This window comes from Pseudomonas sp. 9.2(2024), assembly GCF_039695385.1.
GTDB lineage: Bacteria > Pseudomonadota > Gammaproteobacteria > Pseudomonadales > Pseudomonadaceae > Aquipseudomonas > Aquipseudomonas paraglycinae.
In genome coordinates this window covers 5109400-5340085 of sequence record NZ_CP155585.1, presented here as the reverse complement: position 1 = coordinate 5340085, position 230686 = coordinate 5109400, and the positions used below count along the sequence as shown (strand labels likewise).

The window sequence follows — 230686 nt, the reverse complement described above, 5'->3', positions numbered from 1 at the left end:
AAGGCTTGCAGGGCGTCGAGCTCGATCGGTTCGAAACGCTCGGGATCGAGGGCGTCGAGAGTAATCAGGCCCCAAAGTTTTTCATCGACGAACAACGGACAGCCGAGGCAGTCGTGAACTTCAAGATGATCGTCGAGGCCGTCGACCAATCCGTCATACGGATCGGGCAGATCGCTGTCGGCGGCGAAACGGGTCGGCCCTTCGCCGGCCAGCAGCACTTCAAAGCGCGGATGTTCGCTGACCTTGAACCGGCGGCCGAGGGTGTCGGTGCTCAAGCCATCCACAGCCAGCGGCACCAGCCACTCGCCGTCGAGGCGCAACAGGGCGGCGGCATCGCAGGGCAGCAGGGCGCGCATGGCTTCGAGCAGGCGTCGGTAGCGCTCGCCTTCAGGCAGTTCGCGGGACAGGTCGGAGACCAGTGGGAGCAGGGCGGTGAGCAATGATTTGGCGGACATAGGCTTGTAGTCAAAGAGACACGTTGTAGTCGAAGCGACTATAGAGGCGCTTGTGTCGATCTGACTACATAATTTTCAAGCTATTGATTTGTACAGAAAAAATAGTTGGCACGAATGCTGGAATGGATAAGGCACTTTTAGAGAAAGCTCAGGAGTCACCCTTATGCTTAGCGTCCAGGATCGTGCCATCGTCAAATCCACTGTGCCTCTGCTGGAAAGCGGCGGCGAAGCGCTGATCACCCATTTCTACCGCATGATGCTCTCCGAGTACCCGGAGGTCCGCCCGCTGTTCAACCAGGCCCACCAGGCCAGCGGTGACCAGCCCCGCGCCCTGGCCAACGGCGTGTTGATGTACGCCCGTCACATCGATCAACTCGACCAGTTGGGCGATCTGGTGGCGAAGATCATCAACAAGCACGTGGCGTTGCAGATCCTGCCGGAACACTACCCGATCGTCGGCACCTGCCTGCTGCGCGCCATCTCCGAAGTGCTCGGCGAAGAAATCGCCACGCCGGAAGTGATGAACGCCTGGGGCGCAGCCTACGGTCAGTTGGCCGAGATCCTGATCGGCGCCGAAACCGCCATTTATGACCAGAAAGAGCAAGCCGTCGGCGGCTGGCGCGGGGCGCGGGAGTTCATCGTCGCGGCCAAGGTCGAGGAGAGCGCGGAAATCATTTCGTTCTACTTCGAGCCGGCGGACAAGGGCCCGATTCTCGCAGCCGAGCCAGGCCAGTACATCGGCATGAAGCTGATCCTCGACGGCGAAGAAATCCGCCGCAATTACTCGCTGTCGGCACTGGCCAACAAAGGTCAGTACCGCATCAGCGTCAAACGCGAACCGGGCGGCCGTGCCTCCAATTACCTGCACGATCAACTGCATGTCGGCGCCAGCATCCAGCTGTTCCCGCCATCGGGGGAGTTCACCCTGACGGCCAGCGACAAACCGTTGGTGCTGATCAGCGGCGGCGTCGGCATCACTCCGACTTTGGCGATGCTGGAAGCGGCGCTGGAAACCGAGCGTCCGGTGTACTTCATCCACAGTGCGCGCAACGGCAGCGTGCACGCGTTCCGTGACTGGATCGACGGGCTGGCCGCGCGTCATCCGCAGCTCAAGCGCTTCTATTGCTACGCCGAAGATGATGGTGTGAGCCCGGCGGCGGACAAGGTCGGGTTGTTGAGCGAGGAGCAACTGGGCGAGTGGCTGCCGGCGGAGCGTGATGTGGACGCTTACTTCCTCGGGCCGAAAGGCTTCATGGGGGCGATCAAGCGTCACCTGAAGGCGCTGGGTGTGCCTGAGAAGCAGAGCCGGTATGAGTTCTTCGGGCCGGCTGCTGCTCTGGAATAATCCGGAACCGAGTCGCCTTCAATCGCGAGCAAGCTCGCTCCCACAGGATTTGTGTGCGACACAGATCCAATGTGGGAGCGAGCCTGCTCGCGAAAGGGGTCGGCGCGGTCCTGATTCTTAAATTCTGTTTAAAGGTTAATCGTTTCTTAACCGGTTTATCGTTTATTCCCCGATGCTGATGATAGGCGCTCGTTCGTTTACATGATCAGGATCGCCCCCATGTCGCACTTCGCCTCTTCCCGTCGTTTCAGCCTGGCCACTTTGGGCCTGTCGGTTGCCTTGTTTTCCAGTCCGTTCGCGTTCGCCGAATCCGCGTTGATCCAGCCACAGACCCTGATCGTCGATCAGAGCCTGCCCAAGGCCCAGCGAGATGCAATGGAACTGGCGGCGCGGCGTTACGGCAGTTTCTGGAACACGGGTGAAGAGGCGTTGGCCATCGCCGCCCTGTCGCCGCAGTTCGTCGACAAGACCCCGCCGGAAGGCCGGGTGCAGGGGCCGACCGGGCCGCTGCTGGCGTCGAAGTTCTTTCGCACGGCGGTGCCGGACTTGAGTTGCGAGATCGAGCAAATGATCGTCGCCGGGGATCGCGTGGTGGTGCATCTGCACTTTCGCGGGCATTTCACCGGCACGTTCAAGGCTCTCAAAGGGCAGGGCCAGCGTGTAGACTTCCGGGCAACCGATATCTATCAGATCGACAACGGTCGCATCGCGGCCAATTGGCATATCGAAGACAACATCAGCCTGATGGCGCAACTGCAAGCGCAGCCGCCGGCCAGCTGAACCATGGACATGAAAGGGAAACGCGATGAGCGAGGAAACGATTCGATTGGGACGTGAGCGGCGCTATCTGGTGTTGCTGGGCATCATCTGCCTGGCGCTGATCGGCGGCGCGCTGTACATGCAGATCGTGCTGGGCGAGGCGCCGTGCCCGCTGTGCATCCTGCAGCGTTATGCGTTGCTGCTGATCGCGCTGTTCGCGTTCATCGGCGCGGCCATGCGCACCCGACGCAGCATCACGGTGTTCGAGGTGCTGGTGGTGATTTGTGCCATCGCCGGCGCCGGTGTCGCCGGGCATCACGTGTACACCCAGTTCTATCCGGCGGTGAGCTGCGGCATCGATGTATTGCAACCGATCGTCGATGACCTGCCGCTGGCAAAGATCTTCCCGCTGGGCTTCCAGGTCGACGGTTTCTGCTCGACGCCGTACCCGCCGATCCTCGGCCTGTCGCTGGCGCAATGGGCACTCGTGGCCTTCGTGCTGGTGGTGATCCTGGTGCCGCTGCTGACCTCGCGTAACCGAAAAGCGTTGCGCTGAATCAACTTTTCGGCGCGTGCGCCGATAAACCAAACGCCTCGATTTGCGGTGACGCAGATCGAGGCGTTTTGCATTTCAGGGTCTGTGTGAAAACACCGTGACGAACGGCAAGGAAGGGTGCGACAGGTGTGCGACATGTTGTCACACAGGCCGTGTCGCAGCTCGTTTCACAGGCCCGGATTGGAGTGCTGTTACAAAAAAGGATTGGTCTGTTTCAGCGTTTTTCGGTTTTTGCACGCGTGTGCCGGATCAGGCAGTTTTAACAGACTCCGGCAGATGGCCAAAAGCCTTGGCATATCGGGCTTTGCGCGGATCGCGCCGTGGGAAAAAGCCCTCGGAGCTGTCTGAACTGAGGCCGATAGACCTACATTTTTTGGTGTTTTTGTTGAGAATCGATTTCGATAACATGCGGAACTTTTGCAAAAACGGTGATGGATTGTTGCTCGGAGCGATAAAAATTATTTCGGGATAAGACATGGTGTATAGGGCGCTACCTATCTACAATCGCCCGCACTGAATTCCCGGCACTGTTCAGCCTTTATTAAGGAGGCGAGCAGGAAGTCGGGTGTCGAGCAGCCGAGAGGCTTGCGAGACACCCAGGTGTCGGTGCCTTCCAACTTTCCGCACCAAATGGAATTGGTCTGTAACAAGGCCTTTGACCACGAATTCGAATAAGAACTGACCGCTGTCCCAGGTTTTGTCGAGCGTCTGACGCGCGACGGGCGGCCCTTATTCAATCCAAAGAAAATGCCAACCCTTGGCAGGGTGAAGTGTTGGCGATCAAAACCCAACTGCATTGCGCAAGCTGCTTTAGAGGTCGTGAGATGAGTAAAAACAGGTACCCCAGATTACTAGGCCTAGTGCCGCTGCTCGGCACGTTGTTGCTGGGAGGCTGCAACATGACCTTGCTCAATCCAACGGGCCAGGTCGGCCTGGAACAGCGCAACCTGATCATCACCGCCACGCTGCTGATGCTGTTGGTCGTTGTGCCGGTCATCGTGATGACCTTCCTGTTCGCCTGGAAGTACCGTGCCTCGAACAAGAACGCCGTCTACACCCCGAAATGGTCGCACTCGACCAAGATCGAAGTGGCAGTCTGGACCATCCCGGTCCTGATCATCATTGCCCTGGGTTACATCACCTACAAGTCGACCCACTCGCTGGATCCGTATCGTCCGATCGAATCCGACGTCAAGCCTGTGACCATCGAAGTGGTCGCGCTGGACTGGAAGTGGCTGTTCATCTACCCGGAACAAGGCATCGCCACGGTCAACAAGATCGTGTTCCCGGCGCACACCCCGGTTAACTTCCGGATCACTTCGGACGCGGTGATGAACTCGTTCTTCATCCCGGGCCTGGGCGGCCAGATCTACGCGATGGCGGGCATGACCACCAAGCTGCACCTGATCGCTGACCGCAACGCTGAAATGGACGGTATCTCCGCCAACTACAGCGGCGCTGGTTTCACCGGTATGAAATTCAAAGCGATCGCAACTTCTCAGGAAGATTTCGACGCCTGGGTAAGTGAAGTCAAAAAGGCACCTAAACAGCTTGAAGCCGCTGAATACGCAGCCCTTGCCAAGCCAAGCCAGAACAATCCAGTCGAGCTCTACTCCTCGGTCACGCCGAACCTGTTCCAGACCATCGTCGACAAGTACGAAGGCATGAAACCGGGCAAGCCGCTGAAGCACGAGAAGAAAGAGAAAGAAGTGGCGGCAACGGATATGGACTCGAATTCGCATTCAGCTGCCGGGGCAGAGGAGTAAACGATGTTTGGTAAATTAAGTTGGGAAGCGATCCCTTTCCACGAGCCGATCGTGATGGTCACCATCTCGATGATCGCGCTCGGTGGTCTGGCGTTGTTCGCTGCAATCACCTACTTCAAGAAGTGGACTTACCTGTGGACCGAGTGGCTGACGTCGGTCGACCACAAGAAAATCGGCGTGATGTACATCATCGTCGCCATGGTCATGCTGCTGCGCGGTTTTGCCGACGCCATCATGATGCGTACCCAGCTGGCCATGGCCACCGAGGGTTCGCCTGGCTACCTGCCACCTGAACACTATGACCAGATCTTCACCGCTCACGGTGTGATCATGATCATCTTCATGGCGATGCCATTCTTCACCGGCCTGATGAACCTTGCAGTTCCGCTGCAGATCGGCGCGCGTGACGTTGCGTTCCCGTTCCTGAACTCCCTGAGCTTCTGGCTGCTGGTATCCGGCGTCGTGCTGATCAACCTGTCCCTGGGCGTCGGCGAATTCGCCAAGACCGGCTGGGTTGCCTATCCACCGCTGTCGGGTCTGCAATACAGCCCTGGCGTGGGGATGGACTACTACATCTGGGCGCTACAGCTATCGGGTCTGGGTACAACGTTAACGGGGGTCAACTTCCTCGCGACCGTGCTGAAAATGCGTACCCCAGGCATGAAACTGATGGACATGCCGATCTTCACCTGGACCTGCACCTGGGCAAACGTTCTGATCGTGGCTTCGTTCCCGATCCTGACCGCTACCCTGGCACTGCTGACCCTTGACCGTTACATGGATTTCCACATTTTCACCAATGAACTTGGTGGCAATCCAATGATGTACGTCAACCTGTTCTGGGCATGGGGCCACCCTGAGGTTTACATCCTGATCCTGCCGGCGTTCGGCATTTTCTCGGAAGTCATCTCGGCCTTCACCGGCAAGAAACTGTTCGGCCACCACTCGATGATCTACGCCTCGGGCGCGATCTCGGTACTGGGCTTCATGGTTTGGCTGCACCACTTCTTCACCATGGGTTCGGGTGCCAGCGTCAACGCCTTCTTCGGTCTGGCGACGATGCTGATTTCCATCCCGACGGGTGTGAAACTGTTCAACTGGCTGTTCACCATCTACCAGGGCCGTCTGCGCTTCACCAGCCAGGTTCTGTGGACCCTGGGCTTCATGGTGACCTTCGCCATCGGCGGTATGACCGGCGTACTGCTGGCCATTCCGGGTGCTGACTTCGTTCTGCACAACAGCCTGTTCGTGATCGCTCACTTCCACAACGTGATCATCGGCGGCGCGGTATTCGGCTACATCGCAGGCTTCGGCTTCTACTTCCCGAAAGCGTTCGGCTTCAAGCTGCACGAAGGCTGGGGTAAAGCAGCGTTCTGGTTCTGGATCTCGGGCTTCTTCGTCGCGTTCATGCCGCTCTACGCTCTGGGCTTCATGGGCATGACCCGTCGTCTGAACGCCACCACCAACCCTGAGTGGGTACCGTACCTGTACGTTGCCATGTTCGGTGCGGTGATGATTGCTGTGGGTATCGCCTGCCAGCTGATCCAGCTGTACGTGTCGGTGCGTGACCGCAACAAGCCGGAAAACATGTGCGAACACGGTGACCCGTGGAATGCCCATACCCTGGAATGGTCGACCTCGTCGCCACCTCCGTTCTACAACTTCGCTGTACTGCCAAAAGCAGACTGCATCGATCCGTTCACCGAGGCCAAGGAAAACGGTACTGCGTACAAGGCTCCGGCCAAGTACGAACCGATCCACATGCCGAACAACACCGCCACTGGCGTGGTGATGGGCGCACTGCTGACCGTGTTCGGTTTCGCGATGATCTGGCACATCTGGTGGTTGGCGATCGCCAGCCTGGCCGGCACTGTCATCTACTTCGTGATTCACGCAGCACGTGACGATCAGGGCTACATGGTGCCGGTTGAAACAATCGAGCGCATCGAAGCCGAGCAGCACAAGCGTCTGGTAGCGGCCGGGAAGATCCCTGCTTCCGCAACCCGTGTTGAAACCAAGTTGGAACAGGCTTAAACAATGTCGAACTTAGTGACCAATGCTGGACACGCCCATGGTCATGACCATGGGCACGATGACCATCACCACGACTCGGGCGAGATGACCGTATACGGTTTCTGGCTCTACCTGATGACCGACTGCATTCTGTTTGCGTCGATCTTCGCGGTGTACGCGGTACTGGTAAACAACGTCGCCGGTGGCCCGTCGGGCCACGACATCTTCGAACTGCCATACGTGCTGGGCGAAACCGCTCTGCTGTTGTTCAGTTCGATCACCTACGGCTTCGCCATGCTGGCGTTGTACAAAGGTAAGAAGCAGCAGGTTCTGGGCTGGTTGTTCATGACCTTCCTGCTCGGCGCAGGCTTCATCGCCATGGAGATCAACGAGTTCCACCTGCTGATCTCCGAGGGCTTCGGTCCTAGCCGTTCGGGCTTCCTGTCGGCGTTCTTCACGCTGGTCGGTACCCACGGTCTGCACGTGTCTGCCGGTCTGATCTGGATGGGCATCATGATGTACCAGGTCAACAAGCACGGCCTGACGGCGACCAACAAGACCCGTCTGAGCTGCCTGAGCCTGTTCTGGCACTTCCTGGACGTGGTGTGGATCTGCGTATTCACCGTTGTTTACCTGATGGGGACCCTGTAATGGCTAATGCACACTCCCATGACAGCCATGATGCTGGCCACGGCAGCGTAAAGTCGTACGCCATTGGCTTCATCCTGTCGGTAATCCTGACCGTCATCCCGTTCGGCCTGGTGATGTTCCCGACCCTGCCGAAGTCGACGACGCTGGCAATCGTCCTGCTGTTCGCCGTGATCCAGGTGATCGTTCACCTGTATTACTTCCTGCACCTGGACCGTTCCATCGCTCAACGTAACAACGTGATTGCGTTCGTCTTTACGGCCATCGTGATCGTGCTGCTGGTCGGTCTGTCGCTGTGGATCATGTTCAGCATCCACACCTACATGATGGCGAAGTGAGGTAAACCCGATGTCGCTCAAGCACTTTATCCAAATCACCAAACCGGGGATCATTTTCGGTAACGTGCTTTCTGTGGCAGGCGGGTTCTTCCTGGCCTCGAAAGGGCATGTCGATCTGGCCGTGTTTCTGGCAGCCATGATCGGCACTTCCCTGGTTGTGGCCTCCGGTTGCGTGTTCAACAACTGCATCGACCGCGACATCGACCTGAAGATGGAACGCACCAAGAACCGGGTGCTGGTCCAGGGCTTGATCTCCCTGAAACTGGCCCTGGTCTATGCGACCGTCCTGGGTGTCGCCGGCGTTGCGTTGCTGTACAAGGTGGCCAACCCGTTGGCTGCCCTGTTCGCCGTGATCGGCTTCATCATCTACGTCGGCTTCTACAGCCTGTACCTCAAGCGCAAGTCGGTTCACGGCACGCTGGTGGGCAGTCTGTCGGGCGCCATGCCGCCGGTGATCGGTTACGTGGCCGTGACCAACAGCTTCGACATGGCCGCGCTGACCCTGCTGGTGATGTTCAGCCTGTGGCAGATGCCGCATTCCTACGCCATCGCGATCTTCCGCTTCAACGATTACCTGGCCGCATCGATTCCGGTGCTGCCAGTGAAGCGCGGGATCCAGGTGGCCAAGAAGCACATCCTGATCTACATCCTGGCCTTCCTCGTGGCGACCTTGATGCTGACCTTCAGCGGTTACGCCGGCATGAGCTACCTCGCCGTCGCCGCGGCCATGGGCATGTACTGGCTGTACATGGCCTGGACCGGCTACAAGGCGGTGGATGACACGGTCTGGGCACGCAAGCTGTTCGTGTTCTCGATCTTCACCATCACCGCGTTGAGCGTCATGATGTCCCTGGACTTCAAGGTGCCGACCGAGCTGCTGCTGACGTACGCGCCGTAAGGTTCAAACGTTGTACGAGAAACCCCGTTCATCGAGAGATGAGCGGGGTTTTTTGTTGCTCGGATGATGGAGAAACGACGCCCTTTGTCGCGAACGGACTCTCTCCCAAAAGGGTGGGGTTATCAGCCATTCCCTCGAAACGACTAGCTAGAAATCGACAGGTTGCGGTCGATAGGCAAAAGCCCTAGATTCGGATCCAACTACATGCATCGATCAAGAGGCTGGGCGAAATGACTGAGAGGATGACCTGCGACGAGCGATTCATTGCCCTGGCAAAAGAGCTGAATTACGACATCAACGGTGAGAACACGGTGGGTGGCAATTACGCGCCGTTGATCCGTCATCACGACGAGATCTACATCAGCGGCATGGTGCCGCGCACCGAGGGCAAGATTCAGTATCCGGGGCGGGTGGGGCAGGAGTTGACGCTCAAGGATGCGCAGGCCGCGGCGAGTATCAGCGCGATGCGGTGTCTGGCCTTTATCGTCGATGCAGTCGGTTCGCTGGACAAGGTCCGGTCGTTGTTGCGGGTCACGGTGTACGTGAAGTCCACGCCGGATTTCGTCGACCTCAGCGAAGTCGCCAACGGTGCATCGGACGTATTCAGTTATGTGTTGGGCGATGTCGGGCGCCATACCCGCACCACCGTCGGTGTCTATCAGTTGCCGAAAAACGCAGCCATCGAAGTCGACATGATTGCCGCCGTGCACCCATCGGCATAACCGCCAATCTGCGGACAACAAAAAGCCCCGCCTGAAGTTCAGAGCGGGGCTTTTTCGTCAGCGCCGGTATTACTGGGCGGCGATGCTGTAACCGTCGAACGCGGTCTGCTGTTGCAGCGCGGTGATGATGTTCTTGCGGTTGATCGCGTGCTCGGTGCCGGCGTTGTCGACGAAGGTTTCGCCTTCGATTTCCGCATCGTCGCCTTCACCGACGAAGGTGAAGCCGAGGAATTCCAGTGCCTCGCGATCCACGCTCAGGCGCGAGCGCGGTGTGCGCATTGGCAGGGTCACGCTGATGCCGTCCTTGCTGATGCTGAACACTTCAACGTCTTTCTTGGCGCGTGCGGCCTTGCTCTTGCCGCCGCTCGGGTTGCTGATCGCCTGGTGGGTCTGGTTCAGAACCTTGAGGGCCAGGCCATAGACGATTTCCTGGAACGCCGGATCGTCCTTGAAGCTGGACAGGATGCGGCTGATCGGGAATTTGCTGCTCAGATCTTCGAGGGCGGCGATGTCGGCGGCTTCGGCGTCCTTCAGGCGCTTGAGTTCGCCCATCAGCTCATAGGCCTGGTCGTCATCGAAGCGGTCGTGGGCCTGACGGATCGCGGCGCGCAGTTCGCGGATCTGATCGCTTTCGCGGCTCGACTGGAACGCGTCCAGCACCATCTCGCTGATGATCTTCGCCTGTGGGATGTGTTGTGAAAGATTGATGGAGTTTTCGTATTCCGCTTTGGACGACAGAGTGACTACGGATTCAGCGGTGTTGAAATCGGACATTGAAATTTCACTACTTTTTTAACTTGAGATGAGACGAGAAAGCGCTGGGGGCTTTTTCAGGCCGACTAATTTAGGGGAGCGCGGCAGCGTTGTCACGGAGCAAGGGGCCGGTGGTGCCGATTATTTGTCCGGATGATTTGTGAAGGGCAACCAGGCACCGCGCGTGTCCTGTCTCATTCATTGGCGACAGCGTTCTCGGGTAGTCGCCGGGACGTCAGGCCACGCAGCGTCCAGTAGAGCTTCAACGAACGGGTACCGATCAGGCCGCACATGAAACCCGCAATGCCGGACTTGAGCAGCTGCATGTCCGGGGACGCGGAAATCTCCGGATTCACGTCATGCTGGTAACCGAAGTAGTAGTTCGCGGAAAAGAACATCAGGTACATGATCAGGATTTTTACCGTGCCCGGCATGATCAGCCCTGTCGCAGAGTCGTCGAGCACCACGCCCCGCCGCGAGAATACCAGCCAGGCCGAGAGACCGCCCAGCAACAGCGCGCCGAACCAGGTGCTGAAAAACAAGGCCGGGTTGATCGACAGGTTCAGGGAGTACAGCGACCATGCCAAAAACGCCGGGGGCGTTATCAGCATCGAGACACGACTCTCGCGTCGGGGAGAAAACGACTTGATGCCGAAATAAACCACCAGCAGAAAAATCAGGTAAACCCGTATCGGAGTGTTTTGCAGAATCGTGAGCATTGCGCAGCATCCATGCTGGAAAAGGAGGAGGGTGGAGCATAGTCGGGGTCACAGTAACCGTCGGCTATTTCAGTCGCAAACGCTCCATCGCGATCACCGACGTTTCAAACCCCAGGCTGGCAAAAAACGCTTCAGCACCTTCGCGCCCGGCACGCAGAACCCATGTAATGTCGGTGTTATCGCCTATCACATGTTCGACCAGCGCCCGCCCGATTCCCGCGCGCCGGTGTTGCCCGTCGACCACGACCATCGACAGGTAACCGTTGGACAAACCATCGGTGATGGCACGGGCGAAACCGACAATTTGCTGGCCGCTCAATGCCACAGCGCTGCGCTGAGAGTTCTGAACAAGCTGTGCGAAATGTTCGGCGGTGCCGGTGCGATGGCCCCAGCCGTGCGCCTCCAGAAACTGCCTTGCTGCCTCCACTTCCGTGGGCAGAAGGTCGCGTATTGAAATGTCTTTGTTCATTCGTTGATTCCGTCCTTGGTGTATTTCCAACAGTAGCCGCGTTGCTTACGGTCTGCCCCACATCTGCATGGCGAACTCGACGAAGCGACGCAGTTTCGGCAGCCGATAGCGATCCGGCGCGTAAAGCAGATGCATCGGGCGGTTCGGCGGCTGGTAGTCCGGCATCACCACGACCAGTCGGCCGTCGCGCAGGTCCTGTTCCACCAGCGCATCCGGCAGCATCACGATGCCCATGCCAGTGCGTGCGGCCTGATGCAGGCCGGCGGAGCTGTTGATCAGCATCGGGCCTTTGACGTCGACCATGATTTCTCCGTCCGGGCCGCTAAGGCGCCACTGTTTTTCCACCGATTGCCAGTCATCGCCGGCGGGGTAGGCGAAGGACAGGCAGTCGTGCTGACGCAGTTCTTCGGGCGTGAGCGGCATGCCGCGTCGGGCCACGTATTCCGGGGAGGCGCAGACGGTCAGGGTGTAGTCGATCAGCGGGCGGGCGATCAGGTTGGACTGGTCGAAGTGGCCCAGTCGGAAGGCCACGTCGAGGCCGCTTTCCAGCAGATCCGGACGGCGGTTGGTCAGGATCACGTCGAGTTTGACCTGCGGACATTGCAGGGAAAACTCACTGAGCGCCGGGGCCAGACGTTCGACGCCAAAGGTCAGCGGCGCGGTGACCCGCAGGATGCCGCGCGGTTCATCAAGCGTCTGCTCGGCGAGGCGTTCGGAGTCGGCGACCAGACCGAGTACTTCCAGACAGCGCTGGTAGTAAACGCTGCCGAACTCGGTCAGCCGCTGGCGACGGGTGGTGCGTTGCAACAGTTGCACGCCGAGCCGTTGCTCCAGCGCCCGCAGGTGATTGCCCACCATGGTCGTGGACATTTCGCACTGCAGCGCGGCCGCCGTCATGCTGCCGGACTCCACAACCTTGACGTACACGCTCATCGACTGGAACAAATCCATTATGAAGCCCGGCTTTTAAATGATTGAAGTTTTGCCGAGTTTATCCAGTTCAGGTGGATAACCATACTGCCAGCACCTCTCACCTCGCTGGAGTTTGCCGACATGACCGCCGCCCTGATGAATACCTATCAATCGCTGGACTTGAGCTTCATCAAAGGCCTGGGCACCCGACTCTGGGATCAGGCGGGCCGCGAGTATCTGGACGCAGTGGCAGGCGTGGCGGTGACCAATGTCGGTCACTCGCACCCGCGCATCGTGTCGGCGATCAGCGAGCAGGCGGGATTGTTGCTGCACACGTCCAATCTCTACAGCATCGACTGGCAACAATCGCTGGCGCAGAAGCTGACGCGGCTGGCGGGGATGGAGCGGGCGTTTTTCAACAACTCCGGTGCCGAGGCCAACGAAACCGCGCTGAAACTGGCGCGCCTGTATGGCTGGCGCAAAGGTATCGAACAGCCGCTGGTGGTGGTCATGGCCAACGCGTTTCATGGCCGTACCCTCGGCACCTTGTCCGCCAGCGATGGCCCGGCGGTGCGCCTGGGCTTCAATGAGTTGCCCGGGGATTTCGTCAAAGTGCCGTTCGGCGATCTTCAGGCGCTGGAGCAAGTGCAGCGCAAACATGGTCAGCGGATCGTGGCGATTCTGGTCGAACCGATCCAGGGCGAAAGCGGCGTGCAACTGGCGCCGCCCGGCTACCTCAAGGCCCTGCGTGAATTGTGCAACCATCACGCCTGGCTGCTGATGCTCGACGAAATCCAGACCGGTATCGGCCGTACCGGCCGCTGGTTCGCGTTTCAGCACGAAGGCATCGTTCCCGACGTCATGACCCTCGCCAAGGGCCTGGGCAACGGCGTGCCGATCGGCGCTTGCCTGGCACGGGGCAGGGCGGCGGATCTGTTCACCCCCGGCAGCCACGGCAGCACCTTCGGCGGTAATCCACTGGCGTGCCGGGTGGGTTGCACCGTGCTCGAGATCATTGAGGAACAAGGCCTGCTGGAAAATGCCAGGGTCCAAGGCGAGCGCCTGCTGACCCGCTTGCGCGCAGAGCTGGCGGACAATCCGAATGTGCTGGCGATTCGTGGACAAGGGCTGATGATCGGCATCGAACTCAAACAGCCGGTCCGCGACCTGACATTGATTGCGGCACGGGATCATGGACTGCTGATCAACGTCACTCGCGGCAAGACGATTCGGTTGCTGCCGCCGCTGACGATTGATGAGCGGGAGGTGGGGATGATTGTCAGAGGAGTTGGCCGTTCCCTGAGCCTTGTCTCATCCCCCGGTCAGTAGTGAAATCTGCAAGTTATGACGCAGATTTCGCCGTCTACGATTGCATAGACCAGGCGATGCTCGGCAGTTATCCGCCGTGACCAGAAGACGCTCATGTTGTGCTTGAGCGGCTCCGGTTTACCCAAGCCTTCAAAGGGTTGGCGCTGGATCGCTTTGATCAGAAGATTGATTCGTTTGAGACCGGCCTTATCGTTTTGTTGAAACCATAAGTAGTCTTCCCAGCCCGTTGGCGTGAACTGGATTTTTATTCTTCGAACAGCTGCCTGACTTTGGCTTTTCCAGCGCGCATTTCGCCAATCGATTTGATCAAGCGCTCGGCATTGGCCGGAGAACGCAGCAGATAAGCCGTTTCTTCCAGCGCGTTGTATTCGGCCAGAGACATCATGACTACAGGCTCGCCTTTTTGACGGGTTACCAACAATGGGGCGCAGTCTTCATTCACGCGTTCCATGGTTTCAGCCAAGTGCGCACGAGCTGTGGTGTAGTTGATAGTGTCCATCTCACACCTCGCTTGATACAAAGAACGTTCAGAAATGAGTACAGGGCGACAAGGCGATTCCTACCCGTGGTTGTGCCACAGACGGGCTGCCTGCGGTGTAGTGAGTATCACCGAAGTCTCATCGAGACGTTTCTGTGCCTTCTGTAAGCTGATTCCGACGAGCCTGCCATCCCTCTCACTCTCTACGTGAGATTTCTCTAATCAGGGTAGTCCGACAAATCCGGCGCCAGCATCCGGGTCTTCGGTGCGCCGTTCGCGTTGTGCTGGATGATGTCTTTCGGTTGCCCCTGTTGATTGAAAAACACCTGACCAATCCCCGCCGAATTCCACAGCCGTTCACCCGCTTCGGCGTGTTCCGGCACGTACGGGACGATGCGCATGCGGCGGCGTTTGGTCAGCCAGTTGAGCGGCGAGCGTGGTGAGTAGAGCCAGCGATTTAGGCGGTCGAACCATTCCAGCAGGGTGGGCGGGAACTCGTTTTTGATGCCGCTGCTGGTGATCTGCCAGATGCGCGGGCCGGCCTTGCGGTGTCGGATCAGGACTTCGTAGACGAAGGAATAATGCACGTCGCCTGACAGCACCACGTAGCTGCCCGGTGTACGCGAGTGTCGGAAAATGTTCAGGATCACTTGGGCTGCGCCGCGATGGGCCATCCAGTTTTCTGCGTCCACCAGCAGTGGATAACCGCACCAGCTGAATACTCTCTGCACGGTTTCGATCAGCTTCACACCGAAGATCGGTGCCGGCGAAACGATGATCGCTGAAGGGTGGTCGAGCAGTTCCTGCTGCAGTTCGCTCAAGGCTTCCCAGTCCAGCAAACCCGACGGTTGCTTGAGCGCCATCTCGCTGCGCCAGCGTCGGGTTCGGGTGTCGAGTACCACCAGCGCCGGACTGGTTGGCATTACGAAATGCCATTGCTGAAAGCGCAGAAGTTCCTCAATCAGTTCGTCCTGCACGGGAGTGTCAAGATAGCGGTCGTCACCGCTGGCGCTCAGGCCTCGGGTTTTCTCCAGTACAGCGCTGAATGCATCCGGATTGTTGCCCCAGCCCTGACACAACATGTAGGCGATCAGCGCGTTGCCGATGATGCGTTTGGAGAACGGGTGGCCGTAGGCCGTTTCCTCCCATTGCGCGGACAGGTTCCAGTCATCGGTGATGTCATGGTCGTCGAAAATCATGAGGCTCGGCAGATGCGCCAGTGCCCGGGCCACCTGGCCGAGGCCGGCCTTGAACCCGTCGATGCGGGTCTGTTCGAGGGCATAGCGCTTGAGGCGTTCCGGCGTCAGTGCCGGCGGCTGCGGATTGACCAGTGTCCAGGGCGTTGGCGACCACACCAGTAAATACATCGCCATGACTTCGGCAAACGTCACGAGGTGATTGTCGGCGCTGCTGCTGGTGAAAATCGGCTTGCGCGCACCCCCGAAAAAGCGCTCGCGCAATGTCTCGTTGCTTTCGAGTGCCGGCAGCAAATCCGCGCGGTGGTAGTAGCTGGCCGGGTGTTCGTAGAGTTTGGCGCTGTCGCTGACCACCGCGCCTTCGAGGTGCTCACCGAACAGACCGAGGCGCTCGATCAGGGCATGAATCGCCCGCAACATCGGACCGGCCACGTCGTCGGCGTAAACCTGATCGCCGCTCATCATCAACAGGGCGGGACGTTGCTGCGGATCGGTTTCGGCGGCCAGCAACCGATCAACGCAGAGCAGACCGTCGGCGGCCGGGTGATGGGGCTTGCGGCAGGAACCGTGGAGCAACTGGTCGATGCGCGAACGCAGGACGAAGTTCGGGCTGGTGGCGTTGTCGTAAAGCAGGTGTGGCGCCCAATCGGCGATGGGCTGCTGGCCATCGTTCAACAGGTCGTAGTCGATGCGGGTGTCGCAGGGCAGGGCCGTCTCGAGGGGGACATCGATCAGGTGAACAAATGCCCGGTTGCCTACCGGAATGACCGCGCATTTCCCGGCATCCAGTGGAATGTCTCCTACGCCTTGCAGGCGCAAGGTCAACGACAGCTCGCGGCTGCCGACCAGCCAAAACACTAAGCGTGTCGGTTCCAGTCGGCGCAGCAGTGGCCCGGCCAGAACAGCAGGCAACGGGCTCAGGTCATCAGGTGTCGGAGGCATCGGGGGAAAAGCTCAAGGCGCACAGGCCGGCGATGATAGCGCAGCCGGCGCCTCGAACCCTTAAACCAGGCTTAAGAGCCCGCTTTTTCCAGCTTCAGCGCCAACAGGCGCCATTCGGCAGGTGTCGCGTCGACTCTCGGCTGTTCCTGTACGGAGCAGTCGAAGCGGTACGTCACGTCGTCTCCATTCATGTTCCGCGCGGTGACGGTGTTGCTGAAGGTGTAGACCTGATCCTTGAAGCGTTGCGGCGTCAGGCTTTTGCTGTCGGCAAACCGGGCAGACGCGGGGAAGCGCAAGGTGCTGGTCACGAACGGGCTGCACATGACATACGCGAGCATCGACTTGTCGCCCTGCGCGTCGGCGCGCAATTTTTTGCTCAGCACTGTCAGGGCCTTACGCCCCTCATCGTCACTCTGGTCGATCACGGTTTGCACCGACATCGTCTTCGGCGCGCGACTGGCGTAATTCGGCAGCAACGCGGAGTCCGCTGGAGAGGGCGTGTTGTCCGGCTCGATAGCGGCGAACACCGGCGCGTCTTTCAGTGAAGCAGGGCTTGCAACCGCCTCGGCTTCCGGCAGCAGCGAGGTCGGCTCGGCTTCCCGCTGTGCCGCGACGTTTTCAGTCTGCGCGGCGTCGTAGCGATGCGCCGACGGGAACAATGAAAAAGTGATCGCCAGCACCACCATCGAAACAATGAAACCGCCCGCGACACCGACCAGGTTGGCGTAAAACAGATTCCAGCTGCCGCGGTTTTTCACTACCCAGCGCCACATGAAACCCCAGGCCGCGACAAATGCCAGAAAACGCAGAAACTCCATTCGATCCTTTCCTTAAACCTGCTGAAGCCGGATATCAGCGCCGTTCCGATAACGAGCACTGAAAGATGGGCGGCAAGATATCAAAATAGATTTCTGGCGCCACAAGAACCTTCACACGCCGTGTCGATACAGATCACTTGAGCGCAAAAAACGCCAGAGCGGTAATGCCGGCCACTGTGCCGCAAAGGCCTGCCAGCAGCTGCCGCGCAATCAGGGGCTCGACTTGCGAGCGTCGGGCGACCAGCATCCATACGCCGACCAGCGCCGCGGCGGTTGTCATCATTTCCAGCAATGTGGTCGTCAGACCGGTTACGTGCGGACGGCTCGACCCGAACAGACCGATGTAGAACTCCGAGACCACCAGACCTACCAGCATGCCGCTGGCAGCGCCCAGCAGGTTGGCGAGGAACAGGTTCCAGGTGCCACGATGTTTGACCACCCACACCCACATGGTCACCCAGGCTAAAAGACAAAACGCTGCATCCATCGCACCCCTCCTTTTGAATCAGTTTCGTCAGGCCCATGGCTCCCGGGCCGACACTGGACGGCAAGATAGCAAAATAGTAGCTTCGCGCTACTTTCCTGATTCCTGTAATGGACTACTCATGTCAAAAGTCGCCCCTGCTCTGCGTCTGCTGTGTGCAATCACCTTCGCCAGCGCCATGACCCCGGCATTCGCCGCCTGGAAAGAGCACCCGGAAAACAGCTGGAAGTATTACCTCGCCAATTGTCAGCGCATGCAGGAAAAAATGGCCGACGTCCAGAGCGGTCGCGTGCCCGGCGCCTTTGAGGTGATGGGCGATTTGGAGAACAGCCAGGGGAGCATGAATGAGCACCGCCCAAACCTGCCTCCCCAATACCTCGCCTCCGGGGAATTCGCTCAATGCGAAAACGTGGCGGCCGAGGCCGATGCGATGATTGCCCGTGGCAAAGCCGAGTTCGCCGACAGAATGAACCAGGCCGCCGAGCAAGGCCGGATCGCCCACCAGAACTCCCCTGAATACCAGCGCGCCCGTTCACTCGGCTACAGCGATGTCGGTGAAATCTCCTTCCTCAAACTTCACGAAGACATGGACGGCGAAGCACGCCTGAAAACCATGATGATTACTGTCGATGAAGTCTGCGGCCAATACTTTCGCGCCACGCGATACGTGAAGCCGTATGTGATCTACACCGTTCGGCCGTCGGATGGCGGATGTGGCGAGGAAAAACGCGTGGCGATTGTCGGCGGCAGGTCGGTGGAGAAGGGTGATTACATCGATGAGCGGGGCGAGTTTCAGTATGTGGGCTGGAAGAAACTGGTGGGGGCGGATGGGTTTCCTACTGAGATTCGGGTGTTGAAGGCTCGGCGCTGACCGCAAAACAGTAACGCCGTCCAGTCACGTGTGGGGGAAGTAATTCACAGCAAGAAACAGCAGGGTCGCCATGCCGGCGACCAAGCCACACACCGCGCCGAGCAACTGACGTGCAACCGGATGTTCGGGTTGACGGCGATTGGCAATCCACAGCCATACCCCCGCCAGAACGCCCGCGCTGGTGATGAACACCACCAGACTGCGATGCAGGTTGGGTGTCGCCATCGACGTACCAATGACTGCGTCGTAAATCAGCGTGAACACAATGCCGGTAACCACGCCACTTCCGGCGCCGGCAAGGTTGGCCAGCAACAGGTTCCACTCACCCCGTTGCTTCACCACCCATAGCCAGGTTCCAGCCATCACCAGCAAGCACAACACAGCATCCATTTTGGTTCATTCCCGAGTGCGCGATAACAGAGGCGGTTGACAGGCCTCTGGCGAGTGGACGGCAAGATATCAAAATAGTAGCTTCGCGCCACTTTCTTCATCTGCGTAGCTTAAAGAATGTCCTTCAAATAACCCTTGAGCGCGAGGAGCGGCTGATCCAGCTGCTCCAGCGACTGCGCCTGACTGAAGTCGGTCGACAACTTGTGCAGCTCCCGCCCCAACGGTTTCTCGACGCCACCCAACGCATCCATCGCCAGCGCCAGACACTCGTTCATCTTGAACTGAATCGTCTCGACATCACCCCGGCGCACCAGCAATTCGAACACGTCTTTCTGATAGTCGCCCATGACCATGTCATCGCGCAGGATCGGGCTCAGGCCTTCTTCCTCGTACGCGAGTTTCAGGGAGAACAGGGCGACGGTTTCCAGTGACGTTTCCATGGGGTGAACCTGTGTGGGATCTCGCCGGAGGGCCGGCGGCACTTTCCGACAGACGAAAAAAAAGGCCTTGCTAAGCAAGACCTTTTCTAATTTTGGTGCCCCGAGGGAGACTCGAACTCCCACTCCTTTCGAAAACGGATTTTGAATCCGCCGCGTCTACCAATTCCGCCATCAGGGCTCAATGGCGGCGAAGTATAGAGAGGTGCCTACCGTTGGTCAATCACGTTTCATGGTCAATTTTCGATATTTCCGCTAGACTTTCCGGCCCTGCTAGACGAACCCCATCATGCGCGTTGCTGACTTTACCTTCGAGCTTCCTGATTCGCTGATTGCCCGCCATCCTTTGGCCGAGCGTCGCGGTAGTCGCCTGTTGACCCTGGATGGGGTCAGCGGCGCCCTGGCACACCGTCAATTCACTGATCTGCTTGAGCATTTGCGCCCGGGCGATCTGATGGTGTTCAACAATACCCGGGTGATTCCGGCGCGCCTGTTCGGGCAGAAGGCCTCCGGCGGCAAGCTGGAAATCCTCATCGAACGCGTGCTCGATACCCACCGCGTGCTGGCCCATGTGCGTTCCAGCAAGTCGCCGAAGCCGGGTTCGAAGATCCTGATCGACGGCGGCGGCGAAGCCGAGATGCTGGCGCGTCACGATGCGCTGTTCGAGCTGGGGTTTGCCGAAGAAGTGCTGCCGCTGCTTGATCGCGTCGGGCACATGCCGTTGCCTCCTTATATAGACCGCCCGGATGAAGGTTCGGATCGCGAGCGCTATCAGACCGTGTATGCCGAGAAACTCGGCGCGGTGGCGGCGCCGACGGCGGGGCTGCATTTCGATCAGACGCTGATGGAAGCGATCACCGCCAAGGGCGTCGAGACTGCGTTCGTCACGCTGCACGTCGGCGCCGGCACGTTCCAGCCGGTGCGCGTCGAGAAGATCGAAGATCACCACATGCACACCGAGTGGCTGGAAGTCGGTCAGGACGTGGTCGATGCAGTCGCCGCTTGCCGTGAGCGCGGCGGTCGAGTCATCGCTGTCGGCACCACCAGCGTGCGTTCGCTGGAAAGCGCCGCCCGCGATGGCGTGCTCAAGCCGTTCAGCGGCGACACCGACATCTTTATCTTCCCGGGCCGGCCGTTCCATGTGGTCGATGCGCTGGTCACCAATTTCCATTTGCCCGAATCCACGCTGTTGATGCTGGTTTCGGCATTCGCCGGTTATCCGGAAACCATGGCTGCCTACAAAGCCGCGGTCGATAACGGATACCGCTTTTTCAGCTACGGTGATGCGATGTTCATCACCCGTAATCCCGCTCCCCGCGGCCCAGAGGAATCCGTATGAGTCGCACCTGTCGTATGTCTTTCGAGTTGCTTGCCACCGATGGCAAGGCTCGTCGTGGTCGTCTGACCTTCCCTCGTGGCACCGTCGAGACCCCGGCCTTCATGCCGGTGGGCACCTACGGCACGGTCAAGGGCATGTTGCCGCGTGACATCGTCGCCACGGGCGCGGAGATCATTCTGGGCAACACCTTCCACCTGTGGCTGCGCCCGGGTACCGAAGTGATCAAGGAACACGGCGACCTGCACGATTTCATGCAGTGGAAAGGTCCGATCCTGACCGACTCCGGCGGTTTCCAGGTGTTCAGCCTCGGCGCCATGCGCAAGATCAAGGAGGAGGGCGTGACCTTCGCCTCCCCGGTCGACGGCTCGAAAGTGTTCATGGGCCCGGAAGAGTCGATGCAGGTCCAGCGCGATCTGGGCTCGGACATCGTGATGATCTTCGACGAATGCACCCCCTACCCGGCTGACGAAGACGTGGCCCGTGTGTCCATGGAGCTGTCGCTGCGCTGGGCCCAGCGTTCGAAGAATGCCCATGGCGACAACACGGCGGCGCTGTTCGGTATCGTTCAGGGCGGCATGCATCAGGACCTGCGCATGCGCTCGCTGGAAGGCCTGGACAAGATCGGCTTCGACGGCCTGGCCATCGGCGGTCTGTCGGTGGGCGAGCCCAAGCACGAAATGATCAAGGTGCTGGACTACCTGCCGGGCATGATGCCGGCTGACAAACCTCGTTACCTTATGGGCGTTGGCAAACCGGAAGATCTGGTTGAGGGTGTGCGCCGCGGTGTGGACATGTTCGATTGCGTGATGCCAACCCGTAATGCCCGCAACGGGCATCTGTTCATTGATACAGGCGTGCTGAAGATCCGTAACGCGTTCCATCGCCATGATGATTCGCCGCTGGATCCGACCTGCGATTGCTATACCTGCCAGAACTTCTCCCGCGCTTATCTGCATCATCTGGACAAGTGCGGCGAAATGCTCGGCAGCATGCTCAATACCATCCACAATTTGCGCCATTATCAGGTGCTGATGGCTGGTTTGCGCGAGGCTATTCAACAGGGTACATTGGCCGCCTTTGTCGATGCCTTCTACGCCAAACGCGGGCTTCCCGTTCCGCCTTTGGACTGAGTTTTCTGACCCCAAGATTCAACATTTGCAACTGGAGTGCTAAATGAGCTTTTTTATCTCTAATGCCATGGCTGACGCGGCTGCACCGGCTGCAGCGCCTATGGGCGGCGGCTTCGAGTGGATTTTCCTGGTCGGCTTCCTGGTCATCTTCTACCTGATGATCTGGCGTCCACAGGCCAAGCGCGCCAAAGAGCAGAAGAACCTGCTGAGCAGCCTGCAGAAGGGCGACGAAGTGGTCACCACCGGCGGCATCGCCGGCAAGATCACCAAAGTGGCCGATGACTTCGTGGTTCTGGAAGTTTCCGACACCGTGGAAATGAAGTTCCAGAAGGGCGCCATCGCCGCCACGCTGCCAAAAGGCACGCTGAAAGCGATCTAAGGTTCCAACTTCTACTCAATCGACGGGGCGCGCAAGGCGCCCCGCGTTCATAACGGGCGGCGTGATGCTGAACAAATATCCTCTGTGGAAATACATTCTGATCCTGGCGGTGCTGGCGATCGGTCTGATTTATTCCGCTCCGAATCTATACCCCGATGACCCGGCCATTCAGATCAGCGGCGCCAGCACGGCCCTGCAGGTCAATCAGGCCGATCTGGATCGCGTGAGTACCGCGCTCAAGGAATCCGGGATCAACGTCAAGGCATCGAGCCTGGCTGCGAACGGCAAGGGCGGTCTGATCCGTCTGACCAAGGCTGAAGACCAGCTGCCGGCCAAGGACGTTGTCCGCAAGGCATTGGGTGATGACTACGTCGTCGCGCTGAACCTGGCACAAACCACCCCGCAATGGCTGCGCAGCGTGGCCGCGCACCCGATGAAGCTGGGTCTGGACTTGTCCGGTGGTGTGCACTTCCTGCTGGAAGTGGACATGGACAAAGCCCTCGACGCTCGCCTGAAAGTCTACGAAGGCGACGTCAAGAGCCTGTTGCGCAAAGAGAAACTGCGTTATCGCAGCCTGCCGCAACTCAATGGCGCCATTCAGCTGGGCTTCAGCGATGCTGATTCCCGCGAACAGGCCCGCGCGCTGATCCGCAAGAATTTCAACGATTTCGACATTGTTCCGGCCGACCTCAACGGTCAACCGGTGCTGCGTCTGGCGATGACCCCGGCCAAGCTGGCGGAAATCCGTGAATACTCCATCAAGCAGAACTTGACCACGGTACGTAACCGCGTCAACGAGCTGGGTGTTGCCGAACCGATCGTCCAGCGTCAGGGCGCCAACCGTATCGTGGTTGAGCTGCCGGGCGTGCAGGACACTGCCGAAGCCAAGCGTATCCTCGGCAAGACGGCCAACCTGGAGTTCCGTCTGGCTGCAGAGCCGGGTGCTTCGAAAGCCACTTCCGAAACTTTCGAATTCCGCGAAGGCAATCGTCCTCCTGCCCAGATCGAGCGTGGCCTGATCATCACCGGTGACCAGGTGACTGACGCCAAGGCCGGTTTCGGCGAGCACGGCACCCCTGAAGTGAACATCCGTCTGGATGGTCACGGTGGCGAGCTGATGAGCCGCGCGACCCGCAGCAACGTCGGTCGCAGCATGGCGGTGATCTTCATCGAGCAGCGCCCGGTCACCACTTACACCAAGCAAGTGGTCGACGGCGTCGAGAAAGACGTCGCGGTGCAGACCTTCAAGGAAGAGAAGAAGATCATCAGCCTGGCGACCATTCAGTCGCCGCTGGGTGCGCAGTTCCGTATCACCGGCCTGAACGGCCAGGGCGAGTCGTCCGAGCTGGCGCTGCTGCTGCGTGCCGGTGGTCTGGCTGCTCCGATGTACTTCGCTGAAGAACGCACCATCGGCCCGAGCCTGGGTGCAGACAACATCACCAAGGGTATCGATGCATCGCTGTGGGGCATGCTGTTCGTCTCGCTGTTCATCATCGCCATCTACCGTTTCTTCGGCCTGATCGCCACCGTTGCTCTGGCGGTGAACATGGTGCTGCTGCTGGCGCTGATGTCGCTGCTGGGTGCCACGCTGACTCTGCCGGGTATCGCCGGTATCGTGTTGACCATGGGTATGGCGGTCGACGCCAACGTACTGATCTTCTCGCGGATTCGTGAAGAGATCGCCGCCGGCATGACCGTGCAGCGTGCAATCAACGAAGGCTTCGGTCGGGCATTCACTGCGATTCTCGACGCCAACCTGACCACCTTGCTGGTCGGCGGCATCCTCTTCGCCATGGGCACCGGCCCCGTGAAGGGCTTCGCAGTAACCATGTCCCTCGGGGTTCTGACTTCGATGTTCACGGCCATCATGGTCACCCGCGCGATGGTCAACCTGATCTTCGGCGGTCGTGACTTCAAGAAGTTGTGGATTTAAGGGGCTGCCATGTTACGTACAATCAACTTCATGGGCGTCCGCAACTTTGCGTTCGGCGTCACTGTATTTCTGACCTTGCTGGCAATCTTCAGTGTGTTCCACAAGGGCATGAACTGGGGTCTGGACTTCACCGGCGGTACGCTCATCGAGCTGACCTACGAGCGTCCGGCCGATGTCACCAAGGTGCGCGAGCAACTGGTTTCTTCCGGTTATCACGAAGCCGTCGTGCAGAACTTCGGCGCGACCACCGATCTGCTGGTGCGCATGCCGGGTGAAGACCCGCAGCTGGGCCATCAGGTGGCGGAAGCGCTGCAGAAGGTCGGCGGCGACAACCCGGCGACCGTCAAGCGCGTCGAGTTCGTCGGCCCGCAGGTCGGTGAAGAGCTGCGTGACCAGGGCGGCATGGGCATGCTGCTGGCGCTCGGTGGCATCCTGATCTACCTGGCTTTCCGCTTTCAGTGGAAGTTTGCGGTCGGCGCCATCGTGTCGCTGATTCACGACGTGATCGTGACCGTGGGTATCCTGTCGTTCTTCCAGATCACCTTCGACCTGACGGTGCTGGCGGCGGTACTGGCGATCATCGGTTACTCGCTCAACGACACCATTGTCGTGTTCGACCGGGTGCGTGAGAACTTCCGCGTACTGCGCAAGGCTACGTTGATCGAGAACATCAACATCTCGACCACCCAGACCCTGCTGCGGACCATCGCGACCTCGGTTTCGACCTTGCTGGCGATCGCGGCACTGCTGTTCTTCGGCGGTGACAACCTGTACGGCTTCTCCCTGGCGCTGCTGGTGGGTGTTCTGGCGGGTACCTACTCGTCGATCTACATCGCCAACGTTGTACTGATCTGGCTGAACCTGTCGACGGAAGACCTGATTCCGCCGGTCAACACCGAGAAGGAGGTCGACGACCGTCCATAACGGCCGTCGTTTTCCCGGTTGTCAGTCAAAAAAGACGCGAGTTGAACTCGCGTCTTTTTTTTTGCTCCAAGGCTGGGAGAAGCGCGGGCGCGTCCCGCATGTGATGGTCAGGAGGTTCATGTGAACAAGTCGTTGCTGGTTGGTGCGGTATTGGGTGCTGTCGGTGTGACTGCCGGGGGTGCTGTTGCCACCTACAGCCTGGTTAAAAGCGGCCCTGAGTATGCGCAAGTGCTGGCCGTAGAACCGGTCAAAACACAGATCAAGACTCCACGTGAAGTGTGCAAGGATGTGACAGTGACCCGGCAGGCGCCGGTGAAAGATCAACACCAGATTGCCGGCACCGTGGTCGGTGCGCTGGCAGGTGGTCTGCTGGGTAACCAGATCGGCGGCGGCACCGGCAAGAAGATTGCCACGGTGGCCGGTGCGGTCGGTGGTGGTTACGCCGGTAACAAGGTTCAGGAGGGTATGCAGGAGCGTGATACCTACACCACGACTCAGACTCGCTGTAACACCGTGAATGACATCAGCGACAAGGTTGTGGGCTATGACGTCCGGTATTCGCTGGACGGCAAGGAAGGCAAGGTGCGGATGGATCGTGATCCGGGCAACCAGATTCCGGTCGACAAGGAAGGCAAGCTGATCCTGTCGCAGAACGAGCCGGGCCAGTGACTGGTTGATGGCTTATAAGAAAAGCACCCTTCGGGGTGCTTTTTCATGCCCATAAAAAAACACCCCGAAGGGTGTTTTTTTTGGTTTCGCGAAGCGCTTAGCGCTTCAGCGAGGCCGGCAGGTGCGGCTGGATCGCCGTCAGAACTGCCTTGAAGCATTTGGTGTTGCCGGCAACGACGTGGCCTTTTTCAAGGAAGTCGTGACCGCCGGTGAAGTCGCTCACCAGGCCGCCTGCTTCCTGAATCAGCAGGGCGCCAGCAGCCATGTCCCACTCGGACAGGCCCGACTCCCAGAACGCGTCGAAACGGCCTGCGGCCACGTAAGCCAGGTCCAGGCTTGCCGAACCGGCGCGGCGGATGCCGGCAGTCTGGCCAACCAGGGCGCGGAACATGCCCAGGTAGTTGTCGAGGTTGTCCATCTGGTCGTCACGGAACGGGAAGCCGGTGCCGAGCAGAGCGCCGTCCAGGCTTGTGCGACCGCTGACACGCAGGCGGCGACCGTTCAGTTGAGCGCCGCGACCACGGCTGGCGGTGAATTCTTCCTGGCGAACCGGATCCAGAACAACGGCGTGTTCCAGGCGACCACGGTATTTACAGGCAATGCTGACAGCGAAGTGAGGAATGCCGCGCAGGAAGTTGGTGGTGCCGTCCAGCGGATCGATGATCCACAGGTATTCTTCGCCTTCGATGCCGGTGCCGGCGTGCAGGCCGGTCTCTTCACCCATGATCGAGTGATTCGGGTAAGCCTTGCGCAGGGCGTCGATGATTTTCTGTTCGGCGGCGCGATCGACCTCGGATACGTAATCCTTGGCGTCTTTTTCGTCGACCTTGATGGTATCCAGGCGCTCGATGGAGCGGAAGATCAGTTCACTGGCGCTGCGGGCGGCGCGCAGCGCGATATTCAGCATGGGCTGCATGGATGTGTCACCTAAGGTTGTTAAAGAAAGCCGCGCATTCTATCAGAACTTTTCTTCAGGTGAAGGTCGCTGTTCGCTTTCATAGCTTAACGGTAGGCTGTTCTGTAAGATTTGCACCCCTTTGCCGAGTCCGAGAGCGCCCGCCGTGCTGCAAAATATTCGTGTCGTCCTGGTCAACACCAGCCATCCGGGAAACATCGGCGGGACCGCGCGCGCCATGAAAAACATGGGCCTGTCGCGCTTGGTGCTGGTTGATCCGCGCGTCTTTCCGCATCACGAAGCCGATGCTCGTGCTTCCGGTGCCGGTGACATCCTTGAAAACGCGCAAGTCGTCGCCACCTTGGAAGACGCCTTGGTCGGTTGCAATCTGGTGCTTGGCACCAGTGCCCGTGACCGGCGTATTCCCTGGCCATTGCTGGACCCGCGCGAGTGCGGGACCAAAGTGGTCGAGGAGGCAGGGCAGGGCGCGGAAATCGCGCTGGTGTTCGGTCGTGAAGATTCCGGACTGACCAACGACGAGCTGCAGCGATGTCACTATCACGTGCACATCCCCTCCGATCCTGAGTTCAGCTCGCTGAACCTCGGGGCGGCGGTGCAGGTGTTGAGCTATGAAGTGCGCATGGCGTGGCTGGCTGCACAAGGTCAGCCGACGAAGATCGAGAAGGAAGAAGTGGCCTCCGTGAAAAGCGCAGAGCTTGCGACCATGGATGAGCTGGAGCGGTTCTATGAACACCTGGAACAGACCCTGGTGGCCATCGAATTCCTCGATCCGGAAAAACCGCGGCACTTGATGGCGCGCCTGCGCCGGTTGTACGGACGCAGCTCGGTCAGCCGGGCGGAAATGAATATTTTGCGTGGCATCCTCACGGAAACCCAGAAAGCGGCCCGTGGCGAGCTCCTTAAGCGGAAGGATTAATGATGTTCGAGCGTTTGCGTGAAGATATCCAGAGCGTATTCCACCGAGACCCGGCGGCGCGTAACGCTTTTGAAGTCCTGACCTGCTACCCCGGCATGCATGCAATCTGGATTCATCGACTGGCCGGCATGCTCTGGCGCAATGATCTGAAATGGCTGGCGCGGCTGGTGTCGAACTTTGGTCGCTGGCTGACCGGGATCGAGATCCATCCGGGCGCCAAGGTCGGTCGACGCTTCTTCATCGACCACGGCATGGGCATCGTGATCGGCGAAACCGCTGAAATCGGCGATGACGTGACGATCTATCAGGGCGTCACCCTGGGTGGTACCAGCTGGAACAAGGGCAAGCGTCACCCGACACTCGGCGATGGCGTCGTGGTGGGGGCGGGCGCGAAGGTGCTCGGTCCGTTCACTGTGGGTGCCGGCGCCAAGGTCGGGTCCAATGCCGTGGTCACCAAGGAAGTGCCACCGGGTGCCACCGTGGTGGGGATTCCGGGCCGGATCATCGTCAAGTCCGATGACGAGGCTGACGCCAAGCGCAAGGCGATGGCCGAGAAGATCGGCTTTGATGCCTACGGCGTCAGTGAAGACATGCCCGATCCGGTGGCGCGCGCCATCGGCCAGTTGCTCGATCACCTGCAAGCGGTGGACGGGCGTCTGGAGGGAATGTGCGGCGCGCTGAAGGATCTGGGCAGTAATTATTGTGCGAAAGATCTGCCCGAGCTGCGTGAAGAAGACTTCGCCTGCGTCAAGGGCAAGGACGAATCCAAGCTCCACTGACGCACTTGCAGGGCTGCTGCCGACCGGTGTGCCATTAGGCCGCAGACCCTGCTATCATTCGCGCGCTCTTTTGCGGGTAAACCCGACTAAAGCACTAGGTCTTATAGTTGACTTAAATGCTCGGGAATTGCATACTCCCGCCCATTCCGAACTCCGTGGTAATTGTCCATGCGACTGACTACAAAAGGCCGATACGCCGTGACCGCCATGCTTGACCTGGCGTTGCACGCGCAACACGGGCCGGTGTCCCTGGCCGATATCTCCGAGCGCCAAGGCATCTCCCTGTCCTATCTCGAACAGCTTTTCGCCAAGCTGCGCCGCAGCAACCTGGTTTCCAGCGTTCGCGGTCCGGGCGGTGGCTACCAGTTGTCCCGCGACATGCAGGGCATCCAGGTGGCTCAGGTGATCGATGCGGTGAACGAATCGGTCGATGCAACAAAATGCCAGGGCCAGGGCGACTGCCACTCCGGTGACACCTGCCTGACCCATCACCTGTGGTGCGATCTGAGCCTGCAGATTCACGAATTTCTCAGCGGTATCAGCTTGGCCGACCTCGTAACTCGCCGTGAGGTGCAGGAAGTGGCCCAGCGTCAGGATCAGCGTCGTTGCAATGGCAAGGCGCCGCGCCTGGACAAGATTGAAGCGTCCGCCGTCGAATGACAGCCAGAGAGCTAGCGGCACGCCAGCCAGCCTGATTTAGGAGATAGTCCATGAAATTGCCGATTTACCTTGATTACTCTGCGACCACCCCGGTCGATCCGCGCGTTGCGCAAAAAATGAGTGAATGCCTGCTGGTCGACGGAAACTTCGGTAACCCGGCGTCCCGTTCCCACGTGTTCGGCTGGAAAGCCGAAGAGTCCGTCGAAAACGCCCGTCGTCAGGTGGCCGATCTGGTCAACGCCGACCCGCGTGAAATCGTCTGGACCTCCGGTGCCACCGAGTCCGACAACCTGGCAATCAAGGGTGCGGCACATTTCTACGCCTCCAAGGGCAAGCACCTGATTACCTCCAAGATCGAACACAAGGCTGTCCTCGACACCATGCGCCAACTGGAGCGTGAAGGTTTCGAAGTCACCTACCTCGATCCGACCGAGGATGGCCTGATCACCCCGGCCATGATCGAAGCCGCGCTGCGCGAAGACACCATCCTGGTGTCCGTAATGCACGTGAACAACGAAATCGGCACCGTCAACGACATCGCCGCCATCGGCGAGCTGCTTCGTTCGAAGGGCATCCTGTTCCACGTCGACGCCGCTCAGTCCACCGGCAAGGTCGAAATCGACCTGCAGAAACTGAAAGTCGACATGATGTCGTTCTCCGCCCACAAGACCTACGGCCCTAAAGGCATCGGCGCGCTGTACGTCAGCCGCAAGCCGCGTGTGCGCATCGAAGCGACCATGCACGGCGGCGGTCACGAACGTGGCATGCGTTCCGGCACCCTGGCGACTCACCAGATCGTCGGCATGGGCGAAGCGTTCCGTGTGGCCAAGGAAGACATGGCTGCCGAAAACGTCCGCATCAAGGCGTTGAGCGACCGTTTCTACAAGCAGGTCGAGCACCTGGAAGAGCTGTACGTCAACGGCAGCCTGACCGCCCGCGTTCCGCACAACCTGAACCTGAGCTTCAACTACGTTGAAGGCGAGTCGCTGATCATGGCGCTCAAGGATCTGGCGGTTTCGTCCGGTTCGGCCTGCACCTCGGCGTCGCTTGAGCCTTCGTACGTACTGCGCGCCCTGGGCCGCAACGACGAACTGGCACACAGCTCGATCCGTTTCACCTTCGGCCGTTTCACCACCGAAGAAGAAATCGACTACGCCGCGCAGAAAGTCTGCGAGGCCGTTACCAAGCTGCGCGCTCTGTCGCCGCTGTGGGACATGTACAAAGACGGCGTCGATATCTCGAAGATCGAGTGGGCGGCACACTAAATATAGAAGCCGCCGGATACAGATCCTGTAGCGACGCGGCGGTTTACGCAGCGCAGTTGCAGGGTCTCAAGAGCGGCCCTGATGAGTGAGGATTGAGAATCATGGCTTACAGCGAAAAGGTCATCGACCACTACGAAAACCCGCGCAACGTCGGCAAGATGAACGCGGAAGATCCTGATGTCGGCACCGGCATGGTCGGCGCTCCGGCGTGCGGCGACGTGATGCGTCTGCAAATCAAGGTCAACGATCAGGGCGTTATCGAAGACGCCAAGTTCAAGACCTACGGCTGCGGTTCGGCTATCGCCTCCAGCTCCCTCGCTACCGAGTGGATGAAGGGCAAGACCCTGGACGAAGCTGAAACCATCAAGAACACTCAGCTGGCCGAAGAACTGGCCCTGCCGCCAGTGAAAATCCACTGCTCGGTTCTCGCTGAAGACGCCATCAAGGCCGCCGTTCGCGATTACAAGCAGAAGAAAGGCTTGATCTAAGCATTGGGCGACGAGTAAGGAGTCAATGATGGCTATCAGCATGACAGAAGCGGCTGCTCGACACGTGCGACGCTCCCTCGACGGGCGCGGCAAGGGTGAAGGGATTCGTCTGGGTGTTCGCACCACGGGCTGTTCCGGCCTTGCCTACGTGCTGGAGTTTGTCGACGAGGTGGTTGCAGAAGATCAGGTGTTCGAGAGTCACGGCGAAAAAGTGATCATCGACCCGAAGAGCCTGGCCTACCTCGACGGCACCGAGCTCGACTTCGTCAAGGAAGGGTTGAACGAAGGCTTCAAGTTCAACAACCCCAACGTACGCGGTGAATGTGGCTGCGGCGAAAGCTTCAACATCTGAGGCTTGTCGTGGGTATTCCTTGTCATTTCGCTTTATTCGAGCTGCAACCGGGCTTTCGTCTGGATCTCGAGCAGTTGGCCACGCGCTATCGCGAGTTGGCGCGCGGCGTTCATCCTGACCGCTTTGCCGATGCTTCCGAGCGCGAGCAGCGGTCGGCGCTCGAGCAGTCTGCGCGGCTCAACGATGCCTACCAGACGCTCAAGAGTCCGGCCCAGCGTGCACGTTACCTGCTGACCATCAGCGGGCATGAGGTGCCGATGGAAGTCACCGTCCACGATCCCGAGTTTCTTCTGCAGCAGATGCAATGGCGCGAAGAGCTCGAAGATCTGCAGGACAGTGCCGATCTGGACGGTGTCGCGGCGTTCAAGCGTCGCCTGAAAACCGCCCAGGAAGAGCTCAACGAAAGCTTCGCAGCCTGTTGGGATGATGCAGCGCAACGCGAGCAGGCCGAACGCCTGATGCGGCGCATGCAGTTCCTCGACAAGCTCACCTACGAAGTGCGCCAGTTAGAAGAGCGCCTCGACGATTAACCCAGTGCCGCTCCGGTCGCACGCCTGATATACAGATAAGTCCTGATCACGATGGCCCTACTGCAGATCGCCGAACCCGGCCAAAGTCCTCAACCGCACCAGCGTCGTCTGGCTGTGGGGATCGACTTGGGTACTACCAATTCGCTGGTCGCTGCGTTGCGCAGTGGTCTTTCCGAACCGCTGGCCGATGCCGAAGGGCGGGTCATCCTGCCTTCCGCCGTGCGTTATCACGCCGATCGCGTCGAAGTCGGCGAGTCGGCCAAGCTGGCCGCATCCTCCGATCCCCTGAACACCGTGCTGTCGGTCAAGCGCCTGATGGGGCGTGGTCTGTCCGACGTCAAGCAATTGGGCGATCAACTGCCGTACCGCTTTCTCGGTGGCGAATCGCACATGCCGTTCATCGACACCGTGCAGGGCCCGAAAAGCCCGGTCGAAGTTTCCGCCGATATCCTGAAAGTATTGCGTCAGCGCGCTGAAGCCACCCTTGGCGGTGAGCTGGTGGGCGCGGTGATCACCGTTCCGGCGTATTTCGACGATGCTCAGCGCCAGGCTACCAAGGACGCGGCGAAACTCGCCGGTCTGAACGTGTTGCGTCTGCTCAACGAGCCGACCGCTGCGGCGGTGGCATACGGTCTGGATCAACATGCCGAAGGCCTGGTCGCGATTTATGACCTGGGCGGCGGCACATTCGATATTTCGATTCTGCGCCTGACTGGCGGTGTCTTCGAAGTGCTGGCCACTGGCGGCGACAGTGCGCTGGGTGGCGATGATTTCGATCATGCGATTGCCGGCTGGATCATCGAGAGCGCCGGTTTGTCCGCCGACCTCGATCCGGGCGCACAACGCAGCCTGCTTCAAACCGCCTGCGCCGCCAAAGAAGCCCTGACGGACTCTGACAGTGTTGAAGTTGCCTACGGTGACTGGAAAGCGCAACTGACCCGCGAAGCCTTCGATGCGCTGATCGAGCCAATGGTCGCCCGCAGCCTGAAAGCCTGCCGCCGCGCCGTCCGCGATTCCGGCGTCGAGCTGGAAGACGTGCACGCCGTGGTCATGGTCGGTGGTTCGACCCGCGTTCCGCGTGTTCGTGAAGCCGTCGCCGAAGCCTTCGGTCGTCAGCCGCTGACCGAAATCGACCCGGATCAAGTGGTGGCCATCGGTGCCGCGATCCAGGCCGATACGCTGGCTGGCAACAAGCGCGATGGCGGCGAACTGTTGCTGCTCGACGTGATTCCGCTGTCCCTGGGGCTGGAAACCATGGGCGGCCTGATGGAGAAGGTGATTCCGCGTAACACCACCATCCCCGTCGCCCGCGCCCAGGACTTCACCACTTATAAAGATGGCCAGTCGGCCATGGCGATCCACGTATTGCAGGGCGAGCGTGAGCTGATCAGCGATTGCCGCTCCCTGGCTCGCTTCGAATTGCGCGGCATCCCGGCGATGGTGGCCGGTGCGGCGAAAATTCGCGTGACCTTCCAGGTCGATGCCGACGGCCTGCTCAGCGTCTCTGCCCGTGAACTGGGTTCGGGCGTCGAGGCAAGCATTCAGGTCAAGCCGTCCTATGGCCTGACCGACGGCGAAATCGCCAAGATGCTGAAAGATTCGTTCCAGCACGCCAATGACGACAAGGTCGCCCGCGTTCTTCGCGAGCAGCAAGTCGATGCTCAGCGCCTGATCGAAGCGGTGCAGGGCGCTCTTGAGGCGGATGGCGAGCGTTTGCTCGACGCCGAAGAGCGCATGGTCATCGATCTGCAGGTGCAGGAACTGACCGAACTGATGAAAGGCACCGATGGCTACGCCATCGAGCAGCAGACCAAGCGTCTGTCGCAAGTGACCGATGCTTTTGCAGCCCGTCGTATGGATCAGACGGTGAAAGCCGCTCTGTCGGGGCGCAATCTGAATGAAATCGAGGATATCTGATGCCGCAGGTCATTTTTCTGCCCCACGAGAAGTTCTGCCCTGAAGGCATGGTCGTTGACGCTGCGCCTGGCACGTCGATCCTCGAACTGGCTCATGAACACCACATCGAGATGGAAAGCGCCTGCGGCGGCGTCTGCGCCTGCACCACTTGTCACTGCATCATCCGCGAGGGTTTTGACTCGCTGGAAGAAGCTGACGAGTTGGAGGAAGATTTCCTTGATCGTGCCTGGGGTCTGGAAGCCCAGTCGCGCCTGGCTTGTCAGGCGATCGTCGGTGAAGAAGATATCACCGTAGAAATTCCGAAATATTCGCTTAACCATGCGGCCGAAGCGCCGCACTGACTGGTAAGACTGTCATGAGCTACGGTTGGAATGATGTTCAACGTATTGCAGAAGAGCTGGCGGAAGCCAAGCCGGGTGTAGATCCGTATTCTGTCAACTTCGTCGAATTGCAGCAGTGGATCAAGGAACTGCCGGATTTCGACAATGCCTCTGGTCGTGTTGGCGAGAAGGTGTTGGAGGCGGTTCAGACTCTCTGGGCTGATGAATTGGACTGATCGTCCTCGCAGGTTAGGCAATACCCAAGAACCCGCGTATAATTCGCGGGTTTAATTTTTCGCAAATTACCGTTTCTGGAGTTACACCATGGCTGTTCAACGTACTTTCTCCATCATCAAGCCTGACGCCGTTGCTAAAAACGTGATCGGCAAGATCACCACTCGCTTCGAAGACGCTGGCCTGCGCGTTGTAGCTTCGAAACTGAAGCAACTGTCCAAAGCCGAAGCCGAAGGCTTCTACGCTGAGCACAGCGCTCGTGGTTTCTTCGGCGACCTGGTTGCCTTCATGACTTCGGGTCCTGTTGTCGTTCAGGTTCTGGAAGGCGAAAACGCCATCGCTCGCAACCGTGAGCTGATGGGCGCTACCAACCCTAAAGAAGCTGCTCCAGGCACCATCCGTGCTGACTTCGCTGAATCGATCGACGCCAACGCTGTTCACGGTTCGGACTCCGAAGCCGCTGCTGCTCGCGAAATCGCTTACTTCTTCGCAGCTACTGAAGTAACCACTCGCTAAGCATTGGCTTAAGAGTGAAGGTGAATCCATGACGACATCGACTGTTAAAACCAACCTGCTGGGTCTGACCCAGCCGGAAATGGAAAAATTCTTCGACTCAATCGGGGAGAAGCGTTTCCGTGCCGGTCAGGTAATGAAATGGATTCACCACTTTGGCGTCGATGATTTCGACGCCATGACGAACGTCAGCAAGGCCTTGCGCGAAAAGCTCAAGGCTGTTGCTGAGGTCCGTGGTCCCGAAGTGGTCAGCGAGGACATTTCCAGCGACGGCACCCGCAAGTGGGTGGTGCGCGTGGCGTCCGGCAGCTGCGTCGAGACCGTTTATATTCCCCAGGGAAAACGCGGCACTCTGTGCGTTTCGTCCCAGGCAGGCTGTGCCCTGGATTGCAGTTTCTGCTCCACCGGCAAGCAAGGCTTCAACAGCAACCTCACCGCCGCCGAAGTCATCGGTCAGGTGTGGATTGCCAACAAATCCTTCGGCAGTGTTCCGGCTACCATCGACCGCGCCATCACCAACGTGGTGATGATGGGCATGGGCGAACCGCTGCTGAACTTCGACAACGTCGTGGCCGCCATGCATCTGATGATGGATGACCTGGGCTACGGGATCTCCAAGCGCCGCGTGACCCTGTCCACGTCGGGTGTGGTGCCGATGATCGATGAGCTGGCCAAGCACATCGACGTATCCCTGGCGTTGTCCCTGCACGCACCGAATGACGCATTGCGTAACCAATTGGTGCCGATCAACAAGAAATATCCGCTTAAGATGCTGCTCGAGTCGTGCCAGCGCTACATGTCTGAACTGGGCGAGAAGCGCGTGCTGACCATCGAGTACACCTTGCTCAAGGACGTCAACGACAAGCTTGAGCACGCCGTGGAAATGATCGAGCTGCTGAAGAACATTCCGTGCAAGATCAACCTGATTCCGTTCAACCCGTTCCCGCATTCCGGGTACGAGCGGCCGAGCAACAACGCCATCCGCCGGTTCCAGGATCAGCTTCACCAGGCCGGTTTCAACGTCACCGTGCGCACCACCCGTGGTGAAGACATCGACGCGGCTTGTGGTCAATTGGTAGGGCAGGTGCTGGATCGCACCCGTCGCAGCGAACGTTACATCGCCGTGCGCGAATTGAGCGCCGACAGCGATCTGGCGCAGAACGCCGCGAACACTAACTAAGAGAGGATCTCTATGTCCCTGCGCTTTGCGCTGCTGTTGCTGTTGGCCAGCCTGTGTGCTGGTTGTGTCCTGTCGGGCGATTACAACCCGATGAAGACCAGCAAGGGCCGTGACGAAGCGCGGGCTGCCTACGTGCAGCTGGGGCTGGGATACTTGCAGCAGGGCATGACCGAGCGGGCCAAGGTTCCATTGAAGAAGGCCCTGGAGCTGGACGGTTCGGATCCCGACGCCAATGCCGCGCTGGGGCTGGTGTTCCAGGCTGAAATGGAACCTGCGCTTGCTGACGAACACTTCCGCAAAGCCTTGTCCTCCCGTCCCGCCGATGCGCGCATCCTCAACAACTACGGCAGTTTTCTCTACGAAGAACAGCGATACAAGGAAGCCTACGAGCGTTTTGAACAGGCGGCCGCCGATACCCTGTATCCTGAGCGTTCGCGGGTGTTCGAGAACCTCGGCATGACGGCGGCGAAGCTTGGGCAGCGTGATCTGGCGCAGCAGCAGCTGGAAAAAGCGCTGCGTTTGAACCGTCAGCAGCCACGGGCATTGCTGGAAATGGCTGAGTTGTCATTCGAAGACAGGCATTATGTGCCCGCGCGTGACTATTACGACCGTTTCAGCCAGCTCTCCGAGCAAAATGCACGTAGTCTGTTGCTCGCCGTTCGGTTGGCAAAAGTATTTGAAGATCGCGACAAGGCCGCCAGTGCGGGCCTGCAATTAAAACGACTCTATCCCGGTACGCCGGAATATCAGCAATACCTGTCGGAGCAATGATGAAAGCGGCGCATCCCGAAGTTGTAGCAGCGAATCGCGTTAACCCCGGTGAGACCCTGCGCCAGGCCCGCGAAAGCAATGGCTGGTCGCTGGCCGAAGTGGCCCTCAAGCTCAACCTCACCGTGACTTCCCTGAGCAATCTTGAAGCCGGCGCATTCGACAAGTTGCCCGGGCATACCTTCGCTCGCGGTTACATTCGCGCCTACGCCAAATTGCTCGGCATGGATCAGACCGTTCTGGTCCAGCAATTCGATCAGTCTACCGGCACCGATTCCCAGGGCAGCAACGTCCACGCTCTGGGCCGTATCGAAGAGCCGGTACGGGTTTCCCACACCATTTTGCGTATCGTCAGCCTGTTGCTGCTGATTGCGGTCATCGGCGGTGGATTCGTCTGGTGGCAGGATCAGACTTCGCAGCGCACCAAGGACCTGATTGGCCTGGCCCCGGAGCACGTCGAAGTCGAAGGCGCCGACGGCACCACCCAGATTCATCCGCTCGACGAGCCGGAAGACCAGGCCGTCGCGGAAGGCGAAGCCGAGGGCTCGACCGCTCTGGCACTGCCTCAATCGGAAACCACGGCTGAATCGACTGGCGCCGAGACCGAAGCTGCAGCTCCAGCCACCGCACCGGTTGCTCCGGCACCTGCTGCGCCAGCCGCTACTCCGGCTGCACCAGCTCATACGCCAGCGCCTGTGGTTGCTGCTCCAGCGAATCCTGCGCCAGCCGCTCCGGCCACGCCTGCCCCGACCGTCACTGCCCCGGCAGCCCCGGCCGTCGCTGCACCCGCGCCGACAGCGCCAGTTACTCCGGCTGCAGGTCAGGGTCAGGTTCAGGTCCAGTTCATCGCCGATTGCTGGACTCAAGTGACCGATGGCAGCGGCAAAGTGCTGTACAGCGGCCTCAAGCGTAAGGGCGACAGCCTGTCTGTCGTCGGCAAGCCTCCGTTTGCCGTGCGTCTGGGCGTTGCCCGTGGCGCGCAGGTCAGCTACAACGGCCAGCCGGTCGATGTCGCTCCGTTCACCAGTGGCGAGACCGCTCGCCTGAAGTTGGGTCAATAAGTCATGCACGGCGAATCTCCAATCAAACGTCGCGAATCGCGCAAGATCTGGGTCGGTAACGTGCCCGTGGGCGGCGATGCCCCTATCGCTGTGCAGAGCATGACCAACAGCGACACCAATGACGTCGCTGCCACCGTCGCACAGATCAACCGTCTGGAAGCCGCCGGCGTCGACATCGTCCGCGTGTCGGTACCGGACATGGACGCCGCCGAGGCGTTCGGCAAGATCAAGCAACTGGTCAAGGTACCGTTGGTTGCCGACATCCATTTCGACTACAAGATCGCTTTGCGCGTGGCCGAACTGGGTGTGGACTGCCTGCGCATCAACCCGGGCAACATCGGTCGCGAAGACCGCGTGCGTGCGGTGGTCGATGCCGCCCGTGACCGCGGGATCCCGATCCGCATCGGCGTCAACGCCGGTTCCCTGGAAAAAGACCTGCAAAAGAAATACGGCGAGCCGACCCCGGCCGCGCTGGTCGAGTCCGCCCTGCGTCACGTCGAACACCTCGAACGCCTGAATTTCCAGGACTTCAAGGTCAGCGTGAAGGCTTCCGACGTGTTCATGGCCGTTGAAGCCTACCGTCTGCTGGCCAAGGAAATCGTCCAGCCGCTGCACCTGGGCATCACCGAAGCCGGCGGATTGCGCTCCGGTACAGTGAAATCCGCCGTGGGCCTAGGTATGCTGCTCGCCGAGGGGATTGGCGATACTATCCGCATCTCGCTGGCGGCCGACCCGGTCGAGGAAGTGAAGGTCGGTTACGACATTCTCAAGTCTTTGCATCTGCGTTCCCGTGGCATCAACTTCATCGCCTGCCCGAGCTGCTCGCGGCAGAACTTCGATGTGGTCAAGACCATGAACGAGCTGGAAGGGCGCCTTGAAGACCTGCTGGTGCCGCTGGATGTCGCGGTGATCGGTTGCGTGGTCAACGGCCCCGGCGAAGCCAAGGAAGCCCATATCGGCTTGACCGGCGGTACGCCAAACCTGATTTACATCGACGGCAAGCCGTCGCAGAAACTGACGAATGACAATCTGGTGGACGAGCTGGAAAAGCTGATCCGCGAGAAAGCGGCCGAGAAGGTCGAAGCTGACGCAGCGGTTATCGCGCGCGGCTGATCGAACGAATTAAGGAAATTCTGTGAGCAAGTCTCTGCAAGCCATTCGTGGCATGAACGACATCCTGCCGGAACAGACGCCGGTATGGCGTTATTTCGAAGGCACCGTTTCGCGTCTGCTGGATAACTACGGTTACAAGCAGATCCGCATGCCGATCGTCGAGTTCACCGAGCTGTTCAAGCGCTCGATCGGTGAAGTGACCGACATCGTCGAAAAAGAGATGTACACCTTCGAAGACCGCAACGGCGACTCCCTGACCCTGCGTCCGGAAGGCACGGCTGCGTGCGTGCGTGCGGTGCTCGAGCACGGCATCACCGGCGGTGGCCAGGTGCAGAAGCTCTGGTACATCGGCCCGATGTTCCGTCATGAGCGTCCACAGAAAGGCCGTTATCGCCAGTTCCACCAGATCGGTCTGGAGGTGTTCAACCTCGACGGTCCGGACATCGACGCCGAACTGATCATCATGACCTGGCGCCTGTGGGGCGAGCTGGGCATCCGTGACGCGGTCAAGCTCGAACTCAACAGCCTCGGCACCAGCGAGTCCCGCGGCCGTTATCGTGAAGCGCTGGTCGAGTACCTCTCGGCGCACCACGACAAACTGGACGAAGACAGCCAGCGTCGCCTGAAAACCAACCCGCTGCGCGTGCTCGACACCAAAAATGCCGACACCCAGGCCGTGCTGGTCGATGCGCCGAAAATGGCGGATTACCTGGATGACGAATCCCGTGCCCACTTCGAAGGGCTGAAGGCCCGTCTGGATGCCGTCGGCATTCCTTACGTGCTCAACCCGAAGCTGGTGCGTGGTCTGGATTACTACAGCAAAACCGTATTCGAATGGGTCACCGACAAGCTCGGCGCCCAGGGCACCGTCTGCGCGGGTGGGCGCTATGACGGTCTGGTCGAGCAGATGGGCGGCAAGCCGACCCCGGGCGTCGGTTTCGCCATGGGTATCGAGCGTCTGGTGCTGCTGCTGGAAACCCTGGAGCAGATCCCGGAAGAAATCTCCCGTCAGGTCGACGTCTATCTCTGCGCCTTCGGCGAAGAAGCAGAGCTGGCCGGTCTGGCCCTGGCCGAGCGTGTACGCGACCAACTGCCCAACCTGCGCCTGCAAGTCAATGCCGGCGCCGGCAGCTTCAAGAGCCAGTTCAAGAAAGCCGACAAGAGCGGTGCGTTGTACGCACTGATCCTCGGTGACGACGAAATGGCCCAGCAAGTGGTAGGTTTCAAACCCCTGCGTGGCCAGGGCGAACAACAAAGCATTGCCTGGGATGCGCTCGCTGCACACCTGGCCACCTGCGTCGTGCAGGGTTGAAGCTGTCCAAACAGCCGATTTAGCGATTAAGGAGTATTGGGGTGTCGAGTACCGAAGACGAACAGTTGGCGGATTTGAAGGACTGGTGGACACGCAACGGCAAACCTCTGGTCACCGGCGGCCTGTTGGCGCTGGTCATCGTGTTCGGCTGGCAGGCTTATCACAAGTATCAGAGCAACCAGTCGCAAGGCGCCTCGGTGCTCTATCAGCAATTGCTGGAAACCACGCTGACCCCGGATGGCAAGCCTGACGCCGCGCGTGTTGCGGATCTGGCCGGCAAGCTCAACAGCGAATTCGGCGGTTCTGCCTACGCGCAGTACGGCAGCCTGTTCGTGGCCAAGGTCGCGGTCGACAGCGGCAAGCTGGACGACGCGGCGACCGAACTCAAGGCCATCGTTGCCAAACCGGCCAACCCGGCGCTGGGCGAAATCGCCCGTCAGCGTCTGGCGCAGGTACTGGGCGCACAGAACAAGGCCGACGAAGCCCTGAAACTGCTCGAAGGCGATGCCGACAAGTCGTTCCTGGCCACTCGCGAAGAACTCAAGGGCGACCTGCTGGTACAGCTGGGCCGTACCGACGAAGCGAACGCGGCGTATCAAAAAGCCAAGGCGGCACTGTCGGATGAAGCGGCGGTCGGTGGCCTTCAAATCAAGCTGGACGACCTGGCCAAAGGGGATGCGTGACGTGATCCGTTGGAAGCATGCAGCATTGCTGGCTCTGGCCATTCTGGCCGCGGGTTGCAGCAGCAACAGCAAAAAAGAACTGCCACCGGCCGAGCTGACCGACTTCAAAGAAGAAGTGGTCCTGCACAAGCAGTGGAGCCGCTCGATCGGTGACGGTCAGGGCGAAACGTACAACATGCTGGTACCGGCGATCGACGGTGACACCATCTACGCAGCCGACGTGACCGGTATCGTGATGGGCCTGGATCGCGGCAACGGCGACGTGAAATGGAAGAAAGACCTTGAACTGCCTGTGTCCGGCGCCGTTGGCGTGGGTTACGGTCTGGTCATGGTCGGCACCCTGCGCGGTGAAGTCGTTGCCCTCGACGCCATCAACGGTGAAGAGAAGTGGCGCTCGCGCGTCAACAGCGAAGTCCTCGCGCCACCGGCCAACAACGGTGACGTGGTGGTGGTACAGACCCAGGACGATCGTCTGATCGGTCTGGACGCGTCCACCGGCAATCAGCGTTGGGTGTATGACAGCACTCCGGCCGTACTGACCCTGCGCGGCACCAGCGCACCGATCGTCACCAACCGCCTCGCGGTGGCGGGCCTGTCGACCGGTAAAGTGGTCGCTCTCGACATTTCCAACGGCGTGCCGGTCTGGGAACAGCGGATCGCGATTCCACAAGGTCGTTCGGAACTGGAGCGCGTGGTCGACATCGACGGCGGTCTGCTGTTGTCCGGCGGTACCCTGTACGTCGCCAGCTATCAGGGTCGCGTTGCGGCACTGGATCTGGAAAGCGGCCGTCAGCTCTGGCAGCGCGACGCGTCGAGCTACGCCGGTGTTGCCCAGGGTTTCGGCAACGTCTACGTAAGCCTGTCGTCGGGCACCGTTGAAGGCGTCGACGAGCGTTCCACCACAGCACTGTGGAGCAACGACTCGCTGGCCCGTCGTCAACTGTCGGCGCCGGAAGTGTTCTCCAGCTACGTTGCAGTCGGTGACCTGGAAGGTTACCTGCACCTGCTGAGTCAGGTGGACGGTCGTTTCGTCGGCCGCGAGCGCATCGACAGCGACGGCCTGCGTGCCCGTCCGCTGGTGGTGGGCGACACGATTTATGTGTATGGCAACAGTGGCAAACTGGAAGCCCTGACCATCAAGTAACAACTATGCTTGGGGTTAACTCCCCAGGCGGCCTTGCTTCTGCAGGGTTTGCAGCACCCACGGGTGTTGCCCCGAGCACCAGCCGCTGCCTCGCAGCGGCTTTTGTATTTTCTGAAATAACGAAGTGGAGAGCCGCATGGTTCCCGTAATCGCCCTGGTGGGCCGACCGAACGTCGGCAAGTCCACCTTGTTCAACCGCCTGACCAGGACTCGCGACGCCATCGTCGGCGACTTGTCCGGTCTGACCCGTGATCGCCAGTACGGTGAGGCCAAGTGGCAAGGGCGTTCCTACATTCTGATCGACACCGGCGGTATCTCCGGTGACGAGCATGGTATGGACGAAAAAATGGCCGAGCAGTCGCTGCTGGCCATCGAAGAAGCGGATGTCGTTCTGTTCCTGGTAGATGCCAAGGCCGGTTTCACCGCCGCCGACCAGATGATCGCCGAACACTTGCGCAAACGTAACAAGCGTTCCCACGTGGTGGCCAACAAGGTCGACAACATCGATCCGGAAATGGCCCGCGCCGAATTCGCCCCGCTGGGCATGGGCCACGCGATCCCGATCGCCGGCGCCCACGGTCGCGGCATCACGCAATTGCTGGAAGCCGCCCTGAGCGACTTCCCGCGCGATGATGACGAACCGGCCGAAGGTGAAGAGGAAGAAGTGGTCGCCGAAGGCGAGGAAGCCAAGCGCATTCCTGGCCCGAGCGAAAAAGACGGGATCAAGATCGCCATCATCGGCCGTCCGAACGTCGGCAAGTCGACCCTGGTCAACCGCATGCTCGGTGAAGACCGGGTAATCGTCTACGACCAGCCCGGCACCACCCGCGACAGTATCTACATCCCGTTCGAACGTAACGACGAGAAGTACACGCTGATCGACACCGCCGGTGTGCGCAAGCGCGGCAAGATCCACGAAGAAGTCGAAAAATTCTCCGTGGTCAAAACCCTGCAGGCGATCAAAGACGCCAACGTGGTGATCTTCGTGATGGACGCCCGCGAAGGCGTGGTCGATCACGACCTCAACCTGCTGGGCTTCGCCCTTGAAGCAGGTCGTGCGCTGGTGATCGCGATCAACAAGTGGGACGGCATGACGCCGAGCGAGCGCGACTTCGTGAAGGTCGAGCTGCAGCGTCGGTTGTTCTTCGTTGACTTCGCCGATATCCACTTCATCTCGGCTCTGCACGGTACTGGCGTGGGCAACCTCTACGCCTCGGTACAAAACTCGTTCAAGTCGGCGGTCACCCGCTGGCCGACCAGCCGCCTGACGCAGATTCTCGAAGACGCGGTCAGCGAGCACCAGCCGCCGATGGTCAACAGCCGCCGGATCAAGCTGCGTTACGCTCACCTGGGTGGTGCGAACCCGCCGATCATCGTGATCCACGGCAACCAGATCGAGAAAGTGCCGAAGTCGTACGTGCGCTATCTGGAAAACACTTACCGCCGTGTGCTCAAACTGGTCGGTACGCCGATCCGTATCGAGTTCAAGGGCGGCGAGAACCCGTACGAAGGCAACAAGAACACGCTGACCGACCGCCAGGTCAACAAGAAGCGTCGCTTGATGTCGCACAACAAGAAGGCCAGCAAGAAGCGTCGCGACAAGAAGTAAAAAGAGCAGCTGCGGGTTTCGAGCTGCAAGCTTCAAGTTAAAGCGTGGAAGTAAAGAAGGGCTCTGTTCAGAGCCCTTTTTTGTGGGCGATGGATTGATGCTTGAAACTTGTCGCTTGCAGCTTGAAACTTGCAGCTCACCTGCAAGGGGCTCCCGATGATCACCAGCAAGCTGCCGAATGTCGGCATCACTATTTTCACGCAGATGTCTCAGCTCGCGGCGCAGACCGGAGCGATCAACCTTTCCCAGGGTTTTCCCGATTTCGACGGCCCGCAGGCACTGCGCGACGCGGTCGGTCGACACATCGCCAGCGGTCATAACCAGTATTCGCCCATGACCGGCCTGCCGGCGCTGCGTCAGCAGATCGCGGCGAAAATCGCCCGCAGTTATGGCACCAACGTCGATGCCGATACCGAAGTAACCGTGACCCCCGGCGCGACCCAAGCAATCTTCTGCGCCATCCAGGCGGTTATCCACAGCGGCGACGAAGTCATCGTGTTCGACCCGGCCTACGACAGCTACGAGCCAGCAGTAGAGCTGGCCGGCGGGCGCTGCGTGCACGTGCAGTTGGGCCTGAAGGATTTCTCCATCGACTTCGACAGACTCAGCGCAGCCCTGAGCCCGCGCACGCGGATGATCATCCTCAACACCCCGCATAACCCGAGCGGTGCATTGATCAGCCGCGCCGAGCTGGATCAACTGGCAGCGTTGATCCGTGATCGCGACATCTACGTGATCAGCGACGAAGTCTACGAACACCTGGTATTCGACGGCGTGCCGCACGTCAGCGTGCTGGCCCATGAAGAATTGTATCAGCGCGCCTTCGTGGTCAGCTCGTTCGGCAAGACCTATCACGTCACCGGCTGGAAAACCGGTTACGTTGTGGCTCCGCCGGCCCTGACGGCGGAGCTGCGCAAGGTGCACCAGTACGTCAGTTTCTGCGGCGTGACCCCGTTGCAGTTTGCTTTGGCCGATTACATGGCCGAGCATCCGGAACACGTCGAAGAGCTGCCGGGCTTCTATCAGGCCAAGCGCGATCTGTTCTGTGATCTGCTGGCACCGTCGCGATTCAGCTTCACCCGGGTCACCGGCACTTATTTCCAACTGGTCGATTACTCGCAGATTCGCCCTGACCTGAACGATGTCGAGATGGCGATGTGGATGACCCGCGAGCATGGTGTGGCGAGTATTCCGGTGTCGGTGTTCTACCAGAATCCACCTGAAGGCCAGCGCCTGGTGCGCCTGTGCTTTGCCAAACGTGAGGAGACGCTGCGGGAAGCGGCGGCCAAACTATGCGTGATCTGAGTGCGTTGCCCGATCTCAATCTGGCGCTGATCCAGACCAGTCTGGCCTGGCATGATCGTCAGGCCAATCTCGAGCATTTCGACGCTTTGCTGGAGCAGGCGCGCGGTGCGGATCTGATCATCCTGCCGGAGATGTTCACCACCGGATTCTCCATGGAGTCCGAAACCCTGGCCGAAGCCGAAAACGGCCCGACCAGCAAATGGCTGCGGATCCAGGCGACGAAACTGAACGCGGTCGTCACCGGCAGCGTGATCATCCAGGCCGCCGACGGCAGCCACCGCAACCGTTTGTTGTGGGCGCGGCCGGACGGCGAAGTGCTGCATTACGACAAGCGTCACCTGTTCCGCATGGCTGGCGAGCACAACCACTACACTCCCGGCGAACGTCAGGTGCAGTTCGAGCTCAAGGGCTGGCGGGTGCGTCCGCTGATCTGCTACGACCTGCGCTTCCCGGTGTGGAGTCGCGACGCTCAGGATACCGACCTGCTGCTGTACACCGCCAACTGGCCGGGTGCGCGGCGTCAGCACTGGAACCGGTTGCTGCCGGCCCGGGCGATCGAAAACCTGTGCTATGTAGCGGCGGTCAACCGCGTTGGCACCGATGGCAAGGGTTTCGCGTACACCGGCGACAGTCAGGTGCTGGATTTCCAGGGCGAGACGTTGCTTGCGGCGGGGGAGGCTGACGGGGTGTTCAAGGTGGTTCTGGAAGCGGCCTCGCTGGCGGCTTACCGCGAGCGGTTTCCGGCGAATCTTGACGCGGACACCTTCGAGTTCACTTAATAGCCCAAGTCGCCTAGATCGTTCCCACTTCGAGGCGTCGAACCGTCCGCGTGGGAATGCCTCAAGGGACGCAGAGCGTCACGAGCTGCATTCCCACGCAGAGCGTGGGAACGATCAGAAAGTGGCAGGAAAAAAAGGCCCCGAGTTCGCACTCCGGGGCCTTTTGCATTGCAGCGGTCAGTTACGCCGCTTTGGCTTCCGGCTGGCTCAGCGAGCGATTCAGCGCGCTGAACAGGGCCTTGAAGCTGGCGGTGGTGATGTTTTCATCGATGCCCACGCCGTGCACCGCACGTTCGCCGTTCACACGCAGCTCGATGTAGGCCGCCGCCTTGGCGTTGGTGCCCGCGCCAATGGCGTGTTCGTTGTAATCCATGATCTCCACCGGAATCGGCAGACCGGCCACCAGCGCTTCCAGCGCGCCGTTGCCCTTGCCGCGCCAGTGCAGGTTGGTTTCGCCCTGACCCTTGCTCGCCACTTCCACTTCGACGGCGCTGTTGCCGTTTTCTTCCTGCAGACGATGGCTGACCAGCGCGTAAGGGGTGTTGGCTTGCAGGTATTCGCTGTGCAGCAGCGCGTGGATTTGCTGCGCGGTCATCTCCAGGCCCAGGCGATCGGTTTCACGCTGCACGACCTGGCTGAATTCGATCTGCATGCGACGTGGCAGGCTGATGCCGTATTCCTGCTCCAGCAAGTAGGCGATGCCACCCTTGCCCGACTGGCTGTTGACGCGGATCACCGCCTCGTAGCTGCGGCCGATGTCGGCCGGGTCGATCGGCAGGTACGGTACTTCCCACAGTGCATCGGACTTCTGCTGGGCGAAGCCCTTGCGGATCGCGTCCTGGTGGGAGCCGGAGAACGCGGTGTGCACCAGGTCGCCGACGTACGGGTGACGCGGGTGAACCTGGATCTGGTTGCACTCTTCGACGACCTTGCGCACGCCGTCGATGTCGGAGAAGTCCAGTTGCGGGTCGAGGCCCTGGGTGTACATGTTCAGTGCCACGGTGACGAGGTCGACGTTGCCGGTGCGCTCGCCGTTGCCGAACAGGCAACCTTCGACGCGGTCGGCGCCGGCCATCAGGCCCAACTCGGTGGCGGCCACGCCGGTGCCACGGTCGTTGTGGGTGTGCAGGCTGATGATCACGCTGTCACGACGGTTGATGTTGCGGTGGAACCACTCGATCTGGTCGGCGTAGACGTTCGGCGTCGCGCATTCAACGGTGGCCGGCAGGTTGAGGATGATCTTGTGCTCAGGCGTCGGGTTCCAGACCTCGATCACCGCGTCACAGACTTCCTTGGCGAATTCCAGCTCGGTGGCGCTGAAGGTTTCCGGCGAGTACTCGAAGGTCCACTCGGTGTCCGGCTGCATGGCTGCGTATTTGACGAACAGCTTGGCGGCGTTCACGGCGATGGCCTTGATCCCGTCCTTGTCCTGGTTGAACACGATGCGACGGAAAGAAGGGGAGGTGGCGTTGTACAGGTGAACGATGGCTTTCTTCGCCCCGCGCAGGGATTCAAAGGTGCGCTCGATCAGGTCTTCACGGCCCTGGGTCAGCACTTGAATAGTGGTGTCGTCCGGGATGTGGCCGTCTTCGATCAGAGTGCGCACGAAGTCGAAGTCGGTTTGCGAAGCGGCCGGGAACGAGGCTTCGATTTCCTTCACGCCCACCTGCACCAGGGTTTTCCAGAAGCGCAGCTTTTTCACCGCGTCCATTGGCTCGATCAACGACTGGTTGCCGTCACGCAGGTCGGAGCTGCACCAGATCGGCGCGGCATCGATGGTCTTCGACGGCCAGGTGCGATCCGGCAGGTTGATCACAGGAAACGCGCGGTATTTCGAAGACGGGTCTTTGAGCATGCTCATCGGGAAATTCCTTATTGTCTGGGCCGAAAAGAGGCGGCCTGCCGGTGGAACGAACGTTCTTGGAAAAGCGTGGGACGAGGCGCAGCGATTCAGCCCGGCAGTCGTGCGCTGACAAGGCACAGGCTGCGGTGCTGGCGAAGCTGAATGAGGGTGTGAGAGGTTTTCATGCCTTCAACCCTAACCGCGGGGGATGAGGATGGCAAGCAGTCGAAAAAAATTGAGAGGAATACCCGGAAAGCGGTTTTTTCCGAGATTTTATTCTTGATATGGCACTAATTGTTGGTGGGGATTGCGCGGACCATTCGTCGTGCGCAATCCCTGCTGGAAGGGCTTCAGCCTGAAATCAAGGCTGGAAAGCCCCAATGAAAATCGCCGGATCGACCCGCGCGTCGTTCAGGCTGACGTTCCAGTGCATGTGCGGCCCGGTCGCCCGACCTGTAGCGCCCACCTTGCCCACCACCGCACCGCGCGCCAGTTGTTGGCCGTTCTGCACATCAATCTTCGACATGTGACAGAACATGCTGATAAAGCCCTGGCCGTGGTCGACGAACACAGTGTTGCCATTGAAGAAGTAGTTGCCGATCAGGATTACCTTGCCGGCTGCCGGGGTCTTGATCGGCGTGCCGGCCGGCACCGCGAAGTCCAGACCTGCGTGCGGATTGCGCTCTTCACCGTTGAAGAAACGGCGCACGCCGAACTTGCTCGACAGCGGCCCGTTGACCGGTTTGTCCAGCAGCAGATTGCTCGGCGTATTCGGACTGAAACTGCGGTAGGCCTTGATCTGCTCGGCCAGTTCGCCCTCGATGCGCTTGAGGTTGGCCGGGTTCGGATTGACCTGCTGGGTGTTCTTCAGGGTGATGTGCTGTTCCGGGTATTTCTTGTTACCGACATTGAAGTTGAGGTTGCGGCCGCCACTGCTGATCTGCTGAACGCCGGGTTTGACGGTCAACGGAACGCCGACAATCGCCAGCCAGTTGTTCTGTTCCTTGACCACCAGCACCGGTTTGCCCTGATACGTGGCTTTCGGCGCTTGCGCAGCGGTCCCAAGATCGACGACAGCCACGCCGCCCGGCACCGGTTTGTTCAGCAGGCGGGTGATGTAACTGTCGGCGTGGGCGTTGAAGGTCAGGCAGAGCAACAGCAGCGGAGCGAGAAAACGCGGCATGGATCAGTCCAGTAAAGAGAGAGTGACAGGCGTCAGGTGATTGTCCTCGACGCGCACTTGCAGTTCGCCTTCGCCCAGTCTGGCCTTGAGGCGCTGGCCGGTGTGGGTCTGCGCGGCGTTGCGGATCGCGTTGCCACGCTCATCCAGCAGAATGCTGTAGCCACGGCCGAGGGTCGCCAGCGGGCTGACCACGTGCAGGGTCTGCATCTGGCTTTGCAGTTGTAAACGGCGGCGTTTCAAACCTTCGTTCATGGCACGTGGCAGGCGCTCGGCGAGACTGTCCAGGCGCTGGCGCAACAGGGCCAGTTGGCGTCCCGGATGTTGCCCGGCGAGACGGGTTTCCAGGCGGATCAGGCGTTCGCGGCGGGTATTGAGCTGGCGCTCGAACGCTCGGCGCATGCGCATGTCCAGATCATCCAGACGTTGTGCCTGCTGGCGCAGACGCTCGCCGGGATGGCGCAGGCGGCGGGTCATGCCTTCAAGGCGCAGGCGATCGCGCATCAGGCGATCACGCATGCGCATCACCAGTCGGCGATGCAGGCTTTCGACCTGCCGGATCAGGTGGCTGGAATCCGGGGCAAGCAGTTCAGCGGCAGCGGACGGCGTCGGTGCGCGAACGTCCGCCACGAAGTCGCTGATCGACACATCGGTTTCATGGCCGACCGCGCTGACGATCGGCGTGACGCAGGCATCCACCGCACGGGCCACCGCCTCTTCGTTGAAGCACCAGAGGTCTTCCAGCGAGCCGCCGCCACGGGCCAGGATCAGCGCGTCGAAGCCACGGGCGTCCGCCAGTTTCAGGGCTCGGACGATCTGCGCGGTGGCTTCGCGGCCCTGAACGGCGGTGGGAATCAGCGTCAGTTGTACCTGCGGCGCGCGGCGGCGGAACACGCTGATAATGTCGCGGATCACCGCGCCGGTCGGCGAGCTGATGATGCCGATGCGCTGCGGATGCGCCGGCAGCGGCACTTTGCGCTCGGCACTGAACAGGCCTTCGGCGCTGAGCTTTTCCTTCAAGGCATCGAAGGCCAGGCGCAGGGCACCGTCACCGGCAGGCTCCACGGTGTCGAGGATCAGCTGATAGTCGCCACGCCCTTCGAACAGCGAGACCTTGCCGCGCACCTTGACCGCCAGACCGTCCTTCAGCGCCTGACGCACCCGCGCGGCATTCTGGCGGAACAGTGCGCAACGCACCTGCGCGCCGCTGTCCTTGAGCGTGAAATACACGTGGCCGGACGCCGGGCGGGCGAGGTTGGAGATTTCGCCTTCGACCCAGATGTTGCTGAACACGTCTTCGAGCAACACTCGCGCGCGGCCGTTGAGCTGGCTGACGGTCAGGACTTCGCGGTCGAGGCCGAGTCTTGCAAAGGGATCTTTAATCATGGGGCGCAGTTTAAAGGCATTCGCCGGTGAATGTCTGGAGGAAGTGTTGCACCAGAGGTGTGGGATTTTGCCGAGATGCGAAGGCGACAGTGCTCTGGCAATCGCCGCTCAGCGGCAGAAATCTCACACCAGCGGGCGCGATGTCCTGCATTGATTCCGGCAGAAGAGCGATGCCAAATCCGGCCTGGATCAATTGCAATTGCGTGGTCTTGCGCGACATCACCCGCGCCGCCTGGGGGAAGAAGCCGTGACGCATGCACAGGTCGGCGCACAAATAACTCAGCCCGCCGCGCTGCGGATGCGGGATGGAGATGAACGCTTCGTCCTTCAATTGCGCCAGATCGACCGCCTCCGCCAACACCAGTCGATGATCCGCCGGCACGGCAAGCAGCAAGCGTTCGGTATAGAGCGGCACAACCTGAACACCCTCGCGCTGGCGCAGCACCGGTAGGCGCAGAAGACCGATATCGAGCCGGCCCTCGGCCAGTTCTTCAAGTTGTGCCTCCGAGGAGAGCGTGCCGATATCCAGCGAAACACCGGGTTGCTGCTGCAGATATGCGCTCATGTCGCGCAACAGTCGGCCGCTGATCGGCACGGTGCTGGAGTGACACACGCGCAAAGTGCCGCGCTGCCCTTGGCCAATTTCCGTGGCCAGGGTGCTGGCCTTGTTCAGTTCATTGAGCAGGTTTCTCGCCCGGGGCAGGAACGCTTCGCCAGCGGCGGTGAGCCGGGGCTGGCGCGCGGTGCGTTCGAACAGCGGCGTTTGCAGGCGGGTTTCCATGTCCTTGATCTGCCGGCTCAGCGCCGATTGAGCAATGAACAGCCGTTCGGCTGCGGCACTGAAGCTGCCGCTCTCGGCGATTTCCACGAAGTAGCGCAATTGGCGGGTTGAAAGCACGAGGCATGCCTTTTTGAGATGGCTTGGCGGTTTGGATAATATTAGTCGCAACCCTCGGCGCTGGCTAAAGTCATCGCAGGCTTATAAAGGAAGCGAGCGAATGAGCGTGGCGGGGTTGTTGAGCGAATGGTCGTGGGGTGCGCAGGGCTGGGTGGTGATCGGACTGGCCATCGCGCTGGCCTACATCGTGTTCGGGATTGCCGGTTTCGGCACGGCGCTGGTGGCGGGGCCGATCCTGATCCTGTTCATGCCGCTGTCGAAGATCGTGCCGTTGCTGGTGCTGCTGGATTTCGTCGCGGCGTTCGGCAATCTGCTGCCGTCGCGGCGTGACGTGGCGAAAGCGGAATTGCTGCGGCTGCTGCCGTGCATGGCGGTGGGTTGCACGCTGGGGGTGATTTTCCTGCTTAACCTCAAGTCCGATCTGCTGTTGCTGTTGATGGGGCTGTTCATCAGCGCGTACGCGATCTACAGCTTGTGGATCAAGGCGCGACCGGCGCAGTTGTCTGCCGGGTGGGCGTTGCCGATGGGTACGGTCGGCGGTTTGTTTGGGGCATTGTTCGGCAGTGGCGGCTTTCTTTATGCGATCTACCTCAACAGCCGACTGCCGAAGGACGCAGCCCGGGCCACGCAAAGTGCGCTGATCAGTTGCAGCACGGTGGTGCGTTTGAGCCTGTTCGCCATCGCCGGGGTGTATGCCGAGCTACCCTTGTTGATGCTTGCGCTGTGCCTGTTGCCGGCCATGGCGCTGGGCTTGTGGGTCGGGCGGCGGTTGACCATGCGCCTGTCCCGCGAGGCCTTCGTGCGGTTGGTGACCTGGCTGGTGCTGGCGAGCGGGATTGCGCTGATCGGCCGCTATTTAAGCACTTGACCGGATTTTGTCAGGGATTAAGCTGCCGGCCGCGTTTGTCGCAGAACATCCTTTGACGCAGCAGGCTTGCATCATGAACTCCCAAAGCATCATCGTCCCGAAAATCTCCAACCTGCCGGTGCACGAGCCCCGGGCCCGGGCGATCCTGCGCTGGCTGGTGCGCAAGAACATCGTCAAGGAAGAGCTGAGCACGTGCGGACGTACCGGCAATCGCATGGCCTACGCCATCGCCGATGGTGCCCGTGCGGTGGTGCTGCACCCCGAGGCGCTGCCGTTCGGTGAGCCGATCAATGGGCTGGAAGTCATCACCAAACGCTGCATCTACACCCCGGCCAAGGGTTTTCTCGAAGAAGCCGGGTGTGCCGAATGCCGCCAGGAGATCGGCGAAGCGCTGTTCGAAAGCCTGGAAGACTGGATGCCGGGCCGCACCGACAACTTCACCTGCCCTGAATGCGGGCATGAAGACGACATCAACGGTTTTCTGTATTTGCAGGAATGCGGGTTTTCCAACCTCGGTTTCATCTTCAACAACTGGCTGGAGGCGGGGTTCAAGCAGAGTTTCATCGACGAATTCGCCGACTGGCTGGATCAGCCGGTGAGCTGGGTCAAGGTCGAGTTGTAAGGGGCGTTTTTCCCGTACATCAGCAACATTGATATAAGACAAGTTTTACATTGAGCCCGGTAGGGTGTCTGAGTATAATGGCGCGCTTCCATTTTCCCGCTCGGGAGCCCCCGCGATGCTGCGTATCAGCCAAGAAGCTCTGACCTTCGACGACATTCTTTTAGTGCCTGGTTATTCCGAGGTGCTTCCTAACGAAGTCAGTCTGAAGACCCGCCTTACCCGTGGCATCGAGCTGAACATTCCTCTGGTTTCTGCCGCCATGGACACCGTCACCGAAGCCCGTCTGGCAATCGCCATGGCTCAGGAAGGTGGCATCGGCATTATCCACAAGAACATGACCATCGAGCAGCAAGCTGCCGAAGTTCGCAAGGTCAAGAAGTTCGAAGCCGGTGTGGTCAAGGACCCAATCACCATCGAGGCTGACGCCACGGTTCGTGATCTGTTCGAACTGACCCGCATGCACAACATTTCCGGCGTTCCGGTTCTGCACGATGGCGACCTGGTCGGCATCGTCACTTCCCGTGACGTGCGTTTCGAAACCCGTCTGGAAGCCACTGTTCGTGAAGTGATGACGCCCAAAGAGCGTCTGGTCACTGTTCGCGAAGGCGCCGACAAGAACGAAGTCCGCGAGCTGCTGCACAAGCACCGCCTGGAAAAAGTCCTGATCGTCGACGACAAGTTTGCCCTCAAAGGCATGATGACCGTCAAAGACATCGAGAAAGCCAAGGCCTATCCGCTGGCCAGCAAGGACGATCAAGGTCGTCTGCGCGTCGGCGCTGCGGTCGGTACCGGTAAAGACACTGGTGACCGCGTTGCCGCCCTGGTCAATGCCGGCGTGGACGTGGTGGTGGTCGACACCGCTCATGGTCACTCCAAAGGCGTGATCGACCGCGTTCGCTGGGTCAAAGAGAATTTCCCTGAAGTGCAGGTGATCGGCGGCAACATCGCCACCGGCGCAGCCGCCAAGGCTCTGGCCGAAGCTGGCGCCGACGCGGTCAAGGTCGGTATCGGCCCTGGCTCGATCTGCACCACCCGTATCGTCGCCGGTGTCGGCGTTCCGCAAATCAGTGCCATCGCCAACGTTGCCGCTGCCCTCGAAGGCACCGGCGTTCCGTTGATCGCCGACGGCGGCATCCGTTTCTCCGGTGACCTGTCCAAGGCCATCGTTGCCGGTGCTTCCTGCGTGATGATGGGCTCGATGTTTGCCGGTACCGAAGAAGCACCGGGCGAGATCGAACTGTTCCAGGGCCGTTCATACAAGGCTTATCGCGGCATGGGTTCGCTGGGCGCCATGTCCCAGGCTCAAGGTTCCTCCGACCGTTACTTCCAGGACTCCTCGGCAGGCGCCGAGAAACTCGTTCCGGAAGGCATCGAAGGCCGTGTTCCTTACAAGGGCACCCTGAGCGCGATCATTCACCAGTTGATGGGCGGTCTGCGTTCCTCGATGGGTTACACCGGCAGCGCCAACATCGAAGAAATGCGCACCAAGCCTGAGTTCGTGCGGATCACCGGTGCCGGCATGGCCGAATCCCACGTTCACGACGTGCAGATCACCAAGGAAGCGCCAAACTACCGCGTAGGTTGAGGCTTCAAGCAAAACGTTAAATGACCGGGGCTGTTTTATTCAGCCCCGAGTCGTTTCTGAATCAAAGACTGTTTCTGAATTACTTAGACGAGACTGAATCATGGCCCTCGACATTCACGCTCACCGCATCCTGATCCTCGACTTCGGTTCGCAATACACCCAACTGATCGCCCGCCGCGTGCGCGAGATCGGTGTGTACTGCGAACTGCACCCGTTCGACATGGACGAAGATGCGATCCGCGAATTTGCGCCAAAAGGCGTGATCCTCGCCGGCGGTCCCGAGTCCGTGCACGAAGCCAACAGCCCGCGCTGCCCGCAGGCGGTATTCGACCTGGGCGTACCGGTCTTCGGTATCTGCTACGGCATGCAGACCATGGCCGAGCAACTGGGCGGCAAGGTTGAAGGCTCCGAACTGCGTGAGTTCGGTTATGCCCGCGTTGACGTGGTCGGCAAGAGCCGCCTGCTCGACGGCATCGAAGACCACATCGACGCCGACGGCCTGTTCGGCCTCGACGTGTGGATGAGCCACGGTGACAAGGTCACCAAGATGCCGGAAGACTTCCACATCCTGGCCAGCACCCCGAGCTGCCCGATCGCCGGCATGTTCAACGACGAGCGCGCTTACTACGGCGTGCAGTTCCACCCGGAAGTGACCCACACCAAGCAGGGCGGTCGCATCCTGTCGCGTTTCGTTCTCGACATCTGCGGCTGCGAAGCCCTGTGGACTCCGTCGAAGATCGCCGAAGACGCCATCGCCAACATCCGCGCACAAGTCGGTACCGACAACGTGCTGCTGGGTCTGTCCGGCGGTGTGGACTCCTCGGTGGTTGCGGCACTGCTGCACAAGGCCATCGGCGACCAGCTGACCTGCGTCTTCGTCGACAACGGCCTGCTGCGTCTGCACGAAGGCGAGCAGGTGATGGCCATGTTCGCCGAGAACATGGGCGTCAAGGTGATCCGCGCTAACGCGGAAGACCAGTTCCTGAACAACCTGGCCGGCGAAGCCGATCCAGAGAAGAAGCGCAAGATCATCGGCCGTACCTTCATCGACGTGTTCGATGCCGAATCCTGCAAGCTGGACAACATCAAGTACCTGGCTCAGGGCACCATCTACCCGGACGTGATCGAATCGGCTGGCGCGAAAAGCGGCAAGGCCCACGTGATCAAGTCGCACCACAACGTGGGCGGCCTGCCGGAAGAGATGAACCTGAAACTGGTCGAGCCACTGCGCGAACTGTTCAAGGACGAAGTCCGTCGTCTGGGCCTGGAACTGGGCCTGCCGTACGACATGGTCTACCGTCACCCGTTCCCGGGCCCGGGCCTGGGCGTGCGCATCCTTGGTGAAGTGAAGAAGGAATACGCCGACCTGCTGCGTCGCGCCGACCACATCTTCATCGAAGAACTGCGCAAGGCCGACTGGTACCACAAGGTCAGCCAGGCCTTCGTCGTGTTCCAGCCAGTGAAATCGGTTGGCGTGGTCGGCGATGGCCGTCGTTACGCCTGGGTCGTGGCCCTGCGTGCCGTGGAAACCATCGACTTCATGACCGCACGTTGGGCACACCTGCCTTACGAACTGCTGGAAACTGTCAGCGGCCGCATCATCAATGAAATCGAAGGCATTTCGCGCGTGACTTACGACGTGTCGAGCAAGCCGCCGGCGACCATTGAGTGGGAGTGATCCTGCACAAGCCCTGATGGCTTGAGGTCAGGACCAACAAAAAGCCGCGTGAAACGATGTTTCACGCGGCTTTTCTGTTTCTGGCTTTCAGTGGCTGATTACAACGGTCTGGACCAACCCGCCAGTTTCATGCCTCGCTCATCAAGCGCCTTGAGCAGCGCCTTGATACTGGCGAAGCGCTTTTCATGGACGCTGGGCCATTCGGGGCGTTCGATGAAAACGCGGTTGGATTCGAAGTGGATATCGGTGCGCACGATCGCATTGGCGCGGCTGCGATGAACCAGAAAGGTTTCCCGCAATTCTCTTTTCAAGGTGTACAGACCCGGTCGGGAAAGTAGCCGTTCGATGTCTGAGGTCGTCCGGGCGTACCACGGTGTTTCGACTTGCAGGCGCAGGTCACCTTTTACGAATGCCTGGTTCTTGCCCATTTGATCGGCAAGACTTTTACCGGGATCCGCTTCGATACCGCCGGATTGACCTTCAGCGACATCTTCGGCGCGCAGACCGACGACGCCTTCCAGCTCGCTGACACCGGCAACGCCTTCGAACGTGTTCGAGTGGGAGTTCCCCATCAGTGCCACCCAGTTATGCGGCCCGCGAGCCGCCTGGTCAGCCTCGATCACGGTGTGAGCGTAGTAGTTCATCATTCTCTGGCGTGCCGACGGATCCGCCGTTCTCATTCCTTCAACCCGATAACTGGCCAGGCAGTCGATGGCCTGAACGCGTATCCCGTTGCGATTGGCTTCCTTGACCAGATCGAGAAAGGTGTAGCGTTGCAGCGGATCGGTCACGTGACCACTGTCGAGCTGAATCAGATAGTTCTCCAGATCCCGCGGCATGACCGACGTCCTGGCGTAATTATCCAGCGCGGCCTGATGGAAGTCCGTGAGCAGGTGCTCGGAGTAAAGCGTCTTCACACCCTTGTTGGCCAGGGTTTGCATATTGTCCATCAGCCATTGCTTGCTGCCGATTTCGGCATGGCTTTCGCCAATGACCAGACCGCGAAAATCCGTGAATACCCGCTCGATGAATGCTTGTCCCGACAGTCCTGCTGTCAGCGAATCCATTGATGGGCGTACGGGAAGATGCAGCTCGGCATAGAAACGTACTGCTGCTTCATGCAGTTGTTTTCGCAGCGTCTTGAATGTATCGAGGGGTGAATTGCCGCCCCATGAAGCGACGGAGTCGTTCAGCAGAGAGGCGTCGTTGCCACGCGCCACGTTTTTCAGTTCGGCCCGGGCCTGCACCGCAATCTCATACGGCGAGGTGAAACGGGGTGGATCCTTGATCATCAAATCCGGGGCGGGTGGCGCTTCAATCGCCGGGATGGACGGCTGAATGTCTGGCAGTTGACCGGGCGTAGCGGTGGGATCAATGCGCACATGTACCTGCGTGAGACCTTCATGTCCTATGGCTTCCAACAGTTCATGCAGGCTGTCGAAGTGGCGCCCGCTGATGGCTGACCATTTCGGCCGGAGGATGGAGAAACCGGCGCTGTCCTGCTGAATCGGTGTACGCACCAGACTGCCATCGCCACTGCGGTGAACAAGGGTGGAGGGCTCCTGCACCATGAACATGCCGCGCCTGGGCAGCGCCTCTTCAAGCGAGCGAGCTGTTGCCGTCGCGGGCGGTGCGCTCAGTTGCAGGCGAAGATCGCTTTTCAATTCGTCGAAGGGACGTCCCAGGATGTCTTTGACTTTTTTGCCCGGGTCAGCTGTAAGCCCCTGAGCCTGACCCACAGCACTTTCATCGACGCGTAATGCCACCGCACCTTCCAGCTCACTCAGCCCGGCAACCTTGTCGAAGCTGCTGGCGCGGGCCTCATCAACCAGCGCGATCCAGCGATGAGCACCTCGTGCGACCTGGTCGGCCTGAATCACGGTGTCCGAGTAGTAATTCATCATTTTTCGGCTGCTCGCTTCGGTAGTACCTTCCATCCGTGGAAAGCGCCGGGTCGCCATGCTGTCGATCGCTTGTACGCGGATGTGATTCTTCTGTGCGCCTTTTACCAGCTCGGTGTAGGAATAAGGTCCGGCAGGGTCGGTCTTGAACCGCGCATCCAAAGCCTTCAGGTACCGCTCCAGAGCCGGCGGCATCTTGCCGTTCTGGTGAAAAACATCCAGATCCGCTTGATGGAAATCCGTGAGCAAGTGATCCAGGTAAAGGGTTCTGACCTTCTGTTTGTTCAGCACTTTGAGATTGTCGACAAGGGTCTGTCGAGCACCGATGGCAGAACTGTCCTGACCGATTACGAGGCCGGTGCCGTCCTTGAACAGGCGCTTGGTCATTTCGGCAAACGGCGTCGTGGGTTTGAAGAGTGGGACGGCTGGACGCGGGGGAAATTCGGTGGCGGCATAGGCGTTGATGGCATCGTCGTAGAGCCCGCGCCGCAGGGTTTTGAAGTCTTGATAGAAACGGTCGCTGCTGTCCTGTGGATCCAGCGGGAAATCATCGACCTGAGCTTCGGCAACGGGTTGCAGCGCCTGTCGCGATGCTTGCGGCACATCGTACGCCAGTGGCTGTGCCTCCACGTCGGGCAGTGGGTCGGCCGCGTGTCCGAAGGGCCACTTGCCGAAAATTTTCATGCCACCCTTGAGTCCGGGTCGGGCCACCGGTTCCCACCTGAGCGCTTCGTTCAAGCGAACCGGGACGTTGCGGTAAAACGAGAAAGGATTGGCCGGATCAATAATGACCCAGCCGCGTAACTGCTCGACATAACGCACCTGATAAAAGCCGTCGCGTCCTGCGCGGCGCATGTAAATGTAACGCTTGCCCGACGCGGCCAGGATGATCTCCTGCAGTTTGGAATCACCGGTTTCAACGCGGGTGCCTTCGGTGATTTCAGTCTTGAATGAAGCAAGGAAGTCCTCGGGCTGCGCGGGCAGGACGCGCGTCGGGGCGATTTCCTCCAATGCAGGCAACGGGGGGCGGGCAATCGCCGCTTCGACAAGTTTTTCTTCCGGTGCGAAGACCGTGCTGGCCTCGGCTATTTCCGGCAGACGGCCACTGCCCTTGAGGAAGGTGGCGTTGAAAAGGGTATCGATGGTCGCGAAGATGGCGCCCGTCACTGCAGACTTGCGTTCACCGGGTGTTTTGCCATTGACCGCCTGATCAATCTGCAACCCGACATTGGCGATGCCGGCACCCACGACGGCCAGTGCCACGGGCCAGCCGACAGCGGCCATCGGACCGAACATGCGACCGAAAGCGTTGAGATAGCCGATCCACAGCTTTTTCCGCAGATCGCCATTGGTGTGCATCATGAACGTGGCGTCGCTGATCATCCTGGCGTGAGTGGCGCTGGCGAGGAAGGTGAAGGCGTCGCTCTTGAACGTCTCGCTGGTGTGTTCGATCAGGGAGTGATCGGCGCAGTCCCAGGCGCTGACCAGCAGATCCAGGACATGATTGAGCCCGACATTTTCGACATGCGGCGGGCGGAATATCTCAGTGAGCAGATATGTCCCGGGACTCAACAGGGGGAGCCACCCCGGTTTCGCAGCGTCGCGCCATGAGGTGTCTTCCATGATGTCGTGATCGGCCACTTGAAAATGCGCGAGGAAACGTTGGCGGTCAGCCGGTTTACGGGTTTGCGACAACACCCACCAATGCAGGTCCTCCGCTGTCTCGAAGGCATGCAGGCCCCAGACTTCCCCAGGGGTGTAGAGGATCTTTCGGCCATTGACGTCGGTGATGCACAGAATATCGGTCGCTACATAACCCCCCACCTTCAGCAGGCTCAGATGCATTCCCTTGGCGGGCGCCGCATCCTCCTCCAGCATCTGCAACGTGACGGGCCAGCTCACATTGCCGGCGACAGCCTTGACCACGGTTCGGAAGTTTTCGTCCGACAACCGGCCACCTTCGCGATCCTCCATGGCCTGGGCAATAAAGGTGCACTTGGCCAGGCTGCGAAATGTCCTGGTGTGTTTTTTCCAGAACGAGGCGACCTTTTGATTGAACCGATCGGCGAAATTGATCGCCCAGAAGTCCTTCAGTACCTCGTTTCCATGCAACCGCACTTCATTGGTCTCGTCGAAGTCCTCGGCATCCGGTCCGGTCGTGTAAAAGCCCCCATCGACATCGAGCATGTCCAAGTTGTCCTGATCACCGACGCGGAACCGCTGGATCACCAGTTGCGGCAAGGTCATGGACTCGGTTGGCCGGGCACCATGATGTTCCCAGCCCGTGAAGGCTTTCCAGCTGCTGCTGGAGAACTTGAAGCGGTGCCAGTAAACCTGTTCAGGATCCAGATGATCCACGCCATGTTTGCGCAGGATATCCCTGGCGATATCACTGGCCATTTCGTACATGTCGGGGCAGGCCTGAACCAGTGCGGGTACCAGATTTTTCAGGGCCAGTTTGTCGGCAACATTGGGTAGTGCAGTGTTTTCGGATGTGTCCACGGTCTTTCCTTGAGGTGGTACGGATGGGACCGGATCATTTCAGGCGGGCGTAGGAAGGGTCTGTCGGCTGCTGTGTGTAACGGGTGTCGGAGCAATAGGTATGACGTATGGGAAAAGGATCAGGATCCAGTACGAAAACCCGGCAATTTGCAGCAGTTGAGTCCTGCTTTTCGCTCTGAGGAACTGCGGCCAGTCGCCGCGCTGCCCTTACTGTTTCTCATCTGCGGGTGTATCGTATTCGCCCTTTCGGGCCTGCGGGCCCGCCGCAGATACGTGAGGTAGTTGAGTTCATGTCCTTTACCCGTCGCCAAATCCTCGGTGGCCTGGCCGGTCTTGTTGTCGTTGGCGTAGGAGCGGGGGGCGCGTCGCGTTACTGGCTGGGCAAGATGGCCGATGCCGATGCGGGGCATGACTACGAGCTGATCGCCGCGCCACTGGACGTCGAGCTGGTGCCAGGGCACAAGACCGAAGCCTGGGCGTTTGGCCCATCGGCGCCGGGCACCGAATTACGCGTGCGTCAGGGCGAGTGGTTGCGGGTGCGCTTCATCAACCATCTGCCGGTGGCGACCACCATTCACTGGCACGGCATCCGCCTGCCGCTGGAGATGGACGGCGTGCCGTACGTTTCGCAATTGCCGGTGCTGCCGGGCGAATACTTCGATTACAAATTCCGTGTGCCGGACGCCGGCAGCTACTGGTATCACCCGCACGTCAGCAGCAGTGAGGAACTCGGTCGCGGGCTGGTCGGGCCGTTGATTGTCGAGGAGCGCGAGCCGACCGGGTTCAAGTACGAAAAGACCCTGAGCCTGAAGAACTGGCACATCGACGACGAAGGCAACTTCGTCGAGTTCAGCATTCCGCGCGAAGCGGCCCGTGGCGGTACGGCGGGGCGGCTGTCGACCATCAACGGCGTGCCTACGCCGGTGATCGAGTTGCCGGCCGGGCAGATCACCCGGGTTCGTCTGCTCAACCTCGACAACACCCTGACCTATCGCATCAACATTCCTGGTGTCGAAGCGCAGATCTATGCGCTGGACGGCAACCCGGTCGAGCCGCGGCCGCTGGGCAAGGAATACTGGCTGGGTCCGGGCATGCGCATCTGCCTGGCGATCAAGGCACCACCTGCCGGTGAGGAACTGTCGCTGCGCAACGGCCCGGTTCGCCTGGGCACCCTGCGGTCGGTGGCCAACAATGACGCGCCGACCGACTGGCCGAAAGCATTGCCGGCCAACCCGGTGGCCGAGCCGGACCTGGCCAATGCCGAGAAACTCAACTTCAATTTCGAATGGGTCGGTTCGGTGTCGGTGAATGTCGACAACGGCAAGCCGCCGAGCCTGTGGCAGATCAACGGCAAGGCCTGGGACATCACCGACAAGACCTGCGCCGACCGGCCGATCGCCAGCCTGAAACTGGGCCAGAGCTATATTTTCGAATTGAAGAACATGACCCAGTACCAGCACCCGATCCACCTGCACGGCATGAGCTTCAAGGTGATTGCGTCGAACCGGCACAAGATCGTGCCGTATTTCACCGACACGTATCTGCTGGGCAAGAACGAGCGCGCGCAAGTGGCGCTGGTGGCGGATAACCCGGGGGTGTGGATGTTCCACTGCCACGTGATCGACCACATGGAAACCGGCCTGATGGCCGCCATCGAGGTGAAGTGATGCGCCAGATTCGCCCCGCGGCGATCATCGACCGCAGCCGAGACCGCGACTTCATGCGCGAGGCGCTGGATCTGGCGGCCCAAGGCGCAGCCCTCGGCGAAGTGCCCGTGGGCGCAGTGCTGGTGCAGGATGGCGAAATCATCGGGCGCGGTTTCAACTGTCCGATCAGTACCAGCGACCCGAGTGCACATGCGGAAATGGTCGCGATTCGCGCCGCTGCACAGGCTGTGAGCAACTATCGTCTGCCGGGCAGCACGCTCTACGTGACGCTGGAACCGTGCAGCATGTGCGCCGGGCTGATCGTGCATTCGCGGGTTGCGCGAGTGGTGTATGGCGCGCTGGAGCCCAAGGCCGGGATTGTGCAGAGTCAGGGGCAGTTCTTCACTCAGGGCTTTCTCAACCATCGAGTGTTGTATGAAGGTGGGGTGTTGGCGGAGGAGTGTGGGGCGGTGTTGACTGAATTTTTCCGTGCCCGCAGAGCAAAAAGCCCCTCACCCTAACCCTCTCCCGGAGGGAGAGGGGACTGACCGGATTGGATGGGCGAGATCCGCCGACCTGAGTTATCGAGTCGAACTTAAGTTTTGAAAAGCTCCAAGATCGGCTCCCTCTCCTTGGGGCGGTCCGACGTTTCGGGAGGGCTGGGGTGAGGGGTGGGCTCACCGTGGTGTTCGGGAGAGCGGGTTATTTCTTCGCGACGATGACCGCCCGCATCGGCGCCGGCAGTCCTTCAATCGTCTTGCTGTGATCTTCCGGATCAAGGAAATCACTCAACGACTGATACTTCATCCACTCTGTCCCGCGCTGCTCTTCAACAGTGGTGGTGCTCACATCCACACATTTCACGTCAGTAAACCCGGCACGACGCAGCCACAATTCCAGCGCCGGCACCGACGGCAGGAACCACACATTACGCATCTGCGCATAACGGTCTTCCGGCACCAGCACCTGATGCTTGTCGCCTTCGACCACCAGCGTCTCCAGGACCAGTTCGCCGCCTTTCACCAGGCAATCTTTCAGCGCCAGCAAATGCTCGATCGGCGAACGACGGTGATAGAACACACCCATCGAAAACACCGTGTCGAAACCTTCCAGATTCGGCGGCAGGTCTTCGAAAGGGAACGGCAGGTGCCAGGCATTCGGTTCTGACAGATAACGCTGCACCGCCTGGAACTGGCAGAAGAACAGCCAGTTCGGGTCGACGCCGATCACGCTGTCGGCGCCGGCACCGAGCATGCGCCACATGTAGTAGCCGTTACCGCAACCGACATCGAGGATGCGTTTGCCCTTCAGATCCAGATGCGGAGCGACCCGCGACCACTTCCAGTCCGAGCGCCATTCGGTGTCGACGTGCACGCCGAACAGATCGAACGGCCCTTTGCGCCACGGCGACAGGCCCATCAGTGCGGTGCGCATTTGTGCGCGGGTTTCGTCGTCGCAATCGGTGTCGAGTTTCAGGCCGTCGAGCAGGTCGACTTCGGTCGGCTGGATCTTCGGCAAGGCGTCCAGCGCACTTTGCCAGCGCTCCAGATCGCCGTGACCTTTCTCCATTTTCTTGTCGAGCTGCACTTGCAGGGTGTTGGCCCATTCGGCCAGCGGCGTGCCGGCCAGACGGCGGGCGAGGGGAGACAGATCAATCATGGCAAGGCAATCAACGAGGCAAAGTTAAGACACTGGAACCACGGCACGACTTTCGAGAACCCGGCAGCCAGCAGGCGCTCACGGTGTTCTTCGAGGCTGTCGGGCTTCATGACATTTTCGATGGCGCTGCGCTTCTGGGCGATTTCCAGTTCGCTGTAGCCGTTGGCGCGCTTGAACGCGACGTGCAGGTCGGTCAGCAGCGCGTGTTCTTCGGCATCGTTGAAACGCAGCTTCTCCGACAGAATCAGCGCGCCGCCTGGCAGCAACGATTGGCGGATGCGTGACAGCAACGCCGTACGCTGATCCGGGGCAATGAATTGCAGGGTGAAGTTCAACGCCACCACCGAGGCCGGTTTGAAGTCGAGGGCGAGGATGTCGCCTTCGATCACTTCGACCGGCAGCAACTCCTGGAACATCGAATCCTGACCGTTGAGGTACTCGCGGCAGCGCTCGACCATGGCAGCCGAGTTATCCACCGCGATCACACGGCAACCGTCGGTGCGTACGTGGCGGCGCAGGGCTTGGGTCACCGCACCGAGCGAAGCTCCGAGGTCGTAGAGCACGCTGTTCGGCTGGGCGAACTGCGCCGCGAGCACGCCGAGGTTCTCGACGATGGTCGGGTAACCCGGCACCGAACGCTTGATCATGTCCGGGAACACCCGCACCACGTCTTCGTTGAAGGCGAAGTCAGGCACCTGGGCCATCGGCTGGGCGAAAATGCGATCGGGTTCTTTGCTCACGGCGGTTCCGGCGGTGTCGATGAAAAGGCCGGCATTTTAGCCAAACTGGCGCGCAGATGCGCGGGTTGTCTGATAAACCGTGCTGGTCGGAGTCAGGCTAAAGTTCAAAACTCGATCAACTTAGCCTGAAACCTTCTCGGGTCCAGATTGCGGCAAGACTTACGAGATAATGTAATTGGCTGCGAAATTTCCGTTCACATCGATTCCTGGTTCAACTACCCCTCCATAGTCCTGCACGGTCTGGATGGCGTATACGCCGGAGATGCTCTTGGAGGAGTGATCTACCGTGAGTTTCAGGGTCAAAGATGTCGCGGTATATCGAGTGTTCACCCAGCCCGTTCTGACATCAACGTTGACGCCCGGATCATTGAGTTTGTATTCGCCACTTTGGATGTCGGGAGCAAAGTTGAATTCGAGATTCTCAATCTGCTGCTCAAACTCCTCCTGCGCTCCCGTAATCCTTAAAAAATTGCTGAGAAAGCAATTCACGGTTGGGAAGTAGAAGGCCTCGCCGCTATCAATCTGGCATTTGAAGGTGTTGTTCGTATCGGCGTTTTCTATCTGATTATTCATGGTCGATCCCTCGGGCGATTGACAGGCGGTTTGCTGTCTCTCACTGCACTTTAAGCTGAGGGGGGGCGCGGATTTAACTGTCGGAAATGACAGTTTTTAATGCGATTTTCTAATGAGCTCGACGCTTTTTATCGCAAATCGGCTTTAGCTTCATTCGGATGCTTGAACGCCGAGGCGACGATGCCCCACTGCCCCAGCCAATAACTGAGGATGATGATGTAGGGCGCCGCATTGAACGGTGAGACGAACCGGTTGATACCGATCACGCTGTCGGAAAACACGAACGCCACCGCGCCACCCGCCGCCAGCAATGCCGAACGTTGCGGTACGCCGCTGCCGAGTCGGGCGAGAGCGCGCCAGAGCATGGCGCTGATGGCCGTTCCGTAGACGATCACTGGCACGGTCAACGGGCCGAGTCCGCTGCTGATCAATATGCCCAACAACACTGCACCCACGCTGAGGGCCAGGATCAGCGGCAGCAGGGCCAGGCGTCGGCAATCGCTGAGGTAAGCCTTGAGATACGCCAGATGCGCAACCAGAAATGCGCCGAGACCGAAGACAAACAAATCCCCCGGCCACGCCAGCAGTACATCACCGACCAGCGAGAAAATCAGACCGAGGCTGATCCAGCGCCGATAGTCGCTCGGTGGCGCATCGTGCAGCCAGCCGAGCAACGCCAATACCGGCAGCGGTTTGACCAGCAGGCAAAGCAGCGCCGCGTGGGTGCTGACGCCATAGAGAAAGGTCACGGCGCCCATCAGCGCGAGGATCAGCCAGCCCACGATCAGTTCACCGAAATGGCGCAGTCAAAGGTTTCCACCGGCAACACTTCCGGCGCCCAAGGCTGTTGCGAAGTCAGGCGCAGACGGCCGGTGCCGGGGGCGAACGCCTGGAAGCGCCAGGTCGAGAGACCGGCCGCGCCGACCACGCCGGCATCTTCCGGATTGCTGTAGACCTCGGGGCTGAGGGCGCGCAATACGCCGCCGGCGGAATCCTGGATGGCCCAGCGGTAGCCGGTGGTGGGGTTGCTCGGGAGCATGACGATCAGGTTTTGCCCGTTGGTGAGGCGCACCGGGCATTCGCTCTGTTTTTCCACGGTCACGTTGGTTTTCGGTTGCGTGGCACAGGCGGCCAGCAGGGCGAGGGACAGGGGGACAAACAGGCGAAGGGGGGACATGGATTCAGTGGCTCCGGCGTTGGCGACGAACGGCGAGCATAACTGAAGATGAGACAAAGTGTGACAACGCCAGGCTTGGCGTGATCGTTCCCACGCTCCGCGTGGGAATGCCGCCCAGGACGCTCTGCGTTCCTTCGCAAGCGTGACGCGGAGCGTCACAGGATGCATTCCCACGCAGAGCGTGGGAACGATCGTTACAGAGTGATCAAAAAAGCACCTTCGCTACATCCGCAAACTTCTTGGCGAAATGCACGGTAATGCCTTCCTTCAAGTAATCCGGCAGCTCTTCGAAGTTGCCGCGATTCGCCTCCGGCAGAATCAACTCGAAGATCTTCTGCCGCCGCGCCGCAATCACCTTCTCGCGCACTCCGCCAATCGGCAGTACATGCCCGGTCAGCGTCAATTCACCGGTCATCGCCACGCCTTTTTTCGGCGCCTGATTACGGGCGAGGGAGAGCAGGGCGCTGGCCATGGTCACGCCGGCGCTCGGGCCGTCTTTCGGTGTCGCGCCTTCCGGCACGTGCAGGTGGACGAAGGCTTCGTCGAAGAACTTCGGATCGCCACCAAAAGATTTGAGGTGCGAACTGACGTAGCTGTAGGCGATCTCCGCCGACTCCTTCATCACATCGCCCAGTTGCCCGGTCAGTTTGAAACCACGATTGAACGTGTGAATCCGCGTGGCCTCGATCGGCAAGGTCGCGCCGCCCATGCTGGTCCAGGCCAGACCGGTGATCACGCCGGTGCCGGACAGCACTTGCTCGTTGCGGAACACCGGATGACCAAGGGACGCTTCAAGGTCTTTCGGCCCGATCTTGATCACCGCTTTCGGATCGTCGATCAGCTTCATCACCGCTTTGCGCACCAGTTTGCCCATCTGTTTTTCCAGCTGGCGCACGCCGGCTTCACGGGCGTAGCCGTCGATCAAGGCTTTGAGCGCCGTGTCGCTGATGCTCAGGCTGCCCTTGGACACGCCGGCCTTTTCCAGCAGTTTCGGCCACAGGTGGCGTTTGGCGATGGCGACTTTTTCTTCGGTGATGTAGCCCGACAGGCGAATCACTTCCATCCGGTCCAGCAGCGGGCCGGGGATCGAATCCAGGGTGTTGGCGGTGCAGACGAACAGGACTTTCGACAGGTCCATCCGCAGGTCCAGATAGTGGTCGAGGAATTCGACGTTCTGTTCCGGGTCGAGGGTTTCCAGCAGCGCCGAGGCCGGGTCGCCCTGGTAGCTCTGACCCATCTTGTCGATCTCGTCGAGCATGATCACCGGGTTCATCACTTCGACGTCTTTCAACGCCTGCACGAGTTTGCCCGGCTGCGCGCCGATGTAGGTGCGGCGGTGGCCCTTGATCTCGGCTTCGTCGCGCATGCCGCCGAGGCTAAAGCGGTAGAACGGCCGACCAAGGGATTCGGCGATCGATTTGCCGACGCTGGTTTTACCCACGCCCGGCGGGCCGACCAGCAGCACGATGGAGCCGCTGATCTCGCCTTTATAGGCACCGACCGCGAGGAATTCGAGGATCCGGTCCTTGATGTCGTCGAGGCCGGCGTGGTGTTTGTCGAGCACCTTGCGCGCGTGCTTGAGGTCGAGTTTGTCCTCGCCGTACACGCCCCACGGCACCGAGGTTGCCCAGTCGAGGTAGTTGCGGGTGACCGCGTATTCCGGCGATCCGGTTTCGAGGATCGACAGCTTGTTCATCTCTTCTTCGAGGCGCTTCTGCACCTGCGTCGGCAGCACTTTGCCTTCCAGGCGCTGCTCGAACTGTTCGAGGTCGGCGCTGCGGTCGTCCTTGGTCAGGCCGAGTTCCTGCTGGATGACCTTGAGCTGTTCTTTAAGGAAGAACTCGCGCTGGTGCTCGCCGATCTTGCGGTTCACTTCGGCGGAGATTTCTTTTTGCAGGCGCGCGACTTCGACTTCCTTGCGCAGCATCGGCAGGACTTTTTCCATGCGCTTGAGCATCGGCACGCAGTCGAGCACTTCTTGCAGCTCATTGCCAGTCGCCGATGTGAGGGCGGCGGCAAAGTCGGTCAGCGGCGACGGATCGTTGGGGCTGAAGCGGTTGAGGTAGTTCTTCAGCTCTTCGCTGTACAGCGGGTTGAGCGGCAGCAGTTCCTTGATCGCGTTGATCAGCGCCATGCCGTAGGCCTTGACCTCGTCGGTCGGCTCGGTGGGCTGGTGCGGGTATTCGACTTCCACCAGATACGGCGGGCGATGGTGTTTGAGCCAGGTCTTGATGCGCACGCGACTCAGGCCCTGGGCGACGAATTGCAGTTTGCCGTTTTCGCGACTGGCGTGGTGCACCTTGACCAGGGTGCCGTATTGCGGCAACGCCTTGGTGTCGAAGTGGCGCGGGTCTTCCTGGGGTGTGTCCATGAAGAACAGGGCCAGGGAGTGGTGTTCGGATTTGCTGACCAGTTCGAGGGTTTCGGCCCAGGGTTCTTCGTTGACGATGACCGGCAGGACCTGGGCCGGGAAGAACGGGCGGTTGTGGATCGGGATGATGTAGACCTTGTCCGGCAGGTTCTGGCCGGGCAGGGCCAGGCCTTTGCCGGGGACGTGGTGTTCGATGTGTTCGGCGTCGGTTTCGGTGATGTCGTCGGGGTTCTCGGGGAATTCTTGCTGGTCGCTCATGGGGCACCTGCGCAATTGGGTATGGCTGTTAGATGGGGCAGGGTTTGGGTGGTTTCAATGGGGGTGGGTGTTTCTGCTTGTGTGTTCAGGGTTTTGACAGGGTTTTGGGGTTGGGCTTGGCGGCCTTTGGGCCGGCCATGCTGGGGATTTATCGAGTACATATCCGTTTCTTCGGGTGCGCCCGCTGGCGGTTTCGCCCTTACGGCGAGGCACTTTTTTCAAACGCCAAAAAAGTACCCAAAAAGGCTCGTCCCGGCGTTCGGCCCTCGCAGGCTCGGGTTCCTTCGCTCCGGCGTCCCTCCGGGGGCATCGACTTCGTCGATGAGTTCGGCTTCGCCAAACGGCGCTGCGCGCCAATCCCCGGATGAACACCTCCACTCAGCCTTCCGAAGGGACGGGTGGATCAAGATCAAGAGCTTTGTCGAGCTAACGCTCATCCTTGAGAGGTGTGGTTTGTGGGCTTTGCAAACTTGAGGTCGACTCGGACTTTCAGGTCGATGTACATCGATTGATCAACTCGGTCAGTCCCCTCTCCCTCCGGGAGAGGGCTAGGGTGAGGGCAGCGTCATGACTGACTCACCACAAGCCTGACTCCCGCAGAGACCTCATCAGCATTTATGCCGGATATCGACTGACCTCAACGTTATCCAGCACCCGATTCACCGCCAGTTCCGCCAGCATGATCACCTGCTGAATGCCCAGGATCCGGTGCCGCTGCGGCGTATCGACAAAAGCCGCTACATCACTGGCCATGACACTGGCGGTAGCCAGGGACTCACAGGCATGGGCCAACAGGCTTTCATCGTCCATGTCTGGCGAGACCTGGAACATCTGGCTCGGTCGGCGACCGGGGCATTTTTTGGGGATGGGATTGAAATGGTGGTCGAGCGCGCGTTCGGCGGCGTCGTGGAGTTTCTTTGAATCGGCGGATTCGTAGGGCGAGGTGTCGTTTGATTCGGGGGGATTGGGTGTTGGCTTTTTCATTTTTTACTCCTCAGGAATGGGTCCATTCCTCTAATTGCCGCGACGCAAAAAGAGGGGTGGCAGCTGTACGCGGGTTCGCGGACCGACCTGAGGCATTCGGCATACCCGAAGGTATCCCGCGCACAGCCACCATATACAAGCACTTGAGGTGCTGCTGTTAAGCGGCGGCAATTATGCCTCAGAAGTTGGGCCGCGACGCCCGTTCGCTGAATTTGCAGCGACCCCCAAAGCCTATCCACCCCATTTCCGACCCACAACCGACGCGACATGTCAGAAACATCCCCCGCAAACACCCCTTCTGTAGGACATAAACACCTCGTTTAATAAAACCGCAGCCCACAAAAAAAGGCGACACCCCTCACAGGGCATCGCCTTTTTCCTTACCGCCGCTAAAACTTATTCCGGCAGTTTGTACGCAATCACATAATCACCCATCTTGGTGCCCAGCGAGCCGTGACCGCCCACCACGAGCAGGACGTATTGCTTGCCGTCCTTGCCGGTATAGGTCATCGGAGTCGCTTGACCACCCGCGGGCAGACGCGATTTCCACAGTTCTTTACCGGTGTTCACGTCGTAGGCGCGCAGGTACTGGTCGAGGGTGCCGCTGAGGAAGCCGACGCCGCCGGCGGTGACGATCGAGCCGCCCATGCTTGGCACGCCCAGGGTGAAGCCGATCGGGATGGGCGAGCTGTCGCGGCTGGTGCCGTTTTTGCGTTTCCAGACGACTTTGCCGGTGGTCAGGTCGATACCGGCGACGTAGCCCCAGGCCGGGGCCTGGCACGGTACGCCCAGTGGCGACATGAACGGGTGCATGATCACCGCGTATGGCGCGCCGGTGTTTGGCTGCACGCCAGCGGTTTCGCTCTCGCGTTTGCTGCCGGCCGCGACTTGCTCGCGTGGCACCATTTTCGAGACGAAGGCCATGTAGTTCGGGCTGGTGAACAGCATCTGGCGAACCGGGTCGACCGAGACGCCGCCCCAGTTGAACACGCCGACGTTACCCGGATAGATCAGGCTGCCCTGTTCCGACGGAGGCGTGTATTGGCCTTCGTAGCGCAGTTCCTTGAACTGGATGCGGCACAGCATCTGGTCGAACGGGCTGGCGCCCCACATGGCTTTTTCGGTCAGTTCCGGGGCCAGCAGGTTCAGGTCCGAACGGGCCTGGGTCGGGGCTGTGTGGTCGCCTTTCACGGCGCCTTGCGGAACCGGGATCTCGCGGATCGGGATGATCGGCGTGCCGTCGCGACGGTCGAGGACGTACAGGCTGCCCTGCTTGGTCGGGGCGATCAGCGCAGGTTTGATGCCATCGGCGGTTTTCATGTCCAGCAGGGTTGGCTGGCTGCCGACGTCCATGTCCCACAGGTCATGGTGGGTGAACTGGTAGTTCCAGCGGACTTTACCGGTGGCCAGGTCCAGAGCCACGACGCCGGCGCTGAATTTCTCGGCGCCCGGGGTGCGGTCGGCGCCCCACTGGTCCGGGGTCTGGTTGCCCAGTGGCAGGTAAACCATGCCGAGTTTTTCATCGACGCTGGCCAGCGACCACATGTTGGCCGAGTTGCGGCTGTAGGTTTCGCCCGGTGCCAAAGGCTCGGTGGCGTCCGGGTTGTTGCTGTCCCAGTTCCAGACGAGGTGACCGTCGCGTACGTCGTAGGCGCGGATCACGCCGGACGGTTCGTTGGTCGACTCGTTGTCGGTGACGTGACCGCCCATGATTACCAGATCACGGGTGATAGCGGCAGGCGAAGTCGAGTAGTAACCACCGGCGGTGAACGGGCCGATGCCCTGGGTCAGGTCAACCACACCGTTGGTGCCGAAGCCTTCGCAGATCTTGCCGGTGTCGGCGTTCAGTGCGATCAGGCGAGCGTCGGCGGTCGGCAGGTACAGGCGACGCGGGCAGGCCTGGGCGACGGCTTTGCCAGCCTCGGAGACGACGGCGGACGCAGCGTTTTCAGACTTGGCGTAGGCGGCTTCGTCGTAGTACGACACGCCACGGCAGGTCATGTGGGCGAAGCCCTTGAAGCCGACCGGGCTCTTGATCTGCGGGTCGAAGCGCCACAGTTCCTTGCCGGTGTCCGGGTCCAGCGCCAGCACTTTGCTGTGCGCGGTGCAGGCGTAGAGCATGCCGTTGGCTTTCAGCGGGGTGTTTTCGTTGGTCAGCTCGACCGGGTCATCGGCGGTCGGCAGGTCGCCGGTCTGGATGCGCCAGGCTTCCTGCAGCTTGCCGACGTTGGCGGGGGTGATCTGCTTCAGTGGCGAGTAGCGGTCACCGAATTCGGTGCGGCCATAGGCCTGCCAGTCGCCATCAGGCATGGCTGGCGCGGTGCTGGTGGTGTCGGCGGTCTCGCGACCCAGTTCGCCAAAGATTTCGCCCGGATGGGTGAACAGGCTGGCCAGGGCGGTGACGCCGGCCAGAATCACGGCCACGGTCAGGCCGCCGGTGCCCATCGGCGCCGGGCCTGCGAGCAGCAGCGGGCGACGGAACCACGGCAGCAGCATCACGAAACCGAGGACAAACCACAGTGCCAGGCGCGGCACCAGTTGCCACCAGTCCAGACCGACTTCCCACAGCGCCCAGACGGTGCTGGCGAACAGCACGATGGCGTACAGGCCCAATGCTGCGCGACGACGCATCAGCATCAGAATGCCGGTCAGCGTGATGCCGATACCGGCCAGCAGGTAATACAGCGAGCCGCCGAGCGTACTCAGCTTGATTCCCCCGGCCAGCATGGCCAGGCCCATCAGCAGAAGCAGAATGCCGAGCAGGTTCGGCAGAAGACGGCTTCGACTCGAAGCACCTTCAGTGCTCATAGTGTGGTTCTCCGTGACGTTTCAAGTAGTCCCGCGCTGTAGTCACTGTAGATGACGATCGGGCGCGGGCATGGTTCAGATAAAAACTTGTCTTGCTATCGAATTTCATCTGCAGGCCTGAGCGGCCTGCATTGGGTCAGAACGACGACTGGATCTTGATCCCGCCGATCAGCGCGTCGTCGACCTTGTCCACACCGCCCGGATGGCGGATGTATTGCAGGTTCGGGCGCACGGTCAGCCAGTTGGTGACGTGCACGCCGTAATAGAGTTCAGCGCTGTATTCGGTGTCCTGCGGCGGCAGGAAGGACGGATCGTAATAGTCGTAGACGGCGCGGGCCTGGTTGGTCGCCTCGGCGTTCTTGCGATAGGCCGGGTTGACGTGGACGCGGGCCAGGGCGAAACCGATGTCGTCCTTGGCGCGGGCGTCGAACAGGCCTTTGTAGACCACGCCGGCCTGGACGTAGTTGTCGATGGCGTTGGTTTTCTTGTCGTGCATCGTGCCGTTGGCGAACACGCTCAGACCACGGGAATTGTCGCTGGCGACGCTGGTGACCTGCTGCTGCACGCCGAGCCACACGCCGTGTTTGCTCGAAGCGCTGCGATAGGCTTCGCCGCTCAGCGCGGCCGGCTGGCCGTTGCTGTCTTTATAGGCGTCGGTGGCCTTGGCGTTGCTGTAGTAGTAACCGGCGCGGTATTCGCCTGGCAGGCCGTTGAGCTTGGGCTTCCACACCAGTTCGATCGGCAGGATCGCGCCTTGGGTGCCGCTGCCGCTGAGCTTGAAGCCGTTACCGCGATCGAGGTTCGACGGGTTCTGCTCGTAGGCGCCGACTTGCGCATACAGCTCCGGCGTCAGGTGATATTTGACGCGCAGCGCCCATTGGCTGACCGGCCAGTTGTACCAGATGCCGCCGACCCAGTTGCCGACTTGCGAGCCGCAGAACGCCAGGTTCTGGAAGTCGCACGGGAAGGTGTTGAAGTCTTCGCCTTCGCCGAAGCGGCCGACCTTGATATCGAGCTTCTGGTCGAAGAATTTCTGCTGGTACCACATCTGCGTCAGGCGGGTGGTCTGGCCACGGCCCCAGACTTCCTGGGCCGAGGTGAAGCCACCGACGCGCGGGTCGTTGATGCGGTCGTTGCTGATGTTGTTGCCGCTGCGCTTGGTCACGGTCAGTTGGAATTCAGCGTCGTTCCAGCCCAGCAGTTTTTGCAGGTCCAGATGAGTGCCGAGGCCCCATTGGTCGCTGTAGCGCGCGGTGCGGTCGTGGTCGTAGCCGCCGTGCAGGTTGCTGCCCATTTCGCCGGTGTAGTCGAGCTTGAAGTCGATACCTTTTGCCGCGAGTTCGTTGCGGGTGCCGTTCCAGTCACCGAGCATCCACGGTGATTCACTGTCGAAGGCCGGGGCGGCCTGGGTGCAGGTGGCGAGGCCAAGGGCGGTGCAGCCGCCGATCAGGCGCAGGGTGGAGATAGCGCTGTCTCGGGAGAACGGAAAATCGGGCATGAATAGGGTCTTTCTTGATCTTTTTGGGGGATAAGCTGGCCGCTACGATTTGACGCAGGCAGTGAAGCGATTCAGTAGAAGGGCGGCAGGATAATGTCCTGTTACAAAAACACAAAGTGCTTTTGCAGACATGAACCCTTTCGGATTCGGTAACAGTGCGGCAATACAGCGCATTGCGGGCGTTGGCGCAGGCTGCGATCTTCTCCGGTTGGCCTACATTTAACCCAAGGCCTTCCACCCGCCCATGCCCTCGGCTAAGGTGCGCGGCTTCTGCATTTTCACTTCGCCCAAAGGCCCGGCATGAACGACCACAATCCCGATCCGCTGCACGGCGTGACCCTCGAACAGATCCTCAATGCACTGGTGACCCACTACGAATGGTCGGGCCTGGCCGAGCGCATCGACATCCGTTGCTTCAAGAGCGATCCGACCATCAAGTCGAGCCTGACCTTTTTGCGCAAGACGCCATGGGCGCGGGAGAAAGTCGAGCGGCTGTACGTGAAACTGATGCGCACCAAGCGACCGCTCTGAGATGGACGCCGTATGGCGGCGACGCCTGATTACTTCGGCCGCGGTGCTGGGCTGGGCCGGGCTGGGGATTCAGCTGTACCTGATTTTCTTCGCACGCCTGAGCGTCGGCGCCAGTCTGCTGGGCGGGCTGGTGAGTTTTTTCAGTTACTTCACCGTGCTCACCAACACCCTGGCGGCGGTGGTGCTGACCTGCACGGTGACGGATCGCGAATCCGCTGCACGGCGCTGGTTTCTGCAGCCTTGGGTCAGCAGCGGGATTGCCGTCAGTATTGCGTTGGTGGGCCTGGCTTACAGTATTTTGCTGCGGCATCTGTGGCACCCGCAGGGCTGGCAATTTATCGCGGACGAATTGCTCCACGACGTGATGCCGCTGCTGTTTCTGGCTTATTGGTGGCTGTGTGTGCCGAAGGGCACTTTGCGTCTGAAGCACCTGCCGCTGTGGCTGATCTATCCGCTGGTGTACTTCGCCTATGCGCTGCTGCGCGGGCATTTGCTGGGGGCTTACGCCTATCCGTTCATTGACGTGGCGCTGCTGGGTTATCCACAGGTGTTCATCAATGCCGGGGGGATTCTGCTGGGGTTTGTGCTGATTGCGTTGCTGGTGATCGGGATTGATCGCTGGCAGGGGCGGCGCCTTTAGCAGCGCCGCCGCTCGTATTCACTCTTCTTCGGAGCCTTCGGCGCGCCAGTAACCGACCGCTTTGACGAACTTCTCGTCGAGTCCGTGCTCATCGAGCAGCACCCGACGGATCTGCCGCGAAACCTTGGTCTCGGTCGCCACCCACGCATACAGATTGCCCTTGGGCACCTGCAATTGTTTGACGGTCGTCAGCAGGTTGTCCTTGCCGCCCTCGCGCAGTACCCAGATCACATTGACCTGCGCCGCGCTTTCCAGGGTTTGCTGCTCCTTGCCGTTTTCCACTTCGATCACTACCAGCGCCTTGCGATTGGCCGCCAGGCCTTCGAGGCGGCGGGCGATGGCGGGCAGGGCGGTTTCGTCGCCGATCAGCAGGTAGCTGTCGAAAATGTCCGGCACGATCATCGAGCCACGCGGGCCGCCGATGTGCAGGAACTGCCCCGGTTTGGCCTGCTCGGCCCAGGTCGAGGCAGGGCCGTCGCCGTGCAGGACGAAATCGATGTCCAGCTCTAGCTTGTCGAGGTCATAACGACGCGGGGTGTAGTCGCGCATCTCGGGCATCGGTACGTCGCTCTTGCCGGCACCCAGCACCAAAGTTTCCAGCGCGGCGGCCTGTTCGGCGTTCTGCGGGAACAGCAGTTTGACGTGATCGTCGGTACCGAGGCTGATGAAGCCTGCAAGCTCCGGCCCGCCGAGGGTGATGCGGCGCATGCGCGGAGTCAGGTCGACCACTCGCAGCACTTCCAGGCGGCGACGTTTGATTTCATGCATGACGCGGTGAATGGTTTGGGTATCGACTGCGGTCATTCGGCTTTCTCCGGGGCAGATTGAACGGCGGGGCCGTCGACGATGGCTTTGGCGGTGTCATTGAGCAGGTCGCGTACGCGCAGGATTTCTTCCGGGCTCCAGCGCCCGTGGTGCATCTGCAATGCGTGGCGCAGGTTGTGCACCGCTTCATGAATTTCCGGCGGCCGGTCGTGGCCGCGCAACGAGCGCTTGCTGACGTCGATGCGCATGCGCACGCCGTCCAGCGCCACCGCTTGTTCGCTGAGGGATTGGCGGCCGGCATCGGTCACCGCATAGCGCTTTTTGCCGCCCTCGGCATCGCCGGTGATCATTTCGCTTTCTTCGAGAAATGTCAGGGTCGGGTAGATCACGCCGGGGCTGGGGCTGTAGGCGCCGTCGAACATGGTTTCGATCTGGCGAATCAGGTCATAGCCGTGGCACGGCTGTTCGGCGATCAGCGCCAGCAACAGCAATTTCAGATCGCCCGGGGCGAATACCCGCGGGCCGCGACCGCCGCGCTCGCGGCCGTGGCGTTTTTCGAAGCCGTCACGGCTGTCGCCGTGGTCGCGGTGGGGGGAATGATGGTCTCTCATTTCAGTCTTCTCTCGTCGTTTTTAGATACAACTTAAGATATATCTTTACGGCTGGGCAAGAGCTTTTTGCCGCAGAGCTGACGAGTGGTCAGCGGTGAGCAAGACGCGCTGACGGAGGAACCGCCCTACCTGGTTGATCGAGACAGGAATAACCGGAAAGTTAAAGCTATCACTCTATTAATGCTTGAGCGTATATTCTAAAAAGATTAGAAAGTGCTGGCTGGTATTGTCGAAACTGCTGTAACGGTTTTTGTAAATAACTGTAGGTAGGGAATGCCTTACAGTCACTTTTGTATATTCTGATTTTTTGATGTTTTTTCTTTCATGTTGCGAGGTTGTTTAACTACAAGTTCGTGGGAAGTTGCCTGCTTACATTCTTGAGACAAGGGTTGATCATGCCCCGGCATTGAACTTCCATGTTTTCGGTACTTATCGACCGGTATGACATGAACTTCAATGTTTCGATTCCCTTAAAAAGAAAACAGGTACTGACCGATGTTCAAGAAAATCGCAATCACCGCTTCTCTCGCTGCCCTGGCCCTGAGCTCGTCCGCGGTCTTTGCCGCCGGTGAAGCCCGTCACTCCATCAGCCTGATCGCCCACGTACCGACCAACGGTTTCTACGTGGTGCCGACCGACTCCGATCTGGTCAACAAGGATCAGGACATGAGCTTCCAGCCAAGCACCGGCAAGATGCGTGAAGTCAATGGTTTCTTCGACGTGCGCAATAACAACGGCTCGGTTCATGCCAGCCTGGAAAGCCAGCCAAAACTGATCGCCGGCAACACCGCCATCGACCTGCAAGTGCTGTTCAACAACAAGGAACTGACCCTGACCCCGCAAATGGTTGTGGGCGAGTCGGAATCCGACGTCAACTTCCGCGCACCCCTGAAGATCAGTGCCAAGGGCAGCAACTTCCAGCCGGGTGATTACACCGGTGTTGTCGCCATGACCTTCGACGCCGTGCCGCCGATCGGTGGTGGCAAGTAATCGGTTGATCCGCACTCAACGCAGCTTGCCAGAGTCGCGTTCCCCGGCGGGATAAACAGCCTTGTCTGTCCCGCCGGACTTCAACTTTTGTAAATCAGAGTACGAGTTCATGTTCCCGATGACACCCATCGCGGCTGCGCTTGCGCTGTTGTTTTGTGCCAGCGCAGCGGCCGCTTCCGAACCCGCCGGCACGACTCCGCGCAGTCTGTTGGCGCAGGCCAAAGGTTTGCCGGCGGATTTCGAAGAGCACTTTTTCGATGTGCCGCTGGCGGTGCGGGTCGAGCTCGATCAGCAACCGCTGGGGGAGGCCATGGTGGTGTTGTCCCGTGATGATCGCGTGACCTTGCTGGAATTCACCGACACCAGCGAAAACCGCTACACCCCCGCCGAACGCGAAAAGTGGGCGGCCTATCTCAAACCCGGCGTGCCGTTGGGCGCGTGCACCGGTTCGTGCCCCGATCAGGTGCTGGCGGTGCATTACAACCTTGAAAATTCGTTGCTCTCGATTCTCACCGAGAACGCCGAGCGTGACCTCGAAACCAAGCGTTTCTATGATCAACCCGAAGGTGGCAGCAGCGGACTGATGGTGCGCAACCAGCTCAACCTCAATGGCGGCCAGGATCAGGATCTGGGCGGGCGTTTCGGCCTTGAAGCCAGCGGCAGCCTGGGCAACTGGAGCCAGACCTTCAACATGCAAATGGCTCGCCTCGGCGGCCCGGACGAGAAGCTCTATCACGCCGTCCACGAGCTCTACACCCAGCGCGAACTGCAAGGCAATTTCTTCCGCCTGGGCTACTTCACCCCCAATTCCGAAGGGCTGACCCGCCAACCGCGCACGTTTGGCACCAGCCCTGATACCGCCGTCGGCGTGATGTACGGCAGCTCCGACAGCCTGGCTATCAACAACGCCGCGCCCAGCGTCTACCCGATCTACGTCACCGCCAATCGCCAGGGCTCGGTGGAGATCTGGCGCGATGGCCTGCTGATCAACACTCAATCGATACCCGCCGGTTTGCAGACCCTCGACACCCGGCCGCTGCCCGGCGGTATTTACGAGGTGGAGGTACGGCTGATCGAAGACGGCCAGATCACGTCCAGCACCCAGGAGTTGGTGTACAAGCCCAGCAACTGGCGCAACCTCGACGAGCGCTGGCGCTACAACCTGTTTGCCGGCGAAGAAAAGAAACTGCTGAGCAACTGGGATCAACAATCCAGCGGCAGTCCTACCGCCGGTGCCTCGCTCAACTATCTGTTGCACCCGCGAGTCATCCTTGGCCTGTCGGCACGGCAGATCCGCGAAAAGCTGCAATACGGCACGTCCATCGACTGGACCCTGGCCAATCACATCAGCCTGTATGCCAACGTCTACAAGACCGAGGATCACGGCACCGGTCTGGATTTGCAGAGCCTGTACAACTACGGTTCCGGCAGCCTGGTGATCAGCCACAACCGCAGCTGGCTCGACACCACCGACCAGTACGAAACCCTGCCGGACGGCACCCGGGTGCGCCAGCGCAATGTGTTCATCGGCGAAACCAGCAACTCGTCGCTGGCGCTCAACCACCGGCTCAACAGTCGCAATTCGCTGAATGCACGGGTCTCCCACAGCGAGGGCAATGTTGAAGGCGTCGGCGTGGATCTGGGCTGGACCCGGCGCAGCGAGCTGTTCGGCAATGACGCCAACTGGCGTCTGTCCTTGTTCGACCGGCCGGGCAGTTTCAGTAGCGGCGACGCGCGTAACCGCGGGGTCGATTTGAGCCTCAACATGGCACTGGGCGCCCCCGGCGAGCAGATCACCGGCAGCATCGGTTCGCGCACCGACCGCGATGGCGGCCGCGACAACAACGCCTCCATCGGCTGGCGCAAGGACCTCAAAGGCCACGTGCTGCAGAACGTCTCGGTCACCGCGCTGACCGACACCTACGGCATCGGAGCTTCGGGCCTGGCCAACTTTCGAACCGATACGGTCAACGGCGACGGCTTCATCCAGCGCTCGTCCTACAACGGCAATTTCACCGGCGGTCTTAACCTCGACAGCACACTGGTGGTCGGTGGTCAGCAGATGCTCATGACCAGCGAGTACGAAATGCGCGGGGCGGGGATGATCGTCGATGTCGAGTCGGATATCGAAGGTATTGCCTTGCGCGCCGACGACTTCAGCGGTGGCAGCGCCGCGCTGAAACCGGGGCGCAACTTCATCCCGATCACTGCCTATCAGAACAGCTCGGTGAGCTTCGACTTTGAGGGCAACAACGTGCCCGCCGCCACCATCGAACCGGCGCGCACCCGTTACCACCTGAACAAGGGCGGCGTGGACTACCGCAAGATCCGCGTGATGAAAACCCTGACCGTGCTCGGACGGCTGGTCAACGAACAGGGCCAGCCGCTCAAGGGGCATCACGTGATCAACCACGCCAGTCGTGGGGTCACCGAAGTCGACGGCTTCTTCTCGATGGAAATGAACGCCGGTTCGCCAACCCTCGAGGTGCGCCAGGATAACCGCCTGCTGTGCCAGTTCCGCCTCGACGCCGATCAGCATCGCAGCGAAAACAACGTGTTGATGATCGGGGATCTGCGTTGCACGCCGGACACCCTGGCCGATACAACCATTACCGATCAGAAGGCGGGCTGAGCGTGAAAAAGCTGACCAGATATTTGAGCTTGTTCGTTGCGCTGAGCCTGCCGCCGGTCGAAGCGGCAAATCAGGAAATCCGCGCGCTGTTTCAGCCGGATCCGACACAGCCAAGCAAGAACGTCTTCATCAACAAGACGCCGAACAGCGGTTATTGCGCAGATTACCCGGACGAGTGCGCCCATCAGGGCATGTTCAGTCTCCGGGTACCGATCCGCTTCTCGACGTTCACGCCTATGTTTTCGACCAATGGCGTGTGGGTGAAGGTGCCCGCGGATTGGCGAGTCGTGAATGTCATCAATCAGCAGACTCAGCAGACTCATCCGGTGGAGGTTCGGATCAGCGGGATCGGTTCGCGATATCGCTTGAGCAAGCCTGTCACCGAACTCACGGGCGAGCCAAACGAAGCGGAGGCGCATCGTAAATTGTGGGTGGGCAGTTCGTGGGTTTATGCCGCGCCTCCATGCGAATACAGCGGAGTCGGCTTTCCGGGCGCCACCACTTACCAGTTTTTCTGGAAGACCCCCGTGCTGGGCAGCTGTAACAAGGTGGCACTCTTCGACATCGGGCATATGGAATTCGAGTATCTGGATATCGCCTACGAATTGCGTACTCCCAATCCGTTGAGCATGGCGACCGGTGTGTACACCGGTTCACTGCCCTACAGCGTCGGCCCCGGCAGCGCGGATTTCAACATGGGGCCTTTCTTTCGGGCGGATGACGCCAACCTGACTCTGGATTTTGTGCTTGATGTGCAGCACGAACTGAAAGTCAGCCTGCCACCGGGCGGCGACAAGGTCACCATGGAGCCGCCCGGCGGCTGGCGCAGCTGGATCGAAACGGGGCGTATGCCCACCGATATCTATCGCGATCAACTGTTTCACATATCGGCCTCGTCGCGCTTCAAGGTGATGATGATCTGTAACTCACTGGGTGGGTCTGAATGCGGCATTGGCAACAATGAAGTGGGCTTCTCCAAGTTTGAGGTCAGGCTCACGCTACCCGCAGGCATCGTCGGTCCGGGTAACAGTGACGGCTGGTCCGGAACGTTGATGCACAACACCTGGCTCGGTCCGTTCGAGCCCACCCGCTACGTCGATCGCAAACCCGGCAACCTGCGCTTTCAGATTCCGCGGCGCTGGATCGAATCCCTGCTCAAGCCCGGCATGAACGGCACGCTTTGGGGCAACGTCACCGTCATTTTCGACTCGGAAGTATGAAACTCCGGGGCAGGTCATTTTTCATTTTCATGAGGTTGAGTTCCATGACTCGAATGTTTTTGCTGTTGCTGTCCGGGATGTTCTGCATGACGGCCCATGGCGGGCCACAGATCAATGTCGGCACGGTGTACGACTATCTCGACGGCGACAAAAGTACCTATCTCAAACGGGTCTTCAACAGCGGTGACAGCACCGCGTTCGTCAAGATCAACGTGCTGGAAATCGTTTATGACGCCGATGGCAAGCCGCAGGAAATTCCCGTCGCCAATGCGGATGACGGCGCTTCGCGCAATGGCGTGATGGCCAGCCCGGCGCGTTTGATCGTACCGGCGCAGGGCGTTCAGGGCACGCGCTTGCTGTACATGGGAGAGCGGGATCGCGAGCGCTATTTCCGGGTGCGCTTCGTGCCGGTGGTGCCGGAAAAGGAAGATGAGTTCGTGGTGTCCCAGGATGAACGCGAAGACTACAAAAAGTCGCTGTCGGCCGGGGTCAACGTCATGACGGGCTTCGGCATCGTGTTCTTCGTGCGGCCCAAAGATGCGCGTTTCGCCACGGTGATCAACGACAGCCCGGAGCGTTACGAGATCCGCAACGACGGCAACACGGTGATGGTGGTCGACGAGTTCAAGAACTGTTCGCTGAGCGATGAAAGCGATTGCGGCGCGACTACCAAACATCACGTCATGGCTGGCAAAAGCTTCGCATTCGACAAGGAAGCCGGTCGCGAATACCGCTTCAAACTGGTTGAAGGCGATAACAAGAAAGACCTCAGGGTGGCACGCCGCTAAGGCCTGCACCAATGACGCGCCAGGTATCGATCATGAACAAGCAATGCGCCATTGCCGCGCTGATGGCTTTAACCGCACTGACAAGTGTCCCGGGCTGGGCGGCTCGGGAGGAGTTGAACTTCGAGGTGTTTCTGACCATCCCCAGTCGCGCCTTTTACATCATTCCGGCAGAGTCCGACTGGATTCACCGCCCGCAGCGGTTGCTCTGGGACTACAACACATCGACCTTGCGTGGCTTGCGCAAGTCGTTCGACGTGCGCCACGACAGCAGTGCCATCGAAGCGCGTCTGGAACGTACGGGCTCGATGTCCAACGGCCGGACGGGCGAGGAGATTCTGTTGCATGTGAAATTCAACGGTGTGGTGTTGAGTCAGGACACCCGCCCGCGTGAAGTGCTGTCCCAGGCCGAGGCGGCAGCGGGCAAGCGGGTTTTGCTGGAAATCGACCCCATCAAACCGCTCGGCGGATTCAAACCGGGGGAGTACGACGGCACGGTGATGTTGTTGTTCAACGCCCGGGCACCGGGAAGTTGATCGCGCACCGTCATCCACGCAGAGGTTCCTGAGATGATCAAGCAAGTCGCTATCGCGCTGTGCCTGGGCCTGCCGGCGTCGGTTCATCCGGCAGTGTTCGCCGCCCGGGAAAAACATACTTTCGAGGTGTCGGTAGACATCCCGACCCTGGGTTTCTACGTGATTCCCAGCGAAGCCGACTGGATTCATCGCGAGCAGACCCTGCCATGGGATATCCACAGCTCGACGTTGCTCGGGTTGCGCAAGAGCTTCGATGTGAAAACCGACGGCAGTGCCATTGAAGCGCGGCTCGAGAGTTTCCCTTACCTGACCGCCGGTGGCGATTCACGCGACAACATCGTGTTGCATGTCAGTTTCAACGGCAAGGATCTCACTCAGGACCCGACGCCCCGGGAGGTGGTGTCGGCCGAGGAAGCAATGGCGGGCAGTCGCGTGCAACTGGAAATCGTCCCCCGCGAGCAACCGGGCGGCTACAAGCCGGGTGAATACAACGGCACCGTCAATATCGTGTTCAACGTGGCGGCGCCGACAGGATGAACAGCGCACGCCGGACAAGGACAACCGACCTGACAGGCAAGGAAACAGCCAATGGTTTCAGCTGTAAGCAAGTGCTCAAGGATCAGTGCGTTTTGCTTTTGCGGGAGTATTTTTTCCGCGCCAGCGCTGGCAATCACTCAGGAGATTCGCGCCACCTACGTTCCCGATCCCGCCAACCCGCAGAGCAACGCATTCATCAACCAGACGCCGCAGAGCGGCTACTGCGGCCAATACCCCAATGACTGCCGACGCTACAACCTGATGGGGGTTTCGCTGCCGCTGCGCTTCACCTCGGTGCAGGCCATTCGGCCGGAAAGCGCCGAGCGCGATGGCGCGATGTTCAGGATGCCGGCGCAGTGGCGTGGCCTGACGGTGCGCAATATCGTCACCGGTGAAGCCGAGACGGTAGAGGTGCGGATCGGCGGATTTGGCTCGCGTTATGTCCTTAGCGATACGGCAAGTAACCTGACCGGTGTCTCGGGCGAATATGAGTCACATAACGCGCTTTGGGTCGGGAGGGGGTGGGGCTGGGCGCCCAGACCTTGTGAAGACGGGGCAATGGCCTCATACGGACCGGAGTTTTACCGGTTTTTCTGGTTCACGCCGTCCGACGTCGTGTGCAGCAAACCGTCCGCGTTCGAAATCCCGTGGATGACTTACGATTATCTCGACGTGGCCTATGAACTTCGCACACCGAACCCGCTGGGCATGTCGGCGGGAATTTACGCCGGTGAGCTCACCTATGGTGTGGGTCCAGGTCAGGACATCGATGCCGGCAACAACCTGTTGCCTGATACCTCCAGCCTGACTTTCCGGATTCTTCTCGACGTGCAACATGTGCTGAAGGTCGATATCCCGCCCGGCGGCAACAGAATTGCGCTGGTACCCCAGGGCGGCTGGCAAGCCTGGCTGCAGCAGGGCAGTAAACCGACCCGGTTGTTTCGCGACCAGACCTTCAATATTTCGGCGTCCTCACGCTTCAAGATGTACTTCGAATGCGAGTACGCCGCCGTCGGCTCCTGCGCATTGCGCGACACGGTCAGCGGAGCGACCGACGCGCAGGTTTTCCTGAGCGTCAGCCTGCCCGACAGCATTGCCGACATGGCGGGCCACCCGGTCAAACGCCGTCCATTGAGCAACAGTCCCGATGCCATGGCGTTCCAGCCGACCCGCTTCATGCAACGCGCGCCGGCCACGTTGCACTTCGAGATTCCGGGTGCCCATGTCGAACAGATGCTCCAGCCCGGGAAAGGCAAACGCTACGTCGGCAACGTCACGGTGATCTGGGATTCGGAGGTCTAGAACGTTGCAATGCCCTGACGGTTTACCTTCAGGGCACCGTACTCAGATCCCGGCCCGGCTCATGGCTTCGCGGGTGAGCTGTCGGCTCAACTGTTTTTCCTGGTAGCCGATGTCACGCAGCAATCGCTCATAGGTGGCATCGCTCATGGCTTGCCCGGTGAGCACTTCCTTGTGTGGCACCGACAGTCTGTCGGCCAGATCCGTGAGGTTCTTTTTGAGAACTGCACGTTGTGCCGACGGCAGGTCAGCCGCTTGCACCCACTGTGTCTGGGCTGTTCGCAAGTCATCCAGCCAGTCGAATTTTTCCAGGTGCATGCGCTTGTTGGATTCGATTTCGCCCGGCCAGTTGTCGCGCAGATAGCGTTCCCAGAACGGCTGTTCAATCATCTGGTTGACCAGTCCGTCGCCTGCCTCGCGTTCGAGCACGGTATCGCGAGCGGTGGTGATCGTCTGGTTATCGACGCCGGCGGTGGGGCGAAACATCATGTCTTCAGACTGCCAGGGCAAGTCGAGACTTTTCGCCAGTCCGGTTTCATAGGCCAGGTGCACTTCGACTTCATCGGGATTGCCTCCGCGAGTGCGAATGTCGGCGCGGGCGATTTCGCCTACCTGATCAAGTCGCGATGCGCTTTTGGCCAGCGTCACCAGTTTGCGTTCAAGCTCTGCCCGGTTGGTCGAGTATGAGTAGGCTTCAGAGGCCAGTGTCTTGACCCCCATGTTGTTGAACAGCTGTGCGCCGGCGTCAGCGCAGCCTTCGGGATCGGTCGACATCAGGAACAGCTCTTCGCGCAATGGCGTGTCGATGTCCATGGCGCCGATCATCCGCCACACGCGGTCGGTCAGTTGATCATTGGCTTTGCCACCCGCTGTGTAGTCGGCCGAGTGGGTAAGATCTTCGATGATCGTGAAGAAACCGTCGGAATTCGGCTCCTCGGCGAGCTCGTGCCAGGCTTCGGGCCGATAGGTGCCAACGCCGGCCGTTTCATTGCGCAACGAGGTATCGACGAAAACGGGCCAGCGTTCCAGCAGATCTTCCGCCGCCCGGGAATAAGTCATGCGCGAAGGGATGCCGACAGATGTCCTGTATTGCTCGTACCTGACACGCACCGCGTCAGAGAGTCTGTCGGCATAGACGCGGCTGCGGGCAATCAACCGTGCGCTGTCGGAGCCCAGCGGTACATTCGGGATGCGCTTGAGCGAGTTGGCGCCCAGATCAAGAAAAAAGCCGCGTGGCCGGGGCTTGTCGAACAAGCCCGATGGCCAGCCTTCGAGGCCGGTGTCGATCAGGCTCAGCACCTTGAGTCGGGGCATGCGCTCGACATTCGGCGCAATGCCCAGTGGATTGTGATCGAGCCTGAGGGTTTCCATGCGCGTCATGTTGCGCAGTTGTTCGGCGGTGCTCGGGGTCAGTTGAATCTGGTTGTCGTTAAGGCGCAGGGTCTCCAGTTGCTGCATATGGCCGATGGTGTCCGGCAGAGAACTCAGCCCACAGTTTCTGGCACTTAATTGGCGGATATGCCGCAAGTCCTTCAGCAGACCATTCGGTCTGGTGGAGAACGTCGAGCCGTCCAGATTCACGGTCGTGATCTGTTCGAACCAGGATTTGAGTTCTTCCGGCAGTTGTCGCCACCAACGCTCGATATCCTTGGGCAGCCATTCGCTGGACAGGTCCAGCCGATAACCTTCCTGCATGCTGAGACTGCGCTCGCCGAATACTTCGGACTTGCGTTCGAAACACTCCAGCAGACGATCGGCGAGAAACTGTCCGCCGTTCCGTTGATAGTCCCAGTAAGTGCGCGGGATAGTGCTGTCCGGACTTTCAGGATCCCACTCGGTCAGATAGCGCTGACGCCAGGTTTCCAGTGTCTGCCTGAGCCGTTGAAGCTGCTGTTCCAGCAGTTTGATCTGTGAGTGGGGATCACCGTTCGCTTGCAGGGAACGGGTGAAGGCGAGTGCTTCGGCCTGATCGAAATGCGGATAGAGGTTTGCGACTTTCTCCTCTACGCTCAGTGCCGTTTTCGAGTGCCCCGGCCCGCGCAGCAGCAGCTCGGTTTGCAGAGGAACCCGAGGGCGGATGGGCGGCCGTGCGAGCAATGTCCTTCGTTCGGCAGGACGTTCGCTCATGACTTGCACCCACTGTTTGAGCGATTGCCCCTGGCCGAGGCGGTAGCCCAACGCGGCCCGCTTGTCGGCGGGCACGGCCAGCAGAATGGCTTCATACAGATCTGCAGGCGGATGCAGACTTTTGTCCCGGTCATCGCGCACTTCATAGCGGCCACGCTGATCCCTGATCAGTACACGCACGGTACTGGCCTTTTCGTTGCCGACACTGCAGCGAAGCGCGCCGTCATGAAAAAGCTCACGTACTTCAATGCGCAGATCAGCGAAGGCATCGGTGCGTTGCCTCAGGGCGCCAAGAATCAATCGCTCGGTATCGGGCAATCGTAATGCCGGCTCATACAATCCTTCAGTGGCACGCGCCGCGCTGACTTCAAAAGCACTTTCCCGGGCCTGGTCTTTCAGGCGCAGCGGGATACGTCGTTCTTCGCGGATGATGGTCTGCTCGGCCGGTGTCGCGTCCTTCAGCAGCGCCTCGGCAACCCGGGAGGGCAGCTGTGGAAACTGTTGTTGCAGCAAGTGAACCTGGGCATCGCCAAGGTGATCATTGACTTGATATTGATAGTTGAAAATTTCCGGGGTGCGCGTCTCCACTGCATCCGCCAGTTGGTTGCGCAGTGTCTGAGCCCGTTGCGCTCTGGGGTAGCTGCCGCCGAGCAACGACTGCATCTCGGCGTCGTCGAGAAAATCCGTCAGCCGCTCCGGCAGCCTGCCAGCCAACAGGTCAGGCATGCCAATGCTCAGCGTCTGTCCGGCTGTCGCTTGCGGGTTGCCGTACAGGTGAAAATTTCCGTTCGAGTCAGCGCTTTCAAAAACCTTCAGCGCTTTGTCGGCCGGCCAGCCTGGCATGTCCGGGACCATTCGGCTGAACCAATAGGCGGTCGGGGCCAGTGGTTGTCCGGAGCGAATCAACTGGCCGACGTTGCGGGTTTCGTCCCACGTCCGAAAACGAGTCAGGGTATCGGCCAGCAGTGCCGGTGGCGGCGCGTTGTCCATATACATCCGGCGCAGTGATTCTGGCGAGGTGCCGCTGATGCTGCGCAGGTGTTCCAGTTCGGTGTCGCTGTAGCCGTCCACGCTGTGACCCAACCGGCGCATCAGAATCGAACCGTCCCAGTCCTGTGGTTTTTCCCCCTCGTGTACCCACGCGCCCTGTTCGTTGTGGCGCAATTGTGGTGCGTACGCCTGCGGGCGAGTGGGATGCTGGACGCGATGGCGGCCGTTGCTGCGATCGAATTTCACTGCGTAATGCCGACCGTCGAGAGGCAGCAAGGTTTTGCCCGCAAATCGATACAGCCCGGAGGCAGAAGGTTTCGCTGCCGGCGGTGGAACAGTGTCTGTTTGCGCGTATGGCGTGAGGTCGGTGTGCCACAAGCGGATTTTTTCGTCGTGTCCCGTCACCGGTTTCATGCCTTCGACCAGTGGCGAGAGTTTCAGAATTTTTTTGGCGGCCAGGCCCCCGACGACAAATGCCGCCAGTTGCACCACATCGATGACGATACCTACGACATGCTCCGCCGCTTCGACCCAGTTTCTGTAACCAAGATCCACTGCGCTTTCGATGACTTCATTGGTCAACTGGAACGCCGTGTAGACCAGCATCGCAACGCCCAGATACGGCACGAACGGCATCAAGACGAACAACGACACGTTGAGAATGTCGCCGGCAATCTTCAGGACATTCTCCCACCAGGCCCAGCGTGCCTTGTCGTCGGCGTCGGCGGTCGCCACTGCAATCACGCGTGCGTCGTTGAGAATCTTGTTGAGTCGCTGCTCGAAGAGGTACTTCCACAGCGGCGAGCGGATCGGCGGTGCGCTGAATTGCAGTTGCGGTTTCTCCACCGGTGTTTCCCGCCATGATGGACGCGAATCGCCCGCTTCTTGCGGATACCATTTTACGTAGCTCAGACGTTGTTCGAGCCCGGCAAAAAAATGCCCACGCTGTTCATGATCGACAAACTGGCTGAAAAACTGCCGGTAGCTGAGCCCGGAGGAGGGTGATGTCGCATTGGCCCGAAGTTGCCGGGTCAGCTCTTGCATGAAGTCCAGGGTCGAGGCGTATTCCTTGAGCGGGTGATCCGGGTCGTGGGGAACATAGGCAATCATTTTCGGTGAGTGAGGCGCCTGTTCCGGATCCGGCCGAATGATCAGGATGCCGGTGAAAGTCAGATCCATCATGCCCAGGTCGCAAACCAGCATCGGCTGGCCGTCCAGTGTGAGAGTCTGACGGCCAAGCAACACTTCGCGGATCAGCGCATGGGCACTGTGACCGATGTCCTTTTTGAGCCGCGCCATCTGCGCAGCGGCCTTTAGCGTCGCTTTTTGGCTTTGCTCGACCCGTGTGCGCAGGTACGTTTCTGCTACCGGTTCCTTGTCCAGCAGGACTGTTTCGAGATGGCGCCTGTAGCGCGCACCAAGGTCCAGTTCCCGGCACAACGTCTGAAACTGACTCACGCTGATTGTCCGGTTGATCGGCGAGGAGTCGAACAAGTCGCGTGCGACGTCGGTTTTGGTAATGAAAGTCGAATAGTTTTGATAGTGCTCGTCGTGTGCGAAGTTATGCAATGCCGCATCAAGCATCGAAACCGTTCTGGCTTTGGAGGCTTTGTTGAAGTTATGGACGTACCAGGGCGTCTGAGCCGAAGCGTATAGCCTCAGATAGGTATTCTTGACGTCGACATCGATCTGGAACTGTTCGAGCAGCCTGGCCTTGAGCAAGGGCTCGGCGAAAGCGTAGATATCCTGAAGACGCCCGAGCAGGCGGTCGATTCGGTTCTGTGCACCCCACGCCCGACGGTTATCGGCCGACATGCGTTCCAGCTCGCCGGCCGACGCATCGGTCATCCAGGATTCAAGCTGGAGGGGCGTATTGCCTAGCGCATGGGCACGGTGTAACTGCATATCGCTGAAGACCGGATCGATACGCGATTTAATTAAGTCGTAATGTTGCCCTTTATATGTGGATGTTGCAGTCATTGTGCAGGCCTTGAATAAGTAAAGAATTCTCAGCCTAACGTCCAATGAGCGGATTAATTAGTTTAAAAGCCTGTTGCCGAAGTGTCGGGTTAATGTCTGATTTATTGAATATTGGAATGCATAAAACACATAACTATTACCCTTCACAGGTTCAGTTAGTGGTCGATGCCACAGTCGCTGTTTGCGGCGCCAGACACTGCGAATCACTGCCCGGTTGCAGATACGGCATCAGAATCGGTGCCATCCCCTTGAGAACCTGCACCGGCAGGGCAGAAGTGAACTTGAAGTTCTCCGCCGAGCGCCCCGGCACGAACGCGGTGAGCGTGCCGAAATGGTGGTCACCGATGTAAAACACGAAGGTGGCCGTACGGTTGATCGATTTCGAGCTGAGAATCCGCCCGCCGGAGCCGATCGCTTCGATCCGGTTGTCTCCGGTGCCGGTCTTGCCGCCCATGACCAACGGTGTTCCATCGTTCAATTTGAAACTGCCGGAAACACGTTTGGCGGTCCCCGAGTCCACCACTTGCGACAACGCTTCGCGCATTGCCGTGGCGACTTCGGACGGCATCACCCGTTTGCCGACGTGAGGGTCATTGACCAGTTTCGTTTCGTAAGGCGTGCCGGCGGCAAAGTGCAGGCTGTCGATGCGCAGGGTCGGCATACGCACGCCGTCGTTGAGAATGGTGCCGATCAGCTCGGCCAGCGCAGCGGGGCGGTCGCCGGAGCTGCCGATGGCGGTGGCCAGCGACGGCACCAAGTGATCGAACGGATAGCCGACTTTCTGCCAGCGCTGATGGATCTCGAGGAACGCTTCGATCTCCAGCATCGTGCGGATCCGGCTGTCACGGGCGCCCTTGTGCTTGCTCTTGAACAGCCAGCTGTAGACTTCCTGACGCTCGAACTGGCTGGCCTTGACGATGTCCTTGAAGGTCGCGTCGGGATGGTTGAGCAGGTAGCCGATCATCCACAGGTCCAGTGGGTGAACCTTGGCGATGAAACCCTGATCCGGCAGGTCGTAGGTGCCGGGACCGTAGGCCAGGTAGAGCCGTTCCAGGCGTTCGTCGGTGAGTTTTTCGGTGATCTTCACGCCCTTGAGGTGCGAGCGCACAAAGGTGTTGAAGTCTTCCTGGCTGGCGTTGGGCAGCAGGTAACGGTGCACGGCGGCCATGCGGATCGGCGTCGGGCGCATGCTGTCGAGGAAGGTGTCGAGCCGGGCCTGGGTGTCCTTGTTGCGGTACTTCTTCCAGAACTTGAGCAGGAACGAAGTACCTTCGCGGTCGGCGAACGAGGCGAGGTATTCCTGACGGCGCGGGTCGCGATCGTCCTTGAGCAACTCCGCACTGTTGTTCGGGCCGGAGTAGGTGGTGTAGCGCACCAGATCGCGCATCAGGCGAATGAACGGCAGGTTGATCGATTCACGCAGGGCATCGCGCAGGGTCGGCAGGCGGCCGTTGTCTTCCTTGCGAAAGTTATGGAACACGTGCAGGCCGCCACCGGTGAAAAACGCTTCACCTGGGCTGGCCGAGTATTTGCGGTCGAGGGCGGCGCCGAGCATTTTCGACAGGTCGTGATCCTTGTTCTGGATCAGGTAATCGATCACCCACTGGCTCAGACGATCCTGATCCGGCACCTCGACTTTCTTCAGTTCCGGCACGCTCATGGCGCCGTACTTGTCATGCAACTCCGCGATGATTTGCAGGTAGGTGGTCAGCACCCGCATCTTTGCCGTGGAGCCCAGTTCCAGTTTGCTGCCTTCGTTGATGTCGAACGGCTGGTCGGTGCTATCGGTCTGCACCCGCACACGTGAACCGTCCGGGGTCAGTTCGAACAAGGTGAAGCTGTAGCGCACCTGGGTGGTGCTGGTGGGCGTCAGCAGGCGTTCGCCCATCAGGCCGACTTCGGTGGCGTAGGCCGGGTCGGCGAGTTTTTTCAGGTAGGCGGTGGCCTGGGTTTGCAGCTCGCCCTGCAGGGTGCTGGTGGCCGACAGGTCGAGACGGTCGAGGTCGTACAGCGGACGGTTGAGCATCGATGCCAACCGGCTGCGGGCGACACTGATGCCCTTGTTGGTTTCGATCGGCTGGATCGTCGGCTGGGTCTGCCAGTCGCGGTAGCTGATGGTGCTGGCCAGCGCGGCATCGGCCAGGGCAGCGTCGATCACGCCGTTCTGCTTGAGCAGGCGCAAGTGGCTGTTGGTCAGTTCGACCAGTTCTTCACGGCCCTTGGTCAGGTAATGCGAAGGGCGGCGCTGGGCGATCATCAGCGAGAGCATCTCGCGCAGGGCCAGACCTTTGTCCGCCATGGACTGCGGATCGGTCGCTGAGCTGGATAGTTTGCGGTTGGCCTCATTGAAATCGGCGCCATACCAGACCCGCAGACCCTCGGCCATGCCGTGCACTTCGCCATGCCCCGGCACCGCCGACAGCGGCACGCTGTTGAGGTAGTCACGAATGATGTTCTGCCGCGCCGGCAAGGTGTCCGGGCCGCCCTGATAGGCGCGCACGCTGGCGGAAATCATCTGGCGGATCTTCTCCGCACCGGACACCGTCAGGCCATCGGGTGAATGGCGGTATTTCTCAAGCTGGGTGGCCAGGGTACTGCCGCCGGCCGACTGCCCTGGCAAGTGCAGCAACTTGGCAACCTGCGACCACGCGGCCATGCCGAAGCGCGGCCAGTCCACCGCCGGGTTGGCCAGCGGTTGCCTGGGGTCGAGCAGGAAGCGGTTTTCGATGAACAGCAGGCTGTTGACCACCACCGGCGGGATCGAGTCGAAGCTTGCGTACAGCTGCTGCGGATAGTTGTACTGATACAGCGGCGCGGCGCGGCAATCGGTGATCGACAGCCCGGCCTGGATCTTTTCGGAGTAGGGCACGAACAGGCCCTTGTCGGTGTAGTTGAGCAGGGCCGGGGAGAAGCGCGTCTGCTCGGTGATGACGTAGTTGCGCTTGATCAGCCGCGGCAGGAATTCGTCCAGCGAGCTATAGCCCAGACGCAGGTCGAATGGCCCGTTGCCCGGATAGCGGATCGCTTCGCTGGGCCCCGGTTGCAATTCGTACTTGAGTTTGGCGGCGTACTGGCTGACCTCCCGGGACTGAAAACGCGAGGTGCGCATTTCCTTCATCGCAGCCAGGCCCACGACAATCGCAATGATCACCAACAGGAGCCAGAAAGCCTTCCACCCATGCCGGTTACGACGGGTTTTTTCAGGTACAGGCGCTTCATCCACACGTTCAGTCGGAACCACTTTTTCACTCGAATCGGTTTGCCACAAAGCGCCCATAGTCGATTGATCCATTCACGCAGATTGATCGGACTTGACTGAAGCTTAGTCGGTGGTTGGCGTCGGTGAAAAAATTGTGAAGAACGGTGGCCGGCTTCATCTGAACAAATCTTCAAACCCGGTTGCGGCATGACGTTGCACCATTGCTGTGCAATACTCGGCGCCCATTTGCGCGGTGAATAATCCTCGAAATGCAGGATGGTTTGTCTCGTAAACCTGTGAATTGACGAGGTTTACGTCTGAATCAGATGCCTTATAGAGTGAAAAAACCTGTCGCAAGCTTTTTATACTGCACGCCCCGCTGATCCCGCAGGTTGCTTCTGCGGGACGGTTCTGCCCACGAAGCAGGGCCGGTATTTACCCAGGCGCAGGCTTATCGGCCGACGCTTGAACACTCGGTGGTCACATCCAATAACAAGACGAGGAAGTCCCCCATGCCAGTCGGCAATCACCCGCCCCATGGCGAAACCGCTCAAGGCGGTCCGCTCAAACGCGAACTCGGTGAACGGCATATTCGCCTGATGGCGCTCGGCGCCTGCATCGGTGTCGGTCTGTTTCTCGGTTCGGCCAAGGCCATCGAAATGGCCGGCCCGGCGATCATGCTGTCTTACATCATCGGCGGTCTGGCGATCCTGGTGATCATGCGCGCCCTCGGCGAAATGGCCGTACACAACCCGGTCGCCGGCTCCTTCAGCCGTTACGCACAGGATTATCTCGGCCCGCTGGCGGGCTTTCTCACCGGCTGGAACTACTGGTTCCTGTGGCTGGTGACCTGCGTCGCCGAAATCACCGCGGTGGCGGTCTACATGGGCATCTGGTTCCCCGATGTCCCGCGCTGGATCTGGGCGCTGGCGGCGCTGGTCAGCATGGGCTCGATCAACCTGATCGCGGTGAAGGCCTTCGGTGAATTCGAGTTCTGGTTCGCCCTGATCAAGATCGTCACCATCATTGCCATGGTGCTTGGCGGCATCGGCATCATTGCTTTCGGTTTCGGCAACGACGGCGTGGCGCTGGGGATTTCCAACCTGTGGGCCCACGGCGGCTTCATGCCCAACGGCGTGACGGGCGTGTTGATGTCGCTGCAGATGGTGATGTTCGCCTACCTCGGCGTGGAAATGATCGGCCTGACCGCCGGTGAAGCGAAGAACCCGCAGAAGACCATCCCGAATGCGATCGGCTCGGTGTTCTGGCGGATCCTGCTGTTCTACGTCGGCGCGCTGTTCGTGATCCTGTCGATCTACCCGTGGAATGAAATCGGCACCCAGGGCAGTCCGTTCGTGATGACCTTTGAACGTCTGGGCATCAAGACCGCCGCCGGCATCATCAACTTCGTGGTGATTACCGCAGCGCTGTCGTCGTGCAATGGCGGCATCTTCAGCACCGGACGCATGCTCTACAGCCTGGCGCAGAACGGCCAGGCGCCGGCCGGTTTCGCTCGCACCTCGAGCAACGGTGTACCGCGTCGCGCATTGCTGCTGTCGATCTTCGCGCTGCTGCTGGGCGTGCTGCTCAACTATCTGGTGCCTGAAAAAGTCTTCGTCTGGGTGACCTCGATTGCCACCTTCGGCGCGATCTGGACCTGGGTGATGATCCTGCTGGCCCAGCTGAAATTCCGCAAAGGCCTGAGCGCCACTGAACGGGCCGGCCTGAAGTACAAGATGTGGCTGTTCCCGATCAGCTCGTATCTGGCGCTGGCGTTCCTGGTGCTGGTAGTCGGTCTGATGGCGTACTTCCCGGACACTCGCGTGGCACTTTATGTAGGCCCGGCGTTCCTGGTGCTGCTGACCGTTTTGTTCTACGTGTTCAAGCTGCAACCAAGCGATGCGTCCCAGGGCGCGGTGCGTTCGGCTTCGTAATTCGTTGTTGCTGAAACTCGAAAGCCCCGGTCGAAAGTCCGGGGCTTTTTCGTGGGTGCGAGGTTGATGCCGCTGGTCTGAAAGCGCCGCAAAAAACGACTTCTGATCCAGAGTCATGTTCGAAGGTTTAGCTACGTTGTTTCCAGCGCAGCCGTGAACAGAGGCGCAGGTATGAGGATGAGCGATTTTCTCGTACGAGAACTCGGCCGCCGTCAGGTCGTGCTGTTCTTCCTGCTCGCCACGCTGCTGTACATCCTGCCGCTGATTCTTGCCGACTTCCCCTACATCGACGATAACTGGCGCACGCTGGCCGCCGGCAACGCTTGGGCCGGGCAGGGGCGGTTGTTCATGGACTGGTTGTATCAGGCGCTGACCTTCACCGACGCTGCGCCGAATATTTTTCCTCTGCCGCTGTTGCTTGCCGCCGTAGCGATGTCGTTCGCTTTGACCCGGCTGACCTTCCACTATTTTCCCGAACCGACGCTGGCCTGTTGTCTGGTGCCGTTGCCGATCTGGTACAACCCGTTTCTGTTGCAGAACCTGTCCTATCAATACGACGGGGCCGGCATGGCCCTGAGTCTGGTCGCGGTGATTTACGCGATCACGTTTTGCGGCGCTTCGCGCATTCAGCGATGGCTGGTGCCGTCGGCGTTGCTGGCGCTGGCGATCGGGTTGTATCAGATCAGCCTCAATGTGTTTCTCGGGCTGTGTTGCCTTGAATTGCTCAGGAATGTTCACGGGCGAATGCCGTGGTCAGCGCTCTGGTGCCAGTCAGGCTGGAGGCTGGCGCAGCTGCTGCTGGCGGTGTCGATCTACAGCGTCACGGCCTATCCGTTCACGGACCACGGGCGCACGCAGTTGCTGAATGCGAGCGCTGATCCGTTGCTGCAGATCGGCATCAATATCGGTCGGGTGATAGAGAAAGTTGCGCTGCTGTTTCACTGCGGCTACACGGCGATTTTTATTGTGCTGGTGCTGTGCGCCGTGTTCGGCGCCGTGCAGTTGGGGCGGCAGATTCGCGAGCGCAGCATGTCCCGCGCCAAGGGTTTGCTCTTGAGCTTCAGCTGTCTGCTGGCGTTGCCGTTGATTGTGCTGCTGGTGCCGGGCATGACGCTGCTGTTTCGCGACTTCAACGAAGGCGCGCGCACCCTGATGGGATTCGGTGTGCTGCTGATGTTGCTGTTCTATCTGGCCTGGCTGGGGTTGATGCCGCTGCATCAACGGTTGCCTTTGGTGTTGGCGATTCCGCTTCTGGCCACGCTGTCGCTGTCCTTCGCTTATGGCCGGGTGCTGACGATGGAGAAAACCTTCGCCAGCAGTGCGCTCTACAGCCTGAGCCACGACATTTCATCTCATCGCGAGCTGCGCGAAGCCAAACGGATATATATCTCGGTGACGTACTCCGATCGCTGGCTGGCGGGAACGGTGGGTACGTTCAAACAGTTGCCGGTGCTGCACTATCTGCTGAACATCGATTACTTCATGCTCGCCGAAAACCTGCCCTCGGCCGGCATCACCAACGTGGTCGCCGAGCGCGAACGGCGCAACGCGACCCACGTCGGTCTGATGGGCTATCCACCTTTGGTGGACAGCCTCTATTACCGCCTCTACCTGATTGGCGACTACGGCTTCATCGTGATGAAGGAACCGCCCCACGGCCGCTTGCTGCAATGGTGACCGTTCAGAGTCTAGGCCGCCGCGATTTCCTGCGGTTCGAAACTGTCCGCCCGCGCCATCTGCCACATCCGCGAATAGAACTCGCCGTTCACTTCCCCGGTGAGCAATTCCCCCGGTTTCAGGAACACGTGCAACTGCGAGAACAGTTTGATTTCGGTCGCCGACATGCGCCGCACCAGATGCTTGGCCGACAGTTGCGACGGATGATCGAGTCCGGCGGCGGCGAGCATTTCCGCCAGGGCCTTGAGCGTATTGCGGTGGAAGTTGTAGACCCGCTGGGCTTTGTCCGGCACCACCAGCGCGCGCTGGCGCAGGGTGTCCTGGGTGGCGACGCCGGTCGGGCATTTGTTGGTGTGGCAGCTTTGTGACTGGATGCAGCCGATGGCGAACATGAAGCCGCGCGCCGAGTTGGCCCAGTCGGCGCCGATGGCCAGCACGCTGGCGATGTCGAAGGCGCTGACGATCTTGCCGCTGGCGCCGAGCTTGATCTTGTCCCGCAGGTTCAGGCCGACGAGGGTGTTGTGCACGAACAGCAGGCCTTCGCGCATCGGCACGCCGATGTGGTCGGTGAACTCCACCGGCGCGGCGCCGGTGCCGCCTTCCTTGCCATCGACCACGATGAAGTCCGGCAGGATGCCGGTTTCCAGCATGGCCTTGGCGATGCCCATGAACTCCCACGGATGGCCGAGGCAGAACTTGAAGCCCACCGGTTTGCCGCCGGACAGTTCACGCAGTTGCTGGATGAAATGCATCATCTCGATCGGCGTGGAAAACGCGCTGTGCCGCGACGGCGAGATGCAGTCTTCGCCCATCAGGATGCCGCGGGTGTCGGCGATTTCCTGGGTGACCTTGTGCTTGGGCAGAATCCCGCCGTGGCCGGGTTTGGCACCCTGGCTCATCTTGATTTCGATCATCCGCACTTGCGGAGTCTGCGCCTGGGCGGCGAAGCGTTCCGGGTCGAAGCGGCCGTCGCTGGTGCGGCAGCCGAAGTAGCCGCTACCCAGTTCCCAGGTCAGGTCGCCGCCGTGTTCGCGGTGATAGGGGCTGATGCTGCCTTCGCCGGTGTCGTGGGCGAAATTGCCGAGTTTGGCACCCTGGTTCAGCGCGCGGATCGCGTTGGCGCTGAGCGAGCCAAAGCTCATGGCCGAGATGTTGAACACCGACGCCGAGTACGGCTGGGTGCACTGCGGGCCGCCGACGGTGACGCGGAAACTGCTCGGGTCGCTCAACGGCGCCGGGCGCATCGAGTGGCCGATGAATTCGAAACCGGATTGATAGACGTCGATCAGGGTGCCGAACGGTTTGTCGGCGGTTTCATTCTTCGCTCGCGAGTACACCAGCGAACGCTGGGCGCGGGAGAAGGGCAGGGCGTCGCTGTCGGATTCGAGCAGGTACTGGCGGATCTCCGGGCGGATGCCTTCGACCAGATAACGGATGTTGCCGAGGATCGGATAATTGCGGCGCACCGCGTGCGGGCTCTGCATCAGGTCGAACAGACCGATCAGGCTCAATACGCCGGTAACGGCGGTGATCGGCCACAGCCAGTCGTGTTCGAGAAAGGGCAGGCTGGCGAGGGTGAAAATCACGCAGACGGCAAAGAAGGCGTAGCGGCTCAGGAGTGACAGGCTCATACGGTTTCCTTGGTTCGGACGGTTTTTTGCGGCAGTCAGGCGTTCTGCGCCTGCAGAAAGATCGAAAACAGCTCCGACTGGGATTTGATCCCCAGCTTGCTGTACATGTGTTTCTTATGGACTTTCACGGTTTCAACAGAGATTTCCAGCTTACGGGCGATTTCTTTACTGGAGCAACCGCTGAGCATCAGGCGCCCGACGTCCAGTTCCCGGGCGGTCAGTTGCGCGCCCTTGAGTTGCTGCACCGATGCTTCGAGCTGTACCCGCCAGTCCGGTTGCGCAGGCGCCGGGGCCAATGCCACGGTTTCGTTGATTTCATAGGGCAGGCGCTGGCGCAACAGGCCGAGCACCCACGGCTGGATCAGCGACAGCAGGGCAATCTGCTCGCCGGTGAAGCGTTGCTGGCTGCCCAGCGACAGGCACAACGTGCGGTCGCCTTCGAGTTGGCAATTGAACTGGATTTCGTCGGCCACCACATTCAGACGAAAGTATCGCTGGTAATACTCGGTCAGTTCGAAGTGCTCCGGCGCGACCTCCGACAGGCGATACAAACCGGTGCGCGACTGCTCACGGCAGGCGATGTAGAACGGGTCGAGCAGATAAAGACCGCGCAGATAATCCTGAAACAGCTGGTCGGGACTGCCGTCGGCGCCGGGGCATTCGGCGAACACCTGCGGGTGGCGGTCGGCGCTGAACAGCAGCGCCACCCAGCTATCGAACGGCACGTACTGGTCAAGCAGGCGCACCAGTTGCGCCCAGAAGTTCGGCTTGTCGAGGGCGTCGATCAACTGCCCGACGGCGCGGTGCCAGGTGATGTCGTCAAACGAAAGAGTCATGCCTCTACCCCTATCGGGTTACCCCGGCCGCGTAATTCCCTGGCCGGTCGAATGCGAAGCATACTGGCCCACAGACAGCCGCCGGGCAATCTTTCGGCGCCCGGCGCTCATAACAAGGACTCCCCATGAAAGTCGAACTCGCCCAGCTGGCGGGCCGTGACAAAGACACGGCGTACAACCTCGAACGCGCCCTCGCGGCGATTGCGGCCTGCGCCGTCGACACGCAATTGATCGTGTTCCCCGAGACCCACCTGATGGGCTTCCCGACCGCCGACACCGTGGCGCAGATCGCCGAACCGCTGGACGGCCCGACCGTCAGCGCCGTGCAGGTCGCCGCCCGTGAACGCAACCTCGCCGTGGTGATCGGCATGGCCGAGAACGACAACGGCCGCTTCTACAACACCACGCTGCTGATTACCCCCGAAGGCATCGCCCTGAAATACCGCAAGACCCACCTCTGGGCCTCGGATCGCGGTGTGTTCGAGGCCGGTGACCGTTACGCCACGTGCCTGTGGAACGGCGTGCGGGTCGGTCTGCTGATCTGCTACGACATCGAATTCCCGGAATCGGCCCGGGCCCTGGCGCAACTGGGCGCCGAATTGCTGATCGTGACCAACGGCAACATGGACCCATACGGTCCGACCCACCGTACCGCGATCATGGCCCGGGCTCAGGAAAACCAGGCGTTTGCGCTGATGGTCAACCGTGTGGAAGCCGGGGATGACGGGTTGATGTTTGCCGGCGGCAGTGCGCTGGTGGACCCGCTGGGCACGGTGCTGTTCGAGGCCGGGCGTGAGGAAGGGCAGTTCAGTGTCGAGCTGGATTTCGCTCAGCTGGAGCTGGCGCGCAAGGATTATCGGTATCTGGATGATCAGCGGTTGAGGTTGCCGGGGGAGGTGGTGGAGCGGGACTGTGGCGTTCGGGAGCTTTTGATTCCTGCCCGTTGAGCCGCTGCCCTCACCCTAACCCTCTCCCGGAGGGAGAGGGGACTGACCGAGGTGCTCGCTCAAGTTACGTCGACCTGAAATTCCGAGTGAACTCAGGTCTTGAAAAGCATGGAGATCGGCTCCCTTTCCCCCTCGCCCCCTTGGGGGCGGTCCGACGTTTCGGGAGGGCTGGGGTGAGGGGGTAAGGATCTCCAGTCGAACAAAAAAACAAGCAACACCCGAAACATTCGCCGAACTCGGCCTCTGCCATAAATCCAATAAAATCCGGAGTAAGTCGCCCATGGCTCGTTTGCAACGCACCCTTTCGCTAGGGCCGGTGGTGCTGTTCGGCATCGCCTACATGACGCCGATCATTGTCCTCGGCACGTTCGGCATCCTCGCCCAGTCCACCGCCGGCATGGTGCCCGCCGCGTATCTGGCGGCGCTGGTGGCGATGTTCTTCACCGCCATGAGTTATGGCCGAATGGCCGCCGCGTACCCGGTGGCCGGCTCGGCCTACAGCTACGTGCGCAAGGCCATCAGCCCGAAACTCGGCTTCATCGCCGGTTGGGCGGTGCTGCTCGATTATCTGTTTCTGCCGATGGCGATCTGGCTGATCGGCGCCGCGTACCTGGCTTCGGCCTTCCCGTCGATCCCCCAGTGGGTCTGGGTACTGGCATTCATCGGCATCACCAGCGCGATCAACATCATCGGCCTGAAACTGGCCAACGGCATCAACGCCTTGCTGATGCTGGTGCAGTTCCTGGTGCTGATCGCCTTCGTCGCGTTGTGCGTGCATTACGTTGGCGGCGATGCCAGCACGCCGCTGTGGTCGATCAAACCGTTCTTCAACGGCGACATGCAGATGCCGCTGATCATGAGCGGCGCGGCCATTGCCTGCTACTCGTTTCTCGGCTTCGATGCGGTCAGCACCTTGACCGAAGAAACCCGCGATCCGCGCCGCACCATCCCTCGGGCAATCATGTTGATCACCCTGATCGGCGGGCTGATTTTTGTCGGTGTCTCGTACTTCGTACAGATCGCCCACCCCTCGTTCCAGTTCGACAGCGTCGACTCGGCGGCCTACGAAATTGCGCGCAACATCGGCGGCGACCTGTTCGTGTCGATCTTCCTGATCGGCCTGATCGTCGGCCAGTTCGCCTCGGGCCTGTCGGCGCAGGCCAGCGGTTCGCGGCTGCTGTTTGCGATGGGCCGTGACGGTGTTCTGCCCAAGTCATTCTTCGGCACCTTGCACGAGCGCTTCGGCACCCCGGTCAACAGCATCCTGCTGTGTGCGGTGGTGGCCTTGCTGGCGCTGAAACTCGACGTGACCACCTCGACCTCGTTCATCAACTTCGGCGCGTTCCTGGCGTTCAGCCTGGTCAACCTGTCGGTGATTTTTCACTATTGGATCGGCGGCGAGAAAAAAGGCCTGCGCGAGTTGATCCTGTTCCTGATCTTTCCGTTCATCGGCCTGGCGGCGGACTTGTGGCTGATGGTCAGCCTCGATCACCTGGCGGTGTATCTGGGCCTGAGCTGGCTGGCGATTGGCGTGGTGTACCTGGCGGTGCTTACGGGTGGTTTCCGCCGGCAGCCGCCGGAGATGGATTTCCAGGAAGCGACCTGAGGTTCCGGCCGAGTCTTTGCTCATGAACGGCGGGCGTGTGATGCTTGCCGTTTTTTGAGTCAAAGGCTTTCCGTTCATGTCGACCACAAATAATTCCATCATTCGCATTGCTGCCGCATTGCTGCTCAACCCCGACGGCCAGACCCTGCTGGTGCGCAAGCGCGGCACTACGGCGTTCATGCAACCGGGCGGCAAGATCGAACCGCATGAACTGCCGGTGCATGCATTGGCCCGTGAGCTGGAAGAAGAGCTTGGGCTGGTGATCGATCCGGCGCAGGCGAGCTTTCTCGGCCAGTTCTCGGCGCCCGCCGCCAACGAGCCGGGATTCGTCGTGCAGGCCGAGATCTTTCAGTTGACCATCGATGCTCAAGTGTTGCCGGCTGCCGAGATCGAAGAGGTGATCTGGATCGACCCGGCCACCGACGGCAATGTAATTCTCGCCCCATTGACACGTGACCTGATCCTGCCGTTTTATCGAGCCTCGCTGACCGCGATCGCCTGATCATTCGTGTAAAGGACTTCGTCATGATCCCGCTTCAAGACCTGCTGATTTTTGCCGCCGCTGCACTGCTGATGGTACTGACGCCGGGGCCGAACATGATCTACCTGATCTCGCGGTCGATCTGTCAGGGACGCCGTGCCGGGGTGACCTCGCTGCTCGGCGTGGTGGCGGGTTTCTTTGTGCATCTGTTCGCGGCAGCCGCCGGTTTGACCGCGGTGTTTCTCGCGGTGCCGATGGCCTATGAAGTGTTGAAGTGGGCCGGTGCGCTGTACCTGCTGTGGCTGGCCTGGCAGGCGGTGAAACCCGGCGCCCGTTCGCCATTCGAGGCGCAGCAACTGCCGGCGGATTCGTCGCGCAAACTGATCACCATGGGCTTTCTCACCAGCGCGCTGAACCCGAAAATCGCGGTGTTCTACCTCTCGGTATTTCCGCAATTCATTTCGCCAGAGCATGGCTCGGTGTTCACCCAGAGCATCATCCTCGGCCTGACCCAGATCAGCGTCAGCTTCTGCGTCAACCTGCTGATCGCGCTGTTCGCCGCTGGCATCGCGTCGTGGTTCGTCAACAACCCGACCTGGCTGGCGGCGCAGCGTTATTTCATGGGCTTCGTGCTGGGCGGCCTGGCCGTGCGGCTGATGCTTGAACAGCGCAAGGCCGCCTGAACATGTGGATCGAACGGCTGGACGCCAGTCATGCACTGGCTTATCGCGAACTGATGCTGGAAGCCTATGACCGGCATCCGCAGGCGTTCACCTCCAGCGTGCGCGAGCGCGCGGTAATGCCTTTGAGCTGGTGGGAATCACGCCTGACCAGCAAGTTCGACGCGGTGTTCGGCGCGTTCGAAGACGGCCGGCTGGCGGGCATCGTCGGCCTGGCGTTCGAGCCTCGGGAAAAGGCCCGGCACAAGGCAACGGTCTTCGGCATGTATGTGTCCGCCGACTTTCGTCAGCGCGGGCTGGGGCTGAAATTGATGGAAGCGGTGCTGGGTGAAGCACAGCAGCATCCTGCGCTGAAAGTCATTCAATTGACCGTCACCGCCGGCAATGATGCGGCGTTCCAGCTGTACCAGCGCTGCGGCTTCATCCAGTTCGGCCTGGAGCCGATGGCGGTGCGGGTCGGCGAGGACTACTTCGACAAGATCCACATGTGGTGCCCGCCTTCTGTGCCGACCGCCAGCCTCAACGAACCGCGCTGACCCCATCCAGGGTCGAGAACGAAGTGTCCTTGGCCGTCAGCAGGAAATCGCGCATGTACGGCGCGTCCAGCATGTCGGCGCGGATCGCCGCGTACAGCGTCGCGAACAGACCTTTCTCGCCCAGCCGCTTGCCCTTCACGTAACCGCGCGAGCTGTATTCATGCAGCGCCCAGTGCGGCATGCCGCACACGCCACGACCGCTGGCCACCAGTTGCATCATCATCACCGTCAGTTCCGAGGTGCGCACCTGCGCCGGCTCGATGTCGGCCGGTTCGAGGAAGCGGGTGAAGATATCGAGGCGGTCACGTTCCACCGGATAAGTGATCAGGGTTTCGGTCAGCAGGTCTTCGGGGACGATGTACGGTTTGCTTGCCAGTGCGTGCTGGTTGGCGACCGCCAACATCGCCTCGTAGGTGAACAGCGGCACGTAGGTGATGCCGGCGATTTCCAGCGGGTCGGACGTCACCACCAGATCCAGATCACCCCGGGCCAGAGCCGGCAGCGGGGCAAACGAGAAACCCGAAGCGAGGTCGAGTTCGACTTCCGGCCACGCATCGCGGAACTGGTCGATGGTCGGCATCAGCCACTGGAAGCAGCTGTGGCATTCGATCGCCATGTGCAGACGCCCGGCGGTGCCCCCGGCCAGACGCCCGATATCACGCTCGGCGGCGCGCAGCAGCGGCAGGGTCGCGTCGGCCAGTTGCAGAAGGCGCAGGCCGGCGCTGGTGAAGCGCACCGGTTTGGTCTTGCGCACGAACAATGGCATGCCCATGCGCTCTTCCAGTTCCTTGAACTGGTGGGACAGCGCCGACTGGGTCAGGTGCAGGCGGTCGGCTGCATCGACCAGGCTGTCGGCTTCGCGCAGGGCATGCAGGGTTTTCAGGTGACGGATCTCAAGCACCGCAGGCTCCATGAGAAAAATTTGTGATCAACACGAAAAGGTTGAGTTTGTCTCATGTTGCCCTGGCTGTCGACAATGGCGCCATCTTTTACGCAATGGAGAACACTCGACATGGCCGTGGCACACACCCTGGGTTTCCCGCGCATCGGCGCCGACCGTGAACTGAAAAAAGCCCTCGAAGCCTGTTGGAAAGGCGATCTCGATCAGGCCGCCCTGAATCAGGTCGGCCGCGAGCTGCGTGCCAGACACTGGCAACTGCAGAAGGATGCCGGCATCGACCTGCTGCCGGTCGGCGACTTCGCCTGGTACGACCAGGTGCTGACCCACTCGCTGACCTTCGGTGTGATCCCCGAGCGCTTCGACGGTGTGCGTGACGAGCGCGGCCTGCCGACCCTCGACACCCTGTTCGCCATGGCCCGTGGCGCCACGTCGTCCTGCTGTGGCGGCGAGCACGGCAAGACTCAGTACGCACAAGAGCTGACCAAGTGGTTCGATACCAACTACCACTACCTGGTCCCGGAATTCAGCGCAGGCCAGCAATTCAAGCTGAGCTGGGAGCAGTTGTTCGATGAAGTCGAAGAAGCCAAAGCCCTCGGTCACAACGTCAAACCGGTGATCATCGGCCCGCTGACTTACCTGTGGCTGGGCAAGGCGAAAGGCAACGACTTCGACAAGCTTGATCTGCTTGAGCGCCTGTTGCCGGTGTACAACGAAATCCTCGGTCGCCTCGCCGCACAGGGCGTGGAGTGGGTGCAGATCGATGAGCCGATCCTCACCCTCGACCTGCCGCAAGCCTGGAAAAGCGCCTTCGAACGCGCCTATCACATCCTTCAGTACTCGCCGCTGAAGAAACTGGTGGCGACCTATTTCAGCGGTCTGCAAGACAACCTCGGTCTGGCCGTCGGCCTGCCGGTGCAAGGTCTGCATATCGACGCCGTGCGTGCACCGGATCAACTGGGTCAGGTGCTCGATCGCCTGCCGACCTACAAGATTCTTTCGGTGGGTCTGGTCAACGGTCGCAACGTCTGGCGCTGCGAACTGGAGCAGGCGCTGGCACAACTGCAACCGGCGCAGGAGCGTTTTGGCGACAACCTGTGGGTCAGCAGTTCCTGCTCGTTGCTGCACAGCCCGGTGGATGTCGAGCGTGAAGACAAGCTCGATCCGGAACTGAAAAGCTGGCTGGCATTCGCCGTGCAGAAGTGCAGCGAAATCTCGGTTTTGCGTGATGCGCTGAACGACCCGCAAGCGCCGAAAGTGCAAAGCGCACTGGCCGAAAGCCGCGCGATTCAAGAAAGTCGCGCCCGTTCACCGCGTATTCACAAGGCCGCCGTGCAGGCGCGGATCGAGGCGATCAATGCCAGCGACAGCCAGCGTCATTCGCCGTTCGCCAAGCGCATCGCCGCACAGCAGGCGCGTCTGAAATTGCCGACGTTCCCGACCACCACCATCGGTTCGTTCCCGCAGACCGGCTCGATTCGTCTGGCCCGTCAGGCGTTCAAGCAGGGCAAGCTGTCGGCCAACGATTACCACGACGCCATGCGCAGCGAAATCCGCCACGCGGTACAGGTGCAGGAACGTCTGGGGCTGGATGTACTGGTGCACGGTGAAGCCGAGCGCAACGACATGGTCGAGTACTTCGCCGAGCAGCTCGACGGCTACCTGTTCACCCGCTTCGGCTGGGTCCAGAGCTACGGTTCCCGTTGCGTCAAACCGGCGGTGATCTACGGCGACCTCAGCCGTCCGAACGCCATGACCGTTGACTGGATCACCTACGCCCAGAGCCTGACGGACAAGGTGATGAAAGGCATGCTGACCGGTCCCGTGACCATGCTGATGTGGTCGTTCCCCCGTGAAGATGTGTCGCGCAAAGTCCAGGCGCAACAACTGGCGCTGGCCCTGCGGGACGAAGTGGTGGATCTGGAAAACGCCGGAATCAAGATCGTGCAGATCGACGAAGCCGCGTTCCGTGAAGGCCTGCCGCTGCGCCGTGAACAATGGCAGGAATACCTCGACTGGGCGGTGGAAGCGTTCCGTCTGACAGCCTCGGGCGTGAAGGATGAAACCCAGATCCACACCCACATGTGCTACAGCGAATTCAATGACGTGATCAAGGCGATCGCCGACATGGACGCCGACGTCATCACCATCGAAACCTCGCGCTCGGACATGGAATTGCTCGAAGCCTTCGAAGCGTTCGACTACCCGAACGACATCGGCCCGGGTGTTTACGACATCCACTCGCCGCGGGTGCCGGACACTGCCGAGATGGTCAAGTTGATGAGCAAAGCCGTGAAGCGCATCCCGGCGCAGCGTCTGTGGGTCAACCCGGACTGCGGCCTGAAAACCCGCGCCTGGCCCGAGACCGAAGCGGCGCTGGTGAACATGGTGGCAGCGGCGCGGCAGTTGCGCAGTCAGTTGGCGTAACGGCAGCACCGGATGAAGAGTGTCGACCGCTCGGCACTCTTCATCAAACTGTCATCGAACTGTGGCAGCGCGCTTGAACAAACTTCATCAGACTCGCGCTCTACTGGGGTTCTGCGTTTCGGTGTTTTTCATGTTCAAGGGATTTTTTGCAATCGCGGCGTTGTTGGCCGCGGTTTTTTTCGTTCCGGCGTCCAATGCGGCGTCGCGTTGCGACGTCAATGTACCGACCGAACGGGTCGATCTGCAGCAGGTGAGCCTGGCGTACCAGAGCATTGGCCGTGCGTCGGATCCGGCGCTGTTGCTGGTGATGGGGCTGGGCGGGCAGTTGATCCACTGGCCGGATGAAGTGGTGGTCGCGCTGTGTCAGCAAGGCTTTCGGGTGATCCGTTATGACAACCGCGATGTCGGCCTGTCGACCTGGCGCCAGACGCCCGTGGAAGCCAACCTGACCTTTGAAGTGCTGCGCTACAAACTCGGCCTGCCGGTGGCGGCGCCTTACAGCCTGACCGACATGGCCGACGATGCGCTGGGCCTGATGGATGCGTTGCACGTTGAGCAGTTCCACGTGCTCGGCGCGAGCATGGGCGGGATGATCGCCCAGCACATGGCCGCGATGGCGCCGCAACGGGTTGAAAGCCTGACACTGATCATGACCAGCTCCGGGGCCGAAGGGTTGCCGGCGCCGCGCGCGGCGCTGGTGCAATTGTTGTCACGGCGCGGCGCGCCCAATCGCCAGATTGCGCTGGAGCAACAGGCCGATCTGCTGGCGGCGCTGGGCAGTCCTTCAGTCAACGATGATCGGCAGGCGTTGCTGCATCAAGCGGCGCAGTCCTATGACCGGGCGTTCAATCCAGAAGGCGTGAAGCGCCAGATCATGGCGATCCTCGCCGAGCCGAGCCGGGTGGCATTGCTCAACCAGTTGCGGGTGCCGACCCTGGTGGTGCATGGCACGGCGGATCCGCTGCTGCCGGTGATGCACGGCGTGCACCTGGCGGCGCATATTCGTGGCAGTCAGCTGCGGTTGATTCCGGGGCTGGCGCACCGTTTTCAGGAAGCGTTCAAGGAGCCGTTGCTGGCGGCGGTGTTGCCGTATCTGCGCGAGCATCGCGAAGACACGTCGCACTGGGCGCAGATCGAACCGGTGGCGGAACACAACCTGCTCTGACTCAGGCGTGCAGTCGGACCCACACCGACACCAGCACTGTCGCCGCCATCAGCCACGCCACCGCCGCGACAGCCAGCGAAGCTTCGAGGCGCATGCGGTCGACCATCACGTACAGCGTCGCCAGATACACGAAGTACGGAATGATCGACCACATGCCGAAGACGATGGTGGTCTTCAGGTCGTCGATCGAACGGCCCTTGCCGACGATGTAGTGGGCGATCAGGGCGAAGGTCGGGAACAGCGGCACCAGCCCTGCGATGTAGTAGTTTTTGGTCTTGGCCAGCATGGCGAGGATCACCACCACTGCCGCACCGAGCATTGCCTTGAAAATCAGATCCACATCGTTCTCGCTTAATGGCTCAGGCCGTATTTTTTCACTTTGTCGAACAGCGTGGTCTTGGCCATGCCCAGTTCCAGGCTGGCCTGGGTCAGGTTGCCGCCGGTGCGTTGCAGGGCGTCGCTGAGCAGGTTGCGTTCGAACGCTTCCACCGCTTCGGCAAAGGCCAGACCCTGACCTGCGTTCCCTGCGCCGGTTTTCTTGAACGCCGGCAAGCCCAAGGCAAAGCGCTCGGCGACGTTGCGCAGTTCGCGTACGTTGCCCGGCCAGTCGTGGCTCATCAGGCTCGACAGAGTCTGGTTGTCCAGCTCCGGCAGCGCGCGGTCGAAACGCAGGGCCGATTGCTGGGTGAAGTGTTCGAACAGTTGCAGGATGTCTTCGCGGCGCTCGCGCAGGGGCGGCAGTTCCAGCGTCACCACATTGAGGCGGTAGTACAAGTCGCTGCGAAATTCCCCGGCCTTGCTTGATTCGTCGAGGTCGGACTTGGTGGCCGCGATCACCCGGCAATCCACCGCCACACTTTGGTTCGAGCCGAGGCGTTCGAGGGTGCGCTCCTGCAACACCCGCAGCAGTTTGATCTGCAACGGCAGCGGCATGCTTTCCACTTCATCGAGGAACAGGGTGCCGCCGTCTGCATGCTCGATCTTGCCGATCCGCCGCTTGCCGGCGCCGGTGAAGGCGTTGGCCTCGTGACCGAAGATTTCGCTTTCGAACAGGTTTTCCGGCAGCCCGCCGCAGTTCAGCGCGACGAACTGTTTGCTGTGACGGCGGCTGAAATCATGCAGACAACGGGCGACCAGTTCCTTGCCGGTGCCGGTTTCGCCTTCGATCAGCACGTTGGCCGAGGTGTCGGCGACGTTGGCGATCAGCTCGCGCAGGTTCTGCATGGCGGGCGAACGGCCGATGATCCGACCTTCAAGGGAATCGCGTTCGGCCAGTTGCCGGCGCAAGGACGAGACTTCGCGATTCAGGCTGCGCTGTTCGAGGGCTCGGCGGGCCACGTCCACCAGTCGTTCAGGGGAGAACGGTTTTTCCATGAAGTCGTAGGCGCCTTTCTGCATCGCGCCGACCGCCATGGAGATGTCGCCATGCCCGGTAATCAGCACCACCGGCAGGCTGCGGTCGCGTTGCTTGAGCCGGGTCAGCAGCTCCAGGCCGTCGATGCCCGGCAGGCGAATGTCGCTGATGACGATCCCGGCGAAGTTGTCACCGACCTGCTCCAGCGCTTCTTCGGCACTGCCGACGCCGATGCAGGGAATGTCTTCCAGCGTCAGCGCCTGCTGGCAGCCGAGCAGGACATGGGGGTCGTCTTCGACGATCAATACACTGAGGTCGTTGTTCATATTGGCTCGGCAGGAGTAGGGCTTACCAACGGTAAACTGAGGACGAAAGTGGTACCACCGCTGGCCGGGTGTTCGACACCCAGATGCCCGCCGGTGGCGGCGGCGAGGCTGGCCGACAGGGTCAGGCCGAGGCCCAGGCCCTGTTCGCCGGGTTTGGTGGTGAAGAACGGTTCGAACAGGTGCTTGCGCGCTTCGGCGTCGATGCCGTGACCGTTGTCGCGCACCCGCAGGCGATATTTGCCGTTGAATTCTTCACCTTCGAGCCACAGCTCCGGCAGCGGTTGCGCCTGCATGGCGTCGAGGGCGTTGCCGATCAGGTTGACCAGAATCTGCTCCAGACGCGTCTGGTCGATCTGCACCTGCACATCGTCGAACTGGCGATGCAGTTGCAGGGAAGCGCTTTCGACACGGGCGCCGAGCACTTGCAGCGCGGCATCCACCGCTTTGCCGAGGCTGGCGCGGCCCTTGTCGTCACCGCGCCGGGCGAAGGAGCGCAGGCTGGCGGTGATCCGGCCCATGCGGTCGATCAGGTCGTTGATGGTCTTGAGGTTGGTGCTGGCGACATCCAGCTGGCCGCGTTCAAGGAAGCGAATGGTGTTGCCCGACAGCGTGCGCATCGCCGCCAGCGGCTGGTTCAGTTCGTGGGCGATGCTGGTGGACATCTGGCCGATGGCCGCGAGTTTGCCGGCCTGCACCAGTTCGTCCTGGGCGCGACGCAAGGTTTCTTCGGCCTGACGTCGTTCGCGGATCTGGCTCTTGAGCCGGTCGTTGCTGGCGCGCAGGTCGGCGGTGCGTTCGGTAATCCGACGCTCCAGTTGATTGTTGGCTTCCTGCAAGGCTTCGCGGGCGGCGAGGCGGGTGGCGATGACCTTGCGCCGCTCGTTCCAGGCGATCAGCAGGAACGCCACCAGGGCAAACGCCACGGCCACCAGAATCCCCTGATTGATCGCCTCGCGCCGCAGATCCTGCAACGGCGTGAGCAGGGTGAAATTCCACGGGGTATCGCTCAACGGCCGGGTTTGCGCCAGGTAGCTGATGTTTTCTTCATCGCCATCCTGTTGGCTCGGCACCTCGCTGTTGGCCGGGAAAGTGAGTTTTTCCACGCCTTCGGACAGGGTTTCCCGGGCCAGCGGTTGCAGCTCGTTCAGCGGGAACCAGTAGTACTGCAGGCTGCGGGCGAGTTTTTCCTTGGTCTCGTCGCTCAGCGGTATCACCGATTTGAGGCGCCGGGCCGGATCGCTGGACAGAATGATGATGCCGTTTTCATCACTGACGAATGCTTCGAGGCGCGCCCGTTGCCAGCGTTCTTCCATGGCTTCCAGGCGTACCTTGACCACCGCGACGCCGATGATCTTGCCGTGTTCTTCGAGGCCGTGGGCCAGGTAATAACCGGGTTCGCCGTTGGTGCTGCCGATCCCGTAGAAACGTCCGGGCTGGCCGCGAATGGCGTTCTGGAAGTAGGCGCGGAACGACAGGTCTTCACCGAGGTAGCTGTCGACGTCGCGCCAGTTGCTGGTCGCCATGACGCGGCCGGTGGTGTCCATGACGTAGATGGCCCGACTGCGGCTGCGCCGGTTCAGGCCTTCAAGGTAATCGTTGACCGTTTGCCGGTGTTCCGGGGTCGGGTCGTCCAGCAACTGCGAAACGCTCGATTCGAGTTCCAGCAGGCTGGGCAGGTAGGTGTATTTGCTGATCTCGCTTTCGACCGCGCGGGCGTGCAGTTCCAGCTGGCGCTGGCCGTTTTCGCCGAGGCTGCGGATGCCGAAATGTTCGCTGGTCCAGAAGCCGATGTAACCCAGTCCGATCATCAGGGCGATGACCAGCGGCGGCAGGAACAGGTGGCGGATCAGACGGGGTTTCACGGCAAGTGATGGCGGCGTGGCGCGATAGAGAGTGGGGTCGCATTTCATCACAGATGCCTTGGGTCAACCACCTGCATTCCCCGACAGAGGATGTCGGGGAATGCAGCCGTTTTTAATGCTGCAGGATTTTCTCGAGGAAATGCTGCGCGCGTTCGGAGCGTTGGCTGATGTCGCCAAAGAACTCTTCTTTCTTGCAGTCTTCGATGATCTTGCCGGCGTCCATGAAGATCACGCGGTCGGCCACTTTACGGGCGAAGCCCATTTCGTGGGTCACGCACATCATGGTCATGCCTTCGTGGGCCAGTTGCACCATCACGTCGAGCACTTCGTTGACCATTTCCGGGTCCAGTGCCGAGGTCGGTTCGTCGAACAGCATGACGATCGGGTCCATCGCCAGCGCACGGGCAATCGCCACGCGCTGTTGCTGACCGCCGGACAACTGGCCCGGATGCTTGTGGGCGTGAGCCGACAGGCCGACACGTTCGAGCAGTTGCAGACCTTTCTTGGTGGCTTCCTCCTTGCTGCGGCCCAGCACCTTGATCTGCGCAATGGTCAGGTTTTCGGTGATGGTCAGGTGCGGGAACAGTTCGAAGTGCTGGAACACCATGCCGACGCGCGAGCGCAGTTTCGGCAGGTTGGTCTTCGGATCGGCTATCGATGTGCCGTCGACCACGATGTCGCCTTTCTGGAACGGCTCCAGTGCGTTGACGCACTTGATCAGGGTCGACTTGCCCGAACCGGACGGGCCGCAGACCACGATCACTTCACCCTTTTTGACCTCGGTGCTGCAATCGGTCAGCACCTGGAAGTCCCCATACCACTTGTTGATGTTCTTGATAGAGATCATACGGCGAACCTTTTTTGCAGACGCTTGACCAGCACCGAGGCGGCAAAGCTGATGGTGAAGTACACGAGACCTGCGAAGATCAGGAACTCATTCGAGCGGCCAATGATGTCGCCACTGGCGCGCGAGGCGTTGAGGAAGTCCACCAGGCCCACGGTGTAGACCAGCGAGGTGTCCTGGAACAGGATGATGCTCTGCTGCAGCAGCAGAGGGGTCATCTTGCGGAACGCCTGGGGCAGGATGATCAGGCGCATCATCTGGCCGTAGGTCATGCCCAGTGCCTGCGCCGCGCCCATCTGGCCTTTCGGAATCGACTGCACGCCGGCCCGGACGATTTCGCAGAAGTACGCCGCTTCGAACATCATGAACGCCACGATGCACGAGGTGAACGCGCCGATCGGAGTGTCTTCGCCGGTGATCCAGCGCAGCACGAACGGCACTGCCAGGTAGAACCAGGTGATCACCAGCAGCAGCGGGATCGAACGGAAATAGTTGACGTAGGCACCGGCGATGCTCGACAGCAGTTTGCTGTGGGACAGGCGCATCAACGCGAGGATGGTGCCGAGGATGATCCCGCCGACCACGCCCAGCGCCATCAGCTTGAGGGTCATCAGCATGCCGTTCCACAGGCCGGGAATGGCCGGAACGATGCCACTGAAATCGAATTCCATTATTTACCCCCCACGGAGATCAGGCCGGGCACGGCGACTTTCTTCTCGACCATGCGCATCAGCAGCATCAGGCTCATGTTGAGGGTGAAATAGATCAGGGTCGCCAGGGTGAAGGCTTCAAACAGGTTGGCCGAGAACTCGGCGGTCTGTTTGGTTTGCGCCAGCAGCTCCATCAGACCGATCAGGGACGCTACGGAGGAGTTCTTGAACACGTTCAGGAATTCCGAGGTGAGCGGCGGAATGATGATCCGGTAGGCCTGGGGCAGCAGCACGTTCCAGTAGATCTGCGGCAGCTTGAAACCCATGGCGCGGGCGGCGGATTCCTGGCCCCGTGGCAGCGCCTGGATACCGGTGCGAACCTGTTCGCAGACCCGGGCGGCGGTGAACAGGCCCAGGCACACGACAACGCTCAGGTAGGCCGAGGTGGTTGGGTTCAGGTCCTGCTTGTACCACTCCTGCAGATCCGGCGGCAGCAGATCGGGCACCAGGAAGTACCAGATGAACAGCTGAACCAGCAGCGGCACGTTACGGAACAGTTCGACGTAGCAGGTCGCGATGCCCGACACGATGCGGTTCGGCACGGTGCGCATGATGCCCAGCAGCGAGCCGAGTATCAGGGCGATGATCCAGGCCACGATGGCGATGGCGATGGTCCAGCCCAGACCGGAAATGAACCAGTCGAGATAAGTCTCGCTGCCCACGCCGGTGGACTTGAAGAACACGCCCCAGTCCCAGTTGTAATTCATTAGGGTCTCCCCTCGATTCGATCGATGTACAAGTGCCCGCCTGGGGAAGCTCCGTTCCCGCCCTGATTGTGAAAATCAGGCACACGCGATCGGCTCGACAGCCACCGGTTCGAGTGTTTCCAATAAATGCCAGCAGGGAGTGACCATCCCCTGAAAAGGCAGGCGCCTCCTCAGGGGATAAGGTTAGTCAGAAATCAGGATTTCTTGTCGTCAGCCGCTTTGTCGGTCGGATTGGCGATCAGGGCCTTGAGCTCGTCGCTCATCGGGAAGTTCAGGTTCAGGCCTTTTGGCGGAATCGGCTGCATGAACCATTTTTCGTAGATCTTGTTGATCTCGCCCGAGGCGTAGGTCGCCTTGATGGCGTCGTCGACAGCCTTTTTGAACGGCGCGTCGCCTTTGCGCATCATGCAGCCATAGATTTCGTACGACTGTGGCGTGCCGGTCACGGCCCAGTCGGAGGCTTTCTTGGCTTTGGCGGCTTCGCCGGCCAGCAGGGCGTCGTCCATCATGAACGCAACGGCACGACCCGATTCCAGCATCTGGAAGGATTCACCGTGGTCCTTGGCGGAAATCACGTTCATGCCCATCTGCTTGTCGGCGTTCATCGCCTTGAGGATGCGCTCGGAAGTGGTGCCGGCGGTGGTCACGACGTTCTTGCCTTTCAGATCGTCGAAATCCTTGTACTTGGAGTCAGCCTTGGACAGCAGACGGGTACCGATTTCGAAGATGCCGACGGAGAAGTCGACCTGTTGCTGACGCTCGACGTTGTTGGTGGTGGAGCCGCACTCGACGTCCACGGTGCCGTTCTGCACCAGCGGGATACGGGTTTGCGAAGTGACGAGGTTGTATTTGACCTGCAGGTTTGGCAGGTCAAGGTCTTTCTTGATCGCTTCGACGATGGCCAGCTGGATATCGTGGGAGTAGCCGACCGGCTTGCCGGAAGCGTCAGCGATGTAGGAGAAAGGAATGGAAGCGTCACGGTGGCCCAGGGTGATGACGCCGGACTCTTTGATCTTCTTAAGGGTGCCGGTGAGTTCGGCAGCGAAAACTGGTGTGCTGATCAGAGCGGCAGCAATGGCTGCGCCCAGGATATGGGGAACGATGCGCATCAAATTTTCCTCGACATTGTTTTTTTTATGGAGCCGGTTGAGCGGGCCCTTTGTACTTCGAATGCCTGACGGCTCCTGTTGTGTTGGCGCAACAGGCATTCGTCGAAGGAGTGTAGAGCATGAGTCGTGCCAGACCAGTCGGTGCAGGTTAATTCATTGATTTATAACGTTATTAAAGTTTTGTGATGGTGTTTTTTCGTCAATCTGATCCGGTTAACCGAATTGACCGTCAGGTCGCGTTCGGAAAACCGAACGTCCTCGTTGCGCCTTGTTTTAGCCTGAATGCAAAAGCCCCTGAATCTTTCGATTCAGGGGCTTTTTGTTCGGCGACTAACGAATCAGGCCGCTTCGATCTTGCTGCGGTTCTGCTCGACCTTGTTCAGGTATGCCGCCAATCGCTCTTGCTCGTTCGACGTGGTGAACAGGCCCAGTTTGCTGCGACGCCACAGGATGTCGTGCGCCGTGGTGGCCCACTCTTCAGTGCACAGGTAATCGACTTCACGGGTGTAGAGCCCGCCACCGATGTGTTCACCCATGTCGGCCAGGGTGTCGACGCCTTCGAGCATGCGCCAGGTGCGGCTGCCGTAGGTGGTGGCCCAGCGGCGTGCAATTTCGGTCGGCACGAAGTCAAACTTGTCGCGGATCAGCGCGCTCAGGGCCTGTGGCGTGGTCATGTCCTCGCCGCCGGGCAGGGTGGCGGTGGCCGTCCAGCTCGGGCGCATCTGGGTGAAGTACGGCATCAGCTGCGCCATCGCTGACTCGGCGAGCTTGCGATAGGTGGTCAGCTTGCCGCCGAACACCGACAGCAGCGGCGCTTCTTCGGTGCTGCCGGACAGCGCCAGGGTGTAGTCGCGGGTCACGGCCGAAGGGTTGTCGGACTCGTCGTTGCACAGCGGACGTACGCCCGAGTAGGTGTGAAGGATGTCGTCACGGCTGATCTGCTTCTTGAAGTGGGCGTTAACCACTTTCAGCAGGTAATCGGTTTCGCCGTCGGTGATCGCCACTTTGGCCGGATCGCCGGTGTATTCGCGGTCGGTGGTGCCGATCAGGGTCAGGTTGTTCAGGTACGGAATGGTGAAAACGATGCGCTGATCTTCGTTTTGCAGGATGTGCGCGTGATCGCCTTCGTACAGTTTCGGCACGATGATGTGGCTGCCCTGGATCAGACGGATGCCGTACGGCGACTCCATCTTCAGGTCGTCACGGATGAACTTGGCGACCCACGGGCCGGCGGCGTTCACCAGCGCTTTGGCGGTGATCGAAAACAGGCTGCCGTCGGCGCGTTCCAGGTTCAGGTGCCACAGGCCCTTGGCGCGGCGGGCGCTGACGCAACGGGTCTGGGTGTGAATGTGCGCGCCTTTCTCGCGGGCGGCCATGGCGTTCAGAACCACGAGGCGGGCGTCGTCGACCCAGCAGTCGGAGTATTCGAAGCCTTTGCTGATTTCACTTTTCAGTGCGCTGTCGGCGCCGAACTTCAGGCTTTTCGAGCCTGCGAGTTTTTCGCGCTTGCCGAGGTGGTCATAAAGGAACAGGCCCGCACGGATCATCCACGCCGGACGCAGGTGCGGGCGGTGCGGCAGCACGAAGCGCATCGGTTTGACGATGTGCGGGGCCTTGGCCAGCAGCACTTCGCGTTCGGCCAGGGCTTCGCGCACCAGACGGAATTCGTAATGTTCGAGGTAGCGCAGGCCACCGTGGATCAGCTTGCTGCTGGCCGACGAGGTGTGGCTGGCCAGATCGTCCTTTTCGCAAAGGAACACCGAAAGACCGCGACCGGCGGCATCCGCTGCGATCCCCACGCCATTGATCCCGCCGCCGATGACGGCGATGTCGTAGATCTCGGAGATAGGGGGCGTACGCAAGGTAGATGTGGACATCGGCTGGCCTCGGGCTCTTTTGATTTTCTGTCTTGGAAATCGAACATGAATGTTCATTTGCGAAAATGGTAGCCCATAAAGACGCGCGCAGCCAGTCGACTTCGATTGAAAAAACTCATCGAAGGACGGGTAAAAGAAAATTTTCGAACATAAGATGCGCGTTAGAGCACTGATCGTTGCACGCAGAGCTGACTGATCGTTCCCACGCTCTGCGTGGGAGTGCATACATTGACGCTCTGCGTCGGCTTCTGAATGGGACGCAGAGCGTCCCGGGCGGCATTCCCACGCAGAGCGTGGGAACGAGAATTCACCGGGAGGGAGTTATATGCGGGAGGGGGGTTAAACGACTTCCAGACGAATCTTGTGCTGGCTCAGCAGTTGCGCCAGGGCGGGCACCGGCTGCTGATCGGTCACCAGGCAATCGATCAGACTGATCGGGCCGAGGCGGATCATCGCATTACGGCCGAACTTGCTGGAGTCCGCCGCCAGGATCACCTGCCGGGCATTGGCGATGATCGCCTGGGACACCCGCACTTCCTGGTAATCGAAGTCGAGCAGGCTGCCGTCTTCGTCGATACCGCTGATGCCCACCAGCGCAAAGTCGACCTTGAACTGGTTGATGAAGTCCACGCTTGCCTGACCCACCACACCGCCGTCGCGACGCACGTTGCCGCCGGTCAGCAACACATCGAAATCATCCTTGGCGCTGAGCATCGAAGCGACGTGCAGGTTGTTGGTGATGATCTTCAGATGGCTGTGATTGAGCAGGGCGCGGGCAATCGATTCGGTCGTCGTGCCGATGTTGATGAACAGCGAGGCGTGATCGGGAATCTGCGCGGCGATGGCTTCGCCGATGCGTTGCTTTTCATCGCGCATCTGATCGGCGCGCATCGCGTAGGCGGTGTTTTCGACGCTGGAATCATAGGCGGCGCCGCCGTGGTAGCGACGCAGCAGATTGGCTTCCGCCAGTTGATTGATATCGCGGCGGATGGTTTGCGGGGTAACAACGAACAGCGTGGCCATTTCCTCGATGCTCACATAGCCGCGTTCGCGGACCAGTTCGAGGATTTGCTGCTGACGGGGAGGCAGATTCATGGGGCTTCCTTTGGGCTGCCGTGCAAAATTTGCCCATGATGCCGCAGGAATCCGCTCCCTACCAGTTACAACAGGTTACGAGTACTCAGCTTGGCTTATTCAGCGTCTTCACGTTCCCAGTCGCGGGTGCGGCTGACGGCTTTTTTCCAGCCTTTATACAGTTTCTCTTTTGCCGCTTCGTCCAGGCTCGGTTCGAACTCGCGTTCGATCACGGCCTTGCCGCGCAGTTCTTCCAGGCTGCCCCAGAAACCGCACGCCAGGCCTGCCAGATAAGCTGCGCCGAGCGCCGTGGTTTCGCGCATTTTCGGACGCTCGACCTGAGTGCCGAGGATGTCGGCCTGGAACTGCATGAGGAAATTGTTCGCTACAGCACCGCCGTCCACACGCAGGGCCTTGAGGCGTTCGCCGGAGTCCTGTTGCATGGCGTCGAGGACGTCGCGGGTCTGGTAGGCAATCGATTCCAGTGCGGCGCGGATGATGTGATCCACACGCACGCCACGGGTCAGGCCGAACAGGGCGCCACGGGCATACGGGTCCCAGTAGGGAGCGCCGAGGCCGGTGAAGGCTGGCACCAGATAGACGCCGTTGCTGTCCTTCACTTTATTGGCGAAGTATTCGGTGTCGTGGGCGTCGTTGACGATTTTCAGTTCATCGCGCAGCCACTGCACGGTCGAACCGCCGTTGAACACAGCGCCTTCCAGTGCGTAAGCCACTTCGCCGCGTGGGCCGCAAGCGATGGTGGTCAGCATGCCGTGCTGGGATTTCACCGCTTTGTCGCCGGTGTTCATCAGCAGGAAGCAACCGGTGCCGTAGGTGTTTTTCGCCTGGCCCGGCTCGACGCACATCTGGCCGAACAGCGCGGCCTGCTGGTCGCCGGCGATACCGCCGATGGCGATGCCGCTTTTGGTGCGACCGTAGATTTCCGAGGAGGCTTTGACTTCCGGCAGCATCTCGCGCGGGATGTCGAGGATCTCCAGCATCTTCGCGTCCCACTCCAGCGTGTGGATGTTGAAGAGCATGGTGCGCGAGGCGTTGGTGTAGTCGGTGACGTGGACCTTGCCGCCGGTAAATTTCCAGATCAGCCAGCTGTCGACAGTGCCGAACAGCAGTTCGCCGTTGCGCGCGCGCTCGCGGCTGCCTTCGACGTTATCGAGGATCCACTTCAGTTTGGTGCCGGAGAAGTACGGGTCGGTGACCAGACCTGTGGTGTCGCGAATGTAGTCTTCATGACCGTCGCGCTTGAGCTGCTGGCAGATCTCGGTGCTGCGGCGGCATTGCCAGACGATCGCGTTGTACACCGGGCGGCCGGTGGTCTTGTCCCAGACCACGGTGGTTTCACGCTGGTTGGTGATGCCGATGGCAGCGACCTGATCGTGATGCAGACCGGCCTGGGCCAACGCTTCGACCATTACCGCGCTCTGGGTGGCGAAGATTTCCATCGGATCGTGTTCGACCCAACCGGCTTGCGGGTAATGCTGGGCGAATTCGCGTTGTGCGGTGCAGACCACGTTCGCGTCGCGGTCGAAAATGATCGCGCGGGAGCTGGTCGTACCCTGATCGAGGGCAATGATGTAGTTCTTATTCTGAATGTCGGTCATGTCGATTGCCTTGGACGAAATAAGGGAGAGTGGGCCGTGGCGCGGGCTCTAAAGGGCAGGAGCCCGCGCCGACTGTTTCAAGAAGTTCTTGGTTTGCCGTCAATGGCCGGTTCTGCATCCTTTGTAGCAGGTGTGGCGCCGGTCAGGTGACGGGCAATCAGCCCGCGATACCCGGCAGCGCCGAGGCAGGCACCGACAATCGGTGCAAAAATCGGAATCAGGAAGTACGGGATTTCACGTGCGCCGGTGAAGGAAATTTCACCCCAGCCGGCGAAGAAAGTCATCAGTTTCGGACCGAAGTCCCGGGCCGGGTTCATCGCGAAACCGGTCAGCGGGCCCATCGAACTGCCGATCACGGCAATCAGCAGACCGATCAGCAGCGGCGCCAGCGGGCCTTTCGGCAGGCCGTTGTTGTCGTCGGTCAGGGACATGATCACGCCCATCAGGATCGCGGTGATGATCACCTCGACCAGGAACGCCTGGGCAGTCGACAGCGCAGGGTTCGGGAAGGTGGAGAACACCGACGCCAGTTCGAGGCTGGCTTCAGTGCCACGAACCATATGGTGAGTTTGTTCGAAATCGAAGAACAGGTTGCTGTACAGCGTGTAAACCAACAGAGCGCCGCAAAAGGCGCCGGCGACCTGGGCCAGAATGTAGAACGGCAGTTTTCGCTTTTCGAAGTCGGCGAAAATGCTCAGGGCAATACTGACGGCAGGGTTCAGGTGCGCGCCGGAAACGCCGGCGGTGAGGTAGATCGCCATGCTGACGCCGACGCCCCAGATGATGCTGATTTCCCACAGACCGAAGCTGGCGCCCGCGACCTTGAGCGCGGCGACACAACCCGTACCGAAAAAGATCAGAAGTGCAGTACCCAGAAACTCGGCCAGGCACTGGCTCGAGAGCGAAGGTTGCTGTAACGCAGTTGTCATTGAAAACCTCGGTTTTTGTTGTTGTCTGGCGCGTTGCCGACAGGGCAAGGCGCGATTTTCGCCGAGGCAGGATCCCCATCCTGTTCCCGGTTTACTGCTGGGTGCTGCGATGACGATAATTCTTACATTATTCAGATTCGAAAAAATATAGACAAGAAACAAACCTGTCAAAGGTCGAAAGTGAACCGTCAGTCACAAATAAACTATCAGTCACGTGAATGATCCTGCGGGTCACCCGTCTCGCACGATTGTTATCGGCCTGCAAACCCCGGGAAACGTGGCGCGTGGTAGAGCCTTTTGCACAGCGATGGCCTAAAATCCGCCGCAGGTTTTTTTTGCCACTGCCGAGCCCGGAGCTGCCATGACCCCTGCGTTGGACTTGTTGAAAAAAGTTCGTGCCGAACATCGCGTGCACAGTTACGAACATGACCCGAAGGCCGCGTCGTATGGCCTGGAGGCCGCGGAGAAACTGGGGCTCGATCCGGCGCAGGTGTTCAAGACGCTGCTCGCGGCGAGTGAGAAGGGTGAGTTGCTGGTGGCGGTGGTGCCGGTCGTCGGAAGTCTCGACCTCAAGGGGCTTGCCCATGCCGCCGGCGTGAAAAAAGTCGAGATGGCCGACCCGGCCGCCGCGCAGCGTTCCACTGGTTACCTGCTGGGCGGCATCAGCCCGCTGGGGCAGAAAAAACGCCTGCGTACCTTCATCGATAACTCGGCCCAACCTTTTGCGACCATTTATGTCAGCGCCGGTCGGCGCGGGCTGGAAGTGGAACTGGCGCCGGCGGTATTGGCGGAACACACTCAGGCGAAATTTGCCGACATCGGTCGCCCTTGAAGTCTGTATGAAGAAAATTGGCCGGCACTGTCACTGGCGCTGATCCGGCCGGCGCTGCATGCTCGTTCGACTGACACAGGGAGAAGGTTATGCAGCTCGAGTTTCATCAGGTCGACGCGTTCAGTGATCGACCGTTCAGTGGCAATCCGGCAATGGTCTATCGGCTCGACGCGTGGCTCGCGGACGAACTGATGCAGAAGATCGCCGCCGAGCACAATCTGGCGGAAACCGCGTTTCTGGTGCGCGAAGGGCAGGCGTGGCACATCCGCTGGTTCACGCCGACCACCGAGGTGCCGCTATGTGGTCACGCGACCCTGGCCAGCGCCTATGTACTGTTCGAGATCTATAAGGAAAGCGCCGAGCGTCTGGACTTCACCTGCAAGTCCGGGCCGTTGAGCGTCAGCCGCGAGGGTGGCAGGTTGTGGCTGGATTTCCCGGCCATCGAAGCGGTGGAGAAAGGCGTCACCGTGGAGATCGAACGGGCGCTGAATGTTCAGGCGGTGGATGTTCTGAGTTCCAACGAGCTGTTCGTGGTGCTGGAGTCCGAGCAGGCGGTGCTTGATTGCCAGCCGGACATGGTCGCCCTCGCCAAGCTGCCTTGGCTGGGTGCGATCGTCACCGCCCGGGGCAATCAGCATGATTTTGTCTCGCGCTATTTCGCCCCGGCCATCGGCATCAATGAAGACCCGGTGACCGGCTCGACACATTGCAGCCTGATTCCGTACTGGTCGAAACGTCTGGGCAAATCCAGCCTCACTGCATGCCAGCGTTCGGCGCGGGGTGGTGAACTGTTCTGTCAGCTGGAAGGCGAGCGGGTGAAGATCGGCGGGAATGCGACGCTGGTGGCCAGCGGCACATTGATGCTGGGCTGAAGCCAAAAAACAAGGGAGCCATCAAGCTCCCTTATTATTTGTGTGCAGATCAGTGCGCGGTGCTGTAACGGCGAACGCCGTTTTCCACCGCCGGAATCTGTGCAGCGGTGCTGCCGGAGGCCTGGAACAGCACCAGATGTTCCGCTGCCACCCGAATCCCGACATCTGCCCCTACCTGATGGTCGGCATGGCTCGGGAAGATCGATTCCAGCTGTGCGCCGGTCGGCAGTTGCAGGCGATACAGGGTCGAGGCGCCGAGGAAGGTCTTGCCGACGATCCGCGCTTTCAGCGCACTGTCCGGCGCGTAAACGATGTCGTCCGGACGCAGCAGCACATCCACCGCGCCACCGATCGGCCAGGTGTAGGCGCGATTGCCGCGCAGTTCGCCGAGTTCGGTCTGCACCGATTCCGGGCTGCCCAATTGGCCGCGAATGAAGTAACCCTGACCGATAAAACTGGCCACGTACGGCGTCGCCGGCTCGTGATAGAGGTTGTACGGCGTGTCCCACTGCTCCAGCCGGCCTTCCTTGAACACGCCGACGTGGTCGCTGACGGCGAAGGCTTCTTCCTGGTCGTGGGTCACCAGAATCGCGCTGGTGCCACGGGCCTTGAGGATGTCGCGCACTTCATGGCTGAGCTTGCGGCGCAACTCGCCATCGAGGTTGGAGAACGGCTCGTCGAGCAGCAACAGTTGCGGCTCCGGCGCCAGGGCGCGGGCGAGGGCGACACGTTGCTGCTGGCCGCCGGACAGTTCGTGGGGGAAGCGCTTGCCGAGGTTCTTCAGGTTGACCAGTTCCAGCAGCTCTTCGGTGACGCGCTCCTTGTTCGGGTGCTTGCGGATTCCGAAGGCGATGTTGTTCGCGACACTCAGGTGCGGGAACAGCGCGTAGTCCTGGAACACCATGCCGATCCGGCGTTTTTCCGGGGCGAGGGTAAAACCGGCGCTGGAGATGACCTCACCGCCGAGAGAAATTTCCCCTTCGTGCACCGGTTCGAAACCGGCAATCGCACGCAGTGTGGTGGTCTTGCCGCAGCCCGAGGAGCCGAGCAGGCAACCGATGTCGCCGGCGTTGAGGTGCAGATTGAGGTTCTGCACCACACGTTGATCTTGATAGCCGCAAGCGAGGTTGCGCAGGTTCAGCAGTAATTCATGACTCATGCGTGGTGATATGCCGGTTCGACGAGGAACTCGAGCAGGGCCTTCTGTGCGTGGAGACGGTTTTCTGCCTGATCCCAGGCGACGGAGCGCGGATCATCGAGCAGGTCGAGGCTGATTTCCTCACCGCGGTGAGCGGGCAGGCAGTGCATGAATAGCACGTCATCGGCAGCCAGGTCGAGCAGGGCGCGGTTGACCTGAAACGGCGCGAACAGTTTGAGGCGCTTGGCGGTTTCCTCTTCCTGACCCATGGAGGTCCAGACGTCGGTGCTCACCAGATGCGCGCCGCGCACGGCGTCTTTCGGGTCGCGGACGATGGTTACGCGATCACCGGCCTTGGCCACGAATTCAGGGTTTGGCTCATAGCCTTCCGGGCAGGCCACGCGCAACTGGAAGTCGAACTGGATCGCCGCTTCTATATAGCTGTTGCACATGTTGTTGCCGTCGCCGATCCAGGCCACGGTCTTGCCCTGGATCGAGCCGCGGTGTTCGAGGAAGGTCTGCATGTCGGCCAGCAACTGGCACGGATGCAGGTCATCGGACAGGCCGTTGATCACTGGCACGCGGGAGTTGGCGGCGAATTCGGTCAGGGTGCTGTGGGCAAAGGTACGGATCATCACTGCGTCGAGCATGCTCGACATGACGATGGCGCAGTCGCCGATCGGCTCGCCACGGCCCAGCTGGGTGTCGCGCGGCGACAGGAAGATCGCCTGGCCACCGAGCTGGATCATGCCGGCCTCGAAGGAGATCCGGGTACGGGTCGAGGATTTCTCGAAGATCATCCCCAGGACGCGGTTTTTCAGAGGCTCGAACAGTACGCCGCGGTTACGCAGGTCCTTGAGCTCAACGCCTCGACGGATCACGCTGACCAGCTCTTCGGGCGTGCAATCCATCAGGGAGAGAAAGTGCCTTGCGCTCATCATTGACTACCTTTTTGCTACAAACCGCAGATGCTCAAAGCCTTGTTTATCGGAACAACGGGCGAGACCTGCGGCGTAAGCCGCACGGGGGCGACGAAATAGGGGAAGGCGCGATATTGACACTAAATGTCGCGTTTTTCCAATAGGCTACGGTTTTTGCAGAAATGTGCCGGAGTGAGAACAGTGCGAACACTGTGATTTCCGGTCAGTTTTCGAGAGGGCAGCGAGGCATTTGTACACTGGCCCCACCGGGCTTGGCAATCCGGCGCGGCGGGGATGGCACAGCCCTGGTCGGTTTGCGACCGATGAGCCACTGGTTCGCTTGGTCGGATGCGCAGGTTGAAACATTTGCTAAAGCAAAGTGCTGGGTTATAAATAAATCACGAGCGACGCAGGAAGCCTCCGCATGGAATCGAAAGAAAAACTGTTAATGGAACTGCTGGGCCACACGGCACGCTCATTGACCCACCTTACCGCCTCGATGACCTCGATGTCCTTCGAACTGCTGCGCAGCGATGACGACGTGGTCAAGGCCGCCAGCCGGCAGATGATCGACCGCATGGCGACCATCAGCGCCGGGCTCGACGAGCATTGGCGACTGATCGGCGAACTCACCGGCGTCCACGTCGCCCACGAGCAGATCGAGACCATCCAGGAAATCCAGCTGGCCACACCGCCCCAGCTTCCGGCGAACTGACGCGTCTATCGGCGGGCCTGATGGCCGCCGATTCACAAGACGAACGTCGCTGGCGCTGCACCGGGTCGCGGGCCATAGTTTTGTTCCCGCAGGCGTGATTGCCTGCCCAGAACAAGACAGAGACTGGCCATGACCAAGACTCTCCATCACCGTGCCTGCCACCTGTGTGAAGCCATTTGCGGCTTGACCATCGAAACCACCGAAACCGACGGTCAGGTGCAGATCACCTCGATCAAGGGCGATGCGCTGGACACGTTCAGTCGTGGACACATCTGCCCCAAGGCCGTGGCGCTGCAAGATATCCAGAACGATCCGGATCGCCTTCGCCAGCCGATGCGCCGGGTCGGCAGCGAATGGCTGCCGATCGAGTGGGACGAAGCGTTCGAACTGGTCGCCGAAAAACTCTCGGCGATTCAGGAGCGTCATGGGCAGAACGCGGTCGCCGTGTATCAGGGCAACCCCAGTGTCCACAACTATGGGCTGATGACCCACAGCAATTACTTCCTCGGCCTGTTGAAAACCCGCAACCGCTATTCGGCGACGTCGGTCGATCAACTGCCTCATCACCTGACCAGCTACTTGATGTACGGCCACGGCCTGCTGCTGCCGATCCCGGATATCGATCACACCGATTTCATGCTGATCCTGGGCGGTAATCCGCTGGCGTCCAACGGCAGCATCATGACCGTGCCGGATGTCGAGAAGCGTCTTAAGGCGATCCAGGCCCGAGGCGGCAAAGTGGTGGTGGTCGATCCACGGCGCAGCGAGACGGCGGCGATGGCCGATCAGCATTTGTTCGTGCGCCCCGGTGGCGATGCGGCGTTGTTGTTTGGTGTGCTCAACACGTTGTTCAGCGAAGGGCTGACGTCTGACAGTCATTTGCCGGTGGACGGCCTGGATGAGGTTCGCGCTGCGGTGGCGGGGTTCACCGCTGAAGCCATGAGCCCGTTGTGCGCCGTTCCCGCCGAACAGATCCGCCAGCTGGCCCGGGACTTCGCCGCCGCGCCAAGCGCCGTTTGCTACGGCCGGATGGGCGTTTCCACTCAGGCTTTCGGCACGCTGTGCCATTGGGTCGTGCAGTTGATCAATCTGGTCACCGGCAACCTCGACCGCGTCGGCGGTGCCTTGTGCACCGAGCCGGCGGTGGATCTGGTGGCGTCGACTTCGGGTGGACACTTCAATAAATGGCAGAGCCGCGTGTCCGGGCGTCCTGAGTACGGCGGCGAGTTGCCGGTCTCGGCGCTGGCCGAAGAAATGCTCACAGAAGGCGAGGGGCAGATTCGCGCGCTGGTTACCGTGGCTGGCAATCCGGTGTTGTCCACGCCCAACGGCCGGCAGCTGGAGCAGGCGCTGGACGGGCTGGAGTTCATGGTCAGCGTCGACCTGTATATCAATGAAACCACGCGCTATGCCGACCTGATCCTGCCATCGACCTCGGCGCTGGAGAACGATCACTACGACACCACCTTCAACCTGTTCGCGGTGCGCAACGTCACCCGGTTCAACCGGGCAATCCTCGCCAAACCCGAAGGGGCGCTGCACGACTGGGAAATTTTCGTCGGCCTGGCCAAGGCCTTTGCCGCGAAGACCGGCAAGGAGCTGAAGCCAACGATGCCGCCGGCGAAGATGATCGACATGGGGTTGCGCATGGGTTTGTATGGCGATGCATCCGAGCACAAATTGTCGCTGGCGACGCTGTTCGATCATCCTCACGGCGTTGATCTGGGAGCGCTGAAACCCAACCTGACACCGCGATTGAAGAGCGCCAATCAACGAGTTCAGGCGGCGCCGCCGGAAATCCTCGCTGACTTGGCGCGCTTTGCCGCTTTGCAGGCACCGGCCGCCGATGAGCTGTTGATGATCGGCCGCCGTCATGTGCGCAGCAACAATTCGTGGATGCACAATTACCATCGTCTGGTGAAGGGCAAGCCGCGTCATCAGCTGTTGATGAACCCGGACGATCTCGCCAGTCGCGGGCTCAGTGATGGTCAGCTTGTGCGCGTGAGTTCACGGGTCGGGCAGATCGAGGTCGAAGTGCTGGGCAGTGCGGACATGATGAAGGGCGTGGTCAGCCTGCCGCATGGATGGGGCCATGCCCGGCCGGGCGTGCAGATGGCGATTGCCAGCGGTCAGCCGGGCTCCAGTGCCAATGACCTGACCGATGAATGCCAGCTCGACGAGCTGTCAGGCAACGCGGCGCTCAACGGCGTGCCGGTGACGGTGGCGGCGGCTTGAGCATGTCTGTCGGGGAGACCGAGCAGCGCGCTCGGGATTCCGTTACAATGCGCCACCGTGCCGACCCATGAGTCGGAAAGTTCAGCCGAGGTGCTCCATGGATATCATCGAAACGATTAAAGAGCAGATTGCCAACAACACCATTCTGCTTTACATGAAAGGCTCGCCGAATGCCCCGCAGTGTGGCTTCTCCGCGAAAGCTGCGCAGGCTGTGATGGGCTGTGGCGAGAAGTTCGCCTACGTCGACATCCTGCAGAACCCGGAAATCCGTGCCAACCTGCCAAAGTACGCCAACTGGCCGACTTTCCCGCAACTGTGGGTCGGCGGTGAACTGGTCGGCGGCAGCGACATCATGGCTGAAATGTTCGCCAACGGTGAGCTGCAGACTCTGGTCAAGGAAGCATCCGCCAAGGCTGCTGCGGCCAAGTCCGAAGCCTGATTGGCTTCTGCCCGGGTTTCAGCCAGTCTGAAATCCGGGCAATAAAAAGCCCCGCCTCTTGAAAGAGGGCGGGGCTTTTTAGTGTCTCGAGTTTAGCGCTGGCTAATTACTCGTCTTCGCCCATCTGCGATTGCAGATAGTTCTCAAGACCGACTTTATCGATCAGGCCCAGTTGGGTTTCCAGCCAGTCGATGTGTTCTTCCTCGGATTCGAGGATGTCTTCGAGCAGTTCGCGGCTGCCGAAGTCACCGACGGATTCGCAGTGGGCGATGGCGGCCTTCAGATCGGCGTGGCCGGTCTTCTCGATACGCAGGTCGCACTCCAGCATTTCCTTGGTGTGCTCGCCGATGTGCAGCTTGCCCAGATCCTGCACGTTCGGCAGGCCTTCGAGGAACAGGATGCGCTTGATCAGCTTGTCCGCGTGCTTCATCTCGTCGATGGATTCGTGGTACTCGTGTTTGCCGAGCTTGTTCAGGCCCCAATCTTCATACATGCGTGCATGCAGGAAGTACTGATTGATCGCGACCAGCTCATTGGCAAGGATCTTGTTGAGATGCTGGATGACTGTTACGTCGCCTTTCATGATGGGAGTCCTGCCCTAAGTAACGGTATATAAGGCAGAGTTTGAGCTTGGTATTTATAAGTGTCAAACCTAAGTTATTGAATAATAAATGAAAATTAATCGGAATAAGAATGTTTGTGTTCCGCGTCTGGGCGCTAAGCAGTTGATTTTCAGGCATAAAAAAACCGGACTTAAGTCCGGTTCTTCGAAATCGGGGTAATTATGCGGCGGTAAATTCTGCCGGGTAGGGGATCGCAGCCTGGGCGGTTTGCAGCTTGGTCAGGGTTTCGCGAACCACTTCCTTCGCCAGGCACGCACATTTGCCGCATTGGCTGGCTACGCCGGTGGCCTGGCGGACTTCTTTATAGCTGCAGCAACCTTCATAGATCGCTTCGCGGATCTGTCCGTCGGTGACGCCAGTGCAGAGGCAAACATACATAAGTGAGAACCGTCGCTGGTTGTGACTCAATTGCGATGGATCTTAATGTTAACGAGAATGATTGTCAAAGTGCTTTCCCAGTGGTTTTCATCGCCAACGCCTGTGACTGACGAACGGTGGTACATGGCCGGATGCCAGCCGGGATTTCGCGAAAAACCTTTGAGGACAGTCGAAAAACGCAGTGTATGATGGTCGGCCCTTGCGAAGGGGGTTCGTGTCACAGGGCTGTCGCCTGAGGGTGGCAGGCTGGCCCGAACCCTGAACTTCAAGTTTTTACACCAGGAGATATCAATGAGCGTACTCGTAGGCAAACAAGCCCCTGACTTCACCGTCCCGGCCGTACTCGGCAATGGCGAGATCGTTGACAGCTTCACCCTGTCCTCGGCCATCAAAGGCAAATACGGCCTGGTGTTCTTCTACCCGCTGGACTTCACCTTCGTCTGCCCGTCCGAGCTGATCGCTCTGGACAACCGCATGGCCGACTTCAAGGCACGCAATGTAGAAGTGATCGCCGTGTCGATCGACTCGCACTTCACCCACAACGCCTGGCGCAACACTCCGGTCAACAATGGCGGCATCGGTCAGGTGAAATACACCATGGCTGCCGACATGAAGCACGACATCGCCAAGGCCTACGACGTTGAATCCGAGGGCGGCGTGGCTTTCCGTGGCGCGTTCCTGATCGACGACAAAGGCGTTGTCCGCTCGCAGATCGTCAACGACCTGCCGCTGGGCCGTAACATGGAAGAGCTGATCCGTCTGGTCGACGCTCTGCAATTCCACGAAGAGCACGGCGAAGTCTGCCCTGCCAACTGGAAAAAAGGCGACAAAGGCATGAACGCTTCGCCAGAAGGCGTTGCGGCTTACCTGACCGAGAACGCTGCTGCCCTGTAAGGCGCAACGTCGAGGTACAAAAAAACCGGCCCATGTGGCCGGTTTTTTCATGAATGGAAGAAACCCGACGAGTATCAGTCGTCGAAGTCTTCCCAACCGCCCATCTGTTTCCACCGGTTGACGATGCCGCAGAACAGCTCGGCCGTCTTCTCGGTGTCGTAACGCGCAGAGTGCGCTTCACGGCCATCGAAGTCGATATCGGCTGCCTGACAGGCCTTGGCCAATACGGTTTGACCGTAAGCCAGACCGGCGAGGGTCGCAGTGTCGAAGCTGGAGAATGGGTGGAACGGGTTGCGCTTCATGTCCAGCCGCGCGACAGCGGCGTTGAGGAAGCCCAGGTCGAAGCTGCTGTTGTGGCCGACCAGAATCGCCCGCTTGCAGCCGTTGGCCTTCAAGGCCTTGCGCACGCCACGGAAGATGTCGGTCAGCGCTGTTTCTTCGCTGACGGCCATGCGCAACGGGTGATCGAGCTTGATCCCGGTGAACTCCAGCGCCGCCGCTTCAACGTTGGCGCCTTCGAACGGCTCGACGCGAAAGAAGTAGGTGTGATCCGGGTAGACGAAACCCTTTTCATCCATGGCGATGGTGGTCGCGGCAATCTCCAGCAGAGCGTCGGTGGCCGAGTTGAAACCACCGGTTTCTACGTCGACGACAACCGGCAGGTAGCCGCGAAAACGTGCTGCCATTGGATGGCGCGAACCGCCGCCACCTTGACCGTCCAGTTCGTCGTCGAAATGGTCTTCACTCACGCGTGTTCCTCCAGCAGGCGCCAGCGCAGTTTTTCACCGGCGCGCAGCGGGATAACGGTCAGCTCGCCGAAAGGCAGGCTGGTCGGGGCGGTCCATTCGTCACGAACCAGGGTGATGCGATCGGTGTTCGCCGGTAGGCCGTAGAAACGCGGGCCGTTGAGGCTGGCGAAGGCTTCGAGCTTGTCCAGCGCATTGCGCTGTTCGAAGGCTTCGGCATACAGCTCGATGGCGGCGTACGCGGTGTAGCAGCCGGCGCAGCCGCAGGCGGCTTCCTTGGCGTGCTGGGCGTGCGGCGCCGAGTCGGTACCGAGGAAGAACTTCGCGCTGCCGCTGGTGGCAGCGTCGAGCAAAGCTTCCTGATGGGTATTACGCTTGAGGATCGGCAGGCAGTAGAAGTGCGGCCGGATCCCGCCCACCAGCATGTGGTTGCGGTTGTAGAGCAGGTGATGCGCGGTGATGGTCGCGCCGACGTTGGCCGAAGCCTCGTTGACGAACTGCACGGCGTCGCCGGTGGTGATGTGTTCGAACACCACTTTCAGCGTCGGGAAACGCTCGACCACGCGACGCATGTGCTCGTCGATGAAGATTTTTTCGCGGTCGAACACATCGACGTCGCCACGGGTGACTTCACCGTGGATCAACAGCGGCATGCCGACTTCGGCCATGGCTTCCAGCGCCGGGAAAATCTTGTCGATGCTGGTGACCCCGGAATCGGAGTTGGTGGTGGCGCCGGCCGGGTACAGCTTGGCGGCGTGCACGAAACCGCTGGCCTTGGCCTCACGGATTTCTTCGGGCTGGGTGCGGTCGGTGAGGTACAGCACCATCAGCGGCTCGAAACGACTGCCGGCCGGGCGGGCAGCGAGAATCCGCTGGCGATAGCCGTCGGCTTCAGCGGCGTTGCGCACCGGAGGTACCAGGTTGGGCATGATGATGGCGCGACCAAAGGTGCGCGCGACATCCGCAACGGTATTGGTCAACACGGCACCATCGCGAAGATGAATGTGCCAGTCGTCGGGACGCAGCAGGGTCAGGCGGTCGGACATGAGGGGATTCCAGGCGGGTCAAACTGAGGCGAATGCTACCGGAAAAGACTCTTGCAGGCACTCGCTATCAAGTTTTGCGACGAGCGTCCGATATCCCATAGGTATGCCGTAAAGATGTATGTCTCGGTCTTTTTTGTTGTAGAAGCCAATGGAGCCTCCCGTGCGCCAGCGATATTTAGCCTTGCTCAGTGTGTTTGCCAGCCTTCCCGCGATGGCACTGACCTACCAGACCCGTCTGGAGAACATTGAGTGGACGGTCGAGGGTGACAAGTTCGAGTGCCGTCTGACGCAGCCGATCACCGACTTCGGCTCGGGGCAATTCGTGCGCAAGGCCGGCGAGCAGGCGACCTTCCGCCTGAACGCCTACAACGCCATGCTCGGCGGCGGTTCGGCGACCCTGCTGGCAGCGGCTGCGCCGTGGCAGCCGGGACGTGGCGACATCAATCTGGGCACGGTTCGACTGGGCAGCGGCAACGTGCTGTTCAACAGTTCTCAGTCCCAGGCCGGGCAACTGATCAGCGGGCTGATGGACGGTCGCAGCCCGGTGGTACGCCGGGCATCGGGCGATGGTCGGGTGTCGGAAGTGCGCCTGTTGCCGGTCAAATTCAGCAAAGCCTTCAACGACTATCAGACCTGCGTGGCGAAACTGCTCCCGCAGAATTTCGATCAGGTCAAACAATCGCAGATCGGCTTCCCCGGCGAAGGCATCGAACTGGACGCCGCCGCCAAGGCCAAGCTGCAAGTGATGCTCGAGTACATGAAGGCTGATCCGACGGTCAATCACATCGAACTCGACGGCCACTCGGACAACAGCGGCAATCGCCTGACCAATCGCGAACTGTCGCGCCGCCGCGCGCTGGCGGTGGTCGACTTCTTCAAGGCCAATGGCATCCAGGAATCGCAGATCACCGTGCGTTTCCATGGCGAACGCTACCCGTTGGTGCCGAACACCAATGCCGCCAACCGGGCCAAGAACCGTCGGGTCAACGTACACCTGGCGCGGGTGGCACCGACTACCGCGCCAGCGCCTCAGGCCAGCACGCCTGCCAACACTGCGGCGACTTCCTGACCTGCCGGTCATCGTCGCCCTCTCGACAGATTCTGTCGCTTTGTCGTCTTAAGCTGTCGCGCCTCTGTAAATTATCGCGTTTGAGCGGTAGACTCCTCGGCTTTCCGTAGAACCCCGTGGAGTGATGGCATGGCGGACGTAAACAAGGTCGTTCTGGCGTATTCCGGCGGCCTGGACACTTCGGTGATCCTCAAGTGGCTGCAGGATACTTATAACTGTGAAGTCGTGACCTTCACCGCTGACCTGGGTCAGGGCGAAGAAGTCGAGCCGGCTCGCGCCAAGGCGCAGGCCATGGGCGTCAAAGAAATCTACATCGACGACCTGCGCGAAGAATTCGTGCGTGACTTCGTGTTCCCGATGTTCCGTGCCAACACCGTTTACGAAGGCGAGTACCTGCTGGGTACTTCCATCGCGCGTCCGCTGATCGCCAAGCGTCTGATCGAAATCGCCAACGAAACCGGCGCCGACGCCATTTCCCACGGCGCGACCGGCAAAGGCAACGACCAGGTCCGTTTCGAACTGGGTGCCTACGCACTCAAGCCAGGCGTGAAAGTGATCGCCCCTTGGCGCGAGTGGGACCTGCTGTCCCGCGAGAAGCTGATGGACTACGCCGAGAAGCACGCGATCCCGATCGAGCGTCATGGCAAGAAGAAATCCCCGTACTCGATGGACGCCAACCTGCTGCACATCTCCTATGAAGGCGGCGTGCTGGAAGACACCTGGACCGAGCACGAAGAAGACATGTGGCGCTGGACCGTCTCTCCGGAGAAGGCTCCCGACACACCGCAATATCTGGAACTGACCTACCGCAACGGCGACATCGTTGCGCTGGACGGCGTTGAAATGACCCCGGCCACCGTGCTGGCGACGCTGAACAAGATCGGTGGCGAGCACGGCATCGGCCGTCTGGACATCGTCGAGAACCGTTACGTCGGCATGAAGTCCCGTGGCTGCTACGAAACCCCGGGCGGCACCATCATGCTGCGCGCTCACCGCGCCATTGAATCGATCACCCTGGACCGCGAAGTCGCTCACCTCAAAGACGAGCTGATGCCGAAGTACGCCAGCCTGATCTACACCGGTTACTGGTGGAGCCCTGAGCGTCTGATGCTGCAACAGATGATCGACGCCTCCCAGGTCAACGTGAACGGCGTAGTGCGCCTGAAGCTGTACAAGGGCAACGTGATCGTGACCGGCCGCAAGTCCGACGATTCGCTGTTCGACGCCAACATCGCGACCTTCGAAGAAGACGGCGGCGCCTACAACCAGGCCGACGCGGCGGGCTTCATCAAGCTCAACGCGCTACGCATGCGCATTGCTGCCAACAAGGGCCGCAAGCTGTTCTGAGTCCATCGGGACTTGATGTGAAAAAACGGCCTTGTCTTAATGACAAGGCCGTTTTTTTTGGTGTTTCTTTTTCGACCTGATTGATATCGGTCAGCGTTCCCGTCTTCATCGGCTGTAGATCTTGCATTGCATGGATGTCGCGCTCCGCGTTCTATTTTTTAAAACTTTCCCAATACGGAAATGTTAGATGACTGGGTGTTGTAAATACTAAAGTACGTTGTTCCTTGTGGCGTTTTCGCCTGTTTTGCTGATCTGGCGACATGTTCATTGAGTAAAATGTCCGACACTGCGTCAGTTAAAAAAAGGAATAATCGGGGCGAATGCTTGTTTGGGTGTGGGATTTTTTCCAGTAGCTCCTCTATTTTCAGAGTCGTGTTTTTCTGTCGAGCATCAATGATGTACACCTCGCTCAACGGTTTCGGTAGTTTTATTGGGTATGACCCGCTATTGACGTGTTCGCAGGGTACTTCGGGTGGGTGGGTAGTTGTTTCCTCGAAAGCCTTCAGGAAATTCTTGTCATTATCAAAATCCGAAGGTGCATATAGTGCGCGATAGTTAAAGTTGAGTGTGATGAAAAATAGAAGCAGCAGGTAGAAAGGAAAGGTGATCAGAAACCAGACGTAGATTTCCCGTTCATTGTTATTGAGGAATGGCAGGGAAACGGCAGCGGAAGTCTCTGATATAAATGCAAAGATGGCGATAACGCTGATCGGGTTGGGTATCTTCTTGTTGAGTTTTAGCATGTTATTTACTCATGGTTTTAGTCTTTCTCGTTGTCTTGGGTTGGGTGGGTGTGAAATGACTGGGTCAGTCTGAGGTGTGTTTTTTGTGTTTATATTAATTCTCGTGTTTGCGATACCGATAAGTTGTATCTGCTGTTTTTTTTTGTGCTCGATAATAACTCGTGTTTTTTCCTTTTTGGATTTGCGGGCGCTCCCTTAAGCAGGGTGGCAGGCGTTCGTCGTACTGAAAATAGTTTATGTTTTTGTGTGGGTGAGTCATTTCTGTAGGAATAGTCTTTATTGGCTGTAGGAGGCGTCTCTCGCTACCCGTGTAGAGGAACTTCTCTATGCCATGTAGGAAATGACTACGTTATTGTGCCGGTTCTAAAAATTCGAACAGCGAAACTGGACTTGCCCATGAATAAAGTGCTGATCGTGGATGATCACCCCGTCATTCGTCTTGCGGTACGTATGCTGATGGAACGTCATGGCTACGAAGTCATTGCAGAAACCGATAATGGCGTAGATGCGTTACAACTGGCTCGTGACCAGATGCCGGATATCGTCATTCTGGATATCGGCATACCGAAACTGGATGGACTGGAAGTCATCGCGCGCCTTACAACAAGTGCAATGCCGTTGAAAGTGCTCGTGCTGACGTCCCAGTCACCGGGACACTTCTCCATGCGATGCATGCAGTCGGGTGCGGCGGGATATGTTTGCAAGCAACAGGATCTGACGGAGTTGCTGAGTGCAATCAAGGCGGTACTGTCTGGATACAGCTATTTTCCGAACCAGGCGTTGCACACCGTGCGAACCAGCCTGGGAAATGCCAGCGAGGCGGACATGGTTGATCGCCTGTCCGGGCGCGAGATGATGGTGTTGCAGCAATTGGCGCGCGGCAAGACCAACAAGGAGATTGCCGACGGAATGTTCCTCAGCAACAAGACCGTGAGTACCTACAAGACTCGGTTGTTATTGAAACTCAATGCGCGCTCGTTGGTGGATCTGATTGAACTGGCGCAACGAAACGGCCTTGTCTGAGCGTTTCAGTGGCTGACGGATCATGGGCGGATCGGAATCAGCGTGTGACATAAAGAGAAAAGCCTCCGTTTCAGGAGGCTTTCAAATGTCAGAGATCAAAATCGTAATCGGCCAATTGCTTCTGCAGTCGGCGCTCCTCGAGCAGGTTGTCGATGGTTCGGCGTTTGCTCAAGTTGGTCTTGGCGACTTCAACCACAGGTTCGGCATCATCGGCCTCCGTGGCGATAAAATCGTCATCCGCTTCTAATTGCTCTTTGCTGGTGCTCATAAGGTCGACTCCAGGCTAAGACTGCCTTTGGCGCTCCTTATATCGATATTCCAGCAGATGGTAAAAAAGATTTTTTCAATCGATAAATCAATAAAACCCATAGCCGCTCAATCGTCGGAAGTTTTGTGCTTGTAATCGCACAGATCTTCGATCCGACAGCTGCCGCAACGGGGTTTGCGCGCCAGACACACGTAGCGTCCGTGAAGAATGAGCCAGTGGTGCGAGTCGAGCAGGTATTCCTTTGGCACAAATTTCATCAGCTTCTTTTCCACCTCGACCACATTTTTACCCGGTGCAATCCCGGTGCGGTTGCTGACCCGGAAAATGTGGGTGTCCACCGCCATGGTCAACTGGCGGAACGCGGTGTTTAGCACCACGTTGGCGGTCTTGCGGCCAACGCCGGGCAAGGCTTCCAGTTCTTCGCGCGTCTGCGGGACTTCGCCATTGTGCAACTCGACCAGCAGGCGGCAGGTCTCGATCACGTTTTTGGCCTTGCTGTTGTAGAGGCCGATAGTCTTGATGTACTCGGACAACCCTTCGACGCCCAAGGCGTGAATGGCTGCCGGCGTGTTCGCCACCGGGAACAGCTTGGCCGTCGCCTTGTTTACCCCGACGTCCGTTGATTGCGCGGACAGAATCACCGCGATCAACAGTTCGAAAGGCGACGAGTAGGCCAGTTCGGTCTTGGGTTCGGGGTTGTCCTCGTGAAGCCTGCGGAAGATCTCCAGACGTTTTGCGGCATTCATGGGTGATGCGTTTCCTCGGGTAGGTCGGAGGGGCGAGCCCAGGCCTGACGGGCGGCCAGTAACAGTCCAAGCAATATGAAGGCGCCGGGCGCCAGCGTCGCGAAATGCAGGCCGTCGCCGAACAGAATCAAACCTTGCCAGTGTTCCGACAAATGATGGCCGATGCTGCCCTGACCGATCAGCTCACGCAACACCGCGAGCACAATCATCAGTGCGGCAAACAGGCCGCACAGTTTCAGTCGATTACGGACAGACCGGCGAAAAAATCCATTGTGCTCCAGCACGACGCACTGCAAGCCGATCAGCCCGGCATAAAGACTGATCAGTTGATGCCACTGCAGCGCACCGCGTTGCAGAACAATATCGGCGCTGCCGGCCAGGGTCGCGGCCAGTACCAGGCTGACCGGCAACAGGCTCTCGTTGCTCAGGCGCGAGCGCAGCGGTGCCATGCACAAACCGTAAATGCCCACGACAACCGCAAATATCAACAGAGTCGCCAGCGCGCCCGCCACAGAGTCGGTGGCACCGATCAACAACACCAGCATCATTGAGTTCGCCAGAGTCGCTGACGTATTCATGGCGTGCTCCCGAGCAGGGTCGTCCGGTGTTCATCAAAGTAACGCAGGGCATCGTGGATGGCATTGATGGCCGCGCGAGAGGTAATGGTTGCGCCCGCGATCTGGTCGAATTGCCCCTGATCCTTCTTCAAGGCCCATCCGGCGTCCGTCGGTTGGTTGCTCGATTTTCCGCTAAAGGTCTGAAGCCAGCTATTTGGCCAGTCGCCGATATGTCCACCCAGCGAAGGTGTTTCGTTTTGCTCGAGGGTTTTTACACCGAGCAATCGGCCGTTAGCGTCGATGGCAATCAGCAACTCGATATTGCCGGCATAACCTTGGGCCTGGCTGCGCAACAGGACTGCCACGGGTTGGCCGCCTTTGCTCGCCCGATAACCGCCCAGCAACAGACTGTGGCTCAGGTTGATGTCGGTCAGCGCCAGAGGTTGTTCAAGCGGCTGATTGTCGTAAGCGTCGACCGGCAGCACGTCCAACAGCTTGCGACTTTCAAGCAGACGCTGTTCGGCGGCGATCTGAGGTGCGTTGCTGCGTTGCACCAACCACGTCACGCCGATGCCCAACGCAGTAATCAACGCCAGTGTGATCAGGCTGTTCGTCCGGTTCATGGCGCCACCTGCGCCTGACGGGCCATCGCGAAGCGCTCCAGCGCCGGCACGCACAGGTTCATCAACAGCACCGCAAACGCAACGCCATCGGGGTAACCGCCCCAGGTGCGAATCACGTAAGTCAGCAACCCCACGCCGACACCGAACAGCAGGCGGGCGAGCGGACTTTTTGCCCCCGACACCGGTTCAGTGACGATGAAAAATGCCCCCAGCATCGTCGCGCCGCTCAGCAGGTGAAACAGTGGCGAGCCGTGGGAGTCGGATCCCGAACCGTTCCAGCACAGCAGGCTGATCACGAACAGGCTGGCGAGCATGCCGACCGGCGCGTGCCAGCCAAACACTCGACGCTGCAACAAAAACAGTCCACCGGCGAGGAACGCCAGGTTCACCCATTCAACGCCGTGCCCGCCAAAGCGCCCGAATGCCGGATTGCCGGCAAACAGTTCGTCCATGGTCAGGCTTTTATTGATGCGCAGACTGTCCAGCGCGGTGGCCTGAACCCAGGCATCCGGTTGCGCGCCCAGATTGAACACCTGGCCAAAAGCCGCCGCCAGATCCATGCCATGGCCTGGCCAGTGGGTCATCGGCTGAGGAAACATCACCATGGCCAGCGCGAAGCCGAGCATGGCCGGATTGAACGGGTTTCGGCCCACACCACCGTACAGATGTTTGCCCAGCAGCAGGCCCGAGGCGATCGCCGTGACCGTCAGCCACCACGGGCAATAGGGCGGCAGCGCGATCGCCAGCAGCGTGGCGCTGACCACTGCGCTGCCATCGGTCAAGGTAGCCTGCAGAGGTTGCCGACGCAGATGAGTCACGGCAGCTTCAACGCCCAAGGCCGTGACAACGGACAGGATCAGGTTGATCAGCACGCCCCAACCGTAAAACCAGAACAACGCCAGCCATCCCGGCAATGTCGCCAGTAAAACCAGCTTCATTGCCTGTTGCAGGCGCTCGTCTCCGGTTTCAATGGATGACATGGGCTTTTACCTGCTGCTCTGCTTCTTGCAGGCGGGCGCGGGCCTTTTCGAGGATATCGGCGGGCGTGCCGTCGCGCCGTTGCAGTTTGTTCAGGTCGGCGCGAGCGTAGGCCAATTCGGTTTTCAGTTTACGAAGGTGGTCGTCGATCGGACGTTTCTCGACACGCACAAGCTCGGGCGCCGGTTGATCGCTTGCCGCTTCGGCGTTGTGCAACGCCTGTTCGGCGTCACGCAGCGCTTGCTCCAGTAAGGCGATCTCGGCTGGCGGGGCTACTGCGGTTTGCGCCTTTTTCAGCTCGGCGCGGCGCATCGCCAACTGGATTTTCGCCCGCTTCAGATCGGCGTCCTTTGCCGGGGCGGCCACGACCGGCGCAGGTGCCGCGCTGTTTTCCAGCTTCGCCAGTGCCTGTTCGGCCGCCTCGAACTGCTGTTGCAGGAGGATCAGTTGCGATTGCTGATCGAAGGTCGGCGGATGACCGAACGCCTTGAGCGACTTGTTCAATTGCGCCCGGCTCATGGCCACGTCGATCTTGGCTTTTTTCAGCGCGGCATCGGCGGTCGCGGCCTTTTGCGCGCGCACCCGTTCCAGCGCCGCCTGCACCGGATCGAGCGTGGTGGCGGCGACTTCGACCTGTGCCGCGCGCTGTGCCCGGGCCTCGCGCTCGGCCTGCTTCTGCTGTTCTTCGCGTTGCAGGCGAGCATTGCGCCGTTCAAAGCGTTGTCGGGCGTGATCGCGTTTGGCCGCGCGGGCCTGTTGTTCTTCAAGGCTGGCGGCCAGACCGCCTACCACCGGCAGTGTGCCCAAAGGCAGCGGGTGCATCTCGATGCAATCGACCGGGCAGGGCGCCACGCACAGATCGCAACCGGTGCATTCGTCGATGATGACGGTGTGCATCAGCTTCGCTGCGCCGACAATGGCGTCGATCGGGCAGGCCTGAATGCACTTGGTGCAGCCGATGCATTCGGCTTCGCGGATGTAGGCCACTTGCGGCGGCGCCGAACCACGACTGATGTCCAGCTCCAGCACCGGGATTTTCAACAGTTCGGCCAGCGCCGCGATGGTTTCGTCGCCACCCGGCGGGCACTTGTTGATCGGCTCGCCGTCGGCAATGCCTTCAGCGTAGGGTTTGCATCCGGGATGGCCGCACTTGCCGCATTGGGTCTGCGGCAGCAGGGCATCGATGCGTTGAATCAGACTCATGTTTTGATCAGTCCACTGAATCCGAGAAAAGCCACGGCCATCAGTCCGGCGCCGATCAACAGGATCGGCAGGCCACGAAAGGGCAGGGGAATATCGTTGTCGGCCGTGCGCTCACGCAAATCGCTGAACAGGCTCAACACCAGCCAGAAACCCAGACCGGCGCCAAGGCTCAGCGCTGTCGCATGAAACAGGCCTTTGTCCGCTTGCGCGTTGATCAGCGTCAGCCCCAGCACACCGGCATTGCCCAGCAGCAGCGGCCACAAACCGTCGAACGGCATATCGGGTCGCCAACGCGTCAGCAACTTCAGCAACGGCGTGATCAGCAGGACGCTCAGCGGCAGGAATACAAACAGCCGCAGGAATTCCAGTTGCAACGGCACCAGTAGCCAATGCCAGATCGCATAACCCGCCACGCCGACAATCAGCATCAGGCACAACGTTGCCAGCCCCAGCGCATGTACCTGACGGCGTTCGCCGGCCAGCAGCGGATCGACGCCCAGCGGCCAGTGCAACACAAAGTTGTTGATCAGCGCAGCACTGAAGAGCGTAAGCACGAGTTCGGTCATGGTTCTGCCGGTGGCAACGGGGGGTGTCACTTAAGGTTAGGCATTATCCGGCAGCCGTGGAGGGCGGGCCAGATATGAAAAATCCCACAGGCGCACGGAGCACGCCTGTGGGATCTGTCAGGGCAGAACCTTACTTGATGCGCTGACCCGGCTTGGCGCCGCTATCCGGGCTCAGCAGGTAGATTTCTTCACCGCCAGGGCCGGCCGCCATCACCATGCCTTCGGAGATGCCGAACTTCATTTTCCGTGGCTTGAGGTTGGCGATCATCATGGTCAGGCGACCGTCGAGCTTGGACGGATCCGGGTAGGCGCTCTTGATCCCCGAGAACACGTTGCGTTGCTCGTCACCGATGTCGAGGGTCAGACGCAGCAGCTTGTCCGCGCCTTCGACGTGTTCGGCCTTGACGATCAGCGCCACACGCAGGTCGACGGCGGCAAAGGTGTCGAAGTCGATTTCCGGCGACAGCGGATCCTTGGCCAGTTCGCCGTTGCCGACAGGCGCGGCGGCGCCGGTGTCGGTCTGGCTGGCGGTCAGGTCTTCTTTCGAGGCGTCGGTCATGGCTTGCACTTTTACCGGGTCGATGCGGGTCATCAACGGTTTGAATTCGTTCAGCTGGTGGTTGGCCAGCAGGGTGGTGTGGTCGTTCCAGGTCAGCGGGGCGACGTTGAGGAACGCCTCGGCATCGGCAGCCAGCACTGGCAACACCGGTTTGAGGAAGATCACCAGCTGGCGGAACAGATTGATCGCCGTGGCGCAGACCGCCTGGACTTCATCCTGCTTGCCTTCCTGCTTGTTCAGCGACCATGGCGCCTTGTCGGCGATCCAGGCATTGGCGCGGTCGGCCAACGCCATGGTTTCGCGCATGGCACGGGCGAAGTCGCGGGCCTCATAGGCGTCGGCGATGCTCGGCGCAGCGGCCAGGAACGCTTCGGTCAGTTCCGGCGCGGCGTTGGTGTCCACCAGCAGACCGGCGTTGCCCTTCTGGATGAAACCGGCGCAACGGCTGGCGATGTTGACGACTTTGCCGACCAGGTCGGAGTTGACCTTCTGCACGAAGTCTTCGAGGTTCAGGTCGAGGTCGTCCACGCCACGGCCCAGCTTGGCCGCGTAGTAGTAGCGCAGGTATTCCGGCGACAGGTGATCCAGGTAGGTACGGGCCTTGATGAAGGTGCCGCGGGACTTGGACATCTTCTGACCGTTGACGGTCAGGTAGCCGTGCACGTTGATCCCGGTCGGCTTGCGGAAACCCGCGCCTTCGAGCATCGCCGGCCAGAACAGGGCGTGGAAGTTGACGATGTCCTTGCCGATGAAGTGATACAGCTCGGCGGTGGAATCCTTGCCCCAGAACGCGTCGAAGTCCAGCTCCGGCGTGCGGTTGCAGAGGTTCTTGAAGCTGGCCATGTAGCCGATCGGCGCGTCCAGCCACACATAGAAGTACTTGCCTGGCTCGCCCGGGATCTCGAAGCCGAAGTACGGTGCATCGCGGGAGATGTCCCACTGTTGCAGGCCGGCGTCCAGCCATTCGGCGATCTTGTTGGCCACGGCGTCTTGCAGGGTGCCGCTGCGGGTCCAGGCCTGCAGCATTTCCTGGAAGTCCGGCAGCTTGAAGAAGAAGTGCTGGGAATCCTTGAGCACCGGGGTGGCGCCGGAGATTGCCGACTTCGGATCCTTCAGGTCGGTCGGTGCGTAGGTTGCACCGCATTTTTCGCAGTTGTCGCCGTACTGGTCTTCGGTGCCGCATTTCGGACAGGTGCCCTTGATGAAGCGGTCGGCCAGGAACATTTTCTTTTCCGGGTCGAAATACTGGGTGATCGAACGTTGGGCGATGTGCCCGGCGTCACGCAGCTTCAGGTAGATCTGGCTCGAAAGCTCACGGTTTTCTTCGGCATGAGTGGAGTGGAAGTTGTCGAAGTCCACCAGGAACTCGGCAAAGTCGGCGCTGTGTTCGGCCTGGACGTTGGCGATCAGTTGTTCTGGGGTGATGCCTTCCTTTTCCGCGCGCAGCATGATCGCCGAACCGTGGGCGTCGTCGGCGCAGACATAAATGCACTGATTGCCACGATGCTTCTGGAAGCGCACCCACATATCGGTCTGGATGTATTCCAGCATATGGCCAAGGTGGATCGAACCGTTGGCGTAGGGCAGGGCGCTGGTGACGAGAATCTTGCGTGGTTCGGACATGTGGGGCTTCGCTACTTGATGAAACGGAGGTCGGCCACTATAAAGCGCCGGGAAAGATATTTCACCTCTGCAAATCGTTGCCGGGCATGCCGTCCGGAGGACAGAAGGGGTAGGATACCCGCCATCTTTTCCCAGTCTTGTTATCGGAGTTGCCCATGAGTGCCGTCACTCGCGCAGCGGTGGAAGCCGTCCTCAGCCAATACACCGACCCTTACCTGAACCAGGATCCGGTCAGCGCCGGTTGCGTGCGCAACATCGAAATCACCGGCGATCGCGTCAGCGTGCAACTGGAAATCGGTTATGCCGCCGGTCTGTTCAAGAGCGGCTGGGCGCAATTGCTGCAACTGGCCATCGAAAATCTCGACGGCGTGGTGTCGGCCAAGGTTGAAGTCAACAGCGTGATCGCCGCGCACAAGGCCCAGGCACAGATCCCAGGGCTGGCCAACGTCAAGAACGTGGTCGCCGTGGCATCGGGCAAGGGCGGTGTGGGCAAATCCACCACCGCCGCCAACCTGGCGCTGGCGCTGGCTCGCGAAGGTGCGAAGGTCGGGATTCTCGACGCCGATATCTACGGCCCGAGTCAGGGCATCATGTTCGGCATTCCCGAGGGCACCCGACCGCAGATCAAGGATCAGAAGTGGTTCGTGCCGTTGCAGGCCCATGGCGTGGAAGTGATGTCGATGGCGTTCCTGACCGACGACAACACGCCGATGGTCTGGCGCGGGCCGATGGTCTCCGGCGCGCTGCTGCAGCTGGTCACGCAAACCGCTTGGGGCGACCTGGATTATCTGGTGATCGACATGCCGCCAGGCACCGGCGACATCCAGCTGACCCTGGCGCAGAAAGTCCCGGTGGCCGGTGCTGTGATTGTCACGACACCGCAGGATCTGGCGCTGCTGGACGCGCGTAAAGGCGTGGAGATGTTCCGCAAGGTCAACATTCCGGTGCTGGGCGTGGTGGAAAACATGGCCGTGCACATCTGCTCGAACTGCGGACACGCCGAGCATCTGTTCGGTGAGGGCGGTGGCGAGAAGCTGGCGACCCAGTTCGGCGTCGAGCTGCTGGCTTCGTTGCCGCTGTCGATGCTGATCCGCGAACAGGCCGATGGCGGCAAGCCAACGGTGATTTCCGAGCCGGACAGCCAGATCGCCATGGTTTACCAGGAGCTGGCCCGCCACGTCGGCGCGCGGATCGTGTTGCAGGAAGCGGCTTCGCCGGCGATGCCGAACATCACCATCAGCGACGATTGATGGCTGTGGTTTAAACAAAAACGCCCCGGTGCCTGTGCACCGGGGCGTTTTTCATTACGCGACAGAGGTCAGATGCGCAACCCGCCATCCATCTCCAGAATCCGGCCGGTGTAGTAGTCGTTCTCGAAGATGTACGCCGCCGAGTGGGCGATTTCTTCCGGCTTGCCCATGCGCTTGAGCGGAATGCCCGAGGTCATTTTCTCCAGCGCTTCGGGTTTCATGCCCAGGGTCATTTCGGTTTCGATGAAGCCCGGTGCAATGCCCGCCACGCGAATGCCGTAGCGCGCCAGTTCCTTGGCCCAGGTCACGGTCGCTGCCGCCACACCGGCCTTGGCGGCGGAGTAGTTGGTCTGGCCGACGTTGCCCGCGCGGGAGATCGACGAGATGTTGATGATCGCGCCGCTGTTCTTCATCTCGACCATTTTCGCCGCCACTTCACGGGTGCAGAGGAACACGCCGGTCAGGTTGACGTCGATCACCGCCTGCCACTGGGCCAGGCTCATCTTGGTCATCTCGCCGTCCTTGACCTTGAGCAGCAGGCCGTCGCGCAGGATCCCTGCGTTGTTGATCAGGCCGTGGATCGCGCCAAAGTCTTCGGCGACCTGGGCAACCATGTGCGTCACCTGCTCTTCGTTGGCGACGTTGCACAGGTAGCTGCGCGCCTCGACACCCTTGGCCTTGCAGGTCGCAACCGCGTCGTCGAGTTTTTCCTGGTTCAGGTCGACCAGCGCCAGCTTCGCGCCCTTGCCCGCGAAATACTCGGCCATCGAGCGGCCCAAGCCTTGGCAACCGCCAGTGATAATGATTACTTTGTCGTTGAGTTGCATTCGCATGCCCCCGAGAGCAGGTCAGAGTGGTCCTTACAGGTAGCCTCTCGATCTGCACCGGCCAGCAGCCTGTTGCACATGAGAACTGCCCGATGGCGAGTGGGACAAAACCCATGCGCCTGTCCGTTTTGTCGACGGATTCTATTTAAGGAGTCATAAATTGAGCGTTGAAGCGGCTAAGAATGCCCGAGAATTGCTTCTCAAGGAATACCGTGGCGTGCTGTCGACCCACTCCAAATCAATGCCCGGTTTTCCATTCGGCTCTGTGGTTCCCTACTGCCTGGACGACCAGGGCCGGCCGCTGATCCTGATCAGCCGCATCGCCCAGCACACTCACAATCTGCAGAAAGATCCGAAATGTTCGCTGCTGGTGGGCGAGCGCGAGGCTGACGATGTGCAAGCCGTTGGTCGCCTGACCTATCTGGCCGAGGCGGAAAAACTCGAAGACGCTGCCGCCATCGAAGCCGCCGCCGAGCGTTACTACCGCTATTTCCCCGATTCGCAGAATTACCACAAGGCCCACGATTTCGATTTCTGGGTGCTCAATCCGGTGCGCCATCGCTACATCGGCGGTTTTGGCGCGATCCACTGGGTCGATCACCTGACCCTGGCCAACCCGTTCGCCGGCAAGGCCGAAATCAGCATGGTCGAGCACATGAACAGTGACCACGCCAAGGCCATCGCCCATTACGTCGACCTCGCCGGTCTGCCGAAAACCGTACCGGCGCAACTGGCCGGGATCGACACCGAAGGCATGCACCTGCGCATCGGTCAGGCGCTGTACTGGCTGCCGTTTCAAGCGCCTTGTCATACGCCGATACAAGTGCGCGAGGCCTTGGTTTCTCTGGCTCACGCCGAGGTCTGGCCAAAAAATGCGGTGGCCGACGCTTGAATTCACGAAAGGGCGACGTCATCTAAGGCTTACTGCAAGGCATTTCTTGCGTTGAGGAAACTTTGATGCGCCCTTTTTTGTTGCTCTTTCTGCTGTTCCCGGTGTTGGAGCTGTTCGTATTCGTCAAAGTGGCAGGATCGATCGGATTTTTCCCGGCCCTGCTGCTGATCATTCTCGGCTCGATGTTCGGCGTGTTTGTGCTGCGCGTCGCCGGGCTGGCCACCGCACTGCGTGCCCGTGAAAGCCTGAACCGCGGCGAACTGCCTGCGCAAACCATGCTGGAAGGCCTGATGCTGGCCCTGGCCGGTGGTCTGTTGATCCTGCCGGGCTTTATCAGCGACGTGGTCGGTCTGGTGCTGCTGTTGCCGTTCAGTCGTCGACTGGTCGCCAACAAGATGCGCCAGCGTGCCGAAGAACAGGCCATGCGCCAGCGAGCGTTCGCCGATGACCTGCAACCTCGCGGCGGTCCTGCACCGCGCCAGCCTCTTGGCCGCGAAGGTGATGTGATCGAAGGCGAATTCGAACACCGCGACACCAAGTAACTTCTACGTCGACACGGCACCTTCGGGTGCCGTGTTCGTTTGTGGGGCGAATTCATGCAATGTGCGTGAAAATTTTTTAGCCCCCGCCCTTGTAATAAGCTTATGCGCCCTTATGTATCGGTCACCGAAAGGTTTCCGGTATTTGAACCGGACAGACTTCCGCGGTTCGCTCGACGAGCCGCAACCGGCGCAGGCCGGATTCGTTAAACCCGCCGGGACTACACCGGCCGATGAAAACCACAATTAGGAGAGATCGACAATGAAGCTTCGTCCTCTGCATGACCGCGTCGTCATCCGTCGCAGCGAAGAAGAAAAGAAAACCGCTGGCGGTATCGTCCTGCCAGGTTCGGCTGCTGAAAAAGCCAACCACGGTGAGATTCTGGCTGTAGGCCCGGGCAAGGCACTGGAAAGCGGTGAAGTGCGCGCACTGTCCGTGAAGGTAGGCGACAAGGTTGTGTTCGGTCCGTACTCCGGCAGCAACACTGTGAAAGTCGACGGCGAAGACCTGCTGGTAATGAGCGAGAACGAAATCCTCGCCGTTATCGAAGGCTGATTACCCCCGTTCATTTTCCCGCTACTACAAAGTATTTAAGGAATATCGATCATGGCTGCTAAAGAAGTTAAATTCGGCGATTCCGCCCGCAAGAAAATGCTGGTTGGCGTAAACGTCCTGGCTGACGCGGTAAAAGCGACCCTGGGCCCGAAAGGCCGTAACGTGATTCTCGAGAAGAGCTTCGGCGCTCCGACCATCACCAAGGACGGCGTTTCCGTCGCCAAGGAAATCGAACTCGAAGACCGTTTCGAAAACATGGGCGCGCAGCTGGTCAAAGACGTTGCCTCCCGTGCCAACGATGACGCTGGTGACGGTACTACCACCGCTACCGTTCTGGCTCAGTCGATCGTCAACGAAGGCCTGAAAGCCGTCGCTGCCGGCATGAACCCGATGGACCTGAAGCGCGGTATCGACAAAGCGACCATCGCGATCGTCAAAGAACTGAAAGCCCTGTCCAAGCCATGCGCCGACACCAAGGCTATCGCTCAGGTAGGCACCATCTCCGCCAACTCCGACAACTCCATCGGCGACATCATTGCCGAAGCCATGGAAAAAGTCGGTAAAGAAGGCGTGATCACCGTTGAAGAAGGCTCGGGCCTGGAAAACGAACTGTCGGTTGTAGAAGGCATGCAGTTCGACCGTGGCTACCTGTCCCCGTACTTCGTCAACAAGCCGGACACCATGGTTGCCGAGCTGGAAGGCGCGCTGATCCTGCTGGTCGACAAGAAGATCTCGAACATCCGCGAAATGCTGCCAGTGCTGGAAGCCGTTGCCAAAGCCGGCCGTCCACTGCTGATCGTTGCCGAAGACGTTGAAGGCGAAGCCCTGGCGACTCTGGTCGTGAACAACATGCGTGGCATCGTTAAAGTCGCAGCCGTCAAGGCTCCAGGCTTCGGCGACCGTCGCAAGGCCATGCTGCAGGACATCGCTGTTCTGACCGGCGGTACCGTTATCTCCGAAGAGATCGGCCTGAGCCTGGAAAGCACCACCCTGGAACACCTGGGTAGCGCCAAGCGCGTGACCCTGTCCAAGGAAAACACCATCATCGTTGACGGTGCTGGCGTTCAAGGCGACATCGAAGCCCGTATCGCTCAGATCCGTGCCCAGGTTGCCGAGACTTCCTCGGACTACGACCGTGAAAAACTGCAAGAGCGTCTGGCCAAGCTGTCCGGCGGCGTTGCAGTGATCAAGGTTGGCGCCGGTTCCGAAGTTGAAATGAAAGAGAAGAAAGCCCGCGTTGAAGACGCCCTGCACGCAACCCGCGCAGCCGTTGAAGAAGGCGTGGTACCTGGCGGTGGCGTTGCGCTGATCCGCGCTCTGGAAGCCCTGACCGAACTGAAAGGCGACAACGCTGACCAGAACGTCGGTATCGCTGTACTGCGCCGCGCTGTTGAAGCGCCGCTGCGCCAGATCGTTGCCAACTCCGGCGACGAGCCAAGCGTGGTTGTCGACAAGGTCAAGAACGGCGAAGGCAGCTTCGGCTACAACGCTGCTACCGGCGAATACGGCGACATGATCGAAATGGGCATCCTGGACCCAACCAAGGTCACCCGTTCGGCTCTGCAAGCTGCAGCCTCCATCGGCGGTCTGATCCTGACCACCGAAGCTGCTGTTGCTGACGCACCGAAGAAAGAAGGTGCAGCTGGCGGCGGTATGCCAGACATGGGCGGCATGGGTGGCATGGGCGGCATGATGTAAGCCAGCCTCACCCTGTAACGAAAAACCCCGTCTGCGAAAGCAGACGGGGTTTTTTATTGCCCGCGTTTCAGGGGTCAGGCGTTGGCGGGTTGTGCCAACGTCGTGGCCTGGTTCTTGGCTGCCGGGCGATACAGAATCCAGTAATACGAACCCAGACAGATCAGCCAGCAGAAGATCGCCGTCCACACGTTGTGGGAGAAGAAGTGCGCACCCTGCATCATCCGGCTGATCGAAAACACCGAACCCAGCGCAAAGGCAAAGATGAATGCCTGACGGGCCAGCCGCGGGCGGCGGTCACGCAGCACGAAGAACAGCGCAAACAAGGTGAAACCGGTGGCCGCATGACCACCCGGCCAGCAACGACCGGGCTTGTCGGTCGGCGGGCGATGATCCAGCAGTTTGCTGTAGGTTTCGTGGCCACCGAACTGTTCGAGGCTCCATGGGCATTGCACCGCCGTCACGGCTTTCACCGGCGTGACAAACGAGGTGGCCAGACCCAGCGACAACACCAGGCAACCCAGTTCACGCTTGAATGGTTTGAGCCGTTCGATGAAAAAAGCACCGATGAACCCGAGGATGGATAACACCGAAAAGGCGATCACCACTTGTTTGGCGCGGTCGTGGAGGATGTCTTCGAGAAAGTAACTGTGGCGGCCGATGAAGTCGCCCGCGACCGGATCGTAAAACAGCCGGGCCAGATCCATGTCCAGGTCGGTCAGCTCCAGCAACACCAGAATGACCGCCGCGACGGCGGGAATGCCCAGGCAAAGCCATACATTCAAAGGCCTTGAAGCAGGGCGGGCAGAGATCGAAACCATGGCAATTCCTTCATCGGTAAGGTCTTCAAAGAAGCACAACCGTGTGAGTCTGCGCCCGGTTCTGTCGGCGATTTGTCGGTCGCTCGTGAAAAACTCGTCAAGTCCGGCGATCCGTGCAATTAAGTCAAATCAACCCACTCGGTGCCTAGCCGTGAGCCACACTTGGCCGTAAGCTGCGCGGGCCAAGACGGCCGCTACTGTGTACGTAGGAGGTGCCCATGCGAATTCTATTGGTCGAAGACAACCGCGATATCCTGGCCAATCTGGCCGATTACCTGGGGCTCAAAGGCTATACCGTCGATTGCGCCCAGGACGGTCTGTCGGGCCTGCATCTGGCCGCCACCGAGCATTACGACCTGATCGTGCTCGACATCATGCTGCCAGGCATCGACGGCTACACCCTGTGCAAGCGCCTGCGCGAAGACGCCCGTCGCGATACGCCGGTAATCATGCTCACCGCTCGCGATCAGCTCGATGACCGCTTGCAGGGCTTCAAGTCCGGAGCCGACGATTATCTGGTCAAGCCGTTCGCGCTGTCGGAACTGGCGGCGCGGGTCGAAGCGGTGATGCGTCGCACCCAGGGCGGCGGTCGTCGGGCCCTGCAGGTCGGCGATCTGAGCTACGACCTCGATACCCTAGAAGTGACCCGCGAAGGCAAACTGCTCAAGCTCAATCCGGTCGGCCTCAAACTGCTGGCGGTGCTGATGCAAAAGAGCCCGCATGTTTTGCGTCGGGAAATTCTCGAAGAAGCGCTGTGGGGCGATGACTGTCCGGACAGCGACAGCCTGCGCAGCCATGTCCACCAATTGCGCCAGGTGATCGACAAACCATTCGCCAAGCCACTGCTGCACACCGTGCACGGCGTGGGTTACCGCCTGGCCGAGGGCCGCGATGGAGTTTAAGCAAAGCCTTGCCCAGCGGATCATCATCGCCTTTGCGCTGATGAGTGCGCTGGTGGCCGGGGCGTTTGCCATGGGCATCGTCGCGACCGTGCACCTGGTCGAGGAAAAACTGATTTCCGCCGGGTTGGGCGGGGATCTGCAACGCCTGCTGCTGATGGACAACGTCTCGGACTGGAGCCATCGGCCGGAGCCGGATCAACTGTTCTACTTCAGCGGCGGGCCGGGCGACTTCGAGCTGCCCAAGGACCTGCGACACCTGGATTCGGGGTTCCATGAAGTCTTTCGCGAGCAGCTGTCGTACCACGCGATGGTCGAGGTGGTCGACGGTCGCCGCTACGTGCTGCTGCAGGATCAAAGCGATTTTGAAGAACGCGAGCGCGTGCTGTTCGCCGTGGTACTGGTGGGCTTCGTGCTCAGTCTGGCGCTGGCGGTGTTCCTTGGCTGGGTGCTGGCGCGCAAAGTGATGGCCCCGGTGGTGCGTCTTGCCCGCCAGGTGCGCCATCGCGACCAGTTGCTCGGGCTGGCACCTCCACTGGCGCCGGACTATGCGGCTGACGAGGTGGGCGAACTGGCAGTGGCGTTCGATGCCACGCTTGGGCGCCTGCGTCAGGCGCTGACGCGGGAGCGCCTGTTCACCAGCGACGTCAGCCACGAATTGCGTACACCGCTGATGGTATTGGCCAGCTCCTGTGAACTGCTGCTGGAAAATCCGGGCATCGATCAGCGCGGCAAGGCCCAGGTTCAGCGCATTGCGCGGGCCAGTGAAGAGATGCGTGAGCTGGTGCAGACCTTCCTGATGCTCGCTCGCGCCCAGCGTGAAGACGCAGGCGCGGCGCCCCAGCATAACCTCTCGCAAGTGGCCGACAGTTTGCTTTGCCTGTGGCGAGAACCCATCGAATCCAAGGGCTTGCAGCTGATTTTCGAGCCGGGCAATCCGCCCGACACCTGTTATAACGCGACGCTGCTCAATGCGGTGATGGGCAACTTGCTGCGCAATGCCTTGCACTACACCGAGCAGGGGTTCATTCGCCTGACGCTCAACGAGAACGGTTTCGTGGTCGAGGATTCGGGCGTAGGCATTCCCGAGGAAAAACGCGAGGCGATGTTCCAGCCTTTTGTACGCGGAAACGAAAAACGCGGCGAAGGGCTGGGGTTGGGTCTTTCACTGGTTCAACGCATCTGCGAGAACCAGGGCTGGAGCGTCACGTTGAGCACGATGGAGCCCAATGGCTGCCGTTTCGAGGTCGATCTGGGCAAGCGCTGAAGATCAGCCGGTCGACGAGGGTACTCCCGCCAACCTGTCTAATTCCTGTATAACCTTGAAATAGATTGCCGATTTACATGACGTTTTTTTCACAAAGGGATGACCTGACGCTGACACGCCGCTGCTTAAGGTGGCGTCATCAGTAATTCAGGAGTCCTGGTGATGGCCGGCCCGATCAAGCTCGATTTTTCCGAAAAGTACGACGATAAACATGCGCAGAAATACCTGCGCAAGCACCAGGACGGTCTGGGACGTCGTTTGTCCAACTGGCGGGATCAGCAGATGGCCCGCAAGGCGCTGACCCTGGTCGGTGAGCCGGGGCTGGTACTCGACCTGCCGTGCGGTGCGGGGCGTTTCTGGCCGATGCTCGCGGAAAAACCCAACCGGGTGATCATCGGTGCGGACAATTCCGAGTCGATGATCAAGACCGCCATGCAGGCACAACCGGCGGATGTGGTGAAACGGGTACAACCCTTGCACACATCTGCGTTCGACATTGCCTTGCCCGATAACGCCGTCGACAGCATTTTTTGCATGCGACTGCTGCATCACATCGGCGAAGCCGAGCACCGCCGGGCGATTCTGCGCGAATTCGAGCGCGTCACTCGCGACAGCGTGATCATTTCGCTGTGGGTCGACGGCAATTTCAAGTCCTGGAAACGCAAGCGCGCCGAGCGCACGCGTGGGCAGGAAGGTTACCAGAACCGGTTTGTGTTACCGGCCGCTACAGTTGAAAAGGAATTTGAAGACGCGGGGTTCCGGATCCAGGAACAACTGGACTTTATTCCGCTCTATGCCATGTGGCGAGTCTACGTATTACGCAAGAGGTAACAGGATGGCAGTGCAATTTGCAGCAGAAGCGGAAGTCGCTCCCGAGGATCGCTTCGACTACTACTGGAACCAGCGTGGCGAATGGGTGGAAGAACCCAATGTGCGCCGTGGTGGCGAAAGTGGTGTGCAACGGGTCATGGGGCGCGATGGCCAGCTGCTGTATGCCAAACGCCAGACCGGACATATCTATCGCAGCTGGCAGCACCCGTTCGGCCGACCGACCGTATTGCGTGAGCTCGATGCGCTGACGGGCGTTGCCAAGCTCGGCGTTCGAGTCCCCGAAATCGTGTTCTGCGGTGCCCAGCCCGATTCGCAATTCAAATGGCGAGCGCTGTTGGTGACCAAATCCCTCGATGGCTTTCAGGAGCTTGAGCATTGGGAAGCCGGCGGCGGTCGCGAGCAATATGGCGAAGCTGTCTATGAGCGCGTGCTCAAGGATCTCGCCGAAAATCTCGCGCGCATGCACAAGGGCCGTTGGCAGCACAGCTGCATCTACATCAAGCACGTATTTGTGCGGGTGACGGGCGAAGGTGAGTCGGTCAAGGTCGAAGTCGCCCTGATCGATCTGGAAAAGTGCCGTCAGCGATTGACCGCTTATCGCGCAGCCGCCCATGACATGAAGCAATTGCGTCGCCACTCGTCGTTCAGCGCGACGGACTGGAAAAAACTCGTCTACTTTTATGAGACGGCGTTTGGCAGCGCTATCAAAGGTTTATAGCGATGAAACTAGAAATTGCACGAGGTTTGTTTCTAGTAGGAGCCTTGGCAGTTGCATCATTGGCGGTGGCGGCCTGGGAACAGCCACGCATGCAGGTGATCGGCGCCTCGGCGAGCGATCCGCATTGCCCGATGCCACGGGTGGCGAAAGCCGCCGTGGCCACTCAGCCGGACCATGATCTGTTGCTGTTCATGTTCGGACTTTCTCAAGGGATGAGGCCGCAGAGTTGAATCGATTGAAATCTCTTTCTAGAAGAGCCGAAGGCCTCGCTGATGCGAGGCCTTTTTTATTGCGTCATGGCTTTTTTTACTGCGTCATGCCTTGGGATCGGGTTTCGCCAGCACGGTGTAAACGCACGGCAGGACAAACAGCGTGAACAACGTCCCGATCGACATCCCGGTGGCAATCACCGTCCCGATGTCGAAACGGCTGACCGCACCGGCGCCGGTGGCCACGATCAGCGGCACCATGCCGAACACCATCGCCGCGGTGGTCATCAGCACCGGGCGCAGACGAATAGCCGCCGCTTCCTCCACCGCCTCACGGGGAGTCAGGCCTTTCTCCTTGCGCAACTGGTTGGCGAACTCGACGATCAGGATCCCGTGCTTGCTGATCAGCCCGATCAGCGTCACCAGCCCGACCTGGGTGTAGATGTTCATGCTCGACCAGCCGAGGAACAGCGGAATCAGCGCTCCGCAGATCGACAACGGCACGGTCACCAGAATCACTAGTGGATCGCGGAAGCTCTCGAACTGCGCCGCCAGCACCAGGAAAATGATCGCCAGCGCCAACGCGAACGTCACCCACAGCGCGCTGCCTTCCTGGACGAACTGCCGAGAGGCGCCGCCGTAATCGAAGGCAAAACCGGCCGGGGCTTCTTCCCGGGCAATCTGCAACACGCTGTCGATGGCTTCGCCCATGCTCACCAGCGGGAACCCGGACAGCTTGGCCGCGTTGAGTTGCTGGAACTGGTTGAGCTGTCGCGGTCGCGCGCGGTCGGTCACCGTGATCAGGGTCGACAGCGGCAGCAGTTCGCCCTGGGTGTTTTTCACGTAGTAATTGTTCAGCCAGTCCGGGTTGTCGCGGTAGGCCCGTTCGACCTGGGCGATGACCTTGTAGCTGCGGCCTTCGATGGTGAACCGGTTGATCTCGGCTTCGCCGAGCAAGGTTGCGAGGGTGCCGCCCAGATCCTGCATCGACACGCCCATCTGCGCAGCCTTGGCGCGGTCGATGTCGACCACCACTTCGGGTTTGTCGAAAGCCAGGTCGAGGTCGACGAAGGCGAACTTGCCCGATTCCATGGCGCGCTTCTTGATCCGGTCGGCCACTTGCAGCAACAGCTCGTAGTCGTTGGCGGTGTTGATCACGAACTCGAACGGCAGGCCTTCACCGGTGCCAGGCAGGGACGGCAGGTTGAAGCCGAAGATCTGCAGGCCCGGAATGCCCTCGAGTCTGCCTTGTACCTCGGGGAGGATTTCCATTTGCGTGCGACTGCGCTCGTTCCATGGTTTGAGCAGGAAACCGCCGATGCCGCTCTGCACCCCGTTGTAGCCGTTGATCTGGAACGAGGAGTAGTACTCCGGAAACTCCTTGAAGATCTTGATGAACTCGTCGGTGTAGGTGTTCAGGTAATCGAGGTTGGTCGGTTGCGGGGCGTTGGCCATCATGAAGATGATGCCCTGATCCTCGTCCGGTGCCAGTTCCGATTTGGTGAACTTGAGCAGCACCGGAATCAGGCACAGCACGATCACCGCGAACACCAGCACCACCGGCCGGGTATTGAGCGTGCCGTGCAGCATGCTCTGATAGCGACGCTTGAGGCTGTCGAAAATCCGGTCGAGGCGGTGGGCCAGGCCCGTGGGATTTTCGTCATGGCGCAGCAGCATGGCGCACATCATCGGCGACAGGGTCAGGGCGACGACGCCGGAAATCACCACCGCCCCGGCCAGGGTCAACGCAAACTCCTTGAACAGTGCCCCCGTCAGTCCGGTGAGAAAACCGATCGGTGCATACACCGCCGCCAAGGTGATGGTCATCGACACCACCGGCATGGCGATTTCCCGTGCGCCCTCGAGCGCGGCGTCCAGCGGTGTCTTGCCTTCCTCGATGTGTCGGTGGATGTTTTCCACCACCACAATCGCGTCGTCCACCACCAGCCCGATGGCCAGCACCATCGCCAGCAGGGTCAGCAGGTTGATCGAGTAGCCCATCATCTGCATGAAGAACATCACGCCGATCATCGACAGCGGAATGGTCACCACCGGAATGACCACTGAACGCAGGGCACCGAGGAACAGGAACACCACCACGATCACGATCAGCACCGCCTCGAACAGGGTTTTCACCACTTCGTCGATGGAGGCCTGGATGAACAGCGTGGCGTCGTAGGCGATTTCGCTCTTGAGGTTGGGCGGCAGCTGGGCTTCCAGCTCCGGCATGATCTTGCGTACTTCCTTGATCACTTCCAGCGGGTTGGCCCCGGGCGTGGCCTTGATCCCGATGTACACCGAGGGCGTTCCGCCGAATGAACTGATCGAGTTGTAGTTTTCCGCGCCCATCTCGACCCGTGCCACATCGCTGAGCAGCACCCGGCTGTCACCGCTGACCTTGAGCGGGATCTTGCCGAAGGCTTCGGCGGACTTCAGTTCGGTGTTGGCGTTGATGCTGGTGACCACGTACTCGCCTTTCACTTCGCCGGCGGCGGAGAGAAAGTTGTACTGGCGCACCGCGTTGGTCACGTCGCTGGCGCTGAGGCCGAAGCCGGCGAGTTTCACCGGGTCGATCCACAGGCGCATGGCGAACACCTGGTTGCCGAGAATCTCTGCCTCGGCCATGCCCGGCAGGGTCGCCAGTTTCGGCTGGATCACCCGTGAGAGGTAGTCGGTGATCTGCGGGTTGTTCAGCTCCTTGCTGAAGAAGCTGATGTACATCAGCGCCGAGGCGTCGGCGGCTTCCTTGCTCAGCACCGGATCTTCGGCGTCCTGAGGCAACTTGTTCTTCACCTCGTTGGCCTTGGCCAGCAGTTCGGTGAACAAGCGGTCGCTGTTGGAGCCGATGCGCGCGTAGATCGAAATCACCGAGAAGTTCTGGCGACTGACCGAGGTCATGTAGTCGATGCCCTCGGCGCTGGCCAGGCTCTGTTGCATCGGCTGGGTGATGTAGCCCTGGATGGTTTCGGCGTTGGCCCCGGGGTACGCGGTGGTCACCGTGATCAGGGCGTTTTCCATTTGCGGGTACTGGCGCAGCGGCAGCTTGCTCCAGGCCTGGAAGCCCAGCAGCACAATCAGCAGGCTGACCACGGTGGCGAGCACCGGGCGGCGGATGAACGGATCGGTAAAAGCCATGGGGTTTCCTTGATCAGTCGGCGCGGGGCGGACTGTTCTGCTCGCCGAGGGTCTTGTCGTCGCTGATGGCAATGTGGGCGCCGTTGTCCAGTTTGATCTGGCCGGCCGTCACCACCTGTTCGCCGCTCTGCACGCCCTTGTTGATCATCACCTGGCCATCGCGGCGTTCGCCGGTCTCGACGAACCGACGCTCGGCGATCAGCACCGGTTGGCCCTTGTCGTCCTTTTCGACGGAGCCGTCTTCGGCTTTTTTCTGGGTGACCACGTATGTCGAGTTGCCGTAGAGGGTGTAGGTGATCGCGCTTTCCGGGACCACGATGTGTTTCTGCGGATCCGGCAGCAGCACCTCGACGCTGGTGAACATGCCCGGCAGCAACTTGCCATCGGGGTTGGCCAGGGTGGCGCGCACCAGAATGTTGCGGGTGGTGCTTTCGACGATCGGGTTGATGGCGCTGATGGCGCCGGTGAAATGCTGGCCGGGATACGCCGCGACCGTGATCTGTACCGGTTGACCGATAGCCAGTTTCGGCACCGACTGTTCGGGCACGTAGAAGTCGGCGTAGAGGCTGCTCAGGTCCTGCAGGGTGGCGATCTTGGTGCCGCTGGCGAGGTAGTCGCCGATGTCGACGAGGCGGATGCCGATGGTGCCGCTGAAGGGCGCGACGATGCGTTTTTTCGCCAGCGCCGCATTGAGCTGATTGACCGTGGCCTTGTTCTTTTGCAACTGCGCCGAGAGCCGGTCGAATTCGCCTTTGGAGATGGCGCTGCTGCCGACGAGTTGACTGCCGCGACCGTAATCCAGCTGCGCGAGGCCGAGATCGGCCTTGGCGGTTTCGAGAAAGGCGGCTTCGACGGCGCTGTCCAGTTGCAGCAACGGCTGGCCGGCCTTGACCTTCTGCCCCGATTCGAACTTCAGCTCGGTGACGGTGCCGGCGTTCTCCAGGCTCAGGTCGACGCCTTGCAGCGCTTTCAGCGTGCCGACGGTGGGCAGACGCATCTGCCACGGGCGCTCGACGGCGGTGGCCACGGCGACGCTGATCGGCGGCTTCGGTTTGGAAAAGCCCTGGATCATCGTATAGATCGAGAAGGCCTTGTAACCGGCGAGAAGCAGGACGATCAGCAGTACAACACCCAACATGATCAGCATGCGGCGACGCAGCATATTTCCAGTTCCTTGGAGAAAATCAGGCGAGACAGGCGGGCACATTACCCCGAGTCCGGCAGGGATTCCAACTGCCAGTTTTTACCGGGTATGAGGGGAGGCGATACAAAAAAGCAGCGCCGCCGACCGAACGGCCGGCGGCGAATTTCAGGCCATCAGATGAAGATGGTTGTCCCAGAGCCCTGCGGGCAAATCCAGCGGTTTGGCCAGCAGATCGTCCTGACGGCAATCGTAGTAGCGGCAACGTCCCTGACCGGAGGTCACGACAAACCCGTCCTTCACCGCACCGACGCCGGCGCAGTCGGGCAACGGTGCGTCGAGGCGCACTTCGCCGCTGTCCAGGTCCCAGATGAAGAAGCGGTTGCCGCGCGGTGCGGTCAGTGCCACCAGACGCAGGTCGCTGTGCACGGCGACGCTGGCGGTGTAATGACCCATCGACTGCAACTGATGCTCCGGCACCGGGAACGCCACGAATGGCTGGCCCGGTCGCTTGATCGCCAGCAGCTCCGAGCGCTCGTGGGAAGGCCCCATGAATTGCTGGCCGGCGACGATGGTGCCGTCGCTGGCGATCCCCAGGTGGCGCACGCTGTTCATCTGCTGGGCGAGGGTTTCCTTGCTCAGCAGGGTGCCGTCGCGCTGCATCAGCACCAGGCTTGGTTCCATGGCGTCGAGGTTCATGTCGACCCGGCTTTCGGCCTCGGTGCGGATCCCGCCATTGGCCACCACCAGGGTTTCACCGTCGGGCATCCACGACACCTGATGCGGGCCGAGACCGTGGGTGGAAAGCTCGCCGCTGTGCACCAGCCGTTCGCCTTCGAACTTGTACACCCCGAGCAGACCACGGCCCGGATCGGTGGTGTCGTTTTCGGTGGCGTACAGGTAGTCGCCGCTGTGGTGGATCACCGCGTGGCCGTAGAAGTGCCGGTTCGGCTGCGACGTCACGGTTTGCAGCAATGCACCGTTGCGCAGATCGATCAGGTAGCTCTCGGTGCCCGGCCGACGGGCAACGAACAGCGCGATCGGCAGCGTCGGGTGATTGATGATGTCGTGGCAGCGCTGGCCGACTTCGGTGGCAAACACCTGGGTGCCGTCCAGCCGATAACCGACGGCGTAATGCTTGCCGTCGGTGTCGTCCCGCGCCGACAACAGCAGCGGGCTTTGGTCCTTGCGTTTGAACAGCGTCCAGCCGCCCAGTGTCACTGCTCCCAGCAGCAAACTACCTAAAGTCAGAGCCTGGCGTCGCAGCATGGCACGTGCCCTCATCAGTCACCGTCGTTGGCGTTGAAGCCCAGTTGGATGCCCAGCGCCTTGGCCAGCTCGCCTTCGTGCAGGCGGTGGACGACGTTGAGGCTGTCGTAGATGTCGTTGAGCTGCTGGCGACCGGCGTCATCGTTGAGCATTTCGGTCAGCGAGCGCTGAGTGCTGCCAAACAGTTTGAGCGACGCCGCGTAGGCTGCATCGATCTTGTCCGCCAGCGGTTTTTGCTCAGCCGGCAGCAGGCCGCGCAGGCCTTTGTTGTCGACGCCTTCCCAGACGGTTTTGGCCGCTGCGAGGCTGGCTTCCAGCGACTCCATCGACGACTGGCTGCGCCATGCATCGGCCTGGAACGGCTGAGGCACGCCCTTGCTCTGACGGCCCATCGGCGTGCCGAGTTTTTTCTTCAGGGTGTCGAGGGCGGTGACCTGTACCCGCAGCAGATCGGCGATCGCTTCGTGGGAGTCGGCGTAGCGTTGGTTCGGGAACTTGCTCATCTGCGCGAGCATGCCGTCGGTGTTGTTCCAGCTGCTGAGAATCTCTTCGGCCAGTTGTTTCTGACGCTCGCCGATGGCCACCAGCAGTGGGCAGTACTTGGCTTTCTGCGCGTCGTTGGCGACGTCAGGTTTGGCGTCGAACAGGATGTACTCGTAAGCGGACAGGCCTTGAACCACGACGCTGGACTTGGCCAGTGCGGCGGCATCGATCTGCGGCTGCGCGGTGACCAGTTGCTCGACCTGACGGCCGACCAGGTTTTTCTTGTCCGGCCAGAACTGCACCTGCCACGAACGGTTGCCTTCGGCCAGCGGGCCGATCAACAGCGGTTGCAACTCGGCCCAGGCTTTCTGCGCGTGCAGGAAGTCGGCACGGGCGGTGTCCAGTGACTCTTTGCCCTGGCAGTAAGCGAGGGCGCTGACGGCCAGTTGCTTGTCGGCTTCGACCCAGCGGGTGTAGGTCGGCAGGATCACCGAATTGGCGATGGCCGCCGAGGTGACGGCTTGCGGATCCTGCGGCGAGCACGCGCCGAGGGCCAGTGCGGCAAGGCTGGTGAACAACAGCTTGGGACGGAACATGTCGGGCTCCCGATTCTTTTAAGTGTTTAAAGTGAGTTCAAGAACGCCAGCAGCGCGGCACGCTGTTCGGCGTTGAAAGACAAAACCTGTTGCTGCGCCGCCTTCGCTTCGCCGCCGTGCCAGAGCACGGCTTCGAGCAGGTTGCGGGCGCGGCCGTCATGCAGAAACTGAGTGTGGCCGCTGACCGCCTGCGTCAGGCCGATGCCCCACAGCGGCGGGGTACGCCAGTCGCGGCCGGAGGCCTGGAATTCAGTGCGGTTGTCCGCCAGGCCTTCGCCCATGTCGTGCAGCAGCAGATCGCTGTACGGGCGAATCACTTGATTGGCCAGTTCAGGTTCGGCCGCGTTGGCGGCGGTGGTGTATTTCGGTGTGTGACAGGACTGGCAACCCGCCTGGAAGAACAGATTCTTGCCGGCCAGCACTTGCGCATCGTTGACCCCACGGCGGGCAGGAACGGCGACGTTACGGCTGTAGAACAGCACCAGGCGCAGGATGTTGTCGCTGACTTCAGGTTCGCCGTCCGGGCCATTGCCGTTCGGTGCCTGTTTGCAGGCGGTTTGCGCGTCGGTGCAGTCATCAAACGGTCTCAGGCTGGTGGTGAGGCCCATATCACCAGAAAACGCGTGAACATTTTGTTGATTGAGGTTCGGCTGGCCGGCTTTCCAGCCAAATCGCCCCATGACGGTCTTTTGCTGCTCATCGTCCCAGACCCGATTTGGCCGGCCGTTGATGCCGTTGTTCTCTTTGGCCTGCGCGGCGGCATTGGCGAGGATCGCTTCTTCCGGGATCGCTTCGAGCAGGCCCAGGCCGATCATCGGCGGTGCAACGCGGGCCGAGAAACGTGTGTCCGGGTGCATCGGGCCGTAGCCGAGCTGGGTGATCTGCAGGACCGGTTTACGCAGCTCGACCTCGGTGCCGTCCTTGAAGCGGACCGGCACCGGCGTGTAATCGACCCGCACCTTGCCTTCCGGCGCGACGCCGGGGACGGCCATGTCCTGGAACTGGCCGCCGTAGACTGGCTCCGGCACCACGCCCACTTGCTCGATGACCTTGGCATAGGCCGGCGCATCGGGAATCGACAGGCGTACCAGCATCGACACCGCGTTGGCCGCATCCGGCGTCGGCGGATGGCCGCGGCCGTCCTTGATATGGCAGTTCTGGCAGGCGTTGGTGTTGAACAGCGGGCCGAGGCCATCGCGGGCCGTGGTGGTCGATGGCGCGATCACCCACGGGCTGCGAAAGAAGCTGTTGCCGACGCTGAAGTCCACCCGCCGCGAAGGCGGCAGGTTGGCCGACGGCAGGGAAAACGCGTTCTGATCGCTCTTGCGCACGGTCGCCGCGCCGCCGGAACGGGCCTCACCCGGCTCGGCCTTGGTGAAACGCGGGGCGTCATCGCAGGCACTCAGGCCCAGGGCCAGAAACAGTGCGGACAAGCGAAGAGGCAGCGAGGGCATCAGACTTCCTGCAAGAGGGGCGAATTTAAAGGCGCAAAGTCTAACAGGGCGAGGGGGTTTGAATAAGAGGAATTATCGTTTGCTTGATGCACGTCAGGTCAGCCAGAACGAAAAAGGCGACCCGAAGGTCGCCTTTTTTAACGCGGACGCTGTGATCAGAACTCGTGATCGGCGTTGTCCGGGTTCAGGTCGCTGATGCCCAGCTTGCCGGCAGCGGCTTCGATCGAACCGGTCTGCTTGACCAGCGAAGCGATGGCGTCGCGGACGATCTGGTTGCCGGCGGTGTTGCCGGCCGCGATCAACTGGTCGTAGTGCTCACCCTTGTTGGCGTGATCGACCATGACCTGGATCTTGGCTTCGGTGGCGGCCAGATCGGCTTTCAGCGCGGTGTCGGCAGCCGGGTCGACCTTGGCCACCAGCGACGACAGGCTGGCGCCGGTCATTTTGGTGCCGTCGACACGGGTGTACTCGCCCAGGTACACGTTACGAATGCCCTTGGCATCGTAGAAGTGCGAGTTGTGGGTGTTGTCGCTGAAGCAATCCTGTTCGTCTTCCGGGGAGTTCGCTTCCAGGGACACTTTCATGCGCTCGCCGGCCAGTTCGCCCAGGGACAGACTGCCCATGCCGAACAGCATTTTGCGCAGGCCGCTTTCAGCCGGTTCGGCTTCCAGGGTGGCGCGGTAGTTGTCGGCCACGTTCGGCTTCCAGTTGCCGACCATTTCTTCCAGGTCGCTGACCAGCAACTGGGTCACGGCTTTCAGGTAGGCACGACGACGATCGTTGTGACCGCCGGTGGCGCCGGCGCCTTCCAGGTAGTCCGACGCAGGACGGTTGCCGGCGCCAGGGCCGGTGCCGTTCAGGTCCTGGCCCCAGAGCAGGAATTCGATGGCGTGGTAGCCGGTGGCAACGTTGGCTTCGGAACCGCCCAGCTCGTTCAGGCTGGCGAGTTTTTCCGGGGTGATGTCCTTGACGTCGACCTTGTCTTCGCCAACCTGTACTTCGGTGTTGGCGATGATGTTGGCGGTGGCGCCCGGGTTGCCCAGTGCGTGTTCGTAGGATTTGTCGACGTAGTCGATCAGGCCTTCGTCCAGAGGCCAGGCGTTCACCTGACCTTCCCAGTCGTCGATGATGGTGTTGCCGAAGCGGAACACTTCGCTCTGCAGGTAAGGAACGCGGGCGGCGACCCAGGCAGCCTTGGCGGCTTTCAGGGTGTCGGCGTTCGGCTTGGCGAGGAACGCGTCGATGGCGGTTTGCAGGTTTTTCGCGGTGGATTCGGCATCGCTGTAAACGGCGAAGACCATGTCGGCGTAGTGCGAGACAACGGCTTTGCCGGCGGCCTCGTCGACTTTACCGGCGGCAGCAGGCGCAGCCGGTGCAGCGGTGCTGGCAGCCGGGGTCGGCGCAGGAGCGGCGGCCTTGTCTTTGTCTTTACCTTCGCCGCAACCGGCGAGGGAAATAGCGATGGCCAGCAGACTGGCGGTAGCCAGAGGCATACGAATCATGGCGAACATCCTGCTTCGGTAATTGAGTGGACAGGCGCGGGGGTGCGCAAAAGCTGCGACATAATGCAAATCTTTCGCATTATGTGTAAAGGGTTGTAGCTGGAAATATTTCTTATTTGCGCGGGGGTTGCGCTGGATCAACAGCGTAGAGCACGCCCGGCGGATCAAGGGGTTTGCCGGGCTTCGCAGGGGGAGATTTCAGAGGATGGCCGCGTTGCTGCGCTGGGCCTGCTTGAGATAAATGCTCAGCTCGCGCGCCGGTAGCGGTTTGCTGTAGTGGTAGCCCTGACCTTCATGGCAGCCTTCGGAGATGATGTAGGTTTCCTGTTCGGCGGTTTCCACGCCCTCGGCGATCACCTGCATGCCCAGGCTCTTGCCCAGTTGAATGATGGCGCGAACGATGGTCGCGTCATCGTCGTCGTCCAGCAGGTCCTGGACGAAGCTCTTGTCGATCTTGATCTTGTCCAGCGGCAGACTCTTGAGATAACTCAGCGAGGAGTAGCCGGTGCCGAAGTCGTCGATGGCGATCAAGGCGCCGGAGCGGCGCAGGCTCAGCAGGTGCTGGGCGGCGGTGCTGATGTCTTCCATCAGGCCGGTTTCGGTGACTTCCAGCTCCAGGCTCCGCGGTGGCAGGCGGTACATCTGCAACAGGTTGTTGACCACCCGCGGCAGCTCGGCGTGGTGCAGTTGCACGGTGGACAGGTTGACCGCCATGCGCAGATCGACGAAGCCCTGATCGTGCCAGTCGCGCAGTTGCTTGCAGGCCTGATCCAGCACCCATTCGCCAATGGCGATGATGGTGCCGTTTTGCTCGGCCAGCGGGATGAACAGGTCCGGCGGCACCAGACCGTGTTCCGGATGCTGCCAGCGGATCAATGCCTCGACGCCGACCACGCGATGATCGCGGTAGCTGATCTGCGGCTGATAGACGAGGTAGAACTGATCGCGCAGCAAGGCGTCGCGCAGGTCTTTTTCCAGTTCGCGACGGCGGCGCATTTCGCTGTCGACGCTGGCGATATAGAACTGATAACGGTTGCGCGAGCGGGTCTTGGCCAGGGTCATGGTCTGCTCGGCTTTCTGCAACAGCTTCTCGGTGCTGTCGCCGTCCTCCGGGAACAGGGTGATGCCGATGGTCGCGCGCAGACGGATTTCCTGATGATCGAGGGCGAACGGCGCTTCCAGGTCATCAAGAATGCTTTGCGCCAGTTCCGCCGCTTCGTAGGGTTGCTCGATATCGGCCTGCACCAGCGCGAACTGGTCGCCGCCAAGACGGGCGAGGGCGCCGAGGCGACCGCTGTGGGCGCGCAGGCGGTCGGCGAGTGCCAGCAGCAATTGGTCGCCGGTCTGGTAGCTGAATTGTTCGTTGATGCCTTTGAAGTCATCCAGTCCGACACACAACACCGCAACCCGGCGCTGCAGCTTGCCGGCATCCACCAGGATCTTGTCCAGTTGCTGCTGCAATTGCTGGCGGTTCGGCAGGCCGGTGAGGAAATCGTACTGGGCCATGCGCAGCAGGCTGTTTTCCGCTTCGTGGCGCAGGTGGGTATTGCGTTCGATGGATTCGAGCAACTGGTTGGCGGTGTTGATCCAGATCCCCAGTTCGTTTTTCTCGTGGCCCTTGAGTTGCGGAATCTTGTGTTCGCTGGGGCGGTCCGGGTTGATTTCGGTGAGGTGTTCGATGATCCGCGACAGCGGTTTGGTCAGCAGCCAGTGATAGACCAGATACAGCACCAGGCCCATGGCCAGGGCGCGCAACACGCCGGAAATGAAGATGATCACCGAGCTGACGATGAAACCCTGACCGTAGGTGGCCGTGTCGAGGGTAATGCTCAGGTCGCCGTAATACTCGCTGTAGGGCCCGCGTCCCACCAGTTGGGTGGTGAACGTGCGTTCCTGGCCGAGGATCAGGTCGGTCAGCCAGCGACTGTTGGAATGCTGCAGCTCACGGGATTTCTGCGCGAGCATCGCTTCGTTGGGATGGCCAATGGAGGCCTGGCGCACGGCGTCGTCCTGGAACAGGCCTTCGATCACCTGCATGCCCATTTCCCGGTCCAGGCTGTAGACCGCCTGGGTTGAGGGATCGCGGAACATGTCGAGGATGCGTTCGGCATCGCCGGCGACGGCCTGGCGTGTTTTATAGGCATCGAAAACGATCTGCGCGCAGCTCAAGACCACGCCGACGATCAATGCCGACAGGAGCACGACCCGGAGCAACTTCACCGACAAGCTGTTCTTGAGTTCCAGCTTCAAAGGGTTATTCCTTGTTCCGTGCGGGTAGCGTCAAGTTGCCATGAGTATTGGCAATCCCGTGTTGGCAGTCAAAGGGACAATCAAGCCGCGGAAAATTTGTCCGTGGCCTTGGCCGAAATGCTGCTGTCTGGAGTATTTGCCCTATTTGTACTGTGTCGGTAGTTTTGGCCTCCAACTTGAGGGGCGTCGGACAATTTTTCCTCTTTTGATGGTAGTTCGCCGTGGCTTGGGGGCAAGGCGAGAAGGGCTGCTTTACGTGTGGGAAAAGGCTCTGTTTGTGATGCGACGCACCCGTGATGATTTCTGCGGGCAGAAAAAAACCCGGCAATAGCCGGGTTTTTTGTCTGGCGTGCAGCTTAAGCGGTGAAGGTCTTGCCTTCGAACTGCTCGGCCACGAACTTCCAGTTGACCAGGTTCCAGAACGCCTCGACGTACTTAGGACGCAGGTTACGGTAGTCGATGTAGTAAGCGTGTTCCCACACGTCGCAGGTCAGCAGCGGGATGTCGCCGCTGGTCAGCGGGTTGCCGGCGCCGATGGTGCTGGCCAGAGCCAGGGAACCGTCAGCCTTTTTCACCAGCCAGCCCCAGCCGGAACCGAAGGTGCCGATCGAGGTTTTGCTGAACTCTTCCTTGAACTTGTCGAACGAACCGAAAGCCGCGTTGATGGCTTCAGCCAGTGCGCCGGTTGGTTGACCGCCGGCGTTTGGCGCCAGGCAGTTCCAGTAGAAGGTGTGGTTCCAGACCTGAGCGGCGTTGTTGAAGATGCCGCCCGAGGAAGTCTTGACGATTTCTTCCAGGGTCTTGCCTTCGAACTCGGTGCCTGGCACCAGGTTGTTCAGGTTCACGACATAGGTGTTGTGGTGCTTGTCGTGGTGGAATTCCAGGGTTTCCTTGGAAATGTGCGGCTGCAGGGCATCGTGTGCGTAAGGCAGCGGCGGCAATTCGAAAGCCATGATGATTCTCCTAATCAGGTCTGTTGCGGTGAGCGCAAGGCCGATCACGGGCGGCCAGAAATGCACCGGCGAGTTTTTACTCTTTGCGGCGCAGGGTTCGGATCATAGCACCGGGGGTGCGGCTTAACCACGCAACAACTGTGTGGGATAGAGGTTCCAGAGCTGTTTGGAATAATTCAGGAAGCCAATATCAATTGCCCCGCCACCGTGAACATCATCACCGCCACCAGCAGATCCAGAATCCGCCACGTACTCGGCCGTGCCAGCCACGGTGCGAGCCATGCCGCGCCGAACGCCAGGGTGAAGAACCACAGCAGCGAAGCACTCGCCGCGCCGACGACATAAGCGCCGGGCACCGACTGTTGCGCACCGAGAGAACCGATCAGCAAAACGGTGTCGAGATAGACGTGTGGGTTGAGCAAGGTCACCGCCAGTGCGCTGAGCATCACCGCCCGCAGCGAACGTACGGTCTGGTTTTCACCCTGTTGCAGGCTCTGTTTGGAAAACGCCCGGCGCAACGCCTGGCTGCCGTACCAGATCAGGAACACCGCGCCGCCCCAGCGGGCGACCGCCAGTAAGGTCGGGTTTTGCGCCAGCACCGTGGCCAGACCGAACACACCTGCCGCCACCAGCAACGCATCACAGGCGACGCACAGCGCGGCGACTGGCAGGTGATGTTCACGTCGCAGGCTCTGCGCCAGGACAAAAGCATTCTGGGTGCCGATCGCCATGATCAGCCCGAACGCCACCAGCAAACCGTTGGTATAGCTTTGCCACATGACGGTTACTCCGCGTTGGCTGCGAGATCGCGCAGCACTTGCATGGCGCGTTCGGCGTCGGCCTGACCGACGAACAAATGATCGTGGTAGTAGCCGGCAATCACGTTGCAGCTGATGCCGGCCTTGCCCAGTGCGGTGGCGAATGCGGCGGTCAGGCCGACGGCTTCCAGCGCCGAATGAACGTTCAAGGTGATCCAGGCCGCGACGTAGTCGAAGCTGAAACCGGCGCGCTCGGCGTGGGAACGTTCGAGAATCACCGTCAGACCTTCCTGCTCACGGAAACTGCCGACGATTCCCAGACCGCTCGGCAACTGGCCGTCGCGCAAGGTGCAGAACACGTATTCGCCGGCATTGAGCTGCGGGCTCATGCTGCGCAGCAGGGTGGTCAATGAGGTTTCGCCAGCCATGATGGTGGTCCTTGATAAAGAGTGCTTGCTGGCTATTCTCCCGGTTGACGCGGTATAAGAAAAACCAATAGTGCTGATCGCTCATTAGGAAAACTGATGTTCGACTACAAATTGCTTTCCGCTCTGGCCGCTGTGGTCGAGCAGGCCGGATTCGAACGCGCGGCGCAGGTGTTGGGCCTTTCGCAATCGGCGATTTCCCAAAGGATCAAACTGCTGGAAGCTCGGGTCGGCCAACCGGTGCTGGTACGCGGGACACCGCCGTCGCCAACCGAAATTGGCCGGCGTCTGCTCAACCATGTGCAGCAGGTGCGCCTGCTCGAACGGGATTTGCAGACGCTGGTGCCGGCGCTGGACGAAGAGGGCCTGCCGGAACGGCTGCGAATCGCCCTGAATGCCGACAGTCTTGCCACCTGGTGGGCCGAGGCGGTGGGCGACTTCTGCGCCGAACAACATCTATTGCTCGATCTGATCGTCGAAGACCAGACCGTCGGCCTCAAACGCATGCGCGCCGGTGAAGTGGCCGGTTGCCTGTGCGCCAGTGAGCGTCCGGTGGCAGGCGCGCGCAGCGTGCTGCTCGGAGCGATGCGCTATCGGGCGCTGGCCAGTCCGGCGTTCATCGAGCGGCATTTTCCCGACGGCGTGCGGGCCGAACAATTGCCGCGCACCCCGGCGTTGGTGTTTGGCCCGGACGATTTTCTCCAGCATCGTTACCTCGCCTCCCTCGGCGTCGATGGCGGTTTCGAACATCACCTGTGCCCGTCGTCCGAAGGTTTCATCCGCCTGACCGAAGCCGGGCTCGGTTGGGGACTGGTGCCGGAATTGCAGGTGCGCGAGCAACTGGAGCGCGGCGTACTGCGCGAACTGTTGCCAGATAAACCTATCGACGTGCCCTTGTACTGGCATCATTGGCGCAATGGCGGTCAGTTGCTCGGGCTGTTGACCGAACAATTGGTGCGCTCGTCGGCGCAATGGCTGGTGGCCTGAAAGCAGCTACGAGCGTCAAGCTGCAAGCGCCAAGTAAAGCGCTTGCGTACTGTATTTACCTTGCAGCTCGAAGCTCGAAGCTTGCAGCTGGTTTTGTTGGAGCTCTACATGAAAATTCTGGTCACCGGCGCAAGCGGCTTCATTGGCGGACGCTTTGCGCGTTTCGCCCTGGAGCAGGGCCTGGACGTGCGGGTCAACGGTCGCCGGGCCGAGGGTGTCGAGCATCTGGTGCGTCGCGGTGCCGAGTTCGTTCAAGGCGATTTGAGCTATCCGGATCTGGTGCGTGCGCTGTGCAGCGATGTCGAAGCCGTGGTGCATTGCGCCGGCGCGGTCGGCTTGTGGGGCCGGTATCAGGACTTCCATCAGGGCAATGTGCAAGTCACCGAAAACGTGGTCGAGGCCTGCCTGAAGCAACGGGTCCGGCGGCTGGTGCATCTGTCGTCGCCCTCGATCTACTTTGACGGTCGCGACCATCTCGGCCTGACCGAAGAGCAAGTGCCCAAGCGCTTCAAGCATCACTACGCCGCGACCAAATACCTGGCCGAGCAAAAGGTCTTCGGCGCCCAGGAATTCGGCCTCGAAACCCTCGCCCTGCGCCCGCGTTTCGTCACCGGCGCCGGCGACATGAGCATCTTCCCGCGCTTGCTGAACATGCAGCGCAAGGGCCGTCTGGCGATCATCGGCAACGGTCTGAACAAGGTCGATTTCACCAGCGTGCACAACCTCAACGAAGCGTTGCTCAGCAGCCTGCTGGCCGACGCCTCCGCGTTGGGCAAAGCCTACAACATCAGCAACGGCGCTCCGGTGCCGCTGTGGGATGTGGTCAATTACGTGATGCGCAAGATGGAAGTCCCACAGGTCACCAAGTACCGTTCCTACGGTCTGGCCTACAGCGTGGCGGCGCTCAACGAAGGGGTGTGCAAGCTCTGGCCCGGGCGTCCCGAGCCGACCCTGTCGCGCCTGGGCATGCAGGTGATGAACAAAAATTTCACCCTCGACATCAGTCGCGCCCGGCATTATCTGGACTACGATCCGAAAGTCAGTCTGTGGACGGCCCTCGATGAGTTCTGTGGCTGGTGGAAGGCTCAGGACATTCGTTGATACGAATCTGCCGGCCGGCACTGAACCGCGTCACGGCTTGAGGGTCAACCCCAGCGGCCGCGGGGTTTATACTTCGCGCCAATCTGCCATCACCGCGTTTCACAAAGGTTGCCTCAATGTCCATGCGTAACGATGCCCACGACGATTTCGACGATGTACCGAGCCTGCGCGCCGACACCCTCGATGACGACGATTTTCCGGTCACCGCCCGCACCACCGTGCATTCGCGCACGCCGCCGGTGGTCAAGGTCAAGGGCGCCAGCACCGGGCCGTTGTGGGCACTGGTCGGCGCATTGTTCTTCGCCTTCATTGGTCTTGCCTGGTGGAGCTTCCAGCAGATCTCGCTGATGGAGCAGCAACTGGTGGCGACCCAGGAAAGTTTCGCGCGCATCAGTGAGGAAGCGGCGGGGCGCCTGCAGGACATTTCCGGCAAAGTCGTGGCCAGCCAGACCAATGTCACCACCGACAGCGAAGCCCTGAAACAGCAGATCAAACAGCTGCAAAGCGCGCTTCAGGATCAGAGCAAACAGCAGCAGGGCGTGGCCGGGCAGGCGACGGATCTGGACAAGCGGCTGGCGCAGATGACCGCCCAGACCACTGAACAACAGAACGCCAACACTCAGTTGCAGGCCCAGGTCAAAGCCCTGAGCGCCGAACTGGCCACGCTGAAAAGCACCCCGGCCGACACCAGCAAGCTCGATGCTCAGCTCAAGAGCTTTGATGCACAGGTGAAGGGATTCGATGCGCAGTTCAAGAGCCTCGGTGCCGACATTACGGCTTTGAAAAAACAAGGTGGGTCGAACCCGGCGATCGATCGTCTGGAGCAGGAAATCGTCATCCTCAAGAGCGAGCAGGACAACCGTCCGGCCGCTGCGCAGGGCGGCACCAACACCGCCGAGTTCGATGCGTTCCGAGCGCAGATGACCCGCAACATCAACACCCTGCAAGCGCAGATCCAGAACCTGCAACAGCAACTCAACGCCCGTCCGTAAGCCTCTTGTGTGGCGAGGGCGCGAACGCCCTCGCCACAGCAACATTCAGAAGCTTTCTGAATATCCATACATGCCTTCAGGCCGTCTACGCTCTTGAAACACCAACAAGAACGAGGGATGCGTCATGGGGTTTGTGCACAAGCTGGCCTGGCTCGGCGCGGTGCTGCTGTTGAGTTTCGGTCAGGCCAATGCGGCCACCACGGAAAAAGACGACAGCAAGGCCGCCATCGCCTTGCTGGAAAAGGCGCTGGCCTATTACCACGACAACGGCGACAAGGCGTTCGCGGCGTTCAGCCGCCAGGGCGAATTCGTCGACAAGGACCGTTACGTGTTCGTGGTCGACACCAAGGGCGTGATGCTCGCCAGCGGCGGGCCGTCGTCGGCATTGATCGGTCGCGACGTCAGCGAAGTCCTCGGGCCGGACTTGCAGAAGTCCTTCAAGGACGCCTTGAAAGTGCCGGAAGGCAACGGCATCCAGCAGGCCGAATACCGCTGGCAGAACTGGTCCGACGGCAAGGTCGAGCGCAAGCACGTTTACTATCAACGCATCGGTCAGCGGATTCTGGCGGTGGGTTATTACTTGCCGCGGGCGTCGGCGGAGCAGGCAAAAGCGTTGCTCGACAAAGCGGCCAGCGATTTGACCAAGGACGAGAAGGGCACGCTGTCCGCGATCAACTCGCTCAAGGGCGGTTACCTGCAGGACGACCTGTATGTGTTCGTGGTCAATCTCAACAACCACCGCTACGTCGCCCACGGCACCAACCTGCGGCTGATCAACACCGATTTCGCCAAGGTCGACGACCCGGAAGGCAAACCGGTGGGCGAGCCGATTCTGTCGTTGATCGGCAAGCAGGATGAGGGCGAGTATGAATACCGCTGGAAAAATCCGGTGACCGGTAAGGTCGAGAACAAACATGCCTACCTGAAGAAGGTCGGGAATTTCCTGGTGGCGGTCGGTTATTACAGTGCTTGAATGCACTTCCCCTGTGGGAGCGAGCTTGCTCGCGATAGCAATGTAGCAGTGACGCAAATGTCGACTGATCAACCGCAATCGCGAGCAAGCTCGCTCCCACAGGTCATACGGTGTTCTACAGTCAGCGGGCGCCGTGCTCACGGCCCCGCAGCAACCGGTTGGGCATCGCAATCGCCGCCGCCAGCCCGAGCAGCGACACCGCCGCACTGACCATCAGCAAATGCCGGAACGTCACCAGCAATTCGGCACGCAAGGCATTCTGCGCATCGCCGGGCGCCGCGTTCAGGCCGTCGAGCAGCACGTTACCGGAATGCCCTTCGCTCATCAGCGAGCTGCCGGCGAGGTGCGCGAAACTGGAGTCCTGCAACAACGCCAGCAACAGCGCCGACATCAACGCCACCCCCACCGCACCGCCCAAAGAGCGGAACAGGTTGGTAGTGCTGGTGGCGACGCCGATGTCCTTTTGCTCGACCGAGTTCTGCGTACCCACCAGCGAGGTCGGGAACTGCATGCCGCCGGCGATCCCGCTGAGCAGCATGAACAGGCTGCTGAGCAGCGTGGCATCGGGCGGGCTGAAGGCCATGCCAAGGATCGAGATCGGCATCAGCAGCGCGCCGGTCAGAATCTGCGGTTTGTAGCGCCCGGTGATCGAGGTGCGGCGTCCGGCGAAATACGCGCCGATCGGCAATCCCATCGCCAGCGGCAGCAAGTGCAATGCAGCGCTGTCCGCCCCTGCGCCGGTCACGCTCTGAAAGCGCAGCGGCATCAGAACGATCAGGGAAATCGCCTGGAAGCTGCAAAAGAAAATCGTGCACCAGCACAGCAGGGCGCTGCGGTTGGTGAACAGGTGCATCGGCAACAACGGCTCGCGGGCGCGTCGCTCGTGCCAGACGAACACTGCCAGCACCGCCACCGCGCAAGCGAACAGGCCTAGCACTTCGCTGCTGCGCCACGCATGGCCTTGGCCGACCTGAGTGATCGCCAGCAACAGAGCGGTCAGGCCGATGATCATCAACAGTGTGCCGAGATAATCGATGACCGGTTTGCGCTGGGGAATCGGCAGGCCGATCAGGTTGCGTCGCGCCACCCAGTACGCGCCGAGGCCCAGCGGCAGGTTGATCAGGAACACCCAGCGCCACGACAGGTACTCGGTCATGTAGCCGCCGAGCACCGGGCCGGCAACGCTGGCCACCGCGTACATGCTGGAGAAATAGCCCTGATAACGCCCGCGTTCGCGGGGCGGCACGATGTCGCCGATGATCGCCTGACTCACCGAAATCATCCCGCCAGCGCCGATGCCCTGGAAAATCCGCGCCAGCACCAGTTGCTCCATGCTCTGGGCCATGCCGCAGAACAGCGAGGCGAGGGTGAACAGGCTCATGCCGAACAGCATCAGTTTGCGCCGCCCGTACAGATCGCCGAGCTTGCCGTAGATCGGCACCGCCACGGTCATCGCCACCATGTAGCCGGAAATCACCCAGGCCAGCAGGCTGACGTCCTTGAATTGGGCGGAGATGGCCGGCATGGAAACGGCGACGATGGTCTGGTCCAGTGCGCCAAGGAAGATCGCCATCATCAGCGCGACCAGCACGCTGCGAATGGCCGGTTTGGGCGTTTCGGGATGGTTGAGATTGGTCACGGGCGAACCTGCGGGCAGTGATTGACCCGCAGTGCCACGGCGAGCGGGTGAGTGCTCGCCAGTGTAAGTCGGTAGCAGGCTATTCGATAGCCTCATAAGGAAGCCCGACGTAATTTTCTGCAATGGTTTTTTGACCGGCCTCCGAGCTGACAAAGTAGTCCAGTTCCGAAGCGCAGATCCGCTGGCTGAAATCATCATGCTCGTCGAAGCGGTGCAGCATCGAAGTCATCCACCAGGAAAACCGCTCGGCTTTCCACACCCGGCGCAGGCAGATCTGCGAGTATTTCTCCAGCAAGTCAGTGCGACCTTCGCGGTAAACCTTCAGCAGAATCCTGAACAGCGTGCTGACATCACTGGCCGCCAGATTCAAACCTTTGGCACCGGTCGGCGGAACGATGTGCGCCGCATCGCCGACCAGAAACATCCGCCCGTATTGCATCGGCTCGACCACAAAACTGCGCAGCGGCGCGATGCTCTTTTCAATCGACGGACCGGTCACCAGTTTCTGCGCCAGATCCTCCGGCAGACGCTTGCGCAGTTCATCCCAGAAACGCTGATCCGACCAGTCGTCGACGTTTTCCTCAGCGGGCACTTGCAGGTAATAGCGGGTGCGAGTCGCCGACCGCATGCTGCACAGGGCGAAGCCGCGCTCGTGACGGGCGTAGACCAGTTCGTCGTGAATCGGTGGTGTGTCGGCGAGAATCCCCAGCCAGCCGAACGGATACACCCGTTCGAAGACTTTCAGGCAGTCCTCGGGAATCGACTGCCGGGCCACGCCGTGGAAACCGTCGCAACCGGCGATGTAGTCGCAATCGACGCGCCAGGTTTCGCCGTCCTTTTCGAAGGTCACATAGGCTTCGTCGCTTTTCATGCCACAGGGAACGACATGGCTGGCTTCGTAAATTGTCTGCCCACCGGTCTCCCGACGAGCGGCCATCAGGTCGCGAGTGACTTCGGTCTGGCCGTAGACCATCACGGTTTTTCCACCGGTCAGGGCTTGCAGGTCGATGTGGATCCGGCGCCCGTCGAGGGCCAGTTCGAAACCACCGTGCACCAGACCTTCGGCGTCCATCCGCTGACCCACGCCAGCCTCGCGCAACAGCTCTACCATGCCTTGTTCAAGCACGCCGGCGCGGATTCGGCCGAGCACATAGTCAGGTGTCTGGCGCTCCAGAATCAGAGTGTCGATGCCGGCGTTGTGCAGCAGTTGGCCGAGCAATAATCCGGACGGACCGGCGCCGATGATGGCGACTTGGGTTTTCAGCGTTTTCATTGTTTTTATGACTCGCAAGCTTCACGCGACAACGGCCGGTGAATGATTTTCAGGATTCGAGTGCTTGCATTTTTCCCTTGCGGGTCTGTCAATTGAAGGTGAAAACTGAGCCGATACCTGTACATTCTGCCAATCGGTGCGATTATCGCCCGCAAACCTCGAGGCCTGGATTGAAGTGATGAACAAGCCTGACCTGCCTTCGATTCCGGTGTTCAAGCTCTACGGTGAAAGCCTGGACTGGCCGACCCCTGACTTGCTGCACTGTGAAACCATTTCCAAACGCAGCCGCGAACACCAATGGGAAATCAAACCCCACCGCCACGCCGATTTGTGCCAGTTGCTCTTCGTATTCAAAGGTCAGGCAGAGCTTGAAATCGAAGGCCTACGCACGCAACTGAACGAAGCCGCGATCCAGATCCTGCCGCCGTTATCGGTGCATGGATTCCGTTTTTCCGAGGACGTCGAAGGATTTGTCGTTACCCTCGCCACACCGTTGATCAACCATTTGCAGGCGCAACTGGGTAGCGCGGTGCAGGCCCTGGCCCAGGCCGAAAGCTATCCGGCGGGCAAGGACGCGGAGTACCTCAACAGTCTGTTTGCCGCGTTGCAGGCCGAGTACAACGGCCATCAACCGGCGCGGGAAATGCTCATGCATTCGCTGGTCAGCGTGATCATGGTCTGGGTCAGCCGTCAGGCGATCCACCGTCACAACGCCACGCAACGCCCGCAGCGTCAGCGCGAATACCTCAACGGGTTCATTCAGCTGGTGGAGGAAACCTACCGCCAGCACGTCAAGGTCGAAGACCTGGCCCATCGGCTGGGGATTTCCGTCTCGCACCTCAACGGCACCTGCCGTGAACTGGCGGGGCAGCCGGCGCTGCAGATCATGCACGAGCGTCAGTTGCTGGAAGCCAAGCGCCTGCTGACTTACACCAGCATGACCATTTACGAGATGTCCGAGGTGTTGGGGTTTTCCGATCCGACCAACTTCACGCGCCTGTTCCGGCGCCGGGTGGGGATCTCGCCAAAGGCATTCCGCGACCGCTTGAAGGCCGAGCAGAACGACGACGCCTGACGTCCTGCGTCAGCGCAGGGCGTTGAGGGTGGCGTTGTGAGGGATGCAGCGCTCGAAGTTGCAGCTCGCGTACTCACGGGGCAGTTGCCGCAACTGCTCCACGCGCCACGCCGCGGTGCCGTACAGCGCCAGCGTGGCCGCGCAGGTGATGAAAATCGCGAGGTATCTTCTTGTTCTGGTGTTCATGGCGTTGACCTCTGAACGAATACCCTTGGGTACTACTTTCAGCATAGGCCAGAGGGGAGCAGCTGCAAGCTTCGAGCTTCAAGATTGAAGCTTCAAGATTGACGCAGGCTCTCCGCTCTCCGCTTGGAGCTCTCCGCTTGCAGCTTGCAGCTTGCAGCTTGCAGCTTAAAGCTGATCCCACTGCGGGTTTTCGGGAAAACGCTGCACCAGAAAATCCAGCATGCAGCGCAGCGCCGCCGGCATGTGCTTGCGCGAGGCATATACGGCGTAGATGTTCATCTGCCGAGGCTCGGCGTGGGACAGCAGGCGAACCAGTTCACCACTGTGCACATGCACCCCGGCCTGATAGGTCGGCAGCATCGCGACCCCGGCGCCGGCCAGAGTCGCGCGCAGCAGGGTGCTGGCCTCGTTGGCGCTGATGTTGCCCTGCACCGGCACCGAAACCGGTTCGCCATCTTCCTCGAAATGCCACAGGCTCTTGCCGAAATAGGAATGGGTCAGGCAGTTGTGCCGGCTCAGATCCTCGACCCGTTGTGGCTGCGGATGTTCCTGCAGATAGGCGGGCGCCGCGCAGACCACCGAACGGCAGACCGTCAGTCGCCGGGCGATCAGGTTGGGATCGAGATCGTTGCTGGTGCGGATCGCCAGGTCGATGCGCTCGTCCACCAGGTTCACGGTGCGATCGAGCATTTGCAGGTCGATGTTCACCCCCGGATACGCTTTGACGAACGCCGCCATGGCATCGGCCAGTTGCGCCTGGCCGAACGAGGTACTGACGCTGATCCGCAGCAAACCCCGTGGCGCATCGGCAGGTTCGCTGACGGCGGCCTGCATGTCGCCGGACAGCTCCAGCATTTGCCGGCAGCGCGGCAGGATCTCGTTGCCGGCGGCGGTCAGGCTCAACTTGCGCGTGGTGCGGTGCATCAGGCGCGCGCCGACCCAGTCTTCCAGTTCCGCCAGATAGCGCGACACCACCGGCCGTGACAGGTCCAGGTGATCGGCCGCCGCCGACTGGCTGCCCAGATCCACCACCGTGACAAACACCCGCATTGCTTGGAGACGATCCATGATTTGCCCGCTTTCAGAAACAAACTATGTTCAAGCATCGCATTTTTTGTAACGAGTCTGGCAACTAAGCTCTGTCCCCATCGCCAAGCACGGCATTCGAACAGCGGAGCAACCCATGATCGGCTTCACCACCCTCAAGCGCGTTTTACTGGCCACCGCCACCCTCGGCTTTGCTGCCCACGCAGCGGCTGCGAACCTGACCCTCGATGTCTACAACCCGGGCACCCATGCGATCTTCCCGGTGACCTCGGTGCTGGTCAGCGGCGAGAAGGACGCGATTCTGGTGGACGCGCAGTTCGGCAAATCCCAGGCTGAGCAAGTGGTGGAAAAGATCCGCGCCAGCGGCAAGCAACTGACCACCATCTACATCAGCCACGGTGACCCGGATTACTACTTCGGTCTCGACACCCTGACAAAAGCCTTTCCGGATGCCAAGGTGCTGGCTTCGCAACCCACCGTTGATCACATCAAGAAAACCGTCGACGGCAAACTCGCCTTCTGGGGCCCGAAAATGGGCGCCGACGTGCCGGCCAAAACCATCGTGCCGGGCGTGCTCAAGGGCGACAGCCTGATGCTCGAAGGTCAGAAATTGCAGGTGGTTGGTCTGGAAGGCAAGCAGCCGGATCGCAGCTTCGTGTGGATTCCGTCGCTGAAAGCCGTGGTCGGCGGTGTGGTTATCGCCGAGAACATCCACGTCTGGATGGCCGACACCCAGACTGCGCAATCTCACGCTGACTGGCTGGAAACCCTGCATTCGATCGAAACCCTGAAACCGAAAACCGTGGTGCCGGGTCACTACCTGGGTGACAGCGCCCGTTCGCTGGCGGCGGTGAAATTCACTGCCGACTACATCAAGGCATTCGATGCCGAAACGGCCAAGGCCAAGGACTCTGCCGCGCTGATCGCCGCGATGAAAAAACGCTACCCGACACTGGGCGAAGAAAGCTCGCTGGAGCTCAGCGCCAAAGTCGCCAAGGGCGAAATGCAGTGGTAACCCGATTCTGAAAAACGCAGCACTCTCAAGCCAACTGGAGAATGTCATGAGCAAGATCGCAATCATTGGTGCCACCGGCCGTGCCGGCAGCCAACTGCTGGAAGAAGCCCTGCGTCGCGGCCACAGCGTCACCGCCATCGCCCGGGATACCTCGAAGATCGGCGCCCGCGCCGGTGTGGTCAGCAAGAATGTCGACGTGCTGAATGCAGCCGCGTTGCAGGACGCCGTCGCCGGCCACGATGTGGTGATCAGCGCCGCGCATTTCGCCACGGTGCCGGCCAGCGCGCTGATCGGCCCGGTGAAACAGGCCGGGGTGAAACGTCTGCTGGTGGTCGGCGGTGCCGGTTCGCTGTTGCTGCCGGACGGCACTCGTGTGATCGACAGCGCCGGTTTCCCGGCCGAGTACAAGGCTGAGGCCAGCGCTGGCGCGGCGTTTCTTGAGGCCTTGCGTCAGGAGAAGGAACTGGACTGGACGTTCCTGTCGCCGTCGGCGCTGTTCTTCGAAGGCGAGCGCACCGGCAAGTTCCGGGTCGGCAAGGATGACTTGCTGGTGAGTGCTGAAGGTCAGAGCTCGATCAGCTTTGCCGACTATGCGATTGCGTTGATCGACGAAGTGGAAACGCCGAAGCATTCGCGTCAGCGGTTTACTGTCGGTTATTAAGTACTGAAAAGCCCCTCACCCCAGCCCTCTCCCGGAGGGAGAGGGAGCCGATCGTGGGATGCTTGAAAATTACGCCGACTTGAACGGGATGTATTGAATCCATAATCGCCCAGATTTTTCAGGTCGATGTATTACGTAAGACACCTCGGTCAGTTCCCTCTCCCTCCGGGAGAGGGTTAGGGTGAGGGCAAGGCCTCACCGCGTATGAGCCTGCTCAACCAACCACCCCATCAACTCCTGCAATTTCGCCGAAGGCTCCGACGCCGGCGCGACGATGTAATAGCCTAATCCCGTCTTCACCTTCAGATCGAACGGCATCACCAGTCGCCCGGCGTTCAAGTCGTCGCCGATCAGTGACCAGTCGCCGATCGCCACCCCCGTCCCGTGGGACGCCATCGACATCGCCTGATCCAGCGTTTCGAAATGCTGACCGCTGGCGATATTGCTCAAGTGCAGTTCGGCGGCTTCGAGCCAGAGTGTCCAGTCGTCATCCGTGTGAGTCGGGTGCAGCAGCAGATGCTGTTGCAGGTCTGCCGGTGCGTGCAGGGCCGGCCCACCGTTGAGCAGTGTCGGCGAGCAGACCGGCGTCAGTTGCTCATCGAACAGATGCAGGGTCGCGGGTGAGTCGTGGGGCGCGGTGCCGTAGATCACCGCCGCGTCGAATTGCTCGCGATGAAAGTCCACCCCGTGCTGCAACGACGCCGTGAGTTTCACCGGCACGTCCGGGCGCTCGCGCTGCCATTGCAGCAGGCGCGGCAACAACCAGCGCATCACGCAGCTCGGGGCCTTGAGTTGCAGGGTTTCGCGTTTGGCGCCGATCTGCTCCACCGAATCGCCGATCAGGCTGAACACCTGCTGCACCCGTGGCAGCCATTCGCGACCTTCGGCCGTCAGCTCCAGGCCCCGGGCCAGGCGAATGAACAGCTCATAACCCAGATGTTCCTCAAGCCCCGCGATCTGCCGGCTCACCGCACCCTGGGTGATGTGCAACTGCTCGGCGGCCCGGGTGAAGTTGCAGCACTGCGCGGTAATCAGAAACGTGTGCAGGGCGGGCAGGGGAGGCAGTCGTTTCATGTGGATCCAAGGTATGACGTGAGGACATGGCTAGTATGAGCTTTTATCGATTGTTGCGGCTACGGGTCGCCCGTTTCAATGAGGCCAATCACCGGTTCCTTTAAAGCCCGGTGCCTCAACGAACAAGAAGGGCAAAGACATGGCGACGTGTGGCGAAGTACTGGTCAAGTTACTCGAAGATTATGGGGTCGAGCAGGTGTTCGGCATTCCCGGGGTGCATACCGTGGAGCTGTATCGCGGGCTGGCCCGTTCGAGCATCAACCACGTCACCCCGCGCCACGAGCAGGGCGCCGGCTTCATGGCCGACGGTTATGCCCGCACCAGCGGCAAACCGGGTGTGTGCTTCATCATCACAGGTCCAGGCATGACCAACATCACCACCGCCATGGGCCAGGCGTACGCCGATTCGATCCCGATGCTGGTGATCTCCAGCGTGCAGTCGCGCAGCCAACTGGGCGGCGGTCGCGGCAAGCTGCATGAACTGCCGAACCAGAGCGCATTGGTCGGCGGCGTGGCGGCGTTCTCCCACACCCTGATGTCGGCGTCCGAATTGCCGGGCGTACTGGCCCGTGCGTTTGCGCTGTTCCAGGCCGGGCGTCCGCGTCCGGTGCACATCGAAATTCCGCTGGACGTGCTGGTCGAAGAAGCCGACGAACTGCTGACCAGCGTGCCGGTCAACATCGACCGCGCCGGTGCTGCGCCGGCCGCCGTGAGCCGCATGACTGAACTGCTGGCCGGCGCCCAGCGTCCGCTGATCCTCGCCGGCGGCGGCGCCATCGATGCGGCTGTCGAACTCACCGAACTGGCTGAGTTGCTCGACGCACCGGTGGCCCTGACCATCAACGCCAAAGGCATGCTGCCATCCAGCCATCCTCTGCTGATCGGATCGACCCAGAGCCTGGTGGCGACTCGCGCTCTGGTGGCCGAGGCCGACGTGGTGCTGGCGATCGGCACCGAACTGGCGGAAACCGACTACGACGTCACCTTCGCCGGTGGTTTCGAAATCCCCGGCAAGTTGCTGCGCGTCGATATCGATCCCGACCAGACCGTGCGCAATTACCCGCCTCACGTGGCGCTGGTGGCCGACTCGCGCAACGCTGCGCAAGCATTGCTGAGCGCGCTGTCGCACAAACCGCTGGCCGAGCGCCGCAACGATTGGGGTCAGGTACGCGCCGCGCGTCTGCGTGAAGACCTGGCCGCGACCTGGGATGCCCCGACGCTGGCCCAGACCCGTTTCCTCGAAACCGTGCTGCACGAATTGCCGAGCGCAGTGTTCGTCGGTGACTCCACGCAACCGGTGTACACCGGCAACCTGACGTTCAACCCGGAGCGCCCGCGCCGCTGGTTCAACTCGTCCACCGGTTACGGCACCCTCGGTTACGCCTTGCCGGCGGCGATCGGCGCGTGGCTCGGTGGCAACCTCGAACACGGCGCACGTCCGCCGGTGGTGTGCCTGATCGGCGACGGCGGTCTGCAATTCACCCTGCCGGAACTGGCCAGCGCCGTCGAAGCGCGCACCCCGGTAATCATCCTGCTGTGGAATAACCAGGGTTACGAAGAGATCAAGAAATACATGGTCAACCGCGCCATCGAGCCGGTGGGCGTGGATATCTATACCCCGGATTTCATCGGTGTGGCCAAGGCACTGGGTTGCGCAGCAGAAGCGATCAGCTCGGCCGAACACCTGCGCGGTGCACTGCGCGCCGCCACCGATCGTCAGGGCCCGACCCTGATCGAAATCGACCAGACCCAATGGATGAAGGCGGTGGCCCAATGATCAATTTCCCGACCACACTCGACGGCCTGTACATCAACGGCCAATGGTCCGCCGGCCGCGAACACCTGCGCGTCATCAACCCGGCCACCGAAGCGCTGCTGACCACGGTCAATGGCGGTGACGAAAGCGCCGTCAACCAGGCTGTAACGGCGGCGACCGAAGCCTTCAAGGGCTGGTCGAAAACCACCGGTGCCGAGCGCGCCGCGATACTGCGCAGCATCGCCAATGGCGTGCGCAACGGTCGCGAACATCTGATGAAGTTGCAGTCGAGCAACAACGGCAAACCGCAGTTCGAAGCGGGCATCGATGTCGACGACGTGATCGCCACCTTCGAGTACTACGCCGAACTCGCCGAAGGCCTCGACGCCAGACTCGACAGCGACGTGCCGCTGCCCAGCGACGATTTCAGCGCACGTCTGCGCCGCGAGCCGTGCGGTGTGGTCGGGCTGATCGTGCCGTGGAATTTCCCGATGGTCACCACCGCGTGGAAACTCGCCCCGGCCCTGGCCGCCGGTTGCTGCGTGGTGCTCAAACCGTCGGAAGTCACACCGCTGCCGGAGCTGGAACTGGCGACCATCATTGCCGAATCCGGTCTGCCCAAAGGCGTGTTCAACCTGGTGTGCGGCACCGGTCTGGCAGTCGGTGCACCGCTGTCAGCGGATCCGCGCATCGCCAAGGTTTCCTTCACCGGCAGCAACGCCGTGGGTGTGCAAGTGATGCAGCGCGCCGCTGAAACCGTGAAGGGCGTTAGCCTGGAACTGGGCGGCAAATCCTCGCTGCTGATTCTTGAAGATGCCGACCTGGATCTGGCGGTGGAGCTGGCTTGCGGTGGCGGTTTCTTCAACGCCGGGCAGATGTGCTCGGCCACCAGCCGAGTGCTGGTGGCCGATGAAATTGCCGATGAATTCCTGATTCGTCTGAAGGCCCGCGCGGAAAAAATCCGGGTGGCCGATCCGTTCGATCCTGAAGTCGAGATGGGCGCGCTGGTCAATCAGGCGCAGTACCAGCGTGTGCTCGGTCACATCGACCGTGGCCTCAGCGCCGGGGCCAAGCTGATCTGTGGCGGTAATCGTCCGGCCGATCTGCCGCGCGGATATTTCTTGCAGCCGACGATCTTCACCGAAGTGCCCCTCGACAGTGCGCTGTGGTGTGAAGAGATTTTCGGCCCGGTGATCTGCGTGCGCAGTTTCGCTTCGGAAGCGGAGGCGATTGCCCTGGCCAACGACAGTCAGTTCGGGCTGGTCGCCAGTGTCGTCACGCGCAATGCCGAGACCGCGGATCGGGTCGCCAACGCCCTGCAGGCGGGGCTGGTGTGGCTCAACGCGCCGCAGGTGATCTTCCCGCAGACCGCGTGGGGCGGCTACAAACAGAGCAGCATCGGCCGCGAATTGGGGCCATGGGGCCTGGCGGCATTTCAGGAAATCAAGCACGTGATTCGCGCGCTCTGAATGCCCGAAAAAGGTCAGCGCATGCCTCGCAACGAGGCATGCGCCGGCGTCATGGCTCCAATGAGTTTTTATCGATAGTCAGGTGTTTTGCACGACCTCAGGATGAACCCGCAGACCACGCTCAAGCCCTTTGAAACCGGGCGCTTGAGCAATTTCGGTCAGGCAGATGCAAGGGTTGCGATCAGTCTCATACTTACAAGAATAATGGGAGTCCTAAATGGGCGAGCACGATCTGAACAGGCGTCAATTCATCAAAACCGTCGGTGTGGCCTCGGTGGCTGCGGCGGCCATGAGCATGCCCTTCATCCGGGCCAGTGCCAGCGACACCCGCTTTGCCGGCAAGACCCTGCGCCTGTTGACCTGGTCCGATGACACGGGCCTCGCCGCACTGCGCAACATCGCTGCAACGTTCGAAGCCAAGACCGGCGCCAAAGTGATTGCCGATCGCACCGGCAGCACCTCGGAAATGGTCGCCAAACTCAAGGCCGGCGGTGACCGTCCGCAGTACGACATCATCACCCTGGCTGGCGTTGGTGCCGAAGGTCTGGCCGCTGCCGGACTGCTGGAAAAACCCGATCTCAACCGCATTCCCAATCTGGTGGACGTCCCGGAAAAATACCGCACCGGGGCCAACGGTCACGGCATCGGCTACCTGCTGTGGTGCAACAGTCTGGTCTACAGCACTCGCACCCAGACCACCGCGCCGGACAGTTACGCGGCACTGTGGGACGCCGATCTGGCACCGAACATTTTCCTGCCGCCGCCGAACTGGACCGAGGCCATGGACCTGATCATCATCGCCGCCAAACTGGCCGGTGGTGACGAGCACAACATCGAACCGGGCTTCAAGAAACTCGCGGAGCTGAAAGACCGCGTGGTGACCCTTGGCGAAAACCCTAACCAGATCGCCGAGCTGTTCCGCACCGGTTCCCTGGACATGGGCGGCCTGTATGCCCCGGCGTTTTTCCCCAAGCAGATCCGCGACCCGAACTATGGCCTCGGCGCCACGTTCGGCATGAAGGAAGGTTTCTACACCGACCTGATGCTGTCGGTAATGCCGAAGAACCGTCCGGGCGACACCGACCTGGCCTACGCCTTCATCGACCACTCCCTCGACCCGCTGGTGCAGGGCAAGATGGCCGAAGACATCTTCAACGGCCCGGTCAACGCCAAGGCGATCATCTCCGCGGAAGCGCGCAAGAGCCCGTTCATCCTCACGCCGGAGCAGATCGCGGAGAAGGCGATCATGCACGACAACGCCTTCCTGGCGACCGTGCATGACCAGTGGATCCGTCGCTACACGGAAATCTTTTCTTCCTGACGCAAACACAAACCTTCAGAACACCGCAAACCCCTGTGGGAGCTGGCTTGCCAGCGATGACGGCCTACCTGTCGACAGTGATGTCACTGACAGATTGCTATCGCGAGCAAGCTCGCTCCCACAGATTTCTCGGTGGATTTGAAGGCAGTGTCTGTCAGTTGTTTTTCCATTGACGAGATCATTGCTATGGAACATCAATCCCTGACCCAACCGGTCGGCGCGGGTGACGTGCGCCCGGCGCGCGGTGTTTCGCCGACGGCGCGGGCGTGGTTTTTTCTCACGCCGTCGATGCTGTTTCTCGGCGTGCTGATTGCCGCCAGCCTGCTGGTGTTGCGCATGAGCGTCGGCACCAAGGGCGCGGAGTGGTCCGGTTTCAGCCTGGCCAGTTACGCCCAGTTGCTCGAACCCTACTACCTCAAATCGTTGCTGCTGACCTTGCGTCTGGCGCTGATCAGCGCGGTGATCGCCGTGGTGCTGGCGATCCCGGTGGCGTACACCATGTCGCGCCTGACCTCGCCATTCGTGCGACGGATTTTTCTGGCGGCGGTGCTGCTGCCGCTGCTGGTCAACCTGCTGCTGCAAAGCTATGGCTGGCTGGTGATCCTCGGCCCTGGCGGCATGCTCAACCAGACCCTGATGGGCCTCGGTCTGATCAAGCGTCCGATCATGTTGCTGTACAACCAGAACGGCGTGTTGATGGGCCTGGTGCAGACCGCGTTCCCGCTGGCTGTGCTGCCGATTGCCAGCGCCATGCGCGGTGTTGCTCGCAGCTATGAAGAAGCCGCCGCGACCCTCGGTGCCAGCCGCTTTCAAGTGTTCCGTCAGGTGGTGTTGCCGATGAGTCTGCCGGGGATCATCACCGGCGCGACCCTGGTGTTCGCCTACAACGCCAGCAGCTTCGTGGTGCCGCTTTTGCTCGGCGGTCGGCGCGTGCCGATGCTCGCGGTGATGGTGCATGACCAGATCGCCCCGCTGATGAACTGGCCCGCCGCATCCGCCGCCGGTGTGGTGCTGATCGTCACCACGCTCGCCATCATGACCTTGTCCGAATACATCACCGGCCGCCGTCGCCGTCTGCTGGAGGCTTCGCAATGAGTGCCCTGATCAAGAAGCGTCAGTCGCTGTTGCCGGGCGATACCGGCAAGTTCGCCGGCATTCTTTCCGGGATCATTTTGTTCCTGGCCGTGTTGCCGATCCTGACCATGATCGTGATGTCGTTCAGCGGCGCGTCGAACCTCGACTTCCCGCCGAGCAGCTACAGCCTGCAGTGGTACAAAGCGGCGTGGCACACCTTCGTTTCGCCCGATGCCAGCGATGTGCTGAGCCTCGGCCAGGCCATGGGCACCAGTTTGCTGGTGTCATGCCTGACGATGATTTTCGCCACGCTGATCGCGGTGCCGGCGGCCTACGCGCTGACCCGTTGCGAGTTCCGTGGCAAGGGTGTGGCGCTGCAGCTGATGTCGCTGCCGCTGGTGTTCCCGATGGTGGTGCTGGGGCTGGCGTTGCTGCTGGTGTTCGACAGCCTGCCGTTCCACATGACCACCTCGCGGCTGGTGATCGCCCACGTGATTCTGGCGCTGCCGTTCGTGGTGAAGAACTGCACGGCGGCCATGCTTTCCATCGGCAGCGAAGTCGAAGAGGCGGCGCAGATGCTCGGCGCTTCGCCGTTGCGGGCCATCGTCGATGTGGTGGTGCCGTTGATGAAATCGGGGATTCTGGCGGGGATGCTCCTGGCGTTCATCGTCTCGTTCAACGAGTTCACCGTGACCTATTTCCTCTACACCATCGACGTCATGACCGTGCCGATCTGGATGTACAGCCGCACCGTGTCATCGCTCGACCCAACCGTGTTCTCGTTTGCCGTGCTGATCGTGCTGATCGACTTCGTCCTGATCTGGGCGTTGGAGAAGCTGGTAGGTGAGGGCGGCGTTTCGTTCTGATTTCTTGAGGTGATTTATGTCTGGTCTGATTCTGGAAAACGTCGAGAAACACTACGGCTCGGCCTGCGCGGTAAAAGACGTCAACCTGCATTTGCCCGAGGGCAAACTGGTGTGTTTCCTCGGCCCGTCGGGCTGCGGCAAGACCACGTTGCTGCGCATGATCGCCGGGCTGGAAACCCTCACCGGCGGCGAGATCCGCCTGGACGGCGAGGACATCGGCCACACCCCGGCGCACCTGCGCAACTTCGGCATGGTGTTTCAGTCGCTGGCGCTGTTCCCGCACATGACCGTGGGCGAGAACATCGCCTATCCGCTGAAACTGCGCGGTGTGAGCAAGGCTGATCAACAGGCGCGGGTGGTGGAGTTGCTGGAGCTGATCCAGTTGCAACCGATGATTGATCGTCCGGTGGCGAAACTGTCCGGTGGCCAGCGTCAGCGAGTGGCGATTGCACGGGCGATTGCTTCGCACCCGAAAATCCTTCTGCTCGACGAACCGCTGTCGGCGCTGGACGCCAAGTTGCGCGAGTCGATGCAGGTGGAAATCCGTCAACTGCAACAACGCCTGAACATCACCACCATCATGGTTACCCACGATCAACGCGAGGCCATGACCATGGCTGACATCGTGGTGGTGCTGGGCGAGCATCGGGTGCAGCAGGTGGGTACGCCGATCGAAATCTACCGCCATCCGGCCAACGAGTTCGTCGCGGACTTCATCGGCTCCGGCAACATCTTCCCGGCCACCGCGCTGGGCGATGGCAAGGTCGTGCTGCCGGGCGGTGATGCCCTGCAAGTGCCGATCTGCAGCAGCATCGTGGTCGGACAGAAAGTGAAAATGCTGATCCGCCCCGAAGACCTGCAACTGTCGGCGCCCCAGGCCACGGCGGGCAATCGCCTGCTGGGCAAGGTGACGTTTGTGCGCGACATCGGCGCGACCATCGAGACTACGGTGGAGTGTTCCGGCGTGACGTTTACGGCGCTGAGTACGCCGTGTCAGGGCTTCGGTCTGGGGATCGGGCATCCGGTGTCGGTGACGTTGCCGAGTGAGGCGTGTCGGGTGCTCGGCGCCTGATCAGACACTCAATCGCAGGCGCGCCAGATCCCGCAACGGCGGCGCGCCAAACAACCGGCTGTACTCGCGACTGAACTGCGACGGACTTTCATACCCCACCCGATACCCCGCCGCCGACGCTTCCAGCCCTTCAGCCAGCATCAAACGCCGCGCCTCCTGCAGGCGCAGCTGCTTCTGATACTGCAACGGACTCATCGCCGTCATCGCCTTGAAACGGTGATGCAGGGTCGAGACGCTGAGGTTCACTTCCTTCGCCAGATCATCGATGCGCAGCGGCTGTTCGAAGTTGCCGTTGAGCCATTTGATCGCCTGGCTGATGCGGTGGCTCTGGCTGTTGGCGATGGCGATTTCGTACAGCCGATGGCCCTGCGGACTGCGCAGCAGGCGATAGAGAATCTCCCGGCGGATCAGCGGCGCGAGCATGGCGATGTCTTTCGGCGCGTCGAGCAGGCGGGCCAGACGCAGCACCGCATCGAGCATGGCGCTGTCGATCTTCTCCACATACAAACCGCGTCCGGTCGGACGGGTCGGCACGCCCATCGGGCCGGCATCGGCGATCAGCGCGGTGATTTCCGCAGGATCAATGTCCAGGCGCACGGCGAGGATCGGCTCTTCGGGCGAGACATTCACCACCCGACCACTCAACGGCATCGAGACCGATACCACCAGGTAATTAAGCGGGTCGTAATTGAAGAATTCGTCCGCCAGCCGTACCTCTTTGCGACCCTGGGCCATGATGCACAGCGCCGGTTGCGCGAGCACCGGGGCGAAGTCATGGGACTGGGTGTGGCGCGACATGAACAGCGAGCCGACGGCAGTGGCATAACTGCCATCTTCGGATGTGTTGCGGCGAATGATGGCCGCCAGTTCCGCGCGCTGCTTTTCCATGTCGGCATCGGGCGGCGCCTGAAAACGATCGAACGACGTCATGCACAGCCTCCTCGGCAAGGGATGGAATGGGAGCAGAGCATAAGTTTGTGCAAGCGCAAGCGGTAGACACATCCTGCGAAATGCTTGCCTGATCCTGCATGGGTTTGTTGACTCGTCCAGCCATAGCAGGACGCAGATCGTCAGAGTTGCCCGAAACCGGTGTGACAGGACGGTGACAGCAATTCACGACTTGTTACAGGTCTGCACGACAGTCTCGCAGGATTGTGCAACGCGACGGCAGGAATCGACTAACGGCGAACGGGAGGCGGCCCTTAACCTTGAATCCTGTCGCAGCCCGTCCCCGGCTGCCACGCGACTCCCTGGGAGGGTTGAACATGTCCAAGCAGATTCCCGTCAGTCATATGGCCTTCGTTCGAGCGCGCGCCGGACGCTCGGCGGAACTCGGCATGCGCCTGAGCGCCCTGATCGAACCGTCCCGTGCCGCCCCCGGTTGCCTGAGCTTCGCCTTGCAGCATTCGCAGTGTGATCCGGAGTTGTGGCTGGTCTCCGGTTTCTGGAACAACCAGCAATCGATGACCGCGTATTTCAGCAGCCCGTCGATGGAAATCTTTGCCGAGCTGGTGCAGGACCTGGTGGTCAACAGCCTGGATTTCCACACCTTCAAGGAAGTCTCGGCCGCACAGGCCGTAGGGCAATGCACTGTGCCGATACACAAACTCGCCGGTTGAATGTTTAATGTCGGGCTTATCCGATTGAGCCAGGACCTGCGATATGGCACGTAAAGAGTTCGAACACTTCGAAGCGGTTTCCGCTGTAGTCCCCGTCGAGTTGGGCGGCAACAAGGGTTATCACGCGGCGATCGCCGTCAAGGCCCTGGTCGACGGCGGTGCACCGCGCTTTCACAAATTGCTGAACGATCAGGTTTTCCCCGGCGCCATCGCGGCCGATGAAGCCGCGATCAATGAGCTGGACAAGCTCAAGGGCGTTACCGACGACGCCGAGCTGATCTGGTAAGCGCTTACTTCGTTGCCCCCGGGCGCCACATCTTGAACAACGCCTCCGGCCCCAGCTGGAAATAGTCCGCCGGCCCGCCGCCCCGCAGTATCGGTTCGGCGGCGGCCGTGTCGTAGATCCCGTCCTTCAACAGCCACTTGGCGATATGCACGGCGACCACTTCGCCGAGCACCAGCCAGCTCGGCACGGTCTCGCCGTCGGCGCGTTGCAACTGAATGATCTGGGTGACCTTGCACTCGAAGGACACCGGGCTTTCGGCCACGCGCGGCACGGCAATCACCTTCGACGCCACCGGCGTCAGCCCTGCGAGTTCGAACTCGTTGACCTCCGGCCCGACCATCGCGCAGCTCTGGTTCATCTGCTCGGCCAGCGGTCGGGTGGCGAGGTTCCAGACGAATTCGCCGGTCTGCTCGATGTTGTTCAGGCTGTCTTTGCGACCGACGCTGGAGAACCCGATGATCGGCGGAATGTAGTTGAACGCGTTGAAAAAGCTGTAGGGCGCCAGGTTCAGCCGGCCCTCGGCATCCTGCGAAGAAATCCAGCCGATGGGACGCGGGCCGACGATGGCGTTGAACGGATCGTGGGGCAGGCCGTGGCCGTTGGCCGGTTCGTAGAAATGGATGTCATCGGGCATGGCGGGGTGATCCTGAAGGCTTCTATAAGCGACCAATAGTGCAAGTCCGATCCGCGAAGATCAAATACCGACCTTTGGAAATGAACAAGCCCGGCAATGGCCGGGCTTTGGTGTCTGCATTCTGGCAATCAGCTGATGGCAGCGGCGGTACCGGTTTTATCAAAGCCGTCGGCGGCGATGGCGTTTGCGGTGCCTGTTTTATCGAAACCGTCTGCAGCGATGGCGTTGGCAGTGCCGGTTTTATCGAAACCATCGGCAGCAACGGCTTTGCCAACGTTGGTTTTATCGAAACCATCGGCAGCGTAGGCGCCGGTGTGGCTGGTTTCGATGGCAGCGCTGGCGCCGGAAATGAAGTCGGCGGATTTGGTTTTGTCCGAACCGTCGGCGGCAAAAGTGTTGGCGGCCAGTACGGACAGGGTCAGGGCGAGGATCAGTTTGGTTTTCATGGTCGTTCTCCAGATTCGAAATTCGTTGGCGATGTGTTTCGCATGGGGTTCATGCTACGCCAACTAAATTGATTAAAGAGTGCAAAATAATGCTAGAAACAATCGATTAAATTGATATTAAGGGCGACACATTCAATTCGCTTTCGTCGTCGGAGCGAGCGTCGCGCAGTTAATCGATCAGGTAGGTGCAGGATGCGGCAGGGGCATTAACCGGTGATTAATCGCCGTTTTTTGCGTGTGTGACAGAATTTTCATGGATTCCCGACCGGTTTTTCACCCGCGCAACGCCAGTCTGCCCACGGCCATAAAGCCAAAAACCGGCCGTCACACACTGGAGCGTTGCCTGCGATGAATAAACTGCCTCAAATCACCCTGGCCTTCTGGGTCATGAAAATCTGCGCGACGACCCTGGGGGAAACCGCGGGGGATTTGTTGTCGATGACCCTTAACGTCGGCTACGCCATCAGCTCGCTGATCCTGATCAGCGTGTTTGTCCTGACGCTGGTCGCGCAGTTGATGTCCAAGACTTACAAGCCGTTGCTGTACTGGATCGTGATCCTGTCGACCAGCACCGCCGGCACCACCATGTCCGACTTCATGGACCGCACGCTGGAACTGGGTTACGCCGCCGGTTCCATGATCCTGATCGCGATCCTGCTGGCGATCTTCGCGGCTTGGCGCCTGAGCGGCGACTCGCTCAACGTCACCAAGGTGCAGAGCTTTCGCGGCGAGATGTTCTACTGGATGGCGATTCTGTTCTCCAACACCCTGGGCACCGCGCTCGGCGATTACCTGGCGGACGACTCCGGCCTGGGCTTTGCCGGTGGCGCGCTGTTGATCGGCTCGGCGATTGGTGTGGTCGTGCTGCTCAAGTACTTCACGAAGATTTCGTCGGTGGCGCTGTTCTGGGTGGCGTTCGTGCTGACCCGGCCGTTTGGCGCGACATTGGGCGACTTGATGACCAAGTCCCATGAGAAGGGCGGACTGGATTTCGGCACCATCGGTTCGTCGGCGGTGCTGGCGGGGATTCTGCTGGTGATGATCGTCGGGGCGTCGTATGCGCAGAAGCGTTATGGCAGCAAACAGGGCGTTGCCGAGTTGTCCTGATCGGGAAATCGGACAGAAAAGAAACGCGCGAAGTTCTTGCACCTTCGCGCGTTTTTTTGCGATCAGTCAGTGACGATACGCGAGTGTTTCTGCGTGTCTTTCATGGTGATGTACACCAGCAGGGACACCGCGATGCACGCGGTCACGTACCAGTAGTAACCGGTTTCCATGCCGATGCTCTTGAACCACAGCGCGATGTATTCGGCGGTGCCGCCGAAGATCGACACGGTCAGTGCGTACGGCAGGCCGACGCCCAGGGCGCGGATTTCGGTCGGGAACAGCTCGGCCTTCACCACGGCGTTGATCGAGGTGTAGCCGCTGACGATGATCAGCGCCGCCATGATCAGGAAGAACGCGCCCCACCAGGTCTGGATGGTGTGCAGGGTCATCAGGATCGGCACGGTGAAGATCGTACCGAGCACGCCGAAGGCGATCAGGATCGGACGACGACCGATTTTATCGGACAGGCCGCCGATGATCGGTTGCAGGCACATGAACAGGAACAGTGTCGCTGCGGAAATGGTGGTGGAGTCGGAGATGCTCATGCCGACGGTGTTCACCAGGTATTTCTGCATGTAGGTGGTGTAGGTGTAGAACGCCAGCGTACCGCCCATGGTCAGGCCGACCACGGTAAGCAGTTCCTTCGGATGACGCAGCAAGGTGCGCATGGCGCTTTCCTTGGACTTTTCCTTTTTGGTGAACGACTCGGTTTCTTCCATGCCACGACGCAGGTACAGCGCGACGATTGCGCACAGCGCGCCGATGGCGAACGGAATACGCCAGCCCCATGCGTACAGCTCTTCGGTGGTCAGGAACTGTTGCAGCACGATCAGCACGCCCAGCGCGATGAGCTGGCCGGAAATCAGGGTCACGTACTGGAAGCTGGAGAAGAAGCCGCGACGATCCTTGGTCGCCATCTCCGACAGATAAGTCGCCGAGGTGCCGTATTCGCCACCGACCGACAGGCCTTGCAGCAGGCGGGCGAACACCAGCAGGATCGGCGCGCCGACACCGATGGTTTCATAACCCGGGCTCAGGGCGATGATCAGCGAGCCGAAGCACATCAGGTAAACCGAGGCCATCAGGGCTTTTTTGCGTCCGACCTTGTCGGCGTACAGGCCCATCAGCCAGCCACCGATCGGGCGCATCAGGAAGCCCACGGCGAAGATCGCGGCGGTGTTGAGCAGTTGGGCGGTGGTGTCGCCTTTGGGGAAGAAGGCTTTGGCGAAGTACAGCGAGAAGGCGGCATAGACGTACCAGTCGTACCACTCGACCATGTTGCCGACGGAACCGCTGAAGATCGACTTGATGCGACTGGCGGTGGTTCGTTCTTTGGCCGGCACGGCAGCCGACCCAAGAGGCAGGGCGTTGGAGTTATCCATTGAAGGATCCTTCGTTTAATTGTTTTTGTGGAGCGCGTTGAAACGCAGCCTGCGAGGGCTATAGCAGGAGCTGTGCCAACGGGGGGAGGGCCGGTTTAGAGGGGCTGGGGAGATGAGTTGAGCGGGATTTTGCCGATGATCCGGAATGAATGAGCGGATTTCCGCTCATTCAGCGTGATCGTTCCCACGCTCTGCGTGGGAATGCAGCCGGGGACGCTCTGCGTCCCAAAGCGGACGCAGAGCGTCCATTGAGGCATTCCCACGCGGAGCGTGGGAACGATCAATCATCAAACGATCAGTCGGGTACGAACATCTCCCGGGTCAAACCATGCCGCTGCATCTTTTCATTAAACGTACGACGCGGCAGTTTCAGTTCTTCAAGCACGGCTTTCACATCCCCCTTGTGCCGGGTCAAAGCAGCCCGCAAACACTGCGCCTCAAACGCTTCCTGCTGCGCCGCCAGCGACTGCCCCGGATCAATCCCCTGCACCGGTTCATCCAGCCCCAGCACCTGCCGCTCGGCGACGTTCGCCAGCTCCCGCACATTACCCGGCCAGTCATGACTCAGCAGATGACTCAACTGCGCGCCACTGAGCGGCGGGAACGTGCGGCCCAAGCGCTGGGCGGCGCTCTGGGCGAAGGATTCGAACAACAGCGGAATGTCCTCCCGACGATCCCGCAGCGGCGGCAGTCGCAGCTCGGCGACGTTCAGGCGATACGCCAGGTCTTCACGAAAACGCCCGGCCCGCGCTTCATCCAGCAAGTCGGGTTTGGTCGCCGCGACGATCCGCAAGTCCACCCGAATGCTCTGGTTCGACCCCAGCCGCTCCAGCTTCTGCTCTTGCAACACCCGCAGCAGTTTCACCTGCTGAGCCAAGGGCATGCTTTCGATTTCATCGAGAAACAGCGTGCCGCCATCGGCGTATTCCAGCTTGCCGATGCGCTTGCCGGAGGCCCCGGTGAACGCGCCGCTCTCATGCCCGAACAACTCGGCTTCGAACAACTGCTCGGGGATCGCCGCGCAGTTCAGCGCCACGAACGGCTTGTCGGCGCGCGGGCCGAAGTCGTGCAGGCAACGGGCAACCAGTTCCTTGCCGCTGCCGGTCTCGCCACGGATCAGCACGTTGACCGGCAGCGTTGCCAGGTCCAGCACCTGTCGGCGCAAGGTCTGCAAGCCGCGGGATACACCGAGCAACGTCGCATCCAGCCTGGCGCGGTTGTCGGCCTGTTCGTGCAGGGCGCGGTTTTCCAGCACCAAGCGACGCTTGTCCAGCGCCCGGCGCAGGCTGCCGAGCAGGGTCTCGGGGCTGAACGGTTTTTCCAGAAAATCGTAGGCGCCGTCGCGCATCGCTTCGACCGCCATCGGCACATCGCCGTGGCCGGTCAGCAGAATCACCGGCAGGTCGGGATCCCGGCGCTGCACTTCGGCCAGCAGTTCAAGACCGCTGAGCCCGGGCATGCGCACGTCGCTGACAATCACCCCGGCAAAATGCGCGGGCAGCGCCGCCAGGCATTCCTCGGCGCGGCTGAACAGCTGCACCTCGAACCCGGACAGGCTCAGCCACTGTTCGACGGCACTGCGAATACTGCTTTCGTCATCGACCACCATCACCGAGTTGAGCATCAGATGTGCGCCTCCAGATCGATCGGCAAGGTCAGGCTGAACACTGCGCCATTATCGCCATTCTCGGCGCACAGGCGCCCGCCGGATTCATGGACGATGGCAAAGGAAACCGCCAGCCCCAGACCCAGCCCGTCACCCACAGGTTTGGTGGTGAAGAACGGATCGAACACCTGACCCAGATGTTCTTCGGCGATGCCGCCACCGTTGTCGATGACGCTCAGGCACCACAGTTGTTCGTCGGCTTCCAGACGGATTTCCAGTCGCTTGCACGGTTTGCCCTGCATCGCATCGAGGGCGTTGCGCAGCAGGTTGATCAGCACTTGTTCGAGGCGGATCGCATCGCCGCGCACCCACGCCGGACGGGTCAGGTGCAGCACCAGACTGACCTGCTCATCGCGCAGGCGCGCATCGAGCAATTGCAGGGCCTGATCGACCACCGTCGCCAGATCCAGCCGTTCGCGCAAGCCGCTGGGGCTCTTGCGGGCGAAGGTTTTCAGGTGGCCGGTGAGGGCGGCCATGCGCGTGAGCATGTCATCCACCGGTTTGAGCGCCTTATAGGCGTCATCGACCCGGCCATGATCGAGCAGCAGACGCAGGGTCGCCAGTTGCATGCGCTGGGCGGTCAACGGCTGATTGATTTCGTGGGCCAGCGCGGCGGACATCTGCCCCAATGCCGCCAGTTTTGCCGACTGCACCAGACCGTCCTGGGCGGTGCGCAAATCCCGGGTGCGTTCCTCGACCAGTTGCTCAAGCTCTTCGCGGCTACGCTGGCGCATCTTCGCCAGGCGCCAGCGCTGATTGAGGAACAGCAGCAGGAACACCAGCGCCAGCCATACCCCGGCAGCGGCGAGCCCGGCATTGCGCTGATCCTCGAAAGATATTTGCGGGCGCCGCAGCAGATGCAGGGTCCAGCCTTCGGCGCTCAACGGCAGCGATTCCCACAGGTAATCCGCCGTGCCTTGCGGGCCTTCGACGCGGCGCAGATCACTGTTGTCATCGAAGCTGCGCAGCGCCAGATGCGTCAGCGGTACCAGCGACTGTTTGTCGTATTGGCGGGTGGCCTTGATCTCGCGGTAATCGGCCGGGCTCAGCGGGTGCAGCAGGCGATAGCGCCAGCCGGGCTGGTTGGCGATGAAGATGATCCCGCGCGCATCGCTGACCAGCAGGGTGTCATTGCCTTGGCTCCATTCGCGTTCGAGTTCGGGGAATTCGAGCTTGACCACCATCGCCCCGAGGAACTCGCCGTTGTCGCCGAGCACCGCGCTGGACAGGAAGTAACCGGGAATCCCGCTGGTCACGCCAACCGCGTAGAAACGCCCGGTGCCCTGGGTGCGGGTCTGACTGAAATAGGGGCGAAAGCCGTAGTTGTGACCGACGTAACTGCTGGGCAGACGCCAGTTGCTGGCTGCCACCGCAAGGCCTGTGTGGTCGAGCAGTTCCAGCGTCGAGGACTGCGCCGCGCCGTTGATCTTTTCCAGTTTCAGGTTGAGCGCCGCTTGCTGTTCGGCGTCGACCGGGCCGGCCAGCGCCGCACGCAATTGCGGGTCCAGCGCCAGCACGGCGGGCAGGGCGCGATAGCGGTCGATCAGGGTATGCAGCGAGTTGGCGTACAGCGCCAGCTGTTGATTGGCCCGCGCGGCGTCTTCTTCCAGCGCCTGGCGCTCGGCGTGGCGGATCGCAAGCGTTGCAGCAAGGGCGGCACCGGCGATGATCAGCAGTGTATACAACGACAGACGCAGGGTACGGGAAGTCGGCAGCATGCTGGGGCAAACGGATGGCAGGACGGGCGGGCACGATAGCATGTCGCCGGGTGCTGGCATTGTTATCACACTATAAAATCCGTGTGTTCACGGGCTGCCCTCTGTCTGGCCCGGTGGTGTCGAAGCGTGTTTGCCAGACCGCGGAGCATGTCAGTGATTTTCCCCCGATGACCCTGGGTGTCCATCATTGCCACTTGACCAGATTTTCACCTTTGCGTGCCCGGTTTGATCACCTGTCGGTTGTTAGTTGTTCTTCTGTTTGTGCGCGGTCCGCCTGCCATAGGTCTTGAGCATTTGCTTTCTGTCATCGACAACGTACAAGGCTTTTTCAGTGAGTGCGTGCAGATTTTCGAGTCTGACTGATCTGGCTTGTTGAGTGCCGACTCTCCCTTGCGCCAGATCGAGTAGATGATCGACATCCGAGTTGTAGAACTCGTTGACCCCAAGCTCGCTGAAGGCTATTTGGCCGGCATTGGATACTCTGACAACTTTCTCACGCAATGCGTCGAGCGCATTCAGATGCGCGTCGATCTCTTGTGAAAACATGCCTTCTTCGGCCCTGCTTCCCTGTTCTGCCACTTTCGCGAGTTCTATTAATTCTCCGACGCCGTAGAGTTGTGATCCCCCGGTGGCGGAGATGGCATTGACCGAGGCTTCGATGGCGTCCTTTGGCTCAAAAGATCTGATGTGCATGAAAGCATCGAGGGGGCCACTTTCCACACCCCTCGCCTGTTGCGAGATTGATTCAGCCGATATATCGGCTTTGCGGGGTATCAGAGGGTTGGAAACGTCCTGAAAGTTTGAAAAGGCCATATCGACCAGTTCAGCGGAACGATCAGCGGTGAAGTTGCCGATGGTCAGCCCCTTGAGTTCACCCACCATTGATGAATAAGGATCTCCTCCGGCTAATGTTTCCACCGCACTGAAGAGATCGTTTGTGGAGAACCAACTGGCAAGAACCTTCGAGACTTGTACGACAAATTTTGCAGTGGTGACGGTACGGAACCGACTCCGACTCGAAAGGTTGTCAATCTGTCGTTCGAGAACGTCCATTTGCCTGTTGGCTGCACTCAGGAAGTTCATCGAGTAGTCAGCCTGCCTTTTCAGCTCTGCAGGTGTCCTGGTCTGCCCGTTAGTGTCGACGTATGTCATCGGGTTGTTCCCGACAAATGCGTACCGGTTCAGCCCGTCCTCATCCCCGGCCGGGTCGCTGCTGACCCAGCGACACAACCACGGCGCGTAATACCGCGCGCCGTAGTAATAAAGCCCGGTGGCGTCCGCTTCCTCGCCTGAGTAGCGGATGAACTTGTAGTCCGCTTCGATCTGCGAGCGGGCTGCCATCGACGCGGTGCCGCCGAAGGCGTAGTAGCTTTCGCGGCTGATTATCTGCGCCCGTTGATCAATCTCCGTCACGCTCGATCCCAGGTGGTCGGAATGGGAATAACGCACCTGATCAACATCGATGCCCGGCGGCTTTCCGGCTACCCAGTGCAGGCAAGTCACCTCACCGATACCGGTTGCGACAGTGATCCGGTGCAATTCCTCACCGCTGCTTTTGGTGCGGATTTCCAGACTTCCCACGTAATGCACTTCATCCACGTGGCTGACTTTGCTGGTGTGGGTTTCGTGACGTTTGTAGACCCTGGTGCCCTGGCTGTATTGGTACAGCTCCTGATCCGATGGCCCGCTGTCATGTTCGACGAGGGTCAGCGATTGCAGTTGGTTGCGGCTGTTCCAGTCGAGCGGCTGGTCGGCCTGCAGATGCCTGAGATTGCCGGCAGGGTCGAACAGAGCGCCGAAATCAGGGACCGGGTCCCCCGTTTTCCAGCGCACACCGCGATTGCTCGCAGGGTCAATGAACATCTCGCGGGTGTAGGTGTTGCCGTCGCGAACGTGGGTCAATTTCTTCAGGTTGTTGCCATCGTCGTATTCGAAAGACTCGACGTAGTTGAGTCGGTCATTGGGATCGGTGGGTTGCGGCCGCCCGGGGTTGTCTGCGGGCGGGGCGTCGCTGTAACCAGTGGCGTGCTTCAGCCGGTACATCGAGTCATAGACAAATGCACGTTCACCGTCGACCCGCTGGTTGCGGAAAAACGTCGTTTTGTAGGTGGGAGCGACAATCCGGATGACGTTTCCTGCTGCGTCGTACTCATACTCGAAATCCTGAACCGCCGGTTCTGATGCCTTTTGCGCATATTGGCGAAGCAGGCATCCGTCGGCCTGCCGGTAGTGCCAGTGGCTGGTCACGCCGTTGCCGAGCCGTTGCTCGGTGATCTGGCCGGCAGCGTTGTAAGTCGCGCCGTTCAAAATATTCTGGAGGTTTTGTCCACTGAGTTGCAGCTGCACTTGAATAAGCTGCCCGGCGATGTCGTAGGTCGATTGTTGTACATGCCCGCCGGCGTCGGTGATTTGCAGCCGCGCACCGACGGCGCTGAAGCGCTGGCGGCTGGTGCAGATCTTGCCGTCCTTGAAGGTGCGGGTTTCTTCCAGTGACGGGCCGCTCATGGCGAAACTGTTGATTTGTAACGTGCCCGATGGATCGCTTAGCGCCGTCATCTGACCGCGCAGGTTGTGCGTCGGGTCGGCCAGGGCGTCGTCGTAGTTGAAGTTTTCGATGCCGGTTACCCCGTTTTCCGTGACGCTCCGCAGCCGCAGTTGCGGGTCGTAGCCCATCTCCCGGTGATTGTCGTTTGCATCCCAGCTTTGCAGTAGCTCGCTGCCGAGGCCGGGCAGGACAGTGTGTTCTCCGCCGTCGACGTTGTGGGTTCTGACCGCCATGCCATCGAGTCTGTGCACCGTTGTTGTATTGGGTGTGGACAGGCGCGGATCTCGCTGTGCAACCAGGTGGCCGGCCACGTCATATTGCAGTCGGTTGATGAGCGCTCGCACCTCTCCGCCGGCCACCGTGCGCAGATAGTCAACGTGCCTGACAGCCTCGCCACGGGGGCTGATTACCGACATCTTCGGTGTGAGATGGTGCACGCCGGTGTTCATGACTTGACCCGTTTTGCAGGTTTTGCCGGCGTGGTTTTCTTCGCCGGCCCGGCGGGCGCTGGTTCGTGGGTATCGTTGAAGTCGTAACTGAGTTTGAACCACGGATGCAGAAGCTCGAACGCCAGATCGCCCAAGGCATTGAGTGTCCGGACCGGACGCCCCAACGCGTCGTAGAACATTTGGTCGTGATAGCCGTGCTCACGCATGGCGCTGTCATTGATGCAGCGATGGGTGTCGAGGAAATAAGGGCGATAGGTCCGAATCGGTTCGCCCTTGTGGTTGTATTCGATGCGTCCCATGACCCGCCAGCGACGCGCGGCGGGCATTTCAATCGGCTTGCCGTCGGCGCCGGTCTCGAGGCCGTTATCGGACGTGGCCACAAAGGCATCGCCCGGCGGCACTAGCTGTTTGCTTTGCAGTTCCCGGCCGAATCCGTCGACGTAGCGAAGGGTCATCTGAATCTGTTGCAACGGGTCGGTGTGATAGCGGTCGGCAACCAGGTTGAGGCTGTGAACCGGCTGCCTGAGGGCGGTCTGGATGATATTGAGCAGGGTCTGTTCGCTGGCAGTGCGTTTTTTCAGCCTGGTCAACCCGCGCAGGGCCGATGCGCGTATGTGCCCGTCGGGCAGGATCAGGCCGTTGGCGATCCATTGCTTTCTTTTGAGCCGCGCCGTTTTGATTGGGAGCAATGGCATCCAGCTGAACAGATCGGTGCGCACCACGCCGGCAGCGGACGCCAGCACGGTTTTCGGATTGGCGAGGGCAAACTCGACGCTCAGATCAGACTGAGGTGGATAAACGGACAGAGGTTCGAAACCGGCGCGCACGCCCCCTTCGGTTCCATGAGAACTGTGCGCGATGGGATGCCCCCCCGCTTCGTACAGCACTTCGTGAATATTCTCGTTGGGGTCGGTGACACTCCACGGCAGCAGTGTGTGCATGTCGTAGGTCACTGTCGTGACGCAGCCGTCCGGCGGTCTTATGGCAATGGTCAGCAGATGGTCTGCGTCCCGGGTGATGTGGGTTGCGCCATGGCTGGCGGTCGGTTGCACATCGGTGACGTGATAAAAACCGTTGGCATTGTCGTAAGTAAAGAAGCCGCTCCGTGCCGACCACAGGTTTTGCAGCTGATCCTGTGCCGAGTCTTCCGGGAAGAACAGCTTCATCGGGGCGTAGCCGATTTTTGCCAACTCGTCCCGAATGACAATCGGGACGTCGTCGTAGGCCGCCAGTGCTTTTTTGTCGAACACCGCCTGCTCGGTTGGCCCCGCCAATGGCGGATACAGAATCTCGCCGGCCGCCTCCAGATAGGTTTGTTGCGAGAGCGAGGTCAGCTCGCGGGCCGCTGTCCATTGCGCACTGTCTTTGTGTAGGACGACGTTTTCGAAACTGATTGCGTCCGCAGTCAATCCACCCGGCAATGCCCCCTTGGGCAACATCAGCGCATTGCCGCGCTTGCGCAAGGGCAGATTGAGCAGCCAGTGGCCGTCAGTGATCAGGTGCGTGTGCTCGACAAGGGTTTCCGCCAGATAGAAGTGCCGCTGTTGCTCATCGTGACTGTCCACCCAGGCGCGCCGCTGATCCTCTTGATCGAAGGGCGGTTCGTCTGTTTCGGTTCGACGGCGTGCGCAGGCAACCGTCAGGCTATGAGTCAGTTGGCCGTATTCGTTCCACGCCAGATTGACCACGTGCTGACAGTTAGGGTCGTCCATGAAACGTTCGTATTGTTGGCTGCGGCTTTCCAGTTCCAGCACCAGCAGGCTGGATGGGCTTTCGTTGACGACCCGCACCCGATAGCGGGACTCGTTCAGAGAGAACAGGCGCGCAGGGGCAGGGTCGTCTGCCTGGCAGACTTCGATGCGAAGCAGGCGACCCGCCAGGGCATAGGCAATTTCGGGGGCTTCGGCCTTGCGGCGCTTGCGAATGCGCTCTTTGCGAAGTTTTGTGTCGTAGGCTGAAATGACAGTGGGGCACAGTGGCTGTATCTCATCGTCGAGGTCGCCAATATTGTTCAAAACCAGATCGATACTTTTGCCGGTATGAAACCAGTGCGTCATCCGCGTCGGCGCCGTATGGCCGCTCTCGGCCTTGCCCGATTCCAGTTCGCTGTCGATCTGACAGACCCGGCCGAAGCCGCGGAATTCGCGCTCGAGCCCGTCGTAGTGACCCTCGAAATACTCGTGGAACTGCATCAGGTAATTACCGGTAACTTCATCATCCTGACGCAACCATTCGAGCACCATCTGCGGGAACGGCAGATGGCAGACCGGGCGCCTGCGTGCGATCAGCTCCTGGCGTTTTTCATCCAGCCAGAACTGTGCGCTGCTGCGATAACTCAGGGTGGCGCTGTAGCCCATGTTGTTATTGCAGCCGGTAAGCAGGTACGGCCGCTCACTGACAAAGTGATACACCCAGTGCCGCGGTTTCATGTGTGGCACGGTCAGCAGCAGGCTGGCGCAGCCAATGCCTTGCAGATCGGCGAAGGTCACCTGGCAGAGGTTGTCATAGCGCACGCCTCTGGGCCATGGGACGCGTACCGGCGTCGCGGCCAGGCCATTGCCGCCCTGGTTGAGCCAGATTTCGAAATAATCCGAAGACAAGTAAATGAAGGCCGGGGCACCGGAGCCGTCCAGATCGGCGATACGCACCCGGTCGGCATCGAACTCGCCATAGTTGAACGGCAAGTCGCTCAACTTGAAACCTTCTGCGAACCGACCATGGCCGAGGCTGATCCAGCAACGGATTTCATCGTGGCGAATCCGGCATAGCTCCATTCCACTGGCGCCCATGTTGCTGAAGGTCACCAGTGCGCTTTTGTCATCGCTGAACAGCGGCAATCTGTCCGGGGCATGGGGTACATCCTGGCCGGGAGCGAAGCCCTTTTCCCTCAGGTTCGCATACACCCGCACGCTGTTCGGGCCGATGAGGGCCATCGATTCCAGCCCGTCACCGCTAAAGTCGCCCATTCGCGCTGAATAATGGAAAAATTCCACAGGGAACTGGCTGAAAGGTTTGAACAATGACCAGTTTCGATCCGGGTTGAGCGTGTAATAACCGCTGCCACCGAGCTGCGCGACCACCCAGTCCAGACGTCCGTTGCCGGTAAGATCGGTGAGGATCTGCAGCACTGATTTACTGCTGTCGGCATTGGGGATCAATGGCAGCAAAGACCATGGGTCGTAGTTGATCTCGTCCGTCCCGGGTGTGCCGCGCAAGGGTTCGCGGTAGTACCAGGCGTTGTTGTACTGGCAAAGGAAACCGGGCAAACCTTCACCATAGAGATCGACGCAATGATAGGGCTGGCCGTTGTCGAGGCCGGGCATGCGATCAAGTGCAAGGAAGGCTTGGGGCAGTGTGTTGAGCACAAGAGCCTGATTGAAATACTCGATCGGAGGCGTGTGTTTGACCTGGCCGGCGGCGTCATAACTCATGTGATGCGCGGCTTTCAGCTGGTTGTATTGCTGCGGCGTGGTTTCGTGTTCCAGTAACAGGCGATTGACCAGGGCCGGAGCGGGGCCGGTGTGGTTGAACAGCAGAAACTGCCGACACAGGCGCCGGGTGCCGACCTCGAAGCCGAAACGATGCATGCGAAACGGATCGGAGCGCACCGTCCAGGCGTTTTCGTTGGCGGCCGTGTACGGTGGGATGTCGTCATAGCCAGCGACGCGTTCGCCGTAGTCGACGACCAGCCGGAACAGCCAGTCCAGCAGTTCTGGCTGCTCATTACCAAGGCAATACAGATCAGTGCTGGCGCTCTTGTTGCAGTAACAGACCTGACGCAAATAACGTTGGGCCTGGTAATCAAAACGAGCGTCGGCGACTTTGTCATCGGCCTTGTATTCGTAAAAGATGTTTTCTCCCACCGCGTTCCGGGTTTCCACCAGCAACCACGTGGCGATATTGCCTGGGTCTGCCGGGTCGTAGATGCGTGAGCCCGGGTTATTGCCATAGCAATCTTGCGAGCCGTCAGCGCGGAACACGATCCAGAAGGTATTGCCGTCGGCAGAGGTCCAGCGTTCGTAGCGGTCGAACGTACTTTCCAGGCGAGGGATGTAGCGCACCACGGAAAACTTGCGGGCGTTCTTGCCCTTGCCACGGGTGCGCCGGGTTGCCTTGATCTTGCCGCGGGTTGTCAGTTCGGGTCGCAGATCGGTGCCGTCCGCCTGCATGACGTCGTCGGGTGCGTATTTCGGTACGCCCTTGCTGGTCTTGCGGGAGATGACTGGCAGCGGCAAGTCCCAGCCGAGGCCGCACTTGCCGTTACCCGCGTTGCCGTCATAGACCAGTTGCAGGTCAGGATTGAGCGAGCGCGCAGCGATGATCGGCAACGTCAGTGAGTAAGACCGTTGCCCGGTCGCACCGATCTCCCCCCAACTGCGTCCATTGGTGGCAATGGACGCAGTTTTGGCAATGGAGGGCGGGGTGACGAGCGCATCTGCATCAGGAACCATAGCAACGCAACCAGTGAATGCCGAGATTGCACGCTAACAGAGCATTTTTCCTTCGACACCTGTCAGATCTGACAGGTGTCTTTGTCTGCACTTTATGGCAGGCGAAAAAAAAGGCCGGGCGGTCATTGCTGACCGCCCGGCCTTTTCACTGACGGATGAAGCGCTTACTGCACTTCAACCGCCAGGCTTTCGCTGATCTTCTGTTGCCAGATCGCAGGACCGGTGATGTGTACCGATTCACCTTTGCTGTCCACCGCGACGGTGACCGGCATGTCCTTGACCTCGAACTCGTAGATCGCTTCCATGCCCAGCTCGGCGAACGCCAGGACCTTGGACTTCTTGATCGCTTGCGCCACCAGGTAAGCGGCACCGCCGACGGCCATCAGGTACACGGCCTTGTTGTCCTTGATCGCGTCGATGGCGGTCGGGCCACGCTCGGACTTGCCGATCATGCCCAACAGGCCGGTCTGCTCGAGGATCTGACGGGTGAACTTGTCCATCCGCGTGGCGGTGGTCGGGCCAGCCGGGCCAACCACTTCGTCACCGACCGGATCAACCGGGCCGACGTAGTAGATGAAGCGACCTTTGAGGTCCACCGGCAGGGTTTCGCCCTTGTTCAGCATCTCGACCATGCGCTTGTGCGCGGCGTCGCGACCGGTGAGCATCTTGCCGTTGAGCAGGACGGTTTCGCCCGGCTTCCAGCTCTGCACGTCTTCCGGGGTCAGGGTGTCGAGGTTGACGCGACGGGCCGACGGGCCGGCTTCCCAGACGATTTCCGGGTAGGCGTCCAGCGGTGGCGCTTCCAGCGAAGCAGGGCCGGAACCGTCGAGCACGAAGTGCGCGTGACGGGTGGCGGCGCAGTTCGGGATCATGCACACCGGCAAAGAGGCGGCGTGGGTCGGGTAATCCATGATCTTCACGTCGAGCACGGTGGTCAGGCCACCGAGGCCCTGGGCGCCGATGCCCAGCTGGTTGACCTTCTCGAACAGCTCCAGACGCATTTCTTCGATGCGGTTCTGTGGGCCACGGGCTTTGAGCTCGTGAATGTCGATGGATTCCATCAACACTTCTTTCGCCATGACGGCGGCTTTCTCGGCAGTACCGCCGATGCCGATGCCCAGCATGCCCGGTGGGCACCAGCCGGCGCCCATGGTCGGAACGGTCTTGAGTACCCAGTCGACGATCGAGTCGGACGGGTTGAGCATGGCCATTTTCGACTTGTTCTCGGAACCGCCGCCCTTGGCCGCCACGTCCACTTCCACGGTGTTACCCGGAACGATGGAGTAGTGGATGACTGCCGGGGTGTTGTCCTTGGTGTTCTTACGCGCACCGGCCGGGTCGGCCAGGATCGAAGCACGCAGGACGTTTTCCGGCAGGTTGTAGGCGCGGCGCACGCCTTCGTTGATCATGTCGTCCAGGCTCATGGTCGCGCCATCCCAACGCACGTCCATGCCCACACGCACGAACACGGTCACGATGCCGGTGTCCTGGCAGATCGGCCGGTGGCCGGTGGCGCACATGCGCGAGTTGATCAGGATCTGCGCCATCGAGTCACGGGCCGCTGGCGATTCTTCGCGCAGGTAGGCTTCGTGCATCGCCTGGATGAAGTCCACGGGGTGGTAGTAGGAAATGAACTGCAGGGCGTCGGCAACGCTCTGAATCAGGTCGTCTTGCTTGATCACGGTCATGAGTCGCGCTCCTCTAAAAGACGGGAACATTCAATAAGGTGCCTGCGGCTTGGGTGCATCGGTCGGTCGCAGACACCTTTCAAGGCACGCCGGGGCTGCTGGCGCGACGCTAAAAAGGCGCGGCAGTATACCGCGCCTCGGTGGCGGGCACATCTGCCGGGAGTCATTCGTTGGTCGCATGGCTGCAGGTTTTTGACGCCAAATACCCGGCCCGAAAATCAATGGTCATTTATCGACTGGGCCACTAAAGTGGCAGCCGGTCTGTAGAGTAGGACACTCGGTCAGCCTCTTATCGCACGGTGAGTCAACGATTGACCCATAACGCCATTCAACGTCTTTTGCTCAAACGCTTCGCCCTCGCTGCAGCCACCTATGGATTGGCTTTGCTGCTGCTGTGGCTGGCGTATTTCACTGGTCATTACAATGACTCACTGGCCGGCGTCGCCGTCGGCAGCGCACTGGTGGTAATCAGTCAGGCGACCCTGTTTGCCCTATTCTTTTCTGGCTGCAACCTGCGTTTTTCCGACCCGAGCCTGACGGAAGCACAAGTGCTGCTTGGCCTCTGCTGGCAGACGTGGCTGATTGCACATCTGGAGGAGGCTCGGGGCGAGTTTCTGGTCTTTTATGTGCTGATCCTGCTGTTCGGCCTGTTCCATCTTTCACAACGGGCGTTCGTGCGCTGCGCGATGCTGGTGTTCTTCAGCTTCTGCGCCATCACGCTGTGGGACGGTTATCACATGCGTCTTCACGATCCGGCGCTGTCCGCGTTGCAGGCGTGCATTCTGCTGATCGTGCTGGCGTGGCTGGTGATTTACGCGCGTTTCGTCCAGACGTCGCGCCAACGCATGCGCCAGCGGCGGTTCGCCTTGCAGGCGCATCAGGACACCCTGCGCGGGATGATGCGCCAGCTCGAAGACCTGGTGGCCACCGACGAATTGACCGGGCTGTTCAATCGCCGGCATTTCCTGCGCCTGGCCACCCGCGAGCTGAATGCGATGGAGGCCGACGTGGTGCATGGCCTGGCGCTGATCGACCTCGACCACTTCAAGCGCATCAACGATATTCACGGCCATGCCGCCGGCGATCAGGTGCTGCAAGCCTTCGCCGGGGTGGCCGGGGCCTGTCTGCGCGACGGCGATGTGCTGGCGCGTTATGGTGGTGAAGAATTCGTGGTGCTGCTGCCCGATTGCAACGCCGAGCGCCTGACCGCCTGTTGCGAACGGCTGCGCATCGCCTTCACCGACGTCGAACTGGTGGGCCTGAACGTGAAAAACCTGAGCCTGTCCGCCGGCATGACCCTGCTGGAACTGGGCGATGATCTGGACGATGCCTTGCAGCGTGCCGATCAGGCGCTGTACCGGGCCAAGCGTGACGGGCGCAACCGTTGCGCAGCCGCGTGGGAGAACGTCGATGCCTGAACTGCGGGTCGGTGAACGACAGTGGTCGGTGGCAGCGGGCAGCAACCTGCTCGATGCCCTCCTTCAGAACGGTGTGGCGGTGCCTTATAGCTGCCGCGCCGGCAGTTGTCATGCGTGTCTGGTGCAATGCGTGCAGGGCTTGCCCGCCGACAGTCGCCCCGATGCCTTGAGCGCCGAGCAGCGTGATCAGGGCTGGCGGCTGGCTTGTCAGTGCCAGGTGATCGAAGACTTGCAGGTGCATACTTTCGACCCCGTCACCGATGGTCGCTCGGCCACGGTCGAAGCGCTGGACTGGCTCGGCGACAGCGTGCTGCGATTGCGCCTGACACCCCAGCGGCCGTTGCGCTACAGCGCCGGCCAGCATCTGGTGCTATGGGCCGGCCACATTGCGCGGCCTTATTCGCTGGCAAGCCTGCCGGAAGAAGACCGCTTTCTCGAGTTCCACCTCGATTGCCGCCAGCCCGGCGAATTCAGCGATGCCGCGCGCCGCCTACAGATCGGCGACCCGATCCGCCTCGGCGAACTGCGCGGCGGTGCGTTGCATTACGACCCGGACTGGCATGACCGGCCGCTGTGGCTGCTCGCCGCCGGCACCGGGCTCGGCCCGTTGTTCGGTGTGTTGCGCGAAGCCTTGCGTCACGATCATCGGGGCGCCATCCGCGTCATTCATCTGGCCCATGATGCCGACGGGCATTACCTGGCCAAACCCCTTGAAGCACTGGCCGCGCAGCGGGAAAACCTCAGCGTCGAAGGGTGGACGGCGGCCGAGTTGCCGGGCGCTTTGGCGCAACTGCGCCTTGTCTCCCGACAAACCCTGGCCTTAGTCTGCGGCTCGACTGCCAGTGTCGACGCGTTTGCCAAGCGTCTGTTCCTGGCCGGACTGCCGCGCAATCAACTGCTGGCCGATGTCTTCCTGAGCCGTGGTTGAGCGCTGAATTCTCAGACGCGAGACCTGCCATGCCCGAAGCCATCCTGCTGCACCGCGAACGCGGTTTGCTGACCCTGCGCCTCAACCGTCCCGACAAGAAAAACGCCCTGACCCGCGCCATGTACAGCCAGTTGGCCGATGCGCTCAAACAGGCGAATCACGACCCCGAAATCAACGCCGTGCTGATCACCGGCAGCGCTGAGTGTTTCACCGCCGGCAACGACATCGCCGACTTCATCCAGCAACCGCCGAGCGACCTCGACAGCCCGGTGTTTCACTTCATGCTCGAACTGCTCGAATGCCGCAAACCGGTAATTGCCGCCGTGGCCGGGGCGGCGGTGGGGATTGGCACGACGCTGTTGCTGCATTGCGATCTGGTGTACGTGGCGCGGGATGCGCGGTTGCGCATGCCGTTCGTCAACCTCGGTTTGTGCCCGGAGTTCGGTTCCAGCCTGATCCTGCCGCGCTTGCTCGGGCAGGCCAAGGCATCGGAGCTGTTGTTGCTGGGTGAAGGCTTCACCGGTGAGCAGGCGGCGCAATGGGGCATCGCAACCGAGGCGCTGGGCAGTGGCGAAGCCGCGTTGGCCAAGGCGCGGGAGATGGCGCTGCGGTTTGACGAGCTGCCGGCCGAGGCGGTGCGCATCAGCAAGCAACTGATGCGCGCGCCGGATCGCGAGTTGATCCGCAAGGTGATCGAGGAGGAGGGCGCGCTGTTCACCCAGCGGCTGCGCTCGCCGGAGGCGTTGGCGGCGTTGACCGGGTTCATCAAACGCCATTGAGATATCCGCCGACCGCCGCCGCACTCCGTGCACCGATCGTTCCCACGCTCTGCGTGGGAATGCAGCCGGGACGCTCCGCGTCCCATGCCGAAGCGGACGCGGAGCGTCCATTGAGGCATTCCCACACGGAGCGTGGGAACGATCAATCTGAAATGAAAAAGCCCCGCCATTCACATGGCGGGGCTTTTCGTTTTCAGCAACCGGTCACTCAGACCTGCGGGTCGCCCACGTGCAGGATCTTCATGCCGTTGGTGCCGCCGGTGGTGTGGTAGCTGTCGCCCTTGGTCAGGATGACCCAGTCGCCTTTCTCGACCACGCCGCGCTTGACCAGCTCGTCGATGGCTTTCTGGCTGACTTCGTTCGGGGCCAGCGAAGCCGGGTCGAACGGTACGGTGTACACGCCACGGAACATCGCCGCGCGGGCCTGGGCTTCGCGGTGCGGGGTGAAGCAGTAGATCGGCACCGACGAACGGATACGCGACATGATCAGCGGGGTGTAGCCGCTTTCGGTCAGCGCGATGATCGCCTTGACGCCCGGGAAGTGGTTGGCGGTGTACATGGTCGCCAGCGCGATGCTCTCGTCGCAGCGCTCGAATTCCTTGCCGATGCGGTGGCTGGAGGTCTTGCTGGTCGGGTGCTTTTCAGCGCCGACGCAGATGCGCGCCATCGCCTGCACGGCTTCCAGCGGATAAGCGCCGGCAGCGGATTCGGCAGACAGCATCACGGCGTCGGTGTAGTCGAGCACGGCGTTGGCCACGTCGGACACTTCGGCGCGGGTCGGCATCGGGTTCTGGATCATCGACTCCATCATCTGGGTCGCCACGATCACCGCTTTGTTGTGGCGGCGTGCGTGCAGAATGATTTTCTTCTGGATGCCCACCAGTTCGGCGTCGCCGATTTCCACACCCAGGTCGCCACGGGCAACCATCACGGCGTCGGAAGCCTTGATCAGGCCGTCGAGGGTTTCGTCGTCGGCCACGGCTTCGGCGCGTTCGATCTTCGCCACCAGCCAGGCGGTGCCGCCGGCTTCGTCGCGCAGTTGACGGGCGTAGTTCATGTCGGCGGCGTCACGCGGGAAGGACACGGCGAGGTAGTCGACTTCCATTTCAGCGGCGAGCTTGATGTCGGCCTTGTCTTTTTCAGTCAGGGCCGGAGCGGTCAGGCCGCCACCGCGACGGTTGATGCCTTTGTGGTCGGACAGCGGGCCGCCGATGGTCACGACGCAGTTCAGCTCGGTCGCGGTGGCGGTTTCAACGCGCATGACCACGCGGCCGTCGTCGAGCAGCAGCTCGTCGCCCACGCCGCAGTCCTTGACCAGGTCCGGGTAGTCGATGCCGACAACCTGCTGGTTGCCTTCGGTCAGCGGATGGCTGGTGGAGAAGGTGAACTGGTCACCGATCTTCAGCTCGATGCGCTTGTTGGCGAATTTGGCGATACGGATTTTCGGGCCTTGCAGGTCACCCAGCAGGGCGACGAAGCGGCCATGCTTGGCAGCGAGGTCACGCACCAGCTTCGCGCGAGCCTTGTGCTCGTCGGGGGTGCCGTGGGAGAAGTTCAGACGGGCGACGTCCAGGCCAGCCAGAATCAGCTGTTCGAGAACTTCCGGCGAGTTACTGGCCGGGCCAAGGGTAGCGACGATTTTGGTACGACGGACGGACATGCAAAGACTCCTCAAGTTCAAGCGCCAGCGAAGGCTACTATGCTCTTGGGGTGTAGTCATTGTTCGTTTGCACTACTTAATACTTTCTTTATTGAACACGGCAACTTTGGGACAAACGCGCCTGAAGATTTCCGACCAGGGGTCGATACAGAGCACAAGACAGGAGAACCCCCCATGCGATTCGTGCCCATTGCCGCCCTTGCCCTCAGCGTCCTCGCCGCGTCGGGCTGCACCCGTTGGTCGATGAACCATCATTTGAACAACGCCTACAGCGCCTACGACCGGGGCAACTGCGAGCAAGTGATGCTCGAACTGTCCAAGGTCGAACGCGCCAGCCGTGCCCGCCCTTACGTGTGGCCGGAAGTGTCGATGATGCGCGGCCAGTGCCTCGAGCGGCAGAAAATGTTCGTCGATGCGGCGCAGACCTATCAGTTCATCATCGCCTCGTACCCCAACAGCGAATACGCCTACCGCGCCCGCGCGCGTCTGGAAACCCTGCAGAGCCTGGGTCACTACCCGACTCGCAGCGCTGCCGCCGTGGTACGTCCAACCCGGTTCTGATGGCGGTTGTCATACAAAAGCTGGCTGCTTGTATAGGGTGAGCTATAGTCGAATGAAACCGCTGCAGATCGAATTCTGTACCGGCGCAACACCTGCGACTGGCATGAGATGCACGTGGCGAGCGCCACACCGGGAGCGGGGAGAGCGGGTCTGACGCACAGGCCCGTTCCGAAGCGAGAGTGCGGCTCCGTCAGGGGCCTTGCATGGCGAATTGCGTATGTTTACCGACCGTCGAATCGAACGGCATCAGTTGCCATATTTTCTGCGAGTGTTCAACAGCGTCACCGATAAACCTATCGGCTTTCTGGGCAATGTGTCCGAAGACGGTTTGATGCTCATCAGCCAGTTGCCGATGATGATCGGTGCCGAATTCAACCTGCGCCTGAAAATCCCTTTGGGCGAGGGTTGTCAGCAGGTCATCGACCTGACGGCGTGCTGTCTGTGGTGCCACGAAGACGCGACCCCCCAGCATTACGACGCCGGCTTCAGCCTGTACCGGACACCGCCCGAGTATGGGCAACTGGTCGAGGCGTTGAAGCAGTATTTCAGTTTTCAGCCGTTGCCGGCTTCGGCCTGAAAACATAAAAGGGCCACAACCTGCCGAAGGTTGTGGCCCTTTTTTCTTATGCGGTTATCGCAATCGCCCGCTCGTTATCCAGTGTCTTCTCCACCAGCAACAGCCCCAACTCACTCAACTGATAGATCGCCATCGCCAGATGCCGCGGCTTGTCGTCCAGGCTGTCGGCCAGGTCGAGCAGCAGGATGCTGACTGACGAAAAGGTTTCGTAGGTCTGGATGGCGATGGCTTCGGGGTTGATCTCGGGATCGACCTTGAACATCTGCATGCCGCGATCCACGGAATTGCGCGGTTTTTCGGGCGAGGGATTGAGGTAGAAATCCAGAGCCCGGTGAGCGGCGTCGTGGAGTTTCTTTGAATCGACGGAGGCGTAGGGGGAGACCGGATCGGGTTGATCGGACGGTTCTGTTGGGTCGGTGTCCAGTGGTGGATTTGGAGTTGCTTTGAACATAAACGTAAATCCTCTAGTGGGCCTGCCACCACCTCGCGACTAAACGAGGGGTGGCGGCTGAACGCAGGTTAGTCGACCGGGAGGAATTACGAAAAACCGGCGCGCCCGAGGGCGCCCTGCGTACAGCCACCATCGAGTGCGGGGATAGGGAGTACCCGACTTGATGACGCTTATACACCTTTCGTAATACCTGCCCGAGCGACTAAACCCGGCCGCTGATTGGCAGCGACACGATCAAGTTACGGGGCAACGCCAAGGCGCACAAGCCGGCGGATTCTGAGTGATTTGTAGGCAATGGCACAAGCCGTCGTAGCCCGTTGTTACGACTTGCAGGACGCTGCCGAACCGGGCTGTGGGAAGAGTTACCGTTTGTCGGGACTGTCAGATTTTACAGGTGTCGGCCATAACCGAATTGGCATTAATGAGAACGGTCAGCTCGTGTCCTATACATCCCGTCGAGGAGCAGGTTATGGAAGATCATGAAGAAGGCACCATTGAAAATGATGTTCCAGACACGAGCATTTCGACGTTGCCATCATTCATCCAGTCAGATGAAGTTTTGGAGGAACGACAAGAGATCAGAGCGTACAAAACCGTTGCAGGCACTGCCTATTGGTGCAGTTTGGAATTTTTCAGTGAATTTACTGCGGACGGTAGTCAATTCAAGTGCAGAACATCACGTTATAACGCCAAGGCTAATGGAGGGACAAAGGGCAACTTATATGTCAGAGCCAGCAGTCAGAACACATGGGATTTCACCTGGAATGATATAGGTAACCAAAACGGCCAGTGGAATACGCTGGAAGCTACCGGGTGGATTAATTCACCGAGCGGGAGCGCCACTGTTTACTTCAAATACATTTATGACAGATCTGGTGCCAGTGACGTAGAAATGGATGTGGACATCGTCCTCACCTTCAAGCCCGCCACGCCCGTCATTACAAGCCCCTCAGGGAATGTGGCAACGACTCCATTCACGGTTACCGGCACGCGAGGCATTCCTAACGCTGGAACTATCACCCTGCATAATGCCAATGGCGGTGCTCAACTCGCTACTGCGGTTATTGCGACCGATGGAGGGTGGACTGCCTCTGTCGCCTTTCCCCCCGGCCTTGAGACGCTGACTTTCTACGCCAAACAGACTATCCGGAATTCTGTTTCAGACGAGTCCAACCGTGTCACTGTGAATCTGGTGGTGGCTGCTGTCACCATTGACTCTCCAAAATCCGGTGACTCGCTGCGAGAGCGTCAACCGGTGATCAATGGCAAGGGCCATTCGGGAGCGACAATCAAGGTCTACGAGGCTGATAGTGGGGTGATTCTCTATGGATCTGGAACGGCCCAAGGCGGACAGTGGAGCATACGGCTGACCACACCGCTCCCCATCGGGCGGTTCACTTTTCATGTAAGCCAGGACTATGCCGGGGAAACGACATGGTCCGACAAGGTGCCTGTTTTCGTTTTGCCCGGATTGCCTGTCATTACCCAACCCGCCGCCCAATCAGAACAGAACCGTTCATTCACGGTCAGCGGCACGGGGGGCGAGGTCGGGGCCATCATGAGGATCCATCTCGATCTGAATGATGCGGTGGTTGGCACTCTTCAATCGGTAGCAGGGAATGACTGGAGTGTACCGGTCGTTATCCCGGCCAGTATCGCTCCCGGCGAAGTCCGCCTTACTGCCCAGCAGACTTTGGGAGTGCCTTCCGATCGAAGCGATTATCGGCCATTTAAAATAAAACCCCCGCAACCGAGCAAACTGACGGTACAGGTCGATGCCCAAGGCAAGGTGACCCTCGGAGGTGTCGGACATATCAGTGCGACGTTCTATCTCCACGTCGTGAACAACGGGACGCCTCTCCACTCCTTTACCGTGACAACGTCTCCCTGGTCGGTGTTCTTTCCCGATTGGTTGCCGGGTACTTCGCTGATCGGTGGCCGACAAAGTGTGCCCGACGGTGTAGGGCAGCCGATCTATTCGGACTGGATATCGGAGGGCACCACGGTCGTGGTGCCTGTTCCTCGTCCAACATTGAGTGTGCGCGTCAGCCCGGACGGCATTCCTACGTTTTCCGGTACGGGCAGGAACTGGTCCGGTCAACCGGCCTCCAGAATCGAGGTCCGACTGGAGGGCGCCAGCTCCGCGATCGTGCCGATCGTCGACGTTCCCGAAGATACGACCTGGATCAGCACGGCAACAGCACGCTGGTCTCCTGGTACGTATCAGGTTACGGCCATTCAGTGGTTCACAACGCTGCAATCAGAAAGGGTTCAACCGCCTGTTTCGGTGGTCATCTCCGCCCCCCCTGCCGTTATCGAAAAAGTGACCCCGAACGGCTTGTTTGCAACGGTTGCTGGCCAATGCTGGCCGGGAGCGGTGCTGACGATCAAGTTCAGCGACGATACTACCCCCTATCCGGTTACGGATACGGACAAGAACGGGCAATGGGACTTACAGCGCCCCACGGCGTTTCGCCCCGGCAGGCACACGGTCACGGTCACGCAGACTTTCGGCGGGCAAACCTCTAATCCGGTGTCCATGTCCTTCGATATAGCGGTGAGCGTACCGGTGATCACCCCACCACCCGGTGGGCAAACGGATCATTTGCCGGTATTGCACGGCACCGGCGGGATCGACGGCTTCACGATTAGCGTTTTCGATTTCGTGACCCTCGACCGGTTGGGAGAGACGCTCGCAACAGGGAATGCCTGGTCGGTACAGCTCACGGAACTCGACTACCTGACCCAAACCGTTTTCGCCATACAGGTGCTGGGTGACTTGCAATCGCTGCCCAGCACTTCGGTCGCTTTCAAAGTGGTTTTGTATGCGCCAAGGATCGACTTTCCAACAACAAGAACATCGGTCCCCCGTACATTCACGGTCGAAGGTTATGCCAGAGCAGGGAAAGGATTCGTCCGGACTGAGGTCGATGTGTATCTCGACGGCGTTCCCTTTCGTATTTATCCGCATTTTGGCGATGGATATTTCAAACAGAATTTCACACGGCCAGTGGGGCCATGCGTACTGAAAGCCAGGCAGTATTTCAAGGATCAGGAGTCGCCACTTAGCGAGGATGTGCAGGTCACGATCGTTCCCGACAAGGCATACATTGAAACGCCAGGTAGTGGTGAGGCTGTCGGACGTACTGCGGTGATCTGCGGGTTCGGATACGCAAGAGATACCGTCGTGGTTGCTTTGCCGGGTGGTGCGGAGCTGGGGCAGGCCAAGGTCCAGGAAAACGGGACATGGTTTTGCCGGATCGAAATCCCAGGGACCGGCACCGACCTTTCACTCGTCACCGAGCAGCGCAAGGGGGAGTTCCACTCCGGTTGGTCCGAGGCAAGACCCCTGCAGCGCCTTGCGCCCCCACCCTCATTCAACGAACCGTCGGAGGGCAAGTGGGAGGGAGCAACGCCCAGATTCGCAGGCGGTGCTCTGGCGGGTCCGAAGGTTGATGTGGTCGCCTGGTATGACTCCGAGGATAAACATGCCAAGTCTCTTGTGACCAACGGCGGACGTTGGGCCGGAATATCGGAGCGAAATCTGCCTGCTGGCCCGCAATGGGCCTGTGCCGTACAGGTCGTGGGTGGAAAACATTCCATGCCAGCGGACAGCAAGCGATTCGATGTCGCGCCGCCTGACGAACCGCCAAGTCAGGCTTAATCCGACCAAAGGTCAAGTCTACTGTCAGTTCTGACAGTAGACGCCACCCGCTCGATGACGCCAAATCCTTTGCAGGCACCATGCGAAAGGCGCCGTTCCTTTACTGGAACTCGTTTCAGACCCAGGAGCATCCACATGTACCGCTCTCCCGCTCAGATCGCTCAGAAGATGTTCACTCAAGCGGTCGGTAAACCCAAGCGCTCGTCCACGACGGCTCTGACACGTTTTTTCAAGGCGGGGGGATCGGTTGCCGTACTGGCGCAGAAAGGCGTCGACGGGTTGATGCACGATTTTGGCCTGAACCGGCAGCAGGCCGGGGAGTTCCAGCAGCGCCTCAATGTGCTGTCGACCGTGGTATTGCGGCAGTTCATCGAACACCAGTTGACTGCCAGAGATGCCAGAGCTGTTGCGCGTTCGGGGCTCAATAACGGTCCGACTTACGCCTTGTTGTTCAAGCCGAACTTCGACGCGTTATGCCCGCCTGATGCGATCGAAGCCATTCACTCGCCTGCGGCGTATCTGACAGCCCTGTTGCATTGGGCATTGCATCGGCTGGGGGAAACCGATGGCAAGGACCTTCCGCTGGTTGGCCGGCGTACGGATCTCGAAAAACTGCTGATCGATGTCAAGGCCGTCCATGGTGCAGTGCCGTCGGTGGAAGTGATCAGCCACATCATGGAGCACTTCATCACCGCCACGCAGGGGCCCATTCAAAACCTCGATGAGGCGTTGAACCAGAAGGCCTTTCCTCGGGAACTGCCCTTTCACTGGCCTTGGGTTACGCTCGATCATGTACTGAAGGGACATGGCGAATCGGTGGGCAGCGTGGTGCGTCTGTGCGATTTGCAGTATCCGTGCTTTCTTCGTTCGGCACCGTGGAGCGACAAGTCGGATGACGCCCTCGTTCAAGCTTCACGGTTGAGTCCATCACAGCGGACAATCCTGACCGAGGCGAGTCATTTTCCAGACGGGGGCGACGAGTTCTACCAGAAATACCTCGGTCTCAAGGGAATTTCGATTGGTAATCTGAGGCTCGTCCACGTTTTCAATGAAAGAACGAAGCTGGATACGCCGGCGCTTGAGGCATTGCTTTCGATTGAAGGTTTCACTCCCTTCCTGTCCGAAAATGCGCCGGGTGTCGTCACGGGCCCTGTTACAGGCAAGGACCATGGGTCTGTCTTTGTTCATGAGGCAAAGACCCCGTCCATTACCATTGTCAAAACGGACTCGGGCCTTCTCAATCGTTTCGAGAATATGGGGAGGCCCGACGAGCCCGACGAGCCCGACCATTCCGAGCGGGTTGATCGTGCCAATCGTATATTGCGACTGACTGACTGGTTGCGGTTGGCCAGTGACGAAACCGATCGACTGATCGTTGCGGCAATGCTCGCTGAAGTGCCCCCGCCGACCCCCTCTCGCTACTGGATCACAAGCAATACTCTGCGAGCTATCGGGCTGTTCCAGGCACTGCGGGAGGTCTTTGGATGCACCGCAGAAGACTTCGCCGCCTTTATCGGGCCGCTTTGCGTTTTCGGGCGCGGCACGGAGCGTGCCCAATACGATCGAGTTTTCAACAGTGGTGCCACCGGTTCTCGTCCTTTGGTACTTGATGACCGATCCTTCCCGGTGATTCCCGTGACCGCTGCCGACCTGATTACGGTCAAGCAATTGTGCGCAGGCCTGGGTATTGATCTGGAAACCTATTTTTACCTCGCCAACCTGATTGCCGCCGCTCACGGCCTGGCTGAACTCAAGTGCAGCTTGCCGATCGTGTCCGGTTTTTATCGCATGGTCAGGCTGCCCCGGTTACTGGGGATTACTCCGATCGAGGCGGTCCTGTTGTTGAATCTGACGGGAGGTCAGGTCTGGGTGAACGCACTGGCCGGCGTGCCGCAGATCAACAACCAACAATCAGCGGGTAAGCCGGACGTACTGAGTGTGATGCATGCCTTGATGGATGGCGTGCAATGGGCCCGGACCGCGCAGTTGCCGGTGCACTGGGTGGTGCAACAAGCAACAGCCTGGCCACCGAGCCGGCCCGATGAAAGACAACTCTCGTTGTTTGATCAATGGCGTCGGCAGGTCCCGGTGGCTCGGGTGACGGAAGATGTACTGAAAATGGCCGGTATCGAGCCCTTGTCGAACAATCGCCAGTGGCTGCGGGCGTTGAGGACGTTGGTTGACGAACAGGGACTGATTCGTGATTTTGTTGAGTCAGCGGATCAGACCTACGAAGCCCACGCCCGGGAAATGACGGAGCGGGCCGTGTTGTTGGAGACGGGGAGCCTCGATACAGGTCTGGTGGCGCTGATTCTGGCGGTGGTGCTGCGTTGCCGCGCCAGTCAGAACAGTATGGTTCAGGAGGGGTTGGCTGCTTATAGCGGTCTGAAGCCGGATCTGGTTCTGCAGGTGCTTGGCTGGTCCGGCGCAAATGTGCATTTCGTATTGGCTCAGGTGCTCGGATTGCCGGAAGCCTCCAAGGACAGCGCTACTGTGCTGCGGCGGGAAGACCCGTCGAGCGATCCTGTTCTGCAGGTGTTGGCCGAGTTCTCGAGACGCAGCGCCGTGGTCGCGAGGCTGGAACTCAGCGGTGAATTTCTCACTCACTTCATCGCGACCGGGTATCGCGAATGGTTCGGTCTGCACTCGGTCGACGCATTCGACCTTTCAGCGTTGTATTACCTGACAGTCTACAAACGTGCCCTGGGCATGAGTGATCAGCCGGAAACGAGGCTGGTTGACTATCTGCGCCGCGTTAACGCGCTGCCGGCCAACCTGAGCAATCACGGGCTTGAGCTGGTCCAGGAGCGAGCCGCGAAGTGGCTCGCCGAGCTGTTCAACTGGAGCGTGGATGAGGTGCGCATCTGCGCTGCCCATGTGAATCCGTCGAAAGGCCTGGTCGTGACCCTGCAACAGCTCGATGTGCTGACACGCATTCGCTTGTTTGCCCAAAAGACCGGTCAGAGTGCCAGGACACTCCTCGAGCTCGGGAAGCTGCCACCGGACAGCGAATATGCCGACTATGAGTACGTCGCAGACCTTGTCAGAGCCAGCCTGACGACCACGACCGAACCGAATTACGCTGACGACGTCATGGCCGTGGGGCTGGACGTGATCGTGCACTGGACGACGGTGCCCGACCCCGTCAGGTTGATCGCTAACAAACCGGACGAATTTGCCGAATTTACCGTAACGGTAAAGAACCGCGAAGGCCAGGCGCGATTGAACGTCAATGTTCATTGCGCCACCACGCTGGGCCGGTTTGAAACTCCAATGATCACCACCGACGTCAACGGCACGGCGACGGTGAAGTTTTTCCCGGACAGCCGGATGGGCAGCGTCACTCCCGTTTTCAGGCTGGATCTGGGTGAGGAGACGGCCGCACCGAGGATCGAAATCGGGCCGGATATGGCCACACTCCATTTGAGAGCCCAAAACCCTTTCCCCGTGCCCGACAGCACCGTGCTGATCGGAACGCCGGTGACCTACCGCGCCATTGTCCTGGACGACTACGACAACCCCATCGCAGGCGCCTCGGTGACCTGGAAACTCGATCCGCTGCCTCAGGGTGAGATCGAGACTGTCACTGATCAACAGGGGCGTACCGAGGTGACATTCACCGGTACCGAGCGGGTCAACGTCAAGGTTACAGCGACAGCCCAAAACTCGACGTCCGTTAAATTCCGGGAAGTGTGGTTTGTCGAAAACCTTCTTCATCGCCGGCGAGTACCGGCGCCCCGCAAGCAACGCAAACAGTGACAGGAGATGGTGATGCTCAACAAAACTTCAGGTGAGCTGTCAGCCCTGCGTCGCAATGCGTTGATTGATTTCTGTCTTCACGCAAAACATGACAAGGCCAGTCATCCCTTTCCGATGAATACCCAATCGGCGGATGACCTCTGGGAATGGCTGCGCACCGATCCGCTGGACAGCGACGAAATTGAAACCTCGTGGGTGGCGGAGGCCAGGAGCTGTTTGCAGTCCTACCTTTTTGCGGTGTTGCAGAAATTTGAACCGGGGTACGACGGGCGGGAGTTCGATCCTGACCTTCTGCAAGAGTGGGATCTCGCCAGCAGTTACGGGTCGTGGTCGGCAAGCATGCTGCTGTTGTGCACACCTGAGGATTACATCACGCCTTATGTGCGCATCCGCAAAACCGGTTTGTTCAGGGCTCTTGAGAGTTATGTGAATCAGACCTCGATCACTGACGATTCGGTGCTCAAGGGCGCTCAGCGCTACCTGCGCAGCTTTGAAGAAACGTGCAATCTGAACGTCAAGACCGGTTATCTGGATGGGGCCAATCCGCTGGAGACGCATTATTACCTGGTGGGCAGGCAACGTGTTGCACCTTTTGGCTGGTTCTGGCGTGAAGCGAACATCAAACTCGCCTTCGACTCGCCATCGGTCAACCCGACTGACTGGCGAGAATGGAAATCTGCCGACATTCCCACCGATGACACTGTGCTGGATTGTCGGATGGTCTTTTGGGAAGGCCGGGCGTGCATGGTCTGGGTCCAATGGCGCCCGGGTGTTTTCGATAACGCGGGTCAACTGCAAAGCCTCCATGAGCTGGAAGTCATGGTGGCGTTCATCGCGCTGGACGACAGCTGGTCGCCACCCATTCGCTTGCATCTGCTGCAGACGGACAAGGACGTTTCGAAGGGTTGCCGGCTGGTCGCGGTAATTTTGCGCGACGAGATCGATACCTCGTATCCCAAGGGCAGGCTGGCGGTACATGTGACCAATGCCGAGCCCAAAGTCGGTACGTCGTCTGTGGTGTCTGTCGCTATCTATGAAACCCGTGACTCGCTGTTTCGCAAAGTGAAGGACGAAACGGCGGTCATGGATTACCTGGCCAATCACCTGTTTGTCGAGCGCCGTACGCTTCAGCAAAAGATGCAGCCGAAGCTGTTTCCGGCCGTTGACAGTGAGATCACCAAGCCCGGCACGCTGGCCGAGTACCTGGGGATCAAGGCTTATATCGTGCGTAACAGCGCTACTGAGCACTCGCTCTGGGTTCAGGGGCATTGTGCCCATGTCTCACGTGGCGGTGGCACGAACGTTGAGTTCACGCTGAAAGTCGAATTCACCACTGGTGGTGACCCGGACCCAGTTACTGCCAGTTACTCGAGTTCCGGTGGATGGGCAACGAAATGGCAGGAGATCAAGCGAACAGGGTTCAACAGCAGCACGCTCACCGTGAAACTGACAGGCGCCGCAGACTACGGTGAGCGAACCCTCGTCCTGACAGTCCCCGCCACGCTCGGTGATCATGGACCTCTACCGTACATCCATGACACCGATGCGCAGGGCGCCCAGTTTCTGGCCTTCAACCAACCGGCAAACGTTCTGAAGTTGAAATACGTCCGGCTCAATACGTTGATCGGTCACGAACTGGTGTTGCGCTCCAGTGTATCGATCGGCGTGTTGCTGGACTGGGCGACGCAGTTTCCGAAGGAGCCGCCTTTGCCCGAAAGCCAGGTCGAGCCGAACGGTCCGTTCGATGGTGCCAATGGTCTGTTTTTCTGGGAGCTGTTTTTTCACCTGCCACATCTGATTGCCGTCCGGCTGCGTGACGAGAACCGTTTTGAGGCGGCCCAGCGCTGGCTGCATTTCATATTCGAGCCGCAGTCGCCCGCTAAACCGGCGCAGGGTGATACCCCGGCAAGGCCGCAATACTGGCATTGCCGGCCTCTGGACGTGGAAAAGCCCGACATCTGCTATTGCTATGAAGTCTTCGCACCGGGGGATCCGGATGCCATCGCCTATTCATCGCCCTGGCATTACAAGGTCGTGATTTTCCTCGAGTATGTGAACAACCTCATCGCCTGGGGTGACTGGCTCTATCGCCAGATGACGCGGGACAGCCTGACGGCCGCCAAGCTGCAGTATGTCCGGGCCCGATCGCTGATGGGAGCCAGGCCGGATACCCGTAGCGTCAATCGCTGGGTTGCAAAGGAACTTGGTGAACTTGTGGGAGAGATGCAGACCCGACCGGCCCTCGCGGAGTTTGAAACGACATTGCAGCTGCGAACAGAGGATTTACCGGTCAGGGCTGCGCGTACTCAGTATTTGGGTGTGTACGGCACGCGTTCTTTCAATATACCGGTCAGCCCGCGTTTGCTGACGTTCTTTGACCTGCCTGATCAGCGTATCGACAACATTCGCCATGGTCGGACAATCGACGGCAAGCTTGCATCCATCCCTCTTTTTACCGCCATGGATCCAAGTGAGTTGTTGAATCGCCTGGCAGCCGGTAAGGCGGGACCGGTGCGACCGATGGGTGGACAGTTGCGAGTTGCGGTCTATCGCTGGGACGTACTGTTCAATGCAGCGTTGCAGATGGTGCAGTACCTGCAGGAGCTGGGGAACGAAGTACAGCGTCTGCTTGAGCAGCAGGATCGTGTCCAGCAGGAGACGTTGCAGCAACGCCATTTGACTGAGCTTGGCGAATTCGCTCGTCGGGCACAGGAAGAATCCATAGCACGTGAGGTCGAGGGCCTTACGGCGTTGCAGCACAGCAGAACCATGGCCGAAGAGCGAGAGCTGCACTACGCCGATCTGTACGACAAGCACATTTCTCCCGATGAGTTCAAAGTCATGGAGCATGTTGAAGCCGCTTCGGGCCTCGCTTCTCTGGCCACTGGCTTTGAGATGGGGGCAGCGGTAATCCATGCGTTCCCCAAAATCTTTGGATTGTCCAATGGCAATCATGAGCCGGCTTATCTGGTCAGTGCCGTGGGATTTGGTTTTCGGATGGCCGCAGACGTGCAGCGCGCCAGTGCCGACAAGACGGCCACCTCCGAAAGCTATCGTCGTCGCCGAGAGGATTGGTGGTTGCTGCGTAAACAGGCCAATACTGAAAAGAATGCGATCAGTGCCCAGATTGAAGGTCAGGAACGGGCCATCAATGCAGCAAGGATCAATCTGGAACACACTCTTGCCGCGAATAGCCAGGCGCTCAGACTGTTCGAGTTCCTGCAGACCCGGGCGACCAATCTGGAGCTTTACCAGTGGTTGATGGGGCAACTGCAGACCTTGCACTTTCAGGCGTATGACGCCGCTGTTGCTCTGTGCCGGAGTGCCCAGACAGCCTTGCGGGCGGAAACCTGTGAGTTCGATGCCTATCAACTGAACACCGATGTCTGGAGCGACCAGCGGCGCGGCTTGACGGCTGGCGCGACATTGCAGGCCGGTTTGTTGCGAATGCGGTCGGAATATCTGCAACGCAATGAGCGACGCCAGGAGATCGTCAAGACCGTTTCGCTACAACGATTGTTCAATGATCCGGCGACCCGGCCAAAGGGTTTTGACAACTGGACTGATGCGCTGGACCACTTGCTGGCAACGGGCGCACTGGATTTCGAGCTGATCCAGCTACTGTTCGATCGCGACTACCACGATCATTACTGCCGCCAGATTTCTCGTGTCGAAGTCAGTCTGCCGGTGCTCACCGGGCCCTTCGAAAATGTGGTGGTGAAACTGATACAGGTCGGCAGCTATATCGCTACAAAACCGTCGATCGAGTCTTTGGAATATCTGCACTCCGGTGGAGGCGTTGCGCCTGTCGATGTGCTGATCAACCTGAGCAGTGGGCAGCAGGTTTCCCTGTCCACCGGGCTGGATGATACCGGTGTGGTATCACTCAGAGCTGACGAAGGCATGACCCTGCCGTTCGAAAACACCGGTGTCGTTTCGCGCTGGCGGATCGTATTTCCCTGGCATTTGAACCAAAAGCCGATGCTGTCATCGCTGACCGATATCCTGATCAAGGTGTTTTACACCGCCAAGGTCGGGGATCTGGCTTTTTCCAGAAAAGTGCAGGAACTGGTGAACGAAGCTGAGCGCAAGGTCGAGGCCAAGAGGACTCAATCATGAACGAAATCGACATCGACACGGATCACAATTTCGTGATGAACGGCGACATGACTGAGGGCTATGACCACTGGGACGATGTGGCCAATCCGGGGGGCGTCGAAATCCGGAACGACGGTAACGTATCGTACATGGCGCTAACCCACCGCGCGGCGGTTCGGCAAAGGATGATCGTGCCGATCGGACAGCAGGCGGAGATCCGTTATGGCCTGCGTCTTCTTTACGACACCACCTATTTGTCATCGCCCGGGCTAGTGGTTGTAAACAAGAGGGGGAGTGACGAAAAGTTCGAAATCGAATTGCCGGTGAAGACAGGGTTGCAGGATGTCGATCCTTTGGCGATTGATCTGACCGAGATGCGCAAGGATTTGCCGGACAGCCTGGATTTACAAGCGGGTGATGAGCTGGAGATTAATTTGAGCAGCCCGGCAAGGGGTGTGGGCGAACCCAGCTCTGTGGAAATTCGTCTGACCGGGATAGAGATAAAGCTGAATCTTCCGGAGTTGGGGGGGGTGGCCGTTCTCATTGATGGCAAACGTTTCGACGCGGGCAACGTTGTGCCGATCTGCCTGGGGGCTACCGGGGATCAACATCACAGGGTTTTGTTTAAGGTTGATCCGCAGAGTGTCTGGAAAAATCTCGAGGCCAGCCTGTGGATTGAAGATAACCCGCTGGAGGCCATTACCGCCGAGCCCGAGTTGGGAACATCTCAGCTCATCAGTCTGGACTGGCTGCTGGATTGTCCGCAGCCGTCAGGCAGAGAACCTTATGAGCTGGAGGCGAAGATTTACAGCAAATACTCGGCGCCAGCGTATCCGCTATTGGTTTCCTGGGGGCATCACCTCCTGGAGCTGTTCGTACTCAAACAGGCCGAGACGTACCCGGTCATCGAGTACAACCAATCGGTGGAGCTGCAGGTTCAGGTCAGATCCTTCTATACCCAGGCACCGGTAGCGAGTGAGGTGGTCTGGCGGGCAGAGGATAAGGCCGGGAAGGTTTTGCACCGGGCACCCACCGATGCTCAAGGTCGAGCGACCTATCTGTGCACGCCAACCGAGGATGGGGTGAGCAGGGTTATCGCCTCGGTTGCCAGCCCTTTGTCCGACGATGGCGAAGCGACGCATATCTTCGAAGTTCGGGCGTTTGCTATCGATCCGTTCAAAACCTTACAGGCTCGGTTCGATGGTGGGGCACCGGCCGTCTGGGGGGAGAAGACCCGCTATCCGGAACGCGGTGAGTCATTCCCTGTCAATCTGGATATTACTGCGGAGCATCCTCTGATTGCCGCCAACTTTTTCCTGATCTGGGCAAATGGTGATTCACAAGAGGACGTCGGAGCAACCGCTCAACCGAACTTCGGGGCTCCTGCGCCTGTAGTTGACGGTACAGTCCTCTGGACAACGACCTTCGAGGACAAGCGCGACGGCCTGTTTGATTGGGTTCTCGGTTGTTCCAGGTTGCAGCATTTATCGCCAGGCAATGCCCTGTCGCTGGCTTACAACAGAGTCGAGATCGGCAAGACCTGGGGGCCGAACAAGTTGCCGATGGTGGACGAAAGCGAAATCGTCACCTGCATGGTGAATGTGCAAAAGGGCGACAGACAGCCTGTCAGTAACGTAAAAGTCGAGTTTGAAACACCGAAGGGTACAGTCACATCCCTCACGGGCGTGGATGGCTGGGCAAGCGTGGATTACTTGCCCGCCAATGCCGGTGACCAGAATATCGTCGCGCGGGTACAGCGCCACGAAGACGCGCCAGTGGATGAACATTCATTCGCCGTCAAAGCTTTGCCCACCAGCGCATGGAAAGGGCAGGTCAACTTCTCTTTGGACGGGAAACCGATCGATCGACTGATTCAGGGTGTGGTCTGTCGGCGTGGCAGAGCGCACAAGCTGCGGATTGATCCCGTTGCGAACAGCAACTTTATCGGCAAGTCGATTGCACTGCACTGGAATGCAAATACGCCCCCTTTACCGGGGTTTCAGCTGGACCCGCAAGTCGATGTTCCTCGGGTCATGACTTTTTTCGGCCTTGAGTGGCACATCACCTCGGGCACCGATCTCAGCGGGTTCTCGACATTGGCGTTCAGCAGTTCCCATTTGCCGGAAAAGTGCGAGTTTCCCTTGCGGCTGCTGGCCGCCGATCTCGCCAGTGAGGTCCGGGCGATGCTTGATCATGTTTCAGCTGAACCGGGTAACGACAGGTTGTATCCCTGCCTGTGGACGTCTCACCAGTCGATGTATATGCCATATGGGATCAGCGCACTGCATGGGCTGCCTGTGAAAATGGCCATCACACCCTTGGCACCGGGAATGGAGGTCAACCCACCACTGACTGAGGATGTCGTCATGACGGCGGGTGGTGCGCGCAGGCAACTGGATTTCACCAACAGCACAGCCGATGTCGAGATGACTCAGACCGCTACCATCATGATCGATGAAGAGTCGCTGACGGCGCAGACTCAATTGAAGTTGGGCCATCACAAACTCAAGATTCTGGCCACGCGCGGTCCTGCCATTGATCCCGTCATGAGCAAGGGCGAGCGTGCCAGGGTCGAGTTTCGCTTGGGCTCGGCGTTCAATGATCAGCCGGTCAAGGGGGCAGAAATCGCGGTGCAGACCGGGAGTGCCGGGCCGGTTTCCTTACGGACAGATGCCGATGGCTGGGCGCGGCACGATGCACTGCCGAGTCAGGCCGGTATAAGCTTCATCACTGCTGTTGCTTCGAATCCTTACGATGGGTCAACGGCGGAAACCCGGACGCAGCTCACTGCCCTGGCAACGGATCCCTGGCTGGATCTGGATCTGGATCTGGATCTGGATCCGGATGTTTCCGTGAGCGCTTCACAGCGGTATGTGTGGGCAGCCAACGCGTTGTTTCCGAGACGCGGTGAGGCCTTCGGTTTCCGGCTTTTTGCGAGGGATGGCAGCCCCTTGCTTGATCAAAAGTTAGCGCTGGGTCTGGTTAATCCCGGCCGGAGTGAGGTCGGGCTCGAATTCAATCGGGTGTTGGGTGAATTCCACACGCTGGATGAGCGGGGGCTGGATTTTGAGCTCAAGGATGCAGATGTGAAGGACGCCAGTGTGTCTTTGCAGTTGGCTGCCTTTCGCTTGCTGGAACGTTCTCCTGTTCAGCCCCTGTCTTTGGGAAGTCGAGCCCTTGTCGCCCGGATTACCTCGACCAGTAGTGTTCTTGAGGTCGTTGATTGGGGAGCAACAGTGAACGCTGAAGTCACCGTAACCCATGTGTTGACCGGAAAGGCCATGAGAGGTTTACCGATCCGGTGGGAGTTGTCGGAGCAGGAGTCTCGGGTGACTTCCACCAACTATCGGGGGGTTGCGCAGATCAGCTTTGTTCCCGAAGTCGCGGGTCCAGGTATCGTCACCGCTTCTGTTGCCGGTGGCGCTGATTCGGCTTCAGTCGACTTTCGTTATTCAATGAACGAACCGTGCCAGATTGAAGATTTGGTCGTTGATGTGTCGAGCGGAAATCCCGGGCAAAAAGTGTCGGCGCATGTTTTCGTGGTTTCGGCTCTTAGCAAAAAGGCGCTGTCAGGGATCGAGGTGGGCTGGCGGCAGGGTGAACAAATATTGCCTTCGACATTCACTGATGCTCAAGGCAAGGCAACGATCGAGTTCTGGAGGGTGCCCGGTGAAACCCGATTGATCGCTTCGGTTCGAAGCGGTATGGCCGGTAACAATGTGAAGTCGCTGATACTGTCAGCCCCGCCGGATGAGTTGGTCGTTGCAGAGCTGGCCAGTGACAAAACCAGATTTTGGCTGGGTGAGACCATGACAGCACAGGCCCGAGTGCGCTATGAGCGACACGGGGGAGTTGCACCAGGCGTACCGGTGGTTTGGCGTTTCCCGACTTCGCAGTCGCGCACCTCCATGACCAATGAAAATGGACTGGCAATGATGCAAGAGATGCCTGCGCAAATTGGTTTGCATCAGTTGGCTGCCTATGTCCAGGAGACATCTGGCGGATCCGGGACTTTGAATTATGAGGTTCTTGATCCGCTTGATTCTCCTGACCATGCAGATATCGAGTCTGTGACAGCTTCGATCAGTCCGGTGCTCGTTAACACGTACACCACAATGACCGCGCTGATTGTGGCAACGCGGTCCCGCCAGCCTATGGCGAACAGGAAAGTCTTCGTTTCCAGAAATGGACAGCCAAGCCAGGAATCAAGCACCGACAATCAGGGCAAGTACTCGCACTCCTGGTCGCCGACTTCAACCTCTGAGCAGGTTTCTCTTCGGGTCACCCTGGAAAACCCCGGCGGTACTTCGGTCAGCAAGGGGGTGACTGTGCCTGTTGTGGACCGTTGATCCGGAAGTCACAAGGCCTCGCCTTTTTTCCAGGCCAGATATCGGGCCACCAACTCGGCGCCCAGTTCGGTGGGCCGGGCATTGATGATCGGTAGTCCATGAGTCCTCAACTGCTCATGGAGTCTTGCCGTGCCGTTCAAGTAATCCACCGTTGCACAATAGGCCAGCGCTTCCGTCAGCGATTGAACCGGAGTCAGCCGCACGTCTTCGAGCCTTTCTTCGTACAGGCTGGCGATGAGTACGCGGTGTTGCCTGCCCAGTTGTGTCATGGCAGTCAGCAGCTCTTCATCAACCTCATCCCGCACATTAGTCACCAACACCACCAGCGCCCGACGCTTCTGCCTGGCCAACAACTGATCCACCGCCGCCGGATAATCCGCCGAACGTCGCGTGCTATCCAGATCATAAACACCGTTGAGCAACACCTTGAGCTGCCCCGTACCTTTGACCGGTGCAATAAACCGAGGCTGATCGCTGGCGAAGGTGGACAAGCCCACCGCATCCCCCTGCCGCAGCGCCACATAACTCAACAGCAGACACGCATTCAACGCATGATCGAAATGCGACAGCTCGCCGTCCTGACTGCGCATCTGTCGCCCGCAGTCGAGCATAAAAATGATCTGTTGATCCCGTTCGTCTTCGTATTCCCGGGCAATCGGTGTGCGGTGGCGGGCGGTGGCTTTCCAGTCGATCTGGCGCAGGCTGTCGCCTTCGCGAAATTCTCGCAGTTGATGGAATTCCATCCCTTGGCCACGGCGTTGGCGCTGGCGTACGCCGAGCTGGCTGAGCCAGTTGTCGACCGCCAGCAATTGGCCGCCGTAGAGACGGGCGAAGTCGGGGTAGACGCGGGTGTGGTCGGTGATGTTCAGCAGGCGTTTGCCGGACCACAGGCCGAAGGGGCTCGGCAAGTTGAGTTCGCAGGTTTCGAAAGTGAAGTGGCCGCGTTTGAGTGGGCGCAGGCGGTAGCCGATCAGGCTGCGCTGGCCGGGTTGCAGCTCGGTGGAGAGCGGCAGGTTTTCATGGCTGAGGCCTTCGGGTACGTGGTCGAAGAGTTGAATGGCCAGTGGTGGGTCGAGGTCGTGTTCGACTTCCAGCCGGATTTCGCTCCAGCGACCGAGGGCCAGGCTGCCGGGCATCTGTCGTTGCACGCGGGGCGAGGGCAGGCGCTTGAGGCGCAGCGCGTCCAGCAGGCTCAGCGCAAACAGCGCCAGCAACAATCCCCAGTTGATCGACAGCAGGCTCGATGGCACCTCGACGTCCAGCGCCTGCAACGCGCCCAGCACAATGCCGATGACCAGCAGGATCGCCAGCCAGATCAACAGCAGGCGCGAGGGTTTCACAGGCGCGGCGCCGGTACTTGGTCGAGCAGTTGCTGAAGGACTTGATCGACTTGCAGCCCTTCGATGTCCAGCTCCGGTGCAAGGCGTACGCGATGGCGCAACACCGCCAGTGCGCAGCCCTTGATGTCGTCGGGAATCACGAATTCACCGCCGCGCAACAGGGCTCGGGCGCGGGCGCAGCGCACCAGTGCAATGGAGGCACGTGGCCCGGCGCCGAGGGTCAGCCCCGGCCAGGTGCGGGTGCTGCGGGCGAGGCGCACGGCGTAATCGAGTACCTGCTCGTCCAGCGGCAGATCGCTGGCGATGCGCTGCAGGGCTTGCACGTCCTTGGCCTGCAACACGGTTCGCAGTGGCTGCACATCAAGCATGTCGGCGCGGGTCGAGCGGCTGACCTGACGCACCATGTCCAGCTCCTGATCGGCGTCGGGATAATCCATGCGCACCTTGAGCATGAAGCGATCGAGTTCGGCTTCCGGCAGCGGGTAAGTGCCTTCCTGTTCGATCGGGTTCTGCGTGGCGAGCACCATGAACGGCTGGGCGATCGGCAGGGCCCGGCCTTCGAGAGTGACCTGACGTTCCTGCATCGCTTCGAGCAGGGCGGCTTGCGTCTTGGCCGGGGCGCGGTTGATCTCGTCGGCCAGCAGCAGGTTGGTGAACAACGGGCCTTTGCGCAGTTTGAACTGCTCGGTCTGCAGGTCGTAGACCGCGTGGCCGGTGACGTCGCTGGGCATCAGATCCGGGGTGAACTGGATACGTGCAAACTCGCCGCCGAAGCACTTCGCGAGGGCGCGTACCAACAGGGTTTTGCCGAGGCCGGGAACGCCTTCGAGCAGCACGTGACCGCCGGCGATCAGCGCGGTCAGCACGTCGTCGATCACCGGGTTCTGGCCGATCAGCGCCTTCTGCAATTCACCGCGCACCGCTTGCGCCAACTGGCTCGCGCGCTGGCGTTGCTGGGCCGCGTGGCCGGGCGAGCCGGGTTCGATGTGTTCGGTCATAGCGTGTTCCTCAAGGCTTGCAGGTGGGCGACCTGACGGCAGAATTCGGCGCTGGACATACGCCGCTTCGGTGCCGGGCTCAGGGCCTGGCTGATGGCACGGGTCGGCTGGCGGGTCAGGCGCGACAGCACCAGCCATTGTTCGGCGACGTTCAGTTGGTCGAAACCGGGATGACGATGGCGGGCGCGGCGCAGGACGTCCTGCTGCAACGCTTGCAGCAAGGTCTGTTGACCGTTGTGACGCAGGATGAAATCGGCACTGGCGCGCAGGTGTTCCATCAACTGCCGGCGACCACTCGGAGCCGGCGCTTGCAACGGTCCGTGACGCACGCCGACATGCCACAGCCACAGGCCGATCAGCGCCAACAGGGCGACGATGGCTTGCGGGAAATAGCGCCAGAGCAGGGTCAACAGACCGTCGTGTTCGGTGTTGTACAACAAGGTCACGGCGGTGTCGGCGCTGAGGTACCAGAGCAGCCAGGCATTGTCGTGCTGTGTAATCGCCGGGGTTTTCCACAGGTCGGCATCGGTGACCACGGTGATCGTGCCGAGGCCGAAAGCCAGTTGCATCATGTGCGTGGCTTTCGCGCTGTTGGCCCAGGCCTGGGCGAGGTTTTTCGGGTCGTCGAGGTGGAACGCGGTGTCGAACCCGGCATAGGCGGGCGCGTCTTCGTCTTCCAGATAGAGCTTGGTCAGGTTGGGGTAAGGATCTTCGGCGGCATCCGGTGGGGTGCCCTTGAGATCCTTGGTGAAGGATTGATGCAGTTGCACGCGGTCGAGCAGCAGGTCGTTGCTCTGTCCGGTCTTCTCATCCCAGATCGATTCGGCGACGAACACCAGCCTTCCGCCGGCCCGGGCCCAGTTCAGAACCTGATCGACCTGGCGCGGGGTCATTTTCGAGCGGTCGTTGAACATCAGCAGCGTGTGCTGGCGCGGGTCGATGTCGGGCAACACGGCGAGGCTTTCGGCATGACTGACGTCGATTCCGCGTTCACGCAGAAACATCTCCGCCGCCAGATAGGGATTGGCTTGTGCGGCGGGGGACGGGCCGTGATCGACCTCGGCCTGGTAAGGCGTGGCTTTGAGGTACAGATAAATGCCCAGCGCACCGAGCAGGGCGACGATCAGCGCGCCACCCAAAAGCCAGAGCGTGCGCCGGCTCAACGGGCAACTCCGTGGCCGAACAGGGTGCGCCAGCCATCACACAATTCCTGTTGCAGATGCGCCGCCGGTACGCGGTGCCCGTAGGCCATGTTCTGCCAGTGGCCGGTGAGATGACGGCTATAAGTGAGCAGGTCCGGTCGCTGCAATTGTTCGATCCGGGCCAGCACTTCGTTTTCGGTGTCGGCGGGTTTGAGGGTCAGGTTGAAGTCGTGCAATAGATGACTGAGCAGTGCCCGGTACAGCAGACCCAGTGCCGCACGCGGTTCGGTTTGCCAGAGTTGCTCCGCGTGGCTGGCGATGTCATCGGGCAGGCTTTCCTTTTGCAGATCCAGACCGAAGGCCTGTTGCGGCAAGGGCCTTTTGATCTGTTCGGGCAGGCGCGGACGGCGGCCGACGAACGCTTGCAGAAAATCCCGATAACGCCAGACCAGCCAACCAATTCCGGCGATCACCGCGCCCCACAGCACGACTTCAATCGCCTTGGCCAGGCCGTCGAGGTGTCGGCCGTCCAGCCAGTCGAGCAGGGTCTTCAACCATTGCGGAGCTTCGCCTTCCTTGGGTTTTTCGGCAGCAGCGGGATCTTCGCCGAAGCGATAACGGGTGACGGTTTCCTTGTTCTTGAACGGCGGTTGTTCGAGCAAGGCCTTGATGCTGTTGCGGGACGCCTCGCTGGTCAAAGGCTGGTTCAAGAGGCGCGGCGCATCCGGAGCCGTGGCAGGATCGGCAGCCCAGGCTGAGGGCAACACCGGCAACAGCAGACACGCCACCAGCAGCAAGCCGATCACGCTGCTGTTCAAACGCTGGCGCAAGCGGCGGAACACCAGTTCGATGTCCCAGGCTTCGAGGACGGTGCGGCGGTTCAGATACAGGCTGAACCCGCAGGCGACATACACCGGCTCCCAGATCACCAGGATCAGCGCATAGAACGCATTGGTCAGATGCTCCAGCCAGCGCCATTCGTAGTCGGCCGCGAAGATCAGGCTTTGCCAGTC

General features: G+C 60.3%; 198 protein-coding genes, 1 tRNA gene and 1 pseudogene (2 of these 200 running past the window's edge). 106 read left to right on the top strand and 94 right to left on the bottom strand.

The features are described from left to right. Positions 1 to 455 carry the 5' portion of a nitric oxide reductase transcriptional regulator NorR gene (gene norR / locus ABFB52_RS24015; RefSeq protein WP_129973664.1) on the bottom strand. Its footprint begins 1102 nt before the window's first position, so 455 of the gene's 1557 nt are visible here — the first part of the coding sequence; the start codon lies at positions 453 to 455; the stop codon falls past the left edge of the window. Between the two features lie 163 nt (positions 456 to 618). Here norR and hmpA point away from each other — a divergent pair, with 163 nt between their 5' ends. From hmpA to ABFB52_RS24000, 3 genes are all read left to right on the top strand, one after another. Beyond that, positions 619 to 1800, top strand: coding sequence for an NO-inducible flavohemoprotein (hmpA, locus tag ABFB52_RS24010; protein ID WP_129973665.1), 1182 nt, complete (start codon positions 619 to 621; stop codon positions 1798 to 1800). A gap of 219 nt (positions 1801 to 2019) precedes the next feature. Further along, positions 2020 to 2580, top strand: a complete 561-nt coding sequence (locus ABFB52_RS24005) for an ester cyclase (protein WP_129973666.1) — start codon at positions 2020 to 2022, stop codon at positions 2578 to 2580. Positions 2581 to 2605: 25 nt separating this feature from the next. Next, complete coding sequence (locus tag ABFB52_RS24000) at positions 2606 to 3115, top strand: disulfide bond formation protein B (RefSeq protein ID WP_007956723.1); 510 nt, start codon at positions 2606 to 2608, stop codon at positions 3113 to 3115. A 531-nt stretch (positions 3116 to 3646) separates the two neighbouring features. Here ABFB52_RS24000 and ABFB52_RS23995 read toward each other — a convergent pair. Then, positions 3647 to 3912, bottom strand: a pseudogene (locus ABFB52_RS23995) (hypothetical protein). Between the two features lie 27 nt (positions 3913 to 3939). Here ABFB52_RS23995 and cyoA point away from each other — a divergent pair. From cyoA to ABFB52_RS23965, 6 genes are all read left to right on the top strand, one after another. Next, entirely contained in the window at positions 3940 to 4881 is a 942-nt protein-coding gene (gene cyoA / locus ABFB52_RS23990; RefSeq protein WP_011335843.1) for a ubiquinol oxidase subunit II, read from the top strand. A 3-nt stretch (positions 4882 to 4884) separates the two neighbouring features. Further along, on the top strand, positions 4885 to 6915 hold the full coding sequence (gene cyoB, locus ABFB52_RS23985; RefSeq protein WP_007956721.1) for a cytochrome o ubiquinol oxidase subunit I: 2031 nt from the start codon (positions 4885 to 4887) through the stop codon (positions 6913 to 6915). Positions 6916 to 6918: 3 nt separating this feature from the next. Continuing rightward, positions 6919 to 7545: a cytochrome o ubiquinol oxidase subunit III gene (locus tag ABFB52_RS23980; protein WP_007956720.1), complete on the top strand. Its 627-nt coding sequence runs from the start codon at positions 6919 to 6921 to the stop codon at positions 7543 to 7545. Beyond that, positions 7545 to 7880 carry a cytochrome o ubiquinol oxidase subunit IV gene (gene cyoD / locus ABFB52_RS23975; RefSeq protein WP_007956718.1) on the top strand — a complete coding sequence of 112 codons (336 nt, stop codon included), beginning with the start codon at positions 7545 to 7547 and terminating at the stop codon, positions 7878 to 7880. The genes ABFB52_RS23980 and cyoD overlap by 1 nt, the downstream gene beginning before the upstream one ends. A gap of 10 nt (positions 7881 to 7890) precedes the next feature. Then, positions 7891 to 8778, top strand: coding sequence for a heme o synthase (gene cyoE, locus ABFB52_RS23970; RefSeq protein ID WP_007956716.1), 888 nt, complete (start codon positions 7891 to 7893; stop codon positions 8776 to 8778). Positions 8779 to 9008: 230 nt separating this feature from the next. Further along, complete coding sequence (locus ABFB52_RS23965; protein WP_007956714.1) at positions 9009 to 9500, top strand: RidA family protein; 492 nt, start codon at positions 9009 to 9011, stop codon at positions 9498 to 9500. A 69-nt stretch (positions 9501 to 9569) separates the two neighbouring features. On the opposite strand, the gene ABFB52_RS23960 is transcribed toward ABFB52_RS23965, so the two are convergent. From ABFB52_RS23960 to ABFB52_RS23945, 4 genes are all read right to left on the bottom strand, one after another. Then, on the bottom strand, positions 9570 to 10274 hold the full coding sequence (locus ABFB52_RS23960; RefSeq protein ID WP_102688213.1) for a hypothetical protein: 705 nt from the start codon (positions 10272 to 10274) through the stop codon (positions 9570 to 9572). A gap of 173 nt (positions 10275 to 10447) precedes the next feature. Beyond that, positions 10448 to 10972 (bottom strand): hypothetical protein, encoded by a 525-nt coding sequence (locus ABFB52_RS23955; protein ID WP_085745335.1) that lies wholly within the window; start codon positions 10970 to 10972, stop codon positions 10448 to 10450. Between the two features lie 64 nt (positions 10973 to 11036). Further along, the gene (locus ABFB52_RS23950) at positions 11037 to 11441 is read right to left on the bottom strand and encodes a GNAT family N-acetyltransferase (protein ID WP_085745334.1); all 405 of its coding nucleotides are present in this window, start codon (positions 11439 to 11441) and stop codon (positions 11037 to 11039) included. A 45-nt stretch (positions 11442 to 11486) separates the two neighbouring features. Further along, on the bottom strand, positions 11487 to 12392 hold the full coding sequence (locus ABFB52_RS23945) for a LysR family transcriptional regulator (protein WP_007956710.1): 906 nt from the start codon (positions 12390 to 12392) through the stop codon (positions 11487 to 11489). Between the two features lie 102 nt (positions 12393 to 12494). Between ABFB52_RS23945 and ABFB52_RS23940 the strand changes: the two genes are divergently transcribed. After that, positions 12495 to 13682, top strand: a complete 1188-nt coding sequence (locus tag ABFB52_RS23940; protein WP_085745333.1) for an aspartate aminotransferase family protein — start codon at positions 12495 to 12497, stop codon at positions 13680 to 13682. Here the strand turns inward: ABFB52_RS23940 and ABFB52_RS23935 are convergent. The 5 genes from ABFB52_RS23935 to ABFB52_RS23915 all read right to left on the bottom strand — a co-directional run bounded on the left by ABFB52_RS23935 (position 13676) and on the right by ABFB52_RS23915 (position 17603). Continuing rightward, positions 13676 to 13930 (bottom strand): Txe/YoeB family addiction module toxin, encoded by a 255-nt coding sequence (locus tag ABFB52_RS23935; protein ID WP_085745332.1) that lies wholly within the window; start codon positions 13928 to 13930, stop codon positions 13676 to 13678. The genes ABFB52_RS23940 and ABFB52_RS23935 overlap by 7 nt on opposite strands. Beyond that, on the bottom strand, positions 13927 to 14181 hold the full coding sequence (locus tag ABFB52_RS23930) for a type II toxin-antitoxin system prevent-host-death family antitoxin (protein WP_085684641.1): 255 nt from the start codon (positions 14179 to 14181) through the stop codon (positions 13927 to 13929). Before ABFB52_RS23930 ends, ABFB52_RS23935 begins: the two co-directional genes overlap by 4 nt. A 197-nt stretch (positions 14182 to 14378) precedes the next feature. Next, complete coding sequence (locus tag ABFB52_RS23925; protein WP_129973667.1) at positions 14379 to 16298, bottom strand: alkaline phosphatase D family protein; 1920 nt, start codon at positions 16296 to 16298, stop codon at positions 14379 to 14381. 71 nt (positions 16299 to 16369) lie between these two features. Next, positions 16370 to 17116, bottom strand: coding sequence for a hypothetical protein (locus ABFB52_RS23920; RefSeq protein ID WP_129973668.1), 747 nt, complete (start codon positions 17114 to 17116; stop codon positions 16370 to 16372). A 133-nt stretch (positions 17117 to 17249) separates the two neighbouring features. Continuing rightward, positions 17250 to 17603 (bottom strand): hypothetical protein, encoded by a 354-nt coding sequence (locus tag ABFB52_RS23915; protein WP_085745329.1) that lies wholly within the window; start codon positions 17601 to 17603, stop codon positions 17250 to 17252. Between the two features lie 118 nt (positions 17604 to 17721). Here ABFB52_RS23915 and ABFB52_RS23910 point away from each other — a divergent pair, with 118 nt between their 5' ends. Further along, entirely contained in the window at positions 17722 to 18471 is a 750-nt protein-coding gene (locus ABFB52_RS23910; protein WP_129973669.1) for a hypothetical protein, read from the top strand. Between the two features lie 24 nt (positions 18472 to 18495). On the opposite strand, the gene ABFB52_RS23905 is transcribed toward ABFB52_RS23910, so the two are convergent. The 3 genes from ABFB52_RS23905 to ABFB52_RS23895 all read right to left on the bottom strand — a co-directional run bounded on the left by ABFB52_RS23905 (position 18496) and on the right by ABFB52_RS23895 (position 19479). After that, entirely contained in the window at positions 18496 to 18861 is a 366-nt protein-coding gene (locus ABFB52_RS23905; protein ID WP_085745327.1) for a hypothetical protein, read from the bottom strand. Between the two features lie 110 nt (positions 18862 to 18971). Continuing rightward, positions 18972 to 19301, bottom strand: coding sequence for a hypothetical protein (locus ABFB52_RS23900; RefSeq protein WP_007956700.1), 330 nt, complete (start codon positions 19299 to 19301; stop codon positions 18972 to 18974). Between the two features lie 93 nt (positions 19302 to 19394). Continuing rightward, positions 19395 to 19479: transfer RNA gene (locus ABFB52_RS23895), tRNA-Leu, on the bottom strand. 108 nt (positions 19480 to 19587) lie between these two features. Here ABFB52_RS23895 and queA point away from each other — a divergent pair. The 6 genes from queA to ABFB52_RS23865 all read left to right on the top strand — a co-directional run bounded on the left by queA (position 19588) and on the right by ABFB52_RS23865 (position 25672). Further along, on the top strand, positions 19588 to 20637 hold the full coding sequence (gene queA, locus ABFB52_RS23890) for a tRNA preQ1(34) S-adenosylmethionine ribosyltransferase-isomerase QueA (protein ID WP_129973670.1): 1050 nt from the start codon (positions 19588 to 19590) through the stop codon (positions 20635 to 20637). A gap of 14 nt (positions 20638 to 20651) precedes the next feature. Beyond that, a complete protein-coding gene (gene tgt, locus ABFB52_RS23885) occupies positions 20652 to 21767 on the top strand; it encodes a tRNA guanosine(34) transglycosylase Tgt (protein ID WP_161794909.1) in 1116 nt (371 codons plus the stop codon). A gap of 43 nt (positions 21768 to 21810) precedes the next feature. Further along, positions 21811 to 22146 carry a preprotein translocase subunit YajC gene (gene yajC, locus ABFB52_RS23880; protein ID WP_007956696.1) on the top strand — a complete coding sequence of 112 codons (336 nt, stop codon included), beginning with the start codon at positions 21811 to 21813 and terminating at the stop codon, positions 22144 to 22146. A 64-nt stretch (positions 22147 to 22210) separates the two neighbouring features. Next, entirely contained in the window at positions 22211 to 24079 is a 1869-nt protein-coding gene (gene secD / locus ABFB52_RS23875) for a protein translocase subunit SecD (protein ID WP_039765691.1), read from the top strand. Between the two features lie 9 nt (positions 24080 to 24088). Then, positions 24089 to 25003 (top strand): protein translocase subunit SecF, encoded by a 915-nt coding sequence (gene secF / locus ABFB52_RS23870; protein WP_007956694.1) that lies wholly within the window; start codon positions 24089 to 24091, stop codon positions 25001 to 25003. Between the two features lie 120 nt (positions 25004 to 25123). After that, positions 25124 to 25672 (top strand): glycine zipper 2TM domain-containing protein, encoded by a 549-nt coding sequence (locus tag ABFB52_RS23865; protein WP_007956693.1) that lies wholly within the window; start codon positions 25124 to 25126, stop codon positions 25670 to 25672. Positions 25673 to 25769: 97 nt separating this feature from the next. On the opposite strand, the gene suhB is transcribed toward ABFB52_RS23865, so the two are convergent. After that, positions 25770 to 26588, bottom strand: a complete 819-nt coding sequence (gene suhB / locus ABFB52_RS23860; RefSeq protein ID WP_007941397.1) for an inositol-phosphate phosphatase — start codon at positions 26586 to 26588, stop codon at positions 25770 to 25772. Positions 26589 to 26733: 145 nt separating this feature from the next. On the opposite strand from suhB, the gene trmJ reads away from it, so the two are divergent. The 21 genes from trmJ (at position 26734) to ABFB52_RS23755 (ending at position 45516) form a co-directional block, all read left to right on the top strand. Continuing rightward, entirely contained in the window at positions 26734 to 27504 is a 771-nt protein-coding gene (gene trmJ / locus ABFB52_RS23855) for a tRNA (cytosine(32)/uridine(32)-2'-O)-methyltransferase TrmJ (RefSeq protein WP_007956692.1), read from the top strand. A gap of 2 nt (positions 27505 to 27506) precedes the next feature. Continuing rightward, positions 27507 to 28283, top strand: a complete 777-nt coding sequence (gene cysE / locus ABFB52_RS23850) for a serine O-acetyltransferase (protein WP_007956691.1) — start codon at positions 27507 to 27509, stop codon at positions 28281 to 28283. Positions 28284 to 28451: 168 nt separating this feature from the next. Beyond that, positions 28452 to 28943: a Fe-S cluster assembly transcriptional regulator IscR gene (gene iscR, locus ABFB52_RS23845; protein WP_007956690.1), complete on the top strand. Its 492-nt coding sequence runs from the start codon at positions 28452 to 28454 to the stop codon at positions 28941 to 28943. A gap of 50 nt (positions 28944 to 28993) precedes the next feature. Then, complete coding sequence (locus ABFB52_RS23840) at positions 28994 to 30208, top strand: IscS subfamily cysteine desulfurase (protein ID WP_007956689.1); 1215 nt, start codon at positions 28994 to 28996, stop codon at positions 30206 to 30208. A 101-nt stretch (positions 30209 to 30309) separates the two neighbouring features. Next, a complete protein-coding gene (gene iscU, locus ABFB52_RS23835) occupies positions 30310 to 30696 on the top strand; it encodes a Fe-S cluster assembly scaffold IscU (RefSeq protein WP_003227907.1) in 387 nt (128 codons plus the stop codon). Positions 30697 to 30724: 28 nt separating this feature from the next. Further along, positions 30725 to 31048, top strand: coding sequence for an iron-sulfur cluster assembly protein IscA (iscA, locus tag ABFB52_RS23830; protein ID WP_003227904.1), 324 nt, complete (start codon positions 30725 to 30727; stop codon positions 31046 to 31048). 8 nt (positions 31049 to 31056) lie between these two features. Next, positions 31057 to 31578: a co-chaperone HscB gene (hscB, locus tag ABFB52_RS23825; protein WP_007956687.1), complete on the top strand. Its 522-nt coding sequence runs from the start codon at positions 31057 to 31059 to the stop codon at positions 31576 to 31578. 51 nt (positions 31579 to 31629) lie between these two features. Beyond that, positions 31630 to 33495 carry a Fe-S protein assembly chaperone HscA gene (gene hscA, locus ABFB52_RS23820; protein ID WP_102716891.1) on the top strand — a complete coding sequence of 622 codons (1866 nt, stop codon included), beginning with the start codon at positions 31630 to 31632 and terminating at the stop codon, positions 33493 to 33495. Further along, positions 33495 to 33836 carry an ISC system 2Fe-2S type ferredoxin gene (gene fdx, locus ABFB52_RS23815; RefSeq protein ID WP_007956685.1) on the top strand — a complete coding sequence of 114 codons (342 nt, stop codon included), beginning with the start codon at positions 33495 to 33497 and terminating at the stop codon, positions 33834 to 33836. The genes hscA and fdx overlap by 1 nt, the downstream gene beginning before the upstream one ends. A gap of 14 nt (positions 33837 to 33850) precedes the next feature. Beyond that, a complete protein-coding gene (gene iscX, locus ABFB52_RS23810) occupies positions 33851 to 34051 on the top strand; it encodes a Fe-S cluster assembly protein IscX (protein WP_085745315.1) in 201 nt (66 codons plus the stop codon). 88 nt (positions 34052 to 34139) lie between these two features. Then, positions 34140 to 34565 carry a nucleoside-diphosphate kinase gene (gene ndk / locus ABFB52_RS23805; RefSeq protein ID WP_039765715.1) on the top strand — a complete coding sequence of 142 codons (426 nt, stop codon included), beginning with the start codon at positions 34140 to 34142 and terminating at the stop codon, positions 34563 to 34565. Positions 34566 to 34593: 28 nt separating this feature from the next. Next, positions 34594 to 35742, top strand: coding sequence for a 23S rRNA (adenine(2503)-C(2))-methyltransferase RlmN (rlmN, locus tag ABFB52_RS23800; protein WP_007956683.1), 1149 nt, complete (start codon positions 34594 to 34596; stop codon positions 35740 to 35742). 12 nt (positions 35743 to 35754) lie between these two features. Next, positions 35755 to 36513: a type IV pilus biogenesis/stability protein PilW gene (gene pilW / locus ABFB52_RS23795; protein ID WP_007956682.1), complete on the top strand. Its 759-nt coding sequence runs from the start codon at positions 35755 to 35757 to the stop codon at positions 36511 to 36513. Next, positions 36513 to 37571 (top strand): RodZ domain-containing protein, encoded by a 1059-nt coding sequence (locus tag ABFB52_RS23790; protein ID WP_129973671.1) that lies wholly within the window; start codon positions 36513 to 36515, stop codon positions 37569 to 37571. The genes pilW and ABFB52_RS23790 overlap by 1 nt, the downstream gene beginning before the upstream one ends. Before the next feature lie 3 nt (positions 37572 to 37574). Beyond that, complete coding sequence (gene ispG, locus ABFB52_RS23785; protein WP_007956680.1) at positions 37575 to 38684, top strand: flavodoxin-dependent (E)-4-hydroxy-3-methylbut-2-enyl-diphosphate synthase; 1110 nt, start codon at positions 37575 to 37577, stop codon at positions 38682 to 38684. A 22-nt stretch (positions 38685 to 38706) separates the two neighbouring features. After that, positions 38707 to 39996, top strand: a complete 1290-nt coding sequence (gene hisS, locus ABFB52_RS23780) for a histidine--tRNA ligase (protein WP_064383908.1) — start codon at positions 38707 to 38709, stop codon at positions 39994 to 39996. Positions 39997 to 40037: 41 nt separating this feature from the next. Further along, positions 40038 to 40679: a tetratricopeptide repeat protein gene (locus ABFB52_RS23775; protein ID WP_011335807.1), complete on the top strand. Its 642-nt coding sequence runs from the start codon at positions 40038 to 40040 to the stop codon at positions 40677 to 40679. Further along, positions 40672 to 41823 (top strand): outer membrane protein assembly factor BamB, encoded by a 1152-nt coding sequence (bamB, locus tag ABFB52_RS23770; protein ID WP_039765728.1) that lies wholly within the window; start codon positions 40672 to 40674, stop codon positions 41821 to 41823. Before ABFB52_RS23775 ends, bamB begins: the two co-directional genes overlap by 8 nt. Positions 41824 to 41959: 136 nt before the next feature. After that, on the top strand, positions 41960 to 43432 hold the full coding sequence (der, locus tag ABFB52_RS23765; RefSeq protein ID WP_007956675.1) for a ribosome biogenesis GTPase Der: 1473 nt from the start codon (positions 41960 to 41962) through the stop codon (positions 43430 to 43432). Positions 43433 to 43588: 156 nt separating this feature from the next. Next, entirely contained in the window at positions 43589 to 44737 is a 1149-nt protein-coding gene (locus ABFB52_RS23760; protein ID WP_102688191.1) for a pyridoxal phosphate-dependent aminotransferase, read from the top strand. Continuing rightward, the gene (locus ABFB52_RS23755; RefSeq protein ID WP_129973672.1) at positions 44725 to 45516 is read left to right on the top strand and encodes an amidohydrolase; all 792 of its coding nucleotides are present in this window, start codon (positions 44725 to 44727) and stop codon (positions 45514 to 45516) included. The genes ABFB52_RS23760 and ABFB52_RS23755 overlap by 13 nt, the downstream gene beginning before the upstream one ends. A 181-nt stretch (positions 45517 to 45697) precedes the next feature. Here the strand turns inward: ABFB52_RS23755 and leuA are convergent, their stop codons facing one another. From leuA to ABFB52_RS23735, 4 genes are all read right to left on the bottom strand, one after another. Next, positions 45698 to 47377 (bottom strand): 2-isopropylmalate synthase, encoded by a 1680-nt coding sequence (leuA, locus tag ABFB52_RS23750; protein ID WP_007956672.1) that lies wholly within the window; start codon positions 47375 to 47377, stop codon positions 45698 to 45700. A gap of 343 nt (positions 47378 to 47720) precedes the next feature. Beyond that, complete coding sequence (locus tag ABFB52_RS23745; protein ID WP_039765736.1) at positions 47721 to 48542, bottom strand: peptidoglycan DD-metalloendopeptidase family protein; 822 nt, start codon at positions 48540 to 48542, stop codon at positions 47721 to 47723. Positions 48543 to 48545: 3 nt separating this feature from the next. After that, positions 48546 to 49925: an exodeoxyribonuclease VII large subunit gene (gene xseA / locus ABFB52_RS23740; protein ID WP_007956669.1), complete on the bottom strand. Its 1380-nt coding sequence runs from the start codon at positions 49923 to 49925 to the stop codon at positions 48546 to 48548. A 10-nt stretch (positions 49926 to 49935) separates the two neighbouring features. Beyond that, on the bottom strand, positions 49936 to 50823 hold the full coding sequence (locus tag ABFB52_RS23735; protein ID WP_129973673.1) for a LysR substrate-binding domain-containing protein: 888 nt from the start codon (positions 50821 to 50823) through the stop codon (positions 49936 to 49938). 100 nt (positions 50824 to 50923) lie between these two features. Here ABFB52_RS23735 and ABFB52_RS23730 point away from each other — a divergent pair, with 100 nt between their 5' ends. The 4 genes from ABFB52_RS23730 (at position 50924) to guaA (ending at position 55576) form a co-directional block, all read left to right on the top strand. After that, entirely contained in the window at positions 50924 to 51691 is a 768-nt protein-coding gene (locus ABFB52_RS23730) for a sulfite exporter TauE/SafE family protein (RefSeq protein ID WP_129973674.1), read from the top strand. A 73-nt stretch (positions 51692 to 51764) separates the two neighbouring features. Continuing rightward, a complete protein-coding gene (locus ABFB52_RS23725; protein ID WP_011335799.1) occupies positions 51765 to 52313 on the top strand; it encodes a hypothetical protein in 549 nt (182 codons plus the stop codon). 115 nt (positions 52314 to 52428) lie between these two features. Then, on the top strand, positions 52429 to 53898 hold the full coding sequence (guaB, locus tag ABFB52_RS23720; protein ID WP_034156270.1) for an IMP dehydrogenase: 1470 nt from the start codon (positions 52429 to 52431) through the stop codon (positions 53896 to 53898). Positions 53899 to 53998: 100 nt separating this feature from the next. Further along, positions 53999 to 55576: a glutamine-hydrolyzing GMP synthase gene (gene guaA, locus ABFB52_RS23715; RefSeq protein WP_108590389.1), complete on the top strand. Its 1578-nt coding sequence runs from the start codon at positions 53999 to 54001 to the stop codon at positions 55574 to 55576. Positions 55577 to 55674: 98 nt separating this feature from the next. On the opposite strand, the gene ABFB52_RS23710 is transcribed toward guaA, so the two are convergent. Further along, complete coding sequence (locus ABFB52_RS23710; RefSeq protein ID WP_129973675.1) at positions 55675 to 59979, bottom strand: membrane-targeted effector domain-containing toxin; 4305 nt, start codon at positions 59977 to 59979, stop codon at positions 55675 to 55677. Positions 59980 to 60269: 290 nt separating this feature from the next. Here ABFB52_RS23710 and ABFB52_RS23705 point away from each other — a divergent pair, with 290 nt between their 5' ends. Both ABFB52_RS23705 and tadA read left to right on the top strand, forming a co-directional pair. After that, on the top strand, positions 60270 to 61646 hold the full coding sequence (locus ABFB52_RS23705; protein ID WP_085745305.1) for a multicopper oxidase family protein: 1377 nt from the start codon (positions 60270 to 60272) through the stop codon (positions 61644 to 61646). After that, positions 61646 to 62146, top strand: coding sequence for a tRNA adenosine(34) deaminase TadA (tadA, locus tag ABFB52_RS23700; protein WP_129973676.1), 501 nt, complete (start codon positions 61646 to 61648; stop codon positions 62144 to 62146). Before ABFB52_RS23705 ends, tadA begins: the two co-directional genes overlap by 1 nt. 181 nt (positions 62147 to 62327) lie before the next feature. Here tadA and cmoB read toward each other — a convergent pair whose 3' ends face one another. From cmoB to ABFB52_RS23655, 9 genes are all read right to left on the bottom strand, one after another. Beyond that, complete coding sequence (gene cmoB / locus ABFB52_RS23695; RefSeq protein ID WP_007956659.1) at positions 62328 to 63284, bottom strand: tRNA 5-methoxyuridine(34)/uridine 5-oxyacetic acid(34) synthase CmoB; 957 nt, start codon at positions 63282 to 63284, stop codon at positions 62328 to 62330. Next, entirely contained in the window at positions 63281 to 63988 is a 708-nt protein-coding gene (gene cmoA, locus ABFB52_RS23690; RefSeq protein ID WP_218888027.1) for a carboxy-S-adenosyl-L-methionine synthase CmoA, read from the bottom strand. The genes cmoB and cmoA overlap by 4 nt, the downstream gene beginning before the upstream one ends. 195 nt (positions 63989 to 64183) lie before the next feature. Beyond that, positions 64184 to 64597, bottom strand: a complete 414-nt coding sequence (locus tag ABFB52_RS23685; protein ID WP_129974270.1) for a hypothetical protein — start codon at positions 64595 to 64597, stop codon at positions 64184 to 64186. A gap of 128 nt (positions 64598 to 64725) precedes the next feature. Beyond that, positions 64726 to 65379: a lysoplasmalogenase gene (locus ABFB52_RS23680; RefSeq protein WP_178082644.1), complete on the bottom strand. Its 654-nt coding sequence runs from the start codon at positions 65377 to 65379 to the stop codon at positions 64726 to 64728. Between the two features lie 2 nt (positions 65380 to 65381). Beyond that, positions 65382 to 65774: a protease inhibitor I42 family protein gene (locus ABFB52_RS23675; RefSeq protein ID WP_102716880.1), complete on the bottom strand. Its 393-nt coding sequence runs from the start codon at positions 65772 to 65774 to the stop codon at positions 65382 to 65384. A gap of 205 nt (positions 65775 to 65979) precedes the next feature. Beyond that, positions 65980 to 68403 (bottom strand): endopeptidase La, encoded by a 2424-nt coding sequence (lon, locus tag ABFB52_RS23670; RefSeq protein ID WP_102688177.1) that lies wholly within the window; start codon positions 68401 to 68403, stop codon positions 65980 to 65982. A gap of 615 nt (positions 68404 to 69018) precedes the next feature. Further along, a complete protein-coding gene (locus ABFB52_RS23665; protein ID WP_085745300.1) occupies positions 69019 to 69387 on the bottom strand; it encodes a DUF6124 family protein in 369 nt (122 codons plus the stop codon). Between the two features lie 396 nt (positions 69388 to 69783). Next, positions 69784 to 72195: a glucose/quinate/shikimate family membrane-bound PQQ-dependent dehydrogenase gene (locus tag ABFB52_RS23660; RefSeq protein ID WP_129974268.1), complete on the bottom strand. Its 2412-nt coding sequence runs from the start codon at positions 72193 to 72195 to the stop codon at positions 69784 to 69786. A gap of 136 nt (positions 72196 to 72331) precedes the next feature. Further along, entirely contained in the window at positions 72332 to 73693 is a 1362-nt protein-coding gene (locus ABFB52_RS23655; RefSeq protein ID WP_129974267.1) for a carbohydrate porin, read from the bottom strand. 300 nt (positions 73694 to 73993) lie between these two features. Here ABFB52_RS23655 and ABFB52_RS23650 point away from each other — a divergent pair, with 300 nt between their 5' ends. Together ABFB52_RS23650 and ABFB52_RS23645 are read left to right on the top strand one after the other, a co-directional pair. Continuing rightward, positions 73994 to 74224, top strand: a complete 231-nt coding sequence (locus tag ABFB52_RS23650; protein WP_007956650.1) for a VF530 family protein — start codon at positions 73994 to 73996, stop codon at positions 74222 to 74224. Between the two features lies 1 nt (position 74225). After that, a complete protein-coding gene (locus tag ABFB52_RS23645) occupies positions 74226 to 74864 on the top strand; it encodes a Pr6Pr family membrane protein (RefSeq protein ID WP_129974266.1) in 639 nt (212 codons plus the stop codon). 18 nt (positions 74865 to 74882) lie between these two features. Here ABFB52_RS23645 and ABFB52_RS23640 read toward each other — a convergent pair whose 3' ends face one another. Continuing rightward, positions 74883 to 75668: a siderophore-interacting protein gene (locus ABFB52_RS23640; RefSeq protein WP_064383885.1), complete on the bottom strand. Its 786-nt coding sequence runs from the start codon at positions 75666 to 75668 to the stop codon at positions 74883 to 74885. After that, complete coding sequence (locus ABFB52_RS23635) at positions 75665 to 76240, bottom strand: PadR family transcriptional regulator (protein ID WP_011335784.1); 576 nt, start codon at positions 76238 to 76240, stop codon at positions 75665 to 75667. The genes ABFB52_RS23640 and ABFB52_RS23635 overlap by 4 nt, the downstream gene beginning before the upstream one ends. A 495-nt stretch (positions 76241 to 76735) precedes the next feature. Between ABFB52_RS23635 and ABFB52_RS23630 the strand changes: the two genes are divergently transcribed. The 7 genes from ABFB52_RS23630 to ABFB52_RS23600 all read left to right on the top strand — a co-directional run bounded on the left by ABFB52_RS23630 (position 76736) and on the right by ABFB52_RS23600 (position 84242). Then, positions 76736 to 77230 (top strand): CS1 type fimbrial major subunit, encoded by a 495-nt coding sequence (locus tag ABFB52_RS23630; protein ID WP_102687185.1) that lies wholly within the window; start codon positions 76736 to 76738, stop codon positions 77228 to 77230. A gap of 109 nt (positions 77231 to 77339) precedes the next feature. Then, entirely contained in the window at positions 77340 to 79862 is a 2523-nt protein-coding gene (locus tag ABFB52_RS23625) for a CS1-pili formation C-terminal domain-containing protein (RefSeq protein ID WP_129974309.1), read from the top strand. A 2-nt stretch (positions 79863 to 79864) separates the two neighbouring features. Further along, positions 79865 to 81082, top strand: a complete 1218-nt coding sequence (locus ABFB52_RS23620; protein ID WP_305955764.1) for a hypothetical protein — start codon at positions 79865 to 79867, stop codon at positions 81080 to 81082. A 44-nt stretch (positions 81083 to 81126) separates the two neighbouring features. Then, positions 81127 to 81870 carry a molecular chaperone gene (locus ABFB52_RS23615; RefSeq protein ID WP_129974308.1) on the top strand — a complete coding sequence of 248 codons (744 nt, stop codon included), beginning with the start codon at positions 81127 to 81129 and terminating at the stop codon, positions 81868 to 81870. Between the two features lie 32 nt (positions 81871 to 81902). Continuing rightward, positions 81903 to 82403 carry a CS1 type fimbrial major subunit gene (locus tag ABFB52_RS23610; RefSeq protein ID WP_102687236.1) on the top strand — a complete coding sequence of 167 codons (501 nt, stop codon included), beginning with the start codon at positions 81903 to 81905 and terminating at the stop codon, positions 82401 to 82403. A 33-nt stretch (positions 82404 to 82436) separates the two neighbouring features. Beyond that, on the top strand, positions 82437 to 82940 hold the full coding sequence (locus tag ABFB52_RS23605) for a CS1 type fimbrial major subunit (protein WP_129974307.1): 504 nt from the start codon (positions 82437 to 82439) through the stop codon (positions 82938 to 82940). 51 nt (positions 82941 to 82991) lie between these two features. Then, positions 82992 to 84242: a hypothetical protein gene (locus ABFB52_RS23600; protein WP_129974306.1), complete on the top strand. Its 1251-nt coding sequence runs from the start codon at positions 82992 to 82994 to the stop codon at positions 84240 to 84242. 42 nt (positions 84243 to 84284) lie between these two features. On the opposite strand, the gene ABFB52_RS23595 is transcribed toward ABFB52_RS23600, so the two are convergent. Together ABFB52_RS23595 and ABFB52_RS23590 are read right to left on the bottom strand one after the other, a co-directional pair. Continuing rightward, positions 84285 to 89204, bottom strand: a complete 4920-nt coding sequence (locus tag ABFB52_RS23595) for an NEL-type E3 ubiquitin ligase domain-containing protein (protein ID WP_346836107.1) — start codon at positions 89202 to 89204, stop codon at positions 84285 to 84287. Between the two features lie 283 nt (positions 89205 to 89487). Beyond that, the gene (locus ABFB52_RS23590) at positions 89488 to 92613 is read right to left on the bottom strand and encodes a transglycosylase domain-containing protein (protein WP_129974318.1); all 3126 of its coding nucleotides are present in this window, start codon (positions 92611 to 92613) and stop codon (positions 89488 to 89490) included. A gap of 434 nt (positions 92614 to 93047) precedes the next feature. Here ABFB52_RS23590 and ABFB52_RS23585 point away from each other — a divergent pair, with 434 nt between their 5' ends. Further along, positions 93048 to 94469 carry an amino acid permease gene (locus tag ABFB52_RS23585; RefSeq protein ID WP_102687191.1) on the top strand — a complete coding sequence of 474 codons (1422 nt, stop codon included), beginning with the start codon at positions 93048 to 93050 and terminating at the stop codon, positions 94467 to 94469. Between the two features lie 171 nt (positions 94470 to 94640). Then, positions 94641 to 96146 carry a glucosyltransferase domain-containing protein gene (locus tag ABFB52_RS23580; RefSeq protein ID WP_129974317.1) on the top strand — a complete coding sequence of 502 codons (1506 nt, stop codon included), beginning with the start codon at positions 94641 to 94643 and terminating at the stop codon, positions 96144 to 96146. An 11-nt stretch (positions 96147 to 96157) separates the two neighbouring features. Here ABFB52_RS23580 and ABFB52_RS23575 read toward each other — a convergent pair whose 3' ends face one another. Both ABFB52_RS23575 and ABFB52_RS23570 read right to left on the bottom strand, forming a co-directional pair. After that, positions 96158 to 97777: an FMN-binding glutamate synthase family protein gene (locus ABFB52_RS23575; protein ID WP_064383868.1), complete on the bottom strand. Its 1620-nt coding sequence runs from the start codon at positions 97775 to 97777 to the stop codon at positions 96158 to 96160. 35 nt (positions 97778 to 97812) lie between these two features. Next, entirely contained in the window at positions 97813 to 98613 is an 801-nt protein-coding gene (locus tag ABFB52_RS23570) for a LuxR C-terminal-related transcriptional regulator (RefSeq protein ID WP_011335770.1), read from the bottom strand. Positions 98614 to 98738: 125 nt separating this feature from the next. Between ABFB52_RS23570 and ABFB52_RS23565 the strand changes: the two genes are divergently transcribed. The 5 genes from ABFB52_RS23565 (at position 98739) to ABFB52_RS23545 (ending at position 102863) form a co-directional block, all read left to right on the top strand. Beyond that, complete coding sequence (locus ABFB52_RS23565; protein WP_129974316.1) at positions 98739 to 99560, top strand: carbon-nitrogen hydrolase family protein; 822 nt, start codon at positions 98739 to 98741, stop codon at positions 99558 to 99560. A 280-nt stretch (positions 99561 to 99840) separates the two neighbouring features. Beyond that, positions 99841 to 101166 (top strand): APC family permease, encoded by a 1326-nt coding sequence (locus ABFB52_RS23560; protein ID WP_129973285.1) that lies wholly within the window; start codon positions 99841 to 99843, stop codon positions 101164 to 101166. A gap of 76 nt (positions 101167 to 101242) precedes the next feature. Beyond that, the gene (locus tag ABFB52_RS23555; protein ID WP_085745285.1) at positions 101243 to 101668 is read left to right on the top strand and encodes an NUDIX domain-containing protein; all 426 of its coding nucleotides are present in this window, start codon (positions 101243 to 101245) and stop codon (positions 101666 to 101668) included. A 23-nt stretch (positions 101669 to 101691) separates the two neighbouring features. After that, the gene (locus tag ABFB52_RS23550) at positions 101692 to 102330 is read left to right on the top strand and encodes a LysE family translocator (RefSeq protein WP_102687195.1); all 639 of its coding nucleotides are present in this window, start codon (positions 101692 to 101694) and stop codon (positions 102328 to 102330) included. A 2-nt stretch (positions 102331 to 102332) separates the two neighbouring features. Further along, positions 102333 to 102863, top strand: a complete 531-nt coding sequence (locus ABFB52_RS23545) for a GNAT family N-acetyltransferase (protein ID WP_129973286.1) — start codon at positions 102333 to 102335, stop codon at positions 102861 to 102863. On the opposite strand, the gene metR is transcribed toward ABFB52_RS23545, so the two are convergent. After that, on the bottom strand, positions 102847 to 103764 hold the full coding sequence (gene metR / locus ABFB52_RS23540; protein ID WP_007953158.1) for a transcriptional regulator MetR: 918 nt from the start codon (positions 103762 to 103764) through the stop codon (positions 102847 to 102849). The genes ABFB52_RS23545 and metR overlap by 17 nt on opposite strands. A 111-nt stretch (positions 103765 to 103875) precedes the next feature. Here metR and metE point away from each other — a divergent pair, with 111 nt between their 5' ends. Continuing rightward, positions 103876 to 106188, top strand: coding sequence for a 5-methyltetrahydropteroyltriglutamate--homocysteine S-methyltransferase (gene metE, locus ABFB52_RS23535; protein ID WP_085745282.1), 2313 nt, complete (start codon positions 103876 to 103878; stop codon positions 106186 to 106188). 130 nt (positions 106189 to 106318) lie between these two features. Then, a complete protein-coding gene (locus ABFB52_RS23530; RefSeq protein WP_129973287.1) occupies positions 106319 to 107353 on the top strand; it encodes an alpha/beta hydrolase in 1035 nt (344 codons plus the stop codon). A gap of 1 nt (position 107354) precedes the next feature. On the opposite strand, the gene ABFB52_RS23525 is transcribed toward ABFB52_RS23530, so the two are convergent. The 11 genes from ABFB52_RS23525 to ABFB52_RS23475 form a co-directional block, all read right to left on the bottom strand. Next, positions 107355 to 107684 (bottom strand): GlpM family protein, encoded by a 330-nt coding sequence (locus tag ABFB52_RS23525; RefSeq protein WP_162831789.1) that lies wholly within the window; start codon positions 107682 to 107684, stop codon positions 107355 to 107357. Positions 107685 to 107704: 20 nt separating this feature from the next. Continuing rightward, positions 107705 to 109033 (bottom strand): sigma-54 dependent transcriptional regulator, encoded by a 1329-nt coding sequence (locus ABFB52_RS23520; RefSeq protein WP_129973288.1) that lies wholly within the window; start codon positions 109031 to 109033, stop codon positions 107705 to 107707. Then, on the bottom strand, positions 109030 to 110943 hold the full coding sequence (locus ABFB52_RS23515; RefSeq protein ID WP_102718078.1) for a sensor histidine kinase: 1914 nt from the start codon (positions 110941 to 110943) through the stop codon (positions 109030 to 109032). The genes ABFB52_RS23520 and ABFB52_RS23515 overlap by 4 nt, the downstream gene beginning before the upstream one ends. Before the next feature lie 64 nt (positions 110944 to 111007). Further along, positions 111008 to 111742 carry an amino acid ABC transporter ATP-binding protein gene (locus tag ABFB52_RS23510; RefSeq protein ID WP_007953170.1) on the bottom strand — a complete coding sequence of 245 codons (735 nt, stop codon included), beginning with the start codon at positions 111740 to 111742 and terminating at the stop codon, positions 111008 to 111010. Further along, complete coding sequence (locus ABFB52_RS23505) at positions 111739 to 112410, bottom strand: ABC transporter permease subunit (RefSeq protein ID WP_007953172.1); 672 nt, start codon at positions 112408 to 112410, stop codon at positions 111739 to 111741. Before ABFB52_RS23505 ends, ABFB52_RS23510 begins: the two co-directional genes overlap by 4 nt. After that, a complete protein-coding gene (locus ABFB52_RS23500; protein ID WP_085745278.1) occupies positions 112410 to 113156 on the bottom strand; it encodes an amino acid ABC transporter permease in 747 nt (248 codons plus the stop codon). Before ABFB52_RS23500 ends, ABFB52_RS23505 begins: the two co-directional genes overlap by 1 nt. A gap of 194 nt (positions 113157 to 113350) precedes the next feature. Further along, positions 113351 to 114265, bottom strand: a complete 915-nt coding sequence (locus ABFB52_RS23495) for a glutamate/aspartate ABC transporter substrate-binding protein (RefSeq protein ID WP_039765825.1) — start codon at positions 114263 to 114265, stop codon at positions 113351 to 113353. A gap of 338 nt (positions 114266 to 114603) precedes the next feature. Next, positions 114604 to 116142 (bottom strand): glycerol-3-phosphate dehydrogenase, encoded by a 1539-nt coding sequence (gene glpD, locus ABFB52_RS23490; protein ID WP_085745277.1) that lies wholly within the window; start codon positions 116140 to 116142, stop codon positions 114604 to 114606. A gap of 339 nt (positions 116143 to 116481) precedes the next feature. Then, a complete protein-coding gene (locus ABFB52_RS23485) occupies positions 116482 to 117237 on the bottom strand; it encodes a DeoR/GlpR family transcriptional regulator (RefSeq protein ID WP_007953179.1) in 756 nt (251 codons plus the stop codon). 95 nt (positions 117238 to 117332) lie between these two features. Next, the gene (glpK, locus tag ABFB52_RS23480) at positions 117333 to 118835 is read right to left on the bottom strand and encodes a glycerol kinase GlpK (protein WP_039765827.1); all 1503 of its coding nucleotides are present in this window, start codon (positions 118833 to 118835) and stop codon (positions 117333 to 117335) included. Between the two features lie 77 nt (positions 118836 to 118912). After that, positions 118913 to 119764, bottom strand: coding sequence for an MIP/aquaporin family protein (locus ABFB52_RS23475; RefSeq protein ID WP_007953183.1), 852 nt, complete (start codon positions 119762 to 119764; stop codon positions 118913 to 118915). A gap of 361 nt (positions 119765 to 120125) precedes the next feature. On the opposite strand from ABFB52_RS23475, the gene ybaK reads away from it, so the two are divergent. Both ybaK and ABFB52_RS23465 read left to right on the top strand, forming a co-directional pair. Beyond that, on the top strand, positions 120126 to 120596 hold the full coding sequence (ybaK, locus tag ABFB52_RS23470) for a Cys-tRNA(Pro) deacylase (RefSeq protein ID WP_007953184.1): 471 nt from the start codon (positions 120126 to 120128) through the stop codon (positions 120594 to 120596). Positions 120597 to 120685: 89 nt separating this feature from the next. Further along, complete coding sequence (locus ABFB52_RS23465) at positions 120686 to 121468, top strand: PhzF family phenazine biosynthesis protein (RefSeq protein ID WP_102718075.1); 783 nt, start codon at positions 120686 to 120688, stop codon at positions 121466 to 121468. A gap of 49 nt (positions 121469 to 121517) precedes the next feature. On the opposite strand, the gene ABFB52_RS23460 is transcribed toward ABFB52_RS23465, so the two are convergent. Then, on the bottom strand, positions 121518 to 122627 hold the full coding sequence (locus ABFB52_RS23460; protein ID WP_129973289.1) for an ABC transporter ATP-binding protein: 1110 nt from the start codon (positions 122625 to 122627) through the stop codon (positions 121518 to 121520). Beyond that, positions 122624 to 123544 carry an ornithine carbamoyltransferase gene (gene argF / locus ABFB52_RS23455; protein WP_039765834.1) on the bottom strand — a complete coding sequence of 307 codons (921 nt, stop codon included), beginning with the start codon at positions 123542 to 123544 and terminating at the stop codon, positions 122624 to 122626. Before argF ends, ABFB52_RS23460 begins: the two co-directional genes overlap by 4 nt. 406 nt (positions 123545 to 123950) lie before the next feature. Between argF and ABFB52_RS23450 the strand changes: the two genes are divergently transcribed. The 3 genes from ABFB52_RS23450 to grxD all read left to right on the top strand — a co-directional run bounded on the left by ABFB52_RS23450 (position 123951) and on the right by grxD (position 126915). Beyond that, positions 123951 to 124241 (top strand): hypothetical protein, encoded by a 291-nt coding sequence (locus tag ABFB52_RS23450; RefSeq protein ID WP_129973290.1) that lies wholly within the window; start codon positions 123951 to 123953, stop codon positions 124239 to 124241. 129 nt (positions 124242 to 124370) lie between these two features. After that, positions 124371 to 126476, top strand: a complete 2106-nt coding sequence (locus tag ABFB52_RS23445; protein WP_129973291.1) for a molybdopterin oxidoreductase family protein — start codon at positions 124371 to 124373, stop codon at positions 126474 to 126476. A gap of 97 nt (positions 126477 to 126573) precedes the next feature. Further along, on the top strand, positions 126574 to 126915 hold the full coding sequence (gene grxD / locus ABFB52_RS23440; protein WP_003227729.1) for a Grx4 family monothiol glutaredoxin: 342 nt from the start codon (positions 126574 to 126576) through the stop codon (positions 126913 to 126915). A gap of 106 nt (positions 126916 to 127021) precedes the next feature. Here the strand turns inward: grxD and bfr are convergent, their stop codons facing one another. Together bfr and ABFB52_RS23430 are read right to left on the bottom strand one after the other, a co-directional pair. Further along, positions 127022 to 127498 (bottom strand): bacterioferritin, encoded by a 477-nt coding sequence (gene bfr / locus ABFB52_RS23435; protein WP_011335740.1) that lies wholly within the window; start codon positions 127496 to 127498, stop codon positions 127022 to 127024. 199 nt (positions 127499 to 127697) lie between these two features. Then, positions 127698 to 127916 carry a bacterioferritin-associated ferredoxin gene (locus ABFB52_RS23430; protein ID WP_007953193.1) on the bottom strand — a complete coding sequence of 73 codons (219 nt, stop codon included), beginning with the start codon at positions 127914 to 127916 and terminating at the stop codon, positions 127698 to 127700. Between the two features lie 291 nt (positions 127917 to 128207). On the opposite strand from ABFB52_RS23430, the gene ABFB52_RS23425 reads away from it, so the two are divergent. After that, positions 128208 to 128810 (top strand): peroxiredoxin, encoded by a 603-nt coding sequence (locus ABFB52_RS23425; protein WP_007953195.1) that lies wholly within the window; start codon positions 128208 to 128210, stop codon positions 128808 to 128810. A 74-nt stretch (positions 128811 to 128884) separates the two neighbouring features. Here the strand turns inward: ABFB52_RS23425 and rnt are convergent, their stop codons facing one another. After that, positions 128885 to 129559, bottom strand: a complete 675-nt coding sequence (gene rnt / locus ABFB52_RS23420) for a ribonuclease T (RefSeq protein ID WP_007953196.1) — start codon at positions 129557 to 129559, stop codon at positions 128885 to 128887. Then, positions 129556 to 130602 (bottom strand): dihydroorotase, encoded by a 1047-nt coding sequence (gene pyrC, locus ABFB52_RS23415; protein ID WP_039765844.1) that lies wholly within the window; start codon positions 130600 to 130602, stop codon positions 129556 to 129558. The genes rnt and pyrC overlap by 4 nt, the downstream gene beginning before the upstream one ends. A gap of 160 nt (positions 130603 to 130762) precedes the next feature. Here pyrC and ABFB52_RS23410 point away from each other — a divergent pair, with 160 nt between their 5' ends. Together ABFB52_RS23410 and ABFB52_RS23405 are read left to right on the top strand one after the other, a co-directional pair. Continuing rightward, positions 130763 to 131671: an OmpA family protein gene (locus tag ABFB52_RS23410; RefSeq protein WP_007953200.1), complete on the top strand. Its 909-nt coding sequence runs from the start codon at positions 130763 to 130765 to the stop codon at positions 131669 to 131671. Positions 131672 to 131800: 129 nt separating this feature from the next. Beyond that, on the top strand, positions 131801 to 133018 hold the full coding sequence (locus ABFB52_RS23405; protein WP_007953201.1) for an argininosuccinate synthase: 1218 nt from the start codon (positions 131801 to 131803) through the stop codon (positions 133016 to 133018). Positions 133019 to 133176: 158 nt separating this feature from the next. On the opposite strand, the gene ABFB52_RS23400 is transcribed toward ABFB52_RS23405, so the two are convergent. Further along, positions 133177 to 133761, bottom strand: a complete 585-nt coding sequence (locus tag ABFB52_RS23400) for a hypothetical protein (protein WP_102718072.1) — start codon at positions 133759 to 133761, stop codon at positions 133177 to 133179. A gap of 396 nt (positions 133762 to 134157) precedes the next feature. Between ABFB52_RS23400 and ABFB52_RS23395 the strand changes: the two genes are divergently transcribed. After that, a complete protein-coding gene (locus ABFB52_RS23395; RefSeq protein ID WP_007953203.1) occupies positions 134158 to 134784 on the top strand; it encodes a response regulator transcription factor in 627 nt (208 codons plus the stop codon). An 88-nt stretch (positions 134785 to 134872) separates the two neighbouring features. Here ABFB52_RS23395 and ABFB52_RS23390 read toward each other — a convergent pair whose 3' ends face one another. The 8 genes from ABFB52_RS23390 to metG form a co-directional block, all read right to left on the bottom strand. Beyond that, positions 134873 to 135052 (bottom strand): hypothetical protein, encoded by a 180-nt coding sequence (locus tag ABFB52_RS23390; RefSeq protein WP_007953204.1) that lies wholly within the window; start codon positions 135050 to 135052, stop codon positions 134873 to 134875. Between the two features lie 107 nt (positions 135053 to 135159). Continuing rightward, on the bottom strand, positions 135160 to 135798 hold the full coding sequence (nth, locus tag ABFB52_RS23385) for an endonuclease III (RefSeq protein ID WP_007953205.1): 639 nt from the start codon (positions 135796 to 135798) through the stop codon (positions 135160 to 135162). Further along, the gene (locus tag ABFB52_RS23380; protein WP_085745273.1) at positions 135795 to 136376 is read right to left on the bottom strand and encodes an Rnf-Nqr domain containing protein; all 582 of its coding nucleotides are present in this window, start codon (positions 136374 to 136376) and stop codon (positions 135795 to 135797) included. Before ABFB52_RS23380 ends, nth begins: the two co-directional genes overlap by 4 nt. Beyond that, positions 136373 to 136978, bottom strand: coding sequence for an RnfABCDGE type electron transport complex subunit G (locus ABFB52_RS23375; RefSeq protein WP_085745272.1), 606 nt, complete (start codon positions 136976 to 136978; stop codon positions 136373 to 136375). The genes ABFB52_RS23380 and ABFB52_RS23375 overlap by 4 nt, the downstream gene beginning before the upstream one ends. Then, the gene (locus tag ABFB52_RS23370; protein WP_102718070.1) at positions 136975 to 137958 is read right to left on the bottom strand and encodes an RnfABCDGE type electron transport complex subunit D; all 984 of its coding nucleotides are present in this window, start codon (positions 137956 to 137958) and stop codon (positions 136975 to 136977) included. Before ABFB52_RS23370 ends, ABFB52_RS23375 begins: the two co-directional genes overlap by 4 nt. Then, positions 137945 to 139159 (bottom strand): electron transport complex subunit RsxB, encoded by a 1215-nt coding sequence (rsxB, locus tag ABFB52_RS23365; RefSeq protein ID WP_129973292.1) that lies wholly within the window; start codon positions 139157 to 139159, stop codon positions 137945 to 137947. Before rsxB ends, ABFB52_RS23370 begins: the two co-directional genes overlap by 14 nt. Then, positions 139156 to 139725, bottom strand: coding sequence for an Rnf-Nqr domain containing protein (locus tag ABFB52_RS23360; protein WP_102687208.1), 570 nt, complete (start codon positions 139723 to 139725; stop codon positions 139156 to 139158). Before ABFB52_RS23360 ends, rsxB begins: the two co-directional genes overlap by 4 nt. A 130-nt stretch (positions 139726 to 139855) precedes the next feature. Further along, positions 139856 to 141907 (bottom strand): methionine--tRNA ligase, encoded by a 2052-nt coding sequence (gene metG, locus ABFB52_RS23355; RefSeq protein WP_129973293.1) that lies wholly within the window; start codon positions 141905 to 141907, stop codon positions 139856 to 139858. Between the two features lie 155 nt (positions 141908 to 142062). Between metG and apbC the strand changes: the two genes are divergently transcribed. Further along, positions 142063 to 143157 (top strand): iron-sulfur cluster carrier protein ApbC, encoded by a 1095-nt coding sequence (gene apbC / locus ABFB52_RS23350; protein ID WP_085745267.1) that lies wholly within the window; start codon positions 142063 to 142065, stop codon positions 143155 to 143157. Between the two features lie 68 nt (positions 143158 to 143225). On the opposite strand, the gene ABFB52_RS23345 is transcribed toward apbC, so the two are convergent. Then, positions 143226 to 143984, bottom strand: coding sequence for an SDR family oxidoreductase (locus ABFB52_RS23345; protein WP_102718067.1), 759 nt, complete (start codon positions 143982 to 143984; stop codon positions 143226 to 143228). Between the two features lie 160 nt (positions 143985 to 144144). Here ABFB52_RS23345 and ABFB52_RS23340 point away from each other — a divergent pair, with 160 nt between their 5' ends. The 4 genes from ABFB52_RS23340 (at position 144145) to groL (ending at position 147669) form a co-directional block, all read left to right on the top strand. Continuing rightward, positions 144145 to 144876, top strand: coding sequence for a HugZ family protein (locus ABFB52_RS23340; protein ID WP_085745266.1), 732 nt, complete (start codon positions 144145 to 144147; stop codon positions 144874 to 144876). A 65-nt stretch (positions 144877 to 144941) separates the two neighbouring features. Continuing rightward, positions 144942 to 145418, top strand: a complete 477-nt coding sequence (locus ABFB52_RS23335; protein ID WP_007953217.1) for an FxsA family protein — start codon at positions 144942 to 144944, stop codon at positions 145416 to 145418. A gap of 259 nt (positions 145419 to 145677) precedes the next feature. Beyond that, complete coding sequence (locus ABFB52_RS23330) at positions 145678 to 145971, top strand: co-chaperone GroES (RefSeq protein ID WP_011335724.1); 294 nt, start codon at positions 145678 to 145680, stop codon at positions 145969 to 145971. Between the two features lie 51 nt (positions 145972 to 146022). Further along, a complete protein-coding gene (gene groL / locus ABFB52_RS23325; RefSeq protein ID WP_007953220.1) occupies positions 146023 to 147669 on the top strand; it encodes a chaperonin GroEL in 1647 nt (548 codons plus the stop codon). A 74-nt stretch (positions 147670 to 147743) separates the two neighbouring features. Here groL and ABFB52_RS23320 read toward each other — a convergent pair whose 3' ends face one another. Then, positions 147744 to 148487, bottom strand: coding sequence for a phosphatase PAP2 family protein (locus ABFB52_RS23320; RefSeq protein ID WP_102687212.1), 744 nt, complete (start codon positions 148485 to 148487; stop codon positions 147744 to 147746). Positions 148488 to 148705: 218 nt separating this feature from the next. Between ABFB52_RS23320 and colR the strand changes: the two genes are divergently transcribed. From colR to ABFB52_RS23295, 5 genes are all read left to right on the top strand, one after another. Then, positions 148706 to 149389: a two-component system response regulator ColR gene (colR, locus tag ABFB52_RS23315; protein ID WP_007953224.1), complete on the top strand. Its 684-nt coding sequence runs from the start codon at positions 148706 to 148708 to the stop codon at positions 149387 to 149389. Continuing rightward, positions 149379 to 150653, top strand: a complete 1275-nt coding sequence (locus ABFB52_RS23310; RefSeq protein WP_085745264.1) for a HAMP domain-containing sensor histidine kinase — start codon at positions 149379 to 149381, stop codon at positions 150651 to 150653. The genes colR and ABFB52_RS23310 overlap by 11 nt, the downstream gene beginning before the upstream one ends. Before the next feature lie 162 nt (positions 150654 to 150815). Further along, on the top strand, positions 150816 to 151484 hold the full coding sequence (locus ABFB52_RS23305; RefSeq protein WP_085745263.1) for a class I SAM-dependent methyltransferase: 669 nt from the start codon (positions 150816 to 150818) through the stop codon (positions 151482 to 151484). 4 nt (positions 151485 to 151488) lie between these two features. Next, a complete protein-coding gene (locus tag ABFB52_RS23300) occupies positions 151489 to 152202 on the top strand; it encodes a lipopolysaccharide kinase InaA family protein (RefSeq protein WP_102718066.1) in 714 nt (237 codons plus the stop codon). A 2-nt stretch (positions 152203 to 152204) separates the two neighbouring features. Beyond that, positions 152205 to 152432 (top strand): hypothetical protein, encoded by a 228-nt coding sequence (locus ABFB52_RS23295; protein ID WP_011335717.1) that lies wholly within the window; start codon positions 152205 to 152207, stop codon positions 152430 to 152432. 84 nt (positions 152433 to 152516) lie between these two features. Here the strand turns inward: ABFB52_RS23295 and ABFB52_RS23290 are convergent, their stop codons facing one another. From ABFB52_RS23290 to ABFB52_RS23245, 10 genes are all read right to left on the bottom strand, one after another. Then, entirely contained in the window at positions 152517 to 155546 is a 3030-nt protein-coding gene (locus ABFB52_RS23290) for a multidrug efflux RND transporter permease subunit (protein WP_129973294.1), read from the bottom strand. Between the two features lie 13 nt (positions 155547 to 155559). Further along, the gene (locus tag ABFB52_RS23285; protein ID WP_129973295.1) at positions 155560 to 156708 is read right to left on the bottom strand and encodes an efflux RND transporter periplasmic adaptor subunit; all 1149 of its coding nucleotides are present in this window, start codon (positions 156706 to 156708) and stop codon (positions 155560 to 155562) included. 147 nt (positions 156709 to 156855) lie between these two features. After that, positions 156856 to 157956, bottom strand: coding sequence for a DUF1513 domain-containing protein (locus tag ABFB52_RS23280; RefSeq protein WP_085745259.1), 1101 nt, complete (start codon positions 157954 to 157956; stop codon positions 156856 to 156858). 14 nt (positions 157957 to 157970) lie between these two features. After that, the gene (locus tag ABFB52_RS23275; RefSeq protein ID WP_129973296.1) at positions 157971 to 159035 is read right to left on the bottom strand and encodes an imelysin family protein; all 1065 of its coding nucleotides are present in this window, start codon (positions 159033 to 159035) and stop codon (positions 157971 to 157973) included. A 26-nt stretch (positions 159036 to 159061) separates the two neighbouring features. Further along, complete coding sequence (locus tag ABFB52_RS23270; protein ID WP_129973297.1) at positions 159062 to 160489, bottom strand: di-heme oxidoredictase family protein; 1428 nt, start codon at positions 160487 to 160489, stop codon at positions 159062 to 159064. Between the two features lie 155 nt (positions 160490 to 160644). Next, on the bottom strand, positions 160645 to 161991 hold the full coding sequence (locus tag ABFB52_RS23265) for an imelysin family protein (protein ID WP_129973298.1): 1347 nt from the start codon (positions 161989 to 161991) through the stop codon (positions 160645 to 160647). Between the two features lie 198 nt (positions 161992 to 162189). Then, positions 162190 to 164241: a bifunctional diguanylate cyclase/phosphodiesterase gene (locus ABFB52_RS23260; RefSeq protein ID WP_011335711.1), complete on the bottom strand. Its 2052-nt coding sequence runs from the start codon at positions 164239 to 164241 to the stop codon at positions 162190 to 162192. Positions 164242 to 164597: 356 nt separating this feature from the next. Continuing rightward, entirely contained in the window at positions 164598 to 165194 is a 597-nt protein-coding gene (locus ABFB52_RS23255) for a Fe-Mn family superoxide dismutase (RefSeq protein ID WP_085745256.1), read from the bottom strand. 176 nt (positions 165195 to 165370) lie between these two features. Beyond that, positions 165371 to 165973 carry a LysE/ArgO family amino acid transporter gene (locus tag ABFB52_RS23250; RefSeq protein ID WP_007953256.1) on the bottom strand — a complete coding sequence of 201 codons (603 nt, stop codon included), beginning with the start codon at positions 165971 to 165973 and terminating at the stop codon, positions 165371 to 165373. Between the two features lie 5 nt (positions 165974 to 165978). Continuing rightward, positions 165979 to 166380: an ACT domain-containing protein gene (locus ABFB52_RS23245; RefSeq protein ID WP_129973299.1), complete on the bottom strand. Its 402-nt coding sequence runs from the start codon at positions 166378 to 166380 to the stop codon at positions 165979 to 165981. A 96-nt stretch (positions 166381 to 166476) separates the two neighbouring features. On the opposite strand from ABFB52_RS23245, the gene ABFB52_RS23240 reads away from it, so the two are divergent. The 4 genes from ABFB52_RS23240 to ABFB52_RS23225 all read left to right on the top strand — a co-directional run bounded on the left by ABFB52_RS23240 (position 166477) and on the right by ABFB52_RS23225 (position 170430). Further along, positions 166477 to 167364, top strand: coding sequence for a LysR family transcriptional regulator ArgP (locus ABFB52_RS23240; protein ID WP_064383809.1), 888 nt, complete (start codon positions 166477 to 166479; stop codon positions 167362 to 167364). A 108-nt stretch (positions 167365 to 167472) separates the two neighbouring features. Beyond that, entirely contained in the window at positions 167473 to 168465 is a 993-nt protein-coding gene (locus tag ABFB52_RS23235; RefSeq protein ID WP_129973300.1) for an NAD-dependent epimerase/dehydratase family protein, read from the top strand. Between the two features lie 116 nt (positions 168466 to 168581). Then, positions 168582 to 169457 carry an ATPase gene (locus ABFB52_RS23230; protein ID WP_129973301.1) on the top strand — a complete coding sequence of 292 codons (876 nt, stop codon included), beginning with the start codon at positions 168582 to 168584 and terminating at the stop codon, positions 169455 to 169457. Positions 169458 to 169581: 124 nt separating this feature from the next. Next, a complete protein-coding gene (locus tag ABFB52_RS23225; RefSeq protein WP_085745253.1) occupies positions 169582 to 170430 on the top strand; it encodes a cache domain-containing protein in 849 nt (282 codons plus the stop codon). Between the two features lie 121 nt (positions 170431 to 170551). Here the strand turns inward: ABFB52_RS23225 and ABFB52_RS23220 are convergent, their stop codons facing one another. Both ABFB52_RS23220 and pobA read right to left on the bottom strand, forming a co-directional pair. Continuing rightward, a complete protein-coding gene (locus tag ABFB52_RS23220; RefSeq protein ID WP_129973302.1) occupies positions 170552 to 172069 on the bottom strand; it encodes an MDR family MFS transporter in 1518 nt (505 codons plus the stop codon). Between the two features lie 79 nt (positions 172070 to 172148). Further along, a complete protein-coding gene (gene pobA, locus ABFB52_RS23215) occupies positions 172149 to 173342 on the bottom strand; it encodes a 4-hydroxybenzoate 3-monooxygenase (protein WP_129973303.1) in 1194 nt (397 codons plus the stop codon). A gap of 178 nt (positions 173343 to 173520) precedes the next feature. Between pobA and ABFB52_RS23210 the strand changes: the two genes are divergently transcribed. Further along, on the top strand, positions 173521 to 174417 hold the full coding sequence (locus ABFB52_RS23210; protein WP_129973304.1) for a helix-turn-helix domain-containing protein: 897 nt from the start codon (positions 173521 to 173523) through the stop codon (positions 174415 to 174417). Positions 174418 to 174426: 9 nt separating this feature from the next. Here the strand turns inward: ABFB52_RS23210 and ABFB52_RS23205 are convergent, their stop codons facing one another. Both ABFB52_RS23205 and ABFB52_RS23200 read right to left on the bottom strand, forming a co-directional pair. Then, entirely contained in the window at positions 174427 to 174603 is a 177-nt protein-coding gene (locus tag ABFB52_RS23205; RefSeq protein WP_007953274.1) for a hypothetical protein, read from the bottom strand. 165 nt (positions 174604 to 174768) lie between these two features. Continuing rightward, complete coding sequence (locus ABFB52_RS23200) at positions 174769 to 175671, bottom strand: LysR family transcriptional regulator (RefSeq protein ID WP_218569163.1); 903 nt, start codon at positions 175669 to 175671, stop codon at positions 174769 to 174771. A 115-nt stretch (positions 175672 to 175786) separates the two neighbouring features. Here ABFB52_RS23200 and ABFB52_RS23195 point away from each other — a divergent pair, with 115 nt between their 5' ends. After that, the gene (locus ABFB52_RS23195; protein ID WP_129973305.1) at positions 175787 to 176665 is read left to right on the top strand and encodes an MBL fold metallo-hydrolase; all 879 of its coding nucleotides are present in this window, start codon (positions 175787 to 175789) and stop codon (positions 176663 to 176665) included. Positions 176666 to 176711: 46 nt separating this feature from the next. Further along, a complete protein-coding gene (locus ABFB52_RS23190; protein ID WP_129973306.1) occupies positions 176712 to 177326 on the top strand; it encodes an NAD(P)-dependent oxidoreductase in 615 nt (204 codons plus the stop codon). Between the two features lie 195 nt (positions 177327 to 177521). On the opposite strand, the gene ABFB52_RS23185 is transcribed toward ABFB52_RS23190, so the two are convergent. Next, entirely contained in the window at positions 177522 to 178400 is an 879-nt protein-coding gene (locus ABFB52_RS23185; RefSeq protein WP_129973307.1) for a LysR substrate-binding domain-containing protein, read from the bottom strand. Positions 178401 to 178539: 139 nt separating this feature from the next. On the opposite strand from ABFB52_RS23185, the gene ABFB52_RS23180 reads away from it, so the two are divergent. The 6 genes from ABFB52_RS23180 (at position 178540) to ABFB52_RS23155 (ending at position 185958) form a co-directional block, all read left to right on the top strand. Next, complete coding sequence (locus tag ABFB52_RS23180) at positions 178540 to 180177, top strand: 5-guanidino-2-oxopentanoate decarboxylase (protein WP_129973308.1); 1638 nt, start codon at positions 178540 to 178542, stop codon at positions 180175 to 180177. Continuing rightward, the gene (locus tag ABFB52_RS23175; protein WP_129973309.1) at positions 180174 to 181625 is read left to right on the top strand and encodes an aldehyde dehydrogenase family protein; all 1452 of its coding nucleotides are present in this window, start codon (positions 180174 to 180176) and stop codon (positions 181623 to 181625) included. Before ABFB52_RS23180 ends, ABFB52_RS23175 begins: the two co-directional genes overlap by 4 nt. Positions 181626 to 181842: 217 nt before the next feature. Further along, positions 181843 to 182946 carry an extracellular solute-binding protein gene (locus tag ABFB52_RS23170; RefSeq protein WP_064599076.1) on the top strand — a complete coding sequence of 368 codons (1104 nt, stop codon included), beginning with the start codon at positions 181843 to 181845 and terminating at the stop codon, positions 182944 to 182946. A gap of 186 nt (positions 182947 to 183132) precedes the next feature. Further along, positions 183133 to 184041, top strand: coding sequence for an ABC transporter permease (locus ABFB52_RS23165; RefSeq protein ID WP_007960163.1), 909 nt, complete (start codon positions 183133 to 183135; stop codon positions 184039 to 184041). After that, the gene (locus ABFB52_RS23160; protein ID WP_007960165.1) at positions 184038 to 184886 is read left to right on the top strand and encodes an ABC transporter permease; all 849 of its coding nucleotides are present in this window, start codon (positions 184038 to 184040) and stop codon (positions 184884 to 184886) included. The genes ABFB52_RS23165 and ABFB52_RS23160 overlap by 4 nt, the downstream gene beginning before the upstream one ends. Positions 184887 to 184902: 16 nt before the next feature. Continuing rightward, positions 184903 to 185958, top strand: coding sequence for an ABC transporter ATP-binding protein (locus ABFB52_RS23155; RefSeq protein ID WP_007960168.1), 1056 nt, complete (start codon positions 184903 to 184905; stop codon positions 185956 to 185958). On the opposite strand, the gene ABFB52_RS23150 is transcribed toward ABFB52_RS23155, so the two are convergent. Continuing rightward, positions 185959 to 186888, bottom strand: coding sequence for an AraC family transcriptional regulator (locus tag ABFB52_RS23150; RefSeq protein ID WP_039765922.1), 930 nt, complete (start codon positions 186886 to 186888; stop codon positions 185959 to 185961). Positions 186889 to 187223: 335 nt separating this feature from the next. Here ABFB52_RS23150 and ABFB52_RS23145 point away from each other — a divergent pair, with 335 nt between their 5' ends. Together ABFB52_RS23145 and ABFB52_RS23140 are read left to right on the top strand one after the other, a co-directional pair. Further along, a complete protein-coding gene (locus ABFB52_RS23145) occupies positions 187224 to 187577 on the top strand; it encodes an antibiotic biosynthesis monooxygenase family protein (RefSeq protein ID WP_129973310.1) in 354 nt (117 codons plus the stop codon). 43 nt (positions 187578 to 187620) lie between these two features. Then, the gene (locus tag ABFB52_RS23140) at positions 187621 to 187863 is read left to right on the top strand and encodes a hypothetical protein (RefSeq protein WP_007960172.1); all 243 of its coding nucleotides are present in this window, start codon (positions 187621 to 187623) and stop codon (positions 187861 to 187863) included. Between the two features lie 4 nt (positions 187864 to 187867). Here ABFB52_RS23140 and ABFB52_RS23135 read toward each other — a convergent pair whose 3' ends face one another. Together ABFB52_RS23135 and ABFB52_RS23130 are read right to left on the bottom strand one after the other, a co-directional pair. Beyond that, on the bottom strand, positions 187868 to 188497 hold the full coding sequence (locus ABFB52_RS23135) for a flavin reductase family protein (RefSeq protein WP_011335689.1): 630 nt from the start codon (positions 188495 to 188497) through the stop codon (positions 187868 to 187870). 128 nt (positions 188498 to 188625) lie between these two features. Then, complete coding sequence (locus ABFB52_RS23130) at positions 188626 to 188943, bottom strand: hypothetical protein (RefSeq protein ID WP_085606678.1); 318 nt, start codon at positions 188941 to 188943, stop codon at positions 188626 to 188628. Positions 188944 to 189291: 348 nt separating this feature from the next. On the opposite strand from ABFB52_RS23130, the gene ABFB52_RS23125 reads away from it, so the two are divergent. Next, positions 189292 to 190050, top strand: coding sequence for a hypothetical protein (locus ABFB52_RS23125; RefSeq protein ID WP_129973311.1), 759 nt, complete (start codon positions 189292 to 189294; stop codon positions 190048 to 190050). A 62-nt stretch (positions 190051 to 190112) separates the two neighbouring features. On the opposite strand, the gene ABFB52_RS23120 is transcribed toward ABFB52_RS23125, so the two are convergent. The 6 genes from ABFB52_RS23120 to ABFB52_RS23095 all read right to left on the bottom strand — a co-directional run bounded on the left by ABFB52_RS23120 (position 190113) and on the right by ABFB52_RS23095 (position 203949). After that, a complete protein-coding gene (locus ABFB52_RS23120; RefSeq protein WP_011335686.1) occupies positions 190113 to 191432 on the bottom strand; it encodes an MFS transporter in 1320 nt (439 codons plus the stop codon). Between the two features lie 295 nt (positions 191433 to 191727). After that, a complete protein-coding gene (locus tag ABFB52_RS23115; RefSeq protein WP_129973154.1) occupies positions 191728 to 193056 on the bottom strand; it encodes a sigma-54 dependent transcriptional regulator in 1329 nt (442 codons plus the stop codon). Then, positions 193056 to 194816 carry an ATP-binding protein gene (locus ABFB52_RS23110; RefSeq protein ID WP_129973153.1) on the bottom strand — a complete coding sequence of 587 codons (1761 nt, stop codon included), beginning with the start codon at positions 194814 to 194816 and terminating at the stop codon, positions 193056 to 193058. Before ABFB52_RS23110 ends, ABFB52_RS23115 begins: the two co-directional genes overlap by 1 nt. Positions 194817 to 195059: 243 nt before the next feature. After that, on the bottom strand, positions 195060 to 197810 hold the full coding sequence (locus ABFB52_RS23105) for an RHS repeat-associated core domain-containing protein (RefSeq protein ID WP_129973152.1): 2751 nt from the start codon (positions 197808 to 197810) through the stop codon (positions 195060 to 195062). Then, positions 197807 to 202261 (bottom strand): SpvB/TcaC N-terminal domain-containing protein, encoded by a 4455-nt coding sequence (locus ABFB52_RS23100; RefSeq protein WP_129973151.1) that lies wholly within the window; start codon positions 202259 to 202261, stop codon positions 197807 to 197809. The genes ABFB52_RS23105 and ABFB52_RS23100 overlap by 4 nt, the downstream gene beginning before the upstream one ends. A 164-nt stretch (positions 202262 to 202425) precedes the next feature. Further along, on the bottom strand, positions 202426 to 203949 hold the full coding sequence (locus ABFB52_RS23095; protein ID WP_007960181.1) for a fumarate hydratase: 1524 nt from the start codon (positions 203947 to 203949) through the stop codon (positions 202426 to 202428). A 311-nt stretch (positions 203950 to 204260) separates the two neighbouring features. Here ABFB52_RS23095 and ABFB52_RS23090 point away from each other — a divergent pair, with 311 nt between their 5' ends. Genes ABFB52_RS23090 through ABFB52_RS23080 form a run of 3 tightly spaced genes read left to right on the top strand, consistent with a single transcriptional unit; the run spans position 204261 to position 207074 of the window. After that, the gene (locus ABFB52_RS23090; protein WP_129973150.1) at positions 204261 to 205367 is read left to right on the top strand and encodes a GGDEF domain-containing protein; all 1107 of its coding nucleotides are present in this window, start codon (positions 204261 to 204263) and stop codon (positions 205365 to 205367) included. Beyond that, on the top strand, positions 205360 to 206295 hold the full coding sequence (locus ABFB52_RS23085) for an iron-sulfur-binding ferredoxin reductase (RefSeq protein WP_102717246.1): 936 nt from the start codon (positions 205360 to 205362) through the stop codon (positions 206293 to 206295). Before ABFB52_RS23090 ends, ABFB52_RS23085 begins: the two co-directional genes overlap by 8 nt. A 29-nt stretch (positions 206296 to 206324) precedes the next feature. Beyond that, complete coding sequence (locus ABFB52_RS23080) at positions 206325 to 207074, top strand: enoyl-CoA hydratase-related protein (RefSeq protein ID WP_102687231.1); 750 nt, start codon at positions 206325 to 206327, stop codon at positions 207072 to 207074. Between the two features lie 208 nt (positions 207075 to 207282). Here ABFB52_RS23080 and pyk read toward each other — a convergent pair whose 3' ends face one another. After that, positions 207283 to 208734 carry a pyruvate kinase gene (gene pyk / locus ABFB52_RS23075; protein ID WP_007951250.1) on the bottom strand — a complete coding sequence of 484 codons (1452 nt, stop codon included), beginning with the start codon at positions 208732 to 208734 and terminating at the stop codon, positions 207283 to 207285. 174 nt (positions 208735 to 208908) lie between these two features. Between pyk and ABFB52_RS23070 the strand changes: the two genes are divergently transcribed. Further along, positions 208909 to 209295 (top strand): hypothetical protein, encoded by a 387-nt coding sequence (locus ABFB52_RS23070; RefSeq protein ID WP_011335675.1) that lies wholly within the window; start codon positions 208909 to 208911, stop codon positions 209293 to 209295. Between the two features lie 217 nt (positions 209296 to 209512). Continuing rightward, on the top strand, positions 209513 to 209872 hold the full coding sequence (locus ABFB52_RS23065) for a PilZ domain-containing protein (RefSeq protein ID WP_129973149.1): 360 nt from the start codon (positions 209513 to 209515) through the stop codon (positions 209870 to 209872). 46 nt (positions 209873 to 209918) lie between these two features. On the opposite strand, the gene ABFB52_RS23060 is transcribed toward ABFB52_RS23065, so the two are convergent. Then, positions 209919 to 210323, bottom strand: a complete 405-nt coding sequence (locus ABFB52_RS23060; protein ID WP_085745230.1) for a DUF6124 family protein — start codon at positions 210321 to 210323, stop codon at positions 209919 to 209921. Between the two features lie 469 nt (positions 210324 to 210792). Between ABFB52_RS23060 and ABFB52_RS23055 the strand changes: the two genes are divergently transcribed. The 4 genes from ABFB52_RS23055 (at position 210793) to ABFB52_RS23040 (ending at position 226193) form a co-directional block, all read left to right on the top strand. After that, a complete protein-coding gene (locus ABFB52_RS23055; protein WP_129973148.1) occupies positions 210793 to 213987 on the top strand; it encodes a hypothetical protein in 3195 nt (1064 codons plus the stop codon). A gap of 135 nt (positions 213988 to 214122) precedes the next feature. After that, positions 214123 to 217746 (top strand): Tc toxin subunit A, encoded by a 3624-nt coding sequence (locus ABFB52_RS23050; protein WP_165369539.1) that lies wholly within the window; start codon positions 214123 to 214125, stop codon positions 217744 to 217746. A gap of 12 nt (positions 217747 to 217758) precedes the next feature. Next, entirely contained in the window at positions 217759 to 221865 is a 4107-nt protein-coding gene (locus tag ABFB52_RS23045; RefSeq protein ID WP_129973146.1) for a neuraminidase-like domain-containing protein, read from the top strand. Further along, positions 221862 to 226193, top strand: a complete 4332-nt coding sequence (locus ABFB52_RS23040; RefSeq protein ID WP_085745226.1) for a hypothetical protein — start codon at positions 221862 to 221864, stop codon at positions 226191 to 226193. Before ABFB52_RS23045 ends, ABFB52_RS23040 begins: the two co-directional genes overlap by 4 nt. An 8-nt stretch (positions 226194 to 226201) precedes the next feature. On the opposite strand, the gene ABFB52_RS23035 is transcribed toward ABFB52_RS23040, so the two are convergent. The 4 genes in view from ABFB52_RS23035 to ABFB52_RS23020 are tightly spaced (each overlapping or abutting the next) and all read right to left on the bottom strand, a layout consistent with a single transcriptional unit that may run on beyond the window. Then, a complete protein-coding gene (locus ABFB52_RS23035; protein WP_129973145.1) occupies positions 226202 to 227533 on the bottom strand; it encodes a DUF58 domain-containing protein in 1332 nt (443 codons plus the stop codon). Further along, positions 227530 to 228531 (bottom strand): MoxR family ATPase, encoded by a 1002-nt coding sequence (locus ABFB52_RS23030; RefSeq protein ID WP_102687239.1) that lies wholly within the window; start codon positions 228529 to 228531, stop codon positions 227530 to 227532. Before ABFB52_RS23030 ends, ABFB52_RS23035 begins: the two co-directional genes overlap by 4 nt. Further along, positions 228528 to 229694 carry a DUF4350 domain-containing protein gene (locus tag ABFB52_RS23025; protein ID WP_129973144.1) on the bottom strand — a complete coding sequence of 389 codons (1167 nt, stop codon included), beginning with the start codon at positions 229692 to 229694 and terminating at the stop codon, positions 228528 to 228530. The genes ABFB52_RS23030 and ABFB52_RS23025 overlap by 4 nt, the downstream gene beginning before the upstream one ends. Further along, positions 229691 to 230686: the 3' portion of a DUF4129 domain-containing protein gene (locus tag ABFB52_RS23020; RefSeq protein WP_129973143.1), read on the bottom strand. The gene runs 549 nt beyond the window's last position; the window shows 996 of its 1545 coding nt (coding positions 550-1545); its start codon lies beyond the right edge, outside the window; the stop codon is at positions 229691 to 229693. The genes ABFB52_RS23025 and ABFB52_RS23020 overlap by 4 nt, the downstream gene beginning before the upstream one ends.

What these genes read in the sequence shown, in the direction of transcription:
- secD (WP_039765691.1), top strand. Translation starts at nt 22,211, where the DNA reads ATGCTGAACAAATATCCTCTGTGGAAATACATTCTGATCCTGGCGGTG.
- cysE (WP_007956691.1), top strand. Translation starts at nt 27,507, where the DNA reads ATGTTCGAGCGTTTGCGTGAAGATATCCAGAGCGTATTCCACCGAGAC.
- ABFB52_RS23040 (WP_085745226.1), top strand. Translation starts at nt 221,862, where the DNA reads ATGAACGAAATCGACATCGACACGGATCACAATTTCGTGATGAACGGC.
- ABFB52_RS23065 (WP_129973149.1), top strand. Translation starts at nt 209,513, where the DNA reads ATGTTTACCGACCGTCGAATCGAACGGCATCAGTTGCCATATTTTCTG.
- ABFB52_RS23245 (WP_129973299.1), bottom strand. Translation starts at nt 166,380, where the DNA reads ATGGCTGGCGAAACCTCATTGACCACCCTGCTGCGCAGCATGAGCCCG.
- ABFB52_RS23395 (WP_007953203.1), top strand. Translation starts at nt 134,158, where the DNA reads ATGAATAAAGTGCTGATCGTGGATGATCACCCCGTCATTCGTCTTGCG.
- ABFB52_RS23965 (WP_007956714.1), top strand. Translation starts at nt 9,009, where the DNA reads ATGACTGAGAGGATGACCTGCGACGAGCGATTCATTGCCCTGGCAAAA.
- apbC (WP_085745267.1), top strand. Translation starts at nt 142,063, where the DNA reads ATGAGTGCCGTCACTCGCGCAGCGGTGGAAGCCGTCCTCAGCCAATAC.
- fdx (WP_007956685.1), top strand. Translation starts at nt 33,495, where the DNA reads ATGCCGCAGGTCATTTTTCTGCCCCACGAGAAGTTCTGCCCTGAAGGC.
- ABFB52_RS23465 (WP_102718075.1), top strand. Translation starts at nt 120,686, where the DNA reads ATGCAGCTCGAGTTTCATCAGGTCGACGCGTTCAGTGATCGACCGTTC.
- ABFB52_RS23320 (WP_102687212.1), bottom strand. Translation starts at nt 148,487, where the DNA reads ATGGTTTCGATCTCTGCCCGCCCTGCTTCAAGGCCTTTGAATGTATGG.
- cyoA (WP_011335843.1), top strand. Translation starts at nt 3,940, where the DNA reads ATGAGTAAAAACAGGTACCCCAGATTACTAGGCCTAGTGCCGCTGCTC.
- ABFB52_RS23905 (WP_085745327.1), bottom strand. Translation starts at nt 18,861, where the DNA reads ATGGATGCTGTGTTGTGCTTGCTGGTGATGGCTGGAACCTGGCTATGG.
- ABFB52_RS23615 (WP_129974308.1), top strand. Translation starts at nt 81,127, where the DNA reads ATGACTCGAATGTTTTTGCTGTTGCTGTCCGGGATGTTCTGCATGACG.
- ABFB52_RS23180 (WP_129973308.1), top strand. Translation starts at nt 178,540, where the DNA reads ATGGCGACGTGTGGCGAAGTACTGGTCAAGTTACTCGAAGATTATGGG.
- ABFB52_RS23190 (WP_129973306.1), top strand. Translation starts at nt 176,712, where the DNA reads ATGAGCAAGATCGCAATCATTGGTGCCACCGGCCGTGCCGGCAGCCAA.
- ABFB52_RS23095 (WP_007960181.1), bottom strand. Translation starts at nt 203,949, where the DNA reads ATGACCGTGATCAAGCAAGACGACCTGATTCAGAGCGTTGCCGACGCC.
- guaB (WP_034156270.1), top strand. Translation starts at nt 52,429, where the DNA reads ATGCTGCGTATCAGCCAAGAAGCTCTGACCTTCGACGACATTCTTTTA.
- cmoB (WP_007956659.1), bottom strand. Translation starts at nt 63,284, where the DNA reads ATGATTGATCTGTCTCCCCTCGCCCGCCGTCTGGCCGGCACGCCGCTG.
- ABFB52_RS23150 (WP_039765922.1), bottom strand. Translation starts at nt 186,888, where the DNA reads ATGACGTCGTTCGATCGTTTTCAGGCGCCGCCCGATGCCGACATGGAA.
- lon (WP_102688177.1), bottom strand. Translation starts at nt 68,403, where the DNA reads ATGAGCGACCAGCAAGAATTCCCCGAGAACCCCGACGACATCACCGAA.
- ABFB52_RS23600 (WP_129974306.1), top strand. Translation starts at nt 82,992, where the DNA reads ATGGTTTCAGCTGTAAGCAAGTGCTCAAGGATCAGTGCGTTTTGCTTT.
- ABFB52_RS23530 (WP_129973287.1), top strand. Translation starts at nt 106,319, where the DNA reads ATGTTCAAGGGATTTTTTGCAATCGCGGCGTTGTTGGCCGCGGTTTTT.
- ABFB52_RS23500 (WP_085745278.1), bottom strand. Translation starts at nt 113,156, where the DNA reads ATGAATTACAACTGGGACTGGGGCGTGTTCTTCAAGTCCACCGGCGTG.
- ABFB52_RS23185 (WP_129973307.1), bottom strand. Translation starts at nt 178,400, where the DNA reads ATGAAACGACTGCCTCCCCTGCCCGCCCTGCACACGTTTCTGATTACC.
- ABFB52_RS23290 (WP_129973294.1), bottom strand. Translation starts at nt 155,546, where the DNA reads ATGGCTTTTACCGATCCGTTCATCCGCCGCCCGGTGCTCGCCACCGTG.
- ABFB52_RS23370 (WP_102718070.1), bottom strand. Translation starts at nt 137,958, where the DNA reads ATGTCATCCATTGAAACCGGAGACGAGCGCCTGCAACAGGCAATGAAG.
- ABFB52_RS23285 (WP_129973295.1), bottom strand. Translation starts at nt 156,708, where the DNA reads ATGCTGCGTCGCCGCATGCTGATCATGTTGGGTGTTGTACTGCTGATC.
- bfr (WP_011335740.1), bottom strand. Translation starts at nt 127,498, where the DNA reads ATGAAAGGCGACGTAACAGTCATCCAGCATCTCAACAAGATCCTTGCC.
- ABFB52_RS23250 (WP_007953256.1), bottom strand. Translation starts at nt 165,973, where the DNA reads ATGTGGCAAAGCTATACCAACGGTTTGCTGGTGGCGTTCGGGCTGATC.
- ABFB52_RS23515 (WP_102718078.1), bottom strand. Translation starts at nt 110,943, where the DNA reads ATGAAATGCGACCCCACTCTCTATCGCGCCACGCCGCCATCACTTGCC.
- ABFB52_RS23265 (WP_129973298.1), bottom strand. Translation starts at nt 161,991, where the DNA reads ATGATTCGTATGCCTCTGGCTACCGCCAGTCTGCTGGCCATCGCTATT.
- ABFB52_RS23135 (WP_011335689.1), bottom strand. Translation starts at nt 188,497, where the DNA reads ATGCCCGATGACATCCATTTCTACGAACCGGCCAACGGCCACGGCCTG.
- ABFB52_RS23310 (WP_085745264.1), top strand. Translation starts at nt 149,379, where the DNA reads ATGGAGTTTAAGCAAAGCCTTGCCCAGCGGATCATCATCGCCTTTGCG.
- glpD (WP_085745277.1), bottom strand. Translation starts at nt 116,142, where the DNA reads ATGTCCACATCTACCTTGCGTACGCCCCCTATCTCCGAGATCTACGAC.
- metG (WP_129973293.1), bottom strand. Translation starts at nt 141,907, where the DNA reads ATGTCCGAACCACGCAAGATTCTCGTCACCAGCGCCCTGCCCTACGCC.
- ABFB52_RS23360 (WP_102687208.1), bottom strand. Translation starts at nt 139,725, where the DNA reads ATGACCGAACTCGTGCTTACGCTCTTCAGTGCTGCGCTGATCAACAAC.
- ABFB52_RS23195 (WP_129973305.1), top strand. Translation starts at nt 175,787, where the DNA reads ATGATCGGCTTCACCACCCTCAAGCGCGTTTTACTGGCCACCGCCACC.
- ABFB52_RS23305 (WP_085745263.1), top strand. Translation starts at nt 150,816, where the DNA reads ATGGCCGGCCCGATCAAGCTCGATTTTTCCGAAAAGTACGACGATAAA.
- ABFB52_RS23270 (WP_129973297.1), bottom strand. Translation starts at nt 160,489, where the DNA reads ATGCCCTCGCTGCCTCTTCGCTTGTCCGCACTGTTTCTGGCCCTGGGC.
- ABFB52_RS23755 (WP_129973672.1), top strand. Translation starts at nt 44,725, where the DNA reads ATGCGTGATCTGAGTGCGTTGCCCGATCTCAATCTGGCGCTGATCCAG.
- cyoD (WP_007956718.1), top strand. Translation starts at nt 7,545, where the DNA reads ATGGCTAATGCACACTCCCATGACAGCCATGATGCTGGCCACGGCAGC.
- ABFB52_RS23505 (WP_007953172.1), bottom strand. Translation starts at nt 112,410, where the DNA reads ATGGAATTCGATTTCAGTGGCATCGTTCCGGCCATTCCCGGCCTGTGG.
- ABFB52_RS23705 (WP_085745305.1), top strand. Translation starts at nt 60,270, where the DNA reads ATGTCCTTTACCCGTCGCCAAATCCTCGGTGGCCTGGCCGGTCTTGTT.
- leuA (WP_007956672.1), bottom strand. Translation starts at nt 47,377, where the DNA reads ATGAGCATGCTCAAAGACCCGTCTTCGAAATACCGCGCGTTTCCTGTG.
- cmoA (WP_218888027.1), bottom strand. Translation starts at nt 63,988, where the DNA reads ATGGCCCAGGTGCCTGACTTCGCCTTCAACGAAGACGTGGTGCGGGTG.
- ABFB52_RS23345 (WP_102718067.1), bottom strand. Translation starts at nt 143,984, where the DNA reads ATGCAACTCAACGACAAAGTAATCATTATCACTGGCGGTTGCCAAGGC.
- ABFB52_RS23685 (WP_129974270.1), bottom strand. Translation starts at nt 64,597, where the DNA reads ATGAATAATCAGATAGAAAACGCCGATACGAACAACACCTTCAAATGC.
- ABFB52_RS23445 (WP_129973291.1), top strand. Translation starts at nt 124,371, where the DNA reads ATGACCAAGACTCTCCATCACCGTGCCTGCCACCTGTGTGAAGCCATT.
- ABFB52_RS23120 (WP_011335686.1), bottom strand. Translation starts at nt 191,432, where the DNA reads ATGGATAACTCCAACGCCCTGCCTCTTGGGTCGGCTGCCGTGCCGGCC.
- ABFB52_RS23655 (WP_129974267.1), bottom strand. Translation starts at nt 73,693, where the DNA reads ATGCCCGATTTTCCGTTCTCCCGAGACAGCGCTATCTCCACCCTGCGC.
- ABFB52_RS23130 (WP_085606678.1), bottom strand. Translation starts at nt 188,943, where the DNA reads ATGAAAACCAAACTGATCCTCGCCCTGACCCTGTCCGTACTGGCCGCC.
- ABFB52_RS24005 (WP_129973666.1), top strand. Translation starts at nt 2,020, where the DNA reads ATGTCGCACTTCGCCTCTTCCCGTCGTTTCAGCCTGGCCACTTTGGGC.
- ABFB52_RS23575 (WP_064383868.1), bottom strand. Translation starts at nt 97,777, where the DNA reads ATGAGCCTGTCACTCCTGAGCCGCTACGCCTTCTTTGCCGTCTGCGTG.
- pyrC (WP_039765844.1), bottom strand. Translation starts at nt 130,602, where the DNA reads ATGTCCGACCGCCTGACCCTGCTGCGTCCCGACGACTGGCACATTCAT.
- ABFB52_RS23330 (WP_011335724.1), top strand. Translation starts at nt 145,678, where the DNA reads ATGAAGCTTCGTCCTCTGCATGACCGCGTCGTCATCCGTCGCAGCGAA.
- ABFB52_RS23275 (WP_129973296.1), bottom strand. Translation starts at nt 159,035, where the DNA reads ATGTTCCGTCCCAAGCTGTTGTTCACCAGCCTTGCCGCACTGGCCCTC.
- ABFB52_RS23625 (WP_129974309.1), top strand. Translation starts at nt 77,340, where the DNA reads ATGTTCCCGATGACACCCATCGCGGCTGCGCTTGCGCTGTTGTTTTGT.
- cyoB (WP_007956721.1), top strand. Translation starts at nt 4,885, where the DNA reads ATGTTTGGTAAATTAAGTTGGGAAGCGATCCCTTTCCACGAGCCGATC.
- rsxB (WP_129973292.1), bottom strand. Translation starts at nt 139,159, where the DNA reads ATGAGTCTGATTCAACGCATCGATGCCCTGCTGCCGCAGACCCAATGC.
- pyk (WP_007951250.1), bottom strand. Translation starts at nt 208,734, where the DNA reads ATGTCCGTCCGTCGTACCAAAATCGTCGCTACCCTTGGCCCGGCCAGT.
- ABFB52_RS23900 (WP_007956700.1), bottom strand. Translation starts at nt 19,301, where the DNA reads ATGGAAACGTCACTGGAAACCGTCGCCCTGTTCTCCCTGAAACTCGCG.
- ABFB52_RS23105 (WP_129973152.1), bottom strand. Translation starts at nt 197,810, where the DNA reads ATGAACACCGGCGTGCACCATCTCACACCGAAGATGTCGGTAATCAGC.
- ABFB52_RS23145 (WP_129973310.1), top strand. Translation starts at nt 187,224, where the DNA reads ATGTCCAAGCAGATTCCCGTCAGTCATATGGCCTTCGTTCGAGCGCGC.
- ABFB52_RS23430 (WP_007953193.1), bottom strand. Translation starts at nt 127,916, where the DNA reads ATGTATGTTTGCCTCTGCACTGGCGTCACCGACGGACAGATCCGCGAA.
- ABFB52_RS23405 (WP_007953201.1), top strand. Translation starts at nt 131,801, where the DNA reads ATGGCGGACGTAAACAAGGTCGTTCTGGCGTATTCCGGCGGCCTGGAC.
- grxD (WP_003227729.1), top strand. Translation starts at nt 126,574, where the DNA reads ATGGATATCATCGAAACGATTAAAGAGCAGATTGCCAACAACACCATT.
- tadA (WP_129973676.1), top strand. Translation starts at nt 61,646, where the DNA reads ATGCGCCAGATTCGCCCCGCGGCGATCATCGACCGCAGCCGAGACCGC.
- ABFB52_RS23055 (WP_129973148.1), top strand. Translation starts at nt 210,793, where the DNA reads ATGGAAGATCATGAAGAAGGCACCATTGAAAATGATGTTCCAGACACG.
- cyoE (WP_007956716.1), top strand. Translation starts at nt 7,891, where the DNA reads ATGTCGCTCAAGCACTTTATCCAAATCACCAAACCGGGGATCATTTTC.
- ABFB52_RS23950 (WP_085745334.1), bottom strand. Translation starts at nt 11,441, where the DNA reads ATGAACAAAGACATTTCAATACGCGACCTTCTGCCCACGGAAGTGGAG.
- ABFB52_RS23585 (WP_102687191.1), top strand. Translation starts at nt 93,048, where the DNA reads ATGCCAGTCGGCAATCACCCGCCCCATGGCGAAACCGCTCAAGGCGGT.
- ABFB52_RS23595 (WP_346836107.1), bottom strand. Translation starts at nt 89,204, where the DNA reads ATGACCGATGCGTCGGCCGGCGAGCTGGAACGCATGTCGGCCGATAAC.
- yajC (WP_007956696.1), top strand. Translation starts at nt 21,811, where the DNA reads ATGAGCTTTTTTATCTCTAATGCCATGGCTGACGCGGCTGCACCGGCT.
- glpK (WP_039765827.1), bottom strand. Translation starts at nt 118,835, where the DNA reads ATGACCGACATTCAGAATAAGAACTACATCATTGCCCTCGATCAGGGT.
- ABFB52_RS23915 (WP_085745329.1), bottom strand. Translation starts at nt 17,603, where the DNA reads ATGGATGCAGCGTTTTGTCTTTTAGCCTGGGTGACCATGTGGGTGTGG.
- ABFB52_RS23925 (WP_129973667.1), bottom strand. Translation starts at nt 16,298, where the DNA reads ATGCCTCCGACACCTGATGACCTGAGCCCGTTGCCTGCTGTTCTGGCC.
- ndk (WP_039765715.1), top strand. Translation starts at nt 34,140, where the DNA reads ATGGCTGTTCAACGTACTTTCTCCATCATCAAGCCTGACGCCGTTGCT.
- ABFB52_RS23110 (WP_129973153.1), bottom strand. Translation starts at nt 194,816, where the DNA reads ATGCTGCCGACTTCCCGTACCCTGCGTCTGTCGTTGTATACACTGCTG.
- ABFB52_RS23955 (WP_085745335.1), bottom strand. Translation starts at nt 10,972, where the DNA reads ATGCTCACGATTCTGCAAAACACTCCGATACGGGTTTACCTGATTTTT.
- ABFB52_RS23450 (WP_129973290.1), top strand. Translation starts at nt 123,951, where the DNA reads ATGGAATCGAAAGAAAAACTGTTAATGGAACTGCTGGGCCACACGGCA.
- ABFB52_RS23910 (WP_129973669.1), top strand. Translation starts at nt 17,722, where the DNA reads ATGTCAAAAGTCGCCCCTGCTCTGCGTCTGCTGTGTGCAATCACCTTC.
- ABFB52_RS23675 (WP_102716880.1), bottom strand. Translation starts at nt 65,774, where the DNA reads ATGTCCCCCCTTCGCCTGTTTGTCCCCCTGTCCCTCGCCCTGCTGGCC.
- ABFB52_RS23060 (WP_085745230.1), bottom strand. Translation starts at nt 210,323, where the DNA reads ATGTTCAAAGCAACTCCAAATCCACCACTGGACACCGACCCAACAGAA.
- pilW (WP_007956682.1), top strand. Translation starts at nt 35,755, where the DNA reads ATGTCCCTGCGCTTTGCGCTGCTGTTGCTGTTGGCCAGCCTGTGTGCT.
- ABFB52_RS23930 (WP_085684641.1), bottom strand. Translation starts at nt 14,181, where the DNA reads ATGGACACTATCAACTACACCACAGCTCGTGCGCACTTGGCTGAAACC.
- ABFB52_RS23205 (WP_007953274.1), bottom strand. Translation starts at nt 174,603, where the DNA reads ATGAACACCAGAACAAGAAGATACCTCGCGATTTTCATCACCTGCGCG.
- hmpA (WP_129973665.1), top strand. Translation starts at nt 619, where the DNA reads ATGCTTAGCGTCCAGGATCGTGCCATCGTCAAATCCACTGTGCCTCTG.
- ABFB52_RS23640 (WP_064383885.1), bottom strand. Translation starts at nt 75,668, where the DNA reads ATGACCGCAGTCGATACCCAAACCATTCACCGCGTCATGCATGAAATC.
- ABFB52_RS23555 (WP_085745285.1), top strand. Translation starts at nt 101,243, where the DNA reads ATGTCGACCACAAATAATTCCATCATTCGCATTGCTGCCGCATTGCTG.
- ABFB52_RS23560 (WP_129973285.1), top strand. Translation starts at nt 99,841, where the DNA reads ATGGCTCGTTTGCAACGCACCCTTTCGCTAGGGCCGGTGGTGCTGTTC.
- queA (WP_129973670.1), top strand. Translation starts at nt 19,588, where the DNA reads ATGCGCGTTGCTGACTTTACCTTCGAGCTTCCTGATTCGCTGATTGCC.
- ABFB52_RS23475 (WP_007953183.1), bottom strand. Translation starts at nt 119,764, where the DNA reads ATGACAACTGCGTTACAGCAACCTTCGCTCTCGAGCCAGTGCCTGGCC.
- ABFB52_RS23580 (WP_129974317.1), top strand. Translation starts at nt 94,641, where the DNA reads ATGAGGATGAGCGATTTTCTCGTACGAGAACTCGGCCGCCGTCAGGTC.
- ispG (WP_007956680.1), top strand. Translation starts at nt 37,575, where the DNA reads ATGCACGGCGAATCTCCAATCAAACGTCGCGAATCGCGCAAGATCTGG.
- ABFB52_RS23115 (WP_129973154.1), bottom strand. Translation starts at nt 193,056, where the DNA reads ATGCTCAACTCGGTGATGGTGGTCGATGACGAAAGCAGTATTCGCAGT.
- ABFB52_RS23175 (WP_129973309.1), top strand. Translation starts at nt 180,174, where the DNA reads ATGATCAATTTCCCGACCACACTCGACGGCCTGTACATCAACGGCCAA.
- ABFB52_RS23645 (WP_129974266.1), top strand. Translation starts at nt 74,226, where the DNA reads ATGGACGCCGTATGGCGGCGACGCCTGATTACTTCGGCCGCGGTGCTG.
- argF (WP_039765834.1), bottom strand. Translation starts at nt 123,544, where the DNA reads ATGAGCGCAAGGCACTTTCTCTCCCTGATGGATTGCACGCCCGAAGAG.
- ABFB52_RS23200 (WP_218569163.1), bottom strand. Translation starts at nt 175,671, where the DNA reads ATGGATCGTCTCCAAGCAATGCGGGTGTTTGTCACGGTGGTGGATCTG.
- ABFB52_RS23375 (WP_085745272.1), bottom strand. Translation starts at nt 136,978, where the DNA reads ATGAACCGGACGAACAGCCTGATCACACTGGCGTTGATTACTGCGTTG.
- ABFB52_RS23295 (WP_011335717.1), top strand. Translation starts at nt 152,205, where the DNA reads ATGAAACTAGAAATTGCACGAGGTTTGTTTCTAGTAGGAGCCTTGGCA.
- ABFB52_RS23125 (WP_129973311.1), top strand. Translation starts at nt 189,292, where the DNA reads ATGAATAAACTGCCTCAAATCACCCTGGCCTTCTGGGTCATGAAAATC.
- metE (WP_085745282.1), top strand. Translation starts at nt 103,876, where the DNA reads ATGGCCGTGGCACACACCCTGGGTTTCCCGCGCATCGGCGCCGACCGT.
- ABFB52_RS23300 (WP_102718066.1), top strand. Translation starts at nt 151,489, where the DNA reads ATGGCAGTGCAATTTGCAGCAGAAGCGGAAGTCGCTCCCGAGGATCGC.
- ABFB52_RS23920 (WP_129973668.1), bottom strand. Translation starts at nt 17,116, where the DNA reads ATGGAGTTTCTGCGTTTTCTGGCATTTGTCGCGGCCTGGGGTTTCATG.
- ABFB52_RS23945 (WP_007956710.1), bottom strand. Translation starts at nt 12,392, where the DNA reads ATGGATTTGTTCCAGTCGATGAGCGTGTACGTCAAGGTTGTGGAGTCC.
- nth (WP_007953205.1), bottom strand. Translation starts at nt 135,798, where the DNA reads ATGAATGCCGCAAAACGTCTGGAGATCTTCCGCAGGCTTCACGAGGAC.
- ABFB52_RS23460 (WP_129973289.1), bottom strand. Translation starts at nt 122,627, where the DNA reads ATGAGTCATGAATTACTGCTGAACCTGCGCAACCTCGCTTGCGGCTAT.
- ABFB52_RS23160 (WP_007960165.1), top strand. Translation starts at nt 184,038, where the DNA reads ATGAGTGCCCTGATCAAGAAGCGTCAGTCGCTGTTGCCGGGCGATACC.
- guaA (WP_108590389.1), top strand. Translation starts at nt 53,999, where the DNA reads ATGGCCCTCGACATTCACGCTCACCGCATCCTGATCCTCGACTTCGGT.
- ABFB52_RS23565 (WP_129974316.1), top strand. Translation starts at nt 98,739, where the DNA reads ATGAAAGTCGAACTCGCCCAGCTGGCGGGCCGTGACAAAGACACGGCG.
- bamB (WP_039765728.1), top strand. Translation starts at nt 40,672, where the DNA reads ATGCGTGACGTGATCCGTTGGAAGCATGCAGCATTGCTGGCTCTGGCC.
- ABFB52_RS23170 (WP_064599076.1), top strand. Translation starts at nt 181,843, where the DNA reads ATGGGCGAGCACGATCTGAACAGGCGTCAATTCATCAAAACCGTCGGT.
- ABFB52_RS23545 (WP_129973286.1), top strand. Translation starts at nt 102,333, where the DNA reads ATGTGGATCGAACGGCTGGACGCCAGTCATGCACTGGCTTATCGCGAA.
- groL (WP_007953220.1), top strand. Translation starts at nt 146,023, where the DNA reads ATGGCTGCTAAAGAAGTTAAATTCGGCGATTCCGCCCGCAAGAAAATG.
- ABFB52_RS23510 (WP_007953170.1), bottom strand. Translation starts at nt 111,742, where the DNA reads ATGATCTCTATCAAGAACATCAACAAGTGGTATGGGGACTTCCAGGTG.
- ABFB52_RS23520 (WP_129973288.1), bottom strand. Translation starts at nt 109,033, where the DNA reads ATGAACAACGACCTCAGTGTATTGATCGTCGAAGACGACCCCCATGTC.
- secF (WP_007956694.1), top strand. Translation starts at nt 24,089, where the DNA reads ATGTTACGTACAATCAACTTCATGGGCGTCCGCAACTTTGCGTTCGGC.
- hscA (WP_102716891.1), top strand. Translation starts at nt 31,630, where the DNA reads ATGGCCCTACTGCAGATCGCCGAACCCGGCCAAAGTCCTCAACCGCAC.
- colR (WP_007953224.1), top strand. Translation starts at nt 148,706, where the DNA reads ATGCGAATTCTATTGGTCGAAGACAACCGCGATATCCTGGCCAATCTG.
- tgt (WP_161794909.1), top strand. Translation starts at nt 20,652, where the DNA reads ATGTCTTTCGAGTTGCTTGCCACCGATGGCAAGGCTCGTCGTGGTCGT.
- iscR (WP_007956690.1), top strand. Translation starts at nt 28,452, where the DNA reads ATGCGACTGACTACAAAAGGCCGATACGCCGTGACCGCCATGCTTGAC.
- ABFB52_RS24000 (WP_007956723.1), top strand. Translation starts at nt 2,606, where the DNA reads ATGAGCGAGGAAACGATTCGATTGGGACGTGAGCGGCGCTATCTGGTG.
- ABFB52_RS23635 (WP_011335784.1), bottom strand. Translation starts at nt 76,240, where the DNA reads ATGAGAGACCATCATTCCCCCCACCGCGACCACGGCGACAGCCGTGAC.
- ABFB52_RS23570 (WP_011335770.1), bottom strand. Translation starts at nt 98,613, where the DNA reads ATGACTCTTTCGTTTGACGACATCACCTGGCACCGCGCCGTCGGGCAG.
- ABFB52_RS23425 (WP_007953195.1), top strand. Translation starts at nt 128,208, where the DNA reads ATGAGCGTACTCGTAGGCAAACAAGCCCCTGACTTCACCGTCCCGGCC.
- ABFB52_RS23605 (WP_129974307.1), top strand. Translation starts at nt 82,437, where the DNA reads ATGATCAAGCAAGTCGCTATCGCGCTGTGCCTGGGCCTGCCGGCGTCG.
- ABFB52_RS23760 (WP_102688191.1), top strand. Translation starts at nt 43,589, where the DNA reads ATGATCACCAGCAAGCTGCCGAATGTCGGCATCACTATTTTCACGCAG.
- ABFB52_RS23165 (WP_007960163.1), top strand. Translation starts at nt 183,133, where the DNA reads ATGGAACATCAATCCCTGACCCAACCGGTCGGCGCGGGTGACGTGCGC.
- ABFB52_RS23630 (WP_102687185.1), top strand. Translation starts at nt 76,736, where the DNA reads ATGTTCAAGAAAATCGCAATCACCGCTTCTCTCGCTGCCCTGGCCCTG.
- ABFB52_RS23230 (WP_129973301.1), top strand. Translation starts at nt 168,582, where the DNA reads ATGTCCATGCGTAACGATGCCCACGACGATTTCGACGATGTACCGAGC.
- ABFB52_RS23080 (WP_102687231.1), top strand. Translation starts at nt 206,325, where the DNA reads ATGCCCGAAGCCATCCTGCTGCACCGCGAACGCGGTTTGCTGACCCTG.
- ABFB52_RS23100 (WP_129973151.1), bottom strand. Translation starts at nt 202,261, where the DNA reads ATGGTTCCTGATGCAGATGCGCTCGTCACCCCGCCCTCCATTGCCAAA.
- der (WP_007956675.1), top strand. Translation starts at nt 41,960, where the DNA reads ATGGTTCCCGTAATCGCCCTGGTGGGCCGACCGAACGTCGGCAAGTCC.
- suhB (WP_007941397.1), bottom strand. Translation starts at nt 26,588, where the DNA reads ATGCAGCCCATGCTGAATATCGCGCTGCGCGCCGCCCGCAGCGCCAGT.
- ABFB52_RS23155 (WP_007960168.1), top strand. Translation starts at nt 184,903, where the DNA reads ATGTCTGGTCTGATTCTGGAAAACGTCGAGAAACACTACGGCTCGGCC.
- ABFB52_RS23390 (WP_007953204.1), bottom strand. Translation starts at nt 135,052, where the DNA reads ATGAGCACCAGCAAAGAGCAATTAGAAGCGGATGACGATTTTATCGCC.
- ABFB52_RS23725 (WP_011335799.1), top strand. Translation starts at nt 51,765, where the DNA reads ATGAACTCCCAAAGCATCATCGTCCCGAAAATCTCCAACCTGCCGGTG.
- ABFB52_RS23550 (WP_102687195.1), top strand. Translation starts at nt 101,692, where the DNA reads ATGATCCCGCTTCAAGACCTGCTGATTTTTGCCGCCGCTGCACTGCTG.
- ABFB52_RS23070 (WP_011335675.1), top strand. Translation starts at nt 208,909, where the DNA reads ATGCGATTCGTGCCCATTGCCGCCCTTGCCCTCAGCGTCCTCGCCGCG.
- ABFB52_RS23140 (WP_007960172.1), top strand. Translation starts at nt 187,621, where the DNA reads ATGGCACGTAAAGAGTTCGAACACTTCGAAGCGGTTTCCGCTGTAGTC.
- ABFB52_RS23030 (WP_102687239.1), bottom strand. Translation starts at nt 228,531, where the DNA reads ATGACCGAACACATCGAACCCGGCTCGCCCGGCCACGCGGCCCAGCAA.
- xseA (WP_007956669.1), bottom strand. Translation starts at nt 49,925, where the DNA reads ATGATTAAAGATCCCTTTGCAAGACTCGGCCTCGACCGCGAAGTCCTG.
- iscU (WP_003227907.1), top strand. Translation starts at nt 30,310, where the DNA reads ATGGCTTACAGCGAAAAGGTCATCGACCACTACGAAAACCCGCGCAAC.
- ABFB52_RS23980 (WP_007956720.1), top strand. Translation starts at nt 6,919, where the DNA reads ATGTCGAACTTAGTGACCAATGCTGGACACGCCCATGGTCATGACCAT.
- ABFB52_RS23745 (WP_039765736.1), bottom strand. Translation starts at nt 48,542, where the DNA reads ATGCCGCGTTTTCTCGCTCCGCTGCTGTTGCTCTGCCTGACCTTCAAC.
- ABFB52_RS23590 (WP_129974318.1), bottom strand. Translation starts at nt 92,613, where the DNA reads ATGGGCGCTTTGTGGCAAACCGATTCGAGTGAAAAAGTGGTTCCGACT.
- ABFB52_RS23085 (WP_102717246.1), top strand. Translation starts at nt 205,360, where the DNA reads ATGCCTGAACTGCGGGTCGGTGAACGACAGTGGTCGGTGGCAGCGGGC.
- ABFB52_RS23485 (WP_007953179.1), bottom strand. Translation starts at nt 117,237, where the DNA reads ATGAATCTGCCTCCCCGTCAGCAGCAAATCCTCGAACTGGTCCGCGAA.
- ABFB52_RS23335 (WP_007953217.1), top strand. Translation starts at nt 144,942, where the DNA reads ATGCGCCCTTTTTTGTTGCTCTTTCTGCTGTTCCCGGTGTTGGAGCTG.
- iscA (WP_003227904.1), top strand. Translation starts at nt 30,725, where the DNA reads ATGGCTATCAGCATGACAGAAGCGGCTGCTCGACACGTGCGACGCTCC.
- ABFB52_RS23610 (WP_102687236.1), top strand. Translation starts at nt 81,903, where the DNA reads ATGAACAAGCAATGCGCCATTGCCGCGCTGATGGCTTTAACCGCACTG.
- ABFB52_RS23045 (WP_129973146.1), top strand. Translation starts at nt 217,759, where the DNA reads ATGCTCAACAAAACTTCAGGTGAGCTGTCAGCCCTGCGTCGCAATGCG.
- iscX (WP_085745315.1), top strand. Translation starts at nt 33,851, where the DNA reads ATGAGCTACGGTTGGAATGATGTTCAACGTATTGCAGAAGAGCTGGCG.
- ABFB52_RS23840 (WP_007956689.1), top strand. Translation starts at nt 28,994, where the DNA reads ATGAAATTGCCGATTTACCTTGATTACTCTGCGACCACCCCGGTCGAT.
- ABFB52_RS23280 (WP_085745259.1), bottom strand. Translation starts at nt 157,956, where the DNA reads ATGCTGCGACGCCAGGCTCTGACTTTAGGTAGTTTGCTGCTGGGAGCA.
- ABFB52_RS23650 (WP_007956650.1), top strand. Translation starts at nt 73,994, where the DNA reads ATGAACGACCACAATCCCGATCCGCTGCACGGCGTGACCCTCGAACAG.
- ABFB52_RS23235 (WP_129973300.1), top strand. Translation starts at nt 167,473, where the DNA reads ATGAAAATTCTGGTCACCGGCGCAAGCGGCTTCATTGGCGGACGCTTT.
- ABFB52_RS23665 (WP_085745300.1), bottom strand. Translation starts at nt 69,387, where the DNA reads ATGAAAAAGCCAACACCCAATCCCCCCGAATCAAACGACACCTCGCCC.
- ABFB52_RS23400 (WP_102718072.1), bottom strand. Translation starts at nt 133,761, where the DNA reads ATGCTAAAACTCAACAAGAAGATACCCAACCCGATCAGCGTTATCGCC.
- ybaK (WP_007953184.1), top strand. Translation starts at nt 120,126, where the DNA reads ATGACCCCTGCGTTGGACTTGTTGAAAAAAGTTCGTGCCGAACATCGC.
- ABFB52_RS23380 (WP_085745273.1), bottom strand. Translation starts at nt 136,376, where the DNA reads ATGAATACGTCAGCGACTCTGGCGAACTCAATGATGCTGGTGTTGTTG.
- pobA (WP_129973303.1), bottom strand. Translation starts at nt 173,342, where the DNA reads ATGAAAACGCTGAAAACCCAAGTCGCCATCATCGGCGCCGGTCCGTCC.
- ABFB52_RS23050 (WP_165369539.1), top strand. Translation starts at nt 214,123, where the DNA reads ATGTACCGCTCTCCCGCTCAGATCGCTCAGAAGATGTTCACTCAAGCG.
- ABFB52_RS23225 (WP_085745253.1), top strand. Translation starts at nt 169,582, where the DNA reads ATGGGGTTTGTGCACAAGCTGGCCTGGCTCGGCGCGGTGCTGCTGTTG.
- ABFB52_RS23240 (WP_064383809.1), top strand. Translation starts at nt 166,477, where the DNA reads ATGTTCGACTACAAATTGCTTTCCGCTCTGGCCGCTGTGGTCGAGCAG.
- ABFB52_RS23660 (WP_129974268.1), bottom strand. Translation starts at nt 72,195, where the DNA reads ATGAGCACTGAAGGTGCTTCGAGTCGAAGCCGTCTTCTGCCGAACCTG.
- ABFB52_RS23940 (WP_085745333.1), top strand. Translation starts at nt 12,495, where the DNA reads ATGACCGCCGCCCTGATGAATACCTATCAATCGCTGGACTTGAGCTTC.
- ABFB52_RS23790 (WP_129973671.1), top strand. Translation starts at nt 36,513, where the DNA reads ATGAAAGCGGCGCATCCCGAAGTTGTAGCAGCGAATCGCGTTAACCCC.
- ABFB52_RS23210 (WP_129973304.1), top strand. Translation starts at nt 173,521, where the DNA reads ATGAACAAGCCTGACCTGCCTTCGATTCCGGTGTTCAAGCTCTACGGT.
- ABFB52_RS23730 (WP_129973674.1), top strand. Translation starts at nt 50,924, where the DNA reads ATGAGCGTGGCGGGGTTGTTGAGCGAATGGTCGTGGGGTGCGCAGGGC.
- ABFB52_RS23255 (WP_085745256.1), bottom strand. Translation starts at nt 165,194, where the DNA reads ATGGCTTTCGAATTGCCGCCGCTGCCTTACGCACACGATGCCCTGCAG.
- ABFB52_RS23960 (WP_102688213.1), bottom strand. Translation starts at nt 10,274, where the DNA reads ATGTCCGATTTCAACACCGCTGAATCCGTAGTCACTCTGTCGTCCAAA.
- rlmN (WP_007956683.1), top strand. Translation starts at nt 34,594, where the DNA reads ATGACGACATCGACTGTTAAAACCAACCTGCTGGGTCTGACCCAGCCG.
- ABFB52_RS23495 (WP_039765825.1), bottom strand. Translation starts at nt 114,265, where the DNA reads ATGCGCATCGTTCCCCATATCCTGGGCGCAGCCATTGCTGCCGCTCTG.